The organism is Azospirillum baldaniorum (assembly GCF_003119195.2).
Taxonomy (GTDB): Bacteria; Pseudomonadota; Alphaproteobacteria; order Azospirillales; family Azospirillaceae; genus Azospirillum; species Azospirillum baldaniorum.
Genome location: NZ_CP022253.1, coordinates 582,608 through 803,026 on the forward strand (window position 1 = coordinate 582,608; position 220,419 = coordinate 803,026).

The following is a 220,419-nucleotide window of genomic DNA, read 5'->3' on the forward strand; positions in this document are numbered from 1 at the left end:
GCAGGTGCCCTCCGCCGTGATCTCCACGGCGATCTCGCGCGTGCCCTCCTCGGGCATGTTGCGGGTGAAGTCGAAGTCGAGCGCGGTGAAGGCGGCCGACAGCGGCGTGTGGGTTTCGGCGCCGAGGTCGATCTGCTGGTAGCCGGGGGAGCGGAACACGTCGAAGGTCGACATGTCGAAGCCGCCGATGGTCTTCACCGGGTTGATGCGGGCCAGCTCCGGGGTCTCCACCAGCATGGCGTAGACGGTCGAGGCGCGCGGGATGATCGCGCCGCCGGGTTTCACCAGATGGGTGCGCGCGTGCTGCAGGACCGACAGCATGCGCGGCGCCAGCATGCCGATGTTGATGAGTTCCGACACGAAGACGTCGGCCTTCTCCGGCAGGTCGCCGCCCTCACCCACCGACAGGCGGGTGGACAGCTTCGGCACCACGTCGATGCGGTCGGCGTAGCCGTTGTTGGCGACGGTCTCGCGGGCGATGCGGGCGAGGATCGGGTTCACCTCGCAGGTCACCACCTTCCGCGCCCCGGCGCGCGCCGCCATCATGGCGACGATGCCCGAGCCGGTGCCGATCTCCAGGACCAGCGAATCCGGTGTCACCGCGCGCTTCAGCGCCGCCTCGTAGGCGTCGTTGCGCTCGAAGTCGTTGATCATCGGCAGGTGCCAGCCGGGGACGGCGTTGGAATAGATCAGCCGGCGGGTGAACTGCACCAGCGGGTGGTCCGGCGTGATGGCGCGGGCGGCCTCGATGGCCTCCACCGCCTCGTTGGCGCGGTCGAGGCTCTGCAGCGTGTGGGCCAGACCGACATGGGCGGGGACGAAACGGGGCGCCGCCGCGATCACCACGCGGAAGGCCTCCTCGGCCTCCTCCAGGGCGCCGCGCGTGCTCAGCGCCTCGGCAAGGTTGTAGCGGGCCTCCAGATACTCCGGCGCCCGTTCCAGCGCGGCGCGGAAGGCGGCCTCCGCCTCGTCCAGCCGGCCCAGCTCGCGCAGGGTGGTGCCCAGGAAATTGTGCATCTCCGGCGCGTCGCCGCGCAGGGCCAGGGCAGCGCGGAAGGCGCCCTCGGCGTCCTCCAGCCGGCCCAGCGCCTTCAGCGCGTTGCCCAGATTGCCGTGAAGCTCCGGCAGGCGGTCGTTGAGGGCGATGCCGGCGCGGAACGCCGCCTCCGCCTCCGCGGCGCGGCCGAGTTGGAAGAGCAGGCTGCCGCGGCTGTTGTGGAAGGACGGGTCCTTGCCGTCCTCGGCGATGGCGTGGGCGAAGAGGTCGAGCGCGCCGTCGGGATGGCCGGTGTGGGCGGCGACGACGCCCAGCAGGTGCAGGGCCTGCGCGTTGTGCGGGTCGGTCGCCAGGATCGCCCGGCAGGCCGCCTCCGCCCCGCCCAGATCGTTCGTCCGCAGCAGGCGGATGGCGTCGTTCAGGGTCGGCTGGGGGTCGGTCATCGCGGCGGCTCCGGGTCGTTCAGTGTCCGCACCATAGCGGGAAAGCCCGAGCCGCTACAGATCAAGTTTGTGCCGTGGCGGGAGCATGCTTTGCGTGCGGGGGCCGGAGTCCGCACGCGCGACAATCCGTCCTCGCAAGGCGTTGCGTCCATGCGTTGTGCTCCGTTGATATTCTATTGCCTTTTAGTAGATTTCGGCGAAAGTGCCTTGCCTTGTGCACCTGTCCCCGACCGCTCTGCCGGAGTCACGTCATGGCCGATACAGACCATACCCTGCCGATCATCGCGATCTCGCCCAGCGGCGTCACGAACCGCGAGGGCAACAGCGGCATCACGCCCTATCTCTTCACTGTGACGCGCAGCGGGGACGCCAGCCAAGCCTCGACAATCGATTGGGCGGTTGCTTCGTTTGGCTCGGTTCCAGGAAGCCTCATCTACCAACTCGATGACGGCCAACTCAACGCCGAGGATTTTGGGGGAACCTTACCATCGGGAACCATGAACTTTGCCCCCGGAGAATCGACGAAAACCCTCACCGTTCCCATTCAGGGCGATCAGCGTGTGGAACGTGACGAACACTTCAAGGTCATGCTCTCCAATCCGATCGGCGCCACGCTCGATACAAATGCCTTTTCGTCGATCGGAAGCATCCTCAATGATGACATCCCGTTTTCCATTTCCATGATGCCGCTGGGGTTAGCATCAACCGGGATCGCGGAGGGAAATACGGGGAGCATCAATTTCGATTTCTATGTGGGACGCGACGTCGCTCTGAATCCAAAGGCCTTTTCGGTAAATTGGCGAGTCGTCGGTTACGGCCAGAACCCGGCCGACGCCGCCGATTTCGGAGGGACGCTGCCCTCGGGTACGATCCACTTTGCCGAAGGGGAACATAATAGGGTCATCAGCATCCGCGTGACAGGCGACCGGCTGCCCGAATCCGACGAGGGCTTCCGTGTTGAACTCTCGACACCAGTTGCGGCTTCGGGTGGTTCCGCTACGGATGTCGCGATGAGCGTCGTCATAGAGACAAGGTCAGCGCTGGGCACCATCAAGGACGACGACAACGGTGATTCCAGCAATCTCCTCTCGATCATGTCCGGTGGCACTGGCCGCCACTTTCGAATGGACCCCTACTCCGGTCCCGTCACATGGCTGAAGAACATGCACATCGCCGAGGATGACGGTGAAGCGATGGTGGGATCGGCTGTCGCCGACTTCATCAACGCGCGCGGCGGCGACGACGCCGTGGACGGCGGCATGGGGGACGATGTGCTCGATGGCGGCACGGGATCGAACTGGCTGGTCGGTGGCTTCGGCAACGACACCTTCTTCATCGACGGGCGTGGCGGCGGCACCACATGGTCCACCGTGACCGATCTGGAAAAGGGCGAGTGGGTGACCGCCTGGGGTTGGACGGAAGGCGTGTCCAAACTGACCTGGGCGGAGATGGCCGGTGCGGAAGGCAACAAAGGGGCGACGGCCCATATCGATCTGGACGCGAATGGCAGCATCGATATGAGCCTGACCATCGCCGGCAAATCCTCCGGCGCGATCCTGGTGATGCCCGGTCAGGTCAACGGTTCCAGCTATCTCGCCTTCACCCTCGCCTGACCGGGTGCCCGGCCTCCGATCTTACCCCGCCGTCAGGCCGCGGAGCTGCCGGTTCGCCACCGCCAGCATCGACAGGTCGACGTTGGGCTGGGTGCGCAGCTCGGACAGGAGCTGCTCCACCCGCTCCACCACCGGGCGGCGGTGGGCGATCCAGGCCTCCACGGGGGCTTCCGCGGGAAGCTGGTCCACCGCCTCCAGGACGCGGGTGGTCAGCGCGGTCTGGTGGGCGAACAGGTCGTCGACCAGGGCGGCCACCGCCTGCTTCTGCCAGTGGTTCTCCGCCTTCGCCGCGGCGGCCTTGTCGCGCAGCCACTCCAGGCCGAAGCGGCGGCCCAGCATGAAGTAGACCGCGGCGACGTCCGCGACCCCGCGCCCGGTGCGCCCGGCGATGCGGACGAGGTCGGGGGCGGCGGCCAGCACCGGCAGCGCCGCCATGCGACGGGCCAGTTCGGCGGGAACGCCCTGCTCCTGGTAGGAGGCGACGCGGGCGGTCAGGCGGGCCGTCTCCTCGGCGTCCAGCACGTTGTCGAGACCGGCGAGAAGCGTCTCGATGCCGGGCCGGAAGGCCTCCGTCTCGCGGGCGATGTCCAGCGGCTGCTGGCAGCTCGCCAGGAACCAGGCGGCGGCGCGCTCCATGTGGCGGACCGTCTCCAGGATCATGCTGGTCTGGAGCGCGGCCGGGACGACGGTGTCGAGGTCCTCGATCCCCGTCCACAGCGAGCGCAGGCCGAAGGCGTCGCGCACGATGGTGTAGGCGCGGGCGACGTCCGCCGGTCCCATGCCGGTCTTCTCCATCATCTCCTTGACGAAGGTCGGGCCGGTGCGGTTGACGAGGCTGTTGGTGACGCTGGTCGCGATGATCTCCCGCCGCAGCCGGTGCCGCCCCACCGCCTCCGCATGGGCCTTGCGCAGCGGCTTGGGGAAGTAGCGGGTGAGGTCGTCGGCCATGAAGGGATCGTCCGGCAGGTCCGACGCCAGCAGATCGTCGTAGAGCGTGATCTTGGCGTAGGCCAGCAGCACGGCCAGCTCGGGCCGGGTCAGCCCTTCGCGGTTGGCCATGCGGGCGGACAGCTCCTCCTCGTCGGGCAGATACTCGATGGCGCGGTTGAGCCGCCCCGCCTTCTCCAGCGAGCGGATCAGCCGGGCCTGCGCCTCCAGCGCGTCGGGACCCTGGGCGCGGGCGACGGTCAGGGCCTGGCTCTGCAGGTAGTTGTCGGCCAGCACCAGACCGGCCACCTCGTCGGTCATGGCGGCGAGCAGCTGGTCGCGCTGCTTCAGCGTCATGTCGCCGCGGACGACCACATCGTTCAGCAGGATCTTGATGTTCACCTCATGGTCGGAGGTGTCCACGCCCGCCGAATTGTCGATGGCGTCGGTGTTCAGCCGCACCCCGTGCTGCGCCGCCTCGATGCGGCCGCGCTGGGTGACGCCCAGGTTGGCGCCCTCGCCGATCACCTTGGCCCGCACGTCGCGCCCGTCGATGCGCAGCGCGTCGTTGGCCTTGTCGCCGACCTCGGCGTTGGTCTCCTCCGCCGCCTTCAGGTAGGTGCCGATGCCGCCGAACCACAGCAGGTCCACCTCGGCCTTCAGCAGCGTCTGCATCAGCTCCAGCGGGGTGACGTGGTCCTTGGCGATGCCGAAGCGCTGGCGGATCTCCGGGGTCAGCTCCAGCGACTTGGCCGAGCGGTCGAAGACGCGGCCGCCCGCGGACAGCAGCGACGCGTCGTAGTCCGCCCAGGAGGAGCGGGGCAGGTCGAACAGGCGCTGCCGCTCCTCCCAGCTCCGCGCGGCGTCGGGGTCGGGATCGATGAAGATGTGCCGGTGGTCGAAGGCGGCGAGCAGGCGGATGTGCTTCGACAGCAGCATGCCGTTGCCGAACACGTCGCCCGACATGTCGCCGACGCCGACGACGGTGAAGTCCTGCGTCTGGGTGTCGTGCCCCAGTTCGCGGAAATGGCGCTTCACCGATTCCCAGGCGCCGCGGGCGGTGATGCCCATCTTCTTGTGGTCGTAGCCGGCGGAGCCGCCCGACGCGAAGGCGTCGCCCAGCCAGAAGCCGTGGTCCACCGACACCGAGTTGGCGATGTCGGAGAAGGTCGCCGTGCCCTTGTCGGCGGCGACCACCAGATAGGGGTCGTCCCCGTCGTGGCGGACCACCTCGGGCGGCGGCACCACCGCCCCCTGGGCGTCCAAATTGTCGGTGATGTCCAGCAGGCCGCGCATCAGCGTCTTGTAGCACTCGATGCCTTCGGCGAGCTGAGCCTCGCGCCCGGCGGACGGCGGCGGCGGGCGCTTGACCACGAAGCCGCCCTTGGAGCCGACCGGCACGATGACGGTGTTCTTGACCATCTGGGCCTTCATCAGGCCGAGGATCTCCGTGCGGAAATCCTCGCGGCGGTCGGACCAGCGGATGCCGCCGCGCGCCACCTTGCCGCCGCGCAGATGGACGCCCTCCATCCGCGGGCTGTAGACGAACACCTCGACCATCGGGCGGGGCAACGGCAGGTCGTCGATGTTGCGGCTGTCGATTTTGAAGGAGAGGTAGGTCTTCGGCCGCCCGTCCGCGCCGTTCTGATAGGCGTTGGTCCGCAGCGTGTTGCACAGCAGGTTGAGGAAGCGCCGCAGGATGCGGTCCTCGTCCAGGTTCTTCACCCCGTCGAGCGCGCGTTCGATCTCCGCGGCCAGCCCCGGATCGTTCTGCGAACGGCGGGCCGGGTCGAAGCGGCTGTGGAACAGGGCGACCAGCTTGCGCGCGATGGCCGGATGGCCGGCCAGCGTGCTTTCCACGACGTCCTGCCCATAGGGGATGCGGGCCTGGCGCAGATACTTGGCGTAGGCGCGCAGCACCGTCACCTCCCGCGCGGTCAGGCCGGCGCGGAGGACGAGGCGGTTGAAGCCGTCATCCTCCATCCGGCCGTCCCAGACGGCGGCGAAGGCGTCCTGGAACTTCTCCTTCACCATCGCGCAGTCGATGGGCAGCCCGTTCTGGGAGCGCGCGGTGAAGTCGTGGATCCACACCGGGGCGGCGTGGCCGGCGATGGCGATCTCGAAGGGCGCTTCGGTGATCACCTTCAGGTCCATGTGCTCCAGCATGGGCAGCACGTCGGACAGCGGCACCGGGCGGCCTTCGTGGTAGATCTTGACGTGCAGCTCGTCCCCTTCGGCCTCCAGCGGGCGGTAGAGGTTGATGCCCAGCGTGCCCTGGGCCGTCGCCTTCTCGATCCGCTCGATGTCGAAGACCGCGGCCTCGGCGTTGAACTCCTCGCGGTAGGCGGTGGGGAAGGCGTCGGCGTAGCGGCGGAACAGGGTGCGCCCCTGCTCCTCGCCGTGGGCCTCGACCAGCGCGTCGCGCAGATGGTCGTCCCAGCCGCGCGACGCCTGGACCAGCCGCGCCTCCAGATCGGTGGCGTCGACGGTGGGCACGCGCCCCGGCTCGGTCCGGATGATGAAATGCAGGCGGGCCAGCACGCTTTCGGTCAGCTGCGTGGTGAAGCCGGTGCAGGTGCCGTCGTAGGCGGCCTCCAGGATGGACTGGATGCGCCGGCGCAGCGTGGTGTCGTAGCGGTCGCGCGGCACGTAGACGAGGCAGGAGGCGAAGCGCTCGAACGGGTCCTTGCGCACGAACAGGGCCAGCCGCTGGCGTTCCTGCAGGTGCAGGATGCCGACGGCGATGTCCAGCAGCTCCGGCACCTGGATCTGGAACAGCTCGTCGCGCGGGTAGGTCTCCAGGATGTGCAGCAGCGCCTTGCCGTCATGGCCCTGCGGGTCGAAGCCGGCCAACTCCATCACCTCGGCGACCTTGCGGCGGAGGTAGGGGATCTCGCGTGGGCTGCGGTTGTAGGCGACGGAGGTGAAGAGGCCGGCGACCAGCCGCTCGCCGATGATCCGCCCCTCGGCGTCGAAGCGCTTGATGAGGAAGGCGTCCATCGGCACCGCGCGGTGCACGGGGGAGGGGCGGTTGCCCTTGGTCACCATCAGGACGCGCGGGTTGCGCAGGAAGTCGCGCACGTCGGGCGGCAGGGTGGCGTAGTTGCGCAGCCCGTCGAAGACGGTGACGGAGTCGTCGCGCAGGATGCCCAGGCCGCTGCCGGCGACCAGACCCAGCGAGGAGTCCGCCCCGTCGGCGCCGCTCTCGAAGCGGTATTCACGGTAGCCGAGGAAGGTGAAATGGTCGTCGTCGGCCCAGGACAGGAAGGCCTTGGCCTCGTCCACCTCGTCGTCGGGAATGATCGCCGGGACGGCGGCGCGGGCGCAGTCGGCCTCCACGATGGCGGCGCGCACCTGCTGGCGCATGGCCCGCCAGTCGGCGACGGCGGCGCGCACATCGGCCAGCACGCGCTCCAGCCCCTCGCGGGCCTGGTCCAGCGCGGCGGCGCCGGTGACCGCGCCGACCTCGACATGCATGAAGGATTCGGGGGCGGCGTCGGTGGGGGCCGCCGCGGGCTCGTACAGCTCGGCGAGCTGGCCGTCGGCGTCGCGCTTGACCCGCACCACGGGGTGGATGACCAGATGGACGGTCAGCCCCTGGCGGTTCAGCTCCGCGGTCACCGAGTCGACGAGGAAGGGCATGTCGTCGTTGACGATCTCCACCACCGTGCGGTGGGACTGCCAGCCATGCTCCTCGACCCGGGGGTTGTAGACGCGGACCTTGGCGCGGTCCGTCGCCTCGCGCTGCTGGCCCCATTGCCACATGGCGAGGGCGGCGCCGTAGAGCTGCTCCGCCGGAGCCTGGATGATGTCGTCGGGCGGGACGTTGTCGTAGAACTGCCGTACGAAGCGCTCCGCCGGTGCCGCGCGGCTGCGGCCCAGCCGCTCGCGAACCTGCCGCACGACCTCTTCGGTCAGCTCGTCCTTGAGCTGTTCGGCCCTGAGAGCCATCGCTCCAATCCTTCCCTGATTTTTTGCGGCGGTTTGCCGCCGTTGTAGGCAGAGGGTAGCCGATTTGCCGCGACAGGCAACAGGCGGAGGGGCGTAACCGGAAGAGGCGGTTATTACGGAGCGGCCCTTCGTGTCCAAACCGATGAAAGTTGAATGAGTCGGGAAGTGGGCGTATTTTTTGTGCAAGCGTGCTTGTTGCGCGCAACCATCGAGACGGTCATGCCAAACGACGACGCCTGCCCGCCGGAGGCCACCCCGGTTCCGCCCGCCAAGCCCCGCCTCCATGTGCTGGTGGTCGATCCCGACCCGGCACTGGCCGGGCTGACGCGCGCCGCGCTCGACGGCTTCGCGCTGGACGGGGCGCCGGTGACGGTGCTGACCGCCGCGACCGCTGCCGAGGCGCGGGAGGCGCTGTACCGCAACCCCGGCACCGCCGCCGTCCTGCTGGAGCCGGTGCTGGACCCCGCGGTGGACGGGGTGCCGGAAGGGCTCGGCCTCATCGACCACATTCGCAAGGATCTGGGAAACAGCCGCGTCCGCATCCTGGTCTGCACCGCCCATCCCGAGCGGGCGCCGGAGGAGGAGGTGGTGGAGGGCCACGACGTCAGCGACTACCGCCTGAAGGACGGGCTGACGGCGCGCACGCTGCGCACCGCGGTGGTCCCGCGGCTGCGCGCCTTCCTCAACCTGCAGACCCAGGCGGCCGGGCGCAAGGCGCTGGCCCGCATGCTGGTGGCGACCACCGGCCTGCTGGAGATGCGCACCCCGGACGTGCTGTTCCCCAACATCCTGCCGCGCGTCGTCGGTCTGCTGGGCATCGGGCGGCACGCCCTGCTGTGCATCCAGGGCGACACGCTGCCGCGCGACCGCCGCATCCGCGTGCGCGCCTCCACCGGGCGCTTCGCCAAATGGAAGGACGTGGACGTTGCCGAGTTGGGCGAGCCCAACGTGGCCGCCGCGCTGGAGCGGCTGAGCCCGAGTTCCGAGACCATCGTGGAGCCGGGCTACTGCGCGCTGCGGCTGCGCGCCCATGGCGGGATCATCGGCATGATCTACGTCGAGGGCCACAACAACGAGGGCACCGCGCGCGAGTGGCAGCTGCTGGAGCTGTTCCGCAACAAATGCTCCATCGCCTTCGAGAACGCCCTGCTGTTCGAGGAGCTGAACACCGCGCAGAAGGCCACCGTCCTGGCCATGGGGTCGCTCGCCGAATACAAGGACAACGCCGCCGCCGGCCATCTCCAGCGCATCGAGCGGCTGGTCGGCGACATCGCCCGCGAGCTGCGCGTCCACGGCCGCTTCGCCGACGAGCTGGACGAGGAGCTGGCGGAGAAGGTCGGGCTGGCCGCCCTGCTGCACGACGTCGGCATGCTGAGCGTGTCGGACGAGACGCTGGGCATTCCCGGCGAGCTGGCGAACAACGACATGGCCGCCATCCAGCGCCACACGCTGATCGGCCACCGCATCCTCAGCGAGGCGGCGCTGCCCCTGCGTGGGCGCAGCCTGCTGTCGATCGCCGCGGAGATCGCCCGCTATCACCACGAGCGCTACGACGGGTCGGGCTACATGGAAGGGCTGCGCGGCGGGGCCATCCCGGTGTCGGCGCGGATCATGGCCGTGGCCGACGTGTTCGACGCCCTCATCACCGACCGCCAGTACCGCAAGGCCTGGGGTGTGGAGCACGCCATCACCTGGATCGCCGAGCGGGCGGGCAAGGACTTCGACCCGCTGGTGGTCGAGGCGTTCCTGACGGTGGTCCGCCGCATCCAGGCCGAGGAGCCGGACTGGTTCCCCAGGCCGGAGGGCGGCAACCAGGGCCTGCTGGTGGCGGCGATCGGGCGCAAGCTGCGCGGCCTGTTCGGCAACCGCGCCGAACCGATCAACTGATCCCCGTCTCCGTATGACGGAACCGGACCGAACGGCCTTTCCCAAGTGGAAGGGCCGTTTCGCCGTCGCCCTGCGCTGATGCCAGACGGTGCGACGCTGTGTCCAATGCTCTCATTATGGTTGCGCCATAAATACTATAGTGTACAAAAAATCGTGTTACTATGAATTGTGCAACCGATGCCGCGGGCGCGCTTCTTGGCGGCGCTCCGTTGTGGTAATCGGGCGGCAGCATTTGGCGGAGCCGACCATGAAAGCCAGACATTTCTTTTCAAGCCTTCTGACCTCCTGCGCCCTGCTGTTTGGCGCGACGGCGGCCCAGGCCGCCTACCCGGAGAAGCCGATCACCATGATCGTCGCCTACGGGGCGGGCGGATCGACCGACGTGACCGCGCGCATGCTGGCGCCCTTCATCGAAAAATATCTGGGCGGCGGCGCGCGGATCGTGGTGATGAACCGCGGCGGCGCCGGGGGGGAGATCGGCTTCGCGGCCATCGCCGACGCCACGCCGGACGGCTACACCATCGGCTTCATCAACACGCCGAACGTCGTCACCATCCCAATCGAGCGCAACGCCCGCTTCACGCTCGACCGGCTGGACCCGCTGGTCAACGTCGTCGACGATCCAGGCATCATGACGGTCCATGGCGACAGCCCCTACAAGACGGTGGAGGATCTGGTCGCCCAGGCCAAGGCCAACCCGAACACCATCACGCTGGGCTCCACCGGCGTCGGGTCGGACGACCATCTGGCCATGCTGCTGCTCCAGCGGCAGGCCAACGTCCGCTTCACCCATGTGCCCTTTCCCGGTAGCGCGGAGAACTACCGCTCCATGCTCGGCCGCCACACCCAGATCTGCGGCCAGAATCTGGGCGAGGGGCTGCGCGGCAAGGCCGGCGGCGACAACATCCGCATCCTCGGCGTGATGAGCACGCAGCGCTGGGACATGGCGCCCGACCTGCCGACCTTCAAGGAACTGGGATACAACATCACCATGGCGTCGCTGCGCGGCGTCGGCGCGCCGAAGGGGCTGCCGCCGGAGATCCGCGCCAAGCTGATCGATGCGGTGACCAAGGCCGCCAACGACCCGGAGTTCCAGAGCAAGGCCCGCGACACCTACCAGCCGCTGCGCATCCTCGATTCGGAAGCCTTCTCCGCGGAACTGAAGGAGCTGGACGGCGATTTCCGCAACCTCTGGCGCGAGTTCCCCTGGTTGAAGTGATCGGGTGAGGCGGACGGGACAGGCCGCATAGGAAAGGCCCCTCTTCCACGTGGAGGAGGGGCCTTTTTCGTGGGCGGTGTCCTGACGGATCAGGCCGCGGTGATGCGGGTGATGAAGGCTTCGATCTCGTTGTCCAGCCGGTTGAAGCTGCGCGACAGCTCCTCGGTCGTGGTCTGGACGGCGCCGGCGGAATGGCCGGTGGTCTCCGCCGCCTGCTGCACCAGCCGCATCTCCTGGAGCACGGCCACCGTGTCGGTGGCGGCGCGCTGCGAGCGCTCGCTGATGTCGCGGGTGGCGGCGTCCTGCTCCTCCACCGCCGCGGCGACGGTGCTGAGCGATTCGTCCACCTGCCGGATGGTGTTGACGATGGCGCGGATGGCGTTGACCGCCGCGGTGGTCGCCGCCTGCACCGCCGCGATTTCCGCGCCGATCTCGTCGGTGGCCTTGGCGGTCTGGTTGGCAAGGCTCTTGACCTCCTGCGCCACCACGGCGAAGCCCTTGCCGGCCTCTCCCGCACGGGCCGCCTCGATGGTGGCGTTCAGCGCCAGCAGGTTGGTCTGGCCGGCGATGTTGTTGATGAGGCCGACCACCTCCTCGATCTTCCGGCTGGCCTCGCTGAGGCCCTGGACGATGGAGTCGGTCCGCCCGGCCTCGTCCACCGCGCCGCGGGCGAGCTGGGTCGACTGGGTGATGGATCGGGTGATCTCGTCGATGGAGGCGCGGAGCTGCTCGGCGCCGGCGGCCACGCTCTCCACCTCGCTCGTCGCCTCCTGCACGGCGTGGGCGACCGAATCGCTGTGGTGGCTGGTCTGGCGGGCGTTCTCCAGCATGACGTTGGCTTCGCCGCGCATGGAGTCGGCGGAGCGCACCACCTCGCCCATCATCGCCTTGACCGACGCCTCCAGGTCGGCGGCGAGGCTGTTCATGGCCCGGCGCTGCTCCTCCATGGCGCGGGCGCGCATGGCCTCCTGCTCGCGCGCCATCTCCTGGACGCGCAGAGCGTTCTCCTTGAAGACGCGGACGGTGCGGGCCATCTGGCCGATCTCGTCGCCGCGCTCGGCGGCGGGCACCTCGTCCTCCAGCCGGCCCTGGGCCAGCCGTTCCATCACCGTGGTCAGGCGGACCACCGGGCGGGCGATGTTGAAGCCGATGAACAGCGCGACGCCCACCGTGATCAGCAGGGCGACGATCGCCGAGGCGATGAAGGCCTGGGTGGTCGCGTCGACCGATGCGTTCACGTTGGCGTAGGCGTCGGCCGACTGCTGGCGCTGGTAGGTCAGGTAGTCGCGGGCGGTGCCGTTCAGGCGCCCATAGGCCGCCTGGACCTCCTGCAGGAAGTCGAGCGGATCGACGCCCATCTTCAGCAGGTCGAGGAAGCTGGTGACCTTCGCCTGATAGGCCGCGGTGTCGGACCCGAAGCGCTGGAGGATCTGGCCCTCATCCTCAGTCGCGGCGGACTGGCCCTTCATCTTGTCCGCCTGGGTCTTCAGCTTGGTGATCTGTTCGGTCAGGGCCTTCGATTCATCCTCGACCGCCTTGGGGGAGGCGTTGGCGGTGCTGAGGATCACCGTCCGGTAGAGGCCGGCGTGGGCGACGGTCAGCGTGTCGGTCAACGCCTGGACGTCCGCTTCCCGCGTGAAGGAGCGGTTGAACAGCGTGTCCAGCAGGCGTGACTGTTCCGTGATGGCGGAGCCGCCGAGCAACGCGATGGCAAGCATGCCCAGGATCGCTGTCGCCGCCGGGATTCCCATTTTGGTGGGAATGTGGAGGTGATTGAGGAAAGTCATGGAGCACCTGCTTCAACCATTGGCCGGTCCGTTGGCGCCGGATGGTCAGGGGGGCTTGAACCGCACCCGCCGCAGGCCGGTCGGCCGGCGGCGGGTGGTTTCGCGGATGGGCCGGACCCGGACGGACCAGCCCGCCCGGGTCGCGTCAGCCCCGGATCACTTCAGCCAGGGCGACGACTGCCACAGCGACTTCAGCTCGGTGTCGAGTTGCTTCAGCTCCGCCGCGAAGGCATCGGGGCCGAGGACGCGCAGCGGCTGGAAGGTCTCCTTGGCCTCGGCCTTCGCCACGAACTCCGGATCGGTCGCGGCCTTGGTGACGGCGTCCACCAGCTTGGCGCGGACGTCGGCGGGCAGGCCCTTCGGCGCGCAGACGCCGCGCAGCGAGGCCATCAGCACCGGGTAGCCCTGCTCCGCGAAGGTCGGGATGTCCGGGGCGGCCTTCCAGCGCTCCTTGCTCATCACGCCCAGCACGCGGATCTGGTCGGAGGCCTGACCGCGCAGCCCTTCGCCGAGGTTCTGGCCGCTGATCTGGATCTTCTTGGCGAGCATCGCCTTGTAGTTGGCGGCGGAGCCGGAGAAGGGCACATGGGTGAACTGCACGCCGGCCTGGCGCTGCACCAGCAGCATGGCGAGCTGGTCGTCCGAGCCCACGCCGGTGGTGCCGACGGTGACGGTGTTCGGGTTGGCCTTGGCGTGCTCCACGACGTCCTTCAGCGTCTTGAAGGTGCTGTCGCCGGGAACGCTCCACACGCCGGGATCGTCGACGACGTTGACCAGCGCGTCCAGCCGGTCCGCCGAGAAGCGGGCCTGACGCTCGATCGGGATCGACACCATGTTCGGCGTGTTGCAGAAGCCGATGGAGTAGCCGTCCGGCGCGGCGTCGGCGATGGCCGCGAAGCCGATCTCGCCGCCGGCGCCCGGCTTGTTCACCACTTCGATCCGGGTGCCGCCCAGATGCTTCTCGATGAAGGGGGCCAGCAGGCGCGCGGTCACGTCGGTCGAGCCGCCGGCGTCGTAGGCGACGACCACGGTGATCGGCTTCTCGGGATAGGCGGCCCGGGCCGTCGACAGAGCGGTCGTCGACATGGCCAGCGCCAGGGTCCCGGTCGCCAGCGCCAGGAACTTGCTGCGAATGATCATCTGGATGCCCTTCTTTCCTGCGTTATTGCGGAAGACCCCCTTGGCCGCGGACGTGGTGGGGTCCCGGGAGACCCTGCCCGTCCCGATGCGGACACAGGCTGGGCCTCCTTTTCTGAAATTCTCGTAAAGATCGATGGTCATTGATTTCGACAGCATTGGATTATCGGGTCACGAACGACACGAAGATCCGTCATATCCTTGTGTTGGATAAACGCATACTTCGGTATGTCTGTCTTCGTGGATGGCCGATCCCATTGCCGGCACAGCGGCGGAGTTCGGTCGCCATTCTCGCGAAAGGGAGCGGTTCATAGGCCCAGCGCTGTCAAATCGACCCAACAGAAGCGGCTTTGACGCTTCAAAGTGGAAGATACAGAGTCTCTATTCGTGTATCAATCGTGCTAACCGGACCGGATATCCAGAAATCACAGTGATTTTCAACAAATGCTTTCTATCTGGCGTGGTTTCTTGGAGTTCCGTGCGATCGCGCGTGCGTGATAAGCGTCAAATGGACGCATAATGAAAAACGCCTGCGTCGAAATGACCGCGTCAGCCCATCGCCACCATGAAGGCGACGGAAATCGAGATCGGGGACATCAGGGTGGACAGCAGCAGCGACATCGACACCAGCTCCCGCCCCGTCTGATAGCGCTCGGCGAAGGCGTAGACGTTGACGCCGATGGGCAGCGCCGCCGCGGTCACGGCGGGGGCCAGCCAGTCCGGCGGCAGATGGAAGACCTCCACCGCCAGCACCCAGGTCAGCACCGGGTGCAGAACCGTCTTCATCACCGCCAGGACCAGCGCCTGGCCGAACTTGCCCGACAGCTTTCCAAAGGACAGCGAGGTGCCCAGCGTGAAGCAGGCGCAGGGCAGGACGGTGGCCGCGGCGTAGTCCGCCGCCTTCATGACCGCGTCCGGCACATGGACGCCGCTCAGGTTGAAGCCCATGCCGACGACGATCGACAGGATCATCGGGCTGAGCAGAGTCGCCTTGACGGCGTTGACCGCGGCGACCACCGGCCGTCCGCCCGCCGTCCGCTGCGCCTCGGCGATCATCGTCGCCGTGGTGAAGAGGAGCGGCGACTGGAACAGGATCAGCAGCATCACCGGGATGGCCACCGACGATCCGTAGGCGTCCATCAGGATCGGTGCGCCGAGCAGGCCGATGGAGGAGAAGGAGGGGGCGAAGCCGCCGATCGCCGCCTCGTCCCGCCGCCGGATGGACAGCATCCAGGCGGCGCCCAGCCCAAAGATGATGAAGGCCGCGACGAAGAAGGACGCCACGAACCCCCATTCGATGGGATCGGGGATCTTCGCCTTGGCCATCGCCGCGAACAGCAGCGCCGGCAGGGCGTAGATGCCGAGAAAGCGCGACAGCCCCTGAGCCGCCGTGTTGCTGAAATTGCCCGATTTCCCGGCGTAGAAGCCGAGCGCGACCAGGACGAACATCGGCAGCACGATTTGAAAGATGAGCGTCATGGCGGCGGAAACCGGTCTTGGGGCGGCTCGAAGGGCTGTGCGGGTCGCCGGCTCGCGTGGTCCGGCGAATGCCGGGGGTCAGCGCAGGGTGGGCGTCTCGACGATTTCCGGTTCCGGCACGCCCAGCACCTCCATCAGCGACTTGCCGGCGTCGAGCTGCTGCGACCAGATCTTCTCCTTGGCCATCAGCTCCAGGCAGCGCCGCAGCACCTCATCCATCACGGCGAGCGGCACCACGGTCACCCCGTCGTCGTCGCCGATGATCAGGTCGCCCGGATTGACCACCATGCCGCCGACGCCGGCCGGGACGTCCATCTTGCCGCCGAAGGCCTTGTGCGGGCCGCGCGGGACCGAGCCCTTGGCGAAGACCGGGAAGCCGATGGTCCGGATTTCCTGAAGGTCGCGGACGGAGCCGTCGATCACCAGACCGCCCAGACCGCGCGACTTGCAGCCGCGGACCACCCATTCGCCGGCCAGCGCCACCTCCTCCAGGCCGGCGCCGGCGACCACCACCACCTCGCCCGGCTCGGCCAGGCTGCACGCGGTCAGCAGCATGCTGTTGTCGCCCGGCATCGACACGGCGGTGCGGGCCTGCCCGCAGATGCGCATGCCCGGGGCGCAGGGCTTGATCCGGGCGTCCATGCTCTGGCAGCGGTTCTGCACGTCGGACGCGATGCTGCTGGGGACCGTCTTCCAGATTTCCAGCATGTCCGGGGACAGGCGCGGAAAATTCACGATGTAGCGTTGCATAGCCATGGGAAGGACCTCTTGTCGTCTGGGCGGATTGCCGTCTGGGCTGTACGAAGCGGGGCTTGGAAGCGCGACCAGCGGCACCGCCGGTCGCAGTGCGACGACAGCGGAGCCGATGACGATCAGGCGGGGGAGGGCCGGTGTTGCCGGAGCGGCGGACGCCGGCCGGACAGGAGCGTCCTGTCCGGGAAAATCACGGGCTCAGCCCGTCCGACGCCACCAGACCATCCATGGTGCATACAACCCTAACCGGATAGAAGTTCTATTTGTTTCGTATTTGAAGCATAGTCTTTTGGACGGTCATACGCAAGTAGGTTGCCAAGACGTAAATTTATTCACGCGATCATATGGGGTATGTGCGCGGGGAATGACCTACAAAGGAATGCTGTTTGCTAAGATTGACGCCTTATGGTTGCGATTTTCGGCGTTGCCCGCCCTGTATGGCTGCGCCGGTTCGAGGTTGGGAGCGTTGGGGGCCAAGGCATCGGTTGCCGCCTGCGAAGGGCCGCGGCGCAGACTCGGCTTCGGAAGCGATGGCGTGGTTGCGGAATCGCAACGCGCGGAGAAGGGGGAGCGGCCGGGAGGGGAAAAACGAAAAAGGCCGGCACCCGAAGGTCCAGCCTTTCCATCAACCGTCCTGCTTCCCTTCGAAAGACCACCGTCCCCGTCGGGAGAATGGAGCGGGCGAAGGGATTCGAACCCTCGACCCCAACCTTGGCAAGGTTGTGCTCTACCCCTGAGCTACGCCCGCGCTCCGTTTCGCTGCCGTTCGGACCGTTGTTCGGTGCCGTCCGGCGGCGTGCGGCGGACTATACTCATGGATTTGCGCAATGCAAGCGTCATGTTTCACTTTTCTCGGGCGCTTGGACGAATTTTCCCGGACGAATTTTCCCGGCACCGCTAAAGATGGAGCCATGGACACCCGCGACACCCCCGAGGGCAGGGCCGAGGAGCCGCTGCCGACGAGCCCGGAGCAGCTCCTGGAGCATCTCGCGGCGCTCGGCATCCGCACCGTGACCCACCGCCACCCGCCGCTGCACACGGTGGAGGAAAGCAAGGCGCTGCGCGGCGCGCTGCCCGGCGGCCATTGCAAGAACCTGTTCCTGAAGGACAAGAAGGAGCAGCACTGGCTGGTCGTCGCGCTGGAGGACGCGCGGGTGGAGCTGAACCGCTTCGACAAGGTGATCGGGTCGGCGCGGCTGTCCTTCGCCTCGGCCGACCGGCTGTGGCGGCATCTCGGCGTGCGGCCCGGCTCGGTCACGCCCTTCGCGCTGTTCAACGATCGTGAGCGGCGGGTGAGGGTGGTGCTGCAGGAGCAGATGCTGGCCCACGACCCGCTGAACTACCACCCGCTGCTGAACGACCGCACCACGGCCATCGCCGCCGCGGACCTGCTGCGCTTCCTGCGGGCCGGCGGGCACGAGCCGCTGATCGTGCCCTTCGGCGAGGAGCCGCCGGACTCTCAGCCGACGCTTGCTTAACGCGCCCCGTGCGCTCATCTATCACGCGAGATCGCAAAGGGATACGTGACCGCCATGTTCTCCATTCCGCCCGCCAACAAGCCCGTCGCCGCCGGTGCCGCCCCCGCCGCCGCCCCTGCCGCCGGTGACCTGATCAAGGACAGCAGCGACCGCGCCTTCATGGCCGACGTCATCGAGGCGTCGCAGTCCGTGCCGGTGATCGTCGATTTCTGGGCGCCCTGGTGCGGCCCGTGCAAGCAGCTCGGCCCGATCCTGGAAAAGACGGTGCTGGCCGCGAAGGGCAAGGTGCGGCTGGTCAAGATCGACACCGACAAGGACCCGATGATCGCCTCGCAGCTCCGCGTGCAGTCGATCCCGGCGGTCTACGCCTTCTTCCAGGGGCGTCCGGTGGACGGCTTCATGGGCGCCCTGCCGGAGTCGCAGGTGAAGGCCTTCGTGGAGAAGCTGCTGAAGCTGGCCGGCGCCGCGGGCGGCGGCGAGGGCGACATCCTGGAGGAAGCGCTGGCCCAGGCCAAGGAGGCACTGGAGGCCGGCGACACCCAGACCGCGTCGGAGATCTACGGCGAGATCCTGCAGGCCGATCCGGAGAACCTGAACGCCGTGGCCTACGCCGGGCTGGTCCGCTGCCTGATCGTCAACGACGAGCTGGCCCGCGCCAAGCAGATGCTCGACAAGGTGCCGGAGCAGATCGCCAAGGACAAGGAGATCGCCGCGGTGCGCAGCGCGCTGGAGGTCGCCGAGCAGGCCGCCAACGCCGGCCCGATCCCGGAGCTGACGGAGAAGGTCGCCCGCAACGAGGACGACCACGAGGCCCGCTTCGACCTCGCGCTCGCCCTGTTCGCCGCCGGCCGGCGCGAGGCCGCGGTGGACGAGCTTCTGGAGCTGGTGCGCCGCGACCGCGCCTGGAACGACGAGGCCGCCCGCAAGCAGCTCGTCAAGTTCTTCGAGGCCTTCGGCCCGACCGACCCGCTGACGGTGCAGAGCCGCCGCCGCCTGTCCTCGATCCTGTTCCGCTGATCACGGAGGCTTGCGGCCCGGGGGCGACTCCGGGCCGCGAGTCTGTTTCGTTGGAGTCTGTTTCGCTGGAGGCCGCTTCGTTCGCCGTCGCTCTGTTCGTGGGCGCTCTGTTCGCCGTGTCCGGGGGTTCTATATTCGTCGCATGAGCCGGAACCCCATCGACCCGTCACCGGACCGCTTCCCGCGGCAGCTCCCGATCTTCCCGCTCGCGGGGGTCCTGCTGCTGCCGCGCGGGCGTCTGCCGTTGAACATCTTCGAGCCGCGCTACCTCGCGATGGTCGAGGATGCGCTGGCCGGCGACCGCATGATCGGCATGGTCCAGCCGACCGATCCGGCCTGCCGCCTGCGTGAGCCGGCGGTCTACGGCACCGGCTGCGCCGGACGCATCACCAGCTTCGCCGAGACCGAGGACGGCCGCTACCTGATCACCCTGACCGGGGTCAGCCGCTTCGCCATCATGCGGGAGCTGGAAGGGCAGCGCGGCTACCGCCGGGTTGCCGCGGACTGGGACCGCTTCTCCGGCGACCTGATCGACCCGCTGGAGCGTGGCGGGGCCGACGGCGGCGGGCTGGATCGCCCGCGTCTGCTGGCCGGGCTGAAGGGCTATTTCAAGATGCAGGGGCTGTCGGTGGACTGGAAGGCCATCGACGGCACGCCGGACGAGCGACTGGTCACCTCGCTGGCGATGATCTGCCCCTTCTCACCCAGCGAAAAGCAGGCCCTTCTGGAGACGCCCGACTTGCCGGAGCGCGCGAAGCTCTTGATCGCCCTGGTCGAGATGGCCATTCTCGACGGCCATGAGGGCGACGGCGGCAACGCGCTGCGTCACTGACCGTTCCCTTCGACCGACACTGCACTTTCCGACTGCGAGGCCCGATCCATGAGCGCCCATCCCCACGACGACACGCCCGCCGACGGCAAGACGCAGGCGCGCGTCGATCCGAAGCTTCTGGAGATCCTCGTCTGCCCGCTGACCAAGGGGCCGCTGCGCTACGACGCCGAGCGCGCCGAACTGATCAGCGACCGCGCCGGGCTGGCCTACCCGATCCGCGACGGCATTCCGATCATGCTGATCGACGAGGCCCGCAGCCTCGACGGGAAGCCGGGGGCCGCCTGATGTCCGACGAGCAATTCGCGTCGGACGCCTTCGGCACCAAGCACTGGCCGGTGGAAGTCCGGCTGAAGAAGGAGGAGAAGCGGCTGGAGGTCGATTTCGACAACGGCCAGACCTTCTCCTACCCGGCGGAATTCCTGCGCGTCCACAGTCCCAGCGCCGAGGTGCAGGGCCACGGTCCCGGCCAGAAGCAGACCGTCTCGGCCCGCCGCCACGTCGGCATCATGAGCCTGGAGGCCATCGGCCATTACGCCCTGCGGATCGTCTTCGACGACCTGCACGACAGCGGCATCTACTCCTGGAAGCTGCTGTACGAGCTGGGCGAGGACCAGGATCGCCTGTGGGCGGAGTATCTGGCGGAGCTGGGGGCCAAGGGCCTGAGCCGCGATCCGCGCGGCCGGCGCTGAGGCGGCGGAGGCGGGGTGCGGCAATCCGCCGCGACCTCGCTTCTCCCGCTTGTTTCCACGTGGCCTTTCCGGGCGTTCGGGCGCGGCGTGTTGCGCTTTCATGAAAAGGGCGTAGATAACGGCTCATCGACCGTTCCTCCGCCGCAGGATGACCGCCGTGACCGCGACCGACCCGCCCGGCGCGACCGCCAGCCAAACCGCCGCGCCCAACACCGGTTCGCCGCCTGCGAACGGCGCCGGACTGCCCGTTCCCACCACGCCCACGCCGAACGATCCGCCCGATGACCCGCCGCCCGTGGAGCGGGGGTGGGGTGGATGGACGCGTGGCTATGGGCGGCGCGGCAGCGCGTTGCGGCAGAAGCTGGCCACCCATCTGGCGGCCCGGCGGCGCAAGCGGCGCGCCTGGGCCCGCGACGTCGCGCGGGTCGTCCTGGTGGTGTCGATCCTGGCGCTGGCCGTTCTGGCCGTGGAAATCGGGCGCAAGGCGGTGGTCGTGCTGAACCGCGCCGACCTGGGCGCCGTCCACCTGTTCGGGGAGCGTGGCTGAGCGCCTCTCAGGGCAGGATGACCACGTAGCGTTTCGTCGTGGTCTCCAGCACCTCCCACACGCCGTGGAAACCCGGCTCCAGCGTGAAGCGGTCGCCGGGGCCGACGGTCCAGCGGCGTCCGTCGGCGTGGCTGATGGCGCTGGTGCCCTCCAGGATCTCGCAATACTCCCACTCGTCGTAGACGATCCGCCAGGAGCCGGGGGTGGAGCGCCAGACCCCGGCGAAGCGTTTGCCGTCTTCCGATTCGTACTCGTTCCACGTGGTGAAGACCGGGGCGCCGGACAGGACGCGGTCGGGCGCCGGGGCGCCGGTCTCGGGTTCCACGGCGGGGCGGGCGGGGTCGGTCAGCAGGGCGAAGCTCATCACGCGGTCTCCCATTCACCAAGCTCTTTTCACCAGGCGGCGAGCAGCGGCGGCAGGCCGTGCAGGCTGTCGATGCGGCGGTAGTTCTCGGTGGGCGGCTCGGCCACCTCGTGCGCCCAGGTGACGTGGTAGGGCACATGGACGGCGTGGCCGCCCACGGCCAGCACCGGCAGGATGTCCGACCGCACGGAATTGCCCACCATGACGAAGCGCGCCGGGTCCACCCCGTGGCGGTCGAGCAGGCGGCGGTAGGTGGCCGGGTCCTTCTCGCTGACGATCTCGATGGCGTCGAAGCGCCCGGCGAGGCCGGAGCGGGCGATCTTGCTTTCCTGGTCGAACAGGTCGCCCTTGGTGACGAGCAGCAGCCGGTAGCGCCCGGCCAGCCCTTCCACCACCTCCTGCACCCCGTCGAGCAGGTCGACCGGGTGCTCCAGCATGGCCTTGCCGAACTCGACGAGGCTCTGGATGTCCCGCCCGCCGATGCGCCCGTCGGTCAGGTCCACCGCCGTCTCGATCATCGACAGGACGAAGCCCTTGATGCCGTAGCCGTAGACGCGGAGGTTCTCGCGCTCGGCCTGCAGCAGCCGCCGGTCGATGTCCGCCGGGTCGGCCAGATGGTTGGCGAGCAGCGCGCGGAAGCGGTCCTGCGTCATCGAGAACAGGGATTCGTTGTGCCACAGCGTGTCGTCGCCGTCGAAGGCGATGGTGTCGATCATGGGAAGAACTCGGTGTCGGACGACGGTCGGGATCACAGGTAGGACGCCCTGCGGCGGCTGTCCAGCGCTCCGTTTCAAACCCGGTTTGTTGGTGAACTGCACAATTTGTGACGCCCAAAAGCTGTGCATTCGTCCATTATTCTTGCATCGGTGATATTCCTACGACAGCTATCGAGAAAGCTCACGGCTCGCATACCCACATGGCGGTGGCGGGTTTGCGCGGGATGAGCAATATTCTTTCTCACAAAGCGAGGGTGCGGCGGCCACTTCCGGCAGGCCCCCTCGGGACCTTCAAAGATAGGATGACCACCATGGCAATCGCTCTGCGCACGGCCCCCGCCGGCCGTACCCTGCGCCCTGCTCCGGTGGCGTATGTGCTGGACAGCGTTCTGGACACGTTCGCCCTGTGGCGGCAGCGCACCATCACCCGCCGCGAGCTGGCTCGGCTGGACGACCGGATGCTGCACGACATCGGCATTTCCCAGATCGACGTCGAAGGCGAAATCAGCAAGCCGTTCTGGAAGGCGTAATGCCGCCGTCACGGCTGCGGGAGACCGCAAGGAAAAGGGCCGCCCCTGTGTAAGGGAGCGGCCCTTTTCGCATTTGGGTCTTGGGGCTTCCGCAAGCGGTCAAAAGAAAAGGCCACTCTTCGCGAAGGAAGAGTGGCCTTTTTCTCAGCCGAAACGCCGCCCGATCAGATGCAGATCTGCTGGAGCGGGGCGAAGCCGTTGAAGCAGACCGCCGAGTAGGTCGTCGTGTAGGCGCCCGTGGCGTGGATGCGCACGCGGTCGCCGGCCTTCAGGTCCATCGGCAGCTTGTACTCGGCGCGCTCGTAGAGCACGTCGGCGCTGTCGCAGGTCGGGCCGGCCAGAACGACCGCCTCGCTGTCGCCTTCGCCGTCGTCCCCCATCACCTGGATCGGGTACTGGATCGCCTCGTCCATCGTCTCGGCGAGACCGCTGAACTTGCCGATGTCCAGATAGACCCAGCGCTTCACGTCGTTGGCCGACTTGCGGGAGACGAGGACGACCTCGCTCTCGATGATGCCGGCGTTGCCGACCATGCTGCGGCCCGGCTCCACGATGGCTTCCGGCAGGCGGTTGCCGAAGTGGGTGCGCAGGGACTCGAAGATGGCCTGGCCGTAGGCGGTGGTCTCCGGCACGTCGGTGCGGTAGCGGGTGGGGAAGCCGCCGCCCAGGTTGATCATGCCGAGATCGACGCCCAGCACCTCAAGCTCGCGGAACAGCTGCGCCACCTGGAAGATGGCGTGGTCCCACTGCATCAGGTCCTTCTGCTGCGAGCCGACGTGGAAGGACACGCCGTAGGGAACGACGTTCATGCCCTTGGCCTTCAGCAGCAGCTCGCGCGCCATGGCGAGGTCGCAGCCGAACTTGCGGGACAGCGGCCACTCGGCGCCCTCGCCGGAGGTCAGGATGCGGCAGAAGACGCGGGCGCCGGGGGCGGCGCGGGCGATCTTCTCCAGCTCCGCCTCGCTGTCGAAGGCGAACAGGCGCACGCCCAGCTCGAAGGCGCGGCGGATGTCCGCTTCCTTCTTGATGGTGTTGCCGTAGGAGATGCGCTCCGGCGCGCAGCCGGCGGCCAGCACCATCTGGATTTCCGGGACGCTGGCGGTGTCGAAGGCGGAGCCCAGACGGGTCAGCAGGCCGAGGATCTCCGGCGCCGGATTGGCCTTCACGGCGTAGAAGATCTTGGCGTCCGGGAGCGCTTCCTCCAGGTCGTGGTAGTTCGCTTCCACGACGTCCAGATCGACGACGAGGCACGGGGTCTGCGGACGCTGCTCTTCGAAAAAGCGCGCAATCTTATCGGTCATCTCAGTCTCCCGGACGCAAGATGAAGGTGTCGGACGAATTGTGAAAAAGCAGGGGCGGAGCGGCCGCGCGCTGCTGACCGGTCAGAAAGAAAAGACGGTCAGGCGCTCAGGCCGCCCATACTGGACTGCCGTGTTGCCTTGCGGGGAAGGACCGGACTGGACAGAACCGGAAAGAGTCGGAGACGGGTGAGCCGGTGCCCACCCACAACAACATGAACCATCGTAACCTCCAAGACGCCGCCTTGCTTAAGGGACGGTCGGGGATCACGCGTTACGTCGTTGCATAACCACATCTCGAAAAGGACGAGGGGCGGGCCAGCGGCACGTGCGCTTGCGAGTTGCGGTTACATAGATCGAACGGGCCGCCTTTTAAAGTGAAAAATGCGACCGGGCGCAAAAAAGTAGCAAGCGTTACGCAAAGGTAAAAATAGGGAGGAATAACATGGACTTGAGTACGGCCATTCCGGTCTGGGACATGGCGGCCCGGCTGGCCGCGGCGGCGGTTTGCGGGGCGGCGCTGGGACTCGACCGCGAGATCCGGGGCAAGGCGGCGGGGCTGCGCACCCACACGTTGGTGGCCATCAGCGCGGCGGTGACGACTCTGGTTGCGCTGGAGCTTTATTGGGGCATGGCCGGGAAGGGGGCCGGCGGGGGCGACATGGACCCCACCCGCGTCATCCAGGGCATCGCCCAGGCCATCGGCTTCATCAGCGCCGGGGTGATGTTCCGCGCCGGGACCACGGTGCGCGGGGCGACCACCGCGGCGCTGATCTGGATGGCCGGCGCGCTGGGCATCGCCTGCGGCGCCGGGTTCTACGTGCTGGCGGGAATGGCGCTGGCGCTCTGCCTCGCCGTGACGATCGTCTTCTCCTACGCCCTGCGCTGGATGCCGGAGCCCGCCAAGACCGCCAATTCCATCAAGCCCGCCAATTCCATCAAGCCCGAGGACTGACCAGGAGCCGGTGGGCCAGCGCGCCGCCGAGCGCGACCAGCCCGATGGCCGTCATCATGGGAAGCTGGCTGTCCGCGTGGGTGTGGCCGAGCACCACGCCGATCAGCGCCGCCACGGTCATCTGCACGAAGCCGACCAGCGAGGAGGCCAGCCCGGCCATCATCGGGTAGGGGCCGACCGCACCGGCCATGGCGTTGGGCAGGGTCAGCCCGGCGCCCAGCATGAAAAGGAAGACGGGACCCACCACCGCCGCCAGATGCAGCACCCCGCCCAGCGCCAGCCCCACCCCGAGCAGGCCGCCGGCCAGCGAGACCGCCGTGCCGGTGCGGATCATCCGCGGCCCGCCCAGCCGCGCGCTCAGCCGCCCGGCGAAGAAGGAGCCCACCGCGTAGCCCAGCACCACCGCGGCGAAGCTTCCCCCGAACTGCGCGGGCGTCAGGTGCAACCGTCCGATCAGCACGAAGCTGGACCCGGAAATGAAGGCGAAGATGCCGCTGTAGGCGAAGGCCACCGTCAGCATCTGCCCGACGAAGCCGCGGTCGCGCAGCAGCAGCGCGTAGTTGGCGAGCAGCCGTCCGGGCTGCAGCGCCGTCTCGTCGCGGTTGGCGTTGGTCTCGCCCATCAGGGTCCAGGTGGCGGCCAGGATCAGCGCGGCGAAGCCGGTCAGCAGCAGGAAGTTGCTCCGCCAGCCGAACCACTCCGTTAGGACGCCGCCCAGGATGGGGCCGGCGGCCGGGGCCAGGGTCATGGCCATCGCCATGTAGGCCAGCACGGTCGCCGCCCGGTCGCGCCCGAAGACGTCGCGCACCACCGCCCGCGCCACCACCGGGCCGCAGCACGCGCCCAGCGCCTGGAAGAAGCGGGCGACGATCAGCGTCTCGATGTCGTCGGTCAGCGCGCAGGCGGCGCTCGCCACCAGATAGATGAGGATGCCGCCGAGCAGGGCGGGCCGCCGCCCGAAGCGGTCGGACACCGGCCCGTAGACGAGCTGCGACACCGCGAAACCGGCGAGGAAGACCGACAGGGTGAGTTGCACCGTGGCGATGTCCGTGTCGAACACGCTGACCAGCGTCGGCAGGGAGGGCAGGTAGAGGTCGGTGGACAGCGGGCCGAAGGCGACGAGCGCCGTCAGCAGCACGCGGACGGTCAGGGAATCGGGGCGGGGCATGGAGGGGGGCGGGCCGGAAACAATGGGGGAGGCGCACTCTAGCAGAGGCTCGGCGCGACCCCGTTACGGCGTTTTGGCATGACCGTCATTTGCAGGTGAAACCATTTCCGCCCCCTCGCCACCGCCCTCGCCACCCCCTTCGCCATACCGCAGCAGCCGCGCGCCGTTGGCCTTCAGCCAGAGGCGCGGCGTGCGCACGTCGCCGGTCAGCTGCGCGCACAGCGTCCAGAAGCGCTGGGAATGGTTCATCTCGCGCAGATGCGCCACCTCGTGCCCCACCACGTAATCCAGCACGGACTCCGGCGTCAGGATGAGGCGCCAGGAGAAGGAGAGGCGTCCGGTGGCGGAACAGCTTCCCCAGCGGCTCTTGGTGTCGCGCACGGTGACGGCGGCGACCCGCGCGCCGATCAGCGCGGCCTTGGCGCGCGACCGCTCGGCCAACTCGCGCCGCGCCTCCGCCATCAGGAAGTCGCGCACCCGGCGGGCGACATGCTCCGCCCGGCCGCCGACCAGGATCGCGCCGTTCTCGCGCCGGGTCGCCCCGCGCAGGTCTGGACTGTGCCGGACGACGTGATCGATGCCGAGATAAGGCACCACCGCCCCGTCGGCGAAGGGAAGCTGCGGTGGCAGGGCGGCCAGCCGCGCCCGGACCCAGCCGTCGTGCCGCCCGACGAAGCGCAGCGCTTCGGCCTCCGGGACGCCCACCGGGATCACCACCTGGATCAGCCCGCGCCCGGCGTCCACCCGCAGGGTCATCCGGCGGGCGCGGGCGCTTTCCCGCAACTCCAGCGGCGCGGGCAGGCCGGCGACCGCCAGGGCGCGCGGGGCCTTGGGGCGTGGAGCCTGGGTTTTGGCCTGGGCTTTGGAGGGATGGGATTTGCGGCGGAAGAGCATACCTGACTTATAGCCTGCGTGGCCGGCTTGGGCCAATGGGGCGTTGTCCTTCACATTCAAACGGAATTTGTCCCAAGTGAGTTTTGCATGTGATATTTGACTCCGATGCCCAAGTGGCCGAATAAATGTGCTGCAATCTCAGTTTTTGCGGTGAAGTTGTGGGCGAGTATACCAGAAAGAACTCAACCGAAGGTCATATGACTGATCGTGCGATCTGGCTTGAGGCTCTGGTCTCCGCCAACGGCGCCGCTCACGCTCTGCTTGGGCTGGACGCGCGGCTTCTCGTGGTCAACCAGGCTTTTGCCGCGGCCTTCGGCTGCCTGCCGGAAGAGGCGGACGGCAAGGAGCTGACCGAGCTGGGCGTTCCGGCGGCCATCGTGTCCCAGGTGGAGGCGCAGGTCCGCCGTGTCGTGCTCACCGGGACCCCGGTGTCGGCCTTCGGCCTGCTGCCCCGTGGCGAAATGGTGCTGAGCCCGGTGCGCGACGCGGATGGGGTCGTCACCGCGGTCGCCGCCATCGCCGACACCAACGCCGCCGCTCTGGCCACCGCCCGCGCCGAGGCCGAGCGTGCGAAGGCCGAGACCGAGCGGGTCCGCCAGGAGGCCGAGACGGGACGCACCGCCATCGGGCGCTTCCTGTCGGCGGCCAGCCACGACCTGCGCCAGCCCTTCCAGGCCATGCATCTGTTCCACCATCTGCTGATGGGCCGCCTGACCGATCCCGGCGCGCGCGATCTCGGCGAGAAGCTGGAGATGTCGATCGAGGCGGCGGAGGGGCTTCTGCGCGCGTTGTTGGACGTGTCGAAGCTGGAGGCCGGGCTGGTCCGGATGCAGGTGCAGAGCTTCCCCATCGACGAGACGCTGGGCCGCCTGCTCAACGAGTTCGCGCCTGAGGCCGACGCCAAGGCCCTGCGCTTCAACGTCCGCCCCGCGGACGCGGAGGTGAGCACCGACCCGGTGCTGCTGGAACAGCTTCTGCGCCCGATCCTGTCCAACGCCCTGCGCTTCACCGAGTCGGGTGGCGTGCTGCTGGCGGCGCGGCGGCGCGGCGGCGCGTTGCGCGTCGAGGTGTGGGACACCGGCCTCGGCATCGCCCCCGCCGACCAGTCGGCGATCTTCGACGACTTCCGCCAGCTCGGCAACCCGAACCGCGACCGCCGACACGGGCTGGGGCTCGGCCTCGCCATTGTGCGGCGCCTTGCGACGCTGCTGGGCTTGACGGTTTCGCTGCGCTCGGTGCCCGGCAAGGGCTCCGTCTTCGCGGTGGATGTCCCCTTGGCGGCGGCGAGCGCCGCGGAACGGCCGGTCGAGAGCAGCAGCGCGGCCTGACAGGGCGGGGAGCACGTTTCCTCCCTCCCACCGAACGAACAGAGAGCGCCGTCCTCGCTTGCGCTTGCCGACCCGTCCATCGGCGCCGCACCGGACGTCGATGGAGCGCGCATACTTCCTCCGAAGGCCGGGGCTGTTCACGGCCCGTCGGCCCCGACGTCATGGTCTGGGTGCCCCATGGGCGCGGCCCGGGATCGGAGGGGAGCATGCATCACGAAGCAGGGTGCCGGCTGGCCGGTTGTCTGGCGGGGATGACGATCGCCGCCTTCGTCGTCCTGCCCGCCGCAGCGCAGACGACGAGCCTGGATTGGGACCAGCGCGGCTGCGTCTTCGGTCCCCGGCCCGGCTTGGACCGGCTGGTGCCCGGCTACAACCCCGGTGCGCAACCCTTTTACTGCCCGCCGCCTGCCGCGCTGTATCCCGCGCCGCCGGTCGCGCCCCCGACGGCATCGCACTATCTGTCGGCGCCGAGCCGGTCCTACTGCCTGCTGCGCTCCTCCGGCCTGATGGGGGACAGCCTGTCGCAACTGGCCGGGTCGCTGTGCCGGGACGACGCCGCGCTGTGGGCGCTCGCCCAAACATGGCACCCCGAGAGATGACGTAAGGGTGATAGTCCGCACTGATACGTACGGCTGATTGACAGCCTCCCCCTCTGTCCTTAAGGCTTGCAAAAAAGAAACACACATGCGGGGAGGAAAACCACAGATGCCGGCGCAGCATCCATCACCGCCTTAAGTCCCGTTCCATGCCTTACGCAGGACCGACGTTGCAACCGCGAAGAGCGGATGCGGCGCGCCCCTGCGCGCGTGTTCCGGACACGTCACCAAATCTTCACAAGACCGTCGCGGGACCGCAACCCGCACCCTGCATGTCAGCACATTACGCAATCGATTGGTTCCAGGGAGAGACCACCATGCTGACCCGCCGCAAGCTCGCCGTCTCGACGGCCGCCTTCGCGCTCGCCGCCGGTTTCACCGGTGCCGCCTACGCCCAGCAGAAGACCGTCGTCGAATTCTGGCACGGCCTGCCCCAGCCGCTCGGCGGCCAGCTCGAGCAGGTGGTGAAGGGCTTCAACGACAGCCAGGACAAGATCCAGGTCAACCCGACCTTCAAGGGCAGCTATCCGGAGACGATGCAGGCGGCCATCGCCGCCTTCCGCGCCGGCAACGCCCCGCACGTCGTGCAGATGTTCGAGGTGGGCACCGCCACCATGCTGTCCGCCGGCCCGGCCATCAAGCCGGTGCACCAGCTGATGAGCGAGACGGGGTCGGGCTTCGACGCCGCGGCCTACATCCCGGCGGTCCGGGGCTATTACAGCTCCAAGGACGGCAAGATGATGGCCCTGCCGTTCAACAGCTCCACCACCATCACCTTCTACAACAAGGACGCCTTCCAGAAGGCCGGGCTCGACCCCAACAAGCCGCCGGCGACCTGGCCGGAGGTGGCCGACGCGGCGCGCAAGCTGAAGGCGGCGGGCGTGACCTGCCCGATGACCTTCTCCTGGCCGACCTGGACGCAGTTCGAGCAGGTCGGCGCGCTCCACGACAAGCCCTTCGCGTCGGAGGCCAACGGCTTCGGCGGGCTGAACGCCACGCTGAAGATCAACGATCCGTTCTTCGTGAAGCATCTCCAGACGCTGATCGACCTGCAGAAGGAAGGCGCGCTGCGCTACGGCGGGCGCGACAACGCCGCGGACTCGCTGTTCCCGTCGGGCGAATGCGCGATGATCCAGGCGTCGTCCGGCCTGCGCGGGCGCATCATCAAGGAGGCCAAGTTCAACTGGGGCGCCGCGCCGCTGCCCTACTGGCCGGACGCCATCGCCTCGCCGAAGAACTCGATCATCGGCGGCGCCGCCTTCTGGGTGATGACCTCGCCCAAGCGCACCGCCGACGAGTACAAGGCCGTCGCCGCCTTCTTCAGCTACCTCGCCCGTCCGGAGGTGGACGCCAAGTGGCACATGGACACCGGCTACGTCCCGGTGACGCTCCAGGGCTTCGAGCTGGCGAAGAAGGAAGGCTTCTACGACAAGAACCCCGGCGCCGAGGTGCCGGCGGAGCAGCTGACCCGCACCGCCACCACGGAGAACACCATGGGGCTGCGGCTGGGCAACCTGCCGGAAATCCGCAACATCATCCAGGAGGAGATGGAGAAGGCGTTCCAGGGCCAGCAGACCGCCCAGCAGGCGCTGGACAACGCGGTGAAGCGCGGCGACACGGTCCTGCGCAACTTCGAGCGCGCCAACAAGAACTGAGCGTAACTCCCTCTCCCCTCTGGGGAGAGGGCAGGGGTGAGGGGGATGCGCTTGTGCCGGACGCTCCGCGATGCGCAACCCCCTCACCGGCCCTCCGGGCCACCCTCTCCCCGGAGGGGAGAGGGTTGAAAGGGATTCCATGCAACGTCGCGTGATTTTCGACAACAGGGCGCTGCCCTACCTGCTGCTGGCACCGCAGGTGGCGGTGACGCTGATCTTCTTCATCTGGCCGGCGGCGCAGGCGCTGTGGCAGTCGGTGCATCTCCAGGACGCCTTCGGGCTGCGCAGCCAGTTCGTCGGGCTGGAGAATTTCCAGGCGGTGCTGAGCGACCCGAACTATCTGGAGACGGTCAAGACCACCATCGTCTTCAGCGCGTCGGTGACCGTCCTGTCGCTGGCCTCCGCGCTGGGGCTGGCGGTGATGGCCGATTCGAAGATCCGGGCGGCGTCGGCCTACAAGACGCTGCTGATCTGGCCCTACGCGCTGGCCCCCGCGGTGGCGGCGGTGCTGTGGATGTTCATCTTCAACCCGGACATCGGCATCCTGGGCCGCGCGCTGAACAACCTCGGCTACGCCTGGGACTACCGGCTCAACGACGGGCAGGCGCTGACCATGGTCATCCTGGCGGCGAGCTGGAAGCAGGTCTCCTACAACTTCATCTTCTTCCTGGCCGGGCTGCAGGCCATCCCGCGCTCCGTGCTGGAGGCGGCGAGCATCGACGGGGCGGGGGCGGTGCGCCGCTTCTGGACGATCACCTTCCCGCTGCTGTCGCCGACCACCTTCTTCCTGCTGGTGGTGAACATCGTCTACGCCTTCTTCGAGACCTTCGGCACGATCCACGCCCTGACCCACGGCGGGCCGGGCAAGGCGACCGAGACGCTGATCTTCCGCGTCTACCAGGACGGCGTGGTCAACCACGACCTCGGCGGCTCCTCGGCGCAGTCGGTGATCCTGATGGTCATCGTCATCGCGCTGACCGCCATCCAGTTCCGCTTCGTCGAGCGCAAGGTGCATTACTCATGACCCGTGACCGCGACACCCCGCGCTCCGGCGGGCGCCTGATGGACATAGTCCCGCACCTGATCCTGATGCTGGGCGTCCTGATCTTCGCCTTTCCGATCTACGTGACGATCATCGGCTCGACCTGGGACGCCGCCACCATCGGGCGCGGCAACCTGCCGCTGACGCCCGGCGGCGAGATGCTGAACAACTACGCCTCGGCCTGGAGCGAGTCGCAGGGCAACCGCGTCATGCACACGCCCGTGCGCATCATGATGTGGAACAGCCTGGTCATGGCGCTGGTCATCGCGCTGGGCAAGATCGCCATCTCGATCATCTCGGCCTACGCGGTGGCCTTCTTCCGCTTCCCGCTGCGCATGGTCTTCTTCTGGATGATCTTCATCACGCTGATGCTGCCGGTGGAGGTGCGCATCATCCCGACCTACGAGGTGGTGGCCAACCTCGGCCTGATCGACAGCTACGCCGGGCTGACCATCCCGCTGATCGCCTCGGCCACGGCGACGCTGCTGTTCCGGCAGTTCTTCCTGACCATCCCGGACGAGCTGGTGGAGGCCGCCAAGATCGACGGGGCGGGGGCGCTGCGCTTCTTCCTGGACGTGGTGCTGCCCCTGTCGCGCACCAACATCGCGGCGCTGTTCGTCATCCTCTTCATCTACGGCTGGAACCAGTATCTCTGGCCGCTGCTGATCACCAACAGCGCGGAGATGGAGACGGTGGTCATCGGCATCACCAAGATGATCGGCAACGGCGAGGCCGCGACCGACTGGAACCTCATCATGGCGACGACGGTGCTGGCCATGCTGCCGCCGGTGGCGGTGGTCGTGCTGATGCAGCGCTGGTTCGTCAAAGGCCTTGTGGACAGCGAGAAATAAGAAATGGCAACGGTCGATCTGAATCAGGTCCGCAAGTCCTACGGCGCCGTCGAGGCCATCAAGGGCATCGACATCAGCGTCGCGGACGGGGAGTTCCTCGTGCTGCTCGGCCCCTCGGGCTGCGGCAAGTCCACGCTGCTGCGCATGGTCGCCGGGCTGGAGAGCATCACCGGCGGCGAGATCGCCATCGGCGGGCGGGTGGTCAACGGGCTGGAGCCCAAGGACCGCGACATCGCCATGGTGTTCCAGAACTACGCGCTCTACCCGCACATGAGCGTGTTCGACAACATGGCCTACGGGTTGAAGATCCGCGGCCTGCCCAAGGCGGAGATCCAGGCGCGCGTCGCCAAGGCCGCGGAAATCCTGGAGTTGAACCGCTTCCTCGACCGCCGGCCCAGCCAGCTTTCCGGCGGGCAGCGGCAGCGCGTCGCCATGGGCCGCGCCATCGTGCGCGAGCCCGCCGCCTTCCTGTTCGACGAGCCGCTGTCCAACCTGGACGCCAAGCTGCGCACCCAGATGCGCGTCGAGATCAAGCGGCTCCAGGACCGGCTGGGCATCACCAGCCTCTACGTGACGCACGATCAGGTGGAGGCGATGACGCTCGCCGACCGCATCCTGGTGATGAACCACGGGGTGGCCGAGCAGGTCGGCACGCCGCTGGAGGTCTACCAGCGCCCGGCCAGCCTGTTCGTGGCGGGCTTCATCGGGTCGCCGCCGATGAACGTGCTGGACGCGCGCTTCGACGGTGCCGGGCAGGCGGTGGCGCTGCCCGGCGGCACCGCCTTCCTCCTGCCGCGCCCGCGGCCCGACATGGCCGGGCGGCCGGTCAAGCTGGGTGTGCGGCCGGAGCATCTCGCCGTTACCCCCGGCCATGGGCCGCTGATCGTCACGGTCGATCTGGTGGAGGCCCTGGGCGCCGATACGGTGGTCTATGGCCGCCTGCCGGACGGCGAGGGAATGGTGGTCCGAGTCGCCGGCCTGCCGTTCTGCCGCGAGGGCGAAACCCTGCGCGTCGGCGCGCCGCCCGACGCCCTGCACTTGTTTGATGCCGAGACGGGACGGCGTTTGGCGGATTGAGTTGGTTAGGGTCCGGACTCATAACCAGTAGGCGACGGTTGCCACGATGTGGACGGCGGCCATGAAGTTGGTGGCGGAGCGGTCATAGCGGGTGGCGATGCGCCGGAAGTCCTTGAGGCGCCCAAACATGCGCTCGATGACGTTGCGGTTCCGATAGAGGTAGGGAGAGAAGCAGTTTTTCCAGCGCTTGTTGGCGCGTGGCGGGATGTTGGGCGCGGCTCCCGCCTCTTCGATCTTCCGGCGAACAGCGGCACTGTCGTATCCCTTGTCGCCGTGCAGGAGATCGGTGGCGGGCATCCGGTCGAGCAGACGGTCGGCGGCGGTGCAGTCGGCAACCTGACCGCCGGTCAACAGGAAGGCGAGCGGCCGACCGCGCGGATCGCTCAGGGCGTGGATTTTGGTGGTTCGTCCGCCACGGGACCGTCCGATGGCCTGGGCGCGCTCCCCCCTTTCCCGCCACTCGCCGAACGATGGGCACGGACCGCCGTGGAGTCGATCATCACCTGGGCCGGTGGGCCACCTGCCGCTGCCAACGCATGGAAGATATCCTCCCACACGCCCTTGGCCGCCCAGCGGACGAAGCGGTTGTAGAGCGTCTTGCGCGGACCGTAGACCGGCGGCGCGTCCGCCCAGCGCCCACCCGACTTCAGCACATGGACGATCCCGCTGATCACACGTCGGTCATCAACGCGCGGCTTGCCTCGGGTATCGCGCGGAAGGTGCGGCTCAAGCCGTCCGAACTGCTCCACCGTCAACCAGAACTGACCGTCGTTCATCACAAAGCCCCTTTCCAGGGCTTTGAATCATAACGATTCCCTTCGGGAAAGGCTCTTTATGGGTCCAGACCCTAGGGAACCACCAGCAGGGAGGGGGCGAAGACCCCGACGAGCATGAGCGCAACCGACCGCAAACCCGTTCCGCCCTTCCACCTCGCCTTCCCCGTCCGCGACAAGGAGGAGGCGCGCGCCTTCTACGCCGGCCTGCTGGGCTGCGGTGTGGGACGGGAATCCGACCGCTGGATCGACTTCGACCTCTACGGCCATCAGGTGGTGGCGCATGTGACGGAGGAGGCCGGGACCCGCGCCACCAACCCGGTCGATGGCGAGGACGTGCCGGCCAGCCATTTCGGCGTGATCCTGGATTGGGACGACTGGCACGCGCTGGCCGACAGGCTGAAGGCCGAAGGCGTGCGATTCCTCATCGAGCCGCAGATCCGCTTCAAGGGTCAGGCGGGCGAGCAGGCCACCATGTTCTTCCTCGACCCGAGCGGGAACGCTCTGGAGTTCAAGAGCTTCCAAGACATGGGGCAGATTTTCGCGCGGTGATGGACGCGTAGGGGCGGTTTGTCTTTCAATGGAACATCGGCCCTCTTCCTCACCGGGTGGAGGGCCTTTTCCTGTCGATCCGCAGCCTCTTCCCCGTTCTGTTCGTGTATCAATAGAAACACAGATGAGAGGCGTAGGGCTGAGTGTATCCTTCGCCGCTCCTGTTTGTGTTTTGCTTTTAATTAGATAGATAAGCAATGAAGTTAACGCTTTCGTGTGTATTTTATTGTTGTTGACTGTTTTCTTTTCCCGTGACAGATCTCGTTTTGAGAGCACTTCAGTGACTGTGCTCAACCGCATGCTGTCGTGTGCATGAGCGAGCGCAGCTGAAGAGCCTCTGTTCGGAAACCATGATCGACCGATCCGGTGAACGCGGCGCGGTCGGACAAACAAGAAAACTTTCCGGACATTCATTCGAAGATGCATAAAATAAGTGGGGATTCGACATGAGCGTCATCAATGGAACGTCAGCGTCCGAAGTGATCGACCTGCGGGGATTGGTTCCCGGCCCATATGAGAATGCCAACGGCTCCGCGGCGGGCGCTGGCAACGACACCGTGTATGGCAGCAGCTATCCCGACCTGATCCAGGGCGGGAGCGGAAACGATCTTCTCTACGGCTTCAACGGAAACGATATTCTGGTCGGCGACGACGGCAACGACACGCTGTATGGCGGCAACGGGAGCGACAGCCTTCTGGCCAGCTCGGGGAACGATCACCTGCTGGGCGAAGCCGGTGACGACACGCTGTACGGCGGGGCGGGCAACGACGTCTATTATCATTCGGCGAATGGCGGCGTGGATCTCATCAACGATGACAAGTCGGAAGCCGGAATGCCGGGCTATGGCGGCGGAACGTCCGACGTCGTGTACTTCACCGATGTGACGATGGCGAACCTCGCCTTCTTCCGTCCGACGGGAAGCAACGACCTGTGGATCTCCAGCGTGGCCGATTTCAGCGACGGCTATCTGAATGATGGCGTGATCATCCAGGACTTCTATCTGGGTGGAAACAACACCATCGAGTATCTGTACAGCTCCGACTCTTACGCAGTCAATCTGACGACGCTGCTCTGACCGGTCCATCGTCGCGAAATGGCAAAGCCGCCGCGGCCATCGCGGCGGCTTTTCTTTGTTGGGCAAGGAAATGGTTCGACGCCATCGGCATTTCTTTCACCCTCGCTGGGAAAATTCGGCTCTGCGCATCCAGTTCCACAGTCCCTTCCGCCCCCCTTCCGCCCTGGCGGATGCCTGTGGTCAGGCGCTGCCGGTGATGGCATGGAAACTGCTAAGGGGGAAGTTGCCGAGGGGGAGTCAGCGATCAACCAGGGGGTGTTTCATGAGCAGCCTGTCCGTCTCCGCGCCGGGATATGGCCCGTCAGCCGCGTACGCACTGAACGGTGGCGGGATCACCCGCTTTTCGGCGGCGACCAAGGCCACGCCGGAGATGATGGCGCGGGTCGGGGTCGGCGATTCCACCTTTCAACAGCAGATGAGGATCGCCGGTGATCCCAACGCCGTGGACCCGGCGGTCGCGGCGCGCAGCCGCGCCGTGCAGGCCCACACCGTGTTCCGGCAGGGCGGTCAGGTCGTCGCCGCCGTTTGGCGGGACGGCCAGACGCAGATGAGCAACGGGCTTGCGTCGCGGCTCGACTGGACCGCGCTGGAGCGGCAGACCGCCGCCCTGTCCGAAGCGCAGCGGCGCGACGTGATCGCCGCGGCCATCGCCAAACAGCTCGGCGGGAGCGTCCAGGTCCAGCGCTACGGCGACAGCGGCGCGGCGCCGACGCGTGGCGCGGTGATCGACGAGCAGGCCGCGGCAAATCGGGCGGTGCGCGGCGGACGGTGATCCCGCCGCGCACCGAACAGGCATAGGCTGTTTGGACTCAGGCCGCGGACCGCTTGTTCCCGCCCGGCTGGCCGCCATGCGGGGCGGGGCGGCGGTTGTGGCGGTTCTGCTGGTTGGCCGACACCTTGGCCTTCAGCGGCTGGTCGCCGGTGGCGCCGGCAACCCGTGCGCCCTGCGGCGCCTGCGGCTTCGCGCTCTGGGCCTTCGGCGCCTGAGCCCTCTGGCCCTGCGGCTTGCCGCCGCCCGGCTGCTGCTGCGGCTGGCCGCGGCCCGGACGGGGCTGCTTGGGCGCCGGCTTCGGCGGCTTGGCCGAAGAGGCGTGGATCGCCGCCACCACCGACGCGTGGTAGGGATGGTCGTGGTCCGCCGGGACCGGCTGGCGGATGGTCTTCTCGATGGCCTTCAGATAGGCCACCTCCTCGGCGTCGCAGAAGGACACCGCGCTGCCGTCGGTGCCGGCGCGGGCGGTGCGGCCGATGCGGTGGACGTAGCTTTCCGGCTCGTTCGGCAGGTCGAAGTTGATGACGTGCGTGATGCCGTCGATGTCGATGCCGCGCGCCGCGATGTCGGTCGCCACCAGCGCCTTCAGGTCGCCGCTGCGGAAGGACTCCAGCGCACGCACGCGGGCCGACTGCGACTTGTCGCCGTGGATCGCGTCGGCAGGAACGCCGGCCTTCTTCAGATGGTCGGCGATGCGGTCGGCGCCGTGCTTGGTGCGGGCGAAGACGATCGTCCGCTCCATGGCACCCTCCTGGAGGAGGTCGGCGAGCAGGCGACGCTTGTCGGCGCGGTCCACGAACAGCACACGCTGGGCGATGCGCTCCACCGTGGTGGACTGGGGCGCCACCTCGATCCGCTCGGCGTCGGTCAGGATGCTGTGTGCCAGCTCGACCACGGCTTCCGGCATGGTGGCGGAGAACAGCAGGGTCTGGCGCTGCTTCGGCAGGACCGCGACCACCTTCCGCACGTCGCGGATGAAGCCCATGTCGAGCATGCGGTCGGCCTCATCCAGGACGAAGATCTCGACCTGGTCGAGCACGCACTGCTTCTGGGCCATCAGGTCCAGCAGGCGGCCCGGAGTCGCCACCAGCACGTCGGTGCCGCGGGCCAGAGCGGCAACCTGCGGGCTCTGCCCGACGCCGCCGTGGATCACCGTGCGGCGGATCGGCAGGTGCCGGCCGTAGGTGCGGAAGCTCTCGCCGATCTGCAGCGCCAGCTCGCGCGTCGGCGTCAGGATCAGCGTGCGCGGCGCCTTGGCCTGCACGCGCTTCTTGTTCTGGAACAGCCGCTGCAGGATCGGCAGGGTGAAGGCGGCGGTCTTGCCGGTGCCGGTCTGGGCGAGGCCGAGCACGTCGCGGCCCTCCAGAAGAACGGGGATGGCGCCGGCCTGGATCGGCGTGGCGGTCTGGTAACCCTCTTCGGCGACGGCGCGCAGAAGGGGCTCGATCAGGCCGAGGCCACTGAATTCGGTCATACGGGGAGGGTCCTGGTCACGTGAACAGAGGCTGCACCTGGGCCGTGCCCGGACATGGCCGGGGGCGGCGTGGCTTGGGGCGCTCCGCCGCGGGAGTGCGCGGAGCCATCAATTCACCGTGGGAAGGCGCAAGCGGCGCCGGTACCGGGACGACGAGGAGCCGGCAGCCCCAAAGCAAAATCGACCGACCACACATAGGCGGTGGGGCGGCTTTTGGCAAGCAAACAAGGACCTTGGCCGCGTTCCGGACCGGAAATGTCCCTGGGTCGGCAACCCTTGGCGGGAGACAGTGGGGTGGCGGGCGGCACCGATGCACCGGGCGTGCGGCCTTTTGCCGCGTTAATTCCCGGACAAAAAAACGGGGTATAGGATTGCGAATGAATTTCAGTATTATGATCGGCGCTGCAGCATGGCGCCCCGGATCGCGGGAGACGGCGCCGCAACGGATGGCAAAGGCGGTGGGGCAATGACGTCGCGTCTCGAATCCTTGTGCCTGGAAAAGGGACTGAAGATGACCGGCCAGCGCCGGGTCATCTCCCAGGTCCTCTCGGAGTCGGAGGACCATCCCGACGTGGAGGAGGTCCACCGCCGCGCCGTCCTGATCGACCCGCGAATCTCCATCGCCACCGTCTACCGCACCATGCGCCTTCTGGAAGACGCCCAGGTGATCGAGAAGGTGGACCTGGGCGACGGCCGCGCCCGCTATGAAGAGGCGTCCACCGACCATCACCACCACCTGATCGACACGCGCAGCGGGCGGATCATCGAATTCGCCAGCCCGGAGCTGGAGGCGCTGAAGGAGCGCATCGCCCGGGAGCTGGGCTACCGCATCGTCGGTCACCGGCTGGAAATCTACGGCGTTCCGCTCGACGGCGTGTCTCTCGACGGCGGCGATGCGCTGGACGGCAACTCTGGGGAAGGCGGGGAGCGTCGATGAAGAGCATGCGCTGGCTGACGATCGACCCCTACCCGGCGGTGAGCCTGAATTGCCGCGACGCGGTCCAGCGCTGCTACGCCGGCCTGTGCGACTGCGGCCAGCCGGAGCGCTACGCGCTGGAAGCGGCGGTGACCGTCTTCCGCTACCACCATCCCGAAACCCCGCCCTTCCAGGCGGAAACCATCGTCAGCCAGTGGGTGGCCGGTCCGGTCCGGCACTGACCGCCGTTCTCCGCCCGTCTCACTCCGCCCGTCTCTCACCAGGGCCGCCGCTTGCGCTCCAGCGTGTCGGTGGCGAAGTCCTCGGGCCGCAGGGGCTTGGCGAAGTCCGGCGGGGCGAGCTGGTTGTCGAGGCCGTTCACCACATAGCGGTCGCCCGTGAGGTCGTAGGTGATCTCCAAGGCCGGGGCGAAGACGGGCACCTGCGGATAGGCGATCCCGTGCGCCTCCGCATAGCGGACCAGATCGCCCTTGGCGTCGTAATGGTCGGCCATGACGATCTGCCAGGAATCCTCGTCCAGATAATAGGTGCGTTCCGGCAGGGCGTGGCGGAAGCCGGATTTCAGACGCGCCTCGACGATCCACACCCGATGCATCTCGTAGCGCAGGAACTGTGGGTTGGGATGGCCCAGCCACAGGAAATCCGCCGGAGCCAGATTGGGCGTGTTCATCCGGCTGGCGTTGTAGGGCACATACATCTCCCGACGGGTCACCAGCGCGAAGTCGAAACGGTCGAGCGGTCCGCAGAACATGTCCAGCATGTCGGCGGTGCGGATGCCGCCGCTGGCCGGGTCCGGCGTGTCGTAGACGAAGTCGGGCGCGCGGACGGGCTTGCCGGTTTCTCCCTGCCGGAACCAGGCGGCGAAACCGGCCTGGATCGGGTTCAGCGTCCCATGCAGCAGCAGGGTGGTCCCAGCCTCCGCCTTGGGCATCAGGGTGGTGCGGCGGTAGTGGAAGGGACGGCCGCCGTCAATCCCGGCGGCGTAGCTGGATTGCCAGTCCTCGCGGTAGACCGCCGCGGTGTAGATGCCGCCGGACTCCGGCAGGACGGTGGCGCCGGTGCGGCTGAAGGAATTGCCACGCCAGCGCAGAATGTGGTTCCACATCGCCTGCACGCCGTTGGCCGGGATGGGGAAGGGCACGCCCACCCGCGCCCCGCTCAACGCCAGGCCGTTCTCGCCCAGCTTGGCGCGCCGGGCGTTCCCGATCGTTTCGTCGTAGACGCGCTGGGGAGCGGCGGCGCTGCGGTTGCTGGGGAAGACCGGGATCTCGAAGGACGGATACTTGGTCAGCATCGCCTGCAGGCCGGCGGACAGGCGGACCTTGTAGCGGTCCAGATCCGCCGGACCCACGGTGAACCAGCGCCCATCCTCGTCGTAGGGGTCGGGCAGATGGGCGCCCGGCTTCCAGCCGTTGGGGACGCGGGTCAGCCCTCCCTTCCAGGGCGGAATGGCCCGCGTCCGGCTGGCGCCGCGCACCGCGCCGAAGGGGGTCAGCTCCTCTCCCAGGGCGGGAACCTTCTCCTGCGCGGCGATCGGGGCGGCGTAGGGGAGCACCGGCAAGGAGAGCAGCAGGCTGGAGAACTGGCGGCGGTTCATGCGCGTCTCGCGGCGTGGCGGGTCGCGGGGACGATACCCCAATCGCGCGCCGGTTCGAACGGACAAAGGGTGTTCAAGGGGCGTTCAGGGATCCGATGCCGTGGCGATGAATCGTTCGACCTCCCGCATCGCCTGCTCCAGCGCCGCGGCCAGCGTGGTCACCCGCTCCCAGGGGGCGTCCTGCATCACCGCCTGCTCCAGCGCCTGTGCCATGTCGCCGAGCGGCGTCGCCCCGGCGTTGCGGGAGCAGCCCTTCAGATTGTGGGCGCCGGCACGGATCGCCGTTCCGTTCCGCGCGGCGACGGCGTCGCTGACCTCGTCCGCGATGTGGCGGCCGATCCCGACGAAGTCGTTCAGCAGCTCGTCCATCAGCGCCCGGTCGTCGCCGCAGAGCCGGCGCAGGACATCGAGGTCGATCGGGGGCTGGTCGAGCTGCGGGGGCGTCGCGGGTGGGGAGGACCGGGAGGGTGCCACCGGGTCGGCCAACAGGTTGGCCATCGCTTCGTCCACTGCGGGCGGCAGGAAGCGGGACAGCGCGGCGTCGAGCTTCGCCAGATCCAGCGGCTTGCTCAGCGCCTCGTCCATGCCGGCCGCGCGGTAGCTCTCGATGTCCGCCGGGGCGGCGTTGGCGGTCAGGGCGACGATCGGCAGATGGGCGCCGGTGGCGCGCTCCGCCGCGCGGATGCGGCGGGTCAGCTCGAACCCGTCCACCTCGGGCATCTGGATGTCGGTCAGCAGCAGGGCGTAGCGCCGCCGCCCCAGCGCGGCCAGGGCCTCCGCCCCGCCGTTGGTCAGTTCCGCCGTGTGGCCCAGCGAGGTGAGCTGCATCTGCAGAACCTTCCGGTTGATGGCGTTGTCCTCCGCCACCAGGATCAGCCGCCCGCGGGCCTCCGCCTCGGCGATGACGCGCTCCGGACTCAGCACGGCCGGGGCGCAGCGCACGGCGGGCGGCGGGTCTTCGCCGGGCGTGGCGTCCGTCAGGGCGCGCCCGGCGGCCCTCGCCACGGCACGCACCAGGGGTGTGCGGCGGACCGGTCGGCTCACCGGGACCGCTCCGTCGGCGAGGCGGCCGCCGATGGCGGTGGGGTCCTGCAGCAACACCGTCGGCACCTGCGCTTCCCCAACGCGGCGGCCCAGCAATTGCGGCGCCTGGGCGGCGGCAGGGGTGTGCAGAGCCTCGTCCACCACCACGACGTTCAGGGCGCCGCGTTCCGTTTGGGCCATGCGGGCCTGTTCGGCCAGCGCGTCCGGTCGTCCGGCGGCCAGCACGCGCGCCCCCGCCGCTTCCAGATAGTGGGCGACGATCCGGCGCTCCTCCGTGTCCGGCAGGCCGACCAGGACGGTCAGGCCGGAGAGGTCCGGTTCGTCCACCGCGGGGGGACCGGGCGGGGGCTCGGGCGGGGCGGTGTCGGCCGCGGCGCTCAGCGTCAGCTCGACCCAGAAGGTGGAGCCCGCCCCCGGTGCGCTGTCCACCCCGATCGTTCCGCCCATCAGCGCGACCAGCCGCCGGCTGATCGACAGGCCCAGCCCGGTGCCGCCGAAGCGCCGGGCGGTCGAGCTTTCCGCCTGGATGAAGGGCTGGAAGAGCAGGCGGCGCGCCGTCTCTGAAATGCCGATGCCGGTGTCCGCCACCTCGATGCGCAGCCGGGTGCCGCCCTGGCTGCTGCCGTCCGTCCTGGCGGCCAGGGTGGCCTGGACGACGATGCGCCCGCGCTCGGTGAACTTGATGGCGTTGCCGCACAGGTTGAACAGGATCTGGCGCAGCCGCACCGGATCGCCGGTCAGCGCCGGCGGGATCGCCGGGTCCACGTAGGTCAGCAGCGTCAGCCCCTTGGCCCGCGCCGCCGGGGCCAGCGTCTCGGCCACTCCTTCGACCAGGGCGGGGATGGAGACGGGCACCTGCTCCAGGTCCATCTTGCCGGCCTCGATCTTCGAGAAGTCGAGGATGTCGTCGATGATCCGCAGCAGCGAGGTCGCCGACTCCCGCATGGTCGCCACGGTGTCGCGCTGCCCGCTGTCCAGCGGCGTGCGCTCCAACAGCTCCAGCATGCCCAGCACGCCGTTCATCGGGGTGCGGATCTCGTGGCTCATGGTGGCGAGGAAGGCGGACTTGGCAGTGGTCGTCTGCTCGGCCTGCTCCTTGGCCTGTTCCATCCGGCGCTCGGCCAGCTTGCGCCGGGTGATGTCGTAGACCCAGGCGAGATGGACCGGGCGGCCGTCGAGCAGCGTCGGGTCCACCGACACCAGCGCCCAGAAGACGGAGCCGTCGGCCCGCCGCACCCGCACCTCGGCGTCGCGCAGCGAGCGGCGGAAGAAGGTCCAGTGCGTCTCGTGCGCCTCGGTGTTGTCCGGCTCGATGAACAGGTCGGCGATGGAGACGCCGAGCAGCCGCTCCTTCGGCACGCCCAGCAGATGGACCAGCCGGTCGTTGCACATCACGAGGACGCCGTCGTGGGTGTAGGCGCAGACGCCGACCGGGCTCGATTCCAGGATGGCGCGCATCTGCTCGCGGCTCTGCCGCAGCTCGTGCGTGCGTTCGGCCACCTTGGTCTCGATGAAGCGGATGTGGTCGTAGGCGCGCAGCGCCGCGATCACCGCGGTGAACAGCCCCTCCGCCGACAGGTCGGCCTTCGACTTGTAGTCGTTGATGTCGCAGCCGACGATCACATCGCGCTGCGGCGCCTGCCCCGGCTGGCCGGTGCGCAGGATGATGCGGACGTCGAGATTGCCGAGAGTGCCGCGTATCCAGCGGACCAGCGTCAGCCCGGCGTCGTCCTCCTCCATCACCACGTCCAGCAGGATGACGGCGATGTCCCGGCGGGCGCGCAGAACGGCGCGCGCCTCGGCGGCGGAGCGGCAGCCGATCAGCTCCAGCCGGCGGCCCTGGAACGCGACGTCGTCCAGCAGGAGGGCGGTCATGGAATGGACGTCGTCCTCGTCGTCCACCACCAGGATGGGCCAGGGCGGGGTCTCGTCCCCGTCCTCGCTCTCCTCGTCGGCGAACAGGATCTCGTCGTCTGAGTTGGGGGCGGTGTCGGGCATGATCAGCTCGTCGGTCATGCTGCGTCCGTCATGCTGCATCGGTTGCCGGACCCTTCCCGGCGGCGCCGGCCGTCGGGGGGGCCGTTACGGGAATCCGCAGGAGGAAGGTGGTGCCCCCGCCTGTGGGGTGGTCGGGGGCGGAGTCGCTTGGGGCCGGGCTGTCCACCGAGATCCGGCCGCCCAGCGATTGCGTCACCAGGTTGAAGACGATGTGAAGGCCGAGGCCGCTGCCCCCGGTGCCACGCTTGGTCGTGAAGAAGGGTTCGAACACCTTGGACAGATTGTCCGGGGCGATGCCGACCCCGTCGTCGGCGAAGCGGATGTCCAGCTCGCCGTCCGGCAGCTCCGCCACGCTCAGCGCCATCGTGCCCTCGCGGCCGTCGGGAAAGGCATGGATCAGCGCGTTGATGACCAGATTGGTGATGACCTGGCTGAGCGCGCCGGGATAGCCGTCCATGGTGATGCCGTCCGGGCAGGCGACGGTCATGCGGTGCGGACTCTTGCGCAGGCGCGGCCCCAGCGAGGTGATGATCTCGTCCAGATAGGAGCGCAGGTCGAAGCGGCGGCGTTCCTGGCTGGTCTGGTCGACGGCGACGCGCTTGAAGCTCTGGATCAGTTCCGCCGCGCGGGTCAGGTTCTGTTCGATCAGCCGCGAGGATTCGCCCGCCGCCGCCACGTAGGCGGTCAGGTCGGACTTCTTCATGGTGCCCTTCGCGAAGGCCTCGGTCAGCGTCCGCGTCTTCGCCGCCAGATGGGTGGAGCAGCTGTAGGCGATGCCCACCGGCGTGTTGATCTCGTGCGCGACGCCGGCCACCAGCAGGGCGAGCGAGGCCATCTTCTCCGCCTGGACGAGGCTGTCCTGGGTCTCCTTGAGGTCGGCGTAGGCGGTCTCCAGCGCCTCCATGGCGTGGAACACCTCCTCGGCGGAGCGCGCCTCCACCGTCACGTCGGTGAAAGTGCGGACGAAGCCGCCCTCCGGCAGGGGGTTGGACCGCACCTCGATGATCGTGCCGTCGGGCCGCCGCCGCTTGAAGGCGAAGGGCTGGTCGGGAACCACGGCGGTCTCGTCCAGCTCCAGGTCGGGATCGATGCTGAAATCCTCGAAGGCACCCTGGGCGCGCTGGAGCTGGATGATTTCGGGAAACAGCGGGTTGCGGGCCAGGAAGGCCGCCGGCACGTCGAGAAGCTCGGCGGCGCGGCGGTTGGACATGACGACCCGCAGGTTGCGGTCCACCATGATGATGCCCTGGTCGGTGTTGTCGAGCGTGATCTGAAGGACGTTCCGCTCGCGCGCCAGATCCCGTTCGGCCTGCATGCGCACCGTCACGTCGGACATGGTGCCGGTCAGGCGGAGCGCGGTTCCCTCGCCGTCGCGCAGTGCGGTAGCCCGGTCCTCGATCCAGCTCCAGCCGCCGTCCCGGCGCCGCATGCGGTAGACGGTGGCGTAGGCGCTGTCCTTGTCGCGCACGCGGCTGCGGGACTCCGCGACGACGCGCCGCCGCTCCTCCGGATGGATCAGCGATTCCCAGGTCCGCGCGGTCATCGCCAACTCGGCCGGGCCGTAGCCGAGCAGGGCGGGAAACTCCTTCGACCACCAATACTGGCCGGTCCGCAAATCGTAATCCCAGACGGAGGAGCGGGTGGCGGCGATGGCCAGCCCCAGCCGTTCCTCGCTCTGGCGCAGGGCGGCCTCCTCCTCGTCCAGGCGGGTCAGCATGCCGTTGTAGGCGGTGATCACCCGCCCCAGCTCGTCGGCGGAGGACCAGTGCACGGGCTGGCGCAGATGCTCCTGCTCCGCGGTGCGGATTGACGCGATCAGCCGGCCCAGGGGCACGCCGATGGTCAGCCGGTGGGCGGTCAGCGCGGTGACCAGCGTGCCGACCAGCATCAGCAGCAGGAGCCACAGCGTGTTGACCATCTCCTGACGGATCTGCTCGTCCACCGGGGCGTAGCTGAAATAGAGCGTCAGCGTGCCGAGCCGCCGGTTCTGCACCTGGATCGGACGGCGCACGGCCTCGTGCCCGGTGAAGGGACGGCAGTCGGCGTCCGGCCACGCGAAATGGCCGTCGGCCAGCTCGTCCGCCACCTCGATGCAGAGAAGCTCGCGGTTGACGGAGATCGCCTGGATGATGTTGCGGATGGCCGGAACATCCACGGCCCACAGGCTGGAGGACAGGGCGACGGCGTTGATCTCCGCCACCGCCTCGATCCGGTCGCGCAGGGCGCCGCGCAGATCCTTGTACTTGCCGTAGAAGAAGATCGAGGAGAAGCCGAGCGTGGTCAGCATCAGGATGGGAATCAAGATCAGCAGGAACTTCGCCGACACCGTCGGCACCGTCTTCCACGCCTGCTCGATCACCGTCATGAAGGGGTATCCCGCTGCGGGGTCGCATGACCGGAGCGGAGCGGCGGCACGGCGCCACCTTCACCGGTCATGCGGTTGTACTATCAACCGGTGCCATCCGTCTATGGTGTGTGAAGTGTGAAAATTCTTCCTGTGGTCGATAAAATTAGCGGAATGTATACTTGAAGCTTGAGGGGGGATCGGCCTTGCACTACTGTGCGCGGGAGCCGCTTGCGCGGTGCAACACAAGAGGATGTCATGAATTTCCAGGTGCGCCGGACCTCTGAAACCATCGAGGTGCTGTTGAGCGGCCGGTTGGAGTTCACCGACCATGACAGCCTTCCCGACATCGTGGACCTGCTCAACGGCGAGGGCGCGCGCCGCTTCATCCTGGACATGGACGGGCTGACCTTCATCGACTCCGCGGGGATCGGCATGCTGCTGATCCTTCAGGACGAGGCGGAGCAGCGCAACATCAAGCTGGTCCTCCGCAAGCTGCAGGGCGATGTGCTGCGATCCATCGACCTGGCGCGGATCGGCGAAGTCGTCACCATCGAACGGTGAGCGGGTGATGGACGGTTTCCCCGCCTGTCTTCCCCCCGGTTCGGCCGGCGCCGTGCGCCCCTTCAGCGTGGTGCGGGATCGCGTGCCGGCGGAGATCGCCGCGCGGGTCGCCGCGCGCTTCGGCCTGAACGAGGCCGCTGGCGGGGCCGCCGCCGCGGTGCTGCTGGCCCAGGCCGACCGGGATATCCTGCGCGGCGCCTTCGGGCTCAACCCCTTCCTGACGGTGGAACTGACGGAGCGGGAGGAGGGGAGCGGCGCCATCGACGCCGACTGGCTGGGCGCTCCGCCGGTGGAGCGGGGATTCTACCTGTCGCTGACCACCGGCACCGCTTACGGCCTGCAATGCGCGGTTCTGGTCTGCGACGAACTGACCCGGCGCGGCGTGCTGACGCCGGAGCGGCGCGGCAACGTCGAGCTGTGCCTGCACGAGGCCATCGCCAACGCCATCGTCCACGGCAATCTGGGCATCCCCAGCGCCACCAAGGAGCAGCCGGAGGGCTACCGCCTGTTCAGCCGGCTGCTCCGCGAACGGCTGGGCGACGGTGCCGTGCGGCAGCGGCGGATCGATATCTTCGCACGCTGGACCGCCGACAGCCTGTCCATCGCGGTGGTCGACCAGGGCAACGGGTTCGACGCCGCGGCCCTGCCGCAGGACACCGACAGCGGCGCCCATTCCGGCCGCGGCTTCGTGTTCATGCGGGCTCTGGCCCGGCGCATCCACGTGACCGACGGCGGGCGCTGCACCCTGCTGCAGTTCGACCTGTGACGGACGGGCGGGTCCGCGCATGCCCATTTCCCTCGCCGCCAGCCGCGTCCTGATCGTCGACGACAACGAATTCAACAGGAAGTCGCTGGCCCTGATGATCCGCCGCGCCGGGCTGACCCAGATCGAGGTCGCCGAGAACGGGGTGGAGGGGCTGCGCAAGGTGGAGAGCTTCCGCCCCGATCTGGTGCTGCTCGACGTCAGCATGCCGGTGATGGACGGGCTGGAGATGTGCCGGCGCCTGCGCGAGCGGCTGACCCACGAGGAGCTGCCGATCCTGTTCCAGACCGCGCTGGACAGCGACGAGGAGCAGGTCCGCTGCTTCGAGGCCGGCGGCAGCGACTTCATCTCCAAGCCGATCAAGCCCGGCGAGTGCGTCGCCCGCGTCCGCCACCAGCTCGAAAAGCGCAAGCTGTTCACCGACCTCGCCAATTTCCGCGCGCGGGTGGAGCGGGAGCTGAAGCACGCCAAGGCGATGCAGCTCTCCCTGCTGCCCGAGCCGAAGGAGCTGGAGGCCGTCGCCGAGCGGTACGAGCTGGTGCTGGACGCCCATTTCGAAACCTCGTCGGAGCTGGGCGGCGATTTCTGGAACGTCTACCCCCTGGACAGCCACCGCGTCGCCTTCCTGATGGTCGATTTCGCCGGGCACGGCATCACCGCCGCCATCAACACCTTCCGCCTGCACACGCTGATCGACCGCTTTCCCATGCAGCATATGCCGCCCTCGGAATGGCTGGCCGGGCTGAACCGGGCGCTGAAGGAGGTGCTGCCGGTCGGGCAGTTCGCCACCGCCTTCTTCGGCATCCTCGACCTGCACACCGACACGCTGACCTACGCCTCGGCCGGAGCGCCCAATCCGGTGGTGGGGATCGCGGGGGAGCTTCGGCTGCTCGATTCGGCGGGGCTGGTGCTGGGCGCGTCGCGCCGCGCCGTCTACGCCGACCGCAGCCTGCGCCTGCCGCGCGGGAGCTGCCTGTTCCTCTACAGCGACGCGCTGATCGAATGCAGCGGCCCGGACAACGAGCCGATCGGCCAGGATGGGGTCCCCGGTCTGCTGCGCGGGGCCATGGCCGCCAACCGCGCCCGACCGTTGGGGCCGCTGCTGGAGCGCTTCTACGCCCGCACCAGCCTGCCGCTGCGCGACGACCTGACCGCCGTTTGGATCGCCCGCCGGGCGTGAGGGCAGGTCCGGGAACCACAGTCTGGAAACGAGAAGGGCCGCCGCGGTCGTCCGCGGCGGCCCTTTTGCCTGATTCTCGGGGGGGGACGCTGTTACGCCTGCGTCTCGGAGGCGGCGTAGCGGCGGCGGACCCACATCACGCTCTTCACCGCGAAGATGGTGACGCCGATGCCCAGCGCGATGAGCAGAAGGATTTTCGGACCGTTCTCGCCGATGGCGGCGGCGGCTTCGCCGAACAGGTAGCCGGCCCCGGCGAAGCTCCAGGCCCAGATGCCGGCGGCGATGAAGTTCCAGAACAGGAACTTGCGCCAGGGCATGCGGGACGTGCCGACGGCGACCGAGGCGATGTTGCGCACCCCATAAAGGAAGCGGAAGGCCAGGATGAAGCCGACGCCGTAGGTTTCCAGCCAGTACAGCACGCGGGACGCGCGGGCCTCCGCCGCCGGGAAGCGGGCCAGCGCCTTGCCGCCCCATTTGCGGCCGATCCAGAAATAACACTGGTCGCCCATGAAACTGCCGATCCAGACGGCGGCAACCAACCAGTAAAGGTTGATGATCCCCAGATGCGCGCCCATCCCGCCGAAAATCACGAAGGTCTCGCCTTCGAAAAAGGCCCATATGAAGGCCAGGGGATAGAAGGCATCGCCCCAATCCTGGAGCCAGGTCATCCAGTCCAAATCACCCTCCCCGCGGGTCGTTCCTTTTCGGCTCGGACCGCCGGCGATGCGCCAGGGAAACGCAGGCGCGGCCATTGGTCAGGCTACGGACACATCATTGCACATAAGTGCGTGTCTTGTCGCGCAATCATTCCCGAATCGGGGGGAGGAACCCGTACAAAGTTGAGGTACGAAACGATCTATTGCGGCGGGATTATTTTGTTTCCGGACACGTATTCTGTGAATCGGTCAGTGTTCGTGACTTGGTCAGCCGTCCTCGCCCGACAATTCGCCGACCGCCTGCCGGGCGGCGCGCAGCAGCAGGGGATTCGGTTCGGACGGGCCGTCCTCTCCCTCGTCCTCCTCCCAGGCCCCCGAGGCGGCTCCCGGAGCGGCACGGCGCTTCAACTCGCGTGCGGCTTCGATCAGCAGATGGGCCAGCTTGTGGTCCGGCAAAGCCTGCGCCAGCGCCCGCAGCTCGGCGTTGGTCAGGGCCGCCGGGTCGAAGTCGGCGCGCGGCGCCATCGGGACGGGCGGCGGCGGGACGAGCGCGAGAGTCATCGGTGGCGGCACCGACGGTGACGGAACGTCCTCCCGCAGCACGTCGACGGCCACCGGCGCCGCCACGGTGGAGGCGCGGGACCGGCGCGCCGGTTTGCGCGCCCGCTCCGTCTCGGGCAGGCTGTCGAACAGGAGAGGTTGCGTGCTCATCCGGTCACCCGCGATCCGTTCACCGCTAGTTTGCGAAGTGTTCTCTTTTCATTCTAGAGAACGAAGGCCGGAAGTCGAGGGGAAACTTTTTGGGCAGCCTCTTCAAACGCCAAGTCAGGCGATCGCGTCCAGGAACCGCTCGGGGCGCAGGATGCGGGTGCGGCCCACCCGACGAACCGACAAAAGCTGCCGGTCCACCGTCACCAGCCAGTCGGCGTCAACGGCCAGCGCCACGGCCAGGAACATGTCGTCGTCGGGGTCGCGGCACAGCCGCTCCACCGGGGCGGGCTCGACCCTTTGGGCCTCCGCGGCGAAGGCGGCCAGGAAAGCGGCGCGCTCCTCCGCAGGGCGGTAGCGCTCGAAGTCCGGGCGCATCAGCACCTCCCGCAGCTCCGCCAGCGTGGCGTCGGAGACAAAGGCGGTTCCTTGCGCCCGCACCGCCTCGACGCTGCGCTGGATGGCCAGGCTGCGGCGGGGCACCTCGGCGCCGAGCAGGGCGTAGCCGACGAGGATGTTGGTGTCCAGAACGACCCGGATGGGGGCGGCGTGGTGGGGGCTGGCGGTCATGCGCCCGTCGATTCCATGGGCCGGTCAGCCCTTGCGGGTCAGCAGCAGCGCGGTCAGGTCGTCGTCGATCGGGCCGATGGCGCGCAGGCGGTCCAGCAACCCGTCCAGGAAACGGCCGCCGTCGGTCTCGCCCATCCGCTCGGCGACCAGGGCGGCAAGGCCCGGTTCGTCCAGGACGTCATTGCCGACCGGGATCTCGATGGCGCCGTCCGAATAGAGGAACAGGCGCCCGCCGGGGGGCAGGGGGAGGGAGCGCTCCTCGTACTCCGCCGAGGCGAGCAGGCCGAGCGGCAGGCCGGCGCTGTCGCCCAGCAGCGGTTCGGCATCGCCCGGCGCCCAGACCATCGGGCGCGTCGATCCGGCGGAGGCGTAGACGAAGCGGTTCTCCGCCGGTTCGACCACCCCGGCCAGCATGGTGGCGAACTGCCCGTTGGGAAGAAGCGCGCACAGCCGCCGGTTGACGGTGGACAGGAATTCGCCCGGGGTCAGGCCGGACATGTCCATCTGCTGGCAGATCGCGTGCAGACGGAAGGTGTTCAGCGCCGCCCCGACGCCGTGGCCGGAAAAATCGACCATGTAGAGCATGGTCCGGCCCTGCCCCTGCACCTGTCCCTGGCCCGGCGCGACGGCGTCGTGGCGCAGGTCCCAGAAGTCGCCGCCCAGCTCCGACGAGGGGGCGAAATGGGCGGCGATGCCCACCCCCGCCGCAGCCTCCACCTCGGCCAGCCGCTCCGGCGAGGGCATCAGCCGTTCCTGCATCTTGCGGGCGAGCGACAGCTCGCTCTCCGTCCGCTCGTGGAAGCGCTGGAGATCGCGCAGAAGGGCGCGGTTCTGCAGGTGGATGCGCACGCGGGCCAGCAACTCGACCGCGTTGATCGGCTTGGTCACGTAATCGGTGGCCCCGGCGGCGAAGGCCTTGGCGCGGTCCTCCGCCCGGTTCAGGCTGGATTGCACGAGCACCGGCAGATCCTTCCAGGCCGGCATCGCGCGCAGGCGCCGGCACATCTCGAACCCGTCCAGGTTCGGCATCATCAGGTCGAGCAGGATCAGGTCGGGCCGGAAGGTGTCCAGACGGGCCAGCGCGTCGTTGCCGTCCTCCGCCATGTCGATGCGGGTGACGCCGCCCCGTTCCAGCAGGGCCTGGAGCAGATGGCGGTTGACCCGGTTGTCGTCCACCACCAGGACGCGGGCCGTTTCCAGCCCCGGAACCTCCGGCAGGTCGTTCATAGCGCACCCCTGCGCCCGATCCAGACCAGCGTGTGGTCGTCGAGCGGCACGTCGCCCTGGGCGGCGGCGAGCGCCGTCGTCACGGCGGTGAAGGCATTGCCGCCGCCACTCCCGTTCCCCCCGTCATCGCCGTCAGCCATGGCGGTCTGGACGGCGGCGCTCCGCAGCAGGGCGGCGAAGCCGCCGCGGCCCCCGCCCAGCGCCTCCAGCACGGCGGTCGAGTGCAGGACCAACGCCGAGCCCGGAGGGAAGGGCAGGCTCTGCTCCTCGTAGCGGGCGCCGGCGGCGATGCCCACCGGCTGGCCAGCCCCCTCGCCGAAGACCAACGCCGCGTTGCCGGGCGGCACCAGGACCGGCGGGGCGGCGGCGGCGGCCGCGTAGGTGAAGCGTTCCGCAGCACCATCGACGACGCCGTAGATCACCGTGGCGTGCTGACCCAGCTCCAGCAGGCAGACGGCCCGCTCGTTCAGCTCGGTCAGGAAGGCGCCGGGCCGTTCGCCGAGCTGGGGCGCCAGCTCGTGGATCAGCGTGTGCATGCGGAAGGCGTTCAGCGCCGCCGAGACGCCGCGCCCGGCCATGTCCAGCAGGAACAGACCGAACCGCCCGCCGGCCAGCGGCAGCACCCCCCAGAGGTCGCCGCCCAGATCGGAGGACAGCGCCGTGTGGGACCGCAGCGTCACCCCAGCGCTGTCCGTCAGCGCGGCGCACAGCGCCGCGGAGGGCAGCAGATGGTCGTACATGGAGCGGGCCATCGCCAGCTCCCCCTCGACCCGCGCCCGGTAGGTCTGCAGGTCACGGATCAGCACCCGGTTCTGCAGATGGATGCGCACGCGGGCGACCAGCTCCGTCCGGTCCAGCGGCTTGGAGATCAGGTCGGTGGTGCCGGCGGCGAAGGCCCGGTTGCGGTCGTCGCTGGACGACAGGGCGGTCTGCACCAACACCGGCAGGTCGGCGTAGGCGTGGTCGGCGCGCAGGCGGCGGCACACCTCGAACCCGTCCATCCCCGGCATCATGATGTCGAGGATCAGCAGGTCCGGCGCCGCGGCGGCGATCTGGGCCAGCGCGTCGAAGCCGTCCTTGGCGTAGGCGATGTTTTGGAAGCCGGCTTCGGTGAGCAGGGCGCCGATCAGTGTGCGGTTGAAGTCGGTGTCGTCCACCACCAGGATGCGGCAGGCGGCGATGGCGTCATCCATCAGAGGGGGAACCTCATGCGGATGCGGCGCCCGCCGTCGAGGAGCTGAAGTTCCTCGACGATGGCGGCGATCAGGTCCAGCCCGCGGCCCGAGGCGCCGTAGTCGATGCGCTCCGGCCGGGCGAAGCCGGTGCCCTCGTCGGCCACCTCGACCACCGCGCACGCGCTTTCCAGCCAGGCGGTGACCTCGATCCGGCGCTCGGCGAAGGCGGGGTCGGCCATGCGCGCGGCCAGTTCGTGGGAGAAGCGCTCCAGCGCCTCGACGCTCAGCCCCTTCATGCCTTCGACCTGAAGGTTGCCGTGGACGACCGCGTTGCTGATGGCCTCGTGCAGCGCCAGCTCCATGTCGTCGCGCTGGGCTTCCGGCATGGGGTGCAGGGCGGCCAGCCCGGTCAGGATGCGCCCGGCCAGATGCAGGCGGTTGGCGGTCACCGTCGTCACGCAGGCGAACAGGTCGGCGCGGGCGGCGCGGTGCGCGGCCTCGACGATCCGGGCGTCGGACAGTCCGGCGATCTCGATCCAGGCGCCAAAGGGGCGCTGCCAGAACTCCGGCGCCTCCACGGCGGCGGCATCGCCCACCAGAAGCAGAACGGAGGCGCCGAACTCCTCCCCCGCCGGGGAGCCGGGCCGCCGGGGCGGAAGCCGAAGCGCCGCCGACAGCCGGTCCAGCCGGTCGGCCGGCACGCCCAGACCTTGCAGGGCGGCGACGCGGGTGGGGGAGGGGACCAAGGGGGTCAGTCCTCGATCGTGACGATCTTGTTGAGCTGGGCCACGGTCAGCACGCGCTTGACCTGTCCGGCGGCGGAGCGCAGGACGAGCTGCTTGTCGGCGTTCGCCATTTCCTCCCGCGCGATCAGCAGCATGCCGATTCCCGCCGAATCGACGAATTCCAGCGTGGAGAGGTCGAGCACCTGACGTTTGGCCTTGTTCTGCAGCATCTCCCGGATCAGGGCGCGCAGCTTGGCGTGGTCGTTGAAGGTCAGGCGACCGCGCAACCGAACCAGGGTCTCCTGCTCCTTGTCCTCAATTCCGTAGTCCATCGGTCCGGTGTTCCTGAAGGGTGTTCCTGAAGGGGCATTGGGGCGGGTGGCCTTTGCGGACCACGCCAGAATGGAGCAAGACAGGCCGGGGGTTCCAGAGAATCCCTCGGCTTCAGAAAAGTTCGATGTCGCCGCCGGAACTGTCGTCCTGGCCGGCATCGACGTCAAGGACGCCATGCTCGTCCAGCGCCGTCCCTTCCAGCAGCAGACGGCGCACGAAGCGCTGGCGCATCTCGCTCAGCTTGAAGCGGCCCAGCAGCTCGTCGAGCCATTCCTGCGGAACCTGCGGCCCCAAGGAAGCGGGCATTTCGACGCGGGTGCGGTTTTCCAGCTCGTTCAGCCCTTCCGCCATGATGGCGAGGCTGTCGTTGATGGCCTCCAGCCGCTGCTTGGTCAGGTCCTGGAACTGCATTCCGGTGACCATGCGGCTGATGGTGGCGGACATGTCCGACGACACGGTCGCCGCCGTCTCCAGCACCGCCTGGAAGTGGTTGGTCTGGTCGACCAAGCTGTCCATGGTCTTGTCCACCCGCTCCTTGGCGAGCATCTGGGGGGACATGTCGGTGTCGGCGATCTGGCGCAGGATGTCGTGGCCGTTGCGCACGCCCTTGACCACCGCGGTGACCTTGGAGCGCATGCGGTCGGCCAGCGCCCCGGTGTTGCGGGAGAGGTGGCGCACCTCCTGAGCGACCACCGCGAAGGTGCGGCCGGCCTCGCCGGCGCGGCTCGCCTCGATGGTGGCGTTCAGCGCCAGGAAGTTGGTCTGGCGGTTGATGGCGTCGATGTCGCCGATCGACTTCTCCAGCTCCGCCACGTCCTTCTGCACGTCGTCGAGGAGATAGACCATGCTCATGGCGTGGCGGGACAGCATGACGATGTTGGAGATCATGTCCGCGATCATCTGCTGCATGCCGGTGACGAGCTGGTCCATCGGCACCCGCTCCCCGTCGATGGAGACGGAGCCGGCCATGCCGACGATCTCCTCCACCCGCTCCGACTGCTGCATGGCCTTCTCGGCCAGCTCGCGGAAGCGGGAGGAGAGGTCCAGCGTGGCGTCCTCGACCGTCGCGGAGGTGCGGGTCAGCTCGTTCTGCACCGCCTCCAGCGTGCGGCGCTGGATGTCGGCGTAGCCCATCCAGGTCGCCAGAAGCTCGCCGGTCACCGGAATCTTCTCGCCGATCTCGGGCAGGCTGTGCACGGGAGCGCCATCGTCGGGAAGGTCCGGCTTCTCCGGTTCCGGTCCGGCTTCCAGGCGGGGCGCGCGGCCGTAGAAAGACATGGTGCTGCTCCTCAGTTCGCGCGCGTGCGGTGTTCGCCGATGGCGTCGAACGCGCGCAGCATCTCGGCCGGTATCTGCGCCAGCGGCAGTTCGACGGCGACCGCCCCGGCTTCCCGGGCGGCGCGCGGCATGCCGTAGACGACGCAGCTCGATTCCTGTTCGCCGATGGTATAGGCCCCCGCGTCGCGCATCGCCAGCATGCCCGACGCCCCGTCGCGGCCCATGCCGGACAGGATCACCCCCACCGCGTTCGCCCCCGCCGCCTTGGCGACGGAGGAGAACAGCACGTCCACCGACGGGCGGTGGCCGCTGACCGCCGGCCCGTCCTGGATGTGGCAGGAATAGCCCTGGGGGTCGCGGATGATCACCAGATGACGGTCGCCGGGGGCGATGTAGACCTTGCCCTGGACCAGCCGGGCGCCCTGGGTGGCGACCTCCACCGACGGCGGCGAGATGCGGTCGAGCCGGGCGGCGAAGCTGGGGACGTAGCTGGGACCCATATGCTGGGTGATGACGATGGGCGGGCAGTCGGCGGGCATGACCGCCAGCACGTCGCGGATGCGCTCCACCCCGCCGGTCGAGGCGCCGATGGCGATGAGGCGGGTGCCCGACCCGGCGCGGCGCGGCGTCTGGAGGGGCGAGGTCGCGGGCTTGGGCCGCCGCATCGACAGGCGGGCGGTGGCGGCGATGCGGATCTTGCCGACCAACTCGTGCGCCATCGCCTCGAAGCCGTGGCCCTCCGAGCCGTCGGGCTTGGCCACGCAGTCCACCGCGCCGATCTCCAGCGCACGGATCGTCGCCTCCGACCCCTCCTGGGTCAGGGAGGAGACCATGACGACCGGCGTCGGGCGCAGCGTCATGATCTTCTCCAGGAAGGACAGCCCGTCCATCCGCGGCATCTCGACGTCCAGCGTGACGACGTCCGGGTTGGTCCGCTTGATGACGTCCCGCGCCTCGTAGGGGTCGCGGGCGACGCCGACCACCTCGATGCCGGGCTCGTCCGAGATGACGGCCTTCAGCATCTCCCGCATCAGGCTGCTGTCGTCCACGATCACGACGCGGATGGAGCGTGTCATGGCTCAGTCCTCCCCGAACAGTTCCACGTCGCCCTCGATCGGCTGGTGCCGCAGGCTGGAGCGGAAATGCAGTTCCTGGTTCGCCGTCTCCGACAGGGCTTCCGGCCGCAGCATCTTGCGCATCGCCTTGCCGGTGTGGGGAAAATAGTGGATGCGCCGGGCCGAGGCGCCGCCGAGATCCTGGCCCATCAGCTTCAGCCCCTCCCGCCGGACATAGTCGAGCGCGAAGGCGGCGTTGCGCTGGCCGACGTCGAAGCTGGAATCGATGACGCGGGCGCCGCCGAACAGCTTGACCTCCAGCCGCCCGCGCTGGGCGCCGCGCGCCAGCAGGTCGTTGATCAGCCGTTCCATGGCGACCGAGCCGTAGCGCGCCGCCGCACCGGTGCCGGCGTCCTCGGACTCCGGCACTTCGGGCAGCAGGAAATGGTTCATGCCGCCGATCGCCGTTGCCGGGTCGTGGACGCAGGCGGCCACGCAGGAGCCCAGCGTCGTCACCATCATCACGTCCGAGCGGTCGCTGACCAGATGATGGCCGAGGAAGACCTTCATCGTGTGGGCGCGGAACTGCGGGTGGAAGTAGCCGCCGGTCTGCCGGGCCTCCGCCGCACGGCGGCTTGCGAATGCGGTCATGCGTCACAGCCTCCGGTAGATGGTGGGGCCGGTCTGGCGGAAGCGGTCCGACACGCCGTACAGGCTTTCCGAATGGCCGAGGAACAGGCAGCCGCCGGGCTCCAGCAGGCGGGCGAAGTTGCCGATGACCTGGGTCCGCCCGACGCGGTCGAAATAGATCAGCACGTTGCGGCAGAAGATCGCGTCGAACGGCCCCTTCATGGGCCAACGCTCCAGCAGGTTCAGCGGCTTGAAGGTGATCAGCCGCTTCAGCTCCTCCTCCATCGCCACCATCGGCTCGCCGGCCTCGCGCTGGCGCCGGGTGAAGCGGTCGCGCAGGGGCGCCGGGATGCTGTTCGCCAGATCGGCGGGATAGACGCCGCGTCGGGCGGTGTCGACCATGTGGGTGTCGATGTCGGTCGCCAGGATCTTCGCGTCCCAGCGCCGCAGCTCCGGCCCGAAGCTGGAGGCCAGAACCATGGCGATGGTGTAGGGCTCCTGCCCGGAGGAGCAGCCGGCGGACCAGATGCGCAGCCGCGGGTGGGAGGACTCCCCGGCGTGGCGGGCGCGCATCTCCGGGACCGCGGTCTTCGCCAGGAAGTCGAAATGGTGCGATTCGCGGAAGAAGCTGGTCAGGTTGGTGGTCAGGGCGTTGACCAGGAAGCCGACCTCGTTCGCCCCCTCCTCGCTCTCCAGCAGGGCGCAGTAGCTGTCGAAGTCGCCCAGGCGCAAGTCGCGCAGCCGCCGGGCGAGGCGGGAATAGACCATCTCGATCTTGTGCGGGGCCAGCGCGATCCCGGCGAGCTGGTAGAGCATATGGGCGATGAAGTCGAAGTGCCTCCGCTCGAACGGGAACTCCCGCCGGCCCGACGTCGCCGCGGGGACGGCGCCGCGGTCGGTCGGCGCCGAGTCGGGGGCGGGGAAAGGGCTTGGGGCGGTGGTCATGCCGCCCGTCCGCGGGCCAGCTCGGGCCCGCCGTGGGCGTGGCCGGCGTCCAGGGAGAAGAAGGCCATCTGCTGGCGGAGCTGCCCGGCCTGCTCTTCCAGCGAGCGGGCGGCGGCGGTGCTTTCCTCGACCAGCGCGGCGTTCTTCTGGGTCATCTCGTCCATCTGGGCGACGGCGGTGTTGACCTCGTCCAGGCCGGACGCCTGCTCGGCGGTGGCGCGGGCGATCTCCGACACGAGGTCGGCTACCCGTGCGATCCCCGCCACGATGTCGGTCAGCGACGACCCGGCGGAGCGGACCAGCTCCACCCCGTCCTTGACCTGCGCCCCGCTGTCCAGGATCAGCGTCTTGATCTCCTTGGACGCCTGGGCGGAGCGCTGCGCGAGGTTGCGCACCTCCTGCGCCACCACCGCGAAGCCGCGGCCCGCGTCGCCGGCCCGCGCCGCCTCGACGGCCGCGTTCAGCGCCAGCAGGTTGGTCTGGAAGGCGATCTCGTCGATCACCCCGATGATGTCGGAAATCTTCTGCGACGAGCGCTCGATCCCGCGCATCGCCTCGACGGCGCTGGCGGCGACCTGACCGCCCTTCTCGGCGGCGTGGCGGGCGTCGTTGGCGAAGGCGTTGACCTGCTGGGCGTTGTCGGCGTTGGAGCGGACGGTGGCCGCCAGCTCCTCCATGCTCGCCGCCGTCTCCTCCAGCGAGGAGGCCTGCTGCTCGGTGCGCTCGGACAGGTCGAGGCTGCCGTCGGCGATCTCGCGGCTGGCCGCGGCGATGGACTCGGCGGCGCCGTTGATGCGGCGGACGATCTCCGACAGCTTTTCCGCCGTGCCGTTGAAATCGTCCTTCAGGCGCAGGAACACGCCCTCGTACGGCTTGTCGATGCGCCGCGACAGGTCGCCCTGCGACAGCGATTCCAGCATGGCGGCCAGATCCTCGGTCACGCCGGAGACGTTGGCGGCCAGCCGGTTCATGCCCTCGCTGACCAGCCGGAAGAAGCCGGTCTTGCCGTCCAGCGCGATCCGCTGCGAGAAGTCGCCGCGCACGGCGCTGTCGACCATGGCGGCGATCTCCGCCTCGATGGACAGCTCGGCGGTCAGGTCGCGCCATTCGACGACGAGGCCCAGCTTCTCGCCGTGGCGCCCGGCGACCGGGCTGGCGGTGATCTCGAAGCTGCGGCGGCCCGCCTTGACCATGCCCTTGTAGGGGCTGGCGAGGCCGGTCAGGCTGGAGCGCAGGCGCGGGGCCTCGGTGTCGAGCGCGTCGAGAGTTTTCCCAATCAGCCCGGCGGCGTCGAAGGCGGGCAGGGCCTTGCGCAGGTCGCTCTCGGCGGCCTTGAACATCGCGAGCGCGGCGGCGTTGCAATCGGTGACGGTCCCGTCCTCGCCCACGGTCATGATGCAGGACGACACGCGGTCGAGCGCGATCCCCGCCCGCACGGCGGTCACCGCGTCCTCCTTGAAGGCGGCGACGGCGCGGGCCATCGCGCCCAGCTCGTCGCGCCCCTCGGTGTGGGGAACGGTGACCGACAGATGGCCGTCGCTGAGGTCGGTCATCACCTTGCGGATGCCCTGAACCGGGCCGGTGATCGAACGGGCGATGACCTGCGCGGCGCCGATGCCCAGCAGCAGCGACAGGCCGCCCAGCACCAGGGCCAGCAGGACGCTGTTCCCCACCTCCGCCTCGGCGCGGGTCTCGATCCCCTTCTGCTCGGCGTGGATGGCGGTGGCGATGGAGTCCAGCGTCGCGGTCAGGGCGGTGACGATCTTGGCGACGATCTCGGCGCGCAGGCGGTCGATTTCCTTGTCGGCGGCGACGGCGTCGCGGAAGGCGGCGCGGTAGCCCGGCGCCCGCTCCGCCACCTCGCGCAGCAGCGCCGCCACGCCGGGTTCGGTCAGCAGGACCTGCGCCTCGCGCACATGCTCCAGCATCTCGTCCAGGTTCTTTTCCATCGGCCCCGCCGCGGTGGCGTCGCGCATGCCGAGCGCGCGGTTGGCGAAGAGGCGGCTCAGCACCCAGTGCTTCTCCATCTCCTCCCCGACCAGGGCGGCGTCCTTGTCGCCGGTGGCCTGGGCGCCTTCGACAATGCGCTCCAGCGTCTCGGTGATCTGGGTGCCCAGCGGGTCCATGGTCTGGCGGATGGCCGCGTCGTAACGGTCGCGGACGACGCGGATCGCCTCGAACTGGGTGTGGTACTCGGTGTGCAGCCGCGCCAGCTCGGCGAAGGCCGCCGCCTGGCTGGAGCGCTGGATGGCCGCGCCGTGGGCGGCCAGCGCCTGATCGAACTCGGTGCGGAGCGCGCGCTGGCGGTTGAGCGCGGCGGGGTCGCCGGACACCAGATAGTCGCGCCCGTGGATGCGCTGGTTGGCGAGCCGAGCCGAGAGGTCCTTGGCGAAGGTGGCGAGTTCACCGCTGGAGAGCACCGCGTCGACGCTGCCGTTCAGGCTGCGGATGCTCAGCAGGCTGGCGGCGACCTGGGCGGCCAGCAGGGCGAGCAGGAGCGCGAAGGCCAGCCACAGCCGCTTCGAGATGCCCATCGCCCCAACGAACGAACCGACCCCTTTCGCCATGCCATCCCCCTTGCCCGCCGCGTCGTACCGGCGTTAGCCCTTATTTGAAACAAACCCGTGTGAAAAGCCGCGACATGACGCACCCCTGTGTCGCTGCCTTTTGATGTCCCCTCTCCCCTCTGGGGAGAGGGTTAGGGTGAGGGGGTTGTGCGAAGCGTCATGTCCGGCACAAGCGCGACCCCCTCACCGGCCCTTCGGGCCACCCTCTCCCCAGAGGGGAGAGGGCTATCCAATCAGGATGCCCGCTCCAGCGCCGGCAGGGCCTTGGTCGCCGAGTCCAACTCGCTGTTCTCGACGGAGAACAGCTTCTCGACGCTCAGCAGCGTGACCATGCGGTCGTCGGCGGTGTAGAGACCGCTGAGATACTCGGCGTCGACCATGCCGCCGTCCACGTCGGGCGGCGGCTTGATGGCGTCGTGGCCGATCGCCAGGATGTCGGAGATGGCGTCGACCAGGATGCCGCGGGTGCGTTCCCCCACCTGGATCACCACCACGACGTGGCGCTTGGTGACCGACGTGGCGCCGCCGCCGAAGCGGGCGCGCAGGTCGAAGATGGGGATGATGATGCCGCGCAGGTTGATGACGCCCCGCACATAGTCCGGCAGGTTCGGCAGGCGGCTTTCCGGCGTCCAGCCGCGGATTTCGCGGACCGACAGGATGTTGACGCCGTACTCCTCGCTGCCGACGGTGAAGGTGACGTACTGCTCCTCGGCGGCGTTGACCGCCATGACGTCGTTTCGGGCGTCGGTGCGGCTACCGCCGACGGTGGCGAGCGCGGTGGAACTGCTCATCGCTGTGGCCTCAGACCGGTTCGAGTGCGGGGGCGGGCAGCGCGGCCACCGGCGGACGCGGCGCCCTGGAATCCATGTGCCGGCTCATCTCGCGCAGGCCGGCGACGTCCAGGATCAGGGCGACGCGCCCGTCGCCCAGGATGGTCGCGGCGGCCACGCCGTCGAGGCGGCGGAAGTTCGCTTCCAGGCTCTTGATGACGACCTGCTGCTGGCCCAGCACCTCGTCCACGACGAGGCCGAGGCGGGAGCCGTCCTCCGTCTCCACCAGCACGACCAGCGCGCGGGTGGGGTCGGCGACGGCGTCGGGAATGCCGAACAGCTGGTGCAGATAGACCAGCCGCACATACTCGCCGCGCGCCATCATCACGTCGCACTTGCCGACCAGCCCGTGCAGGTCCGCCGCCTTGGGGCGCAGGCTCTCCACGATGTTGGTCAGCGGCAGGACGAAGCGCTCCTCGCCGACCGAGATCACCATGCCGTCGAGCACCGCCAGGGTCAGCGGCAGCGACAGGACGAAGCGCGAGCCCTCGCCCGGCGTGGAGTAGACGCCGATGCGCCCGCCGAGCGAGGTGATGTTCCGCCGCACCACGTCCATGCCGACGCCGCGGCCCGACAGGTTGGACACCTGATCGGCGGTGGAGAAGCCGGGCAGGAAGATCAGGTTGTCGATCTCCTCATCCGACAGGGTGGCGCCCGGCTGGACGAGCCCCTTCTCGATGGCCTTGGACAGCACCTTGGGCCGGTTGATGCCGCGCCCGTCGTCGGTGATCTCGATGACGATGCGGCCCGAGCGGTGCTGCGCCGACAGGTGCACGGTGCCGGCGCGCGGCTTGCCGACGCGCTCCCGCTCCTCCGGCCCTTCCAGCCCGTGGTCGATGGAGTTGCGGATCATGTGGGTCAGCGGATCGACGAGGTTCTCCACCACCGTCTTGTCCACCTCGGTCGTCTCGCCGCTGGTGACGAGCTGGACCTCCTTGCCGGTCGTGGCGGCGCATTCGCGGACCAGCCGCGGCATGCGGGAGAAGACGCTCGACACCGGCTGGGCGCGGATCGACATCACGCTCTCGCGCAGCTCGCGGGTGTGCTGGGCCAGCTGCTCCAGTCCTTCCAGAAGCTCCTGGAACTCGCCGGGGGGCAGCTCGCGCACATGCTCCGCGATCATCGCCTGGGTGATGACCATCTCGCCGACCATGTTGACCAGCCGGTCGATCTTGTCGAGATCGACGCGGATGGTGTGGCTGGTCAGCCCGGCGTGCTCCGCACCGCCGCCGTTGGGACGCGGGCGGGTGGCCTCGGCCTTGGGAGCGTCGGCCCCAGGGGCTTTGGGAGGTGGCTCGGCGACCACCGCCGGCGGGGCGGCCGTGGCAACGGGCACCGGATCGGTGACGGGGGGCGGCGCCTCGGGGGCGGCGGGGGGCGGGGCCTCCGTGGTGATGCGGATGTCGCAGTCGTCGGCCACGAACTCGAAGACGTCGTTGATCTTGTCCAGATCGACGTCCGCGTCGGCGACCAGCGTGACCGTCCAGGAGAGGTGGAGAAGCTCCGCCTCCAGGTTCTGGAGGTTGGGCAGGGCGTCGGTGTGGCATTCGACGGTGGCGTCGCCCAGCCGGCGCAGAGCGCGCAGCATGAAGGCCGGCTCGTTGCCCGACATCAGCAGGTCGGACCGCGGCCGGAAGACGATGGTCCAGCGCAGCTTGCCGGGGGGAACCGGGTCCTCCTCCGCACGGGCGGCGGCGATGGCGGCCATGGCGTCGCCGAACAGCCCGGCCTCGTCGTCCTCGTCGTCGGCGTAGGTGGGGGCGTAAGTGGGGGCAGGCGCCGGAGCGGCGGGGGCGGCCGCCGGAGCCTGGACCTGCGGAGCCCCGCCCGACAGATGGCGGCGCAGGGCGGCCACGGTGCCGTCGGTGGTCCCCGCCGGGGCGGGGTCGCCCTCCCGCGCGTAGGCCAGCATCTGGCCCAGCAGGTCGTTGGCGCGGATCAGCGTGTCCACCAGCTCCGTCGTGACGGGGACGGTGTTGTTGCGCACCCCGTCCATCACCGTCTCGAACTCGTGCGCGAAGGCGACCAGCTCGGTGAAGCCGAAGGCGCCGCCGCCGCCCTTGATGGAATGGACGGCGCGGAAGATGGCGTTGACCTCGTCGGAATCGACCTCGCCCGGCGTCAGCCGCAGCAGGCCGCTCTCGGCGACCTCCAGCAGCTCCGCGCTTTCGTCGAAATAGGTTTGCTTGAACCGGCTCAGGTCTTCCACGGGCGCCCCCTCACAAGCCAGGACGCGGCGTCAGCCGCAGACCTTCTGAACGACGGAGATCAGCTTCTCCGGGTTGAAGGGCTTCACGATCCAGCCGGTCGCCCCCACCGCCCGGCCTTCGGACTTCTTCTTCTCGTCGGCCTCGGTGGTCAGCATCAGGATGGGCAGCGTGCGGTGCGCCGGGGTGGCGCGCAGGCGGCGGATCAGGGTCAGCCCGTCCATCACCGGCATGTTCAGGTCGGTGATGACGAGGTCCACCTTGTTGGCGCCGATGACGCCCAGCGCCTGCTGTCCGTCGGCGGCCTCCACCACGTCGTAGCCGGCGCCCTTCAGCGTGAAGGAGACCATGTCCCGCATGGTCCGCGAATCGTCGACGGTGAGTACCTTCTTCTTCACGCTTGGCTCCATTGCTTCAACCAGTCGTCCAGCCCCAGATCCTCGCAGGCTTCCGCCAGGACCTCGGACGGCTGGACGATGGCGAACGTGCGGTTCTGTTCGGCGGCGTGCCGGGAGGCGACCAGAAGCGCCTGGACGCAAGCGGTGCTGACCCGCTCCACGGCCGCGGCTTCGGCGATGACGGTCTGGGAGGCGGCGAAGCCGGCGCGCAGGCTGTCCAGCAGGGGCTGCGCCATGGCGAGGTCGAGGTCGCTGGGCAGGCCCAGCCGCACCGTTCCCCCCTCGTCGCTCCACTTGATCAAAGTCACCGCCCGTCTCCTTGCAACCCGACCGGGCAATGCCCCGTCCGGAAGACTGATCATGTCCGGCATTTGGTAAAAAACCTGCCTGAAACACGTATAAGGATTCGTTAAGGCAACTGGACTGACCTGTGTCAACCGGAGCGCGTTCCGGCGGTGTGGTCCGGTTCTTTCGCGGTTTGATCGTTTTGTGACACGGCTGTTGCCGCTGTTGCCAAAGGAACGGTGAAGGCGAAGGTGGCGCCCTTGCCGGGGGCGCTGTCGACCCGGATGCGGCCGCCGAGATGCTCGACGATGCGCTTGCTGATGGCCAGCCCCAGCCCGGTGCCCTGCGGCTTGTCGGTCATGGTGTCGCCGACCTGCCGGAAGCGGTCGAAGACGATGGCCTGATGCTCCGCGGCGATGCCGGGGCCACTGTCGGTGACGGACACGCGCAGATGGTCGTCGTCCACCGCCACGGACAGCGAGGCCCGGCCGCCCGCCGGGGTGAATTTCGCGGCGTTGGACAACAGGTTCACCGCCACCTGCACCAACCGGTCATGGTCGCCGCGCACCGGCGGCAGGCCGTGGGGAATGGTCACGGACAGCGCGATGCCGCGCTCGTGGAACAGCCGGGCGGTGGCCGCCGCCGCCTGCTCCAGCGCGGCGCCGAGGTCCATCGGGCGGACCTGCCAGTCGATCTCCCCGGCCTCGATCTTCGCCATGTCGAGGACCTGGTTGATGAGTCGGGTCAGCCGCTCGCTCTCGGTGATGACGAGGCCGAGGAACTCCTGCCGCTGCTCCAGCTCGATGTCGGGGTTGTCGTGCAGCACCTCGGTCAGGGCGCGGATGGAGGTCAGCGGCGTGCGCAGTTCGTGCGTCACGGTGGACAGGAACTCGTCCTTCAGCCGGTCCAGCTCCGTCAGCCGTTCGTTGGCGGCACGCAGCGCGGCCGACGCGCGCTGCAATTCCGCCGTCTTGTGTTCGAGCTGGCGGCTGTACTCGATGACGTGGCTGGTCTCGTCAAGCATCCGCATCAGCTCGGGATAGCTGACCTCGCCGCCCTCCACCGCGGAGGCGAGCGCCACCCGCGCCGAGGCGGCACCGATCGCCCCGGCGAGCAGCCGCTCGGCGAAGCGCACCAGCTCCGCCCCGGCCCGGCGGTCCGGCTCCAGCGGTCCGTGGCGGCGGGCATGTTGGGCGAAGGCCGCCTCCGCCCGCTGCGGACCGAGGAAGCGTGCGACGATCCGTTGCAGGTCGCCGACCGTGGCGGTGCCGCGCCAGGCGCCGGCGGGCAGGGGAGCGTCGCGGTGCTGGAAGACTTCGACGAAGGCGGTGGCCTGCGCCCGCTCGCCCAGGCCGGGACGGTCGAGCAGGGAGACCACGACGTAGAGGCCGATGTTGAGCAGCATGCTCCAGAACAGCGCGTGGGTCAGCGGGTCCATGCCGTCCAGCCCGAACAGGGCGTAGGGTCGCAGCAGGGCGATGCCCCACGGCCCCTGGTCGATGAAGGAGGCGGGCAGCCAGCCCGACCGCGCGAAGCTGGGCAGCAGCAGCGTGTAGGCCCAGGTCAGGATGCCGGTGCCGAGGCCGGCCAGCGCGCCGCGCCGGGTCGCCCCCGCCCAGTAGACGCCGCCGATCAGCGCCGGGGCGAACTGTGCCACCGCCGTGAAGGAGATCAGGCCGATGGCGCTCAGCGCGTAGGCCGAGCCGGCGATGCGGAAATACAGGTAGCCGAGCAGCAGGATCGCCACGATGGCGGCGCGCCGGATGGTCAGCAGCAGCGGCGACAGGTCGTGCAGCCGCTCCAGCCGGGCGCTGCGGGCGCGCAGCAGAAGCGGCATCACGATGTCGTTGCACACCATGGTGGAGAGCGCGATGGCCTCGACCACGATCATGCCGGTGGCCGCCGACAGACCGCCGATGAAGGCGAGAAGGGCCAGCCACTCGTTTCCGGCGGCCAGCGGCAGCGCCACCACGAACATGTCCGGGTCCACCGCCCGATCGGGGAAGCGCATCAGCCCGGCCACCGCCACCGGCAGGACGAACAGGTTGATCAACAGCATGTAGAGCGGGAACAGCCACAGGGCGCGGGTCAGGTGCCGCTCGTCCACATTCTCGATCACCGTCACCTGGAACTGGCGGGGCAGGCAGAGCACCGCCGCCATCGCCAGCAGCATCATGGTCAGCCATGACCCGTCGGCCAGCGCCGGGGTGGAGGTGAAGAGGTTGCGGATCTCCGGATGCTCCCCGGCCGTGGCGAACAGCTCGGTCGGGCCGTCGTGCAGCCCCCAGACCACCGCCGCGCCGACCGCCAGGAAGGCGACCAGTTTGACCACCGACTCGAAAGCGATGGCCGCCACCATGCCCTCGTGATGCTCCGCCGCGTCGATGTGCCGCGTGCCGAAGATGATGGCGAAGGCCGCCATGACGACCGCCACGTAGAAGGCGTTGTCCAGGACGACGGGCAGGGACAGGCCGCCGGTGGCGCCGGACGGGTCGGTGCCCCACAGCACGTCGAAGCTGACCGCCACGGCCTTGAGCTGCAGGGCGATGTAGGGCGTCACCCCGATCACCGCGGTCAGCGCCACCAGCCCGCCCAGCCCCTGGCTGCGCCCGTAGCGGGAGGCGATGAAGTCGGCGATGGAGGTGATGCGCTGCGCCTTGGCGATGCGCAGGATCTTGCGCAGCACCAGCGGCCCCAGCAGCATCAGCAGGGTCGGGCCGAGATAGATCGGCAGGAAGCCGATGCCCAGCGACGCCGCCCGCCCGACCGAGCCGTAGAAGGTCCAGGTGGTGCAGTAGACCGCCAGCGAGAGCGCGTACACGTACGGCGACGCGATGACGCTGCGCCCGCCGTCCGCCCGCCGGTCCGCCCACCAGGCGATGGCGAAAAGGAGGAGCAGGTAGGCGAAGCTGGCGGCGACGATGGTGGGCCAGGGCATCTCAACGCCCCCTGCGTTCCAGAAGCACCGCCGACAGCGCGATCACCCCGCCCCACACCCCCAACGCGTACACGTACAGCAGCGGCAGGCCGAACAGCGTGTCCCCGGCGCCGAAGACGCGCAGCAGCGGCGGGTTGAAGGCGACCACGCCGAACAGGAACAGCGCGATCAGACGGTCGGCGCCCGCCCGGCGCGGTGGAGGGGTTGCGGGTTGCGGGGCGGGCCCGCCGGTCAAAAGGCGCGCTCCCGCGCCGCCAGCTCGACGATGATGTTGGCGCCGCGGATGGCGTCGTCGAGTGTGCGGACGTCGCGTTCCTTGAGCATCTCGACCATGCGCAGGAAGACCGCGGCGGTGACGAGGCTGTCGCCCAGCGCCGTGTGGCGGTCCACCACCTCGATCCCCAGCCGTTCGGCGATGCCGTCCAGCGTGTGGTCGCCGCCCTCGCCGAGCAGCATCCGCGACAGCAGCATGGTGTCGAGAACCGGACTGTCGAAGCGCACGCCCGACGCCTTTTCCTTCATCTTGAGGAATTTCAGGTCGAAGGCGGCGTTGTGGGCGATCAGCACCGCGCCCGACACGAAGCCGCGGAACTGCGGCAGCACCTTGTCGATGGTCGGCTTGTCGGCGACCATCGCGTCGGTGATGCCGTGGAAGGGGATCGATTCTGGAGGGATGCTCCGCTTCGGGTTGACCAGCGTGTTGAAGGTCTCACCGGTCAGGATGCGCCCGCCGACGACGCGCACGGCGGCGATCTGGATGATCTCGTCGCCGGTGCTGGGCGACAGGCCCGTCGTCTCGGTGTCGAAGACCACGTAATGGAGCTGGTCGAGCGGCGTGCGGCCAAGCTCGCTGGTGGCCAGCGGCTGGTGCAGCAGGTTGAAGTCGAAAAACTCCGGCCGCGCTCCGCCGCGCGCCGCGGTGTGGGCGGAGGGCGGCTTCAGCGCGGGCGGCAGCGGCACGCGCAGGCGCGACAGCAGCTCGCCTTCCGCCCCCGGCCCCTTCACCGGCTCGCTCCACATCGTGCTCTTGTGGTGCTGGAGCACGTCGCCGACCGTCAGGCCGCCCAGCGCGTCGGGCAGCGGGTGGTCGAGCCAGCTGTCCACGATGCCGCTGGGCACCGACGGGCCGCGCCAGGTGATGTCCAGATAGACCCAGCTGTCCCCCGGCTCCACCGACAGGTCGTAGGCGGGAACCCCGGTCAGCGCGTAGACGTACTCGATCAGATAGCCGAACAGGATGACGAGGCTGTAGCTGTCGCCGTGCACCCATTGCGGCAGGCCAGTCAGCGTCACGCCGTACTGCGCCTCCGGCCCGACCCGGTGGCGGATCAGGTTGATGAGGTTGGTGGAGTGGATGTCGCTCATCGGCCAGGAGCCGGTGACGACGCTGCGGTACGCGTTGGTGACGCGGGCCAGCCGCTCCGACAGGGTGTTGGACGACTCCATCAGCGCGGCCTGGAAGGCGGCGCGTTCCTCCGGCCCCAACTCCGGCGTGTCGTCCAGCGTCTCCAGCACGGCGCGCAGGTTGGCGATGGGGGCGCAGAAGCCTTCCGTCGCCTCGCGCAGCAGGGCGTCGCGCTGGCCGAGCGCGGCCAGATCGCTGGTCGCGTCGGACAGGGTGATGACGTAGCCGGTGATCGTCGGCAACGCGTCCGAGCCCTCCGGCGGGTCCTGCAGGATGGCGCTCATGCGCCCGGCCAGCAGGATGTGCCCGTCGGTGGTGGCGCCGACGAACTGGGCGGTGGTGCCGTGCTCGTGGTTGACGTGCCGCCCCTCGCGCACGCGGAGCGTCAGCCGCTCCAGCGTGTGGATGACCGGCTCCGCCACCACGAAATGCAGCAGCGAGCGGCCCAGCCCGAGGTCGCCGGCCAGATGCAGGATGTCGAGCGCCGTCTGGTTGTAGAGCAGGATCTGGTGCTTCAGGTTGCAGACCAGGACGCCTTCGTGCAGGTCGCGCAGGACGGCGGCCAGCCGGGTCTTCTGCTCTTCCGCCTTGGCGGTCGACTCCGCGACGGTGCGGGCGGTGTCGCGGCGGGCGGCGGCCAGCTTGTCCGACAGCTCGTTGACCGCCTTGGCCACCGGGGCGAGGTCGCCGTAGCGGGCCAGCGGGATGCGCGCGCCGGTCTTGCCGTCCGCGGTGCCATGGGCGATCAGCCCGGCCTCGCGGCTCAGCGTTTCCGAGGCGCGAAGCAGCCGCCGGTCGACCAGCCCCCACAGGCCCCAGACCGCGGCGGTGGCGGCGGCGGTCATGGTGACGGCGTAGGTGACGAAGGCGTTGGGGTCGTTGTTCGCGCTGAAGCCGACCGCGGCCCCCACCGACAGCAGGGGCAGGCCGACGCCGGCGGCGCGGAAGGCCAGCGGAATGATCCGGCGCGGCTCCGCCGGGGTGGTTGCCGGGGCGGCGGTCCCGGCACTTCCGGTGGTCGCCGGGGCGCTCATGGCTGAGGCTCCGCCGTTCCGCCCTGGGTTTCGCCCGCGTCGTTCTCGGGGGTCAGGTACTTGCGGACGGTGGTGACGAGGTCACGGGTCGAGAAGGGCTTGGTGATGTAGTCGGTGGCGCCCAGCGCCATGCCCTTCTGCCGCTCCACGTCGCGACTCTTGGCCGTCAGCATGATGATGGGCAGAGACTGGTAGGCGGGGTTGGCGCGCAGCGACTGGCAGACGTCGAACCCGTCGCGGCGCGGCATCATGGCGTCCAGCAGGATCAGGTCGGGCGTGCTTTCCGCAACCGATTCAAGGGCTTCCTCGCCATTGCGGGCGATGCGCACGGCAAAGCCCGCCTTCTGCAACAGGACCTGCAGGGAGAGGACGATGCTGGGCTCATCGTCGGCGACCAGGATCGTCGGCTTCATACCAGGGTTTCCTCCGGTTCACCGGTCTGATGCGCCGGCTTCTTGCGGCTGCGCTTGTTCTAATATGCGTGCCTGTTCAATCCCATGTTAGCGGCAAGGAGAAGGACAGATCAAGACGAAGCCCGCCCGCAATACCGAAATTGCGGACGGGCTTTTTCAAAGGAAAGAAGCGGAATAGAGAGGAGCGACAGTTTGTCGCGGTGGCGCCGTTGCCTGCGGTCAGCGCGTCGAGACGACGATGGGCTGCGCTTCCACCTTGCCCTTCAGCGACGCGGCGGCCTGACGGGCGGCGGCGGTGTCGGCATAGCCGCCGACGCGGACGACGTGCCAGGACCGCTGCTCGGCGTCGGTCCAGTCCAGCGCGTAGGCGTTGAAGCCGAGACCGCGCAGGCGGCGGACCAGCCCTTCGGCGTTGTCGGCCTGCTGGAAGGATCCGACCTGCACGGTGTAGCGCCCATCCGGAACGGCGGCGGACGCCGGCGGCGTCAGCACGCCCGACGATGGCGCCGTGGCGGCAGGCGGCGTGGAGGCGGCCTTGGGCGTCGGCTTGGCGGGCTGCGGCGCCGGGCGCGCCGCGGCGGCTGGGCGCTGGGCCGCGGCCGGCGGGGGCGGGGCCGACAGCATGGCTTGAAGCTCCGCCGTTTCCGTGGTCTTCACGTGGGGAGGGGCCTTGGCGGGCTCGGCCGGGGGCGGGGCCATGACCGAAGCCGGCGGATGCGCCGGGGCCCTCGCGCTCTCCGCCGTTTCCACGGGGTGCGGCGCGGGGTCGGCCGGCTTGGCGGCGGTGGGAGCGGGCGACGGCAGGGCCGGCGGTTCCGGCACCTTCATGGCGGGCGGCGGGATCTGCGGCAGGGCCATGGGCGGCGGGACCACGGCGGGCGCCGGTGCGGCCGGAGCGACGATGGTCTGCGTCTGCATCGGCGCCTGCTGGGTCGGTGCAGGAACGGGCGCCGCGCGGGTGATCAACGCCTCCGGCTTGGCCGGAGCCACGGTGCCGGGCGAGGCGCCGCCGGGGGGCGGGGCGCTGGGGACGGCGGTGATGAGCGGTGCCGGGGGCGCGGACGGCGCCTCCCCGCCCTGGTCCAGCATCACGACGACCGCGCCGATGCCGATGGCGGCGGCCAGCGCCGCGGCGATCTTGCCGATGGGCAGGTGCCGCTCCGCCTTCCGCCCGGCGTCCGGGGACAGGAGATCGTCCTCCTCCGCCGGGTCGGCCTTCAGGTCGTCGTTGAGGGCGCGCAGAAGGCGGGCGATGTCGTCCCGGGCCTCCCCGCCATCGTCGGCGAGGGCATCCGCCATGGGACGCGCCTTGTGATCCGCCGTCTGACTGGCGGCCTTCATCTCATCCTTGAACGTCACGGCGGCGTGCGCACCCAGTTGAAGATCGCAAGGAATCGGCAGTCACGGGACCACAGGCACGAAAGGGCCGCGCCGCGATCCAAAGACCTTCTACTGTATTTCGACGTTCGTTCAAACGCCGATGCGACGAATTGGCGTGAGAAAGTTGGGCGCGGACGCGCGCCCGGGTCGCTTTTCCCGGTTCAGGCCGGCTCAGGCCGTTGGGCGATAGGCGGGCGGTAGGGATGCTCGGCCATCCAGTGACGGGCGATGTCCAGCCGGGTGGCGACCCACGCCTTGTCGTGGCTCCGCACATAGTCGAGGAAGCGGGCCAGCGCCGCGGCGCGCCCCGGGCGCCCGACCAGACGGCAGTGCAGCCCGATCGACATCATCTTCGGCTGGTCTTCCCCTTCGGCGTAGAGCACGTCGAAGCTGTCCTTCAGGTAGGTGAAGAACTGCTCGCCGGTGTTGAAGCCCTGGTTGGTTGCGAAGCGCATGTCGTTGGCGTCGAGCGTGTAGGGCACGATCAACTGCGGCCGGCCGAAGCGGTCGTCCCAGTAGGGCAGGTCGTCGGCGTAGCTGTCGGCGTTGTAGAGGAAGCCGCCCTCCTCCGACACCAGCTTCCAGGTGTTGGGGCTGCACCGCCCGAGATACCAGCCGAGCGGGCGGGAGCCGGTCACGCGGGTGTGGGCCTCGATGGCGCGCAGCATGTGCTCGCGCTCCACCTCCTCCGGCAGATGCTGGTAATCGATCCAGCGGTAGCCGTGGGTGGCGATCTCCCACCCGGCGTCCTGCATGGCGCGGACGGCGTCCGGGTTGCGCTCCAGCGCCATGGCGACGCCGTAGACGGTCACCGGCAGGCCGCGCTGCGTGAACATCCGGTGCAGCCGCCAGAAGCCGGCGCGGGAGCCGTACTCGTAGATCGACTCCATGTTCATGTGCCGCATGCCGACGATGGGCTGGGCGCCGACGATCTCTGACAGGAAGGCCTCCGACGCGGCGTCGCCGTGCAGGACGCAGTTCTCCCCGCCCTCCTCGTAGTTGATGACGAACTGCACCGCCACCCGCGCCCCGCCCGGCCAGTAGGGGTGCGGCGGACGGGACCCGTAGCCGATCAGGTCGCGCGGGTAATCGTGTGACATGGCGGGTGCGCTCCGTCAGGGAGGAGGGGGACGGTCAGGAGGCGGAGGACGAGGACTTTTCGGCCGGCTGCTCCTCCGGTACCTGATGGCGCAGGATCAGCGGGGCCTGGAGGGCGCTGAACAGCAGGGTCAGCGGCATGATGCCGAACACCTTGAAGTTCACCCAGGCGTCGGTGGTCATGGTGCGCCACACCACCTCGTTCAGCGCGGCCAGCAGCAGGAAGAACCACGCCCAGCGGATCGCCAGCGTGCGCCAGCCGGCGTCGGACAGGTTCAGCACCGACCCCAGGACATGCTTCAGCACGTTGCGCCGCGTCAGGTGCGCCGCGAACAGGACCGCGGCGAACAGCAGGTTGACCAGCGTCGGCTTGATCTTGATGAACAGGTCGTCCTGGAGCCACAGCGTCAGCCCGCCGAACAGCAGGACGAAGCCCGCCCCGACCACCGGCATCACCGGCACCTTGCGTTCGAACCGCCAGGAGACCAGCACGGAAATGCTGATCGCCACCATGAAGACGGCGGTGCCGATCATGATGCCGGCCTGGGAGTTGGCGATGAAGAAGGCCGCCAGCGGGCCGGCTTCGATCAGCAGTCGGGCGTATTGGTTCATGATCCTCACATAGACCGAACCGGGCCTGGGATAAAGAGGGAAGCGAGGGGACGCCGTTGGCCTTCATAGCCCTCTCCCCTCCGCTCACGCGCAAACTTCGTTTGCGCTGCCGCGACAGGCGGACCTTCGGTCCGCCGAAAGCGGGGAGAGGGTGGCCCGAAGGGCCTCTCGCGCTGGCTGAAAGCCAGCGCTGGCGGCAGGGGGATGCGCGTGGCGGCAAGTCCGGCACAAGCGCAACCCCCTCACCCTAACCCTCTCCCCAGAGGGGAGAGGGGATTTCAATTGGGTTTCGATGGAAGCGCTCAGAATCGGTAGGAGGCGCGGATCGAGCCGTAGTTGGTGTAGGATTTCTGCCCTTCGAACTCCGGCGACAGGAAGTTCTGGGCGTAGGAGATGCCGAACGGGCCGTAGCGCAGCGCCACGCCGAGCTGGAAGGCGGCGACGAAGTTGTGCTTGTCCACCGACCGGCTGTCGCGGAAGCTGTTGCCGTCGAGGAAGATGTTGCGGGCGACGGCGCGCCCCTCCGCCCCGGCGTAGACGTACCAGGAGAAGGGCGGGCGCGGCGCCCCCGCGGCCACGCTGTCCTGGTAGGGGATGCTGGCGGTCGGGCGAAGGATCAGCGCGCCGACCGGCGGCGCCATGTTGCCGCCCAGCCGCATCGTGAAGCCCGCCCCGCCGAAGGTCAGGACGTTGCCGACGCTGCCGGCGACGTGGGGGCTGATGTCCGCCTCGAAGGGGCCGATGCGGGCCGGGCGCTCGGCGCGCCAGACATGCTCGTAGCTGAGGATGATGCCCGGCTCGTTCTTGAGCTGGTAGTCCCAGCCCTCCGGCCAGCGGGCGCCGGGGACGACGCGGTGCACCGCCTTCTGGGTCTGCTCCGCCAGCGAGGCCGGGCCGACCATGCCGAGGTCCAGGTCGATGCGGTCGACCTGCCGCGTCTCTTCCGAGATCACCGACAGGCGGCCGTACAGCCAGCCGGCGTAGGGGCGGTCGGTGGCGTCGGGGATCGGCTTGGTGATGTCGCTGGGGGTGTACATGTTCTGGCCGAAGGCGATGCCGTAGCGCCGCACCCCATGCTCCCCGATCCAGGGGACGAGGTTGGCCAGCCAGTCGATGTTGCCGTAGGTCGGGCGGTCGCCGGAGACGTAGTAGAACTGAACACCGTTCGTGTAGTAACGGTCCGTCCCGCCGCCGAACAGGTCGTTGTCGACCCAGGCGCCGATGGACGGGCCGGACCGGGGGGTGGGTTCCGCTGGCGGAGCGGTGTCCGTGTTTGGACCATTGTCCGCCTCTGGTGCGCTTTGGGCCAGACCCGGCCCCGTCGCCAGCCCGAGAGAGAGGGCGGCGATCACGCTCCAACCTGCACGCACGGCCATAATGCTTCAATTCCCTTCGTTGCCGAGCACCCTAAGATAAGACGCAGGCGCCCTTTGGCGCCTGCACTTTCGGGTGAGGCAAAACGGCTTGGCTTACTGGAAGGCCGCCTCGGCAAAGCTGCGCAGCTTGCGGGAATGCAGGGTTTCCATGCCGTGTTCGCGCAGAAGCTCCATGGCCAGCACGCCGATCTTCAGGTGCTGGTCGACCCGCTCGCGGTAGAAGCGGTCGGCCATGCCCGGCAGCTTCAACTGGCCGTGCATCGGCTTGTCGGAGACGCAGAGCAGCGTGCCGTAGGGAACGCGGAAGCGGAAGCCGTTGGCGGCGATGGTGGCGCTTTCCATGTCCAGCGCGACGGCGCGGCTCTGGCTGAAGCGCATCAGCGGCTCGCGGTGGTCGCGCAGTTCCCAGTTGCGGTTGTCAATGGTCGCCACGGTGCCGGTGCGCATGATGCTCTTCAGTGCGTAGCCGGACAGGCCGGTCACCCGTTCCACGGCCGTCTCCAGGGCGCGCTGCACCTCGGCCAGCGCCGGGACGGGCACCCAGGTCGGCAGGTCGGCGTCCAGCACATGGTCGTCGCGGACGTAACCGTGGGCCAGCACATAGTCGCCCAGCCGCTGCGTGCTGCGCAGCCCGGCGCAATGGCCCAGCATGATCCAGGCGTGCGGGCGCAGCACGGCGATGTGGTCGGTGATCGTCTTGGCGTTGGACGGACCGACGCCGATGTTGACCAGGGTGATGCCGTTGCCGTCCGGGCGGGTCAGGTGGTAGGCGGGCATCTGCGGCAGGCGGAGCAGCCGAGCGCCGTTGGTGGGGGCCTCGCCGGGATTGCCACCCAGATTGGCGTTCTGAACGATGACGCCGCCGGGCTCCACGAAGCGGTCGTACTGGCTGCGGTAGGCGGCCAGTTCGGGATCGGCGGCCGGCTCCATGATCTCGCGGGCCATGCGGATGAACTCGTCCACATAGAACTGGTAGTTCGTGAACAGGACGAAGTTCTGGAAATCCTCCGGTGCCGTCGCCGTGTAGTGGCGCAGCCGGTGCAGCGAGAAGTCCACCCGCGGCGCGGTGAACAGGGCCAGCGGCTTCACCGCGTCCAGCGACTCCTCGTAGGTGCCGTTGACGATGGTGTCGTCCATGCGGGCGAGGTCGGGCAGGTCGAACAGGTCGGGCAGCCCGGCCAGCCGCTCCGGCGTCAGGTCGCCCTCGACATGCATGCCCTGGGGGAAGGCGAAATGGATGGGGATGGCCTCGTCGCTGACCCCGACCTCCAGCGGAACATGGTGGTTGCGCAGCAGGAGCGAGAGCTGTTCGCGGTAATAGCGGTCGAACAGGTCGGGGCGGGTCAGCGTCGTGGAGTAGGTGCCCGGCCCCTCGACGAAGCCGTAGGCCAGCCGCGTGTCCACCGTGGCCGCCGAGGCGGTGGAGAGGCGGACATAGGGGTAATGGGCCTGCTCCCGCCGTCCGCCGTCCTCGCCGCGGGTGAAGGCGGCGAAGCGGTCGCGCAGATAGGCGGTGTTGCGGTCGTAGAGGTCCTTGACGAGGGCCAGGGCGGCGTCCGCGTCGGTGAAGCGCTCGACAGGACCGGGGGGCACGGGGGAGGGGGAGGTCTTGGCAGCCGTCATGATCTTCAGATAGGGCTTGGGCGTGGCGGCCGGAAGTCCCTTTCTCGCCCGCCCCCCCTTGCCTGTGCCCCCTGTCTGTGCCTTGGGGGGCGCCGTTACTGCGACGGCAGCCCCATCAGCGACTTGGCGAACTGGTCGGCGTCGAAGGGGCGCAGGTCGTAGACGCCTTCGCCGATGCCAATGGCGTGCACCGGCAGCTTGAACCGCTCGGCCAGCGAGACCAGCACGCCGCCGCGCGCCGACCCGTCCAGCTTGGTCAGGATCAGGCCGGAGACGTTCACCATGTCGCGGAACACCTCCACCTGATTGTGCGCGTTCTGGCCGGTGGTGGCGTCCAGCGTCAGCAGGGTGGTGTGCGGGGCGCTCTCGTCCACCTTCTTGATGACGCGGACGATCTTGCGCAGCTCCTCCATCAGGCCCGCCTTGTTCTGCAGGCGGCCGGCGGTGTCGATCAGCAGGATGTCCACGCCCTGGCGCCGCGCCTCCTCCAGCGCGTCGAAGGCGAGGCCGGCGGCGTCGGCCCCGGTGTCGCGGGCGATGACCGGGCAGCCGGTGCGCTCGCCCCAGATCTTCAACTGGCTGACCGCGGCGGCGCGGAAGGTGTCGCCGGCGGCCAGCATGACCGTCTTGCCCTCGGCGCGGAACTGGCGGGCCAGCTTGCCGATGGTCGTCGTCTTGCCGGTGCCGTTGACACCGACCACCAGGATGACGTGGGGCTTCAGCGCGGCGTCGATCTCCAGCGGCTTGGCGACCGGGCCGACGATCTTCGCCACCTCGGCGGCCAGCGTGGCCTTGACCTCCTCCGGGCTGACCTCCTTGCCGAAGCGGGTGCGGGCCAGCTCCGCCGTCACCTTGGCCGCCGTGGTCGGGCCGAGGTCGGCGGTGATGAGCAGCTCCTCCAGCTCCTCCAGCGCCTCGTCGTCGAGCTTGCGCTTGGTGAAGATGCCGGAGATGCCCTCGGTCAGCTTGGACGAGGATTTGGACAGGCCGTCCTTCAGCCGGGCGAACCAGCCCTTCTTGGGCTTCTCCTCTTCGGCCGTCAGGGCCGTGGGGAGGTCGTCGCGGACGATCTCCGGCGCGTCCTCGCGCTCCTCCGGTTCGGACGGCGGGGCGATGGGCGGCGGGGGCGGGGTCTCGACCGCGGGCGGGGGCGGCAACTCGGGTTCCGGCACCGGCTCGGGGGCCGGCGGTTCCTCGGCGACCGGCTCCGCGGGCGCGGGCTCGGCGGGGACCGCTTCCGGGAGCGGGGCGGTCGTCTCGTCCTTGCGGGCTTGCTCTTCGGGCTTCTTGCGGCCGAACCAACGCAGGATCATGGCGTGTCCACTGTTCTCAAAGGGGGGTGCCGGTCAGCGCGCCGCCGGCCACGCCGGTGACCGTGGCGCGCAGGACGGAGCCGGGGGGCCGGGGCGTGCCCAGGCGGATTTCGGCGAAATGCTGGGTGCGGCCGAGATCGTCCTTCTCGACCAGCACCGAGACCTCGCGCCCGACCAGGGTGGCCAGGGTGCGGGCCTCCGCCTCGGCGCCGCGCGCGCGCAGACGGGCCGCGCGCTCCTTGCGGAGGCCGCCGTCGACCTGCGGCATGCGGGCGGCCGGGGTGCCGGGGCGCGGGCTGTAGGGGAAGACGTGCAGCCAGGTCAGGCCGCACTCCTCGACCAGCCGCAGCGTGTTCTCGAACATCTCGTCGGTTTCCGTGGGGAAGCCGGCGATGAAGTCGGCGCCGAACACCATGTCGGGACGCAGGGAGCGCACGCGCTCGCAGAAGGCGATGGCGTCGGCGCGGCTGTGCCGGCGCTTCATGCGCTTCAGGATCATGTCGTCGCCGGCCTGGAGCGACAGGTGGAGGTGCGGCATCAGCCGCGGCTCCGTCTCGATCAGCCGCCACAGGTCGTCGTCAATCTCGATGCAGTCGAGCGAGGAGAGGCGCAGCCGCGGCAGCTCCGGCACCAGGGCAAGCAGACGGCGCACCATCTGCCCCAGCGTCGGCGTGCCCGGCAGGTCGGGGCCGAAGCTGGTGATGTCCACGCCGGACAGCACGACCTCGTTGTAGCCGGCCTTGACCAGCGCCTGCACCTGCTCCACCACCGCGCCGATGGGGACGGAGCGCGACGGGCCGCGGCCATAGGGGATGATGCAGAAGGTGCAGCGGTGGTCGCAGCCCTGCTGGACCTGGACGAAGGCGCGCGCCCGGTCCTCGAACCCGCCGATCAGGTGGCCGGCGGTCTCCTTGACCGACATGATGTCGTTGACCAGCACCTTCTCCGCCGGGGCCAGGCCCCAGCTTTCCGGCTGCAGCTTCTCTTGGTTGCCCAGGACCTGATCGACCTCCGGCATGGCGCCGTAGCGCTGCGGATCGATCTGGGCGGCGCAGCCGGTCACCACGATGCGGGCGTTCGGGCGTTCGCGGCGCAGCTTGCGGATGGTCTGGCGGGCCTGCCGTTCCGCTTCCGAGGTCACCGCGCAGGTGTTGACGATGACGACGTCCTCCAGCCCGGCGTTGCGGGCGTGGGTGCGCATCACCTCGGATTCGTAGGTGTTCAGGCGGCAGCCGAAGGTGACGATCTCCGGCTCGTTGGTCACAGTGTCGCTCATGCTCTTTCAGCCTAACGGGCGGCCCTACGCTTCAATGGAGACCGCTCAGACGGCGACCAGCTCCGGAGACAGCCGCCCGGTGTAGCTGAGGGCGACCGGGCCGGTCATCAGGACGCGGCCGTCCTCACGCCATTCGATGGTCAGGGTGCCGCCGTCCAGGATCACGTCGACCTTGCGGTTGGTCAGCCCGCGGCGGATCGCGGCGACCGCGGTGGCGCAGGCGCCGGTGCCGCAGGCCTGGGTGACGCCGGCCCCGCGCTCCCACACCCGCATGCGGACGGCGGTGGGGGACAGCACCTGGACGAATTCGACGTTGGTGCGCTGGGGGAAGGCCGGGTGATTCTCGAACACCGGGCCGACCTCGGCCAGCGGCACCGCCTCGGCGTCGTCCACGAAGAAGACGGCGTGCGGGTTGCCCATGCTGACCGCGGTGGGACCGGCGAAGCCGCCGTGTGACACCGCGTCGAGGCGCAACGTGTCCGCCGGTTCCGCCAGCGGGATCTGCGTCCAGTCCAGATTGGCCGGGCCCATATCCACGGTGATGCGCCCGTTGTCGGCGCGGCTGGCCTGCAGGATGCCGGCGTTGGTCTCGAAGGCGACGCGCTCCGCCCCCGCCTCCTCCATCAGCAGCCAGCCGACGCAGCGCGAGGCGTTGCCGCAGGCCGACACCTCGCCGCCGTCGGCGTTGCGGATGCGCATGAAGCCCGCCGTGCCGTCCGTTTTCGCCGGCTCGATCACGATGAACTGGTCGCAGCCCACCCCGGTCTTGCGGTCGGCGATGGCACGCACCTCGGCCTCGGCCGGCGAGTACGGCGTTTTGCGGGCGTCGATCACGACAAAGTCGTTGCCGAGCCCGTGCATCTTCAGGAATTCGCGCGTCATGACCGCCGTTATATGGCGACCGGGCCTGCGGAGTCCATGGCTGCACGGGGTGGTCGAGGCAAACAGTTCACGGTGTCACTGGGTTTCGGCTCCGCCGGTGTCGGCCGTGTCCCCGTCGGGCAGGGTGGCGCCCGACGCGGGAGGGATGCCTTCCAGCAGGTCGAGCATCCGGGCGAGGGTGTCCTCCGACTCGGGCCGCGGCGGCGTTCCGCCGGTGCGCTCCCACGCCTCGTAATCCCAACCCGCGGCGCCCATCGCCATGTCGGGCAACGTGAAATGCCCCTCCACAGCATGGGTCGGCGGTCCGCCCGTGCGGGACAGCCCGACCAGCAGGGCTACGGACACGGTGACCCCAGCCACCCAGGCCCACAGCACGTCGCTGTTGTTCATGGCTCCCTCCCGGCTCTTTGCCAAGGCAGGTCGGTGTCGGGGCCATTCCCGTCGGATGCGCCCCATTCCATGGACGTCGGGTGTCTGCGGCGGCGCACAATGAGGCTTCGGGAGATATCCGGAAGGGGAGGTTGCCCTTGGCAGTCCGAAGGTCAGGCGCCTTTGAAGACCAGATGCTTGGAGGCGGCGAAGTTCAGCGCCATGCCGGACAGCGAACCGGCCGCGACGGCCAGCACCGGGTGGGCCTCGGCGATGGGCAGGGCGGCTTCCAGCCCGACCGAGACGCCGTAATTCACCGCCCCGCCGAAGGCGTTGGCGGCCAGGAAGGTCGCCCATTGCCGGTACAGCGGCGCGTCGGCTGCCCCGCGGAAGGTGAAGGCGCGGTTCAGCGCGAAGGTCGTGGTGGCGGCGGCCAGGTAGGCGGGGATGCGGGCGGCGAAGAACTCCAGCCCGGCGCCGAACACCAGCGCATAGACCACCGCCGTGTCGACCACCAGACCGACCACGCCGACGAGGCCGAACTTGCCGAACTGCACGGCCAGCCGGCCGAGCCGGCTGTCGGACAGGGTGCCGAGGAGATCGCCCATGGTCAGGACCCGGCGGCCTTGCGGACCGGATGGACGCCCGGCGCGGGAATGGACAGGTAGCGCATGCGCTTGGCCTCGCGGCGGCCCAGCGTGACCGTGTCGAGGATCAGCCCGCAGGTCAGGCTGAGGAAGCCCAGCAACATCAGCCCGGTGGACAGAACGGCGGTGGGCAGGCGCGGCACCAGCCCGGTCTGCAGATAGGTCGCCACCACCGGCCAGGCGAGGATCACCGACGCCGCGGCAAGCGCCGCGAAGATGGCGAAGAAGAAGGGCAGGGGGCGCTCCTCCTTCACCAGATTGACGATGGTGCGCAGGATGCGGACGCCGTCGCGGATGGTGTTCAGCTTGCTGTGCGAGCCCGGCGGGCGGTCCTTGTAGGGCGCCTTGATCTCGGCGATGGGCATGTTCAGCTCCAGCGCGTGGACGGTCAGCTCCGTCTCCGTCTCGAAGCCGCTGGCCAGCGCCGGGAAGGACTTGATGAAGCGCCGCGAGAAGACGCGGTAGCCGGACAGCATGTCCTGGATGCGGTTGCCGAAGATCAGCGCGACCATGCCGGTCAGCAGCTTGTTGCCGAAGCGGTGACCGGGCCGGTAGGCCTTGACGATCTCGGTGACGCGGGCGCCGTTGACCATGTCGAGCTGGTCGTCCCACAGCCGCTTGACCATCAGCGGCGCGGAGGGGGCGTGGTAGGTGTCGTCGCCGTCCACCAGCACATAGACGTCCGCCTCGATGTCGGAGAACATCCGGCGCATGACGTTGCCCTTGCCCTGCAACGGCTCGTGCCGGACCACGGCGCCGGCGGCCTTCGCCACCTCCACCGTGCGGTCGGACGAGTTGTTGTCGTAGACATAGACCGTCGCGTCGGGCAGCGCCGCCTGGAAGTCGCGCACGACGGCGGCGATGGCCGCCTCCTCGTTGTAGCAGGGGATCAGCACCGCCACCACGGGAGCCGTGTTCGGGTCCGGGTCCATGGCCGGAGCGGCGGATGCCGCGGTCCGGTCGGATTGACGGTCGGCCGGTCGATCAATGGTGGAGACGGTCATGGCGATGCGCTTCGAAACGGTGCCGGTGTAAGGTTAAACAGCACAATCGCCTGATTTAATCCACTGACCTTTCAAGGTCCGCCATTCGTTGCACGGCGCAGAGGTTCAGCGGCTCGCCCAGGTTGTTGGGGATGACGCGGCAGTTGTCCTGGGCCACCCGCAGCCCCAGCAGGGCGGCGGCCTTCGCGGCGCCGGGCGTGTCGGGGATGGTGCTGAGCATCAGGAAACGCCCGCGGTGCGCCCCCACCTTGTCCTGCATCAGGGCGAGGTAGCCGTTGCCGACCGAGTCCGGCTGGAGGAAGTTGGACTGGATGCGCACGAAGGGGATGCGCGGCGGGAAGGCCGGGATGACGTGGGAGATCGCCCAGTAGCCGGCCATCAGCACCATCGTGTCGTCCGGGTCCTCGATGGGCGGCACGGCGGCCTCGACCCAGCGTTCGCCCCACGGCACGCGGCCCCAGTCGGCGGGCCGGGCGGTGGCCTGGACCAGCAGCAGGAGCGCCGCCGCCAGGGCGAGCGCCGCCCGGCGCGGCACCGGCAGCAGGCCCGCCGCCATGACGATGGCCAGCGGCGCCAGCATCTCCAGCGGCACCAGATAGCGGTAGATGCAGAACATCCCCACCCACAGCGCGTAGGTCACCGCCATGGCGGTCAGCAGGTAGCGGGTGGCGGCGGTGTCGGTCAGTCGCGCCGATGGCCGGTGGAGCGCCCGCCCGAGCAGCGCCAGCGCCGCGGCGGCGGGCACGAGGAGGAACAGCACCAGGACGCGCAGGTCGAGGAAGGGCACCTCGCCGACCTTCAGCGGCGCGAAGGGGAAGACCAGCGGGAAGACCAGGCGCTCCAGCCGCGAGTCCGGGAAGAAGCCGACGTTCACGTAGCCGGACAGGGCGGCGAAGGGCGACTTGAAGATCTGGTTCATGTGCGGGAAGACGGGGTTCCCGTACTCCACCCACAGATGGGCCATCCAGAAGCCGCCGCACAGCGCCAGCCCGCCCAGAACCCCAACGCCGAAAAAGAAGGCCAGCCACAGCCGCCGCCAGGGCCGCGCCGGCAGCGCCAGGAAGGCGAGGCAGAGCCCGACCGCGTAGATCACCGTGGGGTTCTTCATCCCCATCGCCGCCCCGGCCAGCAGCCCCGCCGCGGCCGCTCGCGCCAGGGCGCCCGGCACCGGCCCGTCGATCAGCCGCGGCAGCGACCCCGCCACCACGACCAGCGCGCCGAGCACGCCCAGGCTGACCATGTTGTCGTGGAAAGTGGTGCCGAGCAGCCCCAGCGTGCCGCCCCCGAAGCCGGCCATCACCGCCAGCAGGGCGGCCAGGGCCACCCGCTGTCCCGCGCCGCCGACGCGCAGCGCGGCGTGGGCGAGCAGGAAGGCCAGCGACAGGTTCAGCCCGTGCAGCGCTCCCCAGACGAATCCCGCCACGCGCGCCGGCAGATGGCTGGCGAGCAGGTAGAAGGGCACGTCCAGCAGGGGGTTGTAGAAGCTGGGCATCTGCGCCGGCAGCATGTCCATGCCCAGCCGTCCGGTCAGCAGGGCGTAGGCGTTGTACCAATGGTAGTTCCGCAGATCCCAGTTGGCGTCCATGCCGAGCGCCAGCCCGAGCAGGCCGTAGAGCGGCGGGGCCAGCAGCAGAAAGGCGAGCGCCGCGGTGCGCGGGCGGCGGGCGGTGGGGAGCAAGGTCATGGAGGTCGCGGAACCCAGGGAAGCGTCGGCCCCTTGGTAGGCGAGGGGACGCCCCACAGCAAGGACGGGATGCCGGGCCGGTCCTGGCAGACGACATGGCAGACAACATGGCGGAGGGAATTTGGGAGCAATTTCGTTGCGTCCGGCTGTGTTCCGGGATGCGGAATCGCGCGTCGCGGGCGGCATTTGCGGCAAGCTTCCTCTGGCAATGGCGGGACGGGTCTGCTATTCACCGAACTCCGCATGCACACGCTTGCGCCTCTTTTGCGCGACAGGATTCTGGCGATGGAAAAGTTTACGGTTCTCACCGGTGTTGCGGCGCCGCTGCCGATGATCAACGTCGACACCGACATGATCATTCCCAAGCAATTCCTGAAGACCATCAAGCGGACCGGGCTGGGCAAGCATCTTTTCGACGAGATGCGCTACACCCCCGACGGCGCCGAGGTCGCGGAATTCGTCCTCAACAAGCCGGCCTACCGCAGCGCCAAGATCCTCGTTTCGGGCGACAATTTCGGCTGCGGCTCCTCGCGTGAGCATGCGCCATGGGCGCTCGCCGATTTCGGCATCCGCTGCATCATCGCGCCGAGCTTCGCGGACATCTTCTTCAACAACTGCTTCAAGAACGGCATCCTGCCGATCAAGCTGCCGAAGGAACAGGTGGACCTGCTGCTCGACGACGCGTCGCGCGGGTCGAACGCCATCGTCTCGGTGGATCTGGAGAAACAGGAGATCACCGGTCCGGACGGCGGCAAGATCAGCTTCGAGGTCGATCCCTTCCGCAAGCATTGCCTGCTGAACGGGCTGGACGACATCGGCCTGACCATGCAGCAGGCTGCCTTCATCGACCAGTATGAAGGCAAGCAGCGCGGCGGCCAGCCCTGGCTCTGGGGCTGACCAGCCCGGCTGTGAGGGCCAACCGATACCGGCCCAATGGCATCGGGCCATGACGGCCTTGCGGACCGGCGGGGGTGGACCCACCTTCCGGCCTGTCGGTCCGCGGATTAGACAACACTGATAAAGTCTCCAATGGGGAGTGCGTGCGCCATGCCCGCCAACAAGAAGCTTCTGTTTTTGCCCGGCGACGGGATCGGTCCGGAGGTCATGCGCCAGGTGCGCCGGGTCATCGACTGGCTCGACCGCAAGCGCAACGTCACCTTCGACGTCACCGAAGGGCTGGTCGGCGGTGCGGCGATCGACGCCTACGGCGTTCCCCTGAAGGACGAGACGCTGGCCGACGCCCTGGCGGCGGACGCGGTGATGCTGGGCGCCGTCGGCGGCCCGAAGTGGGACAACCCCACCGACTACACCAAGCGTCCGGAAGCCGGCCTGCTGTCGCTCCGCAAGGAGCTGAACCTGTTCGCCAACCTGCGCCCGGCGGTGGTGTTCGACGCCCTGGTCGACGCCTCGACCCTCAAGGCCGACGTCATCAAGGGCCTGGACATCCTGATCGTCCGCGAGCTGACCGGCGGCGTCTATTTCGGTGAGCCGCGCGGCATCACCGACATCGGCAACGGCGAGCGCCGCGGCGTCAACACCCAGGTCTACACGACCAGCGAGATCCGCCGCGTCGCCCGCGTCGCCTTCGAGCTGGCGCGCAAGCGCGGCAACAAGCTCCACTCGATGGAGAAGGCCAACGTGATGGAATCGGGCCTCCTGTGGCGCCAGGAAGTCACGAAGCTCCATCAGGAGGAGTTCTCCGACGTCACGCTGGAGCACATGTACGCCGACAACGGCGCCATGCAGCTGCTGAAGAACCCGAAGCAGTTCGACGTGATCGTCACCGACAACCTGTTCGGCGACATCCTGTCGGACGAGGCGGCGATGATGACCGGCTCGCTCGGCATGCTGCCGTCGGCCTCGCTCGGCGCCCCGGACGCCAACGGCCAGCGCAAGGCGCTGTACGAGCCGGTGCACGGCTCCGCCCCGGACATCGCCGGCCGCGACCTCGCCAACCCCTGCGCGACGCTGCTGTCCTTCGCCATGTGCCTGCGCTACTCGTTCAACATGGACGAGGAGGCGAAGATGCTGGAGAAGGCCGTGCAGAACGTGCTGTCGGGCGGCATGCGCACGGCGGACATCATGGCGCCGGGCATGGCCCGCTGCTCCACGACCGTCATGGGCGACTCGATCCTGCGCGAGCTGGACAAGCTGGCCTCCTGACCGGTTGCGGCCCCGGCCCGACGGACCGGAGGACGCCGACCAGCCGATGGCGAAAAGAAAGCCCCTCTCCGGTTCCGGAGAGGGGCTTTTCTCGTTGGTGCCGTCAGTCGCCTTCGCCCGGGCGTATGGCGGCCCCGCGTCCGCCATGACTCGCCTGCCCGCCCTTCCGCCCGGCTTCGGCGGCCAGGGACGGGTTCTTGGAGAAGCTGCGGGAGGACGCCGGTACGCTCCGGCCCCCCTTCCGCCCCGCCTCCGCGGCGAGTTCCGGGTTCTTGGAGAAGCTGCGCTTGTCGGCTGGCACGCTTTCCCCGCCCTTGCTGGCGATCTGGCGTTGCCGGTCACGGTCCATCGACGCGAAGCCGCGGTTCGATGTGCGACCGCTCCCGGATTGGACTTCGTCTTGGCCGTTGTCTTTCGAGGCCATCTTCAACCTCCACCTCTGCCACATGTCGGAAAACCAATGGGGGGCGACTTGGTTCCGGGGAGGTCGTGATTCCGATTCCTTCGGCACCCCTAAGTGGCATCGGGACCCATCGGACTGCATCCGGGAACGCTTCGCCTCCCGATTGGTTGAGCGGACGGGGGTAAGCCGAAGCGGGACCACGAAGCAGTGAGCCATAAGCAGAGAGGTTGAACGATGGGAGTCGAACTCACGGCCGAACGACGGCTGTTGTCCGAGAAGGAATTCGAGCAGGTCCGCCGCAGCCATTACCCGGAGCTGGAGGGCTTGCCCCCCGACGAAACCCTGACGCTCGCCCGCTGGCTGCGCGGGGAGCGCGACCGGGCGCGCGACATCATCGCCTCGCGCCGTCGCGGACGGCGGGGCAAGGCCAGCGGCACCGGCCAGCAATCGGCCGACGCCAGCGAACGCGGCCTGTCCGCCAAGAAGCAGGTCTACGCGCGGGCCTTGAAGCGGGTGAACGGGCGGCTGGAGCGATTCCGCGCCGAGCGGCGGCGGGAGATCATCCAGGCCAATCTTCAGGACGCCCTGAAGCGCAGGAAGGACGCGGAGCCCCAGCACCCGTCCCCCGGACGCACCCCCCGCAAGGGCATGCGCCCGATCCCCAGCGGGCGCCGGACGGTCGACACCGACCCGCGCGAGATCGGGCGGGTGTCACAGTTCGTGAAGGATGCCCAGGCGCGCCGCGATTCCTGATTCTCTAGCCAATGAGCGGAGCGGCGGGATTCAGCCCGCCGCCTTCGTTGCCAGCTGTTCTTAATAAGGATCTGATTTTGTTGTGTACTAGAAGGTCTCCTTTAGTAATGTTGTGATGACCAATATGGCTTTTACCGACCTACGATTAGGGCGCCAAAACGAGTGTATGAGTTTACCAGATAGTTGTATATTTTTCGCTCGTAACCAGAAATTTCGCTGAAATTCTTTTCGAACGAATGCCCTTCTTTATCGAAATCAGAAAAAATATCTTCACCATCAGGATAGGAATCTATTTTGTTGAGTTTCTCAAGAATAAACTTCTTGGCGCTGACATGGCTTGAGCTTTTCCGTATCGGATCAAGGCGACCGACAGACCGGAAAATCATGGCGCCTTCATAAAAAACGGTGTTTGGCTTGGCTTCGAAGTGGGTTGGGGAGAGCTTTTCATCGTGGACTTCAAATGTAACCAAGCCTGAAGTCGCGGAGTTGTCACCCACCACCCGCCCTTCTGGTTTGTGCTCCTCTTCTTGGGAACCAACAAGGGTGATGCAGCTGACGATGTCTCCTGCATTTACCATGAATCTCCGGTAAAGGCAGAATCCATAATACACCGATGTGTAAGACTTTAATGAAAACTCCATTGATAGCGTGTTCGATATTCTCTTAATCCATATCAATGCAACGGCGCGACGAAGTTTGGCATCGTCTTCGTTTATGTAATACATGTAATATAAGCCGCAAAAATCATTTGCATAAACTATTTCGTCTTCATTTAACATTGGATTTAACGTTTTTAATAATTTTTCTTTGCGCTTTATATTTTTAGTTGCCATTTCATTGCCGCCTTTCGTGTGTTGGAGAGTTTACTGCCAGACAAACAATGTGCGCTGTAGCGTGCTGGCTTTACGAGGAAAGAGCGTCGATCGCCTCGGCCATGGCGACGAGGCGCCGGGCGTTCTCGACGTGCAGGTTCTCCACCAGCCGCCCGTCCACCAGCACGACCCCCTTGCCCTGGGCGACGGCCTCGGCGTGGGCCTGGATGATGCGGTGGGCCTGGGCGACCTCCTCCTCGCTCGGGGCGAAGGCGGCGTTGCAGGCGGCGATGGTCTTGGGGTGGATCAAGGTCTTGCCGTCGAACCCAAGCTCCCGTCCTTGGACGCAGGACTCGCCAAAGCCCGCGTCGTCGTTCAGGTCGAGATGCACCCCGTCCAGGATGGCGAGGCCGTAGGCCCGCGCCGCCAGCAGGCAGAGGCCCAGACTGGTGAGCATCGGCAGCCGGTCGCGCGTGTGCGCCGCGTGCAGGTCCTTGGCGAGGTCGGAGGTGCCCATCACCAGCCCGCCCAGCTTCGGGCTGGCCCCGGCGATCTCCTTGGTGTTGAGCATGCCCAGCGGCGTCTCCATCATGCACCAGATGGTCTGCCCGTCGGGCGAGCCGTTGGCGCGCAGCACCGCCTCGGCTTGGCGGACCATGTCGGGGCTCTCCACCTTCGGCAGCAGCACCGCGTCGGCCCCGCTGGAGGCCGCCATCACGAGGTCGTCGTAGCCCCAGGGCGTGTTCAGCCCGTTGGTGCGGACCACCAGTTCCCGCCCGCCATAGCCGCCCGCGGCAATGGACGCCTTGATGGTGGCGCGGGCCTCCGCCTTGGCGTCGGGGGCGACGGCGTCCTCCAGGTCGAGGATCAGCCCGTCGGCGGGCAGGCTGCGCCCCTTCTCCAGGGCGCGGGTGTTGGAGCCGGGCATGTAGAGCACGCTGCGGCGCGGGCGGGCGGTGGCGGCCATGGCATTCCCTCAGGCGTTCTTGTGTCGTTGCCGCAGGATTAGCCGCGTCCGATCCCCCTGTCCATGCGGCGCGTAAGGCGTGAAACTCTGGTCTGCATGGAAACATCCCCAGCGTGTGGCGCGGAGGGTTTAGGATGCGTCCCCAACCTTTCGGATCGTCCGCCCATGAAGACCGTCATTTCGATCCAGTCCCACGTCGCTTACGGCTATGTCGGCAACCGGGCCGCGGTGTTCCCGCTGCAACGGCTGGGCTGCGACGCCATCGCGGTGAACACGGTGCAGTTCTCCAACCACACCGGCTACGGCGAATGGACCGGACAGGTCTTCACGGCGGAGCATGTGGCCGACCTGATGGACGGCGTCGCCGCGCGCGGCGTCCTGCCCACCTGCGACGCGCTGCTCTCCGGCTACATGGGCGACGTCGGGCTGGGCCGGGTGATCGTCGAGACGGCGGCCCGGCTGAAGGCCGCCAATCCGCGCGCCGTCTACGCCTGCGACCCGGTGATGGGAGACGTCGGGCGCGGCTTCTTCGTGCGCCCCGGCCTGCCGGAGTTCATCCGCGACCACGCCGTCCCTGCCGCCGACCTGATGACCCCCAACCAGTTCGAGTTGGAGTATCTGACCGGCCGGACGGTGGAGACGCTGGACGACGCGCTGGCCGCCACAGCCGCCCTGCGGGAGCGCGGGCCGCGGCTGGTCCTGGTGACCAGCTTGACCCGCAAGGACGCCGATCCCGGTCACATCGAGATGCTGGCCGACGACCGCGACGGCGCGTGGCTGGTCTCCACCCCGCGCCTGCCGCTGGACCCGCCGCCCAATGGGTCGGGCGACGCGGTGGCCGCCCTGTTCCTGGCCCATTACCTGAAGGCCTTCGATCCGGCCGAGGCGCTGGAGCAGGCGGCGGCGGCCATCTACGCCATCTTCCAGACCACCCGCCGGATGGGCACGCGGGAGCTGCAACTGATCGCGGCGCAGGACGAGTTCGTGAGCCCCAGCCAGCGCTTCACGGCCACCCGCGTCCGGTAAGCCCCTTACGACCACGCGCCCACGAGACGGCGCGCACAGAGGAACGACATGCGGATTTGCGTCTATGCCGGGTCCAACCCCGGCACCAACCCGGCCTATGGCGAGGCCGCGGAGCAGCTTGGCCGCCATATGGCGGAGCGTGGCATCGGCCTCGTCTACGGCGGCGGGCGGACCGGCCTTATGGGGCGGATCGCCGACTCGGTCCTGGCGGCCGGCGGCACGGTCACCGGCATCATCCCGCAATTCCTGATGGACAAGGAGGTCGGCCACCAAGGCCTCCAGGAACTGCGGATCGTCGCCACCATGCACGAGCGCAAGGCCCTGATGGCCGAGCTGTCCGACGGCTTCATCGCGCTGCCCGGCGGCATCGGCACGCTGGAGGAGCTGTTCGAGGTGTGGACCTGGGCGCAGCTCGGCCGCCACGACAAGCCCTGCGGCCTGCTCAACGCCTCCGGTTTCTACGACGGGCTGGCCGGCTTCCTCGACCATGTGGCGGGGGAGCGCTTCATGCAGCCCAAGCACCGCGACATGCTGATCGTCCGCGACACCGCTCCGGGCATCCTGGACGCCTTCGCCGCCTACGAGCCGCCGGCGGTGCGGAAGTGGCTGGACGAGGCCCGCACCTGACCCGACGGGGCCTTACGGCTCAAGCAGCTTCTTCATCAGGGCGTTCCAGTCGCGCTTGAACTGGGTGCCGAAATCCACTTCGGCGACCGTTCCGCTCCGGCCCGCGGGCCGGACGATGGCCGCCGCCTGGGAGTCCGGCTGCGCCTTCGCCTTGCGCTGGACGGTGACGACCCGCTTCTTCGGGGGAGGGTCGGGCTTGCGGGCGGGCAGGGGGGCCGCGGTCACCGTGACGACCGGCGCCTCCCCGGTCTGCGAATTCCGGGAAAAGGCGTCCTTGCACAAGCCGCCTTCACGCGCCCTGGTCAATGCATCCCCATCGAGCAGCCAGCAATCGACGCTGCCCGCCGCGGCGGCGGGGGCGGGATGGATCGGTGCCGTCAGAAAAAGCGCCAGCGTCAGTGCACCGCACTGGGACCGCCAAGGCATGCTTCGCCCTCTCCCTCACCGTTGGACCGACGTTCAGCAATACAACGTCGGGCGCCCCATTATCTTCGGCGCGAAACGGGAGTAGGGCGGCATCGCCGTGGTAACACGGGCGGGGCGCGGCGCCCCGGCCCCTCAGGTGAGATGCTGCTGGCGCAGGTAGTCTTCGGACTGCATCTCCATCAGGCGGCTGACCGTGCGTTCGAATTCGAAGGCGTGGGTGCCCTCGGGGTACAGCCGTTCCGGCGGGCCTTCGGCGGCGACCACGAGGTTGACCTTGTGCTCGTAGAGCGCGTCGATCAGCGTCATGAAGCGCTTGGCCTCGTTGCGGAGCTCATCCTTCATCGTCGGCACGCCGTGGATCAGCACGGTGTGGAAGTGCGTCGCGATGGCGATGTAGTCGGCGGCCCCCAGCGGCTTGCCGCACAGGCTCCAGAAATCCACCAGCGCGACGCATTTGGCGGCGCAGGCGATCTCCACCTTCCGGCCCTGGACCGACAGATGGGTCGGTTCGCCCCGGGCGCCGTCGGTCAGCGTCGCGAAGGTCTGGCGGATCCTGGCGTCGCTCTCTGGGCCGAGCGGCCAGAAATAGACGGGCTTGCCCTGGAGCCGGTCCAGCCGGTAGTCCGTTGGCCCTTCCAGCGCCAGAACGTCCAGCTTTTCCTTGAGCAGGGCGATGAAGGGCAGGAACAGCTCGCGCTGGAGCCCGTCCTTGTAGAGCATGTCCGGCGGCCAATTGGAGGTCGCGACCACCACCACGCCCAGGTCGAACAGGCTGGTGAACAGCCGGCCCAGGATCATCGCGTCCACGACGTTGGTGACGTGGAACTCGTCGAAGCAGAGCAGCCACGCCTCGTCGGCCAGCGCGCGGGCCAGTTCCGGCAGGGCGTCGTCGGCGTCCTTGCCCTTGCTCTTGCCCGACTGGCGGTGCTGGTGGATGCGCTCGTGCACCTCCAGCATGAATTCGTGGAAATGGACGCGGCGCTTCTTCTCCACCGGGGCGGTGTCGAAGAACAGGTCCATCAGCATCGACTTGCCGCGCCCGACGCCGCCGTACATGTAGAGACCCTGCGGCGCCTCCGCCGGTTCGGAGCGCGGACGGCCCAGCCCGAACCGCTCCAGCCAGCCGGCCTTCGCCCCGCCGGCCTTCCCGGCGGGCTGCGGGCTGTAGCCCTTCAGCGCCTTGTAAAGGCTCTGGAGCTTCTCGGCGGCCAGCTCCTGGTCGGGGTCGGGGCGCAGCGTTCCGGTGCCGCGGCGGGCCCGGTAGAGCGAAAGCGGTCCGTCAGACATGGAATTCGCGGGTCTCGGCAGGGAAAGGTCTTACGTAGCCGATGCGTCCCCGCGGGGCAACGCCCGATGCCGGGATGCAGGTGCGCTCAGGCAATCACCACGCGGTTGCGCCCCTGGCGCTTGGCCTCGTAGAGGGCGGCGTCGGCCCGGCGAACGGTGTGTTCGTAATCCGGGTGCCCCTCGTGCAGGGCCGCCCCGATCGAAGCGGTGACCTGCAGCCCGTTCCCGGCGCCCCCGGCACCGTGAAAACGGTGCTCCTCGACCGTCCGGCGCAGCTGGTCGGCCTTCACGCGCAGCGCCGCCTCGTCCATCTCGGTCAGCAGGATGAGGAACTCCTCCCCGCCGTAGCGGAAGACGAAATCGCCGGCCCGGACGTGGGTGTGCAGCAACTCCGCCATGTCCGACAGGACGGAGTCGCCCGCCTGATGGCCCAGCGTGTCGTTGATCGTCTTGAAATGGTCGGCGTCCATCAGCAGCACGGCGAACGGCTTGCCGTGGCGCAGGCTGATGGCCACTTCGCGCTGGAAGATCGCCGGCATGAAGCGCCGCGTCAGCAGGCGGGTCAGCGGGTCGCGCCCGCTTTCGATCTCCATCGCCTTCTCGATGATGGTGCCGAGGACGTAGGCGATCTCCGTGACGTCGTTGTTCAGCTCCTTCACGAAGGCGGGTGTGATCCAGCCGCCCTCCACGGCCGCGGTGACCTTGGCGCTGATGCGGTTGGTGCGCTCGCGGATGAGGTCCAATTCGGTGACGCGGCCGAAGGTCAGCTCCGCCTTGTGGTTCAGCCACAGGCCGAAATCGGAGGATTCGATGGGCGGAGGGCTCGCGTGGTTGCTGTCCTCATGCGCGTAGAAGGACACCACCGTGTTGCGCAGCCAGTCGAACAGCGACGACTTCAGCCGCTCGCCCTCCAGCGCCAGATTGGGGCCGCTCATGAACATCTTCAGGGATTGCTGGTGGCGGACGTTGCCCAGCAGGTCGCCCAGATAGGCCTCGTGCATGTTGTCCAGCACGGTATCCAGCAATTCGCCGACGAACAGGATGGCGGAGGCGGTCTGCGCGCGGCTGAGGTCGGCGGCCAGCAGGCGGGCGGACAGCTCCTTCTTGATGATCCGCATCCCGGCGTTGACCAGCGTCAGCGGGATGTTGATGCGGGCGTGGATCAGCCCGACCTGGTAATTCTGCTCCAGCACCGCCGCGATGGCCTCGTCGCTGGAGGCGGTGAACAGCGCGCCGATCCAGCGCGCCAGCGAGGGGCGCAGCCGTTCCTGGACCAGCGCGTGGCTGAGGAACGTGTTGCTGTCCGGACGGTCCAGCAGGATCGCGTAGAAGATGCCCGAGATCGCCTCGGCGTCGGCGAGGGCGATGGCGGTCACACGCTCGCGCACGGCGGGTTCGGTGTCCGTCCACAGCGACGACAGCGTGGCGGCGAGGATCGCGGCCTTGCGGTCTTTCTGGCTGTCCATCGTCCCTGTTCCTTTGCGCAACCGTCTCCAACCCGTCCGAATTCTTAACGCCCGGAGACCGTCAGGCAAAGCGGCAATCGCTCGTGCGGCTGATCGGCTTCATTGATGCATTAAGGTTAAACTTCCATTATGGTTTTCGCGCGAGATTGGCGGTGGCCGGGGGCGGTACCGTCTTACGTTGGGCAATGCCACGCGGGCGGTCCCTCAACGGCCCTGTTGCACTGCGTGCGGAGAGTTGTTCACAGCCATGGCCAGCCGCAATCCGGTTCGCGACGCGACCTTGCCGCCCTCTGGAATGGGGCCCGCCGGACTGCCCCCCGCCGGACTGCCCCCCTCCGGATTGGGGGAGCGGCTGTTCGAGGTTCTGGGATCGGTGCGCTTCCTGATGAGGGCGTCCGGCGTGGCCTTCATCGTCGTGGTGAACGCGATGATCGCCTACGGCGTCTGGCAGCGCCACGCCGAGGCCGTCCAGGGGGCCGAGCGCTCGACCCGGAACCTCGCCCGCATCCTGGAGGAGCAGGCCGTCCGCACGGTGTTCAGCGTGGACCTGCTGCTGTCCGATCTGGTCACCGTCCTGGACACCCACCCGCAGGCCCGCACCGTGGCGGCGCCGTCGGTGAACGCCCTTCTGCGCAACCGGCGCGACGCCATCGGCCCGATCTCCGGCCTGATTGTGGTGGACGAGCAGGGCCGTGTGCTGCACCACTCCGCCGACAGCAGCCCGCCGGCCTTCGACCTGACCAGCCGGCCCTATTTCGCGGCCCACCGGGACGAGGGCGCGTCGGACGGCGGGCTTCACGTCGGCGCGCCGATTCCCAGCATGGCCTTCCCCGGCACCTACGTCATTCCGATGAGCCGCCGCTGGTCCCACCCGGACGGCAGTTTCGCCGGGGTGGTCGTCGCCATGATCAATCCGTTGCGGCTCGGGGCCGGCTTCGAAGGGCTGCGGCTGGGGCTGGAGGGCACGGTCACCCTGGCGCTGGCCGACGGCACGGTGCTGATCCACCGCCCCTGGGACGAGGGCCGGCAACGGCTCGCCACGCTGGCCGACTGGCCGGAGGTCGACGCCGTGCTGCGCACGCGGGACGCGGCGACGCTGGACAGCGTGCTGCCCACCGACGGGCGCCCCAGCATCGCCAGCGTCCGCCGCGTCGCCGACTATCCCTTCACCGTCGCCGCGACGTTGCCAAAGGCCGAGGCGCTGGGCGAATGGAAGCGCGACAGCGCGGTGTGGATCGCCATGGGCCTCGCCATGTCCATGGTGATCGCCCTGCTGACCTGGTACGTGGAGCGGCAGCAGTCCCGGCGGGAGCAGGACCAGAACCGGCTGGAGCGCGCCTCCCGGCGCATCCGCGGCATCCTCGAATCCATGGTGGACGCGGTGGTCACCATCGACTCCCGCGGCATCATCGAGACCTTCAACCCCGCGGCGGAGCGCATGTTCGGCTATGCCGAGGCGGAGGTGGTGGGACAGAGCGTCAACATCCTGCTGCCGGAAGGCTTCCGCGCCGGCCACGACCGCTCGATGGCCGAATATCGCCCGAACGCCGGCTCGCGCATCATCGGCAACGACCGCGAGGTCCTGGCGCTGCGCCGCGACGGCAGCACCTTCCCGATGAATCTGGCGGTCAGCGCGCTGCGGCTGGGCGGGCCGGACGGGGAGGGCGGGCCGGACGAAAATGGCGCACCGCGGCGCGTCTTCGTCGGCGTCATCCGCGACGTCACCAAGCGCCGGCAGCAGGAGGCCGAGCTTCTCGCCTCCAAGAGCCAGGCGGAGATGGCCAACCGTGCCAAGTCCGACTTTCTGGCCAACATGAGCCACGAGCTGCGCACGCCGCTGAACGCCATCATCGGCTTCTCGGAAATCCTCGATAGTGAGTTTTTCGGCAAGCTGAACGAGCGCCAGAAGTCCTGCGCGAAGGACATCCACGACAGCGGCAAGCATCTGCTGGACATCGTGAACGCCGTGCTCGACATGTCGAAGATCGAGGCGGGCCGCTACGAGCTGTCCGAAGAGGTGATCGACCCCTGCGAGGCGGTGGCCCAGTGCCTGACCATGGTCCGCGACCGCGCGGCCGACAGCGGGGTGGACCTGCGCAACGGCCTGTCCGGCGGCCTTCCCACCGTCTGGGTGGACCGTCGCGCGTTCAAGCAGGTGCTGCTCAATCTGCTGTCCAACGCGGTGAAGTTCACGCCCGACGGCGGCAGCGTCACCCTGGCCGCCCGCGTCGAGGAGGACGGCGCCCTGGCCCTGTCGGTGACCGACACCGGGATCGGCATCCCGAAGGAGTTCATGGAGCATCTGTTCCAGCCCTTCCGGCAGGCCGACAACTCCGCCAGCCGCCAGTTCGAGGGGACCGGGCTGGGGCTGTCGATCTCCAAGAACTTCATGGAGCTGCACGGCGGTTCGCTGACCTGCGCCAGCACGCTGGGTGCTGGGACTACCATGACCCTGCGCCTGCCCGCCGAGCGGGTGATGAAGCCGGAAGACACCGCCGCCCGGATCGCCGCCGCGCTGGTGTGATGCCTGTGAAGGCAGGCGTTCGGCGTCCGGACGGCAAAGAAAAAGGCGCCGCGAGGCGCCTTTTTTGAGGTCCGGGGATTTTCGTCCCCGGCGGTTGGGCGCGGGAGGACGGTGCCCCCCGCAATCCCTTTTTGTGTCTCAGACGTCCAGCAGCAGGCGCCGCGGGTCTTCGATGTTTTCCTTGATGCGGACGAGGAAGGTCACCGCTTCCTTGCCGTCGATGATGCGGTGGTCGTAGGACAGGGCCAGATACATCATCGGGCGGATTTCGATCTTCCCGTTCACGACGACCGGGCGCTCCTGGGTCTTGTGCATGCCCAGGATGGCCGACTGCGGCGGGTTGATGATCGGGGTGGACATCAGCGAGCCGTAGACGCCGCCGTTGGAGATGGTGAAGGTGCCGCCGGTCAGCTCGTCCATCGACAGCTTGCCGTCGCGGCCCTTCTTGCCCAGCTCGCCGATCTTGCCCTCGATCTGGGCGAAGCCGAGCTTGTCGGCGTCGCGGACGATCGGAACCACCAGACCCTGCGGCGTGCCGACGGCGACGCCGATGTCGTAGTAGTTCTTGTAGACGAGGTCGGTGCCGTCGATCTCGGCGTTGACGGCCGGGATTTCCTTGAGCGCCTGGATGGCCGCCTTCACGAAGAAGGACATGAAGCCGAGACGCACCTTGTGGCGCTTCTCGAAGAAGTCCTTGTACTCGTTGCGCAGCGCCATGACGTTGGTCATGTCCACCTCGTTGAAGGTGGTCAGCATGGCGGCGCTGTTCTGGGCCTCCTTCAGACGCTCGGCGATGCGCTGGCGCAGACGGGTCATGCGGACCCGCTCCTCCTGCGCGGCGCGCGGGCGGTCGCCCGCGGTGCCGGCGGTCCACTGGTACTTCTGGGACGCGGCGGCCGGAGCGGCGGCGGGGGCCGCGGCCGGCTTGGCGGCGTGGTCGATCACGTCGCCCTTGGTGATGCGCCCGTCCTTGCCCGAGCCGGCAATCTGCGAAGCGTCGAGACCCTTCTCGGCGACCAGCTTGCGGGCGGCCGGGCCGGCGTCGGCCAGGGCGGAGGCGCCCGCCGGAGCCGGAGCGGCGGCCGGGGCAGCGGCGGGAGCCGGAGCCGCAGCGGCGGGAGCGGCGGCCTTGGCCGGGGCGGCCACGGCGGCGCCGGCCTCGCCCAGCACGCCCAGCAGGGCGCCGACGCCGACGTTGGCGCCGTCGGCGGCGACGATCTCCGCCAGCGTGCCGGCGGACGGGGCGTTCACCTCAAGCGTGACCTTGTCGGTCTCCAGCTCGACCAGCGCCTCGTCGGCGGCGACCGCGTCGCCGACCTTCTTCAGCCAGCGGGCAACGGTCGCCTCGGAGACGGACTCGCCCAGGGTGGGGACCTTGATTTCGGTAGCCATAAGTTCCTCTCGTACTTTCTTGTTCTACGCCTGGGCGTCGAGTCAGCGGATGACGAGCGCGTCTTCCAGAAGCTTCGCCTGCTCCTGGTTGTGACGCTTGAGCAGGCCGGTGGCCGGCGACGCGGAGGCCGGACGGCCGACGTAGCTGGGGCGCGAGGCCTTGTGCTCGATCGAGGTGAGGGCGCCTTCCAGACGGCGGTCGACGAAGGCCCAGTAGCCCTGGTTCTCCGGCTCCTCCTGGCACCACACCACCTCGGCGTTCGGGTAACGGGCGAACTCCTCGGTCAGGGCGGAGCGGGGGAACGGGTAGAGCTGCTCCAGCCGGACCAGCGCCACGTCCTTGATGCCGCGCGCGGTGCGCTCCTGCAGCAGGTCGTAATAGACCTTGCCGGTGCAGACCACGATGCGGCGGATCTGCTCGTTCGGCAGCAGGTCGGTCGCCGTCTCGCCGAGCACGCGGCGGAAGTTCGTGCCCTCGGCCAGCTCCGACAGGCTGGAGACGCACAGCTTGTGGCGCAGCAGCGACTTCGGCGTGAACAGCACCAGCGGCTTGCGGAAGGGGCGGCGCATCTGGCGGCGGAAGGCGTGGAACAGGTTCGCCGGGGTCGTCAGGTTGCAGATCTGCCAGTTGTCCTCGGCGGACATCTGGAGGAAGCGCTCCGGACGGGCCGAGGAGTGCTCCGGACCCTGGCCCTCGTAGCCGTGCGGCAGCAGCAGCACGAGGCCGGACATGCGCAGCCACTTCGACTCGCCCGACGAGAGGAACTGGTCGATGATGGTCTGGGCGGTGTTGGCGAAGTCGCCGAACTGCGCCTCCCACAGGGTCAGGCTGTGCGGCTCGGCCAGCGAGTAGCCGTATTCGAAGCCGACGACGGCCGCCTCGGACAGCGGGCTGTCATGCACCTCGAACGGGCCCTGGTCGGGGCGCAGGTGGTTCAGCGGGATGTACTTGTTCTCGGTGTTCTGGTCGTACATCACCGCGTGGCGGTGCGAGAAGGTGCCGCGGCCGGAATCCTGGCCCGACAGGCGGACGCCGTTGCCCTCGACCAGCAGCGTGCCGTAGGCCAGCGCTTCCGCGGTCGCCCAGTCGATGCCCTCGCCGGTCTCCAGCGACTTCTTCTTGGCTTCGAGCTGACGGGCGATCTTCGAATTGATCGCGAAGTCCTTCGGATACTCGCAGAGCTTGTTGCCGACCTCGCGCAGCACGTCGATCGCCACGCCGGTGTTGCCCTTGCGCTCGTCGTCGGTCTTCGCGGCCTCAAGGCCCGACCACTTGCCTTCCAGCCAGTCGGCCTTGTTCGGCTTGAAGGAGTTGGCGGCCTCGAACTCACCCTCCAGCTTCTTCATGAAGTCCTGGATCATCTGATCGGACTCGGCCTGGGTGAGGACGTTCTCCTCGACGAGCTGCTTGCCGTACAGCTCCCGCGTGGTGCCGTGGGCGCGGATCTTCTTGTACATCAGCGGCTGGGTGAAGCCCGGCTCGTCGCCCTCGTTGTGGCCGTGGCGGCGGTAGCAGACCATATCGATCACCACGTCCCGCTTGAACTTCTGGCGGAACTCGGCGGCGATGCGGCTGATGTGGACGACGGACTCGGGATCGTCGCCGTTGACGTGGAAGATCGGCGCCTGGACCATCTTCGCCATGTCCGAGCAGTAGACGCCGGACCGCGAATAGGTCGGGTTCGTGGTGAAGCCGATCTGGTTGTTGATGATGAAGTGCACGGTGCCGCCGGTGCGGTAGCCGCGCAGCTCCGACAGGCCCAGCGTCTCGGCCACGATGCCCTGGCCGGCGAAGGCGGCGTCGCCGTGGATCAGCACGCCCATGACCTGCTCGCGCTCCAGGTCGTTGCGCTGCGCCTGCTTGGCGCGCACCTTGCCCAGCACGACCGGGTTCACCCATTCCAGGTGGGACGGGTTGGCGGTCAGCGACAGGTGGACGATGTTGCCGTTGAAGTCGCGGTCCGACGAGGTGCCGAGATGGTACTTCACGTCGCCCGAGCCCTGCACGTCCTGCGGGCTGGACGGGTTGCCCTGGAACTCCGAGAAGACCGCGGCGAAGGGCTTGCCCATGAAGTTGGTCAGCATGTTCAGGCGACCGCGGTGGGCCATGCCGACGACGACCTCCTTGAGGCCGAGCTGGCCGCCGCGCTTCAGGATCTGCTCCAGCGCGGGGATCATCGACTCGCCGCCCTCAAGGCCGAAGCGCTTGGTGCCGGTGTACTTGAGCTGCAGGAACTTCTCGAAGCCCTCGGCGGCGATCAGGCGCTCGTAGATGGCGCGCTTGCCGTTCACCGTGAAGTCGGTGTGGTTGCGGCCACCCTCGATGCGCTCCTGGATCCAGGCCTTCTCTTCGGGGTCCTGGATGTGCATGAACTCGACGCCGATGTTCCCGCAGTAGGTCTTCTGCAGGATCTCCAGGATCTGGCGCAGCGACGCCGTCTCCAGGCCCAGCGAGTAGTTCAGGAAGATCGGGCGGTCCATGTCGCCCGGGCCGAAGCCGTAGGTCGCCGGATCGAGTTCCGGGTGCGGCTCGCGCTTCTCGAGACCCAGCGGGTCGAAATGCGCGTTCATGTGGCCGCGCACGCGGTAGACGCGGATGAGCATCAGCGCGCGGATGCTGTCGAGCGTCGCGGCGCGCAGCTGCTGGTGGCTGATGCCGCCATAGACCTGCTGGGCGTGGGCGACGAGGCCGGCGTTGCCGTTGGTCGCGGCCGGAGCGCCGATGCTTTCCAGCGAGGCGGCGATGGGGTCGAGCGCGCCGTTGGCGAGCGTGCCCTCCTCCAGGCTCCAGGACGGGCCGTTCAGCTCGTTCAGGACGGCGCGGGAGTCGTCGTCCAGCTCCCTGAAGAAGCCGTTCCAGCTCGAATCCACCGAGGAGGGGTCCTTCAGGAAGCGCGCGTACAACTCCGCGACATATTCGGCGTTCGAGCCGAACAGGAACGAGGTCTTCTCCAGATTAGCGGACATATGTTTGCCTCGGGCGTTTGCCCGGTTCCCTCAGAGAGTTTTTTTGCTTGTCGCGGGGCTCCGGACGGCCCCTGGATCTCGGGAGAGAAGCCAGGGGCCGCCGGTCCTTCGGCAGTGGGCGGGAATATGGGGTCCCGCCCCTGCTTTATCAGCCCTTGAAGACCTTGAGCATGGTGGAACCCAGGCTCGCGGGGCTGTCGGCGACGGCGATGCCGACGGACTTCATGAACTCGATCTTGAAGTCGGCGGTGTCGTTGCCGCCGGAGATCACCGCGCCGGCGTGGCCCATGCGGCGGCCCGGAGGCGCGGTGCGCCCGGCGATGAAGCCGACGACCGGCTTCTTGGTCCCGGAGTCGCGGATGAACTCCGCGCCCTTGACCTCGGCGTCGCCGCCGATCTCGCCGATCATGATGATGCCCTCGGTCTCCGGGTCCTTCAGGAACAGCTCCAGGCTGTCCACGAAGTTCGTCCCGTTCACCGGGTCGCCGCCGATGCCGATGCAGGTCGTCTGGCCCAGACCCGCCGCGGTGGTCTGCGCCACCGCCTCGTAGGTCAGCGTGCCCGAGCGCGAGACGATGCCGATCTTGCCGCGCTTGTGGATGTGGCCGGGCATGATGCCGATCTTGCACTCGTCGGGCGTGATGATGCCCGGGCAGTTCGGCCCGATCAGGCGGGTCTTGGAGTTGCCCAGCGCCCGCTTGACGCGCACCATGTCGAGCACCGGGATGCCCTCGGTGATGCACACCACCAGCGGGATCTCGGCGTCGATCGCCTCCAGGATGGCGTCGGCGGCGAAGGGCGGCGGCACGTAGATGACGCTGGCGTTGGCGCCGGTCTTCTCGACCGCGTCGGCCACCGTGTCGAAGACCGGCAGGTCGAGGTGCTTGGTGCCGCCCTTGCCCGGGGTGACGCCGCCGACCATCTTGGTGCCGTAGGCGATCGCCTGCTCGGAATGGAAGGTGCCCTGGGCTCCGGTGAAGCCCTGGCAGATCACCTTCGTGTTCTTATCGACGAGAACAGCCATCTTACGCGGCCTCCTTCACGGCCTTGACCACCTTGTCGGCGGCGTCGGCGAGGTTGTCGGCCGAGAGGATCGGCAGACCGGACTCGCTGAGGATCTTCTTGCCCAGCTCGACGTTCGTGCCTTCCAGACGGACGACCAGCGGAACGTGCAGGTGCACCTCGCGGGCGGCCGCGACCACGCCTTCGGCGATGACGTCGCAGCGCATGATGCCGCCGAAGATGTTGACCAGGATGCCTTCGACGTTCGGGTCGGAGAGGATCAGCTTGAAGGCCGCGGTGACGCGCTCCTTGGTGGCGCCGCCGCCGACATCGAGGAAGTTGGCCGGCTCGCCGCCGTACAGCTTGATGATGTCCATGGTCGCCATCGCCAGACCGGCGCCGTTGACCATGCAGCCGATGTTGCCGTCCAGCTTGACGTAGTTGAGGCTGTGCTTGGCGGCCTCGATCTCGGCCGGGTCTTCCTCGGCCTCGTCGCGCAGTTCCTCGACGTCCTTGTGACGGAACAGGGCGTTGTCGTCGAAGCTCATCTTGGCGTCGAGCGCCAGGATCTCGCCCGAGCCGGTGACGATCAGCGGGTTGATCTCGACGATCGCGCAGTCCAGGTCAACGAAGGCCTGATAGGCGGCGACGATGAACTTGGCAGCGGCGGAGACCTGCTTGCCTTCGAGGCCGAGCGCGAAGGCGACCTTGCGGGTGTGGTAGCCCTGGATGCCGGTGGCCGGGTCGATGGCGACCTTGACAATCTTCTCCGGCGTGTTGTGGGCGACCTCCTCGATCTCCATGCCGCCTTCGGTGGACGCCATAATGGTGACGCGGCCGGTGGCGCGGTCGGTCAGCATGCCGAGATACAGCTCGCGCTTGATGTCGGCGCCTTCCTCGACGTAGAGGCGCTTGACCTCGCGGCCTTCCGCACCGGTCTGCTTGGTGACCAGCACGTGGTTCAGCATCTCGGCGGCGTTCTTGCCGACCTCCTCGATGGACTTGACGACGCGGACGCCGCCCTTGCCCTCGGGGTTGTCCTTGAAGCGGCCGGCGCCGCGGCCGCCCGCGTGGATCTGCGACTTCACGACCCACACCGGGCCGCCCAGCTCGCGGGCGACGGTCTCGGCTTCCTGCGGGGTGTAGGCGACGCCGCCGCGGGGCACCGCGACGCCGTACTTCTTCAGCAGGCCTTTGGCCTGATACTCATGGATGTTCATCGGGCGTCCATCTGTTTTTATGGTCGGCTGACAGAGTGTGGTCGGCTGACGATGGGCGAAGATCGGGCAGGCGTTTCCTGCTGGCGGACGCGACAGGGCGCAAGTCTTCGTGAGAACGAGTCCTTCAGGAAGCCTTACGCCGGCTGGCGCGAACGTCCGCGGTCACTGTACCACCGGGCGCGGACGGTTCAACCGTCCGCGCCGGGGCGACAGGGCCGCAGGCCGTCGCGCAGGCAAAAAACAGGCCGCCTTAGGAGGCGGCCTTCTCAGCCTGCTGCTTCTTGACCACCTCGACGAGCTGCTTCACAGCGTCGACCGAGTGATCGAACATCTTCTTCTCTTCCGCGGAGAGATCGATCTCGATGATCTTCTCGACGCCACCGGCGCCGATGATCGTCGGGACGCCGACGTAGAGGTCGTTCTGGCCGTACTGGCCGGTCAGGTAGGCGGCGACCGGAACGACGCGCTTCTGGTCCTTCAGGTAGGACTCGGCCATCTGGATGGCGGAGGCGGCCGGGGCGTAGAAGGCCGAGCCGGTCTTCAGGAGCTTGACGATCTCCGCACCGCCGTCGCGGGTGCGCTGCACGATGGCGTCCAGCTTTTCCTGCGTGGTCCAGCCCATCTTGACCAGATCCGGCAGCGGGATGCCGGCGACGGTCGAGTAGCGGACGAGCGGGACCATGGTGTCGCCGTGGCCGCCCAGCACGAAGGCGGTGACGTCCTCGACCGACACCTTGAACTCGTCGGCCAGGAAGTAGCGGAAGCGGGCCGAGTCGAGCACGCCGGCCATGCCGACGACGCGCTCCGGCGGGAGGCCGGAGGCCTGCTGGAGCACCCACACCATCACGTCCAGCGGGTTCGTGATGACGATGACGAAGGCGTTCGGGGCGTACTTCTTGATGTTCTCGCCGACGGTCTGGCAGACGCCGGTGTTGATGCCGATCAGGTCGTCGCGGCTCATGCCCGGCTTGCGCGGCACGCCGGCGGTGACGATCACCACGTCGGCGCCTTCGATGACCGAATAGTCGTTGCCGCCGCTGAGCTTGGCGTTGAAGCCTTCGACCGGCGAGGTCTCAGCCAGGTCGAGGGCCTTGCCCTCCGGCATGCCTTCGGCGATGTCGAACAGGACGACGTCGCCGAGTTCCTTCTGGGCAGCGAGCAGAGCCAGCGTGCCGCCAATCTGGCCGGCGCCGACGAGCGCAATCTTCTTGCGAGCCATGGAGCGTTTCCCTAAGCGTGAGCGTCCCCCATTCAGCGGAGGACAGAACCGATTGAGTGTAGCGTCCTAGGGGTCCAGCGCCCTGAGATTTCGAGGGCGGTTCCTAGCGCGATTCCGGCCCGAGGGCAAGCGTGACCGCAAGCACGGGGCACGGAACTGTGCAATCGATTACGGCGAATGGCCGGAACGGCAAACAGGAATTTGGCGTTCCGGGTGCGGCGCACTATTCTTTGGATAGGTTTTCAAGGCCGTTCGGGATGGGGGGAAGAACCATGATTCGCTTTGCACCGGCATTTTGCCTGACCGTGACGCTGGCCCTGGGAAGCGGTGGCGCGGCCTTGGGACAAACCGTCGCAGACTATGAGGCCGCTCTGGCCAAGGCTCCGTTGGCCAGTGCGCCGTTGAACGAGGCGGCGGCCGGCGCTCCGGCGGCCACTGCGGCGGATACCCCGTCGGCCACCGACATCCTGTATTGCCGGCCCGTGTCGAACTATGTGTACACCTCCGTTCCGCCGGGGGAGCGCAGCGGCATCGTGGTGCCCTTGGTGGCCTTCGACGGGCCTGCCGACCCGGCGACCCTGCGCAAGCGCGCCCTGTGCGAGGATGTGCGCCGGATGGCGGTGATCCAGTTCGATTCCGGGTCGGGCGAGGAGATCGTCACCCCGCCGCAGTTGATCGACACCGACCCGTCGCGCCCGCTGTATCAGAACGATCCGACGCTGGCGCCCGATACGCGGCGCGCTCCGGCCCGTCGGCCGCTGGAGATCCAGTAAGGGACATTTCGGGGACGGCGCTCCGCACCGTCAGGAGCGGACGCCGTAGAGCGCGAGGTGGCGGGTCATGTCCGCCGCGGGCAGCGGATAGTCGGTGCCTTGGCGGGCGTTCAGCACGGCGCGCGGCGGGATACCAGCGGCACGGATCTGCACCCGCATGGCGCAGCGCATCGAATAGCCCGCCCGCCAGACCAGGGCGGTGACCGCGCGGGCATCGCCGGACCGCAGGATGTCGTCCACGATTCCCGGATGGACGGCGGCGCGCAGGGCCAGGGCGGCGCGGACGAAGTCCGTTTCCTCCCAGGACAGGGCGTCGCCCAGCGCCGTCTCGTCCAAGGCGCCCTGCCGGTGCAGGCGGACGGCGCGGCGCCCCGGCGACTCGGCGGGATCGCGCCCTTCGACCCAGGCGACGCGGCGGCGGGTCACGGCGGCGACCTCCGCCGCGGTGACCGCGTCCAGATCGGTGCGGCGGCGCAGCAGGTCGGCCACCGAGTCGTCGACGAACTCCGCCAGCCGCAGGGCCAACCGTTGCGACAGGGCGGGCCGGCCGGCCAGCTTGGCCTGCCAGTCCGGATGGCCGCCCGACCGCTCCACCAGATCCTCCAGCCGGTCTTCGGGGATGACCGCGCCGTCGTTGTCCAGCAGGACGCTTGTGGCCTCCGCGTCGCCGGTGTCGACGATGGCGCAGGACAGCGGCGCGCTGACCGCCGGCCGCCGCGCGATGGCCGCCAGGGCCCAGCCTGCGGGGTGGCTGGCGATGATCTCCAGCAGGTCGTCGTCGGTCAGGGTGGCGCAGCAATGGAGGATCGGCTCCGCCACCGAGCGCTCGACGTCGCGGGCCAGCATGCGCGCCACGGCGGGCGGGGCGCAGGCGACGTCCTTCAGGGCCCCGGCCAGCGCCGTCCGCACATGGGCCGCGTGATCGCGGGCCAGCCGCTCCAGCGTGCGCAGGGCGGTGGCGGTGGCCTTGTCCTGGCGGTCCGGGGGCAGGTCGGGCAGCAGCCGGCACAGCTTGCGCGCCAGATGCGCGCGGACCCCGGCATCGCCCATCCCGGCCCGCCGCGATTCGACCAGCGCCGTGCCGACGCGGCGGCGGGCCGGTTCCGGCGCAGGAGGAGCGGGGGGAGAATCGTCGAACAGATAGCCGAGCAGGTCCGGGTCCACCCCGTCGTCCGCGGAGGGGTCTGCCCGCGGCGCCGAGCGGGCCGCGCCGGGACGGTCGTCCCCATGATCGGCGTAGGGGGGCTGACGTGGCTGCATCCGGATATCCAACGACGGCCCGGTTAACGGACCGCTAATGGAGCCGAACTTGTCACCGGCGTCCGCCGTGCGCAACCATACCCTGCACCGCCAGTCATGCCGTCGGCTGGCGATGTCAAAGCCTCGACGTGCCGAGGTGGAAAAGAAAAAGGGCCGCAACCCGGTTGGGATGCGGCCTTGAAGAGTTTAGGGAGGAAACGCACTGCAAAAGCAGTAACGGGGCGGATCATAGGCTTTGATCTTGGCGGATGGTAATACCAAGTTGGTATTGGTGCGGTGCGGTGTGCGCATGGCGGCGCCGGAATAAAATGTTGTTTGCCCAGAGGGTGGGCAGGATTTCGACCGTTTGCACACATTCGAGCCGCCTGACCGGATGATGGAAACGCAAACGATCGGATTGGGAATATTGTTTGTGATCGGAACCATGGCCGGTGAAGTCTCGTCGAATGCTGAGCGACATTCATCCGGGCATGCCCTTGGGCGCCACCTTCCTTGAAGACGGTTTGCGTGTCGTGCGGATTGTTCGTGAGGCTTGCCGGTCCGCTGGGAAAACCTCCCCCGCGGCGGGCCGCGGCGCGGGGGAGGGGAAAAGAAGACGGTGCTCAGGCGGCCAGCTTCTCGCGGATCAGGGTCTTGGTTTCGTCCAGGCCGTAGAGCTGGATGAAGGAGCCCATGCGCGGGCCGGTGGTCTGGCCGAGCAGCACCTCGTAGAGCGCCTGGAACCAAGCGCGCAACTCGGTGAAGCCATGCTCCTTGCCGACGGCGAAGACCTCGTTCTGGATGACGTCGCCCGCCGCGTCGGCGGGGATGCCGTCCAGACGCTTCAGCAGGTCCTCCAGCGCGGCGCGCTCGGCGTCGGTGGGGGCGCGGAAGCGCTTCGTCGGCTTGACCTGATCCTGGTAGTAGCGGACGGCGTAGCCGACCAGCTTGTCCAGGAAGGGGCTGTTCTCCGGCGTCGCCTCGGGCGCGTAGCGGCTGATGAAGCCCCACATGACGTCCTTGGTCTCGGCGTTCGCCGCCCCGGCGAGGTTCAGCAGCAGGTTGAAGGACACGTCCGAGCGCACCGCCGGCGCCGTGCCGTTGTGGATGTGCCAGGCCGGGTTCTCCAGCGCCTTGGCCGGCTCCTCCACCGGCAGCTTGGCGACGAAGGCCAGATACTCGTCCACCGCCCGCGGGATCACGTCGAAATACAGGCGCTTGGCCGACTTCGGCTTCTGGAACATGTAGAGGGCGAGGCTCTCCGGCGGGGCGTAGGCCAGCCACTCCTCCATGGTCAGGCCGTTGCCCTTGGACTTGGAGATCTTCTGCCCCTTGTCGTCGAGGAACAGCTCGTAATTGAAGCCCTGCGGCGGGGTGCCGCCGAGGATGTTGACGATCTTTCCGGCCAGCTCAGCCGACGGGATCAGGTCCTTGCCGTACATCTCGTAATCGACGCCCAGCGCGTACCAGCGCATGCCCCAGTCGGGCTTCCACTGGAGCTTCACATGGCCGCCGGTGACGGGAACCTCGACCTTCTTGCCGTCCTCGTCCTGGAAGACGATGGTGCCGGCGTCCACGTTGCGCTCCAGCACCGGAACCTGCAGCACGCGCCCCGTGGAGGGGGAGACGGGCAGGAACGGGCTGTAGGTCTGCTGGCGCTCCTCGCCCAGGGTCGGCAGCATGACGGCCATGATCTCGTCATAGCGCCGCAGCACGCCGAGCAGCGCCTCGTCGAAGCGGCCCGACTTGTACCAGTCGGTGGAGGACTGGAACTCGTACTCGAAGCCGAAGCTGTCGAGGAAAGCACGCAGCCGTGCGTTGTTGTGCGCGCCGAAGCTGTCGTGCGTGCCGAACGGGTCGGGGACCTGGGTCAGCGGCTTGCCGAGGCTGGCGGCCACCAGCTCCTTGTTCGGGATGTTGTCCGGGACCTTGCGCAGCCCGTCCATGTCGTCGGAGAAGCAGAACAGCTTCGTCGGGATGTCGCTCATCCGCTGGAAGGCCTGACGGACCATGGTGGTGCGCGCCACCTCGCCGAAGGTGCCGATGTGCGGCAGGCCCGACGGACCGTAGCCGGTCTCGAACAGGACGTAGCCTTTGGCCGGCGGCTCTTTCGCGAAGCGCGCGACCAGTTTGCGCGCCTCCTCGAACGGCCACGCCTTCGCCTGCAACGCCAATTCCCGCTCGCCGGTCATGGTAGAGCCCCTTCAAAACTCGACGGAAGTGTAGAAAGGCAGCGACCCTAGGGCCGTCCGTGCCGTCCGTCAACGGGCGCCGCGCTTGTCCGTCCTACGGTTTGCGCGCATTTCTGGAAGATGATCATCCGTCGAGGACCCGCATGAGCTGGCTGTTTTTGTCCGTCGCCATCGCCTTCGAGATTGTGGGCACCGTCGCTATGAAGATGTCCGACGGCATGACCCGCCTGTGGCCGAGCCTGGCGGTGGTGGCCTGCTATCTGGTGGCCTTCGCGATGCTGGCCCAGGCGCTGCGCGAAATCGAGGTCGGCGTGGCCTACGCCATCTGGTCGGCGGTGGGCACGGCGGCCATCGCGGCGATCGGGGTGTGGGTGTTCGGCGAGTCGCTCAACTTCCTGAAGCTGGCGGGAATCCTGCTGATCGTGGCGGGGGTGGTCAGCCTCCGGATGTCGGGGGGAGGGGCGTAGCTCCTCATGCCCGGATGTCGAGCGCCCTGATCTGGGGAGGCGTGCCAGCGCTGGCCGCGACCGCTGGCACGCCGTCGCGGAACAGAGGCATGTCCTTCAGATCCTTGACATAGCCGCCGGTGGCGACGGATTCGGGTGACTTGTCCTTGAGGCGGTCCATCGCGCCCTTGATCATGGCGACCACCGGGTTTTCGCTGTCGAGATCGTCCGGTTCCCGGCCGCTGCTCCGCATCGACTGCTCATAGCCGAACTGGTTGGCGGCGCGTTGGACCGCCCAGTTGGCCGAGCCCTTCTCCTCGTCGCCGACGCCCTCCAGGAAGGCGACACCGGCCCGGAAGCGGGCGGCGTGATCGTTGCCCGTCGGGTCCGCGGTCATCATGGCCCGCCCCTGCTGTTGCGACATGATGGATTGGGCGGTGTCCTGCTCGTCCTTGGAAAAGCTGCCGTCGCTGTTGCTGGCGATGGCGAAGAGGGCGCGGCGGTCGAGCCCGCCATAGACGGTGTCCCAGCTTTCCTGGGTGGCGTGCATGTAGTCCATCGGCTTGCCGTTCGCGGCCAGCTCCGCGTATTTGGCGTCGATGGCTGCCCGCGCGTCCTTGGCGACGGTCGCGAAATCCTTTTTTCCCGCGGTCTGGGTCGTCGTCTGGGTCACCAGGGACGCCTGGGCCGTCTCCGACAGCGTAACCACCGCAGCGGTATCGCGCGCGCCGTCGGGGGAGCCGACGGTTGCTTCTTTCGCTTCCGCCGCGTGCTTGGGAGCGGAGGATGTCGTGGTGGACAGAGGGGCCGGCTGCCGGGCCGCACCCACCGATGGCTCCATGGCGTTCATCTGACGGCTCTCCCGTTGCCGAGGTTTGCCAACGATCGAAGAATGTCGGTTAGCCGAATCACTCCGTCGCCCTGCATGGCATTCAGATCAGATTACCATCGGCTGTATTTGTGGTCGACAAGCAAGTTCAAGGTTGAAATATGGCAGGCGAAGATTAGCGTGCGCAATCGGCCAGCCCGTCCCGTTCCACCACCGCCATGCGGTGCTCGATGACGCCGGCCCGTCGCGCCACGTAGGCGCCGGGCGGGTTCGGGGACCAGTTGCGGGGGTTGGGCAGGACGACGGCGAGAAGGGCGGCCTCGCGGCGGGTCAGGGCCGATGCCGGCTTCTTGAAATGATGGCGGGCGGCGGCCTCGGCGCCGTAGACGCCGTCGTCCCACTCCACGATGTTCAGGTAGACCTCCAGGATGCGGCTCTTCGGCCACAGCGTCTCGATCAGCAGGGTGAACCACGCCTCGGCGCCCTTGCGGGTCCAGCTGCGGTCCGGCCAGAGGAAGGCGTTCTTGGCGGTCTGCTGGCTGATCGTGCTGCCGCCGCGCAGGCGCCGGCCCTCCTCGTTGTCCTCGAAGGCTCCCTCGATGGCCGCCCAGTCGAAGCCGCCGTGGCCGCAGAACAGCGTGTCCTCCGACGCGATGACCGCGCGGGCGAGGTGGGGAGACATTTGCGACATGGGCACCCAGTCGTGCGCCAGCCCGGACCCTCCGGCGGCGCGGATCAGCATCAGGGGCGTGGCCGGCACCGGCACCACGCGGTAGAGCGCCGCCCAGCCGACGCTGAAGGCCACCAGGGCGACGGCCAGGGCCATCAGGAGTCTCAGCAGACGCCGGACCGGAAACCGCATGCGCTCGACCTCTCCTCTGCGACGCTCAAGGACGGGGGAGCACTTTCGAGGGGGCGGGCCGATCGGTCAACACGGGTTTGCTCGCATTGCGGCGGCGGGGGCCACTATACTGCGCGCCATGGATCTGACCTCGGCGCCCTCCCTCCCGTCCTTCAGCCTCGATGACGCGCCGGCCCTGGTCGCCGGCGCGCGGCGCGTGGTCCTGCTGACCGGTGACGGCGAGGTGGAGGAATTGCCGCCCGCCGCCGCGGCGAAGCGGGCGCGCCGCCAGCCGCCGCTCGTCTGCCACGCGCGGGCGATGACGCGGCGGCTGGGGACGGAGCCCTTCGCCGCCTTCGACCTGCTGGAACTGTTCGCCTTCGTCCTGCCCGCCCGCTTCTGCGTGCCGACCCCGCGCGGACTGGCCGAGGCGCTGGATCTGCCGATTCCCGACGGGCTGGAGGACGACGCGCTGGCCCTGCACCGGGCGGTGCGCAAGCTGCTTGGCCTGCTGGGATCGCCGGGGCGCGAGGAAGCGTCCGACCCGGTGGCCTTCGCCTGGGAGATGGGGCGCGCCGGCTGGCTGTGGGCGCCCGCCGTGCTGGCGGCGCTCGGCAAGCCGGACGGGCCGGAGAAGGGCGCCGGCCGCGCCGGCCTGCGCGTCTGGACCCGCATCAAGGAATGGCAGGACGGCCCGCCCGAACCGCCGCCCGCCCACCACCCGGTGGAGCCGGACGAGGCGCGCCGCCGGCTGTCGGTGATGCTGTCGGCCAGCGTGCCCGGCAAGGTGGCCGAGCCGCGCCCGCAGCAGGCCGACTACGCCAGCGCGGTGTCCGCCGCCTTCGCCCCGCGCCCCGCCCCCGACACGCCGAACGTCGTCCTGGCGGAGGCCGGAACGGGCGTCGGCAAGACGCTGGGCTACTTGGCGCCGGCCACGGTGTGGGCGGAGAAGAACGGCGGCACGGTGTGGATCTCCACCTACACCCGCAACCTCCAGCACCAGATCGACGCGGAGCTGGACCGCCTCTACCCCGAACCGGCGACCAAGGCGCGCAAGGTCGTGCTGCGCAAGGGCCGGGAAAACTACCTGTGCCTGCTGAACCTGGAAGAGGCCGTCCGCGGCATGCCGATGCAGCCGCACCACGCCATCGGGGTGGGGCTGATGGCGCGCTGGGCCGCGGCGACGCGCGATGGCGACCTGACCGGCGGCGACTTCCCCGGCTGGCTGGTCGACATCGCCGGGCGCGGGCGGACGCTGGGCCTCGCCGACCGGCGGGGCGAGTGCATCTACTCCGCCTGCGACCATTACGCCCGCTGCTACATCGAGAAAAGCGTGCGCCGCGCCCGCAAGGCCGACGTGGTGATCGCCAACCACGCGCTGGTCATGGTGCAGGCCGCACTCGGCGGCGGTGAGGAGCCGACGCTGCCCACCCGCTACGTCTTCGACGAGGGGCACCATGTCTTCGACGCCGCGGACAGCGCCTTCGCCGGGCATCTGACCGGGCGGGAGACCCAGGAGCTGCGGCGCTGGCTGCTGGGCGCCGAGGAGACCGGACGCAGCCGCGCCCGCGGGCTGAAGCGCCGCATCGAGGATCTGGTCGCCAGCGACGAACAGGCGCAGGAGCTGATGGACGCGGTGATGCTGGGCGCCCGAGTCCTGCCGGCGGAGGGCTGGGCGGCGCGGCTGTCCGCCGACAACCCGCAGGGGCCGACCGAGGCCTTCCTGCTCGCCGCGCGGCGGCAGGTCTATTCGCGGACGGCGGGGCAGGGCGGTCCCTACAGCCTGGAGGCCGACAAGGCCTATCCGGTGGACGGGCTGCTCGACGCGGCGGCGGCGCTGGAGGCGGCGCTGGTCCGGCTGGCGGACCCGCTGGCCGGGCTGGCCAAGCGGCTGGCGGCAAGGCTGGAGGACGAGACGGCGGAACTGGACAGCGACCAGCGGCGGCGCATCGACGCCATGGCGCGCAGCCTGACCCGGCGCGGCGTTCTGACGGTCGAGGCGTGGCGGGCCATGCTGAAGACCCTGCCGGTGGAGACCCCGGCGCAGTTCGTGGACTGGTTCGCGGTGGAGCGGATCGACGGGCGCGACGTCGACGTCGGGCTCTACCGCCACTGGATCGACCCGACCGTTCCCTTCGCTGAGGCGCTGGCCGGGCCGGCGCACGGCATGGTGGTCACCTCCGCCACGCTGACCGACGGCACCGGCGACACCGCCATGGACTGGCAGGCGGCGGAGGACCGCTGCGGCGCCAGCCATTTGCCGAAGCCGGCGCTGCGCGCCCAGGTGCCGTCGCCCTTCGACTATCCCAACCGCACGCGGGTGATGGTGGTCACCGACGTGCGCAAGGACGATCTGGGGCAGGTGGCGTCGGCCTACCGCACGCTGTTCCAGGCGGCGGGCGGCGGGGGCTTGGGGCTGTTCACCGCGATCAGCCGGCTGCGCGCCGTCTATGACCGCATCGTGGAGCCGCTGGACGCCACCGGCATCCCGCTCTACGCCCAGCATGTCGACCCGCTGGACGTGGCGACCCTGATCGACATCTTCCGGGGGGAGGAGCACGCCTGCCTGCTCGGCACCGACGCGGTGCGTGACGGGGTGGACGTGCCGGGCCGCAGCTTGCGGCTGATCGTGTTCGACCGGGTGCCCTGGCCGCGCCCCGACATTCTGCACCGCGCCCGGCGCGACGCCTTCGGACGGCGGCGCTACGAGGACATGATCGCGCGGTTGCGGCTGAAGCAGGCTTTCGGCCGGCTGGTGCGACGGGCCGACGACACCGGGGTGTTCGTTCTGCTCGACCCGATGATGCCGAGCCGCCTGTTCGGCGCCTTCCCCGAGGGGGTGGAGGTCCGCCGCGTCGGCATCAAGGAGGCGGTGGAGGCGACCGCGGAGTTCCTGCGGGGCTGGTGAGGCCCCGCAGGAATCGCGAGGCATCCATCAGGCGGCGCGGATCGCCGCCAGGAAGCTCTCCACGTCGCGGCGAAGGTTCTCCGCCTGCGAGGCCAGCCCGCCGGCCGCACCCAGCACCTGATGGGCGGCGGCCCCGGTGGTGCCGGCGGCCTCGGTCACCTGGGCGATGTTGCTGGACACCTCGCGCGTGCCGATCGCCGCCTGCTGGACGTTGCGCGAGATCTCGTTGGTCGCGGCGGACTGTTCCTCGATCGCGGCGGCGATGGAGGTGGAGATCTCGTTGATCGCCGCGATGGTGCGGCCGATCCCCTCGATGGCGCCGACCGAGCCGGCGGTGGCCTCCTGGATCGCCTGGATCTGCGAGGCGATCTCGTCCGTCGCGCGGGCGGTCTGGTTGGCGAGCTGCTTCACCTCCGACGCCACGACGGCGAAGCCCTTGCCGGCCTCGCCGGCGCGGGCCGCCTCGATGGTGGCGTTGAGCGCCAGCAGGTTGGTCTGGCCGGCGATGTTGGTGATGAGCTGCACCACGGCGCCGATGCGGTGCGCGGCGTCGGCCAGCCCGCGCACGGAGTCGGTGGTGCGCCCGGCCTCCTGCACCGCCTGTCCGGCGATGCCGGTGGAGCGGGTGACCTGCGACCCGATCTCCCCGATGGAGCTGGACATCTCCTCCGCGGCGCTGGCGACCGTCTGCACGTTGGCGCTGGTCTGTTCCGCGGCGGCGGCGGCGTTGGCCGCCTGGTCGTTGGTCTGGCGGGCGGTGACCGCCATGCTCTGGGCGGTGGTGTCCAGCTCGGTCGCGGCGGCGGCGACGTTGCGCAGCGCGTCGGCGACCTGCTCCTCGAAGGAGCCGATCAGCCGCTCGACCGCCTCGGTCCGCCGCAGCTTGGCGGCCTGCTCGGCGGCCTGCTCGGCGGCCAGCCGGTCGGCCTCGATCAGCCCGTCCTTGAAGACCTGGACGGCGGTGGCCATGGCGCCGATCTCGTCGCCACGGCTGGCGAAGGGAATCGCCGTCGTCTTGTCGCCGCCGGCCAGCCGGCGCATCGCCTCGGTCATCGCGCCGATCGGCGAGGAGACGCCGCGGATCATCATCAGCGCACCGCCCAGGCAGACGGCGATGCCGATGAGCAGCGCGACGATGAGCATCGTGCTGGATTGGGCGTAGACGGCGTCGGCGTCGTCGCTCGCCTTGGCGGCCCCGCGGTTGTTGTGGTCGATCATGGCGTCGAGCGTCCGCCCGACCTCCTGGAAGCCCTTGTCGGCCGCGTCGCGGAACAGGGCGTTGGCGGCGGCGTTCTCGTTGCGCCGCGACAGGGCGGTGATCTGACGGTGCAGGGTGAGATACTGCGCCCATTGCTGTTCGAACTGGGCGAACAGAGCGCGCCCTTCGGCGGTTCGCAGCGTCGCCTCGTAGGTCCGGCGGGCGTTGGCGATGCTGGCTTCCATCTCGTCCATCCGCTTCTCCACCGCGGTCATCTCCGTCTCGGTGGCGCTGAGGATGTGGGTGCTCTGCAGGATGCGGAAGTTCGACACGGCGTCGTTCACGACGTTGACCTGAACGACCCGCGGCATCCAGAAGCTGGCGATTTCCGTCGAGCTGTCGTTGACCACCGACAGGCGGTTGATTCCCAAGGTGCCGATGCCAGCGAGAAGCAGGGATAGAAACGCAAAAACTGCAAACGTTTTTGTTCTGACGCTGATGTCATTCATGATGTTTTTCTCTTTTCTGTTGTTTTGGTGGTTGGTTTCCTCGCGCGTCACCAAAGGAGGATTTTTATTTCTGTTTGTCTTCGTTGATAATTGTGAATTACGCAATGAACCGGTTGCGGCAAAATTGTTCATTGTGTGACAGTGAGGGATGCCGCACACGCTCCGCACGCCCGACCGCATGGCCGCGCGGATGGGCAATGCAAAAGCCCACATGTTCTGCGATAAGTTGAAGGATTGGTCGGCGGCCAAGGGGCGACCATGCGGAGAGATTCGCGGGACGCCTCCGAAGACGTCGCTCCGGAAGAAACTGGCGTCACACAGTCATCATGGCCGCCGTGCTCCCGCGGGCGGTGAAGGAGACTTCGCTACTCTACCGGTGCAGAACCTGAACGCCCTTCGGGGGCACACGGTTTCTAGTGTCGCGTGCAGGCGCTGACCGGCGGCCCCGCGGGACCCGGACCAAAGGCGGAATGATTGGAGCGCACACCGAGAATGGCCATGTCGTATCCATGCGTAAAAGTGCTGCGCACCGCGTATCCCAGCGTTTCTTACACGATAATACGTATCGTAGCAACATGAGAAAACGTGCAACCGACGATTGGCCCCGTCGCAAGCGGGGCGCCGTGGGAAGCAAATTCACCGTGGAAATGGAGGCTTCCTCTCCAGGCTTGGGAGAAACCAGCGTGGTGCAGCTTGGGGATCGGCTCAAGACCGTGCGCGAATTTCTCGGTGAGACACAAAAAACAATGTCTCGCCGGTTCCGTCTCGGGGAGAACACGTGGCAGTCCTACGAGTTGAACGGCAAGCTGCCGAAGGGAGAGACCCTGTCGGAATTGGCCGCCCTCGGCATCGACATGAACTGGCTGCTGACCGGCCGGGGCAGGATGCGGACGGCGGCCGGCCGGCCGGAGTCCGGTGACGGCGCGCTTCCGCTCCTGCAGCGGGAGTCCGGGGCGTCCGGGTCAGTGCTCGACCTCGCGCTGTTGAGCGAGGCGGTCGCGCTTGTCGAGCAAGGGCTGGCCGACCGGGGCCGGCGTCTGTCACCCCGCGCCAAGGGCCATCTGGTGGCGGCCCTGTACGGTCTGGCGGCGGAGGAGGGGGAGGGCAATTCCCGTCCGCCCGGCGTCAGCCCGTCGGCCGTCGCGCATCTGCTCTGGCTCGCCTTGCAGATGGACGAGGCGCTGCAGCCGCTGGACGGTGACGGGACGGTTCGGTTGCCTTGAGCGGAGGGCGTTTCCCTCCCCACGATTCAGGGGCCCAACTCCGCCTCACCCCACCCGTTCCGGTCGGCGGCCTACGCGGCCGTGCCGATGCGGGAAAGCTCGAAGGGCGTCGTCTGGTAGATCTGGTTGATCCAGTTGGCGAACAGCAGATGGGCGTGGCTCCGCCACCGGTTTTCGGGCGGCTGGCTGGGGTCGTCGTCGGGGAAATAGCCGTGGGGAACCGGCGTGGCCGCGTCCTTGGCGACGTCCCGGACATACTCGTTGCGCAGCGTGTCCGTGTCGTACTCGATGTGGTTGAACATGTGCAGCGACCGGTGGGCGGCGTCCTCCAGCAGGCAGGGGCCGGTCTCCGGGGAGTCCAGGAGCACGCGCAGTCCGCTTTCGGGCGGGAGGTCGTCCTCGCGCACCTCGGTCCAGCGCGAGACCGGGATGGGCACGCCGTCGGACAGGCCGCACAGGTAGGGCGAGGCGGGGGCGCGGTTGCGGTGCCGGAACACGCCGGACGCCTTGCGCGGCAGAAGATGCTTCGGCACGCCGTGGAAGTGATGAACGGCGGCCTGCGCCGCCCAGCAGATGTTCAGACAGGCATGGACGTGGCTCTGCGTCCAGTCGAAGACCGAACACAGCTCGTCCCAGTAGGACACCTCCTCGAAGGGCATCGTCTCGACCGGAGCGCCGGTGATGATGAAGCCGTCGAACGTCTCGCGGCGCGCGTCCTCCCACGACCGGTAGAAGGCGCTCATATGGTCCGCCGCGGTGTTGCGCGGCACATGGTTGGTGATCCGGATCAGCGACAGCTCGACCTGAAGCGGCGTGTTGCCCAGGAGGCGGGCGATCTGCGTCTCGGTCCGGATCTTGTCGGGCATCAGGTTGAGCAGGCCGAAGCGCAGGGGTCGGATGTCCTGCCGGATGGCGTCGGCCTCCTGCATGACCATGACCCCCTCGGTCTGCAGGGCGGTGAAGGCGGGAAGATCGTTGGGTATCCTGATGGGCATGACTCGTCCGGCTCCGCTGTCGGTGCATCGGTCGGAACAGACGTCATGGCGAACCCCGTTTGTTTGCCGGTCCGGCCACATCCCCCTTCGGGACGCCACCTTGCTCGGGAAAGCAGGTTGGCGTTGAGCGTCCGCTCAACTCTTGATGCGCGGTGCACATTATACGGGCAGCGGCGGCTTGGCAACAGGAGTGGGGCAACGGCGGCGGAACCGGGATTTCGTCAGACGGGAAAGGCCGGGTAGAACCATGTGTTGAGCAGGAGCAGCAGCGCCCAGAAGCCGATCTCCAGCGTTTCGGTGAGCGGTTGGATGCGCCGGATGGCGCCATAGACATGGACCGCCAGCATCAGCCCGAACACACAGAACAGAACGTCGAAGGCGTAGGCGGTTGTCTCCACCGTCGTTGCGCCGCGCAGCATCAGGAACTCGACGATCAGGATGAACGCCCCGAGGCAGCGGCCGAAATAGACGGCGAGGTCGGTGTCCTGCGGGATGCGCCACAGCATCAGTCGAGCCCAGGCGAGCGGCGCGATGAAAATCGGCAGGGCAAAGAAAAGCGTCGTGCCTATCATCAGGACAAGCAAATAGGTCTGCGCGTGCTGCGCATAGAGGCCCAGCATGGCGGCTCCTCCATTTTGTATTCTTGATGAGACAGTGACCAGTAACGGTCATGGAGTGCCGGGACAGCCGCCGGTTGTCAAACCGATTGCCGCGCGCTTCTTCGAAAGTATGAGGGGACGCGGGACGCCGGAGCCCACGCCGCGGCGGGGCTGCCGGTGGACGGTCCCGCGGCCGCCCACCGGTCCTGTCGTGCGATCCTCAGGCGGCCTTGATGGCGACGAGGAAGTTTTCCACCTCGCTCTTCAGGCGCATCGCCCCCTGGTTCAGGTCGCCGGAGGCCGACATCACCTGGCTCGCGGCGCTGCCGGTCTCGGTCGCGGCCTGCGACACGCGGCCGATGTTGCTGGTCACCTCCTGGGTGCTCTGCGCCGCCTGCTGGACGTTGCGGCTGATTTCCTGGGTCGCCGCACCCTGCTCCTCGATCGCGGCGGCGATGGAGGAGGAGATGTCGTTGATCGAGGAGATGGTCGCCCCGATCCCGCGGATGGCGCCGACCGCCCCGCCGGTGGCCGCCTGGATGGCGCCGATCTGCTGGGCGATCTCCTCCGTCGCCTTGGAGGTCTGGTTGGCGAGGCTCTTGACCTCGCTGGCCACGACGGCGAAGCCCTTGCCGGCCTCGCCCGCCCGTGCCGCCTCGATGGTGGCGTTCAGAGCCAGCAGGTTGGTCTGGGCGGCGATGTTCTGGATCAGGTCAACCACGTCGCCGATGCGCTGGGCCGCTTCCGACAGCCCCTGCACGGTGGCGTTGGTGCGGTCGGCCTCGTCCACCGCCTTGCCGGCGATGCCGGCCGACTGCGACACCTGCTGGGAGATCTCGGTGATGGAGGCGGCCATCTCCTCCGACGCGGCGGCGACGGTCTGCACGTTGGCGGAGGTCAACTCGGCCGCCGCCGCCGCGCTGCCGGCCTCGGCCCGCGTGTGCTCGGCAATGTCGGTCATGCTGCGGGCGGTGGTGTCGAGCTGAGACGCCGCGGCGCCCACGGTCTGCAGGACGCTGTGCACCGCGCCGTCGAAGTTGCGGATCAGCGAATCGATCCGCTCGGTGCGGCGGCGCTTGTTCTCCTCCTCGGCGGCCTGGGCGGCGGTCAGGCGCTCCGCCTCGATCAGGCCGTCCTTGAAGACCTGCACCGCGCGGGCCATGGCGCCGATCTCATCCCGGCGGGTGCCGCCCTCCACGGCGACGCCGAGGTCGCGCTTGGCCAGACGGTCCATGATGGAGGTCAGGGTGACGATGGGCCGGGCGACCGACTTCGTCATGGCGATGCCGGCGAACAGGCAGAGGACCGCCACGAACGCGATGGCGCCCAGAATCCAGTTCTGCGCCCCGACATAGGTGACCCGCCCCCTGTCCGCCGCCTTCGTGGCGTTCTGGACGTTGGAGGCGGTCAGCTCATTGATGAGCGCGGAGCATTCATCGAACGCCTTGCGCGATTCTTCCCGGTACACGCCCGTGGCCTTCTCGTTCTCGTTGGCCCGGGAGGGCGGAAGCAGCTTGCCTTGGCTGATTTTCAGATAGCTGTCCCACGCCGCCTCCCAGCGCTTGAAGGTCTGGGTTTCCCAGCCGGGGGCCAGCAGCGGTTCATACTTCCGCCGGGCCTCCGCCAAGCGGTTCAGCACCGTGGTCATTTCCTTTTCGACCTCGGCCATTTCCGCGGGGTAGAGCGCCAGGATGTGGGACGCCTCCAGGATGCGGTAATCGTTGGCCGCACCGTCGATCTCCCCGATGGCGGTGACGCTGGGCAGCCAGTTGGAGCGGATTTCCTCAGCGGCGTGATTGACGGTGCTCAGCCGGTCAACGGCGAACAGTCCCAGGGCGACCGACATCAGCAGGACACAGACGGTGGCGGCGACCACCTTGGTTCGGATGGTCATGGAACTCAGCATGGACATGGCGCGTATCTCTTTCCCCCGAAACGATGCGGCGGCGGTCGATTGTTTTGAGTCTGAACGAAAGGATTCGGCAGACCAGCCGCCCGTGCGGTGGGCGTTGGATTTGCCGTGATCAAATGATTGAACAGCAAATATTAAGAAAGACGCAAGAATGATGCAGGGAGGGCTGCCTCCCGCTTTTCAAATGGTTTCTTTCTTTTAAGAAAGATGAATGTCTGAAGAGGCGAGTGCGACCGGACGACTGCAAGCCAAGGTTCAGAGGGGCGGCGCGTAGGTGGCCAGCAGGAAGGACAGGGTGACCACGCTGGCGATGGTGGACATCAGGATCGCGGCGGAGGTGCGCTCCACATAGATGCGGTACTGGCTGGCCACCACGAAGGTCAGGGCGCCGGTGGGCAGGCCGGCGAGGATGATGGCCGACCCGGCCCAGAAGGGGTCGAGCGGGAACAGCGTCTGGATGAGGAACCACGCCAGCGCCGGCTGCACCACCAGCTTCAGGGCGCTGATCCAGCCGACCTCCAGCAGGTTGGCCTTCAGGCTCTGGGTCGCCAGGAACAGGCCGATGGCGAACAGGGCGCAGGGACCGGCGGAGGCGCCCATCAGGTCGCAGTAGATGGCGATCGGGCGCGGCACCGGCACGCCGGACAGGAAGACCGACCAGGCGAGCCCCAGGGCCGTGGAGATGATCAGCGGGTTCTTGACCAGCGCCCGGCCGACGTCGCGCAGCGCCTTGCCGATGCCGCCGCCCTGGCTGTTGGCGAACTCCAGCCAGATCACCGCGATGCCGACCATGATCGCGCTCATGATGACGGTGGCGAGGATCGCCGGGGCCAGACGGTCCGGGCCGAAGGCCGCCAGGAACAGGGGGATGCCCATGTAGCCGGTGTTGGAGAAGCAGGCGTTCAGCCCCTGCATGCACTGGATCTGCGTCCGCTCCCGGTGGATCAACCAGCCGAGCAGGGCGCCCAGCGCGTAGACCGCCAGCATCGAGCCGAGGAAGGCGCCGATGAAGGGGCCGTTGAAGATCTCCGACAGCGAGCGCTTCGCGGTGCCGAGGAACAGCACCGGCGGCAGGGCCATCCAGTAGACGAACTTGTTCAGCGCCTCCGACGAGGCGGGACCGAGAAGCTTCGCCTTACCGGAAAGGACGCCCGCCAGGATGATGGCGAAGACCGGGAGCGCCACGTTGAAGACCACCGACATGGGGGCCGACCTTAAGGGGCAACCCGTCCCCTGTCGAGGGACCCACCCGTCCGTCCCGGGCATAGCTCCCTTGACGGCGCTCCCTCCCTTGACGGCGCGCGGGGGGCGGGCAAGATTGGGCGGGGCCCTTTTTCCGCAGGAGTTTCGATGATCAACCATCACAGCGCGCTCATCTACGTCATGGTGCTGGTGTCGGCGTGCGACGGCGACATGACGGACGCGGAGCTTGAGGCCATCGGCGAGAACGTCCGCTACCTGCCGATCTTCAAGGATTTCGACATCGACCGGCTGACCGACGTGACCCGCGAATGCTCCGGCCTGCTGGCCGACGCCGACGGGCTGGAGACGACGCTCCAGATCGTCAAGGAGGCGATTCCGTCCAAGCTGTCCGAGACCGCCTACGCGCTCGCCTGCGACATCGCCGCGGCGGACCCGTCGGCCTCGCAGGAGGAGCTGCGGATGCTGGAGCTGATCCGGCACAAGCTGGGCGTGGACCGGCTGTGCGCCGCCGCCATCGAACGCGGCGCGCGGGCGCGCCACACCCGTCTGTGACGGCCAGGGACATGACGGCCGGGGACATGGCAGACCTCAAGGACCGTGCGGTCGGCTTCATCGGGCTGGGCCTGATGGGCCGGCCGATGGCCCGCAATCTGGCGAAGGCCGGTGCGGCCCTGGTGATCAGCAGCCGCAGCCCCGGCCCGGTCGAGGAACTGGCCGGCGAGGGCATGAGCCCCGCCGCCGGACCCGCCGAGGTCGCCGCCCGCGCCGACGCCATCGTGCTGATGCTGTCGGACACCGTGGCGGTGGAGGCGGTGGCCGCGGCGCTGATGGACGCGCTGCGGCCTGGCCATCTCGTCATCGACATGGGCACCACGGCGGTCGGGGCGACCCGCAAGCTGGCCGAGGCCGTCCGCGCCAAGGGCGCCGACTGGGTCGACGCCCCGGTGTCGGGCGGCACGGTGGCGGCGGAGGCCGGCACTCTGACCATCATGGCCGGCGGCACGGAGGAGGCCTTCGCCCGCGCTCTGCCGCTGTTCCAGGCGATGGGCCAGCGCATCACCCATGTCGGTGACAGCGGGGCCGGGCAGGTCGCCAAGATGGCCAATCAGGTGATCGTCGCGCTGAGCATCGGCGCGGTGGCCGAAGCCCTGGCGCTGGCCAAGGCGGCGGGGGTGGAGCCGGGCAAGGTCCGCGACGCCATCCGCGGCGGCTTCGCCGAGTCGCGCATCCTGGAACTGCACGGCCAGCGCATGGTCTCCGGCGACTTCACGCCGGGCGGCCGGGTGCTTACTCAGATCAAGGACCTGAAACAGGCGGAGGAGCTGGCGGAGCAGTCCGGCATCCAGCTTCCCGCGCTGGGCCTCAGCCTGGAGCTGTTCGAACTGCTGGCCGAACAGGGCGACGGAGGGCTGGACCATTCCGCCCTCTACCGGCTGTTCGTCAAGTAGCCCTTCAGGCGCCGGTCGGGTTCCCCTGGCTGGCGCCATCGAGGGCCAGATGCAGCAAGGGAAACGGACGGCCGCTGTCGTCCAGCGCGGAGCGCCCGACCTCCCGGAAGCCGAGACGCCGATAGAAGGCCCGTGCAGCGCTGTTCTGCTCGTTCACGTCGACCGTCAGCTCCGGCCCACCCTCCAGGGCGCGGGCGACCAGGGTACGGCCGATTCCCCGGCCGTGCCACGCCGGATCGACGAACAGCGTGTCGATCTTGCTCCCGGTCATGCCCAAGAAGCCGACCGGCCGGTCGTCACCGTCCACAGCGACCATGAGCGCCGCCGCCGGAAGATACTGGTCGCGCACGAGGTCGGCGTAGAAGCCGATGTCCTCCTCGCTCAGGAAATCGTGCGTGCTGCGCACCGCGGCGAGCCAGACGGCGAACAGCGCGGGGACGTCGTCGGGGCGGGAGGAGCGGATCGGGATCACTCCTCCAGATACTCCTTCACCAGCAGCTCGGCGATCTGCACGGCGTTGAGCGCGGCGCCCTTGCGCAGATTGTCGGTGGACGCCCAGAAGGACAGGCCGTTGTCCACCGTGTAGTCCTCGCGGATGCGGCTGATGAAGACCGGGTCGTCCCCGGCGATCTCGACCGGGGTGATGTAGCCGTCGTTCTCCTGCTGGTCGATCACCTGCATGCCCGGCGCCTTGCGCAGGATGCGGCGGGCCTCCTCGGCGGTCACCGGCTCCACGCACTCGATGGTGATCGCGGCGGAATGGCCGATGAAGACGGGGACGCGGACGCAGGTCGCGCTCACCTTGATCTTGGGGTCGAGGACCTTCTTCGTCTCGACGGTCAGCGCCCACTCGTCCCGCGTCGCGCCGTCCTCCATGAAGGGGCCGATGTGCGGGATGACGTTGAAGGCGATCTGCTTGGAGAAGACGGACTTCTGCACCGGGTCGTTCACGTAGATGGCGCGGGTCTGGCCGAACAACTCGTCCATGCCCTCCTTGCCGGCGTCCGAGGCCGCCTGGTAGGTGGAGACGACGACGCGGCTCACCGTGACCTGCTCGTGCAGGGGCTTCAGCGCCATGGCCAGCAGGATGGCAGCACCGCCGGGGCTGGCGACGATGTTCTTCTTCGCGTAGCCGGCGAGCGCGTCGCCGTTGACCTCCGGGATCACCAGCGGGACGTCGGGATCCATGCGGAACTGCGGGCTGGCGTCGATCACCACGGCGCCCGCGGCGGCGCCGCGCGGCGCGTGGGCCGCCGAAACCTTGGCGTCCGCGGCGAACAGCGCGATGTCCACGCCCTTGAAGTCGAAGCGGCCGACGTCCTCGACCTTCAGCACCGCGTCCTCGCCGAAGGACACCTCCTTGCCGACCGCGCTGTCGGCGGCCAGGGCGATCACCGCGTCGGCCGGGAACCGGCGGTCAGCGAGGGTGGTCAGCATTTCCCGTCCGACGTTGCCGGTGGCGCCGACGACCGCGACTGTGTAGCCCATGGCGGTTAATCCCTGTGATATGCGGTGCGAAGAGGGCTTGAGGTATGCGGTTCCCATTGGAATTGCAACAGCGCCCGCGTTGTGACACCGTGTCCGCCCTATCACGAACGACCGCGACCGGCACACAGGGGCATGGCCACTCCGCTCGAAGACATCATCGCCAAGGCGATCAAGGACGCGGACAAGTCCTTCTTCAACGAGGACTACACCAAGCAGGCGCGCTCGGTGATGAACGCGCTGAAGAAGGCCGGCTACGAGGTCGCTCCGGTCCGCCCGCCCGAGGGGCTGGTGGAATGGGCCAAGGAGAACATTCCCTTCGGCCGGCTGCGTCCGGCGGAGCTGATTACCCAGATGTATTCGATGATGGTGGAGAATGTTCGCCGCTTCGACAAGTAATAGGCTGAACGGCGAAACCGGGTTTCGGCCCTGGTAATACCAGTCTGCAGCAAAGCCCGTTAGTTTTCAGGCACTTCCCGCGGTGCGCCATTTTGGCCACGGCCAAGTCCCTGCCGTTGACTCGTGTGCGGTAGAGGCGTAATTCAATCGCCAAACACAGCAGGGCTTAAAACTTTCGGTCTCGCATCACCCGCCGTCGCGGCAACAGCCCTCCTTGCCGCGACCGGTCGCCGAACTGAGGACGACGCAATGGCAAACGGCAGCGGTCGGCCGCTCTCTCCGCATCTGCAAGTCTACAAACTCCCCAGGACCGCGCTCCTGTCCATCACGCACCGCATCACGGGCGTGGGGCTGGCCGTCGGGACCCTTCTGCTGACCTGGTGGCTGGTCGCCGCCGCCACCAGCCCCGCCGCCTACGAGCGCGCGCAGCATTTCATCGGCTCCTTCTTCGGGCTGCTGCTGATGTTCGGCTGGTCGCTGGCGCTCTACTATCACCTGTGCAACGGCATCCGGCATCTGGTGTGGGACGCCGGCAAGGCGTTCGAGCTGAGCGAGGCCGACCGCGGCAACCAGATCGTCATCGGTGCGGCGGCCGTGCTGACCGTGCTGACCTGGATCATCGGCCTGGCCGTGTGGTGAGGAGAGAAGACATGGCGTCCAACAGCAAGACCCTCCGCTCGCCGCTGCAGATCGCGCGCGGCCTGGGCTCCGCCAAGCACGGCACCGAGCATTGGTGGCACCAGCGCGTCACCGCCATCGCCCTGGTTCCGCTGACCATCTGGTTCGTCTTCGGCGTGATCCGCCATCTGGGCGCCGACCACGCGGCCTTCGTTGCGTGGCTGGAGTCGCCCTTCTCGGCGCTGATGATGGTGCTGACCGCCGTGGTCACCTTCCACCACGCCCAGGCCGGGCTGCAGGTGGTGATCGAGGACTACGTGCACAACGAGATGGCGAAGATCCTGAGCATCCTGGCCGTGAAAGCCCTGTGCTTCGTGCTGGGTGCCGCCTGCGTCATCGCCGTCCTCAAGATTTCGTTCGGAGCCTGACGAGCCATGGCCGCCTACGATATTATCGATCATTCCTATGACGTCGTCGTCGTCGGTGCCGGCGGTGCGGGCCTGCGCGCCACCTTCGGCATGGCCGAGAAGGGCCTGAAGACGGCGTGCATCACCAAGGTCTTCCCGACCCGCTCGCACACCGTGGCCGCCCAGGGCGGCATCTCGGCGGCGCTCGGCAACATGAGCGAGGACGACTGGCGCTTCCACATGTACGACACCGTAAAGGGGTCGGACTGGCTGGGCGACCAGGACGCCATCGAGTACATGTGCCGCGAGGCCATCCCGGCGATCATCGAGCTGGAGCACTACGGTGTGCCCTTCTCGCGCACGCCGGAAGGCAAGATCTACCAGCGCGCCTTCGGCGGCATGACCGCGCATTACGGCAAGCAGCAGGCCTACCGCACCTGCGCCGCCGCCGACCGCACCGGCCACGCCATCCTGCACACCCTCTACCAGCAGTCGCTGAAGCACGAGGCGGAGTTCTTCGTCGAGTATTTCGCGCTCGACCTCATCATGGAGGACGGCGTCTGCAAGGGGGTGGTGGCCTGGAACCTCGACGACGGCACCATCCACCGCTTCCGCGCCCAGCTCGTCGTTCTGGCGACGGGCGGCTACGGCCGCGCCTACTTCTCCGCCACCTCGGCCCACACCTGCACGGGCGACGGCGGCGGCATGGTGCTGCGCGCCGGCCTGCCGCTGCAGGACATGGAGTTCGTGCAGTTCCACCCGACCGGCATCTACGGCTCCGGCTGCCTCATCACCGAGGGCGTGCGCGGCGAGGGCGGCTACCTCACCAACTCCAACGGCGAACGCTTCATGGAGCGCTACGCGCCGTCGGCCAAGGACCTCGCCTCGCGCGACGTGGTGTCCCGCTCGATGACCATCGAGATCCGCGAGGGCCGCGGCGTCGGTGAGCACAAGGACCACATCCACCTGCACCTGGAGCATCTCCCGCCGGAGATCATCCACCAGCGCCTGCCCGGCATCGCCGAGACGGCCAAGATCTTCGCCGGCGTGGACGTCACCAAGGAACCGATCCCGGTTCTACCGACGGTGCACTACAACATGGGCGGCATCCCCACCAACTTCCGGTGCGAGGTGGTCAACCCGACCGCCGAGGACCCGGATCGCGTGGTGCCCGGCCTGATGGCCATCGGCGAGGCGGCCTGCGTGTCGGTGCACGGCGCGAACCGCCTGGGCTCCAACTCGCTGCTCGACCTCGTGGTGTTCGGCCGTTCGGCGGCCATCCGCGCCGCCGAGATCGTCGAGAAGGGCAAGTCGGTGTCGTCGTCCGCCGCCGCGACCGACGTCGCCCTGGAGCGCTTCGACCGCATCCGCAACGCCAAGGGCTCCATCAAGTCGTCGGAGCTTCGCCTGGAAATGCAGCGGACCATGCAGAACAACTGCGCGGTCTTCCGCACCGGCGAGGTGCTGGAGGAGGGCGTCAAGCTCATCGACCAGACCTTCGCGAAGAAGAGCGATATGGCGATCAGCGACCGTTCGCTGGTCTGGAACTCCGACCTCGTCGAAGCCATCGAGCTGGACAACCTGCTGTACCAGGCGGTCGCCACGCTCCACTCGGCGAAGAACCGGCCGGAGAGCCGCGGCGCCCACGCCCGCGAGGACTATCCGGACCGCGACGACGAGAACTGGATGAAGCACACCGTCATCGAGGTGTCGGACAAGGGCGAGACGAAGATCGGGTACCGCCCGGTCCATCTCTACACCCTGACCGACGAGGTGCAGGTGTTCCCGCCCAAGGCCCGCGTCTACTAAGGCGGCAAGAGCAAGGCAAGGATACGAACCATGGTCGAATTCAACCTGCCCGCCAATTCCAAGGTCGGCGTCGGCAAGACCATCAACGCCGCCAGCGGCGCCAAGCGGGCGAAGACCTTCAAGATCTACCGCTGGTCGCCGGATGACGGGCAGAACCCGCGGGTCGACACCTACGTCGTCGACCTCGACAAGTTCGGCCCGATGATCCTGGACGCGATCATCTACATCAAGAACAACATCGACTCGACCCTGACCTTCCGGCGCTCGTGCCGCGAGGGCATCTGCGGGTCCTGCGCGATGAACATCGACGGCACCAACACGCTGGCCTGCCTGAAGGCCATCGAGGAGGTGAAGGGCGACGTCAAGATCTACCCGCTGCCGCACATGCCGGTGGTGAAGGATCTCGTCCCCGACCTGAAGCACATCTATGCGCAGCTCGCCTCGATCAAGCCGTGGCTGCAGTCGCAGTCGCCGGCCCCGAGCCGCGAGCGTCTGCAGTCGCCGGAGGACCGCGCCAAGCTGGACGGCCTCTACGAGTGCATCCTGTGCTTCTGCTGCTCGACCTCCTGCCCCAGCTACTGGTGGAACGGCGACCGCTACCTCGGCCCGTCGATCCTGCTCCAGGCCTACCGCTGGATCGTCGACAGCCGCGACGAGATGACGGGCGAGCGCCTCGACAACCTCGAGGACCCGTTCCGCCTCTACCGCTGCCACACCATCATGAACTGCACCAAGGCGTGCCCGAAGGGCCTCAACCCGGCCAAGGCCATCGCCGAGATCAAGAAGCTGATGGTTCAGCGCCGCTGATCCGTCCGTTTCGGTTCACCGATGAAGAACGGGGCGTCTCCGCAAGGGGGCGCCCCGTTTGCTTTGGTCCTTCGGCGGCGTCTCGGCTCAGGCGAAGTCGGGATCGGTGGGCCGGGACGGCGGCAGGTCGTCGTTGGGCAGGGGGGAGGGCATGTCCTCCTGCGGGCCGGGAGTCGGCAGGTCCGGGTTGTCGGTCAGGGGGCCCGGGGCGGGAACGTCCTGGCCCGGCGGCGGGAAGGGCGGGGCCGCGCGCAGCGGCTGCGGAAAGGCGCTCGAATAGGTCCAGCCCATGGGGCGGTCGCTCCCGGTGTGGTGAGGGTGTCCTGCATCAACCGTCCGGCTGGCCCGTCTGCGCAGGTTGACCGGCGGCGATGAGGGGGTATGCTTTTCGAGGGAGCGAATCATCCGGATAGAACCAACCCGAAGCCAAAAAGGGAGAAGATCATGGGCAGCACGGCCGGTCAGGCGTTGAGCTACATCCAGGGCGAATGGATCGCGGGCAACCCCGCCATCGTCGGCCCGATGACTCACGCGCTCTGGCTGTCTTCGGTCGTTTTCGACGGCGCCCGGGCCTTCCAGGGCGTGGCCCCCGACCTTGACCGCCACTGCGCCCGCGTTGTGCGCTCGGCCCAGGTGATGGGCCTCGCCCCCATGCTGACCGCCGGGGAGATCGAGGAGCTGTGCTGGGACGGCATCCGCCGCTTCCCCAAGGAGGCCGAGCTGTACATCCGGCCGATGTTCTACGCGGAGGAGGGCTTCGTCGCGCCCGACGCCGAGAGCACGCGCTTCGTCCTGTCGGTCTACGAGGCGCCGCTGCCCAGCGCCGCCGGCTTCACCGCGTGCCTGTCCAGCCGCCGCCGCCCGGTGCCGGACATGGCGCCGACCGAGGCCAAGGCCGCCTGCCTCTACCCAAACGCCGGGCTGGCGCTGAAGGAAGCGCGGGAGCGCGGCTTCGATAACGCCATCATGCTCGACCCCATCGGCAGCGTGGCGGAGTTCGCGACGGCCAACCTGTTCATCGCCAAGGACGGGGTGGTGCGCACGCCGGTGCACAATGGGACCTTCCTCAACGGCATCACCCGCCAGCGCGTGATCGCCCTGCTGCGCGACGACGGCGTGGCGGTGGAGGAGGCCACCCTGAACCCCCGCGACGTGCTGGAGGCGGACGAGGTCTTCTCGACCGGCAATTACGCGAAGGTGGTGCCGGTCACCCGCGTCGAGGAGCGCGTCCTGCAACCCGGCCCCCTGGCGGCGCGGGCGCGTGGACTCTATTGGGAGTTCGCCTTCCGCTGATCCGCATCGGCTGACTCGGAATGCCGGTTTTCGGGCGGTATGCGGCCCGAAAACCGGCTTGATAGGGGGTTCGTTCCGCGGCATGATTCCTTCGAAACGGTGAACCGGTCCATCGAAGGACTCTGTCGAGGGGGGAGATGATGCAATTCCGCGAACGGCGCCGCGTGATCCAGGTGATCCGCACCGTCTACGATCCAGACCTGAAGCGCGGTCGGTCGGAGTTGGTCGGGAAGATCGACAAGGCCGCGCCCGTGGTCACCGACAGGCTGCAGAAAAGCTGCACGGCGGAGGAACTGTCGGAAATCCTCACCTATCTGGACGACCGCCACAACCGCCTGCGCAACGAGGCGGTGCGCGCCGGGGCGGAAACCCTGCCGGCCCAGATGCGGGAGGCGGCGGAGTATTTCCGCACCCACCGCGACGACGACGCGCGGGCCTTCGCCACAGAAATCCGCTTGGCGTGGGAGGAGTTGAAAACGGCGTTGCGCGACTCCGGCTTTTCAAAGAACAAGCTGTTGAAGAAAGCTGCGGAGCGGGCCGAAGCGGCGCCGGTCGCCGTACAGGTCGCTGCGGAGGAGGTGGCCGAACCGGTGGAAGTTCCGCCTGCCGAGGCGCGGGCCCGCAAGCCGCACGCAAGGAAGGCGAAGACCGCCCGTGTCGTTGCCCTGAACACAGGGGGTTCCAAGGCGGACGAAACCGGTGCTCCTCCGGCCGCGTGACGGCGGCGCCGGCTCAAGCCTCCGCAAGGAACAGCAGGCTGGCGGCGTTGCGGTGGTGGGCCAATGCGGTGGTGAGGCGGGACAGCCACGCGTCGCCGGCGGTCCGGTCGGCAGGCAGGGCGCGACGCCGCCGCGCTGCGCCTTGCCGGGCCTCGGCGGCCAAGCGGTCGTGCAGGCGAAGCACCGCGGCGCGGGCCAGGGCGGCGTGCCGGTCCGACCCGTCGAGAAGCGCCGTCCGAAGCACACCGCGGGACGGCGCGTCGTCGTGACGGCGTTCGAGAGCATCCAAACGATGTGAAATGAGGGACAGCGGGGCGTTGAATGGACGCGGCAGCGCCCCGGTGGATCCGGTCATCCCCGGACGTTAAGCCTTCTGATGACCGATGTAAGGGAAGAATGTCCTAGGACAGAGTGCCGCAGGGCTGACGCTTACTGGCTTGCCCAGACGATGCGGGCCATCCAGGCCACTTCGGCGCGCGGGATGCTGCGGTCCGGGTGGGCGCGGTTGATGGAGATCAGCTCGATCTTGGTGGCGGTTTCGCGAAGGAGTTGCTTCGCCATCACCTCGCCGCCCTTGGTGCGGACGACGACGCGGTCGTTGCGCCGGATCTGCGCGGCGGGCGAGACGATGATGGTGTCGCCGTCGCGGTAGACGGGGTCCATGCTGTCCCCGGCGATCTCCAGCGCGTAGGCGTGGGGGTCGCCGATGCTGGGAAACAGAAGCTCGTCCCAGCCGACGCCCGAAGGAAAGCCGGCGTCGTCGAAGAAACCCGCGTTGCCCGCCTGCGCATAGCCGATGACCGGCACCCGCTGGAGCGAGCCGGCGCCCGCGGCATCGCCGACGAGACTGACGAACTCCGACAGCGACGCGCCGGTCGCCTCCAGAACCTTGGACACGCTCTCCGTCGACGGCCAGCGGAGCTTGCCGTCGCCGGTGGTCCGCTTGCTCTTGTTGAAGGTCGTCGGGTCCAGCCCCGCGCGCCGCGCGAGTCCGGAGGCCGACAGCCCGTGCTGGGCCGCGAGGCGGTCGATCGCCCGCCAAATGTCCGCATGTTTGAGCATGGGAGGATAATCACATAAACGAACCAGCCCGTCCCTAGGAACCTATTCATATTTTCCTTGACGAAGGACTTTAATCAGTACATAACGTGAACATGTGTTCGCCAGCCGCGCGTGCCGCGGCCCATCCGGCGCTCCGCCCGAGAGCGAAGTTGCGCCCGCGAACCCAAAAGCTGCAATTCTCAGGGAGACCTCACGCATGGTCCAGCACCGCAACACGTTTATGGTTCTGTCCGACGCTGTCGGCGAACCGTTCGGCAGCGCGGAGGAGGCGTGGTTCTGGTCGGTCCAGGCGCAGGACGCCAAGGCCGCCGGCGCCCGCATCGCCGCCGGGCGGGGGCTGGTCCAGCGTCCTTGCGAGCCCGGCGACGTGCTGTGCGCGGTGGACCGGCTGTACCGTCGCCGCCTGCTGATCCGCGACCATCTGCACGTGCTGGTCCACTACGGGCGCCGCCTGATGGCGCCGGACCCGGCGCGGTACCGTGAGCAGCGCGCCCACACCCTCTGGCAGGAGGCGTTCGACCGGCTCCGCCCGGTGCTGCGCGAGAAGGGCATCGTCCAGTGAGCACGCCGACGCCTCAGTTGTGCCAAGTGGGGCCCTGCCGGGCCGGAGCGGACGCGCCGCGCGTCTGGGTGGTCTTCCGGGGCGAGGCGGAGCTGTGGTGGCTGCGCCTCCTGAAACCGGGATTCCGCCACTGCTTCGCGCTGCTGCATGACGGGCGCCACTGGGTGATCGTCGATCCCCTTTCGCCCTTCACCGACGTGTCGGTCCTCGACCTGCCCGGGGCCTTCGATCTGCCGGGCTGGTACCGCGGGATGGGGATGGCGGTGGCTCCGGCGCCGGTGCGGCGCGGCCTGACGCGTCCGGCCCCCTGGGCGCCCTTCACCTGCGTCGAGGCGGTCAAACGTCTGCTGGGGTTGCACGCGCCTGCGGTCCTGACGCCCTGGCAGCTTTACCGACGGCTGGCGCGTCCCCCCGCGTCCTGATCCGCGCCGCCGTCCCGCCCCCGCTTCCAGTCGCCCTGTCTCACCACGAACAAGGACACCCCGCTCATGGCGAACCTGTTCAAGGCGCCGCGGCCGACGGCGCCGCCCGCGCCCGCCCCGGACCCCACCCCGAATCCCGCGCCCATCCCTCAACCCGCGCCGACTCCCACTCCCGAGCCTGTCCTCGCGCCGGCCCCGGCGCCGGTGGAAGCTCCAGCGCCGGTTCCCGTCACGACGCCCTGGTGGAACACAGCCCCGGAACCGGCGCCGGCACCCGCCGCCCCGGTGGTCGCGGCCCCGGCTCCCGTGGTGGTGCCCGCCGCCGATCCGGTCACCCCGCCTCCGGCGACGGAGGAGGAGAAGGACCCGGCCAAGGCCGCAGAAGCGCTGATCCAGCGGCGCAACCGGGGACGGGCGGGGACGGTCCAGACCTCCTGGCGGGGCGCGCTGGACGTCGGCGCGCTGGTGCCGCTGCGCAAGCGCCTGTTGGGGGAGTGAGGCCATGAAGGACACCGCGCACGGCACCCCCCGGGGGGGCCGCAAGGGGGATGCCGCATCCGCGTTGCCAAACGGGCCGGAGCGTCTGCTGGAGCGCTACCGGGCGGCACGGGAGCGCCGGTCGGTCTGGGAAAGCCATTGGCAGGACTGCTACGACCACGCCCTGCCCAACGGACAGCCCTTCCGCGGCGGCGGCACCCCCGGCGAGCGGCGGGTGGACCGGCTGTTCGACGGGACCGCGCCGGACGCGGTGGAACAGCTCGCCGCCAGCCTGCTGGCCGAATTGACCCCGCCCTGGTCGCGCTGGTTCGGGTTGCAGCCCGGTCCGTCGCTGCCGGATGGGGAGCGCGACCGCGTGGCCCCGATGCTCGACCGCGCCGCCGGCATCGTGCAGGCGCATGTCGACCGCTCCAACTTCGCCGTCGAAATTCATCAGGCCTTCCTCGACCTCGTGACGGTGGGCACCGCCTGCCTGCTGATGGAGGAGGCCCCGCCCGGCGCCGCGTCCAGCCTGCGCTTCACCGCGGTGCCGCTGGCCGAGGCGGTGCTGGAGGAGGGGGCGGACGGGCGGCTCGATGGCACCTTCCGGCGCAGCGAGGCGACGCTGGCCCAGATCGAGCGCCGCTTTCCCGGCGTGACCATTCCGGACGCGGTGCAGGAACGCGGCGCTGCGGAGCCGGACAGCCGCTTTCCGCTGGTCGAGGCGGTGCTTCCGGACGGGCTGGCCTACCGCTGGACGGTGGTGCTGGACAGCGGTCTGGCCGATCCCGCCACGCTGGCCGAGGGGCGCTTCGCGCAATCGCCGTTCATCAATTTCCGCTGGCTCAAGGCGCCGGGGGAAACCTATGGCCGGTCGCCGGTCATGAAGGCGCTGCCCGACATCAAGACCGCCAACAAGGTGGTCGAGCTGGTGCTGAAGAACGCCTCCGTCGCCGTCACCGGAATCTGGCAGGCCGACGACGACGGGGTGCTGAACCCCGCGACCATCCGGCTGGTGCCGGGGACGATCATCCCCAAGGCGGTGGGGTCGGCCGGGCTGACGCCGCTCGCCAACCCCGGACGCTTCGACGTGTCGCAGCTCGTGCTCGACGACCTGCGGGCGCGCATCCGCCACGCGCTGCTGGCCGACCGGCTGGGGCCGCTGGACCAGCCGCGGATGACCGCGACCGAGGTGGTCGAACGCTCCGCCGAGATGGCCCGGCTGCTCGGCGCGACCTATGGGCGGCTCCAGGCGGAGCTGTTGACCCCGCTGGTGCTGCGCGCCGTCGGCATCCTGCGCCGCCGCGGCGAGATCCCGGACATCGCGGTGGACGGACGCACGGTGGCCCTGCAGCACCGTTCCCCGTTGGCCCAGGCCCAGGCGCAGCGCGACGTCCAGGCGACGCTGCGCTGGCTGGACACCGCCCGCCAACTCGGCCCGGAGGCGCTGTCCGCGGTGGATGTCGCGGCGACCGCGCGCTGGCTGGGCGAGGCCTTCGGCGTGCCCGCCAAGCTGGTGCGGGCGGAGGCGCCCCATGGCTGATCCGACGGAGTGGAACTACGGCGGCTGGGCTTGGCTGGAGGGTGTTTCATCCGCCGAGGCGGTTCCGGCCGGCGATCCGGCGCCCAGCTTCGCCCGCTGCTTCGCCGGGCCGGACGGGGCGCGGGTGCTGGACACGCTGAAAGCCATGACGCTCGAACGCACGCTCGGCCCCGACGCCTCCGACGCCACGCTGCGCGACCTAGAGGGCCAGCGCCGTCTGGTCACCCTCATCCTCACCCTGACCGCCCGTGGGCAGGGCGCCTGAGTCTTTCATCGATAAGGAGCTATCCATGGCCGAGAACCTGCTGACGTCGACCGTTCCCGGCGCCCCGCCCGTGGTGCCCGAGAAGTTCCGCGACCCGGAAACCGGCGCGGTGCGCGTGGAGGCGCTGTTGAAGTCCTATCTGGAGCTGGAGCGCAAGCTGTCCGCCCCCATCTCTGGTGATGGCGAGCGGCCCGACCTGCTGGCGGCGCCGGGGGTGCCCGATGGGCCGGAGGGCTATTGCATCGCCTGCGACCATGGGCTGTTCGAGCCGGACCCGGCGATCAACGGCCGCCTGCACGGAGCCGGCTTCACGCCGGAGCAGGCGCAACTCGTTTACGACCTCGCCGCCGAGCGGCTGGTCCCGCTGATCCAGGAGCTGGCCGCCGAATTCCAGGCGGAACGCGAGGTCGAACGGCTGTCCGCCCAGTTCGGCGGGGCCGAGCGCTGGCGGGAGGTGTCGCGGCAGCTCCACGCCTGGGCGGTGAAGAACCTGCCGCCCGCCGCGGTGGAGGGGCTGTCGACCACCTATGAGGGGGTGATGGCGCTTCACCGGATGATGACCGGCGGCGAGCCCGCCGCGCTGTCGATGCCGGCCGGCGCGCCGTCCGCCGGCGGGGAGGCGGAACTGCAGGCGCTGATGCGCGACCCCCGCTATTGGCGGGACCGCGACCCGGCGGTGGTGTCGAAGGTGACCGACGGGTTCCGGCGCCTGTATCCGACCTCCTGAGCCTGTGGACCTTTGGCGCGGCGTGGCTTTGCGCGGCCTCTCGGGAGGGTTTTTGCGATGCCACGCCGCGCCGGATGGGCATAATGTCGCAGCCGGTTTGAAAAGGACGCAGGGGGATCGGGGCGGGCAACTTGACCGTTGCGTGTTTGAAATAAAAAAGCGACGCTTTCGCGCAGAATGACAACCGCCCGGAAGCAGCCGGGTGCGACGATTGCCGCCGGGACCGTGATGACGCTGCGCCGCAAGATCCGCTGGCTGACCTGGATCGGCCTGATCGGCTGCCTCATGGCGGCAATACCGGCGCTTTACCTGCTGCGCAGCGGTTTGATCACGGAGCGGGAACGGTTGACCCACGCGTTGGTCGGGTCGGCGCACGCCATGCTTGGCGAGATCAACGCGGCCATCGAGGCGGGCGCCCTGCCGCGGGACGAAGGCCAGGGGCAGGCGCGGCTGGCGCTGCGGGCGCTGGGACGCGATCCCTTCCATGTCAGCGTCTTCACCGATGGGCGCGTGCCCGAGGGCTGGATGGACGAGGGGCATTCGGTCCGCGCCAGCCTGACCTTCGAGCCCTGGGGCTGGGCCATCGCAGCGGCCAGCGGAACCGACGATCTCGATCGCGAGTTCGCCATGGAGGCCCTGGCCTTCGTCCTGTTCATCGCCGTTCTGCTGGTGCTGAGCTGGCCGCTGTCGGTGTTCCTGTCGCAGCACGTGCTGGGCCCCATCGAGGCGCTGTCGGAGCGGATGGAGCGGCTGACCGAAGGGCAGACCGGCATCGACATCCCCGGCCGCGACCGCAAGGACGAGTTCGGCGCCATGGCCCGCGCCATGGACTATTTCCGGCAGGCCGCCGAGGCGCTGATCGTGCGCGACGAGCGGCTGTTCGGCATCATGAACAACATCGGCGAAGCCATCGTGCTGGTCGGCGAGGACGGTCGGGTCCAGGAGCACAACCCCGCCGCCGTCGCGCTGTTCGGGGTGCCCGCGGAGCGGCTCGACGGCCATCGCTTCGCCGACCTGTTCGCCGAGGAGGACCGCGAGCGGGTGGCCCGGCTGCTCGGCCTGGGAGCGCCGGGCGGGGACGGTGCGGCGGAGTTGGGGGCCAGCGGCCGCACGGAGCGCGCCGAGGAGCTGGTGATCGAACGGGGGGACGGGCGGATCGATGCCTCGCTCTCCCTGTCCTGCCTGGACGTGCAGGGGCGGCGCAGCTACGTCTGCGCGCTGGCCGACATGACGGAGCGGATGCGCCACGAGCGGGAGCTGCTGCGGCTGGCCACGCGGGACCGGCTGACCGGCCTGCCGAATCGCGCCCTGATCGAATCGCTGCTCGACACCTCGATCGAGCGGGCGCGCCGCCATGGCCGCCGCTTCGCGGTGCTGTGCCTGGACCTGTCGCGCTTCAAGCTGATCACCGACACTCTGGGCCACCACGCCGGGGACCTGCTGCTGCAGGAGGTCGCCTCGCGGATCGTCGTCACGGTGCGGGCGAGCGACACGGTGGGGCGCATCGGCACCGACGACTTCGCGGTGATCCTCGACGAAGTGGGCGAGGCGAAGGAGGCGGAGGTCGCCGCCCAGCGCATCCTGGCCGCCTTCGACGAGCCGGTGCTGCTGATGGGGACGGAGCATTACGTCCGACCGTCGATCGGCATCGCCCTGTTCCCCGACCATGCCGACAGCGCGCAGGAACTTATCCGCTCCGCCGACACGGCGCTCTATGCGGCCAAGCGGGCTGGCGGCAAGCGCCACGCCTTCTTCCGCAAGGAACTGGCCGACCAGGCGCACCGCCATCTGGCGCTGGACCGCGACCTGCGGGCGGCGCTGGCGCGCGGCGAGTTCCAGCTCCACTACCAGCCCAAGGTGTCGTTGATCGACCAGTCGCTGGAGGGGTTCGAGGCGCTTCTGCGCTGGGACAAGCCCGGCTTCGGCATGATTTCACCCGGCGAGTTCATTCCGGTCGCCGAGGACACCGGCTTCATCGTACCGCTCGGCGACTGGGTGCTCGACGAGGCCTGCCGGCAGTTGCGGGAGTGGATCGACCGTGGGCTGGAGCCGGTGCCGGTGGCCGTCAACATCTCGCCGCGTCACCTGCGCCAGCGCTCCGCCGAGGATTTCCGCCGGATCATCGACCGCCACCGCCTGTCGCCCGATCTGGTCGAGCTGGAGATCACCGAGGGTGCGGTGATGCAGGACATGGACCACGCCCTGTCCGTGCTGGCGGCGCTGAAGGCCATGGGCATCCGCGTGGCGGTGGACGATTTCGGCACCGGCCATTCCTCGCTGAGCTACCTGAAGCGGTTGCCGGTGACGACGCTGAAGATCGACCGCTCCTTCGTGAACGGCGTGCCGAGCGAGCGGGAGGACAACGGCATCGTCTCCACCATCATCGCCATGGCCGACATGCTGGGGCTCGACGTGGTGGCGGAGGGGGTGGAGAAGCAGGAGCAGGCCAATTTCCTGCGCCACCACAATTGCACCCTGGTCCAGGGTTGGCTGACCGGGCGCCCGGTCCCCGCCGGTCAGGCTGCCGATCTGCTGGCCATGCGCCTGCGCCGGTCGGCGTGAGATCCGGAAGAACCGGGGGCCGTCGCCCCCGGTTCTTCCCTACGGCCGCCCCTGGCGTCAGCGCAGCGCGCCCTTGACGTCCTCGTACTTGTCCTTCTGCCAGGACTCCAGGCCCTTGAGGTCGTTCTCCGTCATGTCGACGGTCAGGCGCTTGCCCTTCATGTGCAGCCGCTCCAGCGGCAGGACGACGTCCTTGTCGCTGAAGTCGGCGATGTGATCGACGTCGATCACCGCGAAGGTCTGGCCGCCCTTGCGGACGATGCCCTCGATCTCGGCGATGTCCTTGCCGTCGCTGCCGTAGACGTCCTTCCCCTTGAGCTGGGCCGCGGTCATCTTCGCGACCGCCGGGTCGAGCGATCCGTGGGTGGCGGCGACCTGCCCGGTCGCCTTGTTGCTCGGGACCTCCTTGGCGGTGGTTCCGGACGTGCTTTCGGCCAGGGCCGGCGTGGCGAGCAGAAGCGCGGCGACGCCACAGGCGGTGATGATCGTCTTCATGAAGCGTATTCCTTTTTTATGCCGTGTTTTCGGGCCGTTGAGGCCAACCAATCAACAGCGTGGCTCCGGGGGATATTCCACGCCCCGAGGGGGTACCGCGCCAAGGGAATGATTGTTCGGCAAAGGAAAATATTCTTGACATGAAGGGGCGTATGTCCTAGAAACACTCTTGCCAACGCCCGTCGTGCGTCCCCTCACGCGATGGGCCGCGGCATCCCGAACCTCCCTCCATGCCTGTCCTGAAAGGGGCTGACCGGACAACCGAAAGGCCCGGCCAGCCCCTTTCTTTTTTCGCGCTTCGCCTGCGGCCGGGCGCGCGTCCCTTCGTCCTTTTCCGGGATTGGGCGCGCCTGACAACCGGGTGGCGGAATGCTTCCCGCCGGACGGGACCCCCGCAGAACGCGAAAGGAATACAATCCGATGTCCACCTCGGTCGCCCAGGCTTTCGTCAAGCAGTTCGAACGCGAAGTGCACGACGCCTACCAGCGCATGGGCTCCAAGCTGCGCAACACGGTGCGCACCAAGAACAACGTCCAGGGCGCCTCCACCGTCTTCCAGAAGGTCGGCAAGGGCACCGCGTCGACCAAGGCGCGCCACGGCGCGGTTCCGGTGATGAACCTGGACCACACGCCGGTCGAATGCACCCTCTACGACTTCTACGCCGGCGACTGGGTCGATCGGCTGGACGAGCTGAAGACCAACATCGACGAGCGGCAGATCATCGCCAGCGCCGGCGCCTACGCGCTGGGCCGCAAGACCGATGAACTCATCCTGGGTGAGTTGAACCGCTCCACCAACTACGCGGGTGCGTCCAGCGACGGGCTGACCAAGGCGAAGGTGTTGACGGCCTTCGAGAAGCTGGGCGAGTCCGACGTGCCGGACGACGGCCAGCGCTACGCCGTCGTCGGCTGGAAGCAGTGGAGCCAGCTTCTGGGCATCGACGAGTTCGCCAGCACCGAATATGTCGGCGCCGACGAGCTGCCCTGGCGCGGCACCCAGGCCAAGCGCTGGCTGGGCACGCTGTGGATGCCCTACTGCGGCGCCTATTGATTTTATTGGGAAATTTCCGCGTGTAGCTGTGATGCGTCACAGTCACGCGCGATCCAGCGCCCGCCGCGCCCGATCCAGATGATCCGGCGCGAGGTGTCCATAGGTGGACTGCACCTGCTTGATTGAGGCGTGCCCGAGCCACCGGGCGACATCGTACAGCGGCACGCCTGCCTGAACCATCCACGACGCGGCGGTGTGCCGAAGCGTGTGAGGGGTCACCTTGTCGTCCAGCCCGGCGCGCAGCCGGGCCAGCTTCCAGCCCTTCCGAATATCCGCCACCGGGCCGCCCTGGTAGGTGATGACGTACCCGGTGTCGCTGCCGCGCTTGCGCGCCAACCGCAGGAAGGTCATCAGCCGCCGCGGGATCGGGATCACCGCCCGGCCTTTGCTCGTCCGCTCGCGCCCCGGCGGGTTGAAGTCGATCACCCCGCGGGCAAGGTCCACCTGGGGCCAGCGAAGGGACAGGATGGCCTCTTTCCGCGCCCCGGTGTACAGCCCAATCATGATGAACAGCGGGAGATGCAGCCGGCCCCATTCGCTGGCCCGCGCGCCCATCAGCAGCGCCGCGACTTCGCCGCGCTCCAGCCACCGTGTGCGCGGCTCCGGACGATCCGGCGTCCACACGTGAACCAGGGCCGAAAGCCGCTGCGCCTCCCAGTCCCGACGAACGGCAGCCTTCAGAACGATCAGCTCGTTCCCCCACGTCCCCTTGGTGACGCCGCGCCGATCCTTCCCGCTCTCCCGCCATGCGCCATAGGCCCGGCAGGCTCGTTCCGTGATGTCGGCGACTGCCCGGTCTCCCCACCACTCCGACAGCCGCTCGACCGCGTGCAGGATGCTGGGCGGGTACGCTGCAGCGGGAGCCCGCTCGCCGGCATAGTCCGCCAACACGTCGTCTATTTTCCGGGAAGCGGGATCACTCGGCCCGAGATGCGATCCGGAGATGAAGCGCGCAAGTTCGCCTTCAGCTCGGCGACGGTCGTCAGTGCCCGTGGCACGGACCCGCGCCTTTCCGTTTTCGAACCAGCGGACGTACCAGCCCTTGCGCCTTTCATCCCAGTGGAGGTGAGGGCCTTTGTTGCGTCTCGGCATGTGCGGCGTTCCGTCAGATAGGCGCGGACATCATCGGGGGCGATCAGGTAGCGGCCAGCGACCAGCGTGGCATGAAGCCGCCCGGCCTTGCACTCGTCCTGCACGAAGCGTGATGAGCATCGGAGGACGGCGGCAACCTCAAGAGGGGTCGCGAGGTCCGGTAGGTCTGTGATTTTGGTGGCGTTTTCCGACATGTTGTGTCTCACCAATGTTTGCCACCGGCAAGTGTGGGGCGATGGTATTGGGATTAAATTCACAAGTCAAGGGCCGTGTAGCGCAACCTCTGCGCCCATGCCTACACCTCTCCCTGCGCTGCGCGGTGATGGGAGAGGGCGGCGCGCACCGGATCAGCAATCCAGCCCCCGATGCGCTCCGCCGGCTCTGCGGGGATGACGAAATCGCAGTCGCCACACGCGCAGAACTCGGCGCCCCGGCAATGGCGGCAGACCTTGGCGTACCGGATGCCTGACCAGCCGTCCGCTGGAAGCGCGCGAAACGTCACGGCGAGATAGCGGTCTCCGGCGCTGATGGTGTGTCCGCAGAGGTAGCAGTGGTGGTCCTGCCGGGCGACGTGCTCGGCTTGCTTGATGGGCTTAGCCATTGCTCACCTACGTCTCGGTGGTCAGGAGGCCGGCGCTGCGGGCCTTGGCGAGCAAGGCATTGCGCTTCGTCATCCATCCGGGCTCGGTGTGCGGAATGGCGATCAGTTCCGCCAGTTCCCGCGCGATGTCCGCGCCCTGCGCCGGCTGGACGGTCACGCCGACTCCGCGATAGGCGTCCATCTGGTCGGCAAGCCGGCGAGCCTCGGTGGTCTTCCCCGAGACGCCGCGCTCGGCTTCCCGCTGGTCGGCCCAGCACCGGACAGCCGCCGCAGCGTGCATGTCTCTGCCCAACAGGACGAAGAACGGCTCACCGTCCCTCAGCTTCTCCAGGCACGGGTTCCAGGGTGCCAGGATGCGGCGGTCCTGCGCCGGCTGGGCAGGAGACAGGGCGTTGACCGCCTCCACCAGAACGTTTTTGGCGGTCTGGGCGAACGCTTTGGCTTCGGTGGCGCGCGTCGGGACATCGCAGTTCGGGTCAGCGTGCCACTTCTCGATGAAGACAGCCCGGTAGATCGCGCTGTTCAGCTTTCCCATGGCGGTGTATGCGGCCTCCCGCAGTTCGTCCCGCTCGGCCTCCGCCTGGGTGGCGCGGGCCTCGGCGGCGGTGAGGTCTGCGGCCTTCCTTCGCCGTCAACTCCCGCAGAGTGACGAGCAGAGTGATTTCGTAGGTCTTGGTCTTGCTCATGGTGTCGTTCTCCTGTGCGCGCTCAGCGCTGCGCGGGGGTGGGGATGTGGGGGTCAGGCGACCGGCTCTTGCGTCCAGGCGTAGTAGTCGCGGCGCAGGCGGTCGAAACGCTGGGCAGCGTCTGCATCCTTGTTGAGTTCAGCGCGGCTCTCCACGCCACAGATGCGGCGGAATGCCTTGACCGCATCAAGCCCGGAGGCATCCCAGTGATCGGGGAAGCGGTCGGCTATGAAGTTGGGGAACAGCTTCTCTTGGCACAGCAGGGCTGCCCGCTGGCTGAACGGAAGGTCGGTGATCTTGCGGCGCTCGGCGGGAGGAGATGGCGGAGCGGCCGGGAGTGCGTCCGGCTCATCCTCTTCCTGGATCGGAGGGAGCCCGCATATCCCCTCGCCGTAGCATCCGCCACACCCGCCCATGGTCTCGGCGCAGGGATGCGGCTCGGGCTTGGCAGGGGCCTCCGGCGCCACCGGGATCACCAGCACCATGAACTCGTGACCGTCCTTCGGAGAGCAGTGCGCCCCCTTGAACGGGTTGGTGGCCGGGTTCTCCAGCGGGTCGGCGGAAGCGTCCAGCCGGAAGCTGGCGTTCATGCCGCGGGCGTTGTCCGACCAGTTGGTGAGGCGGGCCCGGCCGGCGTAGATGGCGCCACCCTGGCGGAGCATGTTGAAGGCATCAGTCAGGCGGTCAGCCATGGTCATGACTCCGATAGTAGGGGCGGCACACCTCGACCACCCTGCGGCAACCCTCCACGTTCATCATGCCGATGTGGCAGACGCCGGGATCGATGCCGAGCTGTTCAGCAAGCCACCGGTAACCGGCTGCGCGGGCCTTCCCCGGCTTGCACCGTTCGCGGTGGATCTTCGCGCGCCACAGCGGGTCGAACGCGGCGTGGGCTGCCTGCTTTGCTTGGCGAAGCTCTCGGTTGGCAACCCTGCCCAGCGCCTTGAACTTGCTGCTGTTCTTGTGGACACCAACCCAGCCGCAGCCGATGGGGCAGCGGTAAACCGGGCCGTAGTCCTTTCCGTAGATTTCGGCGCTGCTCTCCAGAAGCTCGGTCGGCATGCCGCAGTAGGAGCAGAGCAGCCAGCCGTTCTCGTCGCGCGGCGGCTTCTCGGCGATGGGCTCGTGTATCATAGCCCCTGCGCCTTCTTCGCGAGGTAGCGCTTCCAAGCCGGGGAGGCGGAGGCGAACTCTCGGGCCAGCTTCAGCATGTCGATGCCGTGCCGACGCTGGAACTCCAGTTCCCCGACGTTGTGCTGCTGACGGTGGTGTTCAGTGCACAGGCTGATGGCCCGGTCGTCCGAAGGCTTCATCCCCATGCCGCCGTCGCCGTGGGTGCGGACGTGGGCGGCTTCGATGGGGCGGCCCTGGCAGCCGGGGACGCAGCAACCGTGCTGGCGGACGAAGGCGAGGTGGCCGGGGCAGCGGTCGCGCTGGGGGCGGCCAGTGTCAGCCTTGCGCTTCGGGAGGCGGGCGGGGAGTGCCATGGCCGTCACTCCGCCGCCTGTGACGGGACGCCCTGGAAGACGGAGCGCTTCTTGGCGGCCCTGTCCTTCAGGAATTCGAACGCGCCCTTGTCGGCAGCTTTCAGCCCATCAAAAGCCGCCTTGTTGGCCTTCAGCGTTTCGTTCAGCAGATCGAGAGTGGGGGCGCCGTCGATGGCCTTGCTCATCAGGAAGCGCCACCTCTCCCAGTCGGTGCCGGCGTCGTTGGCGAGCATGGGAACGGGGATCAGGAGCGGGATGTCAGGAGGGTTGTTGTCCTGGCCCGCCGCTTCGCCTTCGCCACGCAGGACAGCCTCCTTCTTGGCACCGAACATGTTGTAGATGCGGCGCTGCGCCTCCTTGTCGACCGTCCCGATTTCCCGTAGTCGTGATCCAACAGCAGTGCGCCACAGCTCTTCCATGTCGTCCAGGTCCAGGCAGGCGTCGAGGCGCTTCTTGACATCGGCCTCGAAGGCGGCGATGGCGGCCGGCTGAAGCTCCGGGTTGGACTTGGCCGCGAAGTACGCCTCGGACTCCTCCCGGTACTTGCTGTCATCGAACTGGCCCATGTAGATGTCCGCGGCCAAGCCGAGCTGAAGTAGGCACTTGCCCAGTGCGTCGGTGATCGACATCTTCAGGCACTCGTCGGTCGGCTTCGGTTTTCCACCGCGTTCCGGCATCATCTCGGTGCCGCCCCACTGAGGGCCGGTCCAGCGAGCATTGGCAGGATATGTCTCCCGCCAGCCTTCAGGCCACACCGCGGCGTCTGCGCCGGCCGGCACGTACCAGACGCGGACCTTGCTGAACGCCATGTCGTGGCTGATCTTCAGGTCGTCTTCGACGTACCCCCACCCTTGTCCGACCGGGCCGAAAACCTCGGTCATCAGTTGAAGGCGATAGGTCGGGTCGATCTGCGTTCCCTTGAAGCCGCCGGACTTCTGGAAAGGCTTTGTCGCCTTCGGGTCTGTCCGTTCCAGCTTCTTCCAGATGGTGAGGTTGTCGGTCATTTCAGGGCTCTCGGGTCTTGTGCTCGGTTGAGGGCTTTGGCAGCGTCTTCCTGGCGCTTCAGGACCGTTTCCATGACGGCGAACCACTCGGGAGGGAGGTGGCGGCGTGCGAAGGACACAGTGTCCAGTGCCGCCGCCTCTGCCTCGTGGACCACCGCATCAGGGATGGGGATGTCCTGAGGGCCTTTGTCGTAGGCCATGGATCACTCCACCGCGCCGTAGCGGCCCGGATAGCGAGGCTCTTCGCCGGGGCTGGGGAGGTTGAAGATCGCGCGACGCTCGTCCTCTCTGGCCTTCCTGGCACGGGCGAGACGGTCTTCCATCTCCTTCGCCTTCACGTAGGAGCGGTACTGCTCCAGCGTCATGCCCTTGGCCTTTGCGCGCTTGCGCTCGGCGGCGCGGTCCATCTCCAGAACGATGTCGCGCGCCTTGTCCATGCTGGCGTCCAAGAACGCCATTGCCTCGGCAACCGTGCGGATCGGAATGGACGAGTGGACCCAATAGCGAGTGCCGGTCGGCGTGATGATCCGGGTGGCGACGGCGGGGCCGAACATCGAATTGCGCCAGTCCGCCCGCTTTCCGGCCGGGAACTCGCCGCGCTCCGGGGCGTTCCATTCCTGGCCCATGCGCGGGCCGTTGAAGAGGGGCAGCTTGAGGCTTCCGCGGAACTGGTCCTCGGTCACCTCGACCATGCCGACGAAGGTGGAGCCGTCCATGTCACGCCTCCACCATCTCAAGTTCGTCGGCGGTGTCAGCGTAGCTCTGCGCTTCGGAAACGGTGTCGAACGGGCCGATGGGCAGGCAGTCTGTGGCGATCCACCAGCCGTCGCGGTCGTAGTAGATGTCAGCCATCACGCGGCCTCCCCAGGAACGTGCTTCACCGAAATCCCGGCCTTGTCAGCGCGGCGCGAAGCGCGGATGTCATCCTTGATGTTCTTCAGGTCATCATCGTCCAGCGATCCGCCGTCCATGTGCTTGGCGTATCCGTGGGCAAGCTGCATGAAGGCTTCTTCCCACTTCTTCCCGTGACCGTCTTCGAGGCCGACGACCGCATGAGCCAACTCGTGCAGAAGCGTGATGGCGACGGCGTGAAGGGGGAGTTCGTGGTCGATTTCGATGTGGGCCGGGCCGCCATCGTCAGGGAACGCTGTGGCCGCAAATCCGCCAAGGTCCACCAGCCCATCCACCAGTACGATTTTCAGAGACAGGTTCGGGTACAGTTCTTCGGCTGCGGCGATGGCAGGGCGGAAGGGATCGTTGAAGGTGATGCCCATCACGCGGCCTCCTGCTGAGCGTTGGCGGCGCGCTCGGCGGCGTAGCGCTCCACAGCGGCGAGGCAGTCGGAGAGCGTCCCATAGGCGTTCGGGATCGCGATGCAGTCGTGGTGCGAATACTTGTCGTGCTGCACCCAGTGCGTGGCGTAGCACTCCACCGCATCCTCCCCGACGCTGTAGGTCAGGTTGATCTTGCCGACGCGGCCCATGAGCGCATGAGCGGCGTGCAGGCGGGACCGGACTTCAATGGCCGGCGGTTCGGCGGTGTCGCGGATCGGCGTGAACATTGCGGTCATGGCGTGTCCCTCAGAAAGAGAGGCGGAAGAGTTGGTAAGCAGCCATCAGCACTGCGCCAGTGAGGGCAGATGCGAGGGCGAGGACGATGGGGAACAGGAAGTCCGCCTCCATCTCGGCCTGGGAGCGCTTGCTCTCGGCCACATGCGCGTCCACGGCGGCGGCGGTGGGGTCGGCGTAGTCGATGTCCATCACGCGGCCTCTGGCTTGCCGAAGGCGCCGCAGTAGCCGCGCGGAATGCGCTCCTCTTCACGGAAGCCCTCGCTCATGACGAGCGGCTTGCCGGGTCTCCACGCCATGCAGTCGGAGGCGATGCAGTTCGGCTTTTCGTACATCGTCCGCTCGTCAGAGCGGTTGCATGCGGCCCCGCCGACGGCGGTTTCGGCGTGATCCCATCCGGTGACGAGCGTGTTCACTCGCGCGTGCGGGCACCACTTCGAGCGGGCCTGTTCTTCGGTCATCAGCATAGGGTCTATCTCCCTGTGTTCGGCTATCTCCCCGGTCCCCTGTGGAGGCTGGTGAGGTAGCCGGCGGCTTGTCGTGCCTGCCGCCGGCCTATTTGCTGGCGTGTTTTACGGCCCTGAGAGGATCGAGCCCCATACACCGGCCTTAACGGTGCGGTCGCCGCCGTCCTCTGCGAGGTTGGTGCCGGCTGGCGTGCTGGCCGGGGAAGGCTTCAAGTCCCCGCTGGGCCAGTCGAAACGGACCCAGGTCAGCGCCGGCAAGATCACTTCAAGCGTCGGATACCTCCTCTCTCAGGTGCGACGGGGGATGCCATCCCCTCTATCGCCTTAAGCCCCACCCGCTTGTCATGGCGGGTAAGGGGCTGGGACGGTGTGGCGGCGTTCCTGCCGCCGGGCGTGTTCAGCGGTAATACGACCTCACTTCGACGGCCTCCCCGTCACCGACGAGGAGGAGCGCCTTACGGACGGCGATCCCGATGGCCATCGATTGCGACGCTTCGGAGTCCAGGTTCCCCATGCCGGCGTTCGCGTCGATTTCCGCTACTTCCACCTCGTTTCCTTCGGCGTCGAGGTAGGTCACGACGATGAGCGTATCGTCCAAGTTCTTGCGCATTCTGCTGTGCTCCTGCTTTGGTGTGGCGGCGTGCCTGCCGCCGGGGTGGGGGTCAGTCAGTAATTTTCGTGTAAGTGAAGCGACCGTTGTTCATGGTCGGTCCGCGATGACCGAAGGTTCCGTCGCCCAAGTACTCGAAGATGTCCGCAGCCGTGACTGGCCCTTCGTACTGCCCGGTGAACACCATGGTTGACCCGGATCGGCCGTCGTCAGAGATGTTGAAGACCCGGCCGCCGTGCTGAAATTTGTGGCCGCGCGCCTTGGCCTCCGCCCATTCTCTCGCCCATTTCGCGTAGGCGTCCTGGCTCTCTTTGCTGAGCGGGGCATTTTTGGCCGCAGGCTCTTCCCACCCGCACTCATTGCAGATCAGCCGATTGTCGGTACAGTTGCCGCACGGCGCGCTGATGTGGCAGGAGCAATTCTCGACCTCAGGCCAGTGCAGCACTCCACCGCACCCATCCGGGCATGGCGATCCGTTTTCAATGAATGCTTCGGCAGCCATGGCTGTCTCCTGTGTTTCCGGTATGGCGGATGGGTGGGGAGGGGTCAGGCGAGACCGGCGCGGTGATGTTCAGCCCACACGCCAAGCCAGAGTTGCGACGGGTCTTTCCAGAACCGGCTGCTATGGGGCCTCCAAGTCGTGTGGCCCCAGCTCCGCGCCGTTCCGTCCAAGGCGTAGTCGGCGGCGGCGGAAACCTCTTCGATGGCCGGGTGCCATTTCCATGCGGCGTCAACGGCATCCTTCCAATCCGCCCTGTTCGCGAGGCGCTGGGACACGAAGTTTTCGATCCGGTACAGGGACATCACTTCCCCCCGTTCTGAGCGGCCCCGGCGCGGGCCAGTGCTTCGGCAAGCTCGCGTTCCTGGCGGCTCATCGCGTGGACTCCGGCCCGGCGGCTGCGGCAATGACAGCGTGCGCCTGATCGCAAAGCGCGGAGATGGCCTTCCATTCCGTGGCAGGCGGGCCTTCTCGGTCGATGTATTCGACAAGGTCGCTCAGCACGCGCAGAAGCTCGGGGCCGGAGTTCAGCGACTTCGCCGCCGCAATGGCGTCGGGAATGTTCTCGGCACCGATGGCGGAGACGCAGCGGGAGACGAAGCCGTTGGCGCAGGGGATGCGGGCAGCTTCCGAACCATCGTCGTGGTAGATGATGAGGGTGTCCATGCTCACGCCTCCTGTCCGGTGGCCGCGGAAAGGGCGGCGCGCGGCCCTTGCAGAAGGTCTTCCGTCAGGCACTCGACCTCGATAGAGCGCTGGTTCGCTTCCAGCCATTCGACCAAGTCACGCAGCTCTGACAGAAGCTCCGGGGCCGCATCCCGCACCGGGTCCGCCGTCACCCCCAGGAGCGCGGCGATCTGGGCCGGGTCTTCGCGATACGTCTCCGCCGCCACATCGTTCAGGAAGACGACGCGCGAACCGCCGTCGCCGCGCGCAAAGACCTTCGTGATGTGATCGGCGTTGACCAGTTCCGGTTGCCCGGAGACGTCGGTCAGCGTGATGAACTTCGGCGTCATAGTGTCCCCCTATGCCCCCCCTCCCCGCGATTGAAGCGCTGAGGAATGGTGAGGCGTGTGTGTGGTTCAGGCGAAAATCACCGCGTACTCGCGGGGCTCGCTGGTCATCGCGTTGGCACGTTCGCAGGCGGTCTTGTGGTGGATGGCGATGGCGGAAGAGTCGAACCCGGCGATCAGCAGGAGGCGTTCGGTGCACTCGCCGTGGTCGGCGGTGATCTCGATCACCGAAAGGGCCATCTTGCGGACCAGCGCTTCGACCTCGGCCCGCGCCTTATCGACGACGCCGGTCTTCGCGGAAGCGATGGCTTCAGCGAACGTAGCAGCGCGGAAGTACAGCGCCTCGCTTTTGCCGATGCCGCGCGGGTAAACCTGGATGGAAATCGGGGACCGCTCGCCGTACCGGCGGTCGGTATGCGATATCGAGATGCCGGCGTAAGCCCCGCTGTCAGGCAGCATGGCGGCGATGGCGTCGAGTTCGGCGATGATTTCGGCTTCGTTCATTGTTCGGTTCCCCCTCGTTGAAATCCCCTCCCGAAAGGCCCGCCGGGACGCTGCTGGATGGAGCGCGACCCGGCGGAAGTCTGAGGAGGGTGGTGGTGTGGTTCAGGCGGCGAGCGACTTCGCGGTGTCGTAAAGCGGGTGGCCGGGGAGGAGGCGGATGCTATCGGCCTCGAAGTAGTCCGTGCGGCCATCGCTGTTGTTTTCGATCACCAGGGCGCGCCGAAACTCGGCCGGGAAGCAGCCCTTCTTGCTGCGGAGCTTGATGGTTTCCGCCGGAACGCCAGCAATCCAGGGCCCGGCGTCGATGCGGATGCCGGCGCGCTTGCCGTTGACGGTAAGGGTGGTTTTGCTGAGCTTGGCGTTCATCATTCCCTCCGGTAAATCCCGCCTCCCGAAAGGCTCCCGCGGCAGCCGACGCTCAGCGCCGCGGGATGAGTCTCAGGGAGGTCTGCCACACCACCCACCCGGTGGGATCGGTGATACCGAAGAGGGGGTGGTGTGAGAGGAAGTATCTCGCTGCACCGAGACTGCGTCAAGCAAAAAAGTCTCGCTATGGCGAGAGAGCGCGACAGCCGCGATGTGCGTCATACTCGCCTCGGTGGCGCTCGATGGTAGGCGCTCGCGGATGCTGGAGGATGAATGAAGGCCTTGGTCCTGGCTGCCGCTCTGGCGGCCCTCGCCGTTTCCGGCTGCGACCAACGGGGAAGCGTCGTGCCGCTAAAGCAGCTCGCCCCGATCGCGGCTGCGGACGTCAAGCTCTACGCGGCTATCCCGCCGGGGGCGGAGGTGGTTGCTATGGTCGAGGCGCAAACCACAGGCGGCTGGACGCGCCAAGGCTGGATGGACTCGGCAGTCGACAATCTGAAATCCCTCGCCGCAGATGCCGGAGCAAATGGCGTCGTGATCCAACAGCAATCCACGTCGAACGGCGGCGCCATCCTCGCGCAGCCCGGCGCCGCTTCGCCGATCGTCGTCGCGCCAGTGGGGGGATATCCAGTCCTGCGCGGTACAGCGATCCGAGTGTCGCGGTAACGCCGCGCTTGCCTTGTGGCCTGCGTCAACCCGCCGCACACATAGTGCATACCCATGCAACCAGCTGATTGTTAGGGGCTTCTGCGAGGCAGGGAACTTCAGAACATACTTTAGTATGCACGTTACAATGGCGAAATATTGTGCAGCCTTGCCCAAAGGTTTCCCAATATCATAGGATGTACCCGCTGCCCCCTTAGGGGGATGTCAGCCTCCCCCCGGCAGTGCTGCTAACACGCCAGGGGGATGCGCCGGGAGCCCATCCCCATTGCAGGCACGCCTCACGCGCCGACCGCCAGTCTCCCTGGGCCAGGGTGACATACGAAGATATGCGCGAGAGGTGTGCCTATGAAAAGAGCAAAGATCCAATTCGTCACGACTCTGCACTATCTTTGTCGTGATCGCTCCAATCTTCCTTTCCCAAAGATTAACGCAGCACAAAACGCAAAGCGTTTTGCGATCTATCCACTTTACCATTTCAGGGTTTTTATCGCAGTTCTGGATGCTCTTTCATACCAACTTCAACCTATGCTCACAGTGAACACGAAGGCCAATCGGCCTCGGTGATCCTTGACAGAGTTCCTGTTTTGTTCCAGCTTTGAGCGATGCGAAGGGGGCGCAATGACCAGTGACAAGGAGCAGCAGGCCGGACGCGCCGAAGATGCGGACCGGGACGCTGGCGCAGAGCTTACGGCAGAGTTCCACGCCATCTGGGGAGGGATGTCCCCAGCGGAAAAGCTGAGAGCCCTAAGGATCCTTGAGGGAATGGCGCGCCCTACTGAGAGGACGCCAGATCATCCGTGAGCTTCTTGATCGCTTCGGCTTTCTGTTTGGGAGACATGGCGCCGAAGATGGCATCCGCCATTTCATCAAGCTCTGGAACAGGTGCTTCTCGGCCAATGAGCTGGTCGATTGTCACGGGCCGCTTTAACAGCTTCGTCGCCCCATCGGCAAGCCGCTCGAGGGTCTTGATGGAGATGTTCGGGGTTTTGGCCCCGCTGAGCGGCTCGTTCAGGGAGTTGTATGACACCCCGGAAGCTTTTGACCATACGTTCGGGTTTTCGAGGCCATCCTTGTTGGCCTCGAAAAACGAGCGCAGGCCGGCGACCCGGCGAGCTTGATCTTCAGCGTCAGTTGCCATTCCCCCATTGTGCTGATTTCTCGCCACAGCGATATCTCGGTATAGCGAGTTAATGGGCTTGACGTTGTCTCGGTATAGCGAGACAATGCACCCATGATGATCGAACGCGCCGCCAATCATATTCGCGCCTGCCTCAACCAACCGGGCGTAAAGATTGACCAGATTGCCCGTAAAGCGGGTTTGAGCTGGGAGACGGTCAAGAAGGCTTCTGAGCCGGGGTCCGACCCGAAGCTCTCGACCTTGGCAGCTCTGGAGTCTGCTATCGCCGAGGATCGCAAGAAGCGCCGTCGCCCTCCGCACGAAGCCCGCGCGTAGGAGACCCGGCCATGGCTGACCATGCCTGCCTCCTCGCCGCGCGCCTCTCGGTTCGCTCCGGGCAGACTCCTCCCCATTCTCCCACGCGTCGAGCGTACCGGTCCTTCCGGGCCGGTGTCACGGGAGCATGCGGTTGGGTTGCGTCCCTCTGTGGGGTGATGGCCTGCCACGTTCGCGCCTCAGCTCTGGCTGGGGTGCTGGTTGTCCATCAGGCGGAGCAGGGGCAGGGCGCCGAACTCGCGCCGTTCGATCTGGTCCGCGATGCCCCGGCAGTAGATCGCTTGCTTCGGGTCGGTCTCTTCGACTTCGGCGGCGGTCTCGCGGAACCACGCGGCGCGGGCCAAGCCATTCGGCGGGCAGGGGCGGGCCATCGGTCAGGGCTCCTTTGCAAAACCGGTTTCCAACTGCTCCGCCAGCTCCAGGCACAGCAGCGCCTTCCGTGGCGCCATGCGGGCCAGCAGGCGAAGCAAAGTCACAATAGCTGAGGCGATCTGAGCGGCCTTTGGGTCATCTGTCATGCCTCAATCGTAGTAATCGGGGGATTACATGGACATTCAATCTCAGGGCGTCGTGCGGACCAAGCGGGGCAACAAGATTGCCCACGCTGCCGACAAGATGAAGGACTTGGCCCGTCATCTTCGCCGCTACTTCCGAGACAAGTACGACGATCGCAAGGTGCGCGAGAACATCGCCGCCGATTACGGCGTCTGCCGCCGTACCGCCGGTCAGTGGCTCAGCACCGGCCCTACCGGGAAGCATCTGGTCACCATCATCGCCCGCGAAGGCATGGCGTTCGTGACCCGCGTCATCCACCCCATAGCCACCGTGAAGGACATCCATGAACGCCGACTGGACGCCCGGCAGGCCGCCCTTGAAGCCCAGCTCTCCGCCGAGCGCGCCGACCTGGAAGCAGACGTTGCGTCGGGTGGTGCAATCTCTCGTGGCCGCCGGGATCGCGCTGTCTCGGTCATTGGGGCGCTGAAGGCCCGCCTCCGCCGGGAGGCCGCGTGATGGACCACCGCGCCATTGATCCCGTCACGCTCCTGACCAGCCACCGCCCGTTGGGAGCCCGCGCTGTCGCCCTGGACATGGCGGAGCAAGCCCGCCTCGCCGTTGCCGCCGGCGCCAAGGTCACCCGCTACGCGCCGCCGGAGCTGTCCGCTCACCATGAGGAACTGGCGCGCAAGTTCGCCGAGCGCAGCGCCCGTGCCAAGGCTCGGATCAGGCCGAGCACGCGGGCGGCATGCGCTACCGCTGGACGTCGGAAAGGGGACGCCTGATGTCCCGTCGCTGCGGCGTCTCCGTCAACAATCTTGGCCCCGTCGCCCGCCGTCAGGTGGATGCCTTCCTGATCGCCGAACAGGCGGTGAAGGAGATGCGGGCCGCGCCGCGCCGCGCCCCTGCTGTTGCCGAGACGCCGTTGCAAATCTCCGTTGCGGAGTTCCTTGGGCTCGCCCTGCCGGATGACGCGTGGTTCTGCCACATCCCCAACGGCGGAAAGCGCCTCAAGAGCGAGGCCGCCAAGCTGAAGGCTATGGGCGCCCGCGCCGGAGCGCCGGACCTGCTCGTCGTGTGGCGGGGCATCGCCTTCTTCGTCGAGATGAAAACCGACGCCGGGAGCCTGTCTGCTGATCAGCGGGAGTGCCATGCCGCGCTCCGCTCCGCCGGCTGCTGTGTCGCCGTGGCCCGCTCCGTCTCCGGCGTCGAGCAGGTCCTTCGATCCTGGAACATTCCTTTGAAAGCGAGGGCATCATGATGCAGTTGTCCCCAGCCGAGCTTTCCGCCCCGGCCCGCGCCGCGGTCGCCGCCATGGTGAAGACCGGCCAGCCCGCCGTCGTCCAGTACGAGCGCGGCGAGCGCAAAGCCTACTTCCGCACCACCGGCGGCAAGGAAAAGCCCGTTGACCCGATGGCCGTTGACGAGCTGGTCAAGGCCGGCATCGTCGCCGACCGTCAGGACGGGCTTTTTGCCGGCATCGGCCAGACCTACGAGCCGCGCCAGCACGCCGTCCTGAAGATCCGTCTCGGCGGCACACGCACCGACAAGGCGACCGGCGCCCGCTTCCGCAAGGCTGAGGTGGAAACGACCGCCGGGGCGTTCCAGTGCGAGGTCTGCGCCCGTGCCAGCAAGGACGCCGACCCGTTGGACGGAGACGGCATCAAGGCCGAGGTCCGCCGCCTGATCGCCGAGAAGCGCCCCATGCTTGGCGGTGCCCAATGAACCCGGAGACGCAAGCCGTTCTCGCCGCTCTTCCTGGCCCCGGAGAGCGCGGCGAGACCATCCCGGCAGTGGCCGTCAAGGCGGGGCTCCCCCTCTGGAAAGCCCGTTGCGCGGTGTCCGCTCTGAAGGCCATCGCCCCCGGCACCATCGAAGACATCGGCCCGGCCACCGCCAAGCGCGGCGCCACCGGCGAGCATCTGTATCGGAGGGCGTCATGAGCGACGTCGGCGGCATCGCCGCGGACCGCCTGAAATCCTTCGTGGAGCGCATCGAGCGCCTGGAGGAGGAGAAGCGCGGCCTGCAGGAGGACATCAAGGAGGTCTACTCAGAGGCCAAGGGCACCGGTTTCGACACCAAGATCATCCGCGAGATCATCCGCCTCCGGAAGATGGACAAGGCCGACCTTCAGGAGAAGGAGGCGATCATGGCGCTCTACAAGGAAGCGCTTGGGATGGCGGAGTGAGGACGCGAAATGTCCGCAAGACCCAACCCCATCTCCGATGTCCGCCGCTTCCGTGAGCGCCTGAAGTCGGCCCGCCTCTCACTCAACCTGACGCAAGGTGACGTCGCCAGCCGCATGGGCAAGGACGCCCGCACCATCCGACGCTGGGAGAACAACGAGGGCGACCCGTCTCTTCCTGAGGCCGCGCTGTGGGCGCATGCCGTCGGCGTCCAGATGCTCCCGCCGCCGGCGGACGCCCCAACAGCCGCGGAGTAGGGCGCCCATGAGCTTCCGCCTCCAGTCCATCGCTTGGGACGCTCCATTCGCCGGGAACGTCAAGCTGGTGCTCCTGCGCCTATGCCACTTCGCGGACGACGACGGGGCCAACGTGTTCCCGACCGTTGGTCGCGTCGCGAAGGACTGCGGCATCAGCGAGCGCACCACCCAGGAGGCTATCCGCGCCATCGAAGCTACCGGCGTTCTGGTCATGGTGAAGGAGGCCGATGCCGGGGCCAAGCGCGCACGCGAATACCGCATCGACGTGGCCGCTCTGGAGGCCCTGGTAAAGGGTGACGGGTGCGAAATCTGCACGGGTGCGAAATCTGCACGGGTGCAGAAAACGACGGTGACGGGTGCGAAATCTGCACCCAACCCTATCATAGAACCTATCAATCCTCCTCCTGCTGAGACGGGCGCGGGCGCAAAGCCGAAAGCCCAGTTCATCGTTGTCGGGGAGCACATCGCCTCCCTGACCGGCTGGGACCGCAACCCGAACTGGCTCGGGAACTACGGCCGCGTCGTCTCCTGGCTGAAAAGCGGCTGGGACCCCGACCTGGATATCTACCCGACCGTGGAGCGCGTGATGGCCCGGCGCAGCAGCCAAGGCCCGCCGGGCGGCTTGGAATACTTCGAGCGCGCCATTGCCGACGCCCACGCCAACCGAACGAAACCGATCCCCGAAGGAGCCGCCCATGTCCAACGTGATCCCCTTCGAAGCCCCCGCCAGCAGCCTGCAAACCGGTTCCAAGACCTACTTGACGCCCAGCTTGCGGGCCGCGCTTGAGACACCCGCCGTGGGCGTCGTGACCGACGAAGGCTACGTCATGCGCCCTGGGGTCTGGAAGCCGCCGGCCGTCGTGACCGCCGACATGCAGCGGGACGCCGCCCAGGCCATGGGTGCCCTGAAGCTCCGCGGGGGCCCGGTCAGCCCGCAGAAGGCGCAGGAATGGGTGGCCCACCTCGCCCTGCGGTGCAACGGGAGCCAGCTCCCGCCGGAAACCAAGCTGGCCGGCGCCGTCTCGGACATCCTGCGTAGCGGCTACCCGGCCGCGATCTTCGAAGACGATGAGGCGTTCGACCGGGTCTCCCGCAAGTTCCGCTTCTGGCCGGGCTGGGCCGAGCTGTCGGAAGCCCTGGATGCCGAGCGCTCACGGCTGCGCGACGAGTGGTCCCGCCTGTCCGCGATCGCCAAGGGCGGCCAGCAGACTCCGCGCCCCGCCCAGCAGGATGACGAGCCGACCGGCCCGCGCGCGATGAGCGAGGCGACCCAGAAGCTCATGGACGAGTACTGGGCGAAGAACGGCGGTCGCCCGGCGCCGCGGGGCATGGCGGCCGCCACCGACGCGCGCCGCATGGAGGGCTGACGGGATGGGGAACATGGCGCTGAGCGCTGAGGTGATGGACCGGGTGGAGCGGACCTATACGGCCATGGAGCGGGCCATTGCCTCCGACGAGGCCCGGCGGGAGCTGATGCGCCAGGAGGCGAGGGCGGACTTCCTCGACGGCTTCGGACGGCACCGGGACCGGAAGACCGGGATCGTCGTGGACGTCCACGAGAACGACAAGGGCACGGCGCAGACCCGCGCCAAGCTGCGGCCGGACACGCTGGTCCTGCTGCTGAACCGGGGAGCCGAGCGCGGCCTGTCGCAGGAGCAGTACGACGCCGCCCACCTGATCCGCTCCGCGGTGACGATCATCATCGCCGGCATGGGGCTGAAGGCCTGCAGCATGGAGCGCCTGGGCGGGCCCGGCCGCTCCGACGGCGAGACCGAGACGGAATGGGCCGTGCGCGTGCAGGAGGACTACAACGCGTGGGTGGACGTCATGGCGGAGCGGGCCGCCGCGGCGAAGCTGGTGCGCCGGGACAGCAGGGCATGGCAAGCCGGCCCGGTGCTGGACATCGTGGTCGACGGGATGACCTGCAACGAGGTCGCCGCGGCCCGGTGCATGCGGGACAAGGCGATCGTCCCGGCGCTGCGCGACGCGCTGGACCTTTACAACGACCTGAGGAAGCACGGCAGGAAAAGCGCCAACCGGGGTAATCTTTCTGCTTGACCAACTGCCGCCACTAACGTATCGATAGTGGTACGTTGCACCACGCAGCGCTAAGCGTAGCCCGGCCGGAGAAATCCGCGCCGGGCTTTGCCGTTTCCCCATTCGGAACGAACGTTCCCCCACATCCCCCTCCCCCCGGAGCCCCACATGCTGAACGAAGCCGCCCTGAGCGCGGCGCTCGACGCTTGCCCTGGCGAGCGCGTGACGCTGGAATACATGCTATCCCGCATCGTTTCGAAGGACTTCACCGTCCTGCCGGACAGCACCGTGACCATCTGCAACATCACTTTGGACAACGGCTATTCGGTCCGTGGTGAAAGCGCCTGCGTGGACCCGGCCAACTTCAACCGCGAGATCGGCCAGCACTACGCGGAGAAGCAGGCCATGGACAAGCTGTGGCCGCTGTTCGGCTTCCTCCTGGCGGAGAAGCGGTCCCGCGCCGCCTGACCAATCCCCGAGTTCAGCGGGTGCGCGCCGCATCGGCATGCCCCGGTCGCTTCTCCCCCAGTGCGCGCCCGCTGATCCCCACAACCTGACCACAGACCCAGCGAGGCCGCATGGCCCGGAGCAGCGCCATGACCCCAGCATACGGTGACGCAGGCGTTGGGGGCGGCGGCTTAGTGGCTGCTACCTGGGCTGGCACGGTCAACGACGCGCTCCAACTCGTTATCCTGCTGCTGACCATCGTGCTTCTCGCCTATCGCATCCGGAACGCACGAAATCGCGCGAAAGGTGAGGACTGATGCTCTCCTTGCTCGATATCCCCTCCGGTGTGCTGGCCGTCATGATCGCCACCGTCGAGGCCGCCCGAATGCGCATGGAGCAGAGGCGCTAGGCCGCGTCCGGCTGTTGCTCTCCCGCCCGAACTGCCAGAGAGATGCCCAGGGCCTTTGTCACCGCAAGCACGGTGGCAAGGGACGGGTTGCCGCTCTCGCTGAGCGCTCGATACAGGCTCTCTCTGGACAGTCCGGCAGTCCGCGCCACGTCGGCCATGCCCTTGGCTCTGGCGATGTCGCCCAGAACCGCGGCAATGACCTTCGGGTCGCCATCCTCCAGGGCGGCGTCGAGGTAGTCGGCGATTGCCTCCGGTGTGGTGAGGCGTTCCGCCGGGTCCCACACCTTGGTTGCCTTTGCCATGCTCAATACTCCTCTGCCAGCTTCTTGGCGGTCTTGATGTCGCGGGGTTGGGTCCGCTTGTCACCGCCACACAACACGATCACGTCACCACGCTCCACGAAGTACACCCGGTAGCCGGGGCCGTAGTCGATGCGGAGTTCCCCGATCCCGTCGAAGAACTTGGCGTCGCCCGCGTTCCCCAGCGACAAGCGGCGCAGGCGGACATCGATGCGGCCCTGAGCGCGGGTGTCGCGGAGCCCGGCGAACCAAGCGTCGTATTCGGGAGTGGTGCGGATCGTCTTCATGAAGAGAATGTAGCCTGTGGGCTACGCGATGTCAACGGAAAAGCGTAGCTCGCGGGCTACAAATGGAGGCTGATGCCATGACCGGACGCTGTGCCGAGACCTGCATGACGGAAGGCGAATGCACCTGCCACCCCGACGCGGCGAACGACGAGCTTCGCCGCGTGGACGCCCAGGCCCAGGCCCGCCGGCGCGAAGCCATCCTCACCGAGACGACGGGATGGCCCGAAGGCATCGGGGGTGAGCCGCTGATGGGAGAGCCGAAATAGGCCGCGCTGGGCGTTCAGCGGCCCGAGGCCGACCACACAGAGTTCCACGCGCGCTGCGTCTTGTAGAGGCCGTCCGCCGTGCATCGAACGGAGCGCTTCTCGTCGGACGCCACGACGAGGGTTGCCCGGTACAGCTCGTATGGAGTGGGGAGCCGCGCCGGGTCGGCGTGCCGCTGCGAGTAGCTGGCCATGCGCGCGTCCATCCCGTCCGTTCGGATGTTGCAGGCTTCGGCGAACCCCTGGATAGCCGCGCTCCACTTCGCGAACTCGTACGGGTCGGATGGCGGGTTCTCCATGAGTTCCGGAATGCTCTGCTGCGGGGCGCAAGCAGCGAGCGAAACGACGAAGGCGGCCAACAAAAGGCGGCGCATGAGTGCGGCTCCAGCAAGTGGGGCGAGCATCGTAGAGTGTGAAATCAGTGAACACAACATGGAGGCCCCACCCGCAAGGGCGAGCCGTTCGGGCCTCTTTGAAATCCAATCAATCAATCAAACGGAATTCAAACATGCCCCGTGGCGGAGCAAGGCCGGGCGCAGGACGCAAGGTCGGCGCCGTACAGAAGGTGGCGAGGGAAGCGCGGGAGAAGGCGGCGGCGTCTGGGATGCTGCCCCATGAATTCCTGCTCGCGATCATGAGAAACGAGGTGGAGGGGGAAAAGCCGACCTTCGAGCAGCGCTTGGACGCGGCGAAGGCGGCGGCTCCCTACTACGCGCCGAAGCTGTCCGCCGTCGACGCCCAGCACACCGGCAAGGACGGCGGACCTATCGTAACCCGTGTCGAACTGGTGGCGCTGACCGGAGATGACGAAAGCGACGATTAAGCTCCCCCCGAAGCTGATACCGGTGTTCCAGGGAGAGGCCGACGTTCGTGGGGCCTACGGCGGGCGCGGATCTGGCAAGACACGCACCTTCGCCAAGATGTCCGCCGTGCGGGCCTACATGTGGAGCATGGCTGGGCGTGAGGGCATCATCCTGTGCGCTCGCCAGTTCATGAACTCGCTGGCCGACAGCTCACTGGAGGAGATCAAGGCCGCCATTCGCTCGGAACCGTGGCTGAACGCCCATTTCGAGATCGGTGAAAAGTACATCCGGACGAAGTGCGGGCGCGTCTCCTACGCCTTCTCCGGCCTTGATCGTAACATCGACAGCATCAAGTCCAAGGCGCGCATCCTGCTGTGCTGGGTGGACGAGGCCGAGCCGGTCACCGAAGAGGCTTGGACGAAGCTCATCCCGACCCTCCGTGAGGAGGACAGCGAGTTGTGGGTGACCTGGAACCCGGAGCGGAAGAACAGCGCCACGCACAAGCGGTTTCGCGAGGCGACCGACCCGCGGTTCAAGGTGGTCGAGATCAACTGGCGCGACAACCCGAAGTTCCCCGAGAAGCTGGAGCGTGACCGCCAGCGGGACATGCGGGAGCGGCCCGATCAGTATGACCACATCTGGGAGGGCGGCATGAAGGCGGTCTACGAGGGGGCCTATTACGCCGCAGCGCTGACGCAGGCGAAACAGGAAGGCCGCATCGGGCGCGTTGCCGCCGATCCGCTGATGACCATCCGCCTCTTCGCCGACATCGGCGGCACCGGCGCCAAGGCCGACGCCTTCACGCTGTGGGCGGCGCAGTTCATCGGGAAGGAAGTCCGCGTGCTGGCCTACTACGAAGCCGTCGGCCAGCCGCTGGGCGCCCACCTCGCGTGGATGCGGGGGCAGGGGTACGACCCGGGCAAGGCGCAAATCTGGCTGCCGCACGACGGGGCGACGCAGGACAAGGTGTTCGCCGTCTCCTACGAGAGCGCGCTGGAGGAGGCCGGCTATCGCGTGACGGTCGTTCCGAACCAGGGAAAGGGCGCTGCGGCGGCGCGCATCGAGGCGGGGCGCCGGCTGTTCCCACGCTGCTGGTTCAACGAGACGGCGACGCAACCCGGCCTGGACGCGCTGGGTGCCTATCACGAGAGGCGGGACGACAAGCGCGGGATCGGCCTCGGCCCCGAGCATGACTGGGCGTCCCACGGCGCCGACGCCTTCGGCCTGATGTGCGTGGCCTACGAGGAACCGTCCAAGTCCGCCGGCTTCGGCCGGGACCTGAATTACCGATCGCTTGGAGTTGCCTGATGGCTGCGATGACGGAAACCGAACTGCGCGCCATCCTCCAGGCGGAGCGCTCGTCAGCCCTTGGTGGCACGCTGTCCACCGAACTGGGGGACGAACGGGCGAAGGCGCTCGACTACTACAACGGCGACATGGACAAGGACATGCCGCGTCCTGGGGCGGACCGCTCCGGCGCTGTGTCCACCGATGTGGCCGACGTGGTGGAAGGGCTGATGCCATCCCTGCTGGAGATCTTCGCCAGCGGCGACGAGGTGGTTCGCTTCGAGCCGGTTGGCCCGGAGGACGAGGACGCCGCCCAGCAGGAGACGGATTACGTCAACCACGTCTTCATGCAGAAGAACGCCGGCTTCCTGACCCTGCACAACTTCGTCAAGGACGCCCTGTTGCAGAAGGCCGGCGTCGTCAAGGCGTGGTGGGAGAAGACCGAGCGCCGGGAGCGAGAACGATATGTCGATCTGACCGACGACGAATACGCCCTGCTGGTTGCCGACCCGGCGATTGAGATCGTAGAGCACGAGGAGCGGCCCGCCGCCCCCATGCCGATGGAGCAGATGCCCGCGCCAGACGGGCAGGCCCCGGCGCCGGCGGGGACGCTGCACACGGTCACCATCGTGACCCGTGAGGAGGTAGGGTGCTGCAAGGTCGAGGGGGTGCCGCCGGAGGAATTCGGCCTGTCCCGCCGGGCACGCAGCCTGTCCACGGCCCCGTACGCCTACCACAAGCGCCCGGTGCCGGTGTCGGACCTGATCGCCGCCGGCTACGACAGGGACCAGTTGGACGGCATTCCCGCCGCCAGCGACACGGAGACGACGGAGCAGCAGGCCCGCCAGACACGCACCTTTGACGACGGCCCGCGCAACGACACGCTGAACCAAGCGATGCGGGAGGTGGAGGTCACGGAGCATTACATCCGCATCGACTATGACGGCGACGGTGTGGCCGAGCTGCGGCGCGTCGTCACCGCCGGGCCGCAAGGAGTGGTGCTGAAGCGTGACGGCAAGCCGGAGAACGAGGAAATCGACCGGATGCCGTTCGCGATCATGTCGCCGATCATCATCCCTCACCGGGTGATCGGGCGCTCCGTTGCCGAACTCGTGATGGACATCCAGCGCATCAAGACGGCGCTGCTGCGTGCCCTGCTGGACAACGCCTACTTCGCCAACAACCAGCGCATGGAAGTTGCGGAGGACTGCGCCACTGAGCAGACGCTGGACGACCTGTTGACCAACCGGCCCGGCGGCATCGTGCGCGTCAAGCGGGCGGGTGGCATCACGCCCATCGCCGTGCAGCCCATCGGCAACTGGGTCCACCCGCTGATCGAGTACACGGACAGCGTTCGGGAATGGCGCACCGGCGTCACCCGGCAGGGCCAGGGGCTGGATGCCAACGCGCTCCAGAACCAGACGGCCACCGCGGCGGCGCAGGCTTTCACCGCGGCGCAGGCGCGCATGAAGATGATCGCCCGCGTCCTGGCGGAGACCGGCATCCGGGACCTGTTCCTGCTGATCCATGAGCTGACCCGCAAGCACAGCGACCAGCAGGCCGTCGTTCGGCTGCGCAACAAGTGGGTCACGGTCGACCCGCGGGAATGGCGCACCCGGAACGACATGACCGTCTCGGTAGGCCTCGGCACCGGCAGCAAGGACCAGATGCTGGCGCACCTGTCGTCCCTGCTGACCTTCCAGATGCAGGCGCTGAACGGTGCCGGCGGCCTGGGTGGCATGATCACGCCCCGGAACGTCTACGCCACGCTCAAACGCATGGTGGAGAACGCCGGGCTGAAGTCCATCGACCCATACGCCCAGGACCCGGCCAACGTGCCGCCGGCGCAGCCGCAGCCCGATCCGAAGATGGTCGAGATGCAGGCCCGCATGCAGCTGGAGCAGCAGAAGGCGCAGACGCAGGCGGAGGCCGAGCGGATGCGCGCCGAAGCGGACATCACCATAGCCCGCGAGAAGCTGGCGGCGGAGGTGACGCTGAAGCGGGAGCAGATGCAGGCCGAAATGCAGCTCAAGAGGGAGCAGATGATCCTGGAGGCGGACATGGCCCGCGCCCAGGCGCTGCTGAACGCCCAGTCGAAGCCGGCCACGGTCTCGGCGGTGCAGCTCGGGGGAGAGGTCGGATGATGCGGCAGGCGGTTCCCGGCCTCTTCGGCGCGATCGCGCCGCAGCCGCCGGAGGTTCAGGCGCCCACGGTGGCGCCCGGCCTGTTCTCGACGCCGGAAGACGGCCATTCGGCCACGATCCGGCAGGCGCAAAGCAACGTGCAGTCCTTCCTGGCCGATCCGGTCAAGGCGATGACCTACACGACCCTGAACGGCACGGCCGGGCAGGGGCCGGACGCGGCGCAGCGGAGCCTTGCGGGGCTGGGCGGTCCGCTCGATCACCGTGGCGGTTTCAGCGACAACAGCGGCCTTGCGGACGTGGCCTCGCGCGAAACGAGCCTGGGTGGGTTCCTGGCAAGCACGCTGGGGAACATGGCAGCGGTCGCCAACCCGGCGCCCTTCGGCTTGGCCGGCATCGGCCTGGGCATCGCCAACAACAGCCGGTCGCTTGGCATGAAGGGCCTGTTTGACGCCATCCGCGACTCCCTGGGGCTCGGCGACGGCGGGTCCGGCGATTTCGGAGGGCAGCACGGAGACGCAGGCATTGGCGGCGGCGGCATCGGCAACGGCGGCGGCCAGAGCACATCGGACGGCAGCCAGGGAGACACCGCGTGATCGACGAAGGAAAGCTTCGGCTGGAGGAGCAGCGCGGCGCCCAGGCGCAAGCCCTGCTGGACAACGATCTGCTGCGCGAGGCGTTCGCGGGGCTCCGCCAGGACTACATGCGGGCGTGGGAAGCCACCGGCGCCCGCGAAACGGACGCTCGCGAGCGTCTGTGGCAGGCGGTGCAGATCGTCGGCAAGGTGGAGAGCCATCTCCGCTCCGTTGCCCAGACGGGCCAGTTGGCCCAGCGGCAGATCAACGACATTCAGGGCAAGAAAAGCCCCTTCCAGTTCTGACGGGAGCCGCATCGAGCGGCCCACCCAACCACAGGTGACCGATGACAATCGAAACGACCCGGCACGCTCCCCTGATGGGCGGCGTGGCCTTTCTCGCGTCCAGCTTCGGCGGGCACCGCATCCGCTTCGCTCCCGACATGGAGGGCGGTGGCGCCCCGGATGCGGGCGGCGGCGCTGAGCCGCTGTCCCTGGGCGACGCCGTGGCCCTCTTCAGGGACACGAAGACCACCACAGAGACCCAGGAGCCGGCAGCCGATGGCGCCGCTCCCGACAAGATCCCGGCAGAGGACGCCGGGCAGGCCCCGGAAGGGGACGACAGCGCCCAGCGGCAGGAGGAGCAGGACGAACCGGACACGAGCCCGGCCATCGAGCCCCCGCCGACGCTGGACGCCAAGCTTCGCGCAAAATGGGCCTCTCTCGACCGCGAAACACAGCAGGATTTTGCCCAGTGGGAAGCGGCGAAGCAGGAGGGCGTTCAGGCGAAGCTTCGTGAAGCCGCGGAGACGCGCAAGGCCGGGGAGGCCGAGCGCAAGGCCGCGGAGCAGGAGCGGAAGCAGGCGGCGCAATTCCAGCAGGTGCTGGACATGGCCGTCGCCGAACTGGGCAGTCAGCTCCAGCAGGAACCGGACTGGGCAAAGCTCGCCACGGATGACCCGCTCGGGTACATCCAGCAGCGGGCGGCCTGGGACGAAAAGGTCGCGAAGTTCCAGCAGCTTCACGCCGAGCAGCAGCGACAGGCTGCCCAGCAGCAGGCGGAGCAGACGGAACGCGTCAAGGCCTATGTCGCCGACCAGTCCCAGAGGCTGTTGGACGCCATCCCGGAATGGAAGGCGGACCCGACGAAGGCCAAGGCCGAGCAGGCGGAAATCCGGTCGTTCTTGGAGAAGTCCGGCTTCTCGAAAGAGGAGATCGGACAGCTCTACGACCACCGCATCGGAGTCATGGCCCGTAAGGCTGCCCTCTACGACCGCGCGCAGGCGGGCCTCAAGGCCAAGCCCGCCGCCGCCCCTGGGAAACCCGTACCACCTGGAACCGCGCTCACGAAGGGAGAGGCGCAAGCCGTGTCCCGTGACGCCCTCATCAAGCGTGTGGAGCGCACCGGCAACATCTCGGATGCCGTGGCCCTTCTTCGCGCCAACCGGAGACGATAAATGGCTCTCGCCACCAACACCCAGACCACCTACCAGACGGTCGGCATCCGCGAAGACCTGTCCAACGTGGTTTCCCGGATCGACATCACCGAAGTCGCATTTCAGGGCAACATCGGCAAGTCGAAGGCCACCCAGCGCTATCACGAGTGGCAGACGCAGGCCCTGGCCTCGGCCAACCCGGCGAACGCCGCTCTGGAAGGCGACATCACCGCCGCCACCGCCAGCACCCCGCGCGTCCGTGTCGGCAACCGCACGCAGATCTTCAAGAAGGTCGGCGCGGTCTCCGATACCGCCCGGGCCGTGGACATCGCCGGCATCGATGACGAGCTGGACGAACAGAAGATCCTCAAGGGCCTGGAGCTGCGCCGCGACGTGGAGGCGGCCCTTCTCCAGAACGCTGCGTCCGTCGTCGGCAGCGACAGCACCGCCCCGCGAATGGCCGGCATGGAAAGCTGGCTGACCTCCAACGTGTCGCGCGGCACCAGCGGCGCCAACGGCGGCTTCTCCGGCGGCACCGTCGCGGCCCCGACCGATGGCACGCAGCGCGCCTTCACGCAGGCCCAGCTGGATACCGTCATGCAGTCGGTCTACAGCAACGGCGGCAAGCCGACGCTGCTGTTCCTCGGCCCGGCGCAGAAGACCGCCTTCTCGGCCTTCACCGGCATCGCCGTCAACCGGGTGAACAACGACGGCAACTCGCAGGTGACCATCGTCGGCGGCGCCGACGTCTACCTGTCGAACTTCGGCAAGTTGACCGTGGTCCCGACGATCTTCAGCCGGGCGCGATCGGCCCTGATCATCGATCCGAAGATGGTCAAGAAGGCGACGCTGCGCCCGATGTTCACCGAGAACCTCGCGAAGCAGGGCGACGCCACGCCGTTCCACGTCATCGAGGAAAGCACCCTCGAAGTCGTGAACGAGAAGGCGCACGGCATCATCGCCGACCTGTCGTAACGCCGGCCGCAGACCAGAACCACCCACAGGGCGCCCCGCAACGGGCGCCCTTTTTTCTGTGAGGAGCCCCGACATGGCGAAGACCGCCGACACCACCGACGCCCAGGCTGCCCCCGATACCCCCACCGACGCCCCGGCTCCCCCCGCTCTGGTCAAGGTGGCCTGCATTTCCACGCTCCAGCCTTGGGTGAACAACGCCCCGATGGACTTCAAGGGCGCCTATGAGGTGTCCGAAGAGGACGCCGCGCTTCTGGAGTCCAAAGACTTCGTGGTGAGGCTGGGGTGAGCACGCCCCAGCTCCTCCGCCGCCGCGAGGGCGGCATGGAGGTGTGGACGACCCGTCTTCCTGATGGGTCGTTCCTGATCGAGCAGCGGCAGGATGTCGGCGCGGCCCTGGACCGCAACAAGGCGATGGCGAACGCAGGCGACGGTTACAGCGCCGATCGCAGCCTCAAGCGCCAAGCCTTCATCCCCGACATTGTCGCCATGAAGTGGCTGAATGAGGACGGGCTGAACGTCTACGACCCGGATCACGCGGACGCGGTGTGGAAGCGCCTGCACGATCCGGACTGGCGATACCTGCTGACGGCTCCCGGCGACATCATCGCCTCCAAGAAGCGAGCGGCGTAAATGGCCCTGTCCACGTATTCGGAGCTGAAGGCGGCAGTCGCCGACTGGCTCAATCGGGACGACCTGACCGCGGTCATCCCGACCTTCATCGCCCTGGCTGAGGCCGAGTTCAACCGGCGCCTGCGAACCCAGCGCATGCTGAGCCGGGCCGTCGCCTCGGTGGCGTCGGAATATGCCGACCTCCCGGACAACTTCCTCCAGATGCGCAGCCTGCACCTGCGCGCAATGCTGATCCGTCGGCTGGAGTTCGTGACGCCGGCCAACTTCCTTGATCTGGCCGACGCCGGGGTGGCTGGAGAGCCGCGGTGCTTTACGGTGCTGGGGAGCCAGATCCGGTTCGCCCCGGCGCCGGTCGGTTCCACTGTGGAACTGGTCTATTTCTCGAAGATCCCGGCCCTGTCCGATGCCGCCCCGGCGAACTGGCTGCTCGACATGGCTCCCGAACTCTACCTGCACGCCACGCTGTCCCATTCCGCCCCATACCTGCGGGAGGACCAGCGTGTCACCGGCTGGAAGCAGCTGGCCGAAGACCAGATCGCGCAGATCAACGAGACGGACAAGCGCGCGGCCTTCAACGCCGGTCCGCTGACGATGCGCACCGCCGGCCCGACCCCGTGAGGATGACGACATGACCATCTGGACCAACGATCTGAGCGGCACCGTCAACCGCGTCGGGCCCGATGTGAGCGATGCGAAGGTGATCCCCACCGGGGAGGGCGACCCCCGGTGGCTGTCCGACGTCGCGGCGGATGTGGGCAACCTTTCCACCGACAAGCTGGACAAGGACGGCGACGGCTCCGACGTCACGGCCGAAGCGGCGGGCGGCACCGCGCCCCAAAGGCTGTCCGCCAAGCTCGGGGAGCGGCTGAGCGTGTTCGATATCGCGGGCGTGGTCGCCGATGGCGTGCACGACGACAGCGCGGCGCTTTCGCTCTACCTCGCGACGACGCTGCGCAAGCCCGGGCCGATCTACGTTCCGGAGTCTGCCAAGGTCAATTTGGGTTCGTCCGTCACGTTCCCTCCGGGTTGGACGCTGATTGGCCCTGGCGGTCATGGCAAGGTGAGCAACGCTCGCACAGACAGTTTCTATAACCTGGGCGGACAGGTGAAGCTGGCATCAACCGCCTCACTGCGCCTTATCAATCGCAACGGTCTGGTTGGCCTGCTGATTATCCAGGCCGGGCTTTCCCTTCCTGTGGCGAACTACGCCGCTGCCATGGCCTTCAAAGCTGCGTGCGCCGGTACTGCCGTGATCTGTGCCGATGCGACAGCGGAGGTGTCCGATTGCGATATCGTCATCGCCGATTGCATGTTCATTGGCTTCAATCTGGCGATCAGCGGCACCGCGGACCGCATGACGTTGAAGGATCTCAAGGTGGACAGCAAGAGCGGTATTTTGCTGTCCGGTCAGGTCGATATCTCGCGCCTGCGCACGCTTCACGTCTGGCCGTTCGTCACGGTCGAGGCAGCCGATGGGCTGACGCTGGAGCAGATCAACGACGTTCTGACGCGCGACGGATACGGTTTCCGCTTCGATGATGTGGCGGCGCCGGGGGGCGGCAACGATTGGACGGACGCGCTCGGCCTGTTCACCTACGGGCACAATCCGGGCTACCAGTTTCACAACGTATCCGGCCTGACGCTCGCCTTTGCAAAGGCCGATTACAAGAACCCGCTCGGCGCCGACGTGCGGGGCTTCGACTTCACCGGTCACTGTGACGTGACGCTGGTCAGTCCCACCGCCGTTGCCCAACAGACAGGGGTCCGTATCGAGACAACGAGCGGGCTGGTCAAGATCCTCTCCGGTTCCTTCGCCTCGGTGGTGGACAACATCGACCGGGTGACCGGGCACGTCATGGCGCTTGGCAACAGCTTCCATTCGGGCTCCGGCGTCGGCGTCCGGCTGCGCAACTGCACCCACACCGCCAATGTCGCCTTCAATTTCGGCGAGAACATTGGCGCTCTGCTTTACGTCGATCCGGCGCTACCGACCTCGCGGGTCACCACCTACGGCAACGTCGGCCCGGTCGCCTCGACCGAGGACAACCGCACCGTCGGCGCCCTGCGCCTGTTCACCCCCGGCAACATCGCCGAGGGCATCGGCGCCGGCGTGCGCTTCCGGGGGCCGGTCTTCTCCGGCGAGATGTCCTACGGTTCGGTGCGCCCTTACCTGAAAAGCGCCACCACCGGTTCCGAGGCCGTGTCCCTGCGCTTTGCCTCGGTGTCCGGCGGAACCGAGACCGACCGTTGGGAGCTGGCCTACGACGGGCACCTGTTGCCGCTTCAGGACAACGCCTACAGCCTGGGCAGCGACACCTACCGCATTTCCAAGGTAGCCGCCGCGCTGGTGTCTACTTCAAATCTTGCGTACAGCGGATTGGTGAAGGTCACGGCAAATGCGCAAGTGGACAGCGGGACCGCGGTCACGCTTGCCGGCGTCAACGCCATTCAGCGTGTTCGCCTGACGGGGAATGCGACGATCACCTTGCCAACCCTTACCCTGTCGGGGAGCGAGCGCTGTGAACTCTTGGTGGAGCTGGTGCAGGACGGAACGGGCAACCGGACCGTGACTTGGGCCACGCAAGGCAGCGACACCATTGATTGGGACGGGTCTTCGGTGGCTCCGTCCATCGCCACAACCGCCGGCTATGAAACGAAGATCGTCTTCATGAGGCGGGCAGGGTCTACGGTCTGGCAGGCCGCTAAAGTCTGGCAGAAGGGGGCGTGACATGCGCGCATCCTCCATCATGCGCTCCCCGCGCCCGGACACGAATTTGCAGTTCCTGTCCGGGCTGCTCGATCCGCGGGTATCGGCGTGGACGCGGAGCGGCGTGAGCAGCCGATGGGACGCCGCCGGGGCTCTCCAGGCGCCGGGGGACAACGTCGCGCGGTTCGATTACGATCCGCTCACGCTGGCCCCCAAGGGCCTCATGTTCGAGGAGGCCCGCGCGAACCTGATCGCCTCTCCGGACACGCCGGCCACGCAGTCCGTCAGCGTCACAGCGCAAGCCTATACGCTGTCCTTCTACGGCTCGGGCACGGTGACGCTGAGCGGCGCGGCGACGGCCACCGTAGCCGGGACCGGCGCCGTTCCGAACCGGCGCGCCTACACCTTCACCCCATCCGCCGGCACGCTGACGCTGACGGTCAGCGGCACCGTCCGGTATGCCAACCTGGAGGCGGGGGCCTACGCGACAAGTTACATCCCCGGCGCATCCCGCGGGGCCGACACGGGCATCATTCTGGCGGCCTCGACACTGCCGGGCCTGTCCGTCTCGCAGGGCACGCTTTTCATCGAGTGGCAGTTTCCCGGCATCCTGCCTCCCGGTCAGGCGGCCATTGTCGGGTTCGATGACGGGACGGGGGCCAATCGCATCCTGCTCCGGGTCGGGCAGGGGGGTGTCGCTGACATGGTGTCCAGCCCCGGCGGCATCGACACCACAGGCATAGCGGTCACGGCAGGCACCATCATCCGGCAGGCGGTGGCGTGGTCCTCGGGAAGCTGGGCGCACTGCGCGGGCGGTCAGATTGAGACGAGTTCGGTCACGACCATGCCGGCAACCTTCACCCGGCTTAACCTGGGCGGCGGCTCCGGATCGTTCTGGCTCCGCAAGGTCCGGCATTACGCGCTCCGCCTTCCCGACAACACGCTGAAGACGATGACGACGTAAGGGGCCGATATGGCATCGCTTCTTTCCATCAGGGCTGGCGACCAAGTCGCAAGCGGCCTCTATACCGCCACCAACCCCCTTGACGCGCCCCTGTGGGTGGACGGGCGCAATGTTCTGTTCCGCGACGGCGGCGTGGAGAAGGCCCCCGGCTTCGTCTCCCTTCTGACGGTGACCGACGCCGGCACGTTGCGCGGCATGGACGCCATGACCGACACGGCGCTGATCCAGCGTCTGTTCCTGGGCGACGCGGGCAAACTCTACCAGTGGGCCGCCGGCACTCTGACCACGGTCGGCACCGGCTATACCGGGTCTGTCGATGAGGGGGGATCAGCACCGGCTTCCTGCTGGAGTTTCGCCCCCTATGGCGACTGGATGCTGGGGACCAACGGCAAGGACCCCGTTCAGGTCTGGAAGAAGACGGTCGGGACCTTCGCCGCGCTCGATGTCGACGGTCAGTTCACAGCGGCGCAGATCCTGCTGCGCCGGGGTCCCCATCTTCTGGCCTTCGGCTCGGCCGGCGGGGCGGCAGGGGCTGCGGGGGCGTACCACTGGTGCAGCGCCGACGACCCGGAGAACTGGGACCCCGACGCGACCGACAGCGCGGGCTTCCAGCCGATCGCGGAGTTGCAGGGGCCGATTGTCGCCGCGGTGCCTCTGGGGGACATGATCGCGGTTCTCGGCCGCAATCAGCTGTTCCTGATCCGCTACACCGGGGCGCCCTTCTACTTCCCCTACCAGCCGGCTCTGACCGGCGTGGGGGCGGTGGGCAAGCGGGCGGTGGTCGAGGCCAACCGGCGGCTCTACGGCATGAGCCGGGCGGGCTTCTGGATGGCGGACGGGACTCAGTACAGCTATATCGACACCCCGGCGCTGCGGGATTACCTGCTGCCCCGCCTGAACACGGCGCAGCTGTCCAAGGCGGTGTGCTGGTACGACCAAACCAACCAGCTCGTGTTGTGGTCGGTCCCGACCACCGGGGTGGAACCGGACGTGACGGTTGGGTTCCATGTCGCATCGGGCGTCTGGACCATCTTCGATTGGGCACGCGCGGCTGCGGTGCCGCAGCTCGGCGTGTTCCGCCAGCCCTATACCGCCGGGTCGGGCGGTAAGGTCTATGCGCACAACAGCGGCGTGGATGCGGGGGCGGGCGTCGGCATGACGGCCTATGTCCAGTCCAAGCCGCTAGACTGCGGCGACGCGGGCGTGTGGAAGGCCATCAACGAGGTGCGCGCGCGCCTCCGGCGGATGGCCGGCGCCGTCAACCTCCTGATCGGCACGCAGCGCAACAGCGACGATCCGGTGATGTGGCTCCCGGCCAAGGTGCTGGACGACGGCAACGAAAGCCTCTGGCTGCGGGCCAGCGGGCGATACCTGACGCTCCGGATTGAGAGCACGGCGGTCGGTGCCGATTGGGCGCTGACCGGCTTCGATCTGCTGGGCGTCCCCGCGGGAGAACGGCGATGAACGGTTTCGGCTCGGTCCTGCCGACACGCAACCCCAGTGAAAGCGCGGAGGCCTTCCTTGACCGGTTGATGCCGGCGCTGGAGAGCAGCTTCTATGCGCTCACCGGCCCGGCGGCGGCGAACACCTACGACGACCAGGGGCGGGTGATCCTGGGGCCGAAGGGGCACACGGTCTACCGGGATGACGGCACCATCGCCATTGCGCCGAACCTGATCCAGATCGACACCGACGATCTGGCAGAAGGGGCGGTGCAACTGGCCCAGACGGACATTCCGACGCTGGTGCTGGCGAACAAGGCCATCTTCGGGGATGCCATCGTGTTGAGCCTACTGGCCGGTGATCTGGAGGCTGTCACCGCGGAAATCGACAACCTGAAGGTCAACGACGCGAACATTGCCAACCTCTCTGTGACGAAGCTGCTGGCCGGCACCATCGGCGTGAACGGCGTCTATATCGGCTCACCCGCCTTCGAGCTGGCCGGGGCGGACCGGCAGTTGAGGGTTCGGGACACCCAGGCCGTCCCGGTGACGCGGGTGCAGCTGGGGCGGCTTGGGGGAGGCGCCGCGGACTATGGCTTGGTCATCCGGAACGCCGCCGGTACGGAGATCCTCAATGCCAACGGCCTGGGCGTCTTCGTTGTCGGCACCGGGAACCTTGCCTACAACGCGGCAACCGGCCCGATCTCGGCCTACACGAACAATCAGATCCCGCTCGGCTCCACCTGGACGAACGCGCAGTCCGTCACGGTCACGGTGACGGAGCCCGATAGCGTCGTCTACCTGTCGTTCACGTGTTCGGCGCAGGTGATTGCGGACCCTGGTTATGCGGCCACTGTCCAGGGGCGGTTGGTCCGTGGTGGGTCAAGCCTCGTCACGGGGTCGAACGTCGCTTACGCCCCCGCCGGCGGGACCTCCTATCAGGCGGTGACGATCACCGCCGACGACAGCCCAGGCGTCGGGACATGGACCTACAACGCCGATCTGCAATGGATCAGCTCTGCTTTCCCGTCCGCCTGCACGGTGCAGGCCCGTCACCTCTTCGCGGTGGAGCTGAAGCGATGAGATACGCCGTTTACCGCCCCGACACGGGGGAAATCCTGCGCACCGGCTATTGCGGCCGATCTGCCATGGAAGCGCAAGCGCGGACTGGGGAGGCCGCAACGGAAGTCGCCCCCGACGTGAGCGACGAAACCCACCGCATCGTTGACGGGCAAGCCGTCGAGAAGGAGTGACCATGGGCCTGTTCGACAGCCAGACCACGGTGAGCGGCAGCCCCGATTGGGCCACCGACTATCAGAAGCAGAACCTCAACATTGCCGGTCAGGTCGCGGCGCAGCCCTACCAGCAGTATGGCGGGGACCGGGTGGCGCAGAACCCCATGCTTCCCGGCCTCCTGCAATGGTCTCAGGGGATGATCGGCACCGCGGCCAACACGCCGGGCGGCTACAACACCGCGGCGGGGGTGGCCGGCTACAGGCCGGAGACGTTGGCCGGGAAGGACCTGTCCGCCTACATGAACCCGTTCACCCAGAATGTGGTGGACGCATCGGCGAACGAGATGCGTCGGCAGGCCGCCATGACGGATCAGCAGATCGGCGGGCAGGCCGGGCAGGCGGGGGCCTACGGCGGCGCCCGGCACGCGCTCCTCCAAGCGGAGAACACGCGCAACCTGAACGACCAGATCGGCAACATGGTGGCCGGCCTGAACCTGCAGAACTTCTCCAACGCCCAGAACCAAGCCGTCGGTGACATCAGCCGCGGTATGCAGGGTCAGGCGCTCAACCTGCAGGCCGCCGGCCAGATGGACCAGTCGGCGGCGGCGGATCAGGCCCGGCTGACCAGCGCGCTTGGGCTGTCGAACCAGCTCGGCCAGCAGCAGCAGCAGTACATGCAGGGCCTTTACGACACGAATTACCAGAACTGGCAGGACCAGCAGAACTATCCGCTCAAGCAGCTGCAGACGCGCATAGGGGCGCTGAACGGCAACATCCCATCGCAGCAAACCTATTTCTCGAACAGCGCCGCGAACGCTATTGGCCTTGGCCTTGGTGGCGCGAAGCTCGTTTCTGCGCTCGGTGGCATTGGCGGCATCAAAGACGGGATCAATTCCGGAATTGACGCCATTTCTGGTTTGCTCGGCTAAGGAGATTGCCATGTCCATTTTTGGGATTTTCGGTGATCCGGACACGGGCAACACCTCGCCCCTGCTCGGCGGATCGCTGCCTGACCCGTCCTCCTACGCCCTGGACGGCGGATTGCAGGCAATCGCCCCCCTCATGGGGCCGCAGCGCGCCCCGGTTGGAATTGGGCAGTTCGTCGCGGCGCTCGCGGGCGGGATGGGCGCCGGGCGGCGCGTGGGTGAACAGGATCGCCTGCGCCAACTCCTGTCCGCGTATCAGCTCCAGAAGAACGCCCGTGATGAACGCAAGGCCGCCGCCGCCGACGCGCAGGTGGAGACTGCGGCGAAGGATCTGGAGGGGCAGGGAAAAGCGCAGGAGGCTGCTTGGTTGCGGGCCGGCGGCGTGTCGGCGTTCAACGAGTTGATGAAGTCCCGGCTGAACAGCGACTGGATGCCGCTTGGGGGCGGAGCCTTCCCCGGCGCTCCGGGCCCGGTCGGCGGCGCCCAGTCCAGTGGCGGAACGGCGACGCAGCCGCGGGCGCCTCAGGTTCCTGCGGTGTTCCAGGATCTCCTGGCGCAGCACGCCGACCGCGCCAATCTCTCGCCGCAGCTTGTCGGATCCGTGCTGATGGCCGAGAGCGGCGGCGACCCGAATGCGGTGTCCGGGAAGGGTGCGCGGGGGCTGATGCAGATCATGCCCGGCACGGCCCGTGATCCGGGCTTCGGCGTCCAGCCGGCCCGCGATGCTTCCCCGGAGGAGAACATCCGCGTCGGCGTGGACTACCTCGCGGCGCTCAAGAAGAAGTATGGCGGGGACGAGCGGCTGGCCTTGGCCGCCTACAACTGGGGGCATGCGAACGTGGACAACTGGCTGTCCGCCGGCGCCGACCCCGCCAAGCTCCCGGCGGAAACCCGTGCCTATGTGGAGAAGGTGCTTGGCCCCGCCGCCGCGCCGGTTCAGGTGGCGGACGCCAGCGGCGACGGGTGGCGGCAGGTCTTCCACAAGGGCAGCGGGAAAATTTTCGAGATCAGCCCGGACGGCAAGAAGATGCGGGAGGCGCGCGACCCGCGGGCCGGTCTGTTCTCCGGAACTTCGGTTGAAGGACAGGCGCTGAACCAGCTGGTACAGAGCGGCCTTCTGTCCAAGGAGCAGGCGCTCGCTTGGGCGGCCGGGAAGACCGTGACCGGGCCGAACGGGCAACTCGACTTCATCACCCCGCAGTCGGCCCCGCGCGCCGATGCCAGCAATCCGTCGGGCGCCACCTCAACGCCCTCCGGGACTGCCCCCGCCATGACGACCGTCCGACCTGGGCAGCTCGCGCCGCAGGACAAGGAGGCCATTATGGAGGCGGACAAGGCTGCGGAAGCGGCTGATGGAGCAATCCGAGCCCTCAACGATGCCCTGGCGCTGAACAGGAAGGCATGGGGCGGGGCCATGGCTCCCGTGGCCCAAACTCTGGGGCGCACCGGCGTGGTTTTCCAGGAGGGCGGTCCAGCAACGACGGAGCTGGAGAACATCATCGGGACCCAAGCCCTTGGTCAGCTGAAGGCAATCTTCGGCGCGGCGCCGACCGAAGGCGAGCGGAAGATCCTCATGGATCTTCAAGGCTCCATCACCAAGTCCGCAGACGAACGCGAAGTAATCTTCAAGCGCTCGCTCGACGCGGCGCAAAAGCGGCTGGAGCGCGAGCGGGCACGGGCGCAGGCGCTGCGCAGCGGCACCTATTACACCGAAGGCATGCCTCAGCAGGCCGCCCCCCAGGCGGCCTCGGCGCGGGTCCTTCGTTTTGACGCACAGGGGAACCCGATCCAATGACCGTGCGCGCTGAACTGCATGACGGCACCGTTCTGGAGTTTCCGGACGGCACGTCGGACGAGGTGGTGTCGAACACCGTGAAGCGCCTGATAGGCGTCCAGCCGGCCACGCCCCAGCCCCCGGAGCGCAGCTTTGGGGAGGAGGCGTTGCGGAAGGCCGAGTTTGCCAGCCGTGGCGTCTCGGACAGCGTCTTGGAGACCATCGGCGCGATCCCGGATGCCATCTGGAGCGGCGCCCGTGCGCTCGGGCTACCGGCCCCGGAAGGGAAGGCCGCGGACACCCTGAAACAGGGGTGGAATGCCGTTGGCCGGACCCTCTCCGCCCCCCTCAACGCAGCCTTCCCCGGCGTGATGGATGGGCCGAAGACGACGGGCGACAAGCTCGTCTATGGGGCTGGGCGGGGCGTCGGCGATGCGCTCACCGTCATGGCCCCGGCGGCAGGGGCTGCCAAGGTCGCGCAGGCTGGCGGCCTCACGCGTGGCGTGGCGGAGGTCCTGGCCGCTCAGCCTGTCGTGCAGGCGGCTGCGGGCGCTGCCGGCGGTGGTGTCGGCGAGGCGACGGACAGTCCCTTGATGGGCATCCTCGCCTCACTGGCCGTGCCTGCGTCGATGGCCGGGGCGAGCCGCGTCGTGTCGCCCGTCCGGAACCAGCTCAACCCCGAGCAGGCCCGTTTGGCGGCGGCGGCGGCCCGCGAAGGCATTGAGTTGACCCCGGCGCAGGCCACCGGCAGCAAGCCGCTTCAGGCGATGGAAGCGGTCATGGGCACGCTTCCCATGACCAGCGGCCCGCAACGCGCCCTGGAGGCGACGCAGCGGGAGGCGTTCAACCGCGCGGTTCTGTCGCGGGCGGGCGTCCAGGCTGACCGGGCGAGCCCGGAGGTGCTGGACGATGCGTTCCGCGTCCTGGGGCGGCAGTTCGACGACTTGGCCCGCCGCACCACGGTCCAGGTGGACGACAAGCTGTTCAAGGAGGTGGACGCCGTGGCGAGCGAGTATGGGCGGCGCCTGCCGACCGACGTCGCCCCGGTCTTCCAGAGTTACGTGGACGACCTGAACGTTATGAGGTCGGCTATGGCCCCGCCGCCACCCGCCGGCTCCGGCGCCGCGGGCTCAGTGGTCCCGGCGTCCCAGACATCGACCGTCCAGATCCCCGGCGAAGCGTTCCAGAACATCGTGTCCGGGCTGCGCGCCCGCGCCCGGTCGGCGCAGAACAACCCGGCCCTGCAAACCGCGCTCGACCGGCTGGCCGATGCGGTCGACCGGACGATGGTGCGCAGCGCCACGCCGGAGGTGGCGAGCGCTTGGCGGCAGGCGCGCCGGAACTATCGCAACCTGCTGACCATCGACAAGGCGATGGCCGGCGGCACGCAGGCCGATCGGGCGGCGGGCGACATTGCGTTCGGCGCGTTTCGGCAGGCCGTGCGTCAGTCCGACCCCCGCGGGTTTGCGCGAGGGCGTGGGGAGATGAACGAGCTGGCGCGCATTGGCGACTTTCTCGGGGCCGCGCGCATCCCGACCAGCGGAACGTCCGAGCGCAACACGATGACCAACCTGCTCACTGGAGGCGGGCTGGGGGCGACCGGTGGCGCGTTGGCCGGTGGCGCTGATCCGCTGCTTTCCCTGGCCGTGGCTGGTGGCGCCACGGTTCTCCCCCGCGCCCTCCAGATGGCCTACAACAGCCCCGCCGGCCGGGCGTGGCTGACGAACCAGCTTGCCGCCGGAGCCGCTCCCGCACCCGGCTTGCTGGGGGCCGTGGCGCTGGGGCGCGAGAAGGACATTCGCGGGCTGCTCGGCGGACCTTAAGGCGACATGGACATGGACCGGGCGGCCTTCCAGCCGAACCGGAGCCACACATAGAGAAAGGTGGATGCCCACCCGGAGGAGAACCCGCCGACCAGCGCGATCAGCAGGGGGACTTTCGGGTTCGGGTCGTCCATGAAGACCCAATAGAGCCAGCAGCCAACAGCCGCTGAAACTGCGCACTGGGCGACTTCTCCGACCGTCACCTTCATCCGCTTCCCCATGGTGGTCCCCGCGAAGCTACCACGCCTGTTGTGATGTGGCGAGCCAGACGCAGGGCACAACCAGTGCCGCGACAACACTCCAACACCCGACCGACCAGGCGCCCGCGAGGCGCCTTTTTCATGCCCGCGAGGAGGCATCATGAGCACCTTCGACAAGGCCCTTGCCTTCGTCCTGGAGAAGGAAGGCGGGCCGACGATCACCGACGACCCGCGCGACCCCGGCGGCCTGACCCGCTGGGGCGTCTCCAAGCGCGCCTACCCGGACCTGGACATCCGCAACCTGACCCGCGAGCAGGCGGCGGCGATCTACCGCCGGGACTATTGGGACCGGGCCGGCTGCGGCAACCTGCCGGCGGGCGTCGGCGTCATGCACTTCGACACCGCCGTGAACCAGGGGGCGGGCACCGCCGCGAAGTTCCTGCAGCTCGCCGCGGGCGTCGAGGCGGACGGCAAGATCGGACCGAAGACGCTCGCCGCCGTGCAGCGCGCCCGGCCCGCCGATCTGCTGGTGGAGTATGCCGCCCGCCGCGCCGACCACTATGGGCGGCTGCCGCACTTCCCGACCTACGGCCTGGGCTGGTCCCGCCGGCTGGCCGCCTGCCTCGCCCTGGCCATCACCGCCTGACGAGCAGGATGCAACCGCTGATATGCGATCCGTTTTGGCGGAAACTCGGAGGAAATCGGGAGCGGTGACCAATTAAAACAGTGGCTTACACCCAGATTTAAGAGGTGAATCATCCCGCAAGGAACTCAGCACCACAAGTTGCGCCGCCCGGCATCCCGCCCGGCGGCTTTTTGCTGCCTGAAAGGAGGCACCCATGCCCATCGCCCACCGAAAGAAGCTCGCCCTCGTCGCGTTCGCCGTCGCCGCCGGCGCGGTCGACTACTTCGCCGGGACCAACTTCCTCCCCATGGCGCTCCAGGCTCTCATGGGGATGTGAGGGCAGGGGCGCCCCGCGCCCCGCTACCCCCGCTCCGCTGTCCAAGTATAACTGTGACGCGTCACAGTATCAGGCCGCATTTGGCGCGCGACTCGGCAACGCAAGCGGAACACAGCCTATAAAAAACAATCACTTAGGCGGGCACGCTGTGGATGCCCCATTCGGGCCTGAAGGCGGAGGGAGGCGTTCGGCTGTGCCACTGGTACCACAAGACGGCCATCGGCCACGCCTCCGGTTCCGACGTGAAGACGGACATCTCGTGGCACGGCGATCGGGCCGCGCATTTCGTGAACAACATGATGTCGCAGGGCGCCGGCCTGATCGACGCGGCGGGCGTCGTCACCATGCGCTGCCTGGAAGCCTGACGCCCTCCCTGCCGACGACCCGACCTGGAGTTTTCCCCATGGCCTATCTTCCGAAGGACCTGAGTGTCCTCGCCTACGCCAACGGCTTCACCCTGTGGCACTACACGACGCCGGACGCCGCCGCCCTGGTGGACAACAGCGGCTATTTCAACGGCGCGTCCGACCTGCTGCGCAGCGGCGATATGATCCTGGCCAACACCGGCACCGCCGGGACGCCCGCCGCCGGCGTCTTCGTGGTCGCCGCCAACGCGGCGGGGGTGGTGGACGTCACCAACCTGTCGCCCTTCGGCGCGTCCAACACGGACTGATGGACGTCGCACGATCTTCCCTCTCCCGCCCCGGGAGAGGGAAGGGGCCCGCGCAACGCGCGGGAAGGGTGAGGGTGCCAGCAACGGGCTGGCGCTCGATCTTTGCAACCACCCTTACCCGCCCGCTTCGCGGGCACCCTCTCCCGGGGCGGGAGAGGGCTTTGGAGGATCGATCCCATGGCATTGACGGCTATCGGGCTGTGCAGCCGCGCGCTCATCAAGATCGGGGCGACGGCGATCACCGCCTTCGACGCGGGCACCGCCGAGGCGGAGGTCGCGGGGGCGCTCTTTGAGCCGGCGCGCGACGCGCTGCTCTCCGCCAACGCCTGGAGCTTCGCCACCCGGCAGGCCCGGCTGGCGCGGCTGGCCGACGACCCGGTCGCCGATTACGGAGCGGCCTTCCAGCTTCCCGCCGATTTCCTGCGCGCGCTCGGCGCCGGGGCGGGCGGGCGGGGCCGCGGGCTCGACTACCGCATCGCCGGGCGGGCGCTGCACGCGGCGTCCGACGCGGTGGTGCTGACCTATGTCGGGCGCCCGGCGGAGGAGGACTTTCCCGCCTTCTTCGATCAGGCGCTGATCGCCCGGCTGGCCGCGGAGTTCTGCATCCCGCTGACCGAGAGCACGAGCCGGGCGGAGCTGCTGCAGCGGCTGGCCGAGAACGAGTTCCGCCGCGCCCGCCAGATCGATGCCCTGCAGGACAGCCAGCCGGGCTTCGAGGATTTCACCCTGATCGATGCGAGGGGCTGATGGCGCGGGTTCGTCAGGTGAAGACTAACTTCACGGCGGGGGAGATTTCCCGCCGGCTGCTCGGGCGCGGCGACCTGCGCGCCTATGACAACGGGGCGCTGGCGCTGCGCAACCTGTTCATCCACCCGACCGGCGGCGTGACGCGCCGCTCCGGCCTCGCCTTCGTCGATCCGGCCCGCGGCGACGGGCGGCTGGTCTCCTTCGAGTTCAACACCGAGCAGACCTATCTGCTGGTCTTCTCCGAGGGGCGGATCGACGTCTACGGCAACGACACGCCCATCGCCAGCGTGGAGGCCCCCTGGACCGCCGCCCAGCTTCTCCAGATCACCTGGACGCAGAGCGCCGACACGCTGCTGGTCTGCCACCCCGACGTGCCGCCGCGCAAGCTGACCCGCAGCGGCGCCGACGCCTGGGCGCTGACCGGCTGGAGCTACGTCGCAGAGGGGGAGTGGGTGGCGATGCCCTTCTACCGCTTCGCCGACCCGGCCGTGACGCTGACCCCGTCGGGCACCGACGGGCTGGTGACGGTGACCGCCTCCGCCCCGGTCTTCGACCCGAAGCAGGAGGGGGCCCGCCTGCGCATCCAGGGCAAACAGCTCCGCGTCGAGGGGGTGGTGTCGGCGACCCAGGTCACCGCGACGGCGCTGGAGACGTTGGCGGGAACCGCCGCGACGACGGCCTGGGACGAGCAGTCCTTCTCGCCGCTGCGCGGCTGGCCGGTGTCGGCGGCCTTCCACCAGGACCGTCTGGTCATCGGCGGGTCGCGCGACCTGCCCAACCGGCTGTGGCTGTCGCGCTCCGCCGACCTGTGGAATTTCGACCTGGGCACCGGGCAGGACGACGAGGCCATCGAGTTCGGCATCCTGTCCGATCAGGTGAACGCGGTGCGCGCCGTCTTCTCCGGGCGGCATCTCCAGGTCTTCACCTCGGGCGCGGAATACATGGTGTCGGGCGATCCGCTGACCCCGCAGAACATCCAGGTCCACCGGCAGACGCGCATCGGCTCCCCCGTCGACCGCTCCGTCCCGCCGCGCGACGTGGACGGGGCCACCCTGTTCGTGTCGCGCAACGGGCGGGAGATCCGCGAATTCCTCTACACCGACACCGAGGCCGCCTATCAGGCCAACGATCTGGCGCTGCTGGCCCGTCATCTGGTGGTGAGGCCGCGCGACCAGGATTACGACCAGGGCCGCCGGCTGATGTTCGTGGTGATGGAGGACGGCGCGCTGTGCGCCCTGACCGTCTACCGGCTGGAGCAGGTGACCGCCTGGACCCGGCTGGAGACCGATGGGGCGGTGCGCTCCGTCGCGGTGGTCGGGGACGAGGTCTACGCGCTGGTCGACCGCGCCGGGCGGTGGAGCGTGGAACGCTTCGACGACGCTTTGAACCTCGACGCCGCGCTGGTCGGCGACCATGAGGCCCCGACCGCGGTGTGGAGCGGGCTGGACCATCTGGAGGGGCGGACCGTCGCGGTGGTCGCCGACGGCACGGTGCGAGCCGACGCCACCGTCGCCGCGGGAAAGATCGTGCTCGACCCGCCAGCCCGCCACGTCGAGGCCGGTCTGCCCTACAGCCACCGCATCGAGCCGCTGCCGGTCAGCCTGCTCGGTCAGGCGGGCGGAACCGACGCGGTGCGGCTGGTCTCCGTCGGCTTCCGGCTGGAGGAGACGGCGGCGCTGCACGCGGACCTGGGGCGCGGCCTTCAGGAGCTGCCGCTGCACCGGACGGGGCCGCAACCGGCGGGCGGCGTTCCGGCGCTGGTTTCCGGGGACCGCAAGCTGCGGGCGCTGGGCTGGCGGCGCGACAGCGACCGGCCGCTGTGGAGCATCCGGCAGGACGCGCCGCTGCCCTTCACGCTTTTGTCCGTAACCATGGAACTGAGGGTGAACGACTGATGGGCGGAATCACGACCCTGGCCACGACGGCGCTGCCGCTGGCCAACGCCGTCGCCGACACGGTGGACCGTGTCTCCGGCACGTCGGACAGCGCGCGCCGCCAGCAGGCTGCCGACGAGCGCCGCTACGCCTATCAGGCGGAACAGCAGCGCCTGCAATGGCAGCGCGAGGACGAGCTGCGCCGCCAGGACCAGGAGCTTCAGCGCCAGAAGGAGGAGCAGGCCCGCGCCGAGGCGGAGCGGCAGCGCAGCCGCGAGATGGACTGGCTGGCGCAGAGCCAGAACCTGGCCGCCGAGCAGCTCCGCGCCGGGCAGGCCGCCACGCTGGCGGACAAGGAAGGGGACGCCCGCACGCGGCTGGCGCAGATGTCCGCCGCCGCGCAGTCCGACGAGCGGCGGCGCGTGGATGCCCTGCGCCGCACCGTGGCGCGCACCCGCGCCACGCTCGGCTCCAACGGGGTCAGCGCGGCGGATGGGTCCGGCGAGGCGATCCTGCTCGGCGTCGTCAAGGACAGCGCCGCGGAGCGCGGGGAGGCGGAGGGCACCGACCGGCTGAAGCGCGAGGCCATCCAGCAGGAGGTCGACAGCGTGCGGCGCCGCAACCTGCTGGAGCAGGCGCAGCTCGCCGAGCGCCAGCGGCTGGAGTTCATGAGCCGCTTCTACTGAACGCTTTCCTTCGATCCACGCAGCAGGAGGGGCGTAACCCATGCCCAGCGCAATCGACGTTCCGCGTGGCAACCCGCGCGTCCAGTATCTTGCCGACGGCGTGCAGGCGGACTTCACCTTCCCGTTTCCGGTCTTCGAGGACGGCGATCTTCAGGTCTTTCTGGGCGCGGCGCGGCAGACCACCGGCTATGCGGTGAGCGGTGCCGGGGAGACGGCGGGCGGCACGGTGGTCTTCGAAGCTCCGCCGGAGGCCGGGACGCCCGTCCTGCTGCGCCGCCGCCTGCCGATCGAGCGGATGAGCGATTTCCTGGAGAGCGGGCCGCTTCCGGCCTCCAGCCTCAACCGCGAGTTCGATCAGCTGACCGCCGCGCTCCAGCAGGTGGCCGGCGATCAGGAGCTGATGCTGCGCTACACCGACACCGACCTGCCGGCCTCCAACCGCTTGCCGGAACGGACGGTGCGGGCCGGCCAGCTCCTTGCCTTCGATACGGTGGGAAATCCCATTGTCCGTCCGCCGGTGGACGAGGAGGCGCTGTCCACCTTCGTCGCCCCCGGCGCCGGCGCGGTGCGCCGCCCGGTGCGGGAGAAGCTGGCCGACGTCCTGTCGGTGAGGGATTTCGGCGCGGTCGGCGACGGCGTCGTTGACGACACGCGGGCGATCCAGGCCGCGCTGACCAGCGCGGACGCCGTCCATGTGCCGCCGGGCACCTACCGGATCACCAACACGCTGACCGTTGGCTATGGCCAGACGCTGCACGGGGCGGGGCAGAGGTCGGTCATCGCCGGCGCCTCGGCCGCGTTCGACCTGATCCATCTGCCGGACGGCTACGCCACGGTGAGCGGCCTGCGGCTGGAGCGGGGCGACGCGGCGGTGAAGCTGTTCGGGCGGGACGGCCCCTGCGTGCACAACACGCTGAGCGACCTGACCATCTGGGACCCGCGGGTCGGGTTGCTGTTCGACGGGTACGCCGACCCCAACTGGCCCTGCTATTGGAACATGGTGTCGCGCGTGATGGTGGCCCGCCCGTCGCTGCACGGGGTGTGGCTGACCCGGACGGGGGAGGGCGACACGCCAAACGCAAACCGCTTTTCCATGGTGCGCGTCTATTCCCTGTCGGCGCCCATCGCCGGCTGCGGCTTCTTCGTGGAGCAGGGCAAGTACAACAACAGCTTCCAGGACTGCGAGGCCAACCTGTCGACCATGGCGCTGGCCTGCTTCCGCGTCGGCGCCAACACCGACAAGACGCTGATTCTGAACTTCTACGCCGAATCGCTGGGCGGCGTGCCCAACGTGCAGCTCGACGCCGGGTCGGTGGAGACGGCCATCGTCAATCTGCTGTCGATGTCCGCCGGCCCGGCCATCTACGACCTGTCGGGCGGCCGCTACACGGCGGTGAACGCTGGTTATCCGGAGAAGAACCGGCTGGCGCGCAGCCGCGTCTCCGAACTGGTCGTCGAAGCCCTGCGCTACGACACCGAATATGTGGAGCCGCAGGCCGGCGGGGTGGTCGCGCTGGACCTCGCCAGCTCCGTCTATCTGGTCAGCGCCTACAGCGGCGACGTGGAGCTTCGGCTGCCGGCGGCGGGGGCGGCCAATGGCCACGCGGTGACGGTGAAGCGGACGGACGCCTCCGCCCACCGACTGACCGTCACCGAAGACGGCGGGCCGGGACCGGACGGCCGGACGGTGGCGCTGGGCAACCGCTACGACTTCGTGACCATCGTCTCGAACGGGGCCGGCTGGTGGGTGGTGGCCGGCAACAACCGGCCGGGCAACGCCCATTTCCACGACCGGCCGGGCCTGTTCGAGCCGGACCTGAATCAGGCGCTGTATCTGGTCAGCGCCTTCAATGGCGCGGTCACGGTGCGGCTGCCGGCGCCGGGGGCGCTGCACGCGGTCGGGCGCACGGTGACGGTCAAGAAGGCCGACGTGTCGGGCAACCCGGTCACCGTCACCGTGCAGGGCGGTGGCGGGCCGGACAACGCTCCGGTGACTCTGGGCGCCACCGGCAGTGCGGTCACGGCGATGTCCAACGGCGCCGGCTGGCACATTCTGGGCCGGGTGGCGTGATGGAGGCGGAAACGCGCAAGAAGGGTTTCTTCGCCTTCGTCCAGGATTGGAACCGGCAATCGGAGCTGACCACCCCCCGCCACCATCTGCAGATCGCCGCGTGGCTGGAACGGCAAGCCGTCGGAGTCGGGTCTTTTGGCATCGGGCCGCGCCTGCTGCTGATAGCCTTCCGCGGGGCGGGCAAGTCGTCCATCGTCGGCCTGTTCGCGGCCTGGATGCTCTACCAGGACCCCAACCGGCGGCTGCTCGTCCTGGCGGCGGACCTGAAGCTGGCCAAGAAGATGGTGCGCAACGTCAAGCGCATCATCGAGCGCCATCCCGACACCCGCGGCCTGAAGCCCCCGGCGAAGGAGCGCGACCAGTGGGCGGCCGACCAGTTCACCGTGGTGCGGGCTCAGGAGTTGCGCGACCCCTCCATGGTGGCGGCGGGTGTGGGTGGCAACATCACGGGCAGCCGCGCTGACGTGGTGATCTGCGACGACGTCGAGGTGCCGCGCACCTCCGGCAGTCCGGGCAAGCGCGCCGACCTGCGCGAGAGGCTGGCGGAGATCGACTATCTGCTGGTGCCGGGCGGGGTGCAGCTCTATGTCGGGACGCCGCACAGCTACTACTCCATCTACGCGGAGGAGCCGCGGGCGGAGGCGGGCGAGACGCGGCCTTTCCTGGACGGCTTCGCGCGGCTGGTCCTGCCGGTCTACACCGACGGCCCGGACGGCCGGCGCCGCTACGCCTGGCCGCAGCGCTTCGGCGAGGCCCACGTCAACCGCATCCGCAAGACGACCGGTCCCAACAAATTCACCAGCCAGATGCTGCTGCAGCCGGTCAACGAGGCGGAAGGGTTCCTCGACCCCGACCGGCTGGGCCGCTACGACGGCGAGCTGGACTACCGGGAGTCGGCGGGGCGGGCGGTGCTGACGCTGAACGGCCAGCGCATGGCCTCGGCCTCCTGCTGGTGGGACCCGGCCTTCGCACGCCCGGCGGCGGAGGGCGGCAAGCTTGGCGATTCCAGCGTCGTCGCCGCGGTGTTCGGCGGAGCGGACGGGCGCTTCTACCTGCACCGCGTGCTCTACCTGTCGGTGGACCCCGGCGATCCGGACACCGAGGCGGAGCAGCAGTGCCTCCAGGTCGCCCGCTTCCTGGAGCGGCATCACCTGCCGGCGGTCCATGTGGAGATCAACGGCATCGGACGCTTCCTGCCCGGCCTGCTGCGCAAGGCGCTGCGCACGGAGAAGGTCGGCGCCGCCGTGGTCGAGGAGGCGAGCCGCCGGGCCAAGGCGCTGCGCATCCGCGAGGCGTTCGACGCCCTGCTGGCCGACCGCCGGCTGCTCGCCCACGCCGCGGTGTGGGACACGCCCTTCATTCGCGAGATGCGGGAATGGTCGCCGGACGCACGCTACGCCGGCCGCGACGACGGGCTGGACGCGGTGGCCGGCGCGCTGTCCTGCGAGCCCTTCCGCTTCGACCGCCAGCCGCTGCCGGGCCGCAAGCCGGACTGGCGCGCCGTTGCGGCGCCGCCCCCGGTGGGGGAGTGGGACGTGTGACCATTCCCGCGAAGTCCCGTGGTTCGACGGGCCGCCTTCCCTGAGCGGAGGGCGGCCCTTTCTTTTGCCTTTTTCCTTGGAGAATGCAGATGCAGGAGTCCATCGACCTGTCCTGGTGGATCACGGCGGTCGAGTTGCCGGTCTTGGGCGGGCTGTTCTGGTTGATCGCCCGGCTGCGCCGCGACGCCGAAACCGCGCTGGAGACGGTGCGGGCGCGCGCCGAGACCGCCCAGGCGCAGGTGCGCGAGAGCTTGGCCGCCTACAAGCTGGAGGTCGCCAAGACCTATGTCTCGGTCGCGACGCTGAAGGATGTGGAGCGGCGGCTGACCGACCATCTGCTGCGCATCGAGACCAAGCTGGAAAACGGCTGCGCTCCCTTCGCCCAGCCCTACGTTCCGCCCTATGGCGACGGAGGCCGCCGATGAGGGCGCGCGTCCTGAAGCCGGAGCCCGGATCGGCCGTTCCGCCGCAGGGGCCGTCCGCCGATCCGCCCGGCCAAGCCGTCGACACGCTCGCCCGGACCCTGTGGGGGGAGGCGCGCGGCGAGTCCGTGCGGGCCATGGAGGCGGTGGCGGCGGTCGTGATGAACCGCGTCAGCCGGGCGCGCGATCAGGGAGGATGGTGGTGGGGGAATGACGTGGTCGCCGTCTGCCGTCTGCCGGGACAGTTTCCCTGCTGGGACCCGGACGCGCCGGGACGGCTGGGGCTGCTGTCGGTCACCGCCGCGGACCCGGTCTTCGCCGCCGCCCAGCGGATCGCCCGCCGCGCGGTGGCCGGTCTGCTCGACGACCCGACGGGCGGAGCGACTCACCTGCACCGGGCAGGGGCGAACCCGCAATGGGCGCAGGGGCGCAGCGTCTGTGCCGAGATCGGCGGGTTGCAGTTCTACGACGACGTCGAATGACGCCTCGTGCTGCACCGACGTCTCCCGGCCGCGTTCCGGCGGACCGGACATCCGGGTCCGGACCGCCGCCGCGGAAGGAGAGGCTGGAACGGACCGGTCAGGCGGCTTCCTTGATCATCGCCAGATAGATCTTCCAGGCCGTCTCGACCGAGACGCCGCCGGCGCGCGACCCGGCGGCCAGCATCGCCGCCGAGGGCTTCAGCGGGACGGGCGTGCTGCTCGGCTCGACGGAGGCGGTCAGGGGGGCGCTGTCCACGCTGGACACGATCACCCCATGGATGCGCGAATCGAGCGCGTGTTCCACCGGGTGCCGTTCCTTCACAACGTTCATCGCAATCGCGTTCATGGGGCATCTCCTTGCTTGCTCCCCTCTCAGCAAACCCGATGCCAACTCCGATAGGTTGCCGCCGATGGGGCGGATGCCTTGGAGAATCCTTGATTCTGCTGCTTTTCCGTGTGGTCGCCGGGGTGCGGTCCGGCGGAATGGCGAATTTCCTTCTGCAAAATGCCGCGGGATTCCCAAAGCCACATTTGCAAATTGCGAAGCAAACAGCGCAACGTCCCATTCTGAAGTTATCAACGTTCCGCCGGTTCTCCCGTTTTTGCCACGGCTGGCTTTGCCGGAGGGCTTTGCGGTAAGGTCGCCCTGCCATGACTGAACGGATCATCTTTCATATGTGCCGCGCCGCGGAGTGGGAGCAGGCGCTCGCCGCCGGGGCCTACCACGGCTCGTCGCAGGATGCGGCGGACGGCTTCATCCATTTCTCCACCGGCGCCCAGGTCGAGGAAAGTGCCGCCAAGCACCGCGCCGGTCAGGACGGCCTCGTCCTGCTGACCGTGGACGGCGCCGCGCTGGGCGACGCGCTCCGGTGGGAGCCGTCGCGCGGCGGCCAGCTCTTTCCCCATCTCTACGGCCCGCTGCCGCCCGCGGCGGTGCTGCGCGCCGACCCGCTGCCGCTGGGGCCGGACGGCCGCCACGTCTTTCCGGCGACCTTCAAGGATACCGCACCGTGATCGACCTGTTTCCCATCGTCGGCCCCGTCCTGCGCAGCTTCGATCCGGAGACGGCGCACGGGCTGACCATCAAGGCCCTGTCGAGCGGGCTGATGCCGCCGGTGCGGGAAAAGGACGATCCCATCCTGCGGACCACGGTGATGGGGCTGGACTTCGCCAACCCGGTCGGCCTCGCCGCCGGTTTCGACAAGAACGCCGAAGTGGTCGACGCCATGCTGCGGCTGGGCTTCGGCTTCGTCGAGGCGGGCAGCGTCACCCCCCGCCCGCAGCCCGGCAACCCCAAGCCGCGCCTGTTCCGCGCGCCGGAGCAGGGGGCCGTCATCAACCGCATGGGTTTCAACAACGAGGGGCTGGAGCCCTTCGCCCAACGGCTGGAGCGACGCCTGTCCGGCGGGCGCAAGGCGCCGGGACTCGTCGGGGCCAACCTTGGCAAGAACAAGGACACGGTGGAGGCGGCCGACGATTACGTCCTCGGCGTGACCCGGGTGGCGGCTCTGGCCGACTATCTGGTCGTCAACGTGTCGTCCCCCAACACGCCGGGCCTGCGTGCGCTCCAGGGGCGCGACCCGCTGCGCACCCTGCTTGGCCGCGTTCTCGACGCCCGGTCGGCCTGCAGGCTGGCCAAGGCGCCGCCCGTCCTGCTGAAGATCGCCCCGGACCTGACCGACGAGGACAAGGCGGACATCGCCGCGGTCGCGCTGGAGTCGGGCATCGACGGGCTGATCGTGTCCAACACCACCATCGCCCGGCCGGCGGAGATCCCGGAGCCGCTGCGCGCGGAAGCCGGCGGCCTGTCCGGCAGGCCGCTCTTCGCGCCTTCCACCGCCGTCCTGCGCGAGATGTACGGGCTGACCGGCGGCAAGGTGCCGCTGGTCGGGGTCGGCGGCATCGCGTCGGGCGCCGACGCCTACGCCAAGATCCGCGCCGGCGCCTCGCTGGTGCAGTTCTACTCCGCGCTGGTCTATGCCGGGCCGGCGCTGGTTCTGGCGATCCGGCGCGACCTTGCCGCCCTGCTGCGCCGCGACGGCTTCGCCTCGCTGAGCGACGCCGTGGGGGCGGATCACCGCTGAGCGGGCGCATGGCGGCCCTGACGGCCTTCCTGCACGGGCTGGCCGTCGCCACGGCGGCGGCCTCGGTCGCCCTCGGCCTGCCGGAACTGCGACCCGGCACCGACCCGACGGTGGGCTGGATCGGCGGTGGGCTGATCCTTCTGGCGGGTGGCGTCGCGGACCTGCACCGCCGCCTGGCCCGCCGGCAGGGTGACACCCTGCGCCGGCTGGACCACCTTCAGAAGAGCGTGGATGCGCTGGCCGAACGGCTGGAGCAGCGGATCGCACCGGGGGCGGAAACCGACAACGCCGTTCCTTCTTCCGCCGCCCACGAGGCCGTGCTTCAGGAGGTCAAGCTCCTGCACACGCTGGTCGCCCGGCTCGGCGAACCCCGACCGCCGGGAGAGCGCGAACCGCCGGCGGCGTCCCGCCCGGCCCGGCCAGAGCCCCAAGCCCCGCGCAGCATTCCGGACCCGCAGCCCGCGGCCGGAGCCGAAGCGACGCCGATGGACGCCGCCGCGGTTCTGGAAGCGGTGCGCGAGGCACTGGCCGCCGACCGGATCGACATCCACCTCCAGCCCATCGTCAGCCTGCCCCAGCGCAAGCACCGCTTCTTCGAGGTGTTCTCGCGCGTGCGCGCCGCCGACGGGGCGCTGATCCTGCCCGACCGTTATCTGGAGATCGCGGAGCGCGCGGGGCTGATGGCCACCATCGACAACCTCCTGCTGGTCCGCTGCATCCAGCTGATCCGCGAGACGGAGCGGCGCCAGCACGCCATCGGCTTCTTCTGCAACATGTCCGCCGCCACGCTCAGCGACGCTGCGTTCATGCGGCAGTTCCTCGATCTGTTGGCCCGGAACCAGACGCTGGTGCCCAAGCTGGTGTTCGAGTTGAGCCAGCAGGAACTGCGGGCGGGCGGGGCGGTGACGATGGGCATTCTGTCGCAGCTGTCCCGCATCGGCTTCCGCTTCTCCATGGACCGGGTGAGCGATCTGGACATCGACGTGGACGCGCTGCTGCGCCACGAGATCCGCTATTTGAAGCTGGACTGCACCCTGCTGCTCGACCCGGCCCTGTCGCCGCGCGTCGAGGCGCTGCGCCGCCGCCTGGAGGGCACGGGGATCGACCTCATCGCCGAGAAGATCGAGACGGAGGCGCAGCTCGACGCGATTCTGCGCAGCGGCATCGACTTCGGTCAGGGCTACCTGTTCGGCGGGCCGCGTCCGGCGCGCAAACCGCCGCGGGATAATTTTGCCGTGAATTAATTATGCAAGAAAATTCGCCGTTCGGGCGGCGGATTCGGGCCGGAAATGCCCCCGGCGCCCTTGACAGAAAGCCCGCCCGCATTAGAGATTTCGCCTCCCGGCATCCGCCGGGTGCGATGCAAACAGTCAAATGGTGACTTCGGTGACGTCCAACATCGCCATCACGCTGCCCGACGGCAGCGTGCGGGAGTTCGACCGGCCGGTGACGGGGCTTGAGATTGCCCAGTCGATCGGGCCGCGCCTTGCCAAGGATGCGCTTGCCGTCAAGCTCGACGGCGAGGTGAAGGACCTCACCACCACCGTCACCACCAACGCCAAGATCGAGATCGTCACGCGCAGTCATCCCGACGCGCTCGAGGTCATCCGTCACGACGCCGCCCACGTCCTCGCCGACGCCGTGCAGAAGCTCTATCCGGGCACGCAGGTGACCATCGGTCCGGCGATCGCCAACGGCTTCTATTACGACTTCGCGCGCGAGGAACCCTTCACGCCCGACGATCTGCAGAAGATCGAGGCGAAGATGCGCGAGATCGTCGCCAAGGACGTTCCCATCGTGCGCGAGGTCTGGACCCGCGACGATGCGGTCGCCTACTTCAAGAAGCTCGGCGAGCATTACAAGGCCGAGCTGATCGAGGCGATCCCGGCGGACCAGGACATCAGCGTCTACCGCCAGGACGACTGGCTGGACCTGTGCCGCGGCCCGCACGCCCCGACCACGGGCAAGGTCGGCAACGGCTTCAAGCTGATGAAGGTGGCCGGCGCCTACTGGCGCGGCGACAGCCGGAACCCCATGCTCCAGCGCATCTACGGCACCGCCTGGCGCGACGAGAAGGAGCTGAAGGCCTACCTGCACCAGCTTGAGGAGGCGGAGAAGCGCGACCACCGCCGGCTGGGCAAGGAGCTGGACCTGTTCCACGTGCAGGAGGAGGCCGTCGGCTCGGTCTTCTGGCACCCGAAGGGCTGGACGCTGTTCCGCACGCTGGAGACCTACATCCGCACCAAGCTGAGCCAGGCGGACTATGTCGAGGTCAAGACGCCGCAGCTCATCGACAGCTCGCTGTTCAAGGCGTCGGGCCACTGGGACATGTATGGCGACAACATGTTCAAGGTCTCGGCCGACGATGGCGAGAAGATGCTCGGCATCAAGCCGATGAACTGCCCGGGCCATGTGCAGATCTTCAAGCACGGGCTGCGTTCCTACCGCGACCTGCCGATCCGCATGGCGGAGTTCGGGGCCTGCCACCGCAACGAGCCGTCGGGCGCGCTGCACGGCATTCTGCGCGTGCGCGCCTTCACCCAGGACGACGCCCACATCTTCTGCACGGAAGATCAGGTGGCGAGCGAGGCGGCGGAGTATTTCAAGCTGCAGCTCGGCGTGTACAAGGATCTGGGCTTCGACAAGATCGCGGTGAAGCTGGCGCTGCGTCCCGACGTGCGCACCGGCTCCGACGACCTGTGGGACCGGGCGGAGGGCGCGCTTCGCCAGGCGCTCGACGCCGCCGGTCTGGAGTATGAGGACCTGCCGGGCGAGGGCGCCTTCTACGGCCCGAAGGTGGAATTCCACCTGACCGACGCCATCGGGCGCACCTGGCAGTGCGGCACGCTCCAGTACGATCCGAACCTTCCCGAGCGGCTGGACGCCTCCTACATCGGCGAGGACGGCGCCCGCCACCGTCCGGTGATGCTGCACCGGGCCATCCTGGGCTCGCTGGAGCGCTTCATCGGCATGCTGATCGAGCATTACGCCGGCAAGTTCCCGATGTGGCTCGCTCCGGTCCAGGCGGTGGTCTGCACCATCACCAACGAGGCCGACGGCTACGGGCAGGAGGTCGTCAGCCTGCTGAAGCGCCATGGCATCCGCGCCGAACTCGACACCCGGAACGAGAAGATCAACCTGAAGGTCCGCGAACACAGCCTTCAGAAGGTTCCCGTCCTGGTGGTTGTGGGCAAGCGCGAGGCGGAGGAGCGGACGGTCGCCCTCCGTACCCTCGGTGGTAAGGATCAGGAAGTTCTTGCCCTCGACGCGGCGCTCAATAAACTGAGTGAGGAGGCGAGGTCCCCCGCGGGCGCCGCCGCTTTCGATTCGCCGTTTTAACCGACCGCACCGTCCGGGCGGGCCTTCCTCCGGGAGGTCGCGCCCCGGTGGGTTTCCAGTCATGGAGAAGCGTCCATAGCCAGGATACCGTCCGAAGCCGCTCCGACCCGCGATGGACCGCGGGTAAACCGGGAGATCACGGCTCGCTCGATCCGTCTCGTCGGTGCCGACGGCGAGATGGTGGGCGTCGTTTCGCTGCGCGATGCGCTGCTGGCCGCTGAGGATGCGGGCCTCGACCTCGTCGAGATCGCCCCCCAGGCGGAGCCTCCTGTCTGCAAGATCCTCGACTATGGCAAGTACAAGTACGAGGCGCAGAAGAAGGCCGCCGAGGCGCGCAAGAAGCAGAAGATCATCGAGGTGAAGGAGATCAAGCTCCGACCCAACATCGATGACAACGACTACGACGTGAAGATGCGCTCGGCCCGCCGCTTCCTTGAGGAAGGCGACAAGGTCAAGGTGACCATGCGCTTCCGCGGGCGCGAGATGGCGCACCAGGATCTTGGCATGAACGTGCTGGTCCGCGTGCGCGACGAGTTGGACGAACTGGCGAAGGTCGAGCAGATGCCCAAGCTCGAAGGCCGCCAGATGGTCATGGTCCTCGCGCCGAGGTGACCCCTTCGGCGCGACGGCCCGACCGCCGTCCGCAGAGCACACGCGTCCCCAAAAAAGGCCCGCCGGTTCCGGCGGGCTTTTTTGTTGGGCGCGGCGCCGTTGCCGCCGCTTTGCCATTCCGCAATTACGGGGTACCGGCATTGCGGAAGCGGGGTGGCGCGCCGACGTGAGGCTCGTTCCGCCTCCACCATCCGGCCGATGCCCCGACCATCCCTGTTCCGCCGCGCCGCCCTGGCTCTGACGCTCGCGCTGCCGCTGTTGTCCGGCCTGTCCGCGCCGCCCCCTGCCCAGGCGATGGAGCTGTTCGGGGACGAGTTCCGCACCGTCGACGACGTGTTGGCCTACAACCGCGGCCACGGCGTGCGCTTCCTCGACCGGCAAGGGCGCTTCATCGGCTCCATCGGCGAGACGTACGGTGATACGCTGACGTTGGAGAGGATGCCGAAGCACCTGATCCAGGCGCTGATCGCCAAAGAGGACCGGCGCTATCTGGAGCATGATGGCATCGATTTCCAGGGTCTGGCCCGCGCGCTGGCGGTGGCGGTGACGTCCGGCCGCTTCAGCCAGGGCGGCAGCACGCTGACCCAGCAGACGATGAAGCTGATCTTCCTCAACCGCTACAACCGCTGGTCCCGCAAGGCGTACGAGCTGTACAGCGCCAGCGATTTCGAGGAACAGCTCGGCAAGAAGAACGTCCTGTATCTGTACCTCAACCGCGCCTATTTCGGTTTCGGCGCGTACGGGGTGGACGCCGCCGCCCGCGTCTTCTTCGGCAAGCCGGCGGGCAAGCTGTCGCTGAAGGAGTCGGCGATGCTCATCGGCGCGCTGCCCGCCCCCTCCCGCCTGAACCCCTTCGCCGATCTGGAGAAGGCGGAGGCCAAGGCCGCGCTGGTGCTCGACGCCATGGCCGACGCGGGCTTCATCACCGAACGCACGGCGGAGCAGACCAAGCGCCAGCGCCCGATGCTGGCCGCGGCCAACAAGGCGGCGGTCCTGTCCACCGGCCACTTTCGCGAGACGGCCAAGGCCCGCTTCGACCGTTTCGCCGCCGACCGCTACGGCGGCGATCTTCCAGGGCCGACCTTCACCGCGCGCACCACGCTTGACCGCGATCTTCAGGGCGCCGCCCTGCGCAGCGTGGAAACCACCCTGAAGCGCCACGCCAAGGGCCTGGGCGACGCGGAGGTCGCCCTGGTCGCTCTGGACGGCGACGGGGCGATCCTGGCGATGATCGGCGGGCGCGACGCGGCGGCCCGGCGCGACCATTTCAACCGCGCGCTCCAAGCCCGCCGCCAACCCGGCTCGGCCTTCAAGCTGTTCGTCTTCCTGGCGGCCCTGGAGCGCGGACTGACCCCGGACTCCCGTGTCGACGGCTCGCGCATGGAGTTCACCGACGGGCGGGCCATCCGCAACTTCGACAACCGCTACCCGTCCTCGGTGACGCTGGCCGATGCCTTCGCCCATTCCACCAACACGGCCTCGGCCCGCCTGACCCGCGGCCATGCGGAGGAGATCGCCGCCGCCGCCCGCCGTCTCGGCGTCGAGTCGCCGCTGGAGCCGGATCTCGGCCTTGCGCTGGGGGTCAGCGAGGTGTCGCTTCTGGAGATCACCCAGGCCTACGCGGCGGTGGCCAACGGCGGCAACAAGGTCAATGGCCATCTGTTCCAGCGCATCGGCGATCCCGCCGGGCGGACGATCTACAGCTACACGCCGCCGAAGGCGGAACGGGTGATCGACCCGCAAATCTCGGCCACCCTGAAAGCGATGCTGGGCGAGGTGATGCGGGACGGCACGGGCAAGACGGCCCGCCTGCCGGAGGCGCTCGCCAAGAGCGGGGCGGGCGGCAAGACCGGCACCACCAACGATTACCGGGACGCCTGGTTCATCGGCTTCGCCGACGGCGTGGCCGGGCGCGGCCTGACGGTGGGGGTGTGGGTCGGCAACGACGGCAACACGCCGATGAAGGGAGTGACCGGCGGCTCCGTCCCGGCGGAAATCTGGCGCCGCTTCATGGTCGAGGCGGCCCGGGTGAAGGGTTAGCGGCCCTTCGCCCCGGCGAGCAGGGAGGCGCCGACGAAGCCCAGCGACCGCCCGTTCCGCCCGACCTCGTACCAGGAGCCGAAGGCGGCCATCACGGTGACCGTCTCCCCCCGCTCCAGGACGTCGGCCACCTTGGCGTCGCAGAAGGGGGCGACGCGCAGGTTCGCGGCGGCGCGGACGCGCACCCGCGTCCCCACGGCGATGGCCGGGCGGCGCGTGTCGGCGCTGCGCTCCTCGGCGATGGGACCGGGCAGCGCGCAGCCGCGATCCTCCTTCGAGGCTTTGGCATAGCCGCCCTTGAAGCGGTTCGCCGGCGGGCTTTCCGCAACCGCCGCAGGGGCGGGGCCAGCCGGTTTGCGGGCCGGCAGTGGGCCGGCAAGGGCATCGGTGGTGGTCGGCACCGGGGGCTCTGCCGCGGGAGCGGTGGCCGGTTCCGCCGCCGTTGTCGCCGTTGATGGCGCGGGCGCGGTCAGCACCGGCACAGGAAGCAACGGTGCCAGACCCTGCGGCGCCACCTTTGCCGCCATTCCCAGCGGGGTCAGCCGGGGAAGCACGGCGGTCGGCGGCGGGCGCGGCGTGAAGGTCGGTTCGGCCTCCTCTGCTTGCGCCTGAGGGCCGCCCAACAACGCCAGCAGACCGAAAAGGGGAAGGGCGAGCCGGCGCATCCGCCGCCTCAATCCACGGTGACGCGGGCAACGAGCGCGGGCAGGGTCTGGCAGCGGAACAGCCCGTCCAAGGTCTGCTGCTCGGTCAGGCGCAGCGACAGGGCGCAACCGTAGGCGTTCACCGTCAGGGTGGTCTGCGCCAGCGCGCCGATGGCGGCGGAAGGCTTGGCGATGCTGTAGCCGGGGGCGCCCAGCCGCCCGGCGAGCGCGCCGTTGACCGGGTTGACGGAATCGATCTCCAGCGTCAGCGGACCCAGATTGTTCAGCACCGTTTCGGAATGCGGGTCCTCCTTCGTCGCGTAGAGCTGTACCGGCACCGCCTTGCGGCGGGCGATCCAGTCCTTCAGCGCCAGATTGCCCAGCACCGCGTCACGGCTCTGCAGCGCCGCCTCCATGGCGATCTGGCGCAGCGACGGGTCGTTGCCGCCCAGCGCCGCCTCATAGGCGGCGATCCGCGCCGGGCGGTCCGCGCCCTGAATCCGGATGCGCAGGTCGGCGATCCGCGCCGCACGGGCCTCCTCCTGCCGCCGTTCGGCGGCGGCGCGCTCCTCCTCCGCCTTGGTGGCGGCGGCCTGCCGGGCGAGCAGATCCTCCTCGCGGCGGCGGCGGGCGTCCTCTTCGGCGCCGCGGGCCTCGGCGTCGCGGGCGATCTGCTCGCGCAGGCGGTTGGCCTCGGCGGAGCCGGCCAGCACCGGGCGGCCGGGAAGCTCCTCCAGCGGCTGGCCGATGCCTTCCAGCACCTCCGGGTTGCGCAGTTCGATGCGGGCGTTCCAGCCGTTGGGGCCGAGCGTGGCGAGCGCCGTGGCATTGAGCGTCTTCTCCAGACCGGCCTCGGCAACGGGGCGGATGAAGGTTATGGCGCCGTCCCGGCTTTCGATCGCGTAGGTCGGCTTGGCGAGCCGCAGCTTGGCTCCGATTCGGACGGCGGCCCGCGATTCGGCGGGTTTCGCGGCGGTCTTGCCGTCGGGTGCCGGCGCGGGAACCGGGTCCGCCGTCACCTCCTCGACGGTCCAGAGCGGCGGGACGAGGCGCGACACCTCGGCGCGGATGCGGTCGATGGGCAGGTCGGACGCGCGGGCCGGCAGGACGGGAGCCAGCCCGGCCATCAGCGTCACCGCGATCCCCCACGCCGCCGGTCGCACCATCGCTCGTTCTCCACCGGAAGTGACCACTACAGCTTGTGCCGGTTCATCCAGGCACTGGTACAGCGAAGGCGCCCGGGAAGGGAAGCGGCTTTTGCCCGGGCCAAGGTTGCGCAGCGGCTGGAACGGTGAACCTCGGGTGGGGATCGCGACCCCCGGTCGAAATTGGCTTTGTGCCCACACGCCGCTTGCAATATCATCATACAAGTGAATGTATATTCGCCGGAAACGCGAGCGCCTTTCCGCAACGGCAGGGGACCAAGGGCAACGATATGGCGGGCAGACAGGGGAACAAGGAAGGGCCGGTCCTGGTCTGTCGCAATGTCAAGGTTTCGGGCCGACGCACCAGTCTTCGGATGGAGCCCTACATTTGGGACTCCTTGAAGGAAATCTGTGAGCGTGAGGGGCTGACGCTGAACGACATCTGCACCCAGATCGATCAAAGGCGCGGGGAGGCGAATTTGACCGCCTCGATCCGCGTCTTCATTGTCAGTTATTTCCGCAACGCCATCGGAAGCCGCGGCTTCTCCGAAGACGGACCGTCCAGCATTCTGCGCAAGGCGATGGACGACGCCATCCCGCCCTTCGATTGAACCGGGGGACGGGACGGCCGCCGTCTCACCAGCGCAGGCTGGGCAGACTGTAGGTCGGCTGGTGGCCGGATGCCGCGGCGGCGGCGGCCAGCTTGGCCGGATCGACCGCCTCGCCCCAGGCCCCGCCCAACTCTTCGCGATGAATGCCGAAGGTGACCAGCGCCACGTCGACCCCGGCGGCGTTGGCCCCGGCCACGTCGGTGCGCAGGCTGTCGCCCACCGCCAGGATGCGCCCCTTGTCCTTGATGCCCATCAGCGACAGGCAGCGGTCATAGACCGGGGCGTGCGGCTTGCCATGCCAGAAGACGTCGCCGCCCATCTCCTCGTAACGCTGGGCCAGCGTGCCGGCGCAGATGACCATCTGCTCGCCGACCATCACGATCAGGTCGGGGTTGGCGCAGACCATCGGCAGGTTGCGGCGGCGGCAGGCCTCCAGCGCCGGTTCGTAGACCGACAGCGACTCCCCGAAGTCGACGATGCCGGTGTTCACGACGAAATCGGCCTCGTCCGGCGACGCCGCGAGCGTGTAGTCCAGACCCTCATACACGTCCATGTCGCGGTCCGGACCGATGTGGTACAGCCGCCGGCCCAGAGCGGCGTGCCACGGGTCGTCGCGGTCGCGCAGCGCGTCGTAGGCGGCCTCGCCCGAGGTCATGACGTGGTGATAGCGATCCCGCCCGATCCCCATGCCATCCAGCTTGGCGATGACGCCGCCGGTGCGGCGCGGCGCGTTGGACAGCAGGCAGATCACCTTGCCCGCCGCGCGCAGCCGGTCCAGGCACTCGGGCACGCCGGGATAGGGCCGCTCGCCGTCGTGCAGGACGCCCCACAGGTCGAGGATGACCCCGTCGTAACGGTCGATGACGGGGGCGATGCCGGAAAGCTGGACGATGTCGGTCATGAGGTCCGGTGGTGTGACGGGCAGGAAAGGGGGGCGGCTCAGCGGCCTTTTGCGGCGTGTTTGGGCTCGGCGAGAAGCTCCGCATAGACGGCCAGCGTGTCGGCGCACATGCGCTGCTTGGTGTAGCGCTCGGCGACGAAGGCGCGGGCGCGCGCGCCGATGGCGTCGCGCTGCTCCGTCGTCAGGGACAGCGCCTCGTCCAGCGCCTTGGCCAGCGCGTCGGGATCGGCGGGCGGCACCACCCAGGCGGTCTCGCCGGGAATCACCGTCTCCTGGTAGGCGCCGATGGCGGACACGATCACCGGGCGTCCCATGGCCTGGGCTTCGACGATCACCCGCCCGAAGGCTTCCGGCTCCTGCGAGGCGGAGACGACGACGGTGGACAGTCGGTAGGCGGCGGCCATGTCGTTGCAATGGTCGGTCATCGTGACGACGCCCTCCAGCCCGGCGCGGCGCACCTGCTCCTCCAACTCCTGCCGGTAACCGGTGCGGCCCTGGTCGGACCCGACGAGCAGCGCGCAGACGTCCTTGCGCCCCAGCTTCGCCAGCGCGTCGATCAGCACCGTCTGGCCCTTCCAGCGGGTCAGGCGGCCGGGCAGCAGGATCACCGGCTTGTCGTCGGGCAGTCGCCATTTCTGGGCGAGTTGGATCATCCGGGCGGAGCTGACACGCTCCGGCGCGAAGGACAGCGGGTCGATGCCGCGGTGGATGGTGCGGATGACCGCCGGATCGACCGCGTAGTTCTCCAGGATGTGGCGGCGGATGAAGCCGGAGATGGCGATGATCCGTTCGCCCCGCGCCATCACCGAATTGTACCAGCGCTTCAGCCCGTTCTTGTAATTGTACGGGGCGTGGAAGGTGGTCATGTAGCGCGCGCCGGTCTTCTGGCAGGCCAGCCAGGCGCTCCAGGCCGGGGCGCGGGAGCGGGCGTGCACGATGTCCACCCCGTTCTCCCGGATGATCGCCTCCAGCTTGCGCGCGTTGCGGCGGATGACCAGCGGGTTCTTGGAGGCCAGCGGCAGGGTGATGTGGCGGATGCCGGCGCGGTCCAGCTCCGCCGCCATCGGCCCGCCTTCGGACGCCACCAGCGGCAGCGCCCCGGCCTGGGCCAGCGCCAGCGCCACATCGATGCAGCCGCGTTCGGCCCCGCCGGTGACCAGCGCCGGCAGCACCTGAAGAACGACGGGCCGGCGGCCGGCGGCCGCGAAGGCGCCCTTCGCGAAGGCGTTGGCCGGGTTGCGCGGGTCCTCGCCGGTGCTAAGCTGGGATTCGACGTCCATAGTCACAGATTCCTAAAGTCCTGGCCCACAGAGGTGTCCGATATGACCGAACCCGCAGCCGGCCCCGTCCCGTCGCCGGGCGGCGCGCACCATAGCCTGAAGCGCGGCGCCGCGACCATAGCCTATCGTCACACCCCGGGCCGCGACCCGGAAGGGCTGGCCCCCGGCGTGATGTTCCTCGGCGGCTTCATGTCCGACATGACCGGCACCAAGGCGTTGGCCCTGGAGGAATGGGCGGCGGGCGAGGGGCTGTCCTTCACCCGTTTCGACTATCAGGGGCATGGCGCCTCCAGCGGACGGTTCGACGAGGGCACCATCGGGCTGTGGGCCGACGACGCGCTGGCCGTCCTGGACCGCGTGACGGTGGGGCCGCAGATCCTCGTCGGCTCCTCCATGGGCGGCTGGATGATGATGCTGACCGCCCTGCGCCGTCCGGAGCGGGTGGCCGGCTTGGTCGGCATCGCCGCCGCCCCAGACTTCACCGAGGATCTGATGTGGGACCTCTTCGATGAGCCTGTCCGCCGCGAGATCCTGGAGGCGGGCCGCTGGCTTCGCCCCTCCTACTACGGGCCGGAGCCGCAGCCGATCACCCGCGCCCTGATCGAGGACGGGCGCAACCACCTGCTGCTGCGCCAGCCGATCGCCTTCGACAAGCCGGTGCGCCTGCTGCACGGCATGGCCGACCCGGATGTGCCCTGGCAGGTCAGCCTGACCCTGGCCGATCGCCTGACCAGCGCGGACGTGCGGGTGACGCTGGTGAAGGACGGCGACCATCGCCTGTCACGCGAGCAGGACATCGACCTGCTGTGCCGCACGGTGGGCGATCTGGTCCGCGGCTTGGCCTGAAGGAAAGGGCTTCGATCCGTCCAGCGGATCATCCAGAAGACGGTGCAAGATTTTTCCAAAAAAGTGATTTCAGGGGCTTGCGCGCCGCCTTCGGGCTGGATATAAACGCGGCCTCTGCGGAGGGGTGGCCGAGTGGTCGAAGGCGCACGCCTGGAAAGTGTGTATACCCCAAAAGGGTATCGAGGGTTCGAATCCCTCTCCCTCCGCCAGTTTTTCCTGCTGACTTTTCTGTGGCGTCAGCAGAAGTGAGATACCGCCGTACTTCCGGGCGGTTAGCCTTATACTTTCCCAGACATAGACCCTGTCGAGGGGCGCAAGCCGCGCTGTTTGGCCGGTCTGTGCCCGCTTTTCTCCGCCGGTCCGGGATCGACTTCCCTTTCGGGCGCGAAAGGTTACTCGCCTGCCATGGCGCTGTCTCCCGGTTCGGGGAAACCCCGCGCATGACCGGAACCGTCGCGTTCCCGCCAAGACCACGATAGTCCGACAGCGCCGCCCAAGGTTTGGCTGAGTGACGCTGACGAAAGAGCGCGGCGCCCCGAGGGGGCGCCGCGCTCTTTCCCGGATCGGGATATGATCAGCGGGAAGGGAAGCCGAGGAGCCGGCGCTGCTCGTTCCAGGCCAGCGGGATGTCGGTTTCCAGCATCGTGGCCAGGGTGAGGCGGCGCGGCTGCTCCCCGCGCAGGATGGCGTCGACGAGGTCGGGGGCGAGAAAGGCCAGCCTCAGGATCTGGCGGATGTAGGCCTTGGTGCAGCCGGCCTCGGTGGCCAGATCCGACACCGACGCCACCTGCCCCGAGGCGAGTCGCCGGCACCAGCGATGCGCCCGGGCCAGCGCCTTGACCAGCGCCTCGTCGACACGCGGCCGGGCGGTCAGGTCCTGGCCGTCGGGACCGACGATCACCCGCCGGCCGCCCCACGTCTTCAGGCGGGCGGGGATTTCCAGGATCCGTTCATCCACGTCCTCGATCAGGCTCTCGCCCCTCTGCATCAGGCGCAGCGCATTCCCCGGATCGACGCCGTCGCCATGCGGCAGCGTGATGCGGACCCGCTCCGCGCCCACCTCGATGCGCCGCACCAGCACGGCCAGCCGGCGGGCCTTCTCCTGCACCGTCAACCGCTCCCAGTCCCGTCGCCCGGCACCGGCCATGAGCGCGCAGAGCCGATCCTCCACCAGCTGTTCGATGGCCGGGGCCGACACCCGGGTCAGCGTGCCGGCCGTCTCCGGACGGTGCTGCAGGACCGCCTGGCTGGTGTAGTAGCGGTAGCGCCGTCCCTTCTTGAGGCAATGCGACGGGCTCATCATGTTGCCGCGGTCGTCGACGATCAGGCCGGTCAGCAGCGGCCGACCGGCAACGCGGGGACGGTTCTCCCGCTCGACCCGGTTGGTCTCCAGGATCGCCTGCACCCGCTCCCACAGCTCCTGCGGCACGATCGCCGCGTGCTCGCCGGGGTAGGGGGTGCCCTTGTGCACCGCCTCGCCGAGGTAGACGCGGTTGCGCAGCAGCTTGTACAGGTTGCCGCGGCCGTACGGGCCGCCGCCGCGCGTTCCCCCGGCCTGGGTGGTCCAGCGCTTGCTGGTGATGCCGCGCGTACGGAGGTCGGCAACCAGTTGTTTCACCGAGCGGAGGTCGCCGTAGCGCTCGAAGATCAGGCGGACCCGCTCCGCCTCCTCGTCGTTCACCACCAGCTTGCGGTCGCGGACGTCGTAGCCGAGCGGCGGCGTGCCGCCCATCCACATCCCCTTGCGGCGGGATGCGGCGACCTTGTCGCGGATGCGCTCGCCGGTGACCTCGCGCTCGAACTGGGCGAAGGAGAGCAGCACGTTGAGGGTGAGCCGGCCCATCGAGGAGGTGGTGTTGAAGTGCTGCGTCACCGAGACGAAGGAAGCGCCCCGGGCGTCGAGGATCTCGACGATGCGGGCGAAATCGGCGAGCGAGCGGGTGAGCCGGTCGACCTTGTAGACGATCACCACGTCGATGCGTCCCTGGCCGAGGTCGGCGAGCAGGCGCTGCAGGCCGGGGCGCTCCATGGAGCCGCCGGAGAAGCCGCCGTCGTCGTAGGACGGACCGGTGAGCCGCCAGCCCTCGTGCGCCTGGCTGGCGATGTAGGCGGCGCAGGCCTCGCGCTGGGCGTCGAGTGAGTTGAAGGACTGCTCCAGTCCTTCGTCGGAGGATTTGCGCGTGTAGATGGCGCAGCGGACGGTCGGGGGCCGTGTCATGCCGGCCGGTCCTTGCCGCGGTCCAGCCGCAGGCCGAAGAACTTCGGCCCCGACCAGGCGGTGCCGGTGATGCGCCGGGCGATGGGGGAGAGGCTGGTGAAGCGCTCGCCCTGATGCTCGAAGCCGTCCTCGAGCACGCGGACCTGATGATGGACGCCGCGCCACTCGCGGCTGAGCACGGTCCCGGGGCTGAGCGACAGGGTGGGAGCCGGGCGGTGATCGGGGTTGCGCTCGAAGGTGCCGGCGAGTCGCGTCAGCCGCCGCCGCGTCTCGGCGGTGAGCCCGCCATGGACCTTTTCCTGAAGCTCCCAGGCGATGAGCCCGGCGAGGATCTCCCGGCTCCGGCACGCCGGAGCGGGGCGTCCGAGCCGGCGCCCCCACTCCAGACGGAGGTCGTCGAGGCTCAAGGTGCGGAGGGCGTCGATGATCGCCTCGAGATCACCGGGCATGCTGGCGGTGGGACGGTGCGCCATGGGCCGGTCCTCAACCGGCATCGACAATGCGATACACGCGGCCGGCGTCGGTCCGGGTCGATTCGATCGTGAGCCCGAGCCTCTTCCTGAGGGCGCCGGAGATGGCGCCACGCACGGTGTGCTTCTGCCAGCCGGTGGCGGCAACGATCTCGTCGAGGCTGGCGCCTTGTTCGCGGCGGAGCAGGACGATCACCTGCGCCTGCTTGGAGATGGCCGGGGTGCTGTCTTCAGCGGGGGGTGGTGTGGGCTCCAGCTTCTGGAGGCCGGTCCAGAGGCCGTGGACCGCACTTGCCCGGGTTTTGAAGCGTTTGGACAGCACCCCGGGAAGGACATTCCATAGAGCGGTCAGGCGGGGCAGGGAGAGGCCACTGGCGGCAAGCTCCTCTTCCGAGCGGATCAGCAGGGCATCGGCTGGAAGGCCACGGCTGGTCGTATGTGCAGTAACGGTATCGTCGTGGATGAGGTAGACGGGCATGGCTGTGGATCCTCGGTCGGTGGTGAGCGGTTCGTCGCCTTGGACCCACAGTCACGCTCTCTTGGCGGTTGCCAGCCACTCCTTTCAGGAAGGTTCCATTGCTTTCTTTCGCCGGGTTCGAGCATTTCCGAATGACAGCGCCCGTTCTTCTTTCTGCGGATTTGACAAAGAAAGGTTAGCCATCGTCCTCGTTGTCAATATTTCCGCGGTACTTGGCTTGGTGTTGTTCGACCCGCTTCTCCCATTCCTCATCGGTGAACGGCCCGGGAACAACAAGCACGCCGGTTGGTTCCGACGCGGAGGAGGAAGCCGTTTTGGTTTCCAGCTTCAGAATAGCCTCGAATGCTCTGGTATCCCCTTTGATCGCCTTATGCGTTTGGGCCAGCAGCATTGCTTCTCCCTTGGACACCGTTCTCATTGCACCGTCTTCGCGGAGGGTGACCGTTTCCCCGAGAATTCCGGCAAGCAATGCGCTCAGGTTCTTGCTTTTCCTCGGTCGTCCCTTGGGGTTTCCCGACTTGCCGGGCTGGAACCGGTGCGACGGGGGCGGCTTCTTGTAACCGACCTTGTAATCACCAGTCATAGCTGTCCTCCCGGATTTCGGTCGGCTCGGCCACGGGCGCACGCTGCTTTCCGACGTCCGCATGGCTGTGCCCGGTCCCGGCGAGACGAGCCGCTTCGCCGCTCTCCCGCTGCCAGCGGTCGATGGCGGTGTCGACGTAGCGGGGATCCAGTTCGATGGCGTAGCCCTGCCGGTCGGCGCGGTGGGCGGCGATCAGCGTCGTGCCGCTCCCCGCGAAGGCATCGAGGACAATCCCGCCCTTTTTGGAGCAGTCCTTGACCGTATCCGCGACCAGGGCAACCGGCTTGACCGTGGGATGCATCCGCAATTCGTCGAGCCGGTCGGGCTTCAGCGTGTTGACGCCCGCATAGTCCCAGACGTTGGTGCGGTAGCGCCCATGCTGCCCCAGTTCGAAATTGTTGATGTGAGGCGCCCGGCCGTTCTTGAAGACGAAGACCAGCTCGTGCTTGGAGCGGTAGAAGGTTCCCATGCCGCCGTTGTCCTTGTTCCAGACACAGACGTTCTTCAGTTCGGCGTAGACGGCGCGTCCGGCGGTCGACAGCTCGTGGAGGTGACGCCAGTCCATGCACACGTAGTGGATCGAGCCGTCCGTGCTGTGATCGGCGAGGTTCCGCAGCACCGTGGTGAGGAAGGTGGTGAACTCGGCCTCGGACATCTCGCCGGAGGCCATGGCGAACTCCTGGTGGCGGACGCTGCCGGCGCCGCAGACGTGCCCGGCGATCGGCACGTTGTAGGGGGGATCGGTGAAGATCATCTGCGCCGTCCGACCGTCCATGAGACGGGCGAAGGCGGCCGGATCACGGGCATCACCACACAGGAGACGGTGCGGGCCGAGCAGCCACAGATCGCCGGGCCGCGATACCGGTGGTGCCGTGAAATCCGGTTCCGGCACTTGGTCAGCCGTGGCGGCTTCGTCCGATCCCGTGCCGTCGAGCAGGATTTCGATGTCACCAACCTCGAAGCCGGTGAGGGTGAGATCGAAGCTGATGTCCAGTTCGGTGATGTACTTCAATTCAAGGGCCAGGAGGTCGCGGTCCCAGCCGGCATTCTCGGCGAGTTTGTTGTCGGCGATGATGTAGGCGCGCCTCTGCGCCTCGGTCATCTCCTCCAGACGGATGGCCGGTACGGTCGGCAGGCCGAGCAGCTTGGCGGCGGCGACGCGGCCATGCCCGGCGACAATCCGATCCTGGCGGTCGAGGAGGATCGGATTGGTGAAGCCGAACGCCCCGATGCTGTCGGCGATCTGCCGGATCTGCTTCGGGGAATGGGTGCGCGGATTGCGGTCGTGCGGCTGAAGCGCGGCGACGCTGCGGTATTCGATGTGGAGTTCGGCCACGGCGTGGCTCCCGTGTTGAGCGGGGACACGCCGGACATGAAAATGGCGTGACCCGCGATGGCTTTCGCCGTGTCCACCGGAATCCCGGTTCCGACACGGGCCCATCGGGCGTCGCGCCCTCACTGTCGGAGCTACCACAGGCGGCTTCGGATCGCCCTCGCCGCCGGCCCTCGCTCCAGGCAACACTCTTGTGCCATGGACGGGCGCCGGACGGCAGGGGGCTTGTTCTAACGTTTTGCTCGACCGTGTCCCGACGTCAGCTTTCCACACCGGTGCGGTCCAGGTGGTCGATGAGGCGTTCGGCCACCTCGCGCATGTCCTGGCAGCGGTAGGGGGTGTAGCGGTCTTTCGATGCGCTGCTCGGGCTGGGGGTGATCGCCAGCTTCTCGGTCTTGCGCATCGACACGGCCGGCAGTTCGGCCATGGGGATCAGCCAGGCGCGTTGCACGCTTCCCTGCTGCATGTCGAGCAGCACGGCCAGGAGGAACATGTCCGGCCCGTCCCGGAACGTGCTGGTGCGTACATCGAACTGCACATAGCCGAGCGCGCTGTCGTCCTTTGCGACACGCCCCTTCACCTGGACCGTGACCGAGCAGCCGGTGACCTTGTCGTGCAGGAGGAGATCGACGCCGCCATCGTCGGCGAGCGGTACGAAGGGGGAGAGGCGGCCGGCCGAGGCCAACATGAGCTGCGCTCCGACGATATTTTCGCCAATCCTACCAATCTGCGTGGTGCTGAGAGTCATGTGCATTTGATTCGAGTTCCTCTGTTTCATTTCGAAGACGTAAAAGGTGCTCTTGCTTTGATGCTTCGAGCTCTTGTGGCGCGGCTTTTTGTGGCGAGATCATCAACTGTGAACTCTCTTTCGAGCGCCAAGGTCGGTGCAAGTAAGGCTCCAGGTTGAACACCGGTCAAGGAGAAAAAGTCAGATCATGACTATTCGCTCCAGTGTCTTACCCCTGCTCGACTTCGAGGGGGAGGTCAGCGTGGCGAACCGGGATCGGTATCATCCCAGTTATGTGCAGTTGGTGGAGGCGTTGATCGCTGAACGGAAGAGCCGCGATGTCACGCAGGTGGAGGTTGCTCAGAGAATGGGAACAACGCAGTCGTTCGTATCAAAATATGAACGCCGTGAAGTGCTCATGGACGTACTCGATTATGTTCGCTATTGCCTTGCGATTGGAGTTGAGCCGGTGGAGATTCTCGCGAAATTCAGATGGGATCTAACCAATCTCTCACGGTAGTTGTCTGATGGTGGAGTGTTGTTGAGATCCAGTCTGTTGGGCCGTCCAGGATCATGGTCGATGAACCGAATGGCGTCTCGCTGATGGCCAGCCGCCGACATGGGCCTTGGCGAGTTGGGCCGGCGGGAGCCAACCGCCACGGTGACGCACGGCGCGCGCCATCCTGCGGCGGGAGAGGCCGATCTTGATGCCGACCAGCACGGGCGCGGCGATGACGAAGAGCAGGGCGACTGCGGTGAACGCCGTGTCGTAGGCGATCACCGTGGACTGACCCGTCACGGTCCGGCTCAGAAGGCTCGTCGCGGCCCGGCTCGCGGCCGCCGCCTCCAGCCCCTTCGCCGTTAGCGTGGCTGCGGTGGTCATCAGCCGCTCGAGGGGCATGGAGCCTCCCGCGGTGACGTTGGCGCCGAGGGCCACAACGTTGGCGGCGACGTTGTGGTCGATCAGGGTCTGGAGTGCCGCGACTCCCATCAGGCCGCCAAGCTGGCGACCCGTGTTGAAGAGGCCGATTCCGGCCGCCAGAGTCCGGCGGTCGAGGCTGCCGAAGGCGATGAGGGTGATCGACAGGAATAGGAGGCCGAGGCCCAGACCGCGCAGCAGAATCGCCGCCATCATGTCGTCGGCACCACTCTCGGCGGTCGAGCCGGACAGCATCCACATGGCGCCCATGATCGCCAGGATGCCGAAGGGCACCGTGGCGAATGGGGGGACGCGGCGCACCTGAATCAGAAAGGCGGCCATCAGGAGCGAGCCGATGAAAAGCGCGCCGCTCGGCAACAGCAGCAGGCCAGCCTCGGTGGGCGTGAAGGCGAGGACGGACAGGGCGAACGACGGAATCAGGAATGCGCTTCCGAACAGAGCGGCGCCGGCGACGAAGCTGACGATGAAGGCGAAGGAAAAGGCGTCTGATTCGAACAGGGAAACGTCGAGCAGGCCCTGGCCCTTCATCAACGCCTGTTGGCCAAGAAAGGCCAGCAGAGCGGCTGCGCCGGTCACGGTTAGCCACAGGATGCGGGGCTCCTCGAACCAGTCCCACCGGCTGCCCTGGCTGAGGACGCAAGTGACGCAGAAGACCGCAATAGCGATCAGGGCGAAACTGATTCCATCAAAAGGACAGGAGGCGGCCTTGGCGGGCATCGGTCCGTCGGCGATCAGCAGAAGTCCCGTTGCCGCCAGGGCCAGCGGAACGACGCTGAGGAAGATCCAGCTCCAGGATTGGCTGTCGAGCAGCGCCCCCTGGAAGGCCGGTGCGATCGTCGCGGGAGCGACGACGGCCCCCATGGCGAACAGGGCTTGCAGGACCGGCTGGCGGGATCGCGGGCAGGCGAGAAAAAGGATCGCCTGTCCCCCAACAAGCAAGGTGCCGCCGGCGAGGCCTTGGACGGTGCGAAGGGCGACCAGCAGGTCCAGCCGATCGGTCACGGCGGCGATGCCGCACGCCATACCGATGACCAGGGTCGAGCCGACGACCACGCCGCGCGGAGGGATGCGGGTCATCAGCCAGGGGGCGGCCAGGAAGCCGATGAGCTTGAGCGTGGTGTATGCGATGTCCAGCCAGGCGAACTCGTCGGGGGTCGCGTGGGTGTCGCCCATGATGTCGCCGCGCCCGAGCGACAGGACGGTGCCGGCGACCGCCTCCGTCAGCGCGGCGAGCAGGATGCCGGCGACGAGGAGGATGTCGGCCGCGATCCCGTCACGGCCCGGCGTGGCGGTGGAGGCGGCGGTCATTGGCTGCCTCCTTGGGCGATCTCGACACGCGCCGACAGGCCGGGCACGAGGCGGCCGGGCAAGGGGTTGCTGGCGAGCCGGATCTTCACCGGTACGCGCTGGACGACGCGAACGAAGTTGCCCGTCGCGTTGTCCGCGGGCAGCAGGCTGAAGGCGGACCCGCTGCCGGGCGCAAGGCTGTCGACCACACCGTCGAGCGTCCCGCCCGGATAGCCGTCCACGATGACGCGGGCGCGCTGACCTGGTCGGATGTGTTCGAGCTGGGTTTCCTTGTAGTTCGCCACCACCCACACAGTGTCGAGAGGAACGATGTCGAGCAGGGAGGCGCCCGGCACGACGAGGCGGCCGACGCGGACCTGACGGTTGCCGACCGCGCCGCCGACCGGCGCGCACCACGGTGCTCTCGAGATCGATCCGGGCGAGGTCGCGCGCGGCTTCGGCCTGCGCCACGGCGGCGACGGCCGCGTCGCGTTGCGCGGCAAGGACGGCGAGGCGCTGCTGCTGGGCCTCGACCGTCGCCGAGGCGGCCGATACGCCCGCCTCCGCTTTCAAGCGCGCCGCGTCGCTTTCATCCAGGTGGGCCTGGCTGACGGCGTTGCCGCGGATCAGCTCACGGCGGCGGTCGTAGGCCTTGGCCGCGAGCGTCATCTCGGCCATGGCCGACCGTCTCTGGGCGTCGGCCTGCCGGATCAGGACATGCTGAAGCCGGGTCTCCGCATCGACGTTGGTAAGCCGGGCTTGGGCCGCCTCGACATTGGCCACCGCTTGGGCAAGCCGCGCGCGATAATCGCGATCGTCGATCCGGAACAGGACATCGTCGGCTCCGATGGTCTGGTTGTCGGCGACCTCGACGGCGGTGACGTAGCCGGCGACCTTGGGTGCGAGCGAGGTCAAGTCGCCGCGGACATAGGCGTTGTCGGTCGCCGTCCCGCTGTTTGAACGGGCCCAGTTCCACCCGCCCGCCGCGGCCAGCACGGCGCCGAGGCACAGCAGCACGCCGAACGTCCTTCTTTTGTTGGGGCGCGCCGCGGCGCCGACCGCGGAGCGTTTGCCGGTGACGCTTGCGCCGGTGATGACGGCCCCCCTATCCTCGAGCCTGTCCATTCCCTCATTCCCTGTTGGCGGTGTCCCAGCGTCGTCGCCACCGATCGCCACAGCTCCCGTCCGCATCGGCTCAGGCCTTGGCGGCCACCGGGAGGCGGAAGGGGGCACCCAGCCGGTTGAAGGCGTTCATCGCGGCGATGGCGATGGTGAGATCGACCAGCTCCTTCGGCGCAAACGCCGCCGCTGCCGCCGCATAGGCGGTGTCGGACGCGTGGGTTTCGCTGATGCGGGTCACCTCCTCGGCCCAGGCCAGGGCCGCACGCTCCGTGTCGGAGAACAGGTGTGGCACCTCCTCCCACACCGGCACCAGCGTGGCCTTGTCGACCGACATGGTCTTCCGCAGGTCGCGGCTGTGCAGGTCGATGCAGTGGGCGCAGCCGTTGATCTGCGAGACCCTGAGGAACACGAGATGGATGAGCTCCTCGGGCAGGTTGGTGTTCTTCGTGACGTAATGATGGACGCCGAACAGAGCCTTCGCGCCGTCGGGCGCGACCTCGTGCCAAGCCATGCGTGTCATGATGTTTGCCTTTCCGGACAACAAAAGAGGACGGTTTCCGCGTCACCGGCCCATGGCCGGCGTCGGATGGTTTCAAAGCCCTTCAGGGCGCGGCCTACCGGCCGAGCCAGTCCGCGAACCGGATGGCGCCGAGGCGCGGGTTCTGGCCGGGGGTCAGCGACTGGTCGTTGAGGACGTCGCCGAAGTAGCGGGCATGGATGTCCGGCACGACCTGGCGCGTGTCGTTCGTCGCCTGCAGGAAGCGCCGGACCAGTTCGTCGAGCGGGATGGCCTCCGGACCGGCGACCTCGAGCGTGTCGTTGACCGGCGGCGCGAGCGCGACTTCGGCGAGCGCCGCCACCACGTCGTCGGAGGCGATCGGCTGGATCAGCGCCGGCGAGAGGCGGACCTCCCCGCCGACGGTGGCCGACTGCGCGATCCCACCGACGAATTCGAAGAACTGCGTGGCGCGCAGGATGCTGTAGGGGATGCCGGAAGCCTTGATCAGGGCTTCCTGGGCGACCTTCGCCCGGAAATAGCCGTTGTCGGGAAGCCGTTCGCTGCCGACGATCGAGAGGGCGACGTGATGGCGGACGCCGAACGCCGCTTCGGCGGCCAGCAGGTTGCGGCCCGAGGTCTCGAAGAAGTCGAGGACGGCCTTGTCCTCCCAGACCGGCGCGTTCGCCACGTCGACGACGACGGCGGCTCCATCCATCGCCTGGACCAGGCCCTCGCGGGTGATGGTGTTCACGCCCGTGTTCGGGGAGGCCGCGAGCGCCTCGTGGCCGCGCTCGCGGAGGGTCTTCACCAGCTTCGATCCGATGAGGCCGGTGCCTCCGATGACGACGATCTTCATGGGGGCTCTCCGTTTCTCTCGACGGAAACCAGCGCCGCCGATGGAAGGGAGAGTGCCCGGGCGCGCCGGGGAAGTCCTTGCGGCTGGCTTGAATTGCCCTCCAAGGATGCTTGGTTTTCCGTCCACGCGCTGCCGTGCTATCAAGGGCGCGCACCGTTCGCCCGTCGTCCCGGACACAGGGAGCCGAGAGCGCACGGCCCAGGGGGAAGCCGGCCTTGCGCTTCATGTTTGGAGACTATCAGCTCGATCAGGAGCGCCGGGAACTGACCCTGCGCGGTCGGATCGTGGGCGTCGGCCCGCAGGTCTTCGACCTGTTGCTGCATCTCGTCCGCAACCGCGACCGCGTCGTCAGCAAGGACGATCTGCTGGAGGTGGTGTGGAACGGACGGATCGTCTCGGAATCGACCATCACCAGCCACATCAACGCGGTCCGCAAGGCCATCGGCGACAATGGCGAGGAACAGCGGCTGATCCGCACGGTCCCCCGCAAAGGTTTCCGCTTCGTCGGGGCGATCGAAGTCGGGGCGGCCGGGGTCGGCGCGATCGGGGAGACACCCCAGCCCGGCGGGTCAGGCATCGCCAGCCGCGCCTCCAGCGAAGGCAGGGAGACACCGTCCGGGCCGGTCCTGCCGGACAAGCCCTCCATCACCGTCCTGCCCTTCCAGAACCTGAGCGGCGATCCGGAGCAGGACTATTTTGCCGACGGGGTGGTGGAGGACATCATCGCCGCCCTGTCGCGCCTCCGCTGGCTGTTCGTCATCGCGCGCAACTCGAGCTTCGCCTACAAGGGCCGGGCGGTGGACGTGACAGAGGTGGGTCGCGAGCTGGGCGTCCGCTACGTGCTCGAAGGCAGCGTGCGCAAGTCCGGGAACAAGGTGCGCATCACCGGGCAGCTGATCGACGCGACCACCGGGACGCATCTCTGGGCGGAGCGTTTCGAGGGCACGCTCGACGACCTCTTCGAGCTGCAGGACCGGATCGCCGAAAGCGTCGTCGGTGCCATCGCACCGCAGCTCGAGCGGGCGGAGATCGAGCGCGCCAAGCGCAAGCCGACGGAAAGCCTGGGTGCCTACGACTACTACCTGCGCGGCATGGCGAAGCTGCACAGCGGAACCCGCGAGGCGATCGACGCGGCGCTGCCCCTGTTCCATAAGGCGACCGAACTCGATCCGGAATTCGCCTCGGCCTATGGCGGGGCGGCCTGGTGCCATCTCTGGCGCAAGGTTAATGGCTGGATGACCGACCGGCCCCGGGAGATCGGCGAGGGGGTGCGGTTGGCGCGGCTGGCGGTGGAATTCGGCCGCGACGACGCGGTCGCGCTGACGAGGGCCGGGCACGCGCTCGGTCACTTCGTCGGCGATCTCGACGGGGGCATCGCGCTCATCGACCGGGCGGTGCTGCTCAACCCCAACTTCGCCCCCGCCTGGTTCCTCGGCGGCTACCTGCGCGTCTTCCGCGGTGAAGCGGAAAGCGCGGCCGAGCATTTCACCCATGCCGCCCGCCTGAGCCCGCTGGACCCGGAGATGTTCCGGATGCAGGCGGGGACGGCGCTGGCGCATTTTTTCGCCGGGCGCTTCGATGCCGCCGTGACCTGGGCGGACAAGGCGTTGGGGAACCTGCCTATCCTCCTGTCCGCCATGGCCCTGACGGCGGCGAGCCACGCGCTCGGTGGGCGGACGGAGGAGGCGCGGCAGGCGATGCGGCAGCTGCGCGCGCTCGACCCGTCCTTGCGCGTCTCCACCCTCAAGGAGTGGCTGCCGATTCACCGTCCCGAGGATCTCGCGCGGTTTGCGAAGGGGCTGCGGCTGGCTGGGTTGCCCGAGTGAGCGCAGCCCTTGTCTGAAGCGCGCCAGGAGCGGACGGGCTGCCTTTGGGCGGCACGAGCAGGGAAACGGCCGTCGAGCCGCGACGGCAGCTAAGCGAGCGCATCTTGCGAGAGGATATCCGCTTCCGGAAAGAGCCCGAGCCCACGAATATGCGCTATCGCCGCTGCGGGATCGGCTACGAAAAGGACGACCACTAGGTCTTGCCGAGCGCGTGTGCAGCAAACGTAGAAGAGCCGCCTCGTTCGCTCGACGCTGGTTTCACCGCCTTCCTCCAGCGTCTTTTTGTCCCGCGCGGAAAGCTGCTTCAGCCCAAAGTATTTTTCGTAGGAAAATTGAACGTGCGTGCCCTCGTCGTCGTCGAGCACAACAAGCACGCGATCAAACTCAGCCCCCTTCACGCCTTGCTGGGTGGAGAAAGGCGACTCCTGATTGACGTAAGCCTGATAAGGCCGGAGCTGATTGGCCGGGCACGCGAGGAACGCGGCCATCGAACTGATCTCGATTGAAGGATCTTCCTCCTCCGCTTCGCCGTCTTCGTTCTCTTCGATCTCGGGTTCGTTCGCCGCGATATCTTCAAGGTAAGCGGATAGCCGGGGGTCAAACGCCACCAGTCGGCATTCTTTGGCAAGCATCAACACGTCACGGATGGTCGCCTGCGATTTCGGCCCCATCAGCTCACCGAGCTGATTGCTCACAGTCTGAAGCTGATCGAGTCGCTCGGCGACGTTCACTCCTTGCAGGTTGGCCTTCAGGAGCAACGGTGAATGGAGGCGAAGCAGCCGCATCGTATCGAAGTCCCGCCCGCCGCGGGCAGCCTCCGCAATCGGCAAAAGAAACGAAATTAACGGTCGCAGCGGCCAAGCCGTCCCATCCAGAAATCCGTTTTTGAAGGCGTCTGGCGCCTTGTCGTTAAGCGCGCCGTAGAGGTCTCCGAAACCCAATCGTTTCGCTGCCATGCGATGCACGATTACCAGCATTTTCACCGGATCGTTTTCGGCGGCGGGCTGCCACATCTCGTCATTATTAGCGTTAGCAACCCACGCCCGAACTTGCGCCACGCGTTCGTCGCGATGGGCATCGGTCGGTAGGACGAACAGTCGCGCCGTACCTACGACGGGCACTTCCTCCTCGCCATTTTTCTTCTTCCGGCCACCGACCTGAACCAAATCGTCGCCGTCACGCCGGATGGCGTTCGCGAGATTCAATACCGTGGTCGGTGAACGGAAGTTTTCCGGCTTGGGAATCGCTCGCCAACCGTCGGGTTTGGGAACCGTACCGATGCCGGTGGGATAAATGCGCTGCATCGGGTCGCCGAAGAACCCGAGGCAAAAGCGGGCCTGCTCCTGCTGCTGGACCGCCATTAACGCTTCGACGACGACGGGAAACGTATCCTGGCTCTCATCCACGAAAACGAACGGAAATTGCTGCGCGACGAGAGTTCGGAAAAGCGGGCGATGGATCATCAACTGCGAAGCCATCTTGATGATGTCGTCGTGGCCGAGGATGCCCTTGGCATAATCACTTCCAGTTCCATAAGTGAAGGTACGAACTCGAGTGATAGCCTCGCGCTGTTGCTCGTAGCGCACGATATCGTGGGCATTCTTCTCTCGCGTTTTCTGTTGAACGCGAGGGCCAAAATTAGCGGCGGCGTGCTGCAATTCTCCGATCCGCTCGCCGATCCTGTTCGCGACCCAAGTGGCGATGTCTGGCTGGAAGCTGCGCGCGACCGACCAAAGAAAACTATGGATCGTGGAGACGTGAACGAGGGGGTTGTTCCCCACGTCTGCCCAAATCTCCCCGGCGGCGATTTCGGTATAGGTGATGCAAGCTACGCGCTGTCTGCGTAGCCGTAATCGCTCGCCGTGGATGGCGATGATAGAGGCGAGCCCCTTGATCAGCGACGTGGTTTTGCCTGAACCCGCCCCGGCGACCATGTTGAAGCTGGTCGGCGGCTGTGCTGCCAGGCAATGCCGAAGATCTACGTCGGCCTGCGTATCGGGCTGTTGCGCGCGGCTACTCATCGACACTGGCCCCTTCCATTTCGGCCTCAACTTCGAGATCGACTTGTGCCTTGAGCCAAATGAGTCCGTCGCGAATGTACGCCGGAACCTGCCACTCTTCCGGTCGGGCCGTAAGCACACCAAGGGCGAACTTGGTCTTGTCGAACTTATCGCCACTGACCCGCTTGTGAAGCCCCGCCGCCAGCGCTGCAGGATCAGCCAGTGCACCGTGTAAGCGTAGTCCCAATTTCCTCTGCTCTGCGCTCTGACACCATTCGGCGTTCTCGAGCCCGAACGCTTCTTCCAAAGTCCGCCCGGCCAGCTTTGCGTGATGACCCTTCCAAATGATCGGCACGGGCGTCTGATAAGCAACCCGGACGCGGATCGTGCCGTCTGCCGGGGTTTCCTTTTCCTGCTCCGTCGCCGCGAAAAGATCGTCAATCAATTGCTTTGCCGGAAGCCATTTCACGAGAGTCTGGTTGGAAGTGACCGCTCCGGCTACAGGAAGGCATTTCTTACCGTAGCGACGGGCGGGTGCAGGGGCGGCGGCTTCGCCAGCCGGCGCGGGCGGAGCATCACCGACCAATAACAACTCGTAGTCATCAACAGCTTCCACTTCCAAGGTCTCGACTTCGACCTCAATCTCGTCATTGTCATCGTCATCGCCGTCATGATCGGCAGGCAAGAGGGTAACGCTGTCGACGTCGGTGATAATTAGCGTGACGATCCTTAGGAATTCAATCAGCGATTTGAATATGTGACCGAAGGCACCGCCAACCTCCAGAATGCAGATGCAGGAGGACCTTAGCGAGGTCGCCGCTTTCGATATCATAATCGGGAGCAGCAATCGCTCTACGTTGCCCTCCACGAGCACGGCTGCATCCGCAAAAAACAAATCGCAGTGGGTGAGCTTTAGGTACCGTTGCAGAAAATCGCGATGCTCTGTTTCCTGCGCATAGAATGCGGAGAGGTTGAGCACTTCGGTGACTTGATCGCTTCCAATCAAATCGCGCCGGAAGTAGCGAATTGGCTGAAATCCGCGCTCGTATAGGATGTGTGGCGAGTGCGTCGTAATAACCGCCTGGCTGGAGAATGATCCCCCCGCCTCATCCGGAATGACCAGCAAGTCCAGAATATTGCGAATGAACACCTGCTGGAGTTGCGCGTGAAGGTGCGCCTCGGGCTCCTCAATGAAAATGATATGGAGGGGAGCGCGCGCCTCCTCTTCGGCCTTCCAGCGCTCTTGAAGGTCGAGTACCTCGATTACCATATAAATTAAGTTCTTGAAGCCCAGCCCGTTGTAGGTGTCGGGCAGAACCACCTTCTGCGCGCCCTCCCCCACGATGTAGTGGACGCGCGCGTCCTGCGCCATGATGGACGCGGGGTTCAGTGCTGACTTGATTTCGAGCGTTGGGTTATTGAGGCCTGGGTAACCCAAGTGCTTTAATCGTTTCAACGTGTCCTTGAAAACCTCCGCAAGATGTTTGTCGAGGCCCACCTCGGACTCAAACAGCGCCTTTAGCGCCTGATGGTCGTCCTGACGCTGATCGAGATGGCGCTGGTAGAAGCGGCTTAGACGCTTCGACAAATCCTCCGAACGATCACCGGACACCGTTGATGGGTCCGCGAGATGCCGTTGCGCATTCAGGAAATCGACCTTGATGAGCGATTTCAGCACGGCAGCGCCGCCCGGTTCATCGCCCAGCGGCAGCGGCTGATATCCTGCCTTCGCCTGAAATTTCGGATCAAACCGCTTATGATCGAGGACGAAGTAGCGCAGCTCGTACTCGCGTCTCAGTTCCTTAGAGCGCCTAACAGAACCATCTCTGGACGAAGCGCCAGCAGATGAGGCTGGCCGCGATATGGTGAAAGGCAGTGAAGATGTCGGCGCGCCGTTCGTAGCGGACGGCGATGCGGCGGAAGCGGGCAAACCAAGCGAGCGTACGCTCGACCACCCATCGATATCGGCCGAGACGCTCGCTGCTTTCGACGCCACGCCGGGCAATCCGCGGAATGATCGCTCGTTGGCGCAGCGCCCGCCGGCAGTGAGCGAAGTCGTAGCCCTTGTCGGCATGCAGCTTGGCCGGTCGCCGCCGGGGCCGGCCCGCACACTGGCGGATCGCCGGCACGGCATCGACCAGCGCCTCCAGCAGCTTGCTGTCGTGCCGGTTGGCTGGCGAGATCCTCAGGGCGAGCGGGATGCCGTTAGCATCGACGAGGATGTGGCGCTTGGAGCCCGGCTTGCCGCGATCCGTCGGGTTCGGGCCGGTCTCCTCACCCCCCTTTTTGCCGGGACGCTGGCGCTGTCCACCGCCGCACGATCCCAGTTGATGGCGTTGGCATAGCCGAGACGGTCGAGCAGCACACGATGCAGCCGTTCCCACACGCCAGCCCGATGCCACTCGTGCAGACGCCGCCAGCAGGTCATACCCGAGCCGCAGCCCATCTCCACCGGCAGAAGCTCCCAAGGAATACCCGTGCGCAGCACGAACAGGATGCCGGTCAGCGCAGCACGATCGCACAGCCGGGGCCGTCCGCCTTTCGGCTTGGGCGGCTCCGGCGGGATCAGAGGTTCGATGATCGCCCACAAGGCGTCGCAAACAAGAGGGGCTGCCATGCCCCTACCAACCGTTCCCAGCCGGTTTTGTTACGCACTCTTAAGCAGGTAAGCCGACAGCGATTTCGGCCAAGGCACATAATCGCCTGCGCCACCAGCAAGCGCCGCCGCCTTCGCCCGGCCATCGTCACGAGCGGCGTGGTACCGCTGGATCAATTCGGTGATGTTCTTCGGCGCGAGTTCTACGCGGATACCGACGAGCGTTCTGGTCCAAGCGGTCGAAGGCAAGATGGGGATAACGAGATAGAGGTCTTCCGCTCCCACCTCGAACCAAAGGTCAAGCGAGATGGTGGGAAACTCGGCCTCTGGAATTTCGCCTTCTCGTTCGCCGATCTCATCCAGCAACGGCCAGACATACGAGCTGAAATCATACAGCGAGAAGGCATTTTTGCTGCCGGAGAGAAACATCTGCATCGCCTGCGTGGCAGATGTTTTCCCACTGTTGTTCGCTCCGACGAAAATGGAGATGTCGGATGCAAGCTCAACATGCACGTCACGAAGTCGGCGGAAATTCCGCAGTCGGTAAGAATGTAGATGCATCGCGATCCCTTTCCGGGATAGAGCCTACCGCCTCACAACCCCCTTGGGAATCCTAAAGACATGCGAACCGCTCGATTGAATTAGATGGCGGAGGTTGTCCATACCTTAATGTCGTTAAGTCCCGATACATCTCATGAGCTTGTATTGGCAGGGCCCGAACCGGCGCGACTGAATGTCCGAGAGAGGGCGCCAATCCGAGCGTCCGTTATCAAGGCGCCGTCTAACTTCCGCTCCTGGCGCAAAGCGGACCATCTCACTCGTACCGAAAGGGGCAACATTCCCTGCCCCCGATATGGGAGGTAAGCGTCGTCCGGAGGCTGCCTTGTGGGAACGGGGGCAGCGTGCTGAAATCTGGAGGTCGCCGCCACTGTGCGTGGCCGGCTCGGCATCGTGGCACGCAGCGTGATTTGCACCGCGGCGGTCCAGCGTATTGAGGTCATCACCGGCGCCGGTGGGTGAAGCACCTACTCGGCCGAGGAGGAGATCCGCTTGGTCGGCAAAGTCCGCGGCGGGCACGGCGCGGTGGCGCGCCGCCATGGCGTGTGAAACAGCCTGATCTAACTGACCACCTCGTTGATGATCTCCTCCGCGACAAGCGCCAGCCAGTAAGTGAGTTCAGAGGAAATTTCGCTCGTAACCTCTTCAGCGATCCTTCATCGCCCTCCGTACGAGAGTGCGAACGATATTCTCGCATTTTTCATAGTTTCTCGTTAAGCTGAGGCACAGCCATGGGGTGTGTGAGGCTGGTGCGCCGCACGCATCCCATATCCTTCATTTTGGTCAGATAACTACTAATTATCGCTCGACGCGGCAGTTGCCTTTCCAGCGAAGCGCCGCTGGTCTGTGACTTTCGACGAGCCCAGAGAGGTGATAAGGTGGACGCGGGAGAATGGGTGCTTGGCCTTGGTGGATCGGATCATGATTTTGCGGCTGTGCTCGCCCACGGATACGACCTCAGGGTAGCTATAGAAGAAGAGCGCTTGAGCCGGCGCAAATACGGCTTGGCCCATTGGTTCCAAAACCCGGTGGGTTTGTCGGTCCCCTATTGCCTCGATGCGTGCGGCATCGCATTGAAGGATGTCAGCCGCATCGTCAGTAGCGATCTCCTGCCAAGGAAGATCATGTCGGAATGGCCGGACATGGAGATCCGCACCTTTTCCCATCATCTATGCCATGCCGCTTCCGCCGTGTGCCTGTTGCCTCCCGACGCGAAGGCAGCCGTAATTGTCTATGACGGGGAAGGTTCGATCATTGGCCGTTCAATGTCCGGCACCGGGTTGAACCGCGAAACGTTCGGCTTCTTCCGGTATGAGGGCGGCGAGTTGTTGCGCCTCGGGCGAACCACCGGCTCTTGCTTCGACGAGGCGGACTCGGGCTACCCCACAGCGAGCGACAACTCCATCGGCATGCTCTACGAAGTCGTCACAGCGGCCATCGGGTTCGACTTAATGGAAACCGGAAAAACCATGGGGTTGGCCGCGCATGGACGGCCGAGGTTCCTGGCCGAGCTCGAGGCGCTTGTCACGTTTGGAAGCGGGATGGACGATTGCTTCTCCTGCAACCTGAATATGCCCGATGTTCGCGACCGCATCGGCGAACTGCTTAATAAGGAAATGGATCGCTTTGCCGCCCGCGTCGACATGGCGGCAAGCGCTCAGGTGCTTCTGGAGCGTGTCCTGCTGCACTGCTATCGCCTGTTGCCCGACGATCGCTATGATGCCGTCTGTCTCGTCGGCGGCTGCGCGCTTAACCCGGTGGCTAATTCCGTTCTTGCCAGACACCTACGGGACGGGGTGCGGCTCGTCGTTCCGCCGTTCGCTGGCGATGCGGGTATCGGCTTCGGCGCGCTCTGGCTGGATGCTCGCGAACAGGCCGGACGGCCTATCGCCTTCACAATGCGTGGCGCGCCGCTCGACCCGGCGGTTTCGCGGCCCGGCAAAACGTACTCCGCCACCGATATCGCGCAAGCGGTGAGCTTTGCGTATCCGAGCGTGGCGGTCGACGCCTCCGTTACAACGCCAGAAAACCTTGCTATGCGTCTCGCCCGCGGGGAGGTCATAGGGGTGTTCCAGGGCCCGTCGGAGTCCGGACCCAGGGCGTTGGGGGGCCGTAGTATCTTGGCTGACCCGAGGGATGCGTTGGTGCGTGAGCGCATCAACAGGTCGATCAAGCATCGCGAGCCATTCCGGCCCTTGGCGCCGATGATCCTCGCCGAAGACTTCCCGAGCTATTTCGACGATCCTCGTCAGATGGACCGGTTCATGCTGCGCGTGGCAACCGCAACCGAGCGGTGCCGCCGTGAGGCCCCGGCCATCGTGCACGTCGACGGCACTGCCCGCGTCCAAATCATCGACGAGCGTTCGGACCCGTTCCTGCTGGATATTCTGCGGGCCTTCCGTCAGCAGACGGGAGTTCCACTTCTGCTGAACACCTCCTTCAACCGGCGGGGCGAGCCCTTGGTCGAGACGCCCACGGATGCCATCGACGCGTTCCGCGGCATGGGGCTTGACGGGCTATTTCTGCAGGGGACCTACTGCCGGCCTATCTCCGCGTGAAGGCCGAGCGCCACGGCGACGGCAACGAATGCCTGTTCCAGCGACTCTGCCCGCAGTAGTGCTTTGATCGCTGCGTACAGGCTCTGTCGCGCGTTCGGCAGCCCGAGTAGGAAATGCAGCAGGTGCCCCCATTCCAACTCGTCGATCTGACGGCGTCCGATGCGTGGATCCTGACGGACCTTGATTTCCCGCAGATCCTCCTCCGTTAGTGCGCTGCCATTGCTCCGGAGAAACCGCTGCGTCACGCGGGGGTGCCGATGATATACCTCGGCCAGCACGCGCACCGTCGCCCGATGTATGCGTGGATCCGAATGGCCGAGCACTGGCTGCAGCAACGCAAGCCCCTCGTAGGGCCAGAAGGTCGCCACTTGGCAAATGGCCTGGAGGACTTGAAGGGATTCGTCGATCATACCGCCTTGCAGGAAGCAGTTCAGATTCTCCAGCAGTAGGTTCGACGTGCGCTCATCCGAACCAAAGCTATCGACGTACTGCTGGTACCGCATCGTGCGGCGGCGCGTCGACGGCGCCAGTTGGGCATGCCCGTAGATCACGCCGAAGCCGTCCTCAAAAATCATATCGAATCGGTCGCGGTAGCCGCGCCGGAAGCCCCTTTCCTCACCCGGTCGGTACAGCAATCCCGACGGCCAATCGCGCAGCACTTTCCGGATGTAGGGCTCCAGGATTCCGTCGTAGGGCCGGTCGGTCACCAAGTACATGTAGATCACGGCGGCCTGCAGAAAATCCACAGCGACCGGCAGGGGATCGTCCCCAAGCCGTTCGAAACACTCCCGCCAGAAAACAATGGTGCGTTCGGCGTCGTTCAATGCCGACATTACGAACATGAGATGGGACAAGTGATACTCGACATCGCCGTTGTACAGCGTCCCGGCATATTGCAGGAACAGAGTGAAATCATCGTGTTCGAGCGTCCCGCCGCCTTCCAGCCGCTCGACGACGCGGCCGAAGGCTTGTCGTTCGGGATTTTGAAAGAAGCGGCGGATACCCTGTTCCGTCGCATTGAACATGTAGCGGTCGCACCCGCCAACCACGAACGCACATGCCTGGGCGAGATCGGTGGCAGTGAGGCCGGGCGCGGCTGTCGCGTCGACCGCCATTCGGGCGATTCGGGAGAACGCTTGGTATTCCGTCGGATGCGTGTTCTCCCGCCCGAGACGACTCACAAAGCCAAGGACACGGCCAAGACGCCGCCACACGGGGATTCCAGGATCGAACAGGTAGGTGCGGTACAAAGACGGCAATTCCCCGGTGGCGGTTACCTCGTCCGGCCGGTTGAGAAGGCGCTCGACCAGTCGGTCGCAGATGAAGATGTTCGCTTCGACGGTGGCGAGTTGCGACGAACCGCGCTCCACCTGCATTAGCAGCGGAACGCCGAAATTTTCAGGCAGGTTGGCGGCAACCAGCACCAGGGTGCGCAACTGGACTTCCGACAGCCTCCCGCGCCCGGCTGCGTCGAAGGCATCGCGCAGATATCCGCTGAGAAGCTTGGGATCCTCGTCGGCTAGGTCGTACAGGACGTCCTTTGCGAACTCGAAAAGCTGGTCGCTCACCGAGTCGCC

The 220,419-nt window shown here is 68.0% G+C and carries 225 protein-coding genes, 2 tRNA genes, 4 pseudogenes and 1 riboswitch (2 of these 232 only partly in view); of the genes and pseudogenes, 106 read left to right on the forward strand and 125 right to left on the reverse strand.

The window, feature by feature from the left end:
• Nucleotides 1–1,440 carry the 5' portion of a tetratricopeptide repeat protein gene (locus Sp245p_RS02725; RefSeq protein ID WP_014238582.1) on the reverse strand. The gene continues 195 nt to the left of window position 1, outside the view, so 1,440 of the gene's 1,635 nt are visible here — the first part of the coding sequence; its start codon is at nt 1,438–1,440; its stop codon lies beyond the left edge, outside the window.
• Nucleotides 1,441–1,691: 251 nt separating this feature from the next.
• On the opposite strand from Sp245p_RS02725, the gene Sp245p_RS02730 reads away from it, so the two are divergent.
• Nucleotides 1,692–3,053, forward strand: coding sequence for a Calx-beta domain-containing protein (locus Sp245p_RS02730; protein WP_014238580.1), 1,362 nt, complete (start codon nt 1,692–1,694; stop codon nt 3,051–3,053).
• A gap of 21 nt (nt 3,054–3,074) precedes the next feature.
• On the opposite strand, the gene Sp245p_RS02735 is transcribed toward Sp245p_RS02730, so the two are convergent.
• A complete protein-coding gene (locus Sp245p_RS02735; protein ID WP_014238579.1) occupies nt 3,075–7,931 on the reverse strand; it encodes an NAD-glutamate dehydrogenase in 4,857 nt (1,618 codons plus the stop codon).
• Nucleotides 7,932–8,150: 219 nt separating this feature from the next.
• On the opposite strand from Sp245p_RS02735, the gene Sp245p_RS02740 reads away from it, so the two are divergent.
• Nucleotides 8,151–9,818: an HD-GYP domain-containing protein gene (locus Sp245p_RS02740; protein ID WP_014238578.1), complete on the forward strand. Its 1,668-nt coding sequence runs from the start codon at nt 8,151–8,153 to the stop codon at nt 9,816–9,818.
• Between the two features lie 247 nt (nt 9,819–10,065).
• The gene (locus tag Sp245p_RS02745; protein WP_014238575.1) at nt 10,066–11,037 is read left to right on the forward strand and encodes a Bug family tripartite tricarboxylate transporter substrate binding protein; all 972 of its coding nucleotides are present in this window, start codon (nt 10,066–10,068) and stop codon (nt 11,035–11,037) included.
• 89 nt (nt 11,038–11,126) lie between these two features.
• Here Sp245p_RS02745 and Sp245p_RS02750 read toward each other — a convergent pair whose 3' ends face one another.
• From Sp245p_RS02750 to Sp245p_RS02770, 5 genes are all read right to left on the reverse strand, one after another.
• Nucleotides 11,127–12,824 (reverse strand): methyl-accepting chemotaxis protein, encoded by a 1,698-nt coding sequence (locus Sp245p_RS02750; protein WP_014238574.1) that lies wholly within the window; start codon nt 12,822–12,824, stop codon nt 11,127–11,129.
• 156 nt (nt 12,825–12,980) lie between these two features.
• The gene (locus tag Sp245p_RS02755; RefSeq protein ID WP_014238573.1) at nt 12,981–13,964 is read right to left on the reverse strand and encodes a Bug family tripartite tricarboxylate transporter substrate binding protein; all 984 of its coding nucleotides are present in this window, start codon (nt 13,962–13,964) and stop codon (nt 12,981–12,983) included.
• 546 nt (nt 13,965–14,510) lie between these two features.
• Nucleotides 14,511–15,440, reverse strand: coding sequence for an AEC family transporter (locus tag Sp245p_RS02760; RefSeq protein ID WP_014238572.1), 930 nt, complete (start codon nt 15,438–15,440; stop codon nt 14,511–14,513).
• Nucleotides 15,441–15,518: 78 nt separating this feature from the next.
• Complete coding sequence (locus tag Sp245p_RS02765) at nt 15,519–16,196, reverse strand: RraA family protein (protein ID WP_014238571.1); 678 nt, start codon at nt 16,194–16,196, stop codon at nt 15,519–15,521.
• 670 nt (nt 16,197–16,866) lie between these two features.
• A tRNA-Gly gene (locus Sp245p_RS02770) sits at nt 16,867–16,941 on the reverse strand.
• Between the two features lie 163 nt (nt 16,942–17,104).
• Here Sp245p_RS02770 and Sp245p_RS02775 point away from each other — a divergent pair.
• The 6 genes from Sp245p_RS02775 to Sp245p_RS02800 all read left to right on the forward strand — a co-directional run bounded on the left by Sp245p_RS02775 (nt 17,105) and on the right by Sp245p_RS02800 (nt 20,756).
• Nucleotides 17,105–17,671 (forward strand): prolyl-tRNA synthetase associated domain-containing protein, encoded by a 567-nt coding sequence (locus tag Sp245p_RS02775; protein WP_014238570.1) that lies wholly within the window; start codon nt 17,105–17,107, stop codon nt 17,669–17,671.
• 54 nt (nt 17,672–17,725) lie between these two features.
• Nucleotides 17,726–18,688: a thioredoxin family protein gene (locus tag Sp245p_RS02780; protein ID WP_014238569.1), complete on the forward strand. Its 963-nt coding sequence runs from the start codon at nt 17,726–17,728 to the stop codon at nt 18,686–18,688.
• A gap of 142 nt (nt 18,689–18,830) precedes the next feature.
• Nucleotides 18,831–19,520, forward strand: coding sequence for an LON peptidase substrate-binding domain-containing protein (locus Sp245p_RS02785; RefSeq protein ID WP_014238567.1), 690 nt, complete (start codon nt 18,831–18,833; stop codon nt 19,518–19,520).
• A 48-nt stretch (nt 19,521–19,568) separates the two neighbouring features.
• Nucleotides 19,569–19,805, forward strand: a complete 237-nt coding sequence (locus Sp245p_RS02790) for a Trm112 family protein (RefSeq protein WP_014238566.1) — start codon at nt 19,569–19,571, stop codon at nt 19,803–19,805.
• Nucleotides 19,805–20,209: a gamma-butyrobetaine hydroxylase family protein gene (locus Sp245p_RS02795; protein ID WP_014238565.1), complete on the forward strand. Its 405-nt coding sequence runs from the start codon at nt 19,805–19,807 to the stop codon at nt 20,207–20,209. The genes Sp245p_RS02790 and Sp245p_RS02795 overlap by 1 nt, the downstream gene beginning before the upstream one ends.
• Nucleotides 20,210–20,366: 157 nt before the next feature.
• Nucleotides 20,367–20,756, forward strand: coding sequence for a hypothetical protein (locus tag Sp245p_RS02800; RefSeq protein WP_014238564.1), 390 nt, complete (start codon nt 20,367–20,369; stop codon nt 20,754–20,756).
• A gap of 7 nt (nt 20,757–20,763) precedes the next feature.
• Here Sp245p_RS02800 and Sp245p_RS02805 read toward each other — a convergent pair whose 3' ends face one another.
• On the reverse strand, nt 20,764–21,120 hold the full coding sequence (locus Sp245p_RS02805) for a cupin domain-containing protein (RefSeq protein ID WP_014238563.1): 357 nt from the start codon (nt 21,118–21,120) through the stop codon (nt 20,764–20,766).
• A 29-nt stretch (nt 21,121–21,149) separates the two neighbouring features.
• Nucleotides 21,150–21,836, reverse strand: coding sequence for an HAD family hydrolase (locus tag Sp245p_RS02810; protein ID WP_014238562.1), 687 nt, complete (start codon nt 21,834–21,836; stop codon nt 21,150–21,152).
• Nucleotides 21,837–22,147: 311 nt separating this feature from the next.
• On the opposite strand from Sp245p_RS02810, the gene Sp245p_RS02815 reads away from it, so the two are divergent.
• Entirely contained in the window at nt 22,148–22,366 is a 219-nt protein-coding gene (locus tag Sp245p_RS02815) for a DUF1127 domain-containing protein (RefSeq protein WP_014238561.1), read from the forward strand.
• Between the two features lie 164 nt (nt 22,367–22,530).
• On the opposite strand, the gene Sp245p_RS02820 is transcribed toward Sp245p_RS02815, so the two are convergent.
• The gene (locus Sp245p_RS02820) at nt 22,531–23,667 is read right to left on the reverse strand and encodes a type III PLP-dependent enzyme (RefSeq protein WP_014238560.1); all 1,137 of its coding nucleotides are present in this window, start codon (nt 23,665–23,667) and stop codon (nt 22,531–22,533) included.
• Between the two features lie 442 nt (nt 23,668–24,109).
• On the opposite strand from Sp245p_RS02820, the gene Sp245p_RS02825 reads away from it, so the two are divergent.
• On the forward strand, nt 24,110–24,619 hold the full coding sequence (locus tag Sp245p_RS02825) for an MgtC/SapB family protein (RefSeq protein WP_014238558.1): 510 nt from the start codon (nt 24,110–24,112) through the stop codon (nt 24,617–24,619).
• On the opposite strand, the gene Sp245p_RS02830 is transcribed toward Sp245p_RS02825, so the two are convergent.
• Nucleotides 24,603–25,787, reverse strand: coding sequence for a multidrug effflux MFS transporter (locus tag Sp245p_RS02830; protein WP_014238557.1), 1,185 nt, complete (start codon nt 25,785–25,787; stop codon nt 24,603–24,605). The genes Sp245p_RS02825 and Sp245p_RS02830 overlap by 17 nt on opposite strands.
• A 63-nt stretch (nt 25,788–25,850) precedes the next feature.
• Nucleotides 25,851–26,681 carry a M48 family metallopeptidase gene (locus tag Sp245p_RS02835; protein WP_014238556.1) on the reverse strand — a complete coding sequence of 277 codons (831 nt, stop codon included), beginning with the start codon at nt 26,679–26,681 and terminating at the stop codon, nt 25,851–25,853.
• 197 nt (nt 26,682–26,878) lie between these two features.
• Here Sp245p_RS02835 and Sp245p_RS02840 point away from each other — a divergent pair, with 197 nt between their 5' ends.
• The 6 genes from Sp245p_RS02840 (at nt 26,879) to Sp245p_RS02865 (ending at nt 33,230) form a co-directional block, all read left to right on the forward strand.
• Nucleotides 26,879–28,009 (forward strand): sensor histidine kinase, encoded by a 1,131-nt coding sequence (locus Sp245p_RS02840; protein WP_014238555.1) that lies wholly within the window; start codon nt 26,879–26,881, stop codon nt 28,007–28,009.
• 206 nt (nt 28,010–28,215) lie between these two features.
• Nucleotides 28,216–28,608 carry a hypothetical protein gene (locus tag Sp245p_RS02845; RefSeq protein ID WP_014238554.1) on the forward strand — a complete coding sequence of 131 codons (393 nt, stop codon included), beginning with the start codon at nt 28,216–28,218 and terminating at the stop codon, nt 28,606–28,608.
• 314 nt (nt 28,609–28,922) lie between these two features.
• A complete protein-coding gene (ugpB, locus tag Sp245p_RS02850; RefSeq protein WP_014238553.1) occupies nt 28,923–30,260 on the forward strand; it encodes a sn-glycerol-3-phosphate ABC transporter substrate-binding protein UgpB in 1,338 nt (445 codons plus the stop codon).
• A 139-nt stretch (nt 30,261–30,399) separates the two neighbouring features.
• A complete protein-coding gene (gene ugpA / locus Sp245p_RS02855) occupies nt 30,400–31,284 on the forward strand; it encodes a sn-glycerol-3-phosphate ABC transporter permease UgpA (RefSeq protein ID WP_014238552.1) in 885 nt (294 codons plus the stop codon).
• Complete coding sequence (ugpE, locus tag Sp245p_RS02860; RefSeq protein ID WP_014238551.1) at nt 31,281–32,153, forward strand: sn-glycerol-3-phosphate ABC transporter permease UgpE; 873 nt, start codon at nt 31,281–31,283, stop codon at nt 32,151–32,153. The genes ugpA and ugpE overlap by 4 nt, the downstream gene beginning before the upstream one ends.
• A gap of 3 nt (nt 32,154–32,156) precedes the next feature.
• Nucleotides 32,157–33,230, forward strand: a complete 1,074-nt coding sequence (locus Sp245p_RS02865) for a sn-glycerol-3-phosphate import ATP-binding protein UgpC (RefSeq protein ID WP_109138343.1) — start codon at nt 32,157–32,159, stop codon at nt 33,228–33,230.
• A gap of 18 nt (nt 33,231–33,248) precedes the next feature.
• Here Sp245p_RS02865 and Sp245p_RS02870 read toward each other — a convergent pair.
• Nucleotides 33,249–34,006 (reverse strand): IS5-like element ISAzba5 family transposase gene (locus Sp245p_RS02870; RefSeq protein ID WP_088123913.1). Its coding sequence is split into 2 segments (ribosomal slippage): nt 33,249–33,673 and nt 33,673–34,006, totalling 759 coding nucleotides; the frame shifts between segments, so codons are not numbered across the junction.
• Nucleotides 34,007–34,120: 114 nt separating this feature from the next.
• Here Sp245p_RS02870 and Sp245p_RS02875 point away from each other — a divergent pair.
• From Sp245p_RS02875 to Sp245p_RS02885, 3 genes are all read left to right on the forward strand, one after another.
• Nucleotides 34,121–34,555: a VOC family protein gene (locus tag Sp245p_RS02875; RefSeq protein ID WP_014241695.1), complete on the forward strand. Its 435-nt coding sequence runs from the start codon at nt 34,121–34,123 to the stop codon at nt 34,553–34,555.
• 446 nt (nt 34,556–35,001) lie between these two features.
• Nucleotides 35,002–35,631, forward strand: a complete 630-nt coding sequence (locus tag Sp245p_RS02880) for a calcium-binding protein (protein WP_014241693.1) — start codon at nt 35,002–35,004, stop codon at nt 35,629–35,631.
• A gap of 262 nt (nt 35,632–35,893) precedes the next feature.
• A complete protein-coding gene (locus Sp245p_RS02885) occupies nt 35,894–36,403 on the forward strand; it encodes a hypothetical protein (protein WP_014241692.1) in 510 nt (169 codons plus the stop codon).
• Between the two features lie 37 nt (nt 36,404–36,440).
• Here the strand turns inward: Sp245p_RS02885 and Sp245p_RS02890 are convergent, their stop codons facing one another.
• The gene (locus Sp245p_RS02890) at nt 36,441–37,877 is read right to left on the reverse strand and encodes a DEAD/DEAH box helicase (RefSeq protein ID WP_014241691.1); all 1,437 of its coding nucleotides are present in this window, start codon (nt 37,875–37,877) and stop codon (nt 36,441–36,443) included.
• 466 nt (nt 37,878–38,343) lie between these two features.
• Here Sp245p_RS02890 and Sp245p_RS02895 point away from each other — a divergent pair, with 466 nt between their 5' ends.
• Complete coding sequence (locus Sp245p_RS02895) at nt 38,344–38,814, forward strand: Fur family transcriptional regulator (RefSeq protein WP_052584308.1); 471 nt, start codon at nt 38,344–38,346, stop codon at nt 38,812–38,814.
• Nucleotides 38,811–39,035 carry a hypothetical protein gene (locus Sp245p_RS02900; RefSeq protein ID WP_014241688.1) on the forward strand — a complete coding sequence of 75 codons (225 nt, stop codon included), beginning with the start codon at nt 38,811–38,813 and terminating at the stop codon, nt 39,033–39,035. Before Sp245p_RS02895 ends, Sp245p_RS02900 begins: the two co-directional genes overlap by 4 nt.
• 35 nt (nt 39,036–39,070) lie before the next feature.
• On the opposite strand, the gene Sp245p_RS02905 is transcribed toward Sp245p_RS02900, so the two are convergent.
• The 3 genes from Sp245p_RS02905 to Sp245p_RS02915 form a co-directional block, all read right to left on the reverse strand.
• Nucleotides 39,071–40,411, reverse strand: a complete 1,341-nt coding sequence (locus tag Sp245p_RS02905) for a DUF1329 domain-containing protein (protein WP_014241687.1) — start codon at nt 40,409–40,411, stop codon at nt 39,071–39,073.
• Nucleotides 40,412–40,495: 84 nt separating this feature from the next.
• Nucleotides 40,496–43,471 (reverse strand): hybrid sensor histidine kinase/response regulator, encoded by a 2,976-nt coding sequence (locus Sp245p_RS02910; protein ID WP_014241686.1) that lies wholly within the window; start codon nt 43,469–43,471, stop codon nt 40,496–40,498.
• Nucleotides 43,472–43,481: 10 nt separating this feature from the next.
• Entirely contained in the window at nt 43,482–45,818 is a 2,337-nt protein-coding gene (locus tag Sp245p_RS02915) for a PAS-domain containing protein (protein WP_014241685.1), read from the reverse strand.
• 237 nt (nt 45,819–46,055) lie between these two features.
• Here Sp245p_RS02915 and Sp245p_RS02920 point away from each other — a divergent pair, with 237 nt between their 5' ends.
• Genes Sp245p_RS02920 through Sp245p_RS02930 form a run of 3 tightly spaced genes read left to right on the forward strand, consistent with a single transcriptional unit; the run spans nt 46,056 to nt 48,304 of the window.
• Nucleotides 46,056–46,361, forward strand: a complete 306-nt coding sequence (locus Sp245p_RS02920) for an STAS domain-containing protein (protein WP_014241684.1) — start codon at nt 46,056–46,058, stop codon at nt 46,359–46,361.
• A gap of 7 nt (nt 46,362–46,368) precedes the next feature.
• Nucleotides 46,369–47,127 (forward strand): ATP-binding protein, encoded by a 759-nt coding sequence (locus tag Sp245p_RS02925; protein ID WP_014241683.1) that lies wholly within the window; start codon nt 46,369–46,371, stop codon nt 47,125–47,127.
• Between the two features lie 19 nt (nt 47,128–47,146).
• Nucleotides 47,147–48,304 (forward strand): PP2C family protein-serine/threonine phosphatase, encoded by a 1,158-nt coding sequence (locus Sp245p_RS02930; protein WP_014241682.1) that lies wholly within the window; start codon nt 47,147–47,149, stop codon nt 48,302–48,304.
• Between the two features lie 92 nt (nt 48,305–48,396).
• Here Sp245p_RS02930 and Sp245p_RS02935 read toward each other — a convergent pair whose 3' ends face one another.
• The 32 genes from Sp245p_RS02935 to Sp245p_RS03095 form a co-directional block, all read right to left on the reverse strand.
• Nucleotides 48,397–48,972 carry a DedA family protein gene (locus tag Sp245p_RS02935; protein WP_035675919.1) on the reverse strand — a complete coding sequence of 192 codons (576 nt, stop codon included), beginning with the start codon at nt 48,970–48,972 and terminating at the stop codon, nt 48,397–48,399.
• A 255-nt stretch (nt 48,973–49,227) separates the two neighbouring features.
• Nucleotides 49,228–49,671, reverse strand: a complete 444-nt coding sequence (locus tag Sp245p_RS02940) for a hypothetical protein (protein WP_014241680.1) — start codon at nt 49,669–49,671, stop codon at nt 49,228–49,230.
• A gap of 114 nt (nt 49,672–49,785) precedes the next feature.
• A complete protein-coding gene (locus Sp245p_RS02945) occupies nt 49,786–50,238 on the reverse strand; it encodes a putative toxin-antitoxin system toxin component, PIN family (RefSeq protein ID WP_014241679.1) in 453 nt (150 codons plus the stop codon).
• A gap of 24 nt (nt 50,239–50,262) precedes the next feature.
• Entirely contained in the window at nt 50,263–51,465 is a 1,203-nt protein-coding gene (locus Sp245p_RS02950) for a PP2C family protein-serine/threonine phosphatase (RefSeq protein ID WP_014241678.1), read from the reverse strand.
• On the reverse strand, nt 51,462–52,658 hold the full coding sequence (locus tag Sp245p_RS02955; protein ID WP_014241677.1) for a fused response regulator/phosphatase: 1,197 nt from the start codon (nt 52,656–52,658) through the stop codon (nt 51,462–51,464). Before Sp245p_RS02955 ends, Sp245p_RS02950 begins: the two co-directional genes overlap by 4 nt.
• Nucleotides 52,658–53,386, reverse strand: coding sequence for an ATP-binding protein (locus tag Sp245p_RS02960; RefSeq protein ID WP_014241676.1), 729 nt, complete (start codon nt 53,384–53,386; stop codon nt 52,658–52,660). The genes Sp245p_RS02955 and Sp245p_RS02960 overlap by 1 nt, the downstream gene beginning before the upstream one ends.
• Before the next feature lie 5 nt (nt 53,387–53,391).
• Nucleotides 53,392–53,697 carry an STAS domain-containing protein gene (locus tag Sp245p_RS02965; protein WP_014241675.1) on the reverse strand — a complete coding sequence of 102 codons (306 nt, stop codon included), beginning with the start codon at nt 53,695–53,697 and terminating at the stop codon, nt 53,392–53,394.
• A 112-nt stretch (nt 53,698–53,809) separates the two neighbouring features.
• On the reverse strand, nt 53,810–54,976 hold the full coding sequence (locus Sp245p_RS02970; RefSeq protein WP_014241674.1) for a methyl-accepting chemotaxis protein: 1,167 nt from the start codon (nt 54,974–54,976) through the stop codon (nt 53,810–53,812).
• Nucleotides 54,977–54,987: 11 nt separating this feature from the next.
• A complete protein-coding gene (locus tag Sp245p_RS02975; protein WP_014241673.1) occupies nt 54,988–56,052 on the reverse strand; it encodes a protein-glutamate methylesterase/protein-glutamine glutaminase in 1,065 nt (354 codons plus the stop codon).
• Between the two features lie 3 nt (nt 56,053–56,055).
• Complete coding sequence (locus tag Sp245p_RS02980; RefSeq protein WP_014241672.1) at nt 56,056–56,682, reverse strand: chemotaxis protein; 627 nt, start codon at nt 56,680–56,682, stop codon at nt 56,056–56,058.
• 3 nt (nt 56,683–56,685) lie between these two features.
• Nucleotides 56,686–57,606: a CheR family methyltransferase gene (locus Sp245p_RS02985; RefSeq protein ID WP_014241671.1), complete on the reverse strand. Its 921-nt coding sequence runs from the start codon at nt 57,604–57,606 to the stop codon at nt 56,686–56,688.
• Nucleotides 57,603–60,173: a methyl-accepting chemotaxis protein gene (locus Sp245p_RS36210; RefSeq protein WP_014241670.1), complete on the reverse strand. Its 2,571-nt coding sequence runs from the start codon at nt 60,171–60,173 to the stop codon at nt 57,603–57,605. Before Sp245p_RS36210 ends, Sp245p_RS02985 begins: the two co-directional genes overlap by 4 nt.
• A gap of 233 nt (nt 60,174–60,406) precedes the next feature.
• Nucleotides 60,407–60,964 carry a chemotaxis protein CheW gene (locus tag Sp245p_RS02995; protein WP_014241669.1) on the reverse strand — a complete coding sequence of 186 codons (558 nt, stop codon included), beginning with the start codon at nt 60,962–60,964 and terminating at the stop codon, nt 60,407–60,409.
• Nucleotides 60,965–60,974: 10 nt separating this feature from the next.
• Complete coding sequence (locus Sp245p_RS03000) at nt 60,975–63,212, reverse strand: chemotaxis protein CheA (RefSeq protein ID WP_109138346.1); 2,238 nt, start codon at nt 63,210–63,212, stop codon at nt 60,975–60,977.
• Nucleotides 63,213–63,242: 30 nt separating this feature from the next.
• Complete coding sequence (locus Sp245p_RS03005; protein WP_014241666.1) at nt 63,243–63,620, reverse strand: response regulator; 378 nt, start codon at nt 63,618–63,620, stop codon at nt 63,243–63,245.
• Nucleotides 63,605–63,916 (reverse strand): STAS domain-containing protein, encoded by a 312-nt coding sequence (locus Sp245p_RS03010; RefSeq protein ID WP_014241665.1) that lies wholly within the window; start codon nt 63,914–63,916, stop codon nt 63,605–63,607. Before Sp245p_RS03010 ends, Sp245p_RS03005 begins: the two co-directional genes overlap by 16 nt.
• Nucleotides 63,917–64,041: 125 nt before the next feature.
• Nucleotides 64,042–66,831 carry a sensor histidine kinase gene (locus Sp245p_RS03015; protein WP_014241664.1) on the reverse strand — a complete coding sequence of 930 codons (2,790 nt, stop codon included), beginning with the start codon at nt 66,829–66,831 and terminating at the stop codon, nt 64,042–64,044.
• A 1-nt stretch (nt 66,832) separates the two neighbouring features.
• Nucleotides 66,833–67,066 (reverse strand): hypothetical protein, encoded by a 234-nt coding sequence (locus Sp245p_RS03020; RefSeq protein ID WP_014241663.1) that lies wholly within the window; start codon nt 67,064–67,066, stop codon nt 66,833–66,835.
• Nucleotides 67,063–69,270: a 3'-5' exonuclease gene (locus tag Sp245p_RS03025; RefSeq protein ID WP_014241662.1), complete on the reverse strand. Its 2,208-nt coding sequence runs from the start codon at nt 69,268–69,270 to the stop codon at nt 67,063–67,065. Before Sp245p_RS03025 ends, Sp245p_RS03020 begins: the two co-directional genes overlap by 4 nt.
• Nucleotides 69,267–69,683, reverse strand: a complete 417-nt coding sequence (locus Sp245p_RS03030) for a response regulator transcription factor (RefSeq protein WP_014241661.1) — start codon at nt 69,681–69,683, stop codon at nt 69,267–69,269. Before Sp245p_RS03030 ends, Sp245p_RS03025 begins: the two co-directional genes overlap by 4 nt.
• Nucleotides 69,684–69,902: 219 nt before the next feature.
• Complete coding sequence (locus tag Sp245p_RS03035) at nt 69,903–71,042, reverse strand: SPOR domain-containing protein (protein ID WP_014241660.1); 1,140 nt, start codon at nt 71,040–71,042, stop codon at nt 69,903–69,905.
• A 182-nt stretch (nt 71,043–71,224) separates the two neighbouring features.
• Nucleotides 71,225–72,163 (reverse strand): allantoinase PuuE, encoded by a 939-nt coding sequence (gene puuE, locus Sp245p_RS03040; protein WP_014241659.1) that lies wholly within the window; start codon nt 72,161–72,163, stop codon nt 71,225–71,227.
• Between the two features lie 34 nt (nt 72,164–72,197).
• Complete coding sequence (locus Sp245p_RS03045; RefSeq protein WP_014241658.1) at nt 72,198–72,773, reverse strand: septation protein A; 576 nt, start codon at nt 72,771–72,773, stop codon at nt 72,198–72,200.
• 302 nt (nt 72,774–73,075) lie between these two features.
• Nucleotides 73,076–74,149, reverse strand: a complete 1,074-nt coding sequence (locus Sp245p_RS03055; protein ID WP_014241656.1) for a lipid A deacylase LpxR family protein — start codon at nt 74,147–74,149, stop codon at nt 73,076–73,078.
• 93 nt (nt 74,150–74,242) lie between these two features.
• On the reverse strand, nt 74,243–75,772 hold the full coding sequence (locus Sp245p_RS03060; RefSeq protein WP_014241655.1) for an AMP nucleosidase: 1,530 nt from the start codon (nt 75,770–75,772) through the stop codon (nt 74,243–74,245).
• A gap of 95 nt (nt 75,773–75,867) precedes the next feature.
• On the reverse strand, nt 75,868–77,085 hold the full coding sequence (ftsY, locus tag Sp245p_RS03065; RefSeq protein WP_014241654.1) for a signal recognition particle-docking protein FtsY: 1,218 nt from the start codon (nt 77,083–77,085) through the stop codon (nt 75,868–75,870).
• A gap of 16 nt (nt 77,086–77,101) precedes the next feature.
• On the reverse strand, nt 77,102–78,361 hold the full coding sequence (gene mtaB / locus Sp245p_RS03070; RefSeq protein WP_014241653.1) for a tRNA (N(6)-L-threonylcarbamoyladenosine(37)-C(2))-methylthiotransferase MtaB: 1,260 nt from the start codon (nt 78,359–78,361) through the stop codon (nt 77,102–77,104).
• A gap of 45 nt (nt 78,362–78,406) precedes the next feature.
• A complete protein-coding gene (dapF, locus tag Sp245p_RS03075) occupies nt 78,407–79,243 on the reverse strand; it encodes a diaminopimelate epimerase (RefSeq protein ID WP_014241652.1) in 837 nt (278 codons plus the stop codon).
• A gap of 75 nt (nt 79,244–79,318) precedes the next feature.
• On the reverse strand, nt 79,319–79,633 hold the full coding sequence (locus tag Sp245p_RS03080) for a hypothetical protein (protein ID WP_014241651.1): 315 nt from the start codon (nt 79,631–79,633) through the stop codon (nt 79,319–79,321).
• Nucleotides 79,634–79,785: 152 nt separating this feature from the next.
• Nucleotides 79,786–80,220, reverse strand: coding sequence for a GtrA family protein (locus Sp245p_RS03085; protein WP_014241650.1), 435 nt, complete (start codon nt 80,218–80,220; stop codon nt 79,786–79,788).
• Nucleotides 80,221–80,222: 2 nt separating this feature from the next.
• A complete protein-coding gene (locus Sp245p_RS03090) occupies nt 80,223–81,263 on the reverse strand; it encodes a glycosyltransferase family 2 protein (RefSeq protein ID WP_014241649.1) in 1,041 nt (346 codons plus the stop codon).
• Nucleotides 81,264–81,318: 55 nt separating this feature from the next.
• On the reverse strand, nt 81,319–82,947 hold the full coding sequence (locus Sp245p_RS03095; protein ID WP_041811273.1) for a hypothetical protein: 1,629 nt from the start codon (nt 82,945–82,947) through the stop codon (nt 81,319–81,321).
• A gap of 285 nt (nt 82,948–83,232) precedes the next feature.
• Here Sp245p_RS03095 and leuD point away from each other — a divergent pair, with 285 nt between their 5' ends.
• Together leuD and leuB are read left to right on the forward strand one after the other, a co-directional pair.
• Nucleotides 83,233–83,844 (forward strand): 3-isopropylmalate dehydratase small subunit, encoded by a 612-nt coding sequence (leuD, locus tag Sp245p_RS03100; protein WP_014241647.1) that lies wholly within the window; start codon nt 83,233–83,235, stop codon nt 83,842–83,844.
• A gap of 150 nt (nt 83,845–83,994) precedes the next feature.
• Nucleotides 83,995–85,110, forward strand: coding sequence for a 3-isopropylmalate dehydrogenase (leuB, locus tag Sp245p_RS03105; protein WP_014241645.1), 1,116 nt, complete (start codon nt 83,995–83,997; stop codon nt 85,108–85,110).
• A 103-nt stretch (nt 85,111–85,213) separates the two neighbouring features.
• On the opposite strand, the gene Sp245p_RS03110 is transcribed toward leuB, so the two are convergent.
• The gene (locus Sp245p_RS03110; RefSeq protein ID WP_014241644.1) at nt 85,214–85,534 is read right to left on the reverse strand and encodes a con-10 family general stress protein; all 321 of its coding nucleotides are present in this window, start codon (nt 85,532–85,534) and stop codon (nt 85,214–85,216) included.
• A gap of 213 nt (nt 85,535–85,747) precedes the next feature.
• On the opposite strand from Sp245p_RS03110, the gene Sp245p_RS03115 reads away from it, so the two are divergent.
• Nucleotides 85,748–86,266: a hypothetical protein gene (locus tag Sp245p_RS03115; RefSeq protein ID WP_014241643.1), complete on the forward strand. Its 519-nt coding sequence runs from the start codon at nt 85,748–85,750 to the stop codon at nt 86,264–86,266.
• Between the two features lie 131 nt (nt 86,267–86,397).
• Here the strand turns inward: Sp245p_RS03115 and Sp245p_RS03120 are convergent, their stop codons facing one another.
• Nucleotides 86,398–87,099 carry a hypothetical protein gene (locus Sp245p_RS03120; protein ID WP_129557143.1) on the reverse strand — a complete coding sequence of 234 codons (702 nt, stop codon included), beginning with the start codon at nt 87,097–87,099 and terminating at the stop codon, nt 86,398–86,400.
• A gap of 70 nt (nt 87,100–87,169) precedes the next feature.
• Nucleotides 87,170–88,045 carry an HpcH/HpaI aldolase/citrate lyase family protein gene (locus Sp245p_RS03125; protein WP_014241642.1) on the reverse strand — a complete coding sequence of 292 codons (876 nt, stop codon included), beginning with the start codon at nt 88,043–88,045 and terminating at the stop codon, nt 87,170–87,172.
• Between the two features lie 165 nt (nt 88,046–88,210).
• Here Sp245p_RS03125 and pdxY point away from each other — a divergent pair, with 165 nt between their 5' ends.
• Together pdxY and Sp245p_RS03135 are read left to right on the forward strand one after the other, a co-directional pair.
• Nucleotides 88,211–89,071 (forward strand): pyridoxal kinase PdxY, encoded by an 861-nt coding sequence (gene pdxY / locus Sp245p_RS03130; RefSeq protein WP_014241641.1) that lies wholly within the window; start codon nt 88,211–88,213, stop codon nt 89,069–89,071.
• Nucleotides 89,072–89,119: 48 nt separating this feature from the next.
• Nucleotides 89,120–89,698 carry an LOG family protein gene (locus tag Sp245p_RS03135; protein WP_014241640.1) on the forward strand — a complete coding sequence of 193 codons (579 nt, stop codon included), beginning with the start codon at nt 89,120–89,122 and terminating at the stop codon, nt 89,696–89,698.
• A 12-nt stretch (nt 89,699–89,710) separates the two neighbouring features.
• On the opposite strand, the gene Sp245p_RS03140 is transcribed toward Sp245p_RS03135, so the two are convergent.
• The 3 genes from Sp245p_RS03140 to Sp245p_RS03150 all read right to left on the reverse strand — a co-directional run bounded on the left by Sp245p_RS03140 (nt 89,711) and on the right by Sp245p_RS03150 (nt 92,877).
• Nucleotides 89,711–90,124: a hypothetical protein gene (locus Sp245p_RS03140; RefSeq protein WP_014241639.1), complete on the reverse strand. Its 414-nt coding sequence runs from the start codon at nt 90,122–90,124 to the stop codon at nt 89,711–89,713.
• Nucleotides 90,125–90,256: 132 nt separating this feature from the next.
• Nucleotides 90,257–91,411 (reverse strand): cell division protein ZapE, encoded by a 1,155-nt coding sequence (gene zapE / locus Sp245p_RS03145; protein ID WP_014241638.1) that lies wholly within the window; start codon nt 91,409–91,411, stop codon nt 90,257–90,259.
• 86 nt (nt 91,412–91,497) lie between these two features.
• Nucleotides 91,498–92,877 (reverse strand): diguanylate cyclase, encoded by a 1,380-nt coding sequence (locus Sp245p_RS03150; protein WP_014241636.1) that lies wholly within the window; start codon nt 92,875–92,877, stop codon nt 91,498–91,500.
• 247 nt (nt 92,878–93,124) lie between these two features.
• Here Sp245p_RS03150 and Sp245p_RS03155 point away from each other — a divergent pair, with 247 nt between their 5' ends.
• Nucleotides 93,125–95,401: an ATP-binding protein gene (locus Sp245p_RS03155; RefSeq protein WP_014241634.1), complete on the forward strand. Its 2,277-nt coding sequence runs from the start codon at nt 93,125–93,127 to the stop codon at nt 95,399–95,401.
• Nucleotides 95,402–95,539: 138 nt separating this feature from the next.
• On the opposite strand, the gene odhB is transcribed toward Sp245p_RS03155, so the two are convergent.
• The 5 genes from odhB to mdh all read right to left on the reverse strand — a co-directional run bounded on the left by odhB (nt 95,540) and on the right by mdh (nt 103,201).
• Entirely contained in the window at nt 95,540–96,793 is a 1,254-nt protein-coding gene (gene odhB / locus Sp245p_RS03160) for a 2-oxoglutarate dehydrogenase complex dihydrolipoyllysine-residue succinyltransferase (RefSeq protein WP_014241633.1), read from the reverse strand.
• 42 nt (nt 96,794–96,835) lie between these two features.
• Nucleotides 96,836–99,760 (reverse strand): 2-oxoglutarate dehydrogenase E1 component, encoded by a 2,925-nt coding sequence (locus Sp245p_RS03165; RefSeq protein ID WP_014241632.1) that lies wholly within the window; start codon nt 99,758–99,760, stop codon nt 96,836–96,838.
• 148 nt (nt 99,761–99,908) lie between these two features.
• A complete protein-coding gene (gene sucD, locus Sp245p_RS03170; protein ID WP_014241630.1) occupies nt 99,909–100,784 on the reverse strand; it encodes a succinate--CoA ligase subunit alpha in 876 nt (291 codons plus the stop codon).
• 1 nt (nt 100,785) lies between these two features.
• A complete protein-coding gene (sucC, locus tag Sp245p_RS03175; RefSeq protein WP_014241629.1) occupies nt 100,786–101,982 on the reverse strand; it encodes an ADP-forming succinate--CoA ligase subunit beta in 1,197 nt (398 codons plus the stop codon).
• 250 nt (nt 101,983–102,232) lie between these two features.
• Nucleotides 102,233–103,201, reverse strand: coding sequence for a malate dehydrogenase (gene mdh, locus Sp245p_RS03180; protein ID WP_014241628.1), 969 nt, complete (start codon nt 103,199–103,201; stop codon nt 102,233–102,235).
• A 272-nt stretch (nt 103,202–103,473) separates the two neighbouring features.
• Between mdh and Sp245p_RS03185 the strand changes: the two genes are divergently transcribed.
• Nucleotides 103,474–103,974: a hypothetical protein gene (locus Sp245p_RS03185; RefSeq protein ID WP_014241627.1), complete on the forward strand. Its 501-nt coding sequence runs from the start codon at nt 103,474–103,476 to the stop codon at nt 103,972–103,974.
• A 30-nt stretch (nt 103,975–104,004) separates the two neighbouring features.
• Here Sp245p_RS03185 and Sp245p_RS03190 read toward each other — a convergent pair whose 3' ends face one another.
• The gene (locus Sp245p_RS03190; protein WP_014241626.1) at nt 104,005–105,234 is read right to left on the reverse strand and encodes a DUF2336 domain-containing protein; all 1,230 of its coding nucleotides are present in this window, start codon (nt 105,232–105,234) and stop codon (nt 104,005–104,007) included.
• A 602-nt stretch (nt 105,235–105,836) separates the two neighbouring features.
• Nucleotides 105,837–107,405: a lysine--tRNA ligase gene (locus tag Sp245p_RS03195; RefSeq protein WP_014241624.1), complete on the reverse strand. Its 1,569-nt coding sequence runs from the start codon at nt 107,403–107,405 to the stop codon at nt 105,837–105,839.
• A 143-nt stretch (nt 107,406–107,548) separates the two neighbouring features.
• On the opposite strand from Sp245p_RS03195, the gene Sp245p_RS03200 reads away from it, so the two are divergent.
• The gene (locus Sp245p_RS03200) at nt 107,549–107,872 is read left to right on the forward strand and encodes a DMT family transporter (RefSeq protein ID WP_014241623.1); all 324 of its coding nucleotides are present in this window, start codon (nt 107,549–107,551) and stop codon (nt 107,870–107,872) included.
• 4 nt (nt 107,873–107,876) lie between these two features.
• Here Sp245p_RS03200 and Sp245p_RS03205 read toward each other — a convergent pair whose 3' ends face one another.
• Together Sp245p_RS03205 and mtgA are read right to left on the reverse strand one after the other, a co-directional pair.
• A complete protein-coding gene (locus Sp245p_RS03205; protein ID WP_014241622.1) occupies nt 107,877–108,701 on the reverse strand; it encodes a hypothetical protein in 825 nt (274 codons plus the stop codon).
• Nucleotides 108,702–108,855: 154 nt separating this feature from the next.
• On the reverse strand, nt 108,856–109,542 hold the full coding sequence (gene mtgA, locus Sp245p_RS03210) for a monofunctional biosynthetic peptidoglycan transglycosylase (RefSeq protein ID WP_109138347.1): 687 nt from the start codon (nt 109,540–109,542) through the stop codon (nt 108,856–108,858).
• 118 nt (nt 109,543–109,660) lie between these two features.
• Here mtgA and Sp245p_RS03215 point away from each other — a divergent pair, with 118 nt between their 5' ends.
• On the forward strand, nt 109,661–112,429 hold the full coding sequence (locus Sp245p_RS03215) for an ATP-dependent DNA helicase (protein ID WP_109138348.1): 2,769 nt from the start codon (nt 109,661–109,663) through the stop codon (nt 112,427–112,429).
• A gap of 27 nt (nt 112,430–112,456) precedes the next feature.
• On the opposite strand, the gene Sp245p_RS03220 is transcribed toward Sp245p_RS03215, so the two are convergent.
• The gene (locus Sp245p_RS03220) at nt 112,457–114,136 is read right to left on the reverse strand and encodes a methyl-accepting chemotaxis protein (RefSeq protein WP_014241617.1); all 1,680 of its coding nucleotides are present in this window, start codon (nt 114,134–114,136) and stop codon (nt 112,457–112,459) included.
• Nucleotides 114,137–114,882: 746 nt separating this feature from the next.
• Here Sp245p_RS03220 and Sp245p_RS03225 point away from each other — a divergent pair.
• Complete coding sequence (locus tag Sp245p_RS03225; protein ID WP_244439329.1) at nt 114,883–115,359, forward strand: hypothetical protein; 477 nt, start codon at nt 114,883–114,885, stop codon at nt 115,357–115,359.
• A 71-nt stretch (nt 115,360–115,430) separates the two neighbouring features.
• Here the strand turns inward: Sp245p_RS03225 and Sp245p_RS03230 are convergent, their stop codons facing one another.
• The 4 genes from Sp245p_RS03230 to Sp245p_RS03245 form a co-directional block, all read right to left on the reverse strand.
• Entirely contained in the window at nt 115,431–116,354 is a 924-nt protein-coding gene (locus tag Sp245p_RS03230) for a homoserine O-succinyltransferase (protein ID WP_014241614.1), read from the reverse strand.
• Between the two features lie 49 nt (nt 116,355–116,403).
• Nucleotides 116,404–116,508: riboswitch (SAM-I-IV-variant riboswitch) on the reverse strand.
• A gap of 67 nt (nt 116,509–116,575) precedes the next feature.
• Entirely contained in the window at nt 116,576–116,974 is a 399-nt protein-coding gene (locus Sp245p_RS03235; RefSeq protein WP_014241612.1) for a hypothetical protein, read from the reverse strand.
• Nucleotides 116,975–117,173: 199 nt separating this feature from the next.
• Nucleotides 117,174–118,865 carry a HAMP domain-containing methyl-accepting chemotaxis protein gene (locus Sp245p_RS03240; RefSeq protein WP_014241611.1) on the reverse strand — a complete coding sequence of 564 codons (1,692 nt, stop codon included), beginning with the start codon at nt 118,863–118,865 and terminating at the stop codon, nt 117,174–117,176.
• 255 nt (nt 118,866–119,120) lie between these two features.
• Nucleotides 119,121–120,068, reverse strand: coding sequence for an AEC family transporter (locus tag Sp245p_RS03245; protein ID WP_014241610.1), 948 nt, complete (start codon nt 120,066–120,068; stop codon nt 119,121–119,123).
• Nucleotides 120,069–120,215: 147 nt separating this feature from the next.
• On the opposite strand from Sp245p_RS03245, the gene Sp245p_RS03250 reads away from it, so the two are divergent.
• Both Sp245p_RS03250 and Sp245p_RS03255 read left to right on the forward strand, forming a co-directional pair.
• Nucleotides 120,216–120,620, forward strand: coding sequence for a tellurite resistance TerB family protein (locus Sp245p_RS03250; RefSeq protein WP_014241609.1), 405 nt, complete (start codon nt 120,216–120,218; stop codon nt 120,618–120,620).
• Entirely contained in the window at nt 120,617–121,516 is a 900-nt protein-coding gene (locus Sp245p_RS03255; RefSeq protein WP_281291708.1) for an NAD(P)-dependent oxidoreductase, read from the forward strand. The genes Sp245p_RS03250 and Sp245p_RS03255 overlap by 4 nt, the downstream gene beginning before the upstream one ends.
• Before the next feature lie 4 nt (nt 121,517–121,520).
• On the opposite strand, the gene Sp245p_RS03260 is transcribed toward Sp245p_RS03255, so the two are convergent.
• Together Sp245p_RS03260 and Sp245p_RS03265 are read right to left on the reverse strand one after the other, a co-directional pair.
• Nucleotides 121,521–121,988: an acetyltransferase gene (locus Sp245p_RS03260; protein ID WP_014241606.1), complete on the reverse strand. Its 468-nt coding sequence runs from the start codon at nt 121,986–121,988 to the stop codon at nt 121,521–121,523.
• Nucleotides 121,985–123,004, reverse strand: coding sequence for an aspartate-semialdehyde dehydrogenase (locus tag Sp245p_RS03265; RefSeq protein WP_014241605.1), 1,020 nt, complete (start codon nt 123,002–123,004; stop codon nt 121,985–121,987). Before Sp245p_RS03265 ends, Sp245p_RS03260 begins: the two co-directional genes overlap by 4 nt.
• 132 nt (nt 123,005–123,136) lie before the next feature.
• Between Sp245p_RS03265 and Sp245p_RS03270 the strand changes: the two genes are divergently transcribed.
• From Sp245p_RS03270 to Sp245p_RS03290, 5 genes are all read left to right on the forward strand, one after another.
• Nucleotides 123,137–123,400, forward strand: coding sequence for a hypothetical protein (locus Sp245p_RS03270; RefSeq protein ID WP_014241604.1), 264 nt, complete (start codon nt 123,137–123,139; stop codon nt 123,398–123,400).
• Between the two features lie 249 nt (nt 123,401–123,649).
• Complete coding sequence (gene sdhC / locus Sp245p_RS03275) at nt 123,650–124,039, forward strand: succinate dehydrogenase, cytochrome b556 subunit (RefSeq protein ID WP_014241603.1); 390 nt, start codon at nt 123,650–123,652, stop codon at nt 124,037–124,039.
• A gap of 11 nt (nt 124,040–124,050) precedes the next feature.
• On the forward strand, nt 124,051–124,446 hold the full coding sequence (gene sdhD / locus Sp245p_RS03280) for a succinate dehydrogenase, hydrophobic membrane anchor protein (protein WP_014241602.1): 396 nt from the start codon (nt 124,051–124,053) through the stop codon (nt 124,444–124,446).
• Between the two features lie 6 nt (nt 124,447–124,452).
• On the forward strand, nt 124,453–126,234 hold the full coding sequence (sdhA, locus tag Sp245p_RS03285) for a succinate dehydrogenase flavoprotein subunit (RefSeq protein ID WP_035675802.1): 1,782 nt from the start codon (nt 124,453–124,455) through the stop codon (nt 126,232–126,234).
• Between the two features lie 30 nt (nt 126,235–126,264).
• Nucleotides 126,265–127,041, forward strand: a complete 777-nt coding sequence (locus Sp245p_RS03290; RefSeq protein ID WP_014241601.1) for a succinate dehydrogenase iron-sulfur subunit — start codon at nt 126,265–126,267, stop codon at nt 127,039–127,041.
• 87 nt (nt 127,042–127,128) lie between these two features.
• Here Sp245p_RS03290 and Sp245p_RS03295 read toward each other — a convergent pair whose 3' ends face one another.
• Nucleotides 127,129–127,332, reverse strand: coding sequence for a hypothetical protein (locus Sp245p_RS03295; RefSeq protein ID WP_014241600.1), 204 nt, complete (start codon nt 127,330–127,332; stop codon nt 127,129–127,131).
• A gap of 153 nt (nt 127,333–127,485) precedes the next feature.
• On the opposite strand from Sp245p_RS03295, the gene Sp245p_RS03300 reads away from it, so the two are divergent.
• A complete protein-coding gene (locus tag Sp245p_RS03300; protein WP_109138351.1) occupies nt 127,486–128,334 on the forward strand; it encodes a branched-chain amino acid aminotransferase in 849 nt (282 codons plus the stop codon).
• A 137-nt stretch (nt 128,335–128,471) separates the two neighbouring features.
• Nucleotides 128,472–129,053, forward strand: coding sequence for a hypothetical protein (locus Sp245p_RS03305; protein ID WP_041811271.1), 582 nt, complete (start codon nt 128,472–128,474; stop codon nt 129,051–129,053).
• Between the two features lie 13 nt (nt 129,054–129,066).
• Here Sp245p_RS03305 and Sp245p_RS03310 read toward each other — a convergent pair whose 3' ends face one another.
• Complete coding sequence (locus Sp245p_RS03310) at nt 129,067–129,408, reverse strand: hypothetical protein (protein ID WP_014241597.1); 342 nt, start codon at nt 129,406–129,408, stop codon at nt 129,067–129,069.
• 74 nt (nt 129,409–129,482) lie between these two features.
• The gene (locus tag Sp245p_RS03315; RefSeq protein WP_014241596.1) at nt 129,483–130,115 is read right to left on the reverse strand and encodes a S24 family peptidase; all 633 of its coding nucleotides are present in this window, start codon (nt 130,113–130,115) and stop codon (nt 129,483–129,485) included.
• Between the two features lie 196 nt (nt 130,116–130,311).
• On the opposite strand from Sp245p_RS03315, the gene Sp245p_RS03320 reads away from it, so the two are divergent.
• The 7 genes from Sp245p_RS03320 (at nt 130,312) to Sp245p_RS03350 (ending at nt 136,673) form a co-directional block, all read left to right on the forward strand.
• Nucleotides 130,312–130,677, forward strand: coding sequence for a hypothetical protein (locus Sp245p_RS03320; protein ID WP_014241595.1), 366 nt, complete (start codon nt 130,312–130,314; stop codon nt 130,675–130,677).
• Nucleotides 130,674–131,099, forward strand: a complete 426-nt coding sequence (locus Sp245p_RS03325; RefSeq protein ID WP_244439326.1) for a hypothetical protein — start codon at nt 130,674–130,676, stop codon at nt 131,097–131,099. Before Sp245p_RS03320 ends, Sp245p_RS03325 begins: the two co-directional genes overlap by 4 nt.
• Before the next feature lie 66 nt (nt 131,100–131,165).
• On the forward strand, nt 131,166–131,597 hold the full coding sequence (locus Sp245p_RS03330; protein ID WP_014241593.1) for a hypothetical protein: 432 nt from the start codon (nt 131,166–131,168) through the stop codon (nt 131,595–131,597).
• 4 nt (nt 131,598–131,601) lie between these two features.
• Nucleotides 131,602–133,119 (forward strand): portal protein, encoded by a 1,518-nt coding sequence (locus Sp245p_RS03335; RefSeq protein ID WP_014241592.1) that lies wholly within the window; start codon nt 131,602–131,604, stop codon nt 133,117–133,119.
• Entirely contained in the window at nt 133,112–133,384 is a 273-nt protein-coding gene (locus Sp245p_RS03340) for a Bbp19 family protein (RefSeq protein ID WP_014241591.1), read from the forward strand. Before Sp245p_RS03335 ends, Sp245p_RS03340 begins: the two co-directional genes overlap by 8 nt.
• A 25-nt stretch (nt 133,385–133,409) precedes the next feature.
• A complete protein-coding gene (locus Sp245p_RS03345) occupies nt 133,410–134,111 on the forward strand; it encodes a capsid assembly protein (protein ID WP_014241590.1) in 702 nt (233 codons plus the stop codon).
• A gap of 177 nt (nt 134,112–134,288) precedes the next feature.
• Complete coding sequence (locus Sp245p_RS03350) at nt 134,289–136,673, forward strand: putative bifunctional diguanylate cyclase/phosphodiesterase (RefSeq protein WP_014241589.1); 2,385 nt, start codon at nt 134,289–134,291, stop codon at nt 136,671–136,673.
• 57 nt (nt 136,674–136,730) lie between these two features.
• Here the strand turns inward: Sp245p_RS03350 and Sp245p_RS03355 are convergent, their stop codons facing one another.
• Nucleotides 136,731–137,168, reverse strand: coding sequence for a PRC-barrel domain-containing protein (locus Sp245p_RS03355; RefSeq protein WP_109138353.1), 438 nt, complete (start codon nt 137,166–137,168; stop codon nt 136,731–136,733).
• Between the two features lie 420 nt (nt 137,169–137,588).
• Between Sp245p_RS03355 and Sp245p_RS03360 the strand changes: the two are divergent.
• A pseudogene (locus Sp245p_RS03360) lies at nt 137,589–138,209 on the forward strand (phage capsid protein); the annotation flags it as partial.
• Between the two features lie 51 nt (nt 138,210–138,260).
• Here the strand turns inward: Sp245p_RS03360 and Sp245p_RS03365 are convergent.
• The 22 genes and pseudogenes from Sp245p_RS03365 to Sp245p_RS03460 all read right to left on the reverse strand — a co-directional run bounded on the left by Sp245p_RS03365 (nt 138,261) and on the right by Sp245p_RS03460 (nt 148,118).
• Entirely contained in the window at nt 138,261–139,310 is a 1,050-nt protein-coding gene (locus Sp245p_RS03365) for a tyrosine-type recombinase/integrase (RefSeq protein WP_014241586.1), read from the reverse strand.
• A gap of 14 nt (nt 139,311–139,324) precedes the next feature.
• Nucleotides 139,325–139,504 (reverse strand): annotated as a pseudogene (locus Sp245p_RS36480) (helix-turn-helix domain-containing protein); the annotation flags it as partial.
• 101 nt (nt 139,505–139,605) lie between these two features.
• On the reverse strand, nt 139,606–139,911 hold the full coding sequence (locus tag Sp245p_RS03370; RefSeq protein WP_014241584.1) for a hypothetical protein: 306 nt from the start codon (nt 139,909–139,911) through the stop codon (nt 139,606–139,608).
• A 7-nt stretch (nt 139,912–139,918) separates the two neighbouring features.
• A complete protein-coding gene (locus Sp245p_RS03375; protein ID WP_014241583.1) occupies nt 139,919–140,446 on the reverse strand; it encodes a hypothetical protein in 528 nt (175 codons plus the stop codon).
• A 204-nt stretch (nt 140,447–140,650) separates the two neighbouring features.
• Entirely contained in the window at nt 140,651–141,289 is a 639-nt protein-coding gene (locus tag Sp245p_RS03380; protein WP_082188192.1) for a hypothetical protein, read from the reverse strand.
• The gene (locus Sp245p_RS03385) at nt 141,282–141,731 is read right to left on the reverse strand and encodes a zinc-finger-containing protein (protein ID WP_014241580.1); all 450 of its coding nucleotides are present in this window, start codon (nt 141,729–141,731) and stop codon (nt 141,282–141,284) included. The genes Sp245p_RS03380 and Sp245p_RS03385 overlap by 8 nt, the downstream gene beginning before the upstream one ends.
• Nucleotides 141,728–142,084 carry a DUF968 domain-containing protein gene (locus Sp245p_RS03390; RefSeq protein WP_014241579.1) on the reverse strand — a complete coding sequence of 119 codons (357 nt, stop codon included), beginning with the start codon at nt 142,082–142,084 and terminating at the stop codon, nt 141,728–141,730. Before Sp245p_RS03390 ends, Sp245p_RS03385 begins: the two co-directional genes overlap by 4 nt.
• Before the next feature lie 5 nt (nt 142,085–142,089).
• Nucleotides 142,090–143,088, reverse strand: coding sequence for a hypothetical protein (locus Sp245p_RS03395; RefSeq protein ID WP_014241578.1), 999 nt, complete (start codon nt 143,086–143,088; stop codon nt 142,090–142,092).
• Entirely contained in the window at nt 143,085–143,288 is a 204-nt protein-coding gene (locus Sp245p_RS03400; RefSeq protein ID WP_014241577.1) for a hypothetical protein, read from the reverse strand. Before Sp245p_RS03400 ends, Sp245p_RS03395 begins: the two co-directional genes overlap by 4 nt.
• Nucleotides 143,289–143,291: 3 nt before the next feature.
• The gene (locus Sp245p_RS03405; RefSeq protein ID WP_014241576.1) at nt 143,292–143,804 is read right to left on the reverse strand and encodes a hypothetical protein; all 513 of its coding nucleotides are present in this window, start codon (nt 143,802–143,804) and stop codon (nt 143,292–143,294) included.
• A gap of 1 nt (nt 143,805) precedes the next feature.
• The gene (locus tag Sp245p_RS36215; RefSeq protein WP_014241575.1) at nt 143,806–143,940 is read right to left on the reverse strand and encodes a hypothetical protein; all 135 of its coding nucleotides are present in this window, start codon (nt 143,938–143,940) and stop codon (nt 143,806–143,808) included.
• Complete coding sequence (locus Sp245p_RS03410; protein WP_041811265.1) at nt 143,940–144,362, reverse strand: SprT family zinc-dependent metalloprotease; 423 nt, start codon at nt 144,360–144,362, stop codon at nt 143,940–143,942. Before Sp245p_RS03410 ends, Sp245p_RS36215 begins: the two co-directional genes overlap by 1 nt.
• The gene (locus Sp245p_RS03415; protein WP_014241573.1) at nt 144,362–144,658 is read right to left on the reverse strand and encodes a hypothetical protein; all 297 of its coding nucleotides are present in this window, start codon (nt 144,656–144,658) and stop codon (nt 144,362–144,364) included. Before Sp245p_RS03415 ends, Sp245p_RS03410 begins: the two co-directional genes overlap by 1 nt.
• Before the next feature lie 10 nt (nt 144,659–144,668).
• On the reverse strand, nt 144,669–144,848 hold the full coding sequence (locus Sp245p_RS03420; RefSeq protein WP_014241572.1) for a hypothetical protein: 180 nt from the start codon (nt 144,846–144,848) through the stop codon (nt 144,669–144,671).
• Nucleotides 144,848–145,123: a hypothetical protein gene (locus tag Sp245p_RS03425; protein ID WP_014241571.1), complete on the reverse strand. Its 276-nt coding sequence runs from the start codon at nt 145,121–145,123 to the stop codon at nt 144,848–144,850. Before Sp245p_RS03425 ends, Sp245p_RS03420 begins: the two co-directional genes overlap by 1 nt.
• Before the next feature lie 397 nt (nt 145,124–145,520).
• Nucleotides 145,521–145,733 carry a hypothetical protein gene (locus tag Sp245p_RS03430; RefSeq protein ID WP_014241569.1) on the reverse strand — a complete coding sequence of 71 codons (213 nt, stop codon included), beginning with the start codon at nt 145,731–145,733 and terminating at the stop codon, nt 145,521–145,523.
• Nucleotides 145,734–145,785: 52 nt separating this feature from the next.
• On the reverse strand, nt 145,786–146,235 hold the full coding sequence (locus Sp245p_RS03435) for a hypothetical protein (RefSeq protein ID WP_014241568.1): 450 nt from the start codon (nt 146,233–146,235) through the stop codon (nt 145,786–145,788).
• Nucleotides 146,236–146,279: 44 nt separating this feature from the next.
• Nucleotides 146,280–146,537 carry a hypothetical protein gene (locus Sp245p_RS03440; protein WP_041811264.1) on the reverse strand — a complete coding sequence of 86 codons (258 nt, stop codon included), beginning with the start codon at nt 146,535–146,537 and terminating at the stop codon, nt 146,280–146,282.
• A gap of 67 nt (nt 146,538–146,604) precedes the next feature.
• Entirely contained in the window at nt 146,605–146,898 is a 294-nt protein-coding gene (locus Sp245p_RS03445; RefSeq protein WP_014241567.1) for a hypothetical protein, read from the reverse strand.
• 2 nt (nt 146,899–146,900) lie between these two features.
• On the reverse strand, nt 146,901–147,248 hold the full coding sequence (locus Sp245p_RS03450; protein WP_014241566.1) for a hypothetical protein: 348 nt from the start codon (nt 147,246–147,248) through the stop codon (nt 146,901–146,903).
• A 66-nt stretch (nt 147,249–147,314) separates the two neighbouring features.
• A complete protein-coding gene (locus Sp245p_RS03455) occupies nt 147,315–147,749 on the reverse strand; it encodes a hypothetical protein (RefSeq protein WP_014241565.1) in 435 nt (144 codons plus the stop codon).
• 102 nt (nt 147,750–147,851) lie between these two features.
• Nucleotides 147,852–148,118: a hypothetical protein gene (locus Sp245p_RS03460; RefSeq protein WP_041811263.1), complete on the reverse strand. Its 267-nt coding sequence runs from the start codon at nt 148,116–148,118 to the stop codon at nt 147,852–147,854.
• 270 nt (nt 148,119–148,388) lie between these two features.
• On the opposite strand from Sp245p_RS03460, the gene Sp245p_RS03465 reads away from it, so the two are divergent.
• Complete coding sequence (locus tag Sp245p_RS03465) at nt 148,389–148,781, forward strand: hypothetical protein (RefSeq protein ID WP_014241562.1); 393 nt, start codon at nt 148,389–148,391, stop codon at nt 148,779–148,781.
• A gap of 772 nt (nt 148,782–149,553) precedes the next feature.
• Here Sp245p_RS03465 and Sp245p_RS03470 read toward each other — a convergent pair.
• The gene (locus Sp245p_RS03470) at nt 149,554–149,919 is read right to left on the reverse strand and encodes a hypothetical protein (RefSeq protein ID WP_041811261.1); all 366 of its coding nucleotides are present in this window, start codon (nt 149,917–149,919) and stop codon (nt 149,554–149,556) included.
• Between the two features lie 93 nt (nt 149,920–150,012).
• Between Sp245p_RS03470 and Sp245p_RS03475 the strand changes: the two genes are divergently transcribed.
• Nucleotides 150,013–150,234, forward strand: a complete 222-nt coding sequence (locus Sp245p_RS03475) for a hypothetical protein (RefSeq protein ID WP_109138354.1) — start codon at nt 150,013–150,015, stop codon at nt 150,232–150,234.
• 179 nt (nt 150,235–150,413) lie between these two features.
• Here Sp245p_RS03475 and Sp245p_RS03480 read toward each other — a convergent pair whose 3' ends face one another.
• Nucleotides 150,414–150,605, reverse strand: coding sequence for a hypothetical protein (locus Sp245p_RS03480; RefSeq protein WP_014241558.1), 192 nt, complete (start codon nt 150,603–150,605; stop codon nt 150,414–150,416).
• A 3-nt stretch (nt 150,606–150,608) separates the two neighbouring features.
• Complete coding sequence (locus Sp245p_RS34765) at nt 150,609–150,752, reverse strand: hypothetical protein (protein ID WP_014241557.1); 144 nt, start codon at nt 150,750–150,752, stop codon at nt 150,609–150,611.
• 28 nt (nt 150,753–150,780) lie between these two features.
• Between Sp245p_RS34765 and Sp245p_RS03485 the strand changes: the two genes are divergently transcribed.
• The 10 genes from Sp245p_RS03485 (at nt 150,781) to Sp245p_RS03530 (ending at nt 155,677) form a co-directional block, all read left to right on the forward strand.
• Nucleotides 150,781–151,245: a hypothetical protein gene (locus tag Sp245p_RS03485; protein WP_014241556.1), complete on the forward strand. Its 465-nt coding sequence runs from the start codon at nt 150,781–150,783 to the stop codon at nt 151,243–151,245.
• Nucleotides 151,242–151,514: a hypothetical protein gene (locus tag Sp245p_RS03490; RefSeq protein ID WP_129557144.1), complete on the forward strand. Its 273-nt coding sequence runs from the start codon at nt 151,242–151,244 to the stop codon at nt 151,512–151,514. Before Sp245p_RS03485 ends, Sp245p_RS03490 begins: the two co-directional genes overlap by 4 nt.
• The gene (locus tag Sp245p_RS03495) at nt 151,514–151,990 is read left to right on the forward strand and encodes a VRR-NUC domain-containing protein (RefSeq protein WP_014241554.1); all 477 of its coding nucleotides are present in this window, start codon (nt 151,514–151,516) and stop codon (nt 151,988–151,990) included. The genes Sp245p_RS03490 and Sp245p_RS03495 overlap by 1 nt, the downstream gene beginning before the upstream one ends.
• Entirely contained in the window at nt 151,987–152,454 is a 468-nt protein-coding gene (locus Sp245p_RS03500; protein ID WP_014241553.1) for a hypothetical protein, read from the forward strand. The genes Sp245p_RS03495 and Sp245p_RS03500 overlap by 4 nt, the downstream gene beginning before the upstream one ends.
• A 214-nt stretch (nt 152,455–152,668) precedes the next feature.
• Nucleotides 152,669–152,917 (forward strand): DUF2312 domain-containing protein, encoded by a 249-nt coding sequence (locus tag Sp245p_RS03505; RefSeq protein ID WP_014241551.1) that lies wholly within the window; start codon nt 152,669–152,671, stop codon nt 152,915–152,917.
• A gap of 9 nt (nt 152,918–152,926) precedes the next feature.
• Nucleotides 152,927–153,172 (forward strand): helix-turn-helix transcriptional regulator, encoded by a 246-nt coding sequence (locus tag Sp245p_RS03510; protein ID WP_014241550.1) that lies wholly within the window; start codon nt 152,927–152,929, stop codon nt 153,170–153,172.
• Nucleotides 153,173–153,179: 7 nt separating this feature from the next.
• Nucleotides 153,180–153,959 (forward strand): helix-turn-helix domain-containing protein, encoded by a 780-nt coding sequence (locus Sp245p_RS03515; protein ID WP_014241549.1) that lies wholly within the window; start codon nt 153,180–153,182, stop codon nt 153,957–153,959.
• A 10-nt stretch (nt 153,960–153,969) separates the two neighbouring features.
• Entirely contained in the window at nt 153,970–154,539 is a 570-nt protein-coding gene (locus tag Sp245p_RS03520) for a hypothetical protein (protein WP_041811260.1), read from the forward strand.
• 13 nt (nt 154,540–154,552) lie between these two features.
• Nucleotides 154,553–155,230: a hypothetical protein gene (locus tag Sp245p_RS03525; RefSeq protein ID WP_129557145.1), complete on the forward strand. Its 678-nt coding sequence runs from the start codon at nt 154,553–154,555 to the stop codon at nt 155,228–155,230.
• 147 nt (nt 155,231–155,377) lie between these two features.
• Nucleotides 155,378–155,677, forward strand: coding sequence for a Gp49 family protein (locus Sp245p_RS03530; protein ID WP_014241546.1), 300 nt, complete (start codon nt 155,378–155,380; stop codon nt 155,675–155,677).
• Nucleotides 155,678–156,061: 384 nt separating this feature from the next.
• Here the strand turns inward: Sp245p_RS03530 and Sp245p_RS03535 are convergent, their stop codons facing one another.
• On the reverse strand, nt 156,062–156,367 hold the full coding sequence (locus Sp245p_RS03535; RefSeq protein ID WP_041811259.1) for an addiction module antidote protein: 306 nt from the start codon (nt 156,365–156,367) through the stop codon (nt 156,062–156,064).
• 2 nt (nt 156,368–156,369) lie between these two features.
• Nucleotides 156,370–156,651 carry a type II toxin-antitoxin system RelE/ParE family toxin gene (locus Sp245p_RS03540; RefSeq protein WP_014241542.1) on the reverse strand — a complete coding sequence of 94 codons (282 nt, stop codon included), beginning with the start codon at nt 156,649–156,651 and terminating at the stop codon, nt 156,370–156,372.
• 77 nt (nt 156,652–156,728) lie between these two features.
• On the opposite strand from Sp245p_RS03540, the gene Sp245p_RS03545 reads away from it, so the two are divergent.
• Nucleotides 156,729–156,917, forward strand: a complete 189-nt coding sequence (locus Sp245p_RS03545; protein WP_014241541.1) for a hypothetical protein — start codon at nt 156,729–156,731, stop codon at nt 156,915–156,917.
• 14 nt (nt 156,918–156,931) lie between these two features.
• On the opposite strand, the gene Sp245p_RS03550 is transcribed toward Sp245p_RS03545, so the two are convergent.
• Complete coding sequence (locus tag Sp245p_RS03550) at nt 156,932–157,288, reverse strand: hypothetical protein (protein WP_014241540.1); 357 nt, start codon at nt 157,286–157,288, stop codon at nt 156,932–156,934.
• A gap of 230 nt (nt 157,289–157,518) precedes the next feature.
• On the opposite strand from Sp245p_RS03550, the gene Sp245p_RS35380 reads away from it, so the two are divergent.
• The 18 genes from Sp245p_RS35380 (at nt 157,519) to Sp245p_RS03630 (ending at nt 175,631) form a co-directional block, all read left to right on the forward strand.
• On the forward strand, nt 157,519–157,737 hold the full coding sequence (locus tag Sp245p_RS35380) for a hypothetical protein (RefSeq protein WP_014241539.1): 219 nt from the start codon (nt 157,519–157,521) through the stop codon (nt 157,735–157,737).
• Between the two features lie 22 nt (nt 157,738–157,759).
• A complete protein-coding gene (locus Sp245p_RS03560; RefSeq protein ID WP_198421070.1) occupies nt 157,760–159,025 on the forward strand; it encodes a PBSX family phage terminase large subunit in 1,266 nt (421 codons plus the stop codon).
• Nucleotides 159,025–161,148: a portal protein gene (locus tag Sp245p_RS03565; RefSeq protein ID WP_014241537.1), complete on the forward strand. Its 2,124-nt coding sequence runs from the start codon at nt 159,025–159,027 to the stop codon at nt 161,146–161,148. The genes Sp245p_RS03560 and Sp245p_RS03565 overlap by 1 nt, the downstream gene beginning before the upstream one ends.
• Nucleotides 161,145–161,741 carry a hypothetical protein gene (locus tag Sp245p_RS03570; protein WP_014241536.1) on the forward strand — a complete coding sequence of 199 codons (597 nt, stop codon included), beginning with the start codon at nt 161,145–161,147 and terminating at the stop codon, nt 161,739–161,741. The genes Sp245p_RS03565 and Sp245p_RS03570 overlap by 4 nt, the downstream gene beginning before the upstream one ends.
• Nucleotides 161,738–162,025 carry a hypothetical protein gene (locus tag Sp245p_RS34770; RefSeq protein ID WP_014241535.1) on the forward strand — a complete coding sequence of 96 codons (288 nt, stop codon included), beginning with the start codon at nt 161,738–161,740 and terminating at the stop codon, nt 162,023–162,025. Before Sp245p_RS03570 ends, Sp245p_RS34770 begins: the two co-directional genes overlap by 4 nt.
• Before the next feature lie 74 nt (nt 162,026–162,099).
• Nucleotides 162,100–163,176, forward strand: coding sequence for a hypothetical protein (locus Sp245p_RS03575; protein ID WP_129557146.1), 1,077 nt, complete (start codon nt 162,100–162,102; stop codon nt 163,174–163,176).
• Nucleotides 163,177–164,130 carry a DUF5309 domain-containing protein gene (locus Sp245p_RS03580; RefSeq protein ID WP_014241533.1) on the forward strand — a complete coding sequence of 318 codons (954 nt, stop codon included), beginning with the start codon at nt 163,177–163,179 and terminating at the stop codon, nt 164,128–164,130.
• Between the two features lie 73 nt (nt 164,131–164,203).
• Nucleotides 164,204–164,416, forward strand: a complete 213-nt coding sequence (locus tag Sp245p_RS03585) for a hypothetical protein (RefSeq protein WP_014241532.1) — start codon at nt 164,204–164,206, stop codon at nt 164,414–164,416.
• A complete protein-coding gene (locus tag Sp245p_RS03590) occupies nt 164,413–164,760 on the forward strand; it encodes a hypothetical protein (RefSeq protein ID WP_014241531.1) in 348 nt (115 codons plus the stop codon). The genes Sp245p_RS03585 and Sp245p_RS03590 overlap by 4 nt, the downstream gene beginning before the upstream one ends.
• On the forward strand, nt 164,761–165,378 hold the full coding sequence (locus Sp245p_RS03595; RefSeq protein ID WP_014241530.1) for a phage adaptor protein: 618 nt from the start codon (nt 164,761–164,763) through the stop codon (nt 165,376–165,378).
• A gap of 10 nt (nt 165,379–165,388) precedes the next feature.
• Nucleotides 165,389–167,488, forward strand: coding sequence for a hypothetical protein (locus Sp245p_RS03600; protein ID WP_014241529.1), 2,100 nt, complete (start codon nt 165,389–165,391; stop codon nt 167,486–167,488).
• A 1-nt stretch (nt 167,489) separates the two neighbouring features.
• A complete protein-coding gene (locus Sp245p_RS03605; protein WP_014241528.1) occupies nt 167,490–168,431 on the forward strand; it encodes a hypothetical protein in 942 nt (313 codons plus the stop codon).
• A gap of 9 nt (nt 168,432–168,440) precedes the next feature.
• Complete coding sequence (locus Sp245p_RS03610; protein ID WP_014241527.1) at nt 168,441–169,895, forward strand: hypothetical protein; 1,455 nt, start codon at nt 168,441–168,443, stop codon at nt 169,893–169,895.
• Nucleotides 169,892–170,956 (forward strand): hypothetical protein, encoded by a 1,065-nt coding sequence (locus Sp245p_RS03615; RefSeq protein WP_014241526.1) that lies wholly within the window; start codon nt 169,892–169,894, stop codon nt 170,954–170,956. Before Sp245p_RS03610 ends, Sp245p_RS03615 begins: the two co-directional genes overlap by 4 nt.
• Nucleotides 170,953–171,126: a hypothetical protein gene (locus Sp245p_RS34775; protein WP_014241525.1), complete on the forward strand. Its 174-nt coding sequence runs from the start codon at nt 170,953–170,955 to the stop codon at nt 171,124–171,126. Before Sp245p_RS03615 ends, Sp245p_RS34775 begins: the two co-directional genes overlap by 4 nt.
• 2 nt (nt 171,127–171,128) lie before the next feature.
• On the forward strand, nt 171,129–172,037 hold the full coding sequence (locus Sp245p_RS03620) for a hypothetical protein (RefSeq protein ID WP_014241524.1): 909 nt from the start codon (nt 171,129–171,131) through the stop codon (nt 172,035–172,037).
• A 10-nt stretch (nt 172,038–172,047) separates the two neighbouring features.
• Entirely contained in the window at nt 172,048–173,829 is a 1,782-nt protein-coding gene (locus tag Sp245p_RS03625; RefSeq protein WP_014241523.1) for a lytic transglycosylase domain-containing protein, read from the forward strand.
• 2 nt (nt 173,830–173,831) lie between these two features.
• Nucleotides 173,832–175,631 carry a hypothetical protein gene (locus Sp245p_RS03630; RefSeq protein ID WP_211114922.1) on the forward strand — a complete coding sequence of 600 codons (1,800 nt, stop codon included), beginning with the start codon at nt 173,832–173,834 and terminating at the stop codon, nt 175,629–175,631.
• On the opposite strand, the gene Sp245p_RS03635 is transcribed toward Sp245p_RS03630, so the two are convergent.
• Nucleotides 175,628–175,840, reverse strand: coding sequence for a hypothetical protein (locus Sp245p_RS03635; protein ID WP_041811257.1), 213 nt, complete (start codon nt 175,838–175,840; stop codon nt 175,628–175,630). The genes Sp245p_RS03630 and Sp245p_RS03635 overlap by 4 nt on opposite strands.
• A 151-nt stretch (nt 175,841–175,991) precedes the next feature.
• Here Sp245p_RS03635 and Sp245p_RS03640 point away from each other — a divergent pair, with 151 nt between their 5' ends.
• From Sp245p_RS03640 to Sp245p_RS03685, 11 genes and pseudogenes are all read left to right on the forward strand, one after another.
• Nucleotides 175,992–176,477: a glycoside hydrolase family 108 protein gene (locus Sp245p_RS03640; RefSeq protein ID WP_014241520.1), complete on the forward strand. Its 486-nt coding sequence runs from the start codon at nt 175,992–175,994 to the stop codon at nt 176,475–176,477.
• Between the two features lie 193 nt (nt 176,478–176,670).
• Nucleotides 176,671–176,793 (forward strand): hypothetical protein, encoded by a 123-nt coding sequence (locus tag Sp245p_RS36220; RefSeq protein WP_014241519.1) that lies wholly within the window; start codon nt 176,671–176,673, stop codon nt 176,791–176,793.
• A 140-nt stretch (nt 176,794–176,933) separates the two neighbouring features.
• Nucleotides 176,934–177,158: pseudogene (locus Sp245p_RS03645) on the forward strand (phage capsid protein); the annotation flags it as partial.
• A gap of 38 nt (nt 177,159–177,196) precedes the next feature.
• Complete coding sequence (locus Sp245p_RS03650) at nt 177,197–177,466, forward strand: hypothetical protein (protein ID WP_014241517.1); 270 nt, start codon at nt 177,197–177,199, stop codon at nt 177,464–177,466.
• Nucleotides 177,467–177,643: 177 nt separating this feature from the next.
• A complete protein-coding gene (locus tag Sp245p_RS03655) occupies nt 177,644–178,213 on the forward strand; it encodes a phage connector family protein (protein WP_014241516.1) in 570 nt (189 codons plus the stop codon).
• Complete coding sequence (locus Sp245p_RS03660; RefSeq protein ID WP_014241515.1) at nt 178,213–180,108, forward strand: phage tail protein; 1,896 nt, start codon at nt 178,213–178,215, stop codon at nt 180,106–180,108. Before Sp245p_RS03655 ends, Sp245p_RS03660 begins: the two co-directional genes overlap by 1 nt.
• Nucleotides 180,108–180,773, forward strand: coding sequence for a hypothetical protein (locus Sp245p_RS03665; protein WP_014241514.1), 666 nt, complete (start codon nt 180,108–180,110; stop codon nt 180,771–180,773). Before Sp245p_RS03660 ends, Sp245p_RS03665 begins: the two co-directional genes overlap by 1 nt.
• Before the next feature lie 40 nt (nt 180,774–180,813).
• On the forward strand, nt 180,814–182,844 hold the full coding sequence (locus tag Sp245p_RS03670) for a glycosyl hydrolase family 28-related protein (RefSeq protein WP_014241513.1): 2,031 nt from the start codon (nt 180,814–180,816) through the stop codon (nt 182,842–182,844).
• A complete protein-coding gene (gene terL / locus Sp245p_RS03675; RefSeq protein WP_014241512.1) occupies nt 182,844–184,385 on the forward strand; it encodes a phage terminase large subunit in 1,542 nt (513 codons plus the stop codon). The genes Sp245p_RS03670 and terL overlap by 1 nt, the downstream gene beginning before the upstream one ends.
• Before the next feature lie 89 nt (nt 184,386–184,474).
• A complete protein-coding gene (locus tag Sp245p_RS03680; protein ID WP_244947846.1) occupies nt 184,475–184,810 on the forward strand; it encodes a hypothetical protein in 336 nt (111 codons plus the stop codon).
• Nucleotides 184,807–185,289 carry a cell wall hydrolase gene (locus tag Sp245p_RS03685; RefSeq protein ID WP_014241510.1) on the forward strand — a complete coding sequence of 161 codons (483 nt, stop codon included), beginning with the start codon at nt 184,807–184,809 and terminating at the stop codon, nt 185,287–185,289. The genes Sp245p_RS03680 and Sp245p_RS03685 overlap by 4 nt, the downstream gene beginning before the upstream one ends.
• Before the next feature lie 97 nt (nt 185,290–185,386).
• Here Sp245p_RS03685 and Sp245p_RS03690 read toward each other — a convergent pair whose 3' ends face one another.
• Complete coding sequence (locus tag Sp245p_RS03690; RefSeq protein ID WP_014241509.1) at nt 185,387–185,635, reverse strand: hypothetical protein; 249 nt, start codon at nt 185,633–185,635, stop codon at nt 185,387–185,389.
• A 305-nt stretch (nt 185,636–185,940) separates the two neighbouring features.
• Here Sp245p_RS03690 and Sp245p_RS03695 point away from each other — a divergent pair, with 305 nt between their 5' ends.
• The 6 genes from Sp245p_RS03695 to Sp245p_RS03720 all read left to right on the forward strand — a co-directional run bounded on the left by Sp245p_RS03695 (nt 185,941) and on the right by Sp245p_RS03720 (nt 193,364).
• Entirely contained in the window at nt 185,941–186,303 is a 363-nt protein-coding gene (locus tag Sp245p_RS03695; RefSeq protein ID WP_041811256.1) for a DUF952 domain-containing protein, read from the forward strand.
• Nucleotides 186,300–187,373 (forward strand): quinone-dependent dihydroorotate dehydrogenase, encoded by a 1,074-nt coding sequence (locus tag Sp245p_RS03700; protein WP_014241506.1) that lies wholly within the window; start codon nt 186,300–186,302, stop codon nt 187,371–187,373. Before Sp245p_RS03695 ends, Sp245p_RS03700 begins: the two co-directional genes overlap by 4 nt.
• A gap of 8 nt (nt 187,374–187,381) precedes the next feature.
• On the forward strand, nt 187,382–188,617 hold the full coding sequence (locus Sp245p_RS03705; RefSeq protein WP_014241505.1) for an EAL domain-containing protein: 1,236 nt from the start codon (nt 187,382–187,384) through the stop codon (nt 188,615–188,617).
• A 130-nt stretch (nt 188,618–188,747) separates the two neighbouring features.
• The gene (gene thrS / locus Sp245p_RS03710; RefSeq protein WP_014241503.1) at nt 188,748–190,712 is read left to right on the forward strand and encodes a threonine--tRNA ligase; all 1,965 of its coding nucleotides are present in this window, start codon (nt 188,748–188,750) and stop codon (nt 190,710–190,712) included.
• Between the two features lie 84 nt (nt 190,713–190,796).
• Nucleotides 190,797–191,324 carry a translation initiation factor IF-3 gene (gene infC / locus Sp245p_RS03715; protein WP_035675720.1) on the forward strand — a complete coding sequence of 176 codons (528 nt, stop codon included), beginning with the start codon at nt 190,797–190,799 and terminating at the stop codon, nt 191,322–191,324.
• Nucleotides 191,325–191,522: 198 nt separating this feature from the next.
• Nucleotides 191,523–193,364 (forward strand): transglycosylase domain-containing protein, encoded by a 1,842-nt coding sequence (locus Sp245p_RS03720; RefSeq protein WP_014241500.1) that lies wholly within the window; start codon nt 191,523–191,525, stop codon nt 193,362–193,364.
• On the opposite strand, the gene Sp245p_RS03725 is transcribed toward Sp245p_RS03720, so the two are convergent.
• On the reverse strand, nt 193,361–194,029 hold the full coding sequence (locus tag Sp245p_RS03725; protein ID WP_014241499.1) for an SH3 domain-containing protein: 669 nt from the start codon (nt 194,027–194,029) through the stop codon (nt 193,361–193,363). The genes Sp245p_RS03720 and Sp245p_RS03725 overlap by 4 nt on opposite strands.
• A gap of 8 nt (nt 194,030–194,037) precedes the next feature.
• Nucleotides 194,038–195,174 (reverse strand): hypothetical protein, encoded by a 1,137-nt coding sequence (locus tag Sp245p_RS03730; protein WP_014241498.1) that lies wholly within the window; start codon nt 195,172–195,174, stop codon nt 194,038–194,040.
• A gap of 269 nt (nt 195,175–195,443) precedes the next feature.
• On the opposite strand from Sp245p_RS03730, the gene Sp245p_RS03735 reads away from it, so the two are divergent.
• Nucleotides 195,444–195,764, forward strand: a complete 321-nt coding sequence (locus Sp245p_RS03735) for a ribbon-helix-helix domain-containing protein (protein ID WP_082188189.1) — start codon at nt 195,444–195,446, stop codon at nt 195,762–195,764.
• A 25-nt stretch (nt 195,765–195,789) separates the two neighbouring features.
• Here the strand turns inward: Sp245p_RS03735 and Sp245p_RS03740 are convergent, their stop codons facing one another.
• Both Sp245p_RS03740 and Sp245p_RS03745 read right to left on the reverse strand, forming a co-directional pair.
• Entirely contained in the window at nt 195,790–196,665 is an 876-nt protein-coding gene (locus tag Sp245p_RS03740; protein WP_014241496.1) for a TIGR01459 family HAD-type hydrolase, read from the reverse strand.
• A gap of 38 nt (nt 196,666–196,703) precedes the next feature.
• Nucleotides 196,704–197,945: a glycosyltransferase family 4 protein gene (locus Sp245p_RS03745; RefSeq protein WP_014241495.1), complete on the reverse strand. Its 1,242-nt coding sequence runs from the start codon at nt 197,943–197,945 to the stop codon at nt 196,704–196,706.
• Nucleotides 197,946–197,987: 42 nt separating this feature from the next.
• Between Sp245p_RS03745 and Sp245p_RS03750 the strand changes: the two genes are divergently transcribed.
• Entirely contained in the window at nt 197,988–198,791 is an 804-nt protein-coding gene (locus Sp245p_RS03750) for an alpha/beta hydrolase (RefSeq protein WP_014241494.1), read from the forward strand.
• 118 nt (nt 198,792–198,909) lie between these two features.
• Nucleotides 198,910–199,000, forward strand: a tRNA-Ser gene (locus tag Sp245p_RS03755).
• 365 nt (nt 199,001–199,365) lie between these two features.
• Here the strand turns inward: Sp245p_RS03755 and Sp245p_RS03760 are convergent.
• From Sp245p_RS03760 to Sp245p_RS03785, 6 genes are all read right to left on the reverse strand, one after another.
• On the reverse strand, nt 199,366–201,009 hold the full coding sequence (locus tag Sp245p_RS03760) for a recombinase family protein (protein WP_014241492.1): 1,644 nt from the start codon (nt 201,007–201,009) through the stop codon (nt 199,366–199,368).
• Nucleotides 201,006–201,482: a DUF2924 domain-containing protein gene (locus Sp245p_RS03765; RefSeq protein WP_014241491.1), complete on the reverse strand. Its 477-nt coding sequence runs from the start codon at nt 201,480–201,482 to the stop codon at nt 201,006–201,008. The genes Sp245p_RS03760 and Sp245p_RS03765 overlap by 4 nt, the downstream gene beginning before the upstream one ends.
• 10 nt (nt 201,483–201,492) lie before the next feature.
• Nucleotides 201,493–201,957, reverse strand: coding sequence for a DUF3489 domain-containing protein (locus tag Sp245p_RS03770; RefSeq protein WP_014241490.1), 465 nt, complete (start codon nt 201,955–201,957; stop codon nt 201,493–201,495).
• Nucleotides 201,958–202,132: 175 nt separating this feature from the next.
• The gene (locus tag Sp245p_RS03775) at nt 202,133–202,540 is read right to left on the reverse strand and encodes a DUF5681 domain-containing protein (protein ID WP_129557148.1); all 408 of its coding nucleotides are present in this window, start codon (nt 202,538–202,540) and stop codon (nt 202,133–202,135) included.
• Nucleotides 202,530–203,876, reverse strand: a complete 1,347-nt coding sequence (locus Sp245p_RS03780) for a site-specific DNA-methyltransferase (protein ID WP_014241488.1) — start codon at nt 203,874–203,876, stop codon at nt 202,530–202,532. The genes Sp245p_RS03775 and Sp245p_RS03780 overlap by 11 nt, the downstream gene beginning before the upstream one ends.
• Nucleotides 203,877–204,132: 256 nt before the next feature.
• Nucleotides 204,133–204,561: a hypothetical protein gene (locus Sp245p_RS03785; protein WP_041811254.1), complete on the reverse strand. Its 429-nt coding sequence runs from the start codon at nt 204,559–204,561 to the stop codon at nt 204,133–204,135.
• A 247-nt stretch (nt 204,562–204,808) separates the two neighbouring features.
• Between Sp245p_RS03785 and Sp245p_RS03790 the strand changes: the two genes are divergently transcribed.
• Nucleotides 204,809–205,120 (forward strand): helix-turn-helix domain-containing protein, encoded by a 312-nt coding sequence (locus Sp245p_RS03790; RefSeq protein ID WP_052584303.1) that lies wholly within the window; start codon nt 204,809–204,811, stop codon nt 205,118–205,120.
• Nucleotides 205,121–205,171: 51 nt separating this feature from the next.
• Here Sp245p_RS03790 and Sp245p_RS35595 read toward each other — a convergent pair whose 3' ends face one another.
• The 5 genes and pseudogenes from Sp245p_RS35595 to Sp245p_RS03810 form a co-directional block, all read right to left on the reverse strand.
• Complete coding sequence (locus Sp245p_RS35595) at nt 205,172–206,848, reverse strand: MFS transporter (protein ID WP_014241484.1); 1,677 nt, start codon at nt 206,846–206,848, stop codon at nt 205,172–205,174.
• Nucleotides 206,845–207,183 (reverse strand): HlyD family secretion protein, encoded by a 339-nt coding sequence (locus Sp245p_RS35600; RefSeq protein ID WP_476998022.1) that lies wholly within the window; start codon nt 207,181–207,183, stop codon nt 206,845–206,847. Before Sp245p_RS35600 ends, Sp245p_RS35595 begins: the two co-directional genes overlap by 4 nt.
• 214 nt (nt 207,184–207,397) lie before the next feature.
• Nucleotides 207,398–208,018 (reverse strand): annotated as a pseudogene (locus Sp245p_RS36640) (HlyD family secretion protein); the annotation flags it as partial.
• Nucleotides 208,019–208,022: 4 nt separating this feature from the next.
• Nucleotides 208,023–208,469 (reverse strand): carboxymuconolactone decarboxylase family protein, encoded by a 447-nt coding sequence (locus Sp245p_RS03805; protein WP_014241483.1) that lies wholly within the window; start codon nt 208,467–208,469, stop codon nt 208,023–208,025.
• Nucleotides 208,470–208,563: 94 nt separating this feature from the next.
• On the reverse strand, nt 208,564–209,304 hold the full coding sequence (locus tag Sp245p_RS03810) for an SDR family oxidoreductase (RefSeq protein ID WP_014241482.1): 741 nt from the start codon (nt 209,302–209,304) through the stop codon (nt 208,564–208,566).
• Nucleotides 209,305–209,528: 224 nt separating this feature from the next.
• On the opposite strand from Sp245p_RS03810, the gene Sp245p_RS03815 reads away from it, so the two are divergent.
• Nucleotides 209,529–211,130 carry a winged helix-turn-helix domain-containing tetratricopeptide repeat protein gene (locus Sp245p_RS03815; RefSeq protein WP_244439413.1) on the forward strand — a complete coding sequence of 534 codons (1,602 nt, stop codon included), beginning with the start codon at nt 209,529–209,531 and terminating at the stop codon, nt 211,128–211,130.
• Nucleotides 211,131–211,219: 89 nt separating this feature from the next.
• On the opposite strand, the gene Sp245p_RS03820 is transcribed toward Sp245p_RS03815, so the two are convergent.
• The 4 genes from Sp245p_RS03820 to Sp245p_RS03835 form a co-directional block, all read right to left on the reverse strand.
• Nucleotides 211,220–213,151, reverse strand: a complete 1,932-nt coding sequence (locus Sp245p_RS03820; protein ID WP_041811253.1) for a UvrD-helicase domain-containing protein — start codon at nt 213,149–213,151, stop codon at nt 211,220–211,222.
• Nucleotides 213,144–214,808, reverse strand: a complete 1,665-nt coding sequence (locus Sp245p_RS03825; RefSeq protein ID WP_014241475.1) for an ATP-dependent nuclease — start codon at nt 214,806–214,808, stop codon at nt 213,144–213,146. Before Sp245p_RS03825 ends, Sp245p_RS03820 begins: the two co-directional genes overlap by 8 nt.
• Before the next feature lie 133 nt (nt 214,809–214,941).
• Nucleotides 214,942–215,747 (reverse strand): IS5 family transposase gene (locus tag Sp245p_RS03830; RefSeq protein WP_088123925.1). Its coding sequence is split into 2 segments (ribosomal slippage): nt 214,942–215,420 and nt 215,420–215,747, totalling 807 coding nucleotides; the frame shifts between segments, so codons are not numbered across the junction.
• Nucleotides 215,748–215,777: 30 nt separating this feature from the next.
• Nucleotides 215,778–216,287 (reverse strand): AAA family ATPase, encoded by a 510-nt coding sequence (locus Sp245p_RS03835; RefSeq protein WP_082188187.1) that lies wholly within the window; start codon nt 216,285–216,287, stop codon nt 215,778–215,780.
• 875 nt (nt 216,288–217,162) lie between these two features.
• Between Sp245p_RS03835 and Sp245p_RS03840 the strand changes: the two genes are divergently transcribed.
• Entirely contained in the window at nt 217,163–218,842 is a 1,680-nt protein-coding gene (locus Sp245p_RS03840; protein ID WP_129557150.1) for a carbamoyltransferase C-terminal domain-containing protein, read from the forward strand.
• On the opposite strand, the gene Sp245p_RS03845 is transcribed toward Sp245p_RS03840, so the two are convergent.
• Nucleotides 218,818–220,419, reverse strand: the 3' portion of a protein-coding gene (locus tag Sp245p_RS03845) for an SIR2 family protein (RefSeq protein ID WP_109138358.1). The gene runs 2,109 nt beyond the window's last position; 1,602 of the gene's 3,711 nt are visible here — the last part of the coding sequence; its start codon lies off the right edge, out of view — the gene reads right to left on this strand; its stop codon occupies nt 218,818–218,820. The two genes, Sp245p_RS03840 and Sp245p_RS03845, sit on opposite strands and share 25 nt — an antisense overlap.

Bases quoted from the DNA above. Each gene is read 5' to 3' on its own strand.
- Sp245p_RS02730 (WP_014238580.1), top strand. From the start codon at position 1,692: ATGGCCGATACAGACCATACCCTGCCGATCATCGCGATCTCGCCCAGC.
- Sp245p_RS02735 (WP_014238579.1), bottom strand. From the start codon at position 7,931: ATGGCTCTCAGGGCCGAACAGCTCAAGGACGAGCTGACCGAAGAGGTC.
- Sp245p_RS02740 (WP_014238578.1), top strand. From the start codon at position 8,151: ATGCCAAACGACGACGCCTGCCCGCCGGAGGCCACCCCGGTTCCGCCC.
- Sp245p_RS02745 (WP_014238575.1), top strand. From the start codon at position 10,066: ATGAAAGCCAGACATTTCTTTTCAAGCCTTCTGACCTCCTGCGCCCTG.
- Sp245p_RS02750 (WP_014238574.1), bottom strand. From the start codon at position 12,824: ATGACTTTCCTCAATCACCTCCACATTCCCACCAAAATGGGAATCCCG.
- Sp245p_RS02755 (WP_014238573.1), bottom strand. From the start codon at position 13,964: ATGATCATTCGCAGCAAGTTCCTGGCGCTGGCGACCGGGACCCTGGCG.
- Sp245p_RS02760 (WP_014238572.1), bottom strand. From the start codon at position 15,440: ATGACGCTCATCTTTCAAATCGTGCTGCCGATGTTCGTCCTGGTCGCG.
- Sp245p_RS02765 (WP_014238571.1), bottom strand. From the start codon at position 16,196: ATGGCTATGCAACGCTACATCGTGAATTTTCCGCGCCTGTCCCCGGAC.
- Sp245p_RS02775 (WP_014238570.1), top strand. From the start codon at position 17,105: ATGGACACCCGCGACACCCCCGAGGGCAGGGCCGAGGAGCCGCTGCCG.
- Sp245p_RS02780 (WP_014238569.1), top strand. From the start codon at position 17,726: ATGTTCTCCATTCCGCCCGCCAACAAGCCCGTCGCCGCCGGTGCCGCC.
- Sp245p_RS02785 (WP_014238567.1), top strand. From the start codon at position 18,831: ATGAGCCGGAACCCCATCGACCCGTCACCGGACCGCTTCCCGCGGCAG.
- Sp245p_RS02790 (WP_014238566.1), top strand. From the start codon at position 19,569: ATGAGCGCCCATCCCCACGACGACACGCCCGCCGACGGCAAGACGCAG.
- Sp245p_RS02795 (WP_014238565.1), top strand. From the start codon at position 19,805: ATGTCCGACGAGCAATTCGCGTCGGACGCCTTCGGCACCAAGCACTGG.
- Sp245p_RS02805 (WP_014238563.1), bottom strand. From the start codon at position 21,120: ATGAGCTTCGCCCTGCTGACCGACCCCGCCCGCCCCGCCGTGGAACCC.
- Sp245p_RS02810 (WP_014238562.1), bottom strand. From the start codon at position 21,836: ATGATCGACACCATCGCCTTCGACGGCGACGACACGCTGTGGCACAAC.
- Sp245p_RS02815 (WP_014238561.1), top strand. From the start codon at position 22,148: ATGGCAATCGCTCTGCGCACGGCCCCCGCCGGCCGTACCCTGCGCCCT.
- Sp245p_RS02820 (WP_014238560.1), bottom strand. From the start codon at position 23,667: ATGACCGATAAGATTGCGCGCTTTTTCGAAGAGCAGCGTCCGCAGACC.
- Sp245p_RS02825 (WP_014238558.1), top strand. From the start codon at position 24,110: ATGGACTTGAGTACGGCCATTCCGGTCTGGGACATGGCGGCCCGGCTG.
- Sp245p_RS02830 (WP_014238557.1), bottom strand. From the start codon at position 25,787: ATGCCCCGCCCCGATTCCCTGACCGTCCGCGTGCTGCTGACGGCGCTC.
- Sp245p_RS02835 (WP_014238556.1), bottom strand. From the start codon at position 26,681: ATGCTCTTCCGCCGCAAATCCCATCCCTCCAAAGCCCAGGCCAAAACC.
- Sp245p_RS02840 (WP_014238555.1), top strand. From the start codon at position 26,879: ATGACTGATCGTGCGATCTGGCTTGAGGCTCTGGTCTCCGCCAACGGC.
- Sp245p_RS02845 (WP_014238554.1), top strand. From the start codon at position 28,216: ATGCATCACGAAGCAGGGTGCCGGCTGGCCGGTTGTCTGGCGGGGATG.
- ugpB (WP_014238553.1), top strand. From the start codon at position 28,923: ATGCTGACCCGCCGCAAGCTCGCCGTCTCGACGGCCGCCTTCGCGCTC.
- ugpA (WP_014238552.1), top strand. From the start codon at position 30,400: ATGCAACGTCGCGTGATTTTCGACAACAGGGCGCTGCCCTACCTGCTG.
- ugpE (WP_014238551.1), top strand. From the start codon at position 31,281: ATGACCCGTGACCGCGACACCCCGCGCTCCGGCGGGCGCCTGATGGAC.
- Sp245p_RS02865 (WP_109138343.1), top strand. From the start codon at position 32,157: ATGGCAACGGTCGATCTGAATCAGGTCCGCAAGTCCTACGGCGCCGTC.
- Sp245p_RS02875 (WP_014241695.1), top strand. From the start codon at position 34,121: ATGAGCGCAACCGACCGCAAACCCGTTCCGCCCTTCCACCTCGCCTTC.
- Sp245p_RS02880 (WP_014241693.1), top strand. From the start codon at position 35,002: ATGAGCGTCATCAATGGAACGTCAGCGTCCGAAGTGATCGACCTGCGG.
- Sp245p_RS02885 (WP_014241692.1), top strand. From the start codon at position 35,894: ATGAGCAGCCTGTCCGTCTCCGCGCCGGGATATGGCCCGTCAGCCGCG.
- Sp245p_RS02890 (WP_014241691.1), bottom strand. From the start codon at position 37,877: ATGACCGAATTCAGTGGCCTCGGCCTGATCGAGCCCCTTCTGCGCGCC.
- Sp245p_RS02895 (WP_052584308.1), top strand. From the start codon at position 38,344: ATGACGTCGCGTCTCGAATCCTTGTGCCTGGAAAAGGGACTGAAGATG.
- Sp245p_RS02900 (WP_014241688.1), top strand. From the start codon at position 38,811: ATGAAGAGCATGCGCTGGCTGACGATCGACCCCTACCCGGCGGTGAGC.
- Sp245p_RS02905 (WP_014241687.1), bottom strand. From the start codon at position 40,411: ATGAACCGCCGCCAGTTCTCCAGCCTGCTGCTCTCCTTGCCGGTGCTC.
- Sp245p_RS02910 (WP_014241686.1), bottom strand. From the start codon at position 43,471: ATGACCGACGAGCTGATCATGCCCGACACCGCCCCCAACTCAGACGAC.
- Sp245p_RS02915 (WP_014241685.1), bottom strand. From the start codon at position 45,818: ATGACGGTGATCGAGCAGGCGTGGAAGACGGTGCCGACGGTGTCGGCG.
- Sp245p_RS02920 (WP_014241684.1), top strand. From the start codon at position 46,056: ATGAATTTCCAGGTGCGCCGGACCTCTGAAACCATCGAGGTGCTGTTG.
- Sp245p_RS02925 (WP_014241683.1), top strand. From the start codon at position 46,369: ATGGACGGTTTCCCCGCCTGTCTTCCCCCCGGTTCGGCCGGCGCCGTG.
- Sp245p_RS02930 (WP_014241682.1), top strand. From the start codon at position 47,147: ATGCCCATTTCCCTCGCCGCCAGCCGCGTCCTGATCGTCGACGACAAC.
- Sp245p_RS02935 (WP_035675919.1), bottom strand. From the start codon at position 48,972: ATGACCTGGCTCCAGGATTGGGGCGATGCCTTCTATCCCCTGGCCTTC.
- Sp245p_RS02940 (WP_014241680.1), bottom strand. From the start codon at position 49,671: ATGAGCACGCAACCTCTCCTGTTCGACAGCCTGCCCGAGACGGAGCGG.
- Sp245p_RS02945 (WP_014241679.1), bottom strand. From the start codon at position 50,238: ATGACCGCCAGCCCCCACCACGCCGCCCCCATCCGGGTCGTTCTGGAC.
- Sp245p_RS02950 (WP_014241678.1), bottom strand. From the start codon at position 51,465: ATGAACGACCTGCCGGAGGTTCCGGGGCTGGAAACGGCCCGCGTCCTG.
- Sp245p_RS02955 (WP_014241677.1), bottom strand. From the start codon at position 52,658: ATGGATGACGCCATCGCCGCCTGCCGCATCCTGGTGGTGGACGACACC.
- Sp245p_RS02965 (WP_014241675.1), bottom strand. From the start codon at position 53,697: ATGGACTACGGAATTGAGGACAAGGAGCAGGAGACCCTGGTTCGGTTG.
- Sp245p_RS02970 (WP_014241674.1), bottom strand. From the start codon at position 54,976: ATGTCTTTCTACGGCCGCGCGCCCCGCCTGGAAGCCGGACCGGAACCG.
- Sp245p_RS02975 (WP_014241673.1), bottom strand. From the start codon at position 56,052: ATGACACGCTCCATCCGCGTCGTGATCGTGGACGACAGCAGCCTGATG.
- Sp245p_RS02980 (WP_014241672.1), bottom strand. From the start codon at position 56,682: ATGACCGCATTCGCAAGCCGCCGTGCGGCGGAGGCCCGGCAGACCGGC.
- Sp245p_RS02985 (WP_014241671.1), bottom strand. From the start codon at position 57,606: ATGACCACCGCCCCAAGCCCTTTCCCCGCCCCCGACTCGGCGCCGACC.
- Sp245p_RS36210 (WP_014241670.1), bottom strand. From the start codon at position 60,173: ATGGCGAAAGGGGTCGGTTCGTTCGTTGGGGCGATGGGCATCTCGAAG.
- Sp245p_RS02995 (WP_014241669.1), bottom strand. From the start codon at position 60,964: ATGAGCAGTTCCACCGCGCTCGCCACCGTCGGCGGTAGCCGCACCGAC.
- Sp245p_RS03005 (WP_014241666.1), bottom strand. From the start codon at position 63,620: ATGGAGCCAAGCGTGAAGAAGAAGGTACTCACCGTCGACGATTCGCGG.
- Sp245p_RS03015 (WP_014241664.1), bottom strand. From the start codon at position 66,831: ATGCCCTGGCCCACCATCGTCGCCGCCAGCTTCGCCTACCTGCTCCTC.
- Sp245p_RS03025 (WP_014241662.1), bottom strand. From the start codon at position 69,270: ATGAGCGCCCCGGCGACCACCGGAAGTGCCGGGACCGCCGCCCCGGCA.
- Sp245p_RS03030 (WP_014241661.1), bottom strand. From the start codon at position 69,683: ATGAAGCCGACGATCCTGGTCGCCGACGATGAGCCCAGCATCGTCCTC.
- puuE (WP_014241659.1), bottom strand. From the start codon at position 72,163: ATGTCACACGATTACCCGCGCGACCTGATCGGCTACGGGTCCCGTCCG.
- Sp245p_RS03045 (WP_014241658.1), bottom strand. From the start codon at position 72,773: ATGAACCAATACGCCCGACTGCTGATCGAAGCCGGCCCGCTGGCGGCC.
- Sp245p_RS03055 (WP_014241656.1), bottom strand. From the start codon at position 74,149: ATGGCCGTGCGTGCAGGTTGGAGCGTGATCGCCGCCCTCTCTCTCGGG.
- Sp245p_RS03060 (WP_014241655.1), bottom strand. From the start codon at position 75,772: ATGACGGCTGCCAAGACCTCCCCCTCCCCCGTGCCCCCCGGTCCTGTC.
- ftsY (WP_014241654.1), bottom strand. From the start codon at position 77,085: ATGATCCTGCGTTGGTTCGGCCGCAAGAAGCCCGAAGAGCAAGCCCGC.
- mtaB (WP_014241653.1), bottom strand. From the start codon at position 78,361: ATGAGCGACACTGTGACCAACGAGCCGGAGATCGTCACCTTCGGCTGC.
- dapF (WP_014241652.1), bottom strand. From the start codon at position 79,243: ATGACGCGCGAATTCCTGAAGATGCACGGGCTCGGCAACGACTTTGTC.
- Sp245p_RS03080 (WP_014241651.1), bottom strand. From the start codon at position 79,633: ATGAACAACAGCGACGTGCTGTGGGCCTGGGTGGCTGGGGTCACCGTG.
- Sp245p_RS03085 (WP_014241650.1), bottom strand. From the start codon at position 80,220: ATGGGCGATCTCCTCGGCACCCTGTCCGACAGCCGGCTCGGCCGGCTG.
- Sp245p_RS03090 (WP_014241649.1), bottom strand. From the start codon at position 81,263: ATGACCGTCTCCACCATTGATCGACCGGCCGACCGTCAATCCGACCGG.
- Sp245p_RS03095 (WP_041811273.1), bottom strand. From the start codon at position 82,947: ATGACCTTGCTCCCCACCGCCCGCCGCCCGCGCACCGCGGCGCTCGCC.
- leuD (WP_014241647.1), top strand. From the start codon at position 83,233: ATGGAAAAGTTTACGGTTCTCACCGGTGTTGCGGCGCCGCTGCCGATG.
- leuB (WP_014241645.1), top strand. From the start codon at position 83,995: ATGCCCGCCAACAAGAAGCTTCTGTTTTTGCCCGGCGACGGGATCGGT.
- Sp245p_RS03110 (WP_014241644.1), bottom strand. From the start codon at position 85,534: ATGGCCTCGAAAGACAACGGCCAAGACGAAGTCCAATCCGGGAGCGGT.
- Sp245p_RS03115 (WP_014241643.1), top strand. From the start codon at position 85,748: ATGGGAGTCGAACTCACGGCCGAACGACGGCTGTTGTCCGAGAAGGAA.
- Sp245p_RS03120 (WP_129557143.1), bottom strand. From the start codon at position 87,099: ATGGCAACTAAAAATATAAAGCGCAAAGAAAAATTATTAAAAACGTTA.
- Sp245p_RS03125 (WP_014241642.1), bottom strand. From the start codon at position 88,045: ATGGCCGCCACCGCCCGCCCGCGCCGCAGCGTGCTCTACATGCCCGGC.
- pdxY (WP_014241641.1), top strand. From the start codon at position 88,211: ATGAAGACCGTCATTTCGATCCAGTCCCACGTCGCTTACGGCTATGTC.
- Sp245p_RS03135 (WP_014241640.1), top strand. From the start codon at position 89,120: ATGCGGATTTGCGTCTATGCCGGGTCCAACCCCGGCACCAACCCGGCC.
- Sp245p_RS03140 (WP_014241639.1), bottom strand. From the start codon at position 90,124: ATGCCTTGGCGGTCCCAGTGCGGTGCACTGACGCTGGCGCTTTTTCTG.
- zapE (WP_014241638.1), bottom strand. From the start codon at position 91,411: ATGTCTGACGGACCGCTTTCGCTCTACCGGGCCCGCCGCGGCACCGGA.
- Sp245p_RS03150 (WP_014241636.1), bottom strand. From the start codon at position 92,877: ATGGACAGCCAGAAAGACCGCAAGGCCGCGATCCTCGCCGCCACGCTG.
- Sp245p_RS03155 (WP_014241634.1), top strand. From the start codon at position 93,125: ATGGCCAGCCGCAATCCGGTTCGCGACGCGACCTTGCCGCCCTCTGGA.
- odhB (WP_014241633.1), bottom strand. From the start codon at position 96,793: ATGGCTACCGAAATCAAGGTCCCCACCCTGGGCGAGTCCGTCTCCGAG.
- Sp245p_RS03165 (WP_014241632.1), bottom strand. From the start codon at position 99,760: ATGTCCGCTAATCTGGAGAAGACCTCGTTCCTGTTCGGCTCGAACGCC.
- sucD (WP_014241630.1), bottom strand. From the start codon at position 100,784: ATGGCTGTTCTCGTCGATAAGAACACGAAGGTGATCTGCCAGGGCTTC.
- sucC (WP_014241629.1), bottom strand. From the start codon at position 101,982: ATGAACATCCATGAGTATCAGGCCAAAGGCCTGCTGAAGAAGTACGGC.
- mdh (WP_014241628.1), bottom strand. From the start codon at position 103,201: ATGGCTCGCAAGAAGATTGCGCTCGTCGGCGCCGGCCAGATTGGCGGC.
- Sp245p_RS03185 (WP_014241627.1), top strand. From the start codon at position 103,474: ATGATTCGCTTTGCACCGGCATTTTGCCTGACCGTGACGCTGGCCCTG.
- Sp245p_RS03190 (WP_014241626.1), bottom strand. From the start codon at position 105,234: ATGCAGCCACGTCAGCCCCCCTACGCCGATCATGGGGACGACCGTCCC.
- Sp245p_RS03195 (WP_014241624.1), bottom strand. From the start codon at position 107,405: ATGACCGGCGAGCGGGAATTGGCGTTGCAGGCGAAGGCGTGGCCGTTC.
- Sp245p_RS03200 (WP_014241623.1), top strand. From the start codon at position 107,549: ATGAGCTGGCTGTTTTTGTCCGTCGCCATCGCCTTCGAGATTGTGGGC.
- Sp245p_RS03205 (WP_014241622.1), bottom strand. From the start codon at position 108,701: ATGAACGCCATGGAGCCATCGGTGGGTGCGGCCCGGCAGCCGGCCCCT.
- mtgA (WP_109138347.1), bottom strand. From the start codon at position 109,542: ATGCGGTTTCCGGTCCGGCGTCTGCTGAGACTCCTGATGGCCCTGGCC.
- Sp245p_RS03215 (WP_109138348.1), top strand. From the start codon at position 109,661: ATGGATCTGACCTCGGCGCCCTCCCTCCCGTCCTTCAGCCTCGATGAC.
- Sp245p_RS03220 (WP_014241617.1), bottom strand. From the start codon at position 114,136: ATGAATGACATCAGCGTCAGAACAAAAACGTTTGCAGTTTTTGCGTTT.
- Sp245p_RS03225 (WP_244439329.1), top strand. From the start codon at position 114,883: ATGTCTCGCCGGTTCCGTCTCGGGGAGAACACGTGGCAGTCCTACGAG.
- Sp245p_RS03230 (WP_014241614.1), bottom strand. From the start codon at position 116,354: ATGCCCATCAGGATACCCAACGATCTTCCCGCCTTCACCGCCCTGCAG.
- Sp245p_RS03235 (WP_014241612.1), bottom strand. From the start codon at position 116,974: ATGCTGGGCCTCTATGCGCAGCACGCGCAGACCTATTTGCTTGTCCTG.
- Sp245p_RS03240 (WP_014241611.1), bottom strand. From the start codon at position 118,865: ATGTCCATGCTGAGTTCCATGACCATCCGAACCAAGGTGGTCGCCGCC.
- Sp245p_RS03245 (WP_014241610.1), bottom strand. From the start codon at position 120,068: ATGTCGGTGGTCTTCAACGTGGCGCTCCCGGTCTTCGCCATCATCCTG.
- Sp245p_RS03250 (WP_014241609.1), top strand. From the start codon at position 120,216: ATGATCAACCATCACAGCGCGCTCATCTACGTCATGGTGCTGGTGTCG.
- Sp245p_RS03265 (WP_014241605.1), bottom strand. From the start codon at position 123,004: ATGGGCTACACAGTCGCGGTCGTCGGCGCCACCGGCAACGTCGGACGG.
- Sp245p_RS03270 (WP_014241604.1), top strand. From the start codon at position 123,137: ATGGCCACTCCGCTCGAAGACATCATCGCCAAGGCGATCAAGGACGCG.
- sdhC (WP_014241603.1), top strand. From the start codon at position 123,650: ATGGCAAACGGCAGCGGTCGGCCGCTCTCTCCGCATCTGCAAGTCTAC.
- sdhD (WP_014241602.1), top strand. From the start codon at position 124,051: ATGGCGTCCAACAGCAAGACCCTCCGCTCGCCGCTGCAGATCGCGCGC.
- sdhA (WP_035675802.1), top strand. From the start codon at position 124,453: ATGGCCGCCTACGATATTATCGATCATTCCTATGACGTCGTCGTCGTC.
- Sp245p_RS03290 (WP_014241601.1), top strand. From the start codon at position 126,265: ATGGTCGAATTCAACCTGCCCGCCAATTCCAAGGTCGGCGTCGGCAAG.
- Sp245p_RS03295 (WP_014241600.1), bottom strand. From the start codon at position 127,332: ATGGGCTGGACCTATTCGAGCGCCTTTCCGCAGCCGCTGCGCGCGGCC.
- Sp245p_RS03300 (WP_109138351.1), top strand. From the start codon at position 127,486: ATGGGCAGCACGGCCGGTCAGGCGTTGAGCTACATCCAGGGCGAATGG.
- Sp245p_RS03305 (WP_041811271.1), top strand. From the start codon at position 128,472: ATGATGCAATTCCGCGAACGGCGCCGCGTGATCCAGGTGATCCGCACC.
- Sp245p_RS03310 (WP_014241597.1), bottom strand. From the start codon at position 129,408: ATGACCGGATCCACCGGGGCGCTGCCGCGTCCATTCAACGCCCCGCTG.
- Sp245p_RS03315 (WP_014241596.1), bottom strand. From the start codon at position 130,115: ATGCTCAAACATGCGGACATTTGGCGGGCGATCGACCGCCTCGCGGCC.
- Sp245p_RS03320 (WP_014241595.1), top strand. From the start codon at position 130,312: ATGGTCCAGCACCGCAACACGTTTATGGTTCTGTCCGACGCTGTCGGC.
- Sp245p_RS03330 (WP_014241593.1), top strand. From the start codon at position 131,166: ATGGCGAACCTGTTCAAGGCGCCGCGGCCGACGGCGCCGCCCGCGCCC.
- Sp245p_RS03335 (WP_014241592.1), top strand. From the start codon at position 131,602: ATGAAGGACACCGCGCACGGCACCCCCCGGGGGGGCCGCAAGGGGGAT.
- Sp245p_RS03340 (WP_014241591.1), top strand. From the start codon at position 133,112: ATGGCTGATCCGACGGAGTGGAACTACGGCGGCTGGGCTTGGCTGGAG.
- Sp245p_RS03345 (WP_014241590.1), top strand. From the start codon at position 133,410: ATGGCCGAGAACCTGCTGACGTCGACCGTTCCCGGCGCCCCGCCCGTG.
- Sp245p_RS03350 (WP_014241589.1), top strand. From the start codon at position 134,289: ATGACAACCGCCCGGAAGCAGCCGGGTGCGACGATTGCCGCCGGGACC.
- Sp245p_RS03355 (WP_109138353.1), bottom strand. From the start codon at position 137,168: ATGAAGACGATCATCACCGCCTGTGGCGTCGCCGCGCTTCTGCTCGCC.
- Sp245p_RS03365 (WP_014241586.1), bottom strand. From the start codon at position 139,310: ATGCCGAGACGCAACAAAGGCCCTCACCTCCACTGGGATGAAAGGCGC.
- Sp245p_RS03370 (WP_014241584.1), bottom strand. From the start codon at position 139,911: ATGGCTAAGCCCATCAAGCAAGCCGAGCACGTCGCCCGGCAGGACCAC.
- Sp245p_RS03375 (WP_014241583.1), bottom strand. From the start codon at position 140,446: ATGGGAAAGCTGAACAGCGCGATCTACCGGGCTGTCTTCATCGAGAAG.
- Sp245p_RS03380 (WP_082188192.1), bottom strand. From the start codon at position 141,289: ATGGCTGACCGCCTGACTGATGCCTTCAACATGCTCCGCCAGGGTGGC.
- Sp245p_RS03385 (WP_014241580.1), bottom strand. From the start codon at position 141,731: ATGATACACGAGCCCATCGCCGAGAAGCCGCCGCGCGACGAGAACGGC.
- Sp245p_RS03390 (WP_014241579.1), bottom strand. From the start codon at position 142,084: ATGGCACTCCCCGCCCGCCTCCCGAAGCGCAAGGCTGACACTGGCCGC.
- Sp245p_RS03395 (WP_014241578.1), bottom strand. From the start codon at position 143,088: ATGACCGACAACCTCACCATCTGGAAGAAGCTGGAACGGACAGACCCG.
- Sp245p_RS03400 (WP_014241577.1), bottom strand. From the start codon at position 143,288: ATGGCCTACGACAAAGGCCCTCAGGACATCCCCATCCCTGATGCGGTG.
- Sp245p_RS03405 (WP_014241576.1), bottom strand. From the start codon at position 143,804: ATGGACGGCTCCACCTTCGTCGGCATGGTCGAGGTGACCGAGGACCAG.
- Sp245p_RS36215 (WP_014241575.1), bottom strand. From the start codon at position 143,940: ATGGCTGACATCTACTACGACCGCGACGGCTGGTGGATCGCCACAGAC.
- Sp245p_RS03410 (WP_041811265.1), bottom strand. From the start codon at position 144,362: ATGGGCATCACCTTCAACGATCCCTTCCGCCCTGCCATCGCCGCAGCC.
- Sp245p_RS03415 (WP_014241573.1), bottom strand. From the start codon at position 144,658: ATGACCGCAATGTTCACGCCGATCCGCGACACCGCCGAACCGCCGGCC.
- Sp245p_RS03420 (WP_014241572.1), bottom strand. From the start codon at position 144,848: ATGGACATCGACTACGCCGACCCCACCGCCGCCGCCGTGGACGCGCAT.
- Sp245p_RS03425 (WP_014241571.1), bottom strand. From the start codon at position 145,123: ATGCTGATGACCGAAGAACAGGCCCGCTCGAAGTGGTGCCCGCACGCG.
- Sp245p_RS03430 (WP_014241569.1), bottom strand. From the start codon at position 145,733: ATGCGCAAGAACTTGGACGATACGCTCATCGTCGTGACCTACCTCGAC.
- Sp245p_RS03435 (WP_014241568.1), bottom strand. From the start codon at position 146,235: ATGGCTGCCGAAGCATTCATTGAAAACGGATCGCCATGCCCGGATGGG.
- Sp245p_RS03440 (WP_041811264.1), bottom strand. From the start codon at position 146,537: ATGTCCCTGTACCGGATCGAAAACTTCGTGTCCCAGCGCCTCGCGAAC.
- Sp245p_RS03445 (WP_014241567.1), bottom strand. From the start codon at position 146,898: ATGGACACCCTCATCATCTACCACGACGATGGTTCGGAAGCTGCCCGC.
- Sp245p_RS03450 (WP_014241566.1), bottom strand. From the start codon at position 147,248: ATGACGCCGAAGTTCATCACGCTGACCGACGTCTCCGGGCAACCGGAA.
- Sp245p_RS03455 (WP_014241565.1), bottom strand. From the start codon at position 147,749: ATGAACGAAGCCGAAATCATCGCCGAACTCGACGCCATCGCCGCCATG.
- Sp245p_RS03460 (WP_041811263.1), bottom strand. From the start codon at position 148,118: ATGATGAACGCCAAGCTCAGCAAAACCACCCTTACCGTCAACGGCAAG.
- Sp245p_RS03465 (WP_014241562.1), top strand. From the start codon at position 148,389: ATGAAGGCCTTGGTCCTGGCTGCCGCTCTGGCGGCCCTCGCCGTTTCC.
- Sp245p_RS03470 (WP_041811261.1), bottom strand. From the start codon at position 149,919: ATGGCAACTGACGCTGAAGATCAAGCTCGCCGGGTCGCCGGCCTGCGC.
- Sp245p_RS03475 (WP_109138354.1), top strand. From the start codon at position 150,013: ATGATGATCGAACGCGCCGCCAATCATATTCGCGCCTGCCTCAACCAA.
- Sp245p_RS03480 (WP_014241558.1), bottom strand. From the start codon at position 150,605: ATGGCCCGCCCCTGCCCGCCGAATGGCTTGGCCCGCGCCGCGTGGTTC.
- Sp245p_RS34765 (WP_014241557.1), bottom strand. From the start codon at position 150,752: ATGACAGATGACCCAAAGGCCGCTCAGATCGCCTCAGCTATTGTGACT.
- Sp245p_RS03485 (WP_014241556.1), top strand. From the start codon at position 150,781: ATGGACATTCAATCTCAGGGCGTCGTGCGGACCAAGCGGGGCAACAAG.
- Sp245p_RS03495 (WP_014241554.1), top strand. From the start codon at position 151,514: ATGTCCCGTCGCTGCGGCGTCTCCGTCAACAATCTTGGCCCCGTCGCC.
- Sp245p_RS03500 (WP_014241553.1), top strand. From the start codon at position 151,987: ATGATGCAGTTGTCCCCAGCCGAGCTTTCCGCCCCGGCCCGCGCCGCG.
- Sp245p_RS03505 (WP_014241551.1), top strand. From the start codon at position 152,669: ATGAGCGACGTCGGCGGCATCGCCGCGGACCGCCTGAAATCCTTCGTG.
- Sp245p_RS03510 (WP_014241550.1), top strand. From the start codon at position 152,927: ATGTCCGCAAGACCCAACCCCATCTCCGATGTCCGCCGCTTCCGTGAG.
- Sp245p_RS03515 (WP_014241549.1), top strand. From the start codon at position 153,180: ATGAGCTTCCGCCTCCAGTCCATCGCTTGGGACGCTCCATTCGCCGGG.
- Sp245p_RS03525 (WP_129557145.1), top strand. From the start codon at position 154,553: ATGGCGCTGAGCGCTGAGGTGATGGACCGGGTGGAGCGGACCTATACG.
- Sp245p_RS03530 (WP_014241546.1), top strand. From the start codon at position 155,378: ATGCTGAACGAAGCCGCCCTGAGCGCGGCGCTCGACGCTTGCCCTGGC.
- Sp245p_RS03535 (WP_041811259.1), bottom strand. From the start codon at position 156,367: ATGGCAAAGGCAACCAAGGTGTGGGACCCGGCGGAACGCCTCACCACA.
- Sp245p_RS03540 (WP_014241542.1), bottom strand. From the start codon at position 156,651: ATGAAGACGATCCGCACCACTCCCGAATACGACGCTTGGTTCGCCGGG.
- Sp245p_RS03545 (WP_014241541.1), top strand. From the start codon at position 156,729: ATGACCGGACGCTGTGCCGAGACCTGCATGACGGAAGGCGAATGCACC.
- Sp245p_RS03550 (WP_014241540.1), bottom strand. From the start codon at position 157,288: ATGCGCCGCCTTTTGTTGGCCGCCTTCGTCGTTTCGCTCGCTGCTTGC.
- Sp245p_RS35380 (WP_014241539.1), top strand. From the start codon at position 157,519: ATGCTGCCCCATGAATTCCTGCTCGCGATCATGAGAAACGAGGTGGAG.
- Sp245p_RS03565 (WP_014241537.1), top strand. From the start codon at position 159,025: ATGGCTGCGATGACGGAAACCGAACTGCGCGCCATCCTCCAGGCGGAG.
- Sp245p_RS03570 (WP_014241536.1), top strand. From the start codon at position 161,145: ATGATGCGGCAGGCGGTTCCCGGCCTCTTCGGCGCGATCGCGCCGCAG.
- Sp245p_RS03575 (WP_129557146.1), top strand. From the start codon at position 162,100: ATGGGCGGCGTGGCCTTTCTCGCGTCCAGCTTCGGCGGGCACCGCATC.
- Sp245p_RS03580 (WP_014241533.1), top strand. From the start codon at position 163,177: ATGGCTCTCGCCACCAACACCCAGACCACCTACCAGACGGTCGGCATC.
- Sp245p_RS03585 (WP_014241532.1), top strand. From the start codon at position 164,204: ATGGCGAAGACCGCCGACACCACCGACGCCCAGGCTGCCCCCGATACC.
- Sp245p_RS03595 (WP_014241530.1), top strand. From the start codon at position 164,761: ATGGCCCTGTCCACGTATTCGGAGCTGAAGGCGGCAGTCGCCGACTGG.
- Sp245p_RS03600 (WP_014241529.1), top strand. From the start codon at position 165,389: ATGACCATCTGGACCAACGATCTGAGCGGCACCGTCAACCGCGTCGGG.
- Sp245p_RS03605 (WP_014241528.1), top strand. From the start codon at position 167,490: ATGCGCGCATCCTCCATCATGCGCTCCCCGCGCCCGGACACGAATTTG.
- Sp245p_RS03610 (WP_014241527.1), top strand. From the start codon at position 168,441: ATGGCATCGCTTCTTTCCATCAGGGCTGGCGACCAAGTCGCAAGCGGC.
- Sp245p_RS03615 (WP_014241526.1), top strand. From the start codon at position 169,892: ATGAACGGTTTCGGCTCGGTCCTGCCGACACGCAACCCCAGTGAAAGC.
- Sp245p_RS34775 (WP_014241525.1), top strand. From the start codon at position 170,953: ATGAGATACGCCGTTTACCGCCCCGACACGGGGGAAATCCTGCGCACC.
- Sp245p_RS03620 (WP_014241524.1), top strand. From the start codon at position 171,129: ATGGGCCTGTTCGACAGCCAGACCACGGTGAGCGGCAGCCCCGATTGG.
- Sp245p_RS03625 (WP_014241523.1), top strand. From the start codon at position 172,048: ATGTCCATTTTTGGGATTTTCGGTGATCCGGACACGGGCAACACCTCG.
- Sp245p_RS03635 (WP_041811257.1), bottom strand. From the start codon at position 175,840: ATGAAGGTGACGGTCGGAGAAGTCGCCCAGTGCGCAGTTTCAGCGGCT.
- Sp245p_RS03640 (WP_014241520.1), top strand. From the start codon at position 175,992: ATGAGCACCTTCGACAAGGCCCTTGCCTTCGTCCTGGAGAAGGAAGGC.
- Sp245p_RS36220 (WP_014241519.1), top strand. From the start codon at position 176,671: ATGCCCATCGCCCACCGAAAGAAGCTCGCCCTCGTCGCGTTCGCCGTC.
- Sp245p_RS03650 (WP_014241517.1), top strand. From the start codon at position 177,197: ATGGCCTATCTTCCGAAGGACCTGAGTGTCCTCGCCTACGCCAACGGC.
- Sp245p_RS03655 (WP_014241516.1), top strand. From the start codon at position 177,644: ATGGCATTGACGGCTATCGGGCTGTGCAGCCGCGCGCTCATCAAGATC.
- Sp245p_RS03660 (WP_014241515.1), top strand. From the start codon at position 178,213: ATGGCGCGGGTTCGTCAGGTGAAGACTAACTTCACGGCGGGGGAGATT.
- Sp245p_RS03665 (WP_014241514.1), top strand. From the start codon at position 180,108: ATGGGCGGAATCACGACCCTGGCCACGACGGCGCTGCCGCTGGCCAAC.
- Sp245p_RS03670 (WP_014241513.1), top strand. From the start codon at position 180,814: ATGCCCAGCGCAATCGACGTTCCGCGTGGCAACCCGCGCGTCCAGTAT.
- terL (WP_014241512.1), top strand. From the start codon at position 182,844: ATGGAGGCGGAAACGCGCAAGAAGGGTTTCTTCGCCTTCGTCCAGGAT.
- Sp245p_RS03680 (WP_244947846.1), top strand. From the start codon at position 184,475: ATGCAGGAGTCCATCGACCTGTCCTGGTGGATCACGGCGGTCGAGTTG.
- Sp245p_RS03685 (WP_014241510.1), top strand. From the start codon at position 184,807: ATGAGGGCGCGCGTCCTGAAGCCGGAGCCCGGATCGGCCGTTCCGCCG.
- Sp245p_RS03690 (WP_014241509.1), bottom strand. From the start codon at position 185,635: ATGAACGCGATTGCGATGAACGTTGTGAAGGAACGGCACCCGGTGGAA.
- Sp245p_RS03695 (WP_041811256.1), top strand. From the start codon at position 185,941: ATGACTGAACGGATCATCTTTCATATGTGCCGCGCCGCGGAGTGGGAG.
- Sp245p_RS03705 (WP_014241505.1), top strand. From the start codon at position 187,382: ATGGCGGCCCTGACGGCCTTCCTGCACGGGCTGGCCGTCGCCACGGCG.
- thrS (WP_014241503.1), top strand. From the start codon at position 188,748: ATGGTGACTTCGGTGACGTCCAACATCGCCATCACGCTGCCCGACGGC.
- Sp245p_RS03720 (WP_014241500.1), top strand. From the start codon at position 191,523: ATGCCCCGACCATCCCTGTTCCGCCGCGCCGCCCTGGCTCTGACGCTC.
- Sp245p_RS03725 (WP_014241499.1), bottom strand. From the start codon at position 194,029: ATGCGCCGGCTCGCCCTTCCCCTTTTCGGTCTGCTGGCGTTGTTGGGC.
- Sp245p_RS03730 (WP_014241498.1), bottom strand. From the start codon at position 195,174: ATGGTGCGACCGGCGGCGTGGGGGATCGCGGTGACGCTGATGGCCGGG.
- Sp245p_RS03735 (WP_082188189.1), top strand. From the start codon at position 195,444: ATGGCGGGCAGACAGGGGAACAAGGAAGGGCCGGTCCTGGTCTGTCGC.
- Sp245p_RS03740 (WP_014241496.1), bottom strand. From the start codon at position 196,665: ATGACCGACATCGTCCAGCTTTCCGGCATCGCCCCCGTCATCGACCGT.
- Sp245p_RS03745 (WP_014241495.1), bottom strand. From the start codon at position 197,945: ATGGACGTCGAATCCCAGCTTAGCACCGGCGAGGACCCGCGCAACCCG.
- Sp245p_RS03750 (WP_014241494.1), top strand. From the start codon at position 197,988: ATGACCGAACCCGCAGCCGGCCCCGTCCCGTCGCCGGGCGGCGCGCAC.
- Sp245p_RS03760 (WP_014241492.1), bottom strand. From the start codon at position 201,009: ATGACACGGCCCCCGACCGTCCGCTGCGCCATCTACACGCGCAAATCC.
- Sp245p_RS03765 (WP_014241491.1), bottom strand. From the start codon at position 201,482: ATGGCGCACCGTCCCACCGCCAGCATGCCCGGTGATCTCGAGGCGATC.
- Sp245p_RS03770 (WP_014241490.1), bottom strand. From the start codon at position 201,957: ATGCCCGTCTACCTCATCCACGACGATACCGTTACTGCACATACGACC.
- Sp245p_RS03775 (WP_129557148.1), bottom strand. From the start codon at position 202,540: ATGACTGGTGATTACAAGGTCGGTTACAAGAAGCCGCCCCCGTCGCAC.
- Sp245p_RS03785 (WP_041811254.1), bottom strand. From the start codon at position 204,561: ATGTTGGCCTCGGCCGGCCGCCTCTCCCCCTTCGTACCGCTCGCCGAC.
- Sp245p_RS03790 (WP_052584303.1), top strand. From the start codon at position 204,809: ATGACTATTCGCTCCAGTGTCTTACCCCTGCTCGACTTCGAGGGGGAG.
- Sp245p_RS35595 (WP_014241484.1), bottom strand. From the start codon at position 206,848: ATGACCGCCGCCTCCACCGCCACGCCGGGCCGTGACGGGATCGCGGCC.
- Sp245p_RS03805 (WP_014241483.1), bottom strand. From the start codon at position 208,469: ATGACACGCATGGCTTGGCACGAGGTCGCGCCCGACGGCGCGAAGGCT.
- Sp245p_RS03810 (WP_014241482.1), bottom strand. From the start codon at position 209,304: ATGAAGATCGTCGTCATCGGAGGCACCGGCCTCATCGGATCGAAGCTG.
- Sp245p_RS03815 (WP_244439413.1), top strand. From the start codon at position 209,529: ATGTTTGGAGACTATCAGCTCGATCAGGAGCGCCGGGAACTGACCCTG.
- Sp245p_RS03820 (WP_041811253.1), bottom strand. From the start codon at position 213,151: ATGAGTAGCCGCGCGCAACAGCCCGATACGCAGGCCGACGTAGATCTT.
- Sp245p_RS03835 (WP_082188187.1), bottom strand. From the start codon at position 216,287: ATGCATCTACATTCTTACCGACTGCGGAATTTCCGCCGACTTCGTGAC.